Source organism: Actinoplanes sp. L3-i22 (genome assembly GCF_019704555.1).
Taxonomy (GTDB): Bacteria; Actinomycetota; Actinomycetes; order Mycobacteriales; family Micromonosporaceae; genus Actinoplanes.
The window spans coordinates 165001-395686 of record NZ_AP024745.1; the positions used below are offsets into that span (position 1 = coordinate 165001).

At 70.5% G+C, this 230686-nt stretch carries 207 protein-coding genes, 2 tRNA genes, 2 rRNA genes, 2 pseudogenes and 3 riboswitches (2 of these 216 running past the window's edge); of the genes and pseudogenes, 138 read left to right on the plus strand and 75 right to left on the minus strand.

Annotated elements, in window-relative coordinates; all coding sequences use genetic code 11:
* Together L3i22_RS00760 and rrf are read left to right on the plus strand one after the other, a co-directional pair.
* Positions 1–1827: ribosomal RNA gene (locus L3i22_RS00760) — 23S ribosomal RNA — on the plus strand; it begins 1254 nt to the left of the window's first position.
* Positions 1828–1944: 117 nt separating this feature from the next.
* A 5S ribosomal RNA gene (rrf, locus tag L3i22_RS00765) occupies positions 1945–2061 on the plus strand.
* Positions 2062–2435: 374 nt separating this feature from the next.
* On the opposite strand, the gene L3i22_RS00770 is transcribed toward rrf, so the two are convergent.
* Positions 2436–2507: transfer RNA gene (locus tag L3i22_RS00770), tRNA-Lys, on the minus strand.
* Positions 2508–2584: 77 nt separating this feature from the next.
* On the minus strand, positions 2585–3121 hold the full coding sequence (locus L3i22_RS00775; RefSeq protein ID WP_221325086.1) for an RNA polymerase sigma factor: 537 nt from the start codon (positions 3119–3121) through the stop codon (positions 2585–2587).
* Between the two features lie 42 nt (positions 3122–3163).
* On the opposite strand from L3i22_RS00775, the gene L3i22_RS00780 reads away from it, so the two are divergent.
* Positions 3164–4504 (plus strand): serine/threonine-protein kinase, encoded by a 1341-nt coding sequence (locus L3i22_RS00780; RefSeq protein ID WP_221325087.1) that lies wholly within the window; start codon positions 3164–3166, stop codon positions 4502–4504.
* Here the strand turns inward: L3i22_RS00780 and L3i22_RS00785 are convergent.
* Positions 4495–5136 carry a hypothetical protein gene (locus L3i22_RS00785; RefSeq protein WP_221325088.1) on the minus strand — a complete coding sequence of 214 codons (642 nt, stop codon included), beginning with the start codon at positions 5134–5136 and terminating at the stop codon, positions 4495–4497. The genes L3i22_RS00780 and L3i22_RS00785 overlap by 10 nt on opposite strands.
* A gap of 169 nt (positions 5137–5305) precedes the next feature.
* On the opposite strand from L3i22_RS00785, the gene L3i22_RS00790 reads away from it, so the two are divergent.
* Positions 5306–6523 (plus strand): phytase, encoded by a 1218-nt coding sequence (locus L3i22_RS00790; RefSeq protein ID WP_221325089.1) that lies wholly within the window; start codon positions 5306–5308, stop codon positions 6521–6523.
* A 94-nt stretch (positions 6524–6617) separates the two neighbouring features.
* Here the strand turns inward: L3i22_RS00790 and L3i22_RS00795 are convergent, their stop codons facing one another.
* The gene (locus L3i22_RS00795; RefSeq protein WP_221325090.1) at positions 6618–7418 is read right to left on the minus strand and encodes a L,D-transpeptidase family protein; all 801 of its coding nucleotides are present in this window, start codon (positions 7416–7418) and stop codon (positions 6618–6620) included.
* Positions 7419–7584: 166 nt separating this feature from the next.
* On the opposite strand from L3i22_RS00795, the gene L3i22_RS00800 reads away from it, so the two are divergent.
* Positions 7585–8211, plus strand: a complete 627-nt coding sequence (locus tag L3i22_RS00800) for a CGNR zinc finger domain-containing protein (protein ID WP_221325091.1) — start codon at positions 7585–7587, stop codon at positions 8209–8211.
* Between the two features lie 81 nt (positions 8212–8292).
* Positions 8293–9087, plus strand: a complete 795-nt coding sequence (locus L3i22_RS00805; protein WP_221325092.1) for a zf-HC2 domain-containing protein — start codon at positions 8293–8295, stop codon at positions 9085–9087.
* A gap of 94 nt (positions 9088–9181) precedes the next feature.
* Here L3i22_RS00805 and L3i22_RS00810 read toward each other — a convergent pair whose 3' ends face one another.
* The 3 genes from L3i22_RS00810 to L3i22_RS00820 all read right to left on the minus strand — a co-directional run bounded on the left by L3i22_RS00810 (position 9182) and on the right by L3i22_RS00820 (position 10407).
* A complete protein-coding gene (locus tag L3i22_RS00810; RefSeq protein WP_221325093.1) occupies positions 9182–9412 on the minus strand; it encodes a hypothetical protein in 231 nt (76 codons plus the stop codon).
* 63 nt (positions 9413–9475) lie between these two features.
* Positions 9476–9943, minus strand: a complete 468-nt coding sequence (gene mscL / locus L3i22_RS00815; RefSeq protein ID WP_221329728.1) for a large conductance mechanosensitive channel protein MscL — start codon at positions 9941–9943, stop codon at positions 9476–9478.
* A gap of 110 nt (positions 9944–10053) precedes the next feature.
* Positions 10054–10407 (minus strand): anti-sigma factor antagonist, encoded by a 354-nt coding sequence (locus tag L3i22_RS00820; protein WP_221325094.1) that lies wholly within the window; start codon positions 10405–10407, stop codon positions 10054–10056.
* 173 nt (positions 10408–10580) lie between these two features.
* On the opposite strand from L3i22_RS00820, the gene L3i22_RS00825 reads away from it, so the two are divergent.
* The 10 genes from L3i22_RS00825 (at position 10581) to L3i22_RS00870 (ending at position 21005) form a co-directional block, all read left to right on the plus strand.
* On the plus strand, positions 10581–11438 hold the full coding sequence (locus tag L3i22_RS00825) for an STAS domain-containing protein (protein ID WP_221329729.1): 858 nt from the start codon (positions 10581–10583) through the stop codon (positions 11436–11438).
* 1 nt (position 11439) lies between these two features.
* On the plus strand, positions 11440–11859 hold the full coding sequence (locus tag L3i22_RS00830) for an STAS domain-containing protein (RefSeq protein WP_221325095.1): 420 nt from the start codon (positions 11440–11442) through the stop codon (positions 11857–11859).
* The gene (locus L3i22_RS00835) at positions 11856–12260 is read left to right on the plus strand and encodes an ATP-binding protein (protein ID WP_221325096.1); all 405 of its coding nucleotides are present in this window, start codon (positions 11856–11858) and stop codon (positions 12258–12260) included. Before L3i22_RS00830 ends, L3i22_RS00835 begins: the two co-directional genes overlap by 4 nt.
* Entirely contained in the window at positions 12248–13288 is a 1041-nt protein-coding gene (locus L3i22_RS00840) for a SpoIIE family protein phosphatase (protein WP_370644338.1), read from the plus strand. Before L3i22_RS00835 ends, L3i22_RS00840 begins: the two co-directional genes overlap by 13 nt.
* A 17-nt stretch (positions 13289–13305) precedes the next feature.
* Positions 13306–14634: a sensor histidine kinase gene (locus L3i22_RS00845; RefSeq protein WP_221325098.1), complete on the plus strand. Its 1329-nt coding sequence runs from the start codon at positions 13306–13308 to the stop codon at positions 14632–14634.
* Positions 14631–16202: a SpoIIE family protein phosphatase gene (locus tag L3i22_RS00850; protein WP_221325099.1), complete on the plus strand. Its 1572-nt coding sequence runs from the start codon at positions 14631–14633 to the stop codon at positions 16200–16202. Before L3i22_RS00845 ends, L3i22_RS00850 begins: the two co-directional genes overlap by 4 nt.
* 739 nt (positions 16203–16941) lie before the next feature.
* Complete coding sequence (locus L3i22_RS00855) at positions 16942–17478, plus strand: PadR family transcriptional regulator (RefSeq protein ID WP_221325100.1); 537 nt, start codon at positions 16942–16944, stop codon at positions 17476–17478.
* Positions 17475–18161 carry an ABC transporter ATP-binding protein gene (locus L3i22_RS00860; protein WP_221325101.1) on the plus strand — a complete coding sequence of 229 codons (687 nt, stop codon included), beginning with the start codon at positions 17475–17477 and terminating at the stop codon, positions 18159–18161. Before L3i22_RS00855 ends, L3i22_RS00860 begins: the two co-directional genes overlap by 4 nt.
* Entirely contained in the window at positions 18158–19717 is a 1560-nt protein-coding gene (locus tag L3i22_RS00865) for an FtsX-like permease family protein (RefSeq protein WP_221325102.1), read from the plus strand. The genes L3i22_RS00860 and L3i22_RS00865 overlap by 4 nt, the downstream gene beginning before the upstream one ends.
* A 127-nt stretch (positions 19718–19844) precedes the next feature.
* Complete coding sequence (locus L3i22_RS00870; RefSeq protein ID WP_221325103.1) at positions 19845–21005, plus strand: WD40 repeat domain-containing protein; 1161 nt, start codon at positions 19845–19847, stop codon at positions 21003–21005.
* A gap of 61 nt (positions 21006–21066) precedes the next feature.
* On the opposite strand, the gene L3i22_RS00875 is transcribed toward L3i22_RS00870, so the two are convergent.
* Positions 21067–21924 carry a CPBP family intramembrane glutamic endopeptidase gene (locus L3i22_RS00875; protein WP_221325104.1) on the minus strand — a complete coding sequence of 286 codons (858 nt, stop codon included), beginning with the start codon at positions 21922–21924 and terminating at the stop codon, positions 21067–21069.
* 141 nt (positions 21925–22065) lie between these two features.
* Positions 22066–24144, minus strand: a complete 2079-nt coding sequence (locus L3i22_RS00880; RefSeq protein WP_221325105.1) for a S9 family peptidase — start codon at positions 24142–24144, stop codon at positions 22066–22068.
* A gap of 145 nt (positions 24145–24289) precedes the next feature.
* Here L3i22_RS00880 and L3i22_RS00885 point away from each other — a divergent pair, with 145 nt between their 5' ends.
* On the plus strand, positions 24290–25417 hold the full coding sequence (locus L3i22_RS00885) for an FAD-binding oxidoreductase (RefSeq protein ID WP_221325106.1): 1128 nt from the start codon (positions 24290–24292) through the stop codon (positions 25415–25417).
* Here the strand turns inward: L3i22_RS00885 and L3i22_RS00890 are convergent.
* On the minus strand, positions 25414–25845 hold the full coding sequence (locus tag L3i22_RS00890) for a MarR family winged helix-turn-helix transcriptional regulator (RefSeq protein WP_221325107.1): 432 nt from the start codon (positions 25843–25845) through the stop codon (positions 25414–25416). The two genes, L3i22_RS00885 and L3i22_RS00890, sit on opposite strands and share 4 nt — an antisense overlap.
* Before the next feature lie 70 nt (positions 25846–25915).
* Here L3i22_RS00890 and L3i22_RS00895 point away from each other — a divergent pair, with 70 nt between their 5' ends.
* Together L3i22_RS00895 and L3i22_RS00900 are read left to right on the plus strand one after the other, a co-directional pair.
* Entirely contained in the window at positions 25916–26488 is a 573-nt protein-coding gene (locus tag L3i22_RS00895; RefSeq protein WP_221325108.1) for a YbhB/YbcL family Raf kinase inhibitor-like protein, read from the plus strand.
* Positions 26489–26491: 3 nt separating this feature from the next.
* Positions 26492–26953: a hypothetical protein gene (locus tag L3i22_RS00900; RefSeq protein WP_221325109.1), complete on the plus strand. Its 462-nt coding sequence runs from the start codon at positions 26492–26494 to the stop codon at positions 26951–26953.
* Positions 26954–26962: 9 nt separating this feature from the next.
* On the opposite strand, the gene L3i22_RS00905 is transcribed toward L3i22_RS00900, so the two are convergent.
* The 3 genes from L3i22_RS00905 to L3i22_RS00915 are packed head-to-tail and all read right to left on the minus strand — an operon-like array spanning position 26963 to position 30236.
* A complete protein-coding gene (locus L3i22_RS00905) occupies positions 26963–27577 on the minus strand; it encodes a dihydrofolate reductase family protein (protein WP_221325110.1) in 615 nt (204 codons plus the stop codon).
* Positions 27578–27621: 44 nt separating this feature from the next.
* Complete coding sequence (locus L3i22_RS00910) at positions 27622–28185, minus strand: dihydrofolate reductase family protein (RefSeq protein ID WP_221325111.1); 564 nt, start codon at positions 28183–28185, stop codon at positions 27622–27624.
* 11 nt (positions 28186–28196) lie between these two features.
* Complete coding sequence (locus L3i22_RS00915) at positions 28197–30236, minus strand: SpoIIE family protein phosphatase (RefSeq protein WP_221325112.1); 2040 nt, start codon at positions 30234–30236, stop codon at positions 28197–28199.
* A gap of 113 nt (positions 30237–30349) precedes the next feature.
* Here L3i22_RS00915 and L3i22_RS00920 point away from each other — a divergent pair, with 113 nt between their 5' ends.
* The 5 genes from L3i22_RS00920 to L3i22_RS00940 all read left to right on the plus strand — a co-directional run bounded on the left by L3i22_RS00920 (position 30350) and on the right by L3i22_RS00940 (position 38242).
* Complete coding sequence (locus tag L3i22_RS00920; RefSeq protein ID WP_221325113.1) at positions 30350–34738, plus strand: HAMP domain-containing protein; 4389 nt, start codon at positions 30350–30352, stop codon at positions 34736–34738.
* Positions 34739–34786: 48 nt separating this feature from the next.
* Positions 34787–35335: a two-component system response regulator gene (locus L3i22_RS00925; RefSeq protein ID WP_221325114.1), complete on the plus strand. Its 549-nt coding sequence runs from the start codon at positions 34787–34789 to the stop codon at positions 35333–35335.
* Positions 35336–35431: 96 nt separating this feature from the next.
* Positions 35432–36928, plus strand: coding sequence for a pectate lyase (locus L3i22_RS00930; RefSeq protein ID WP_221325115.1), 1497 nt, complete (start codon positions 35432–35434; stop codon positions 36926–36928).
* A 61-nt stretch (positions 36929–36989) separates the two neighbouring features.
* On the plus strand, positions 36990–37493 hold the full coding sequence (locus tag L3i22_RS00935) for a SigE family RNA polymerase sigma factor (RefSeq protein ID WP_221325116.1): 504 nt from the start codon (positions 36990–36992) through the stop codon (positions 37491–37493).
* On the plus strand, positions 37490–38242 hold the full coding sequence (locus L3i22_RS00940) for a hypothetical protein (RefSeq protein ID WP_221325117.1): 753 nt from the start codon (positions 37490–37492) through the stop codon (positions 38240–38242). Before L3i22_RS00935 ends, L3i22_RS00940 begins: the two co-directional genes overlap by 4 nt.
* Before the next feature lie 94 nt (positions 38243–38336).
* On the opposite strand, the gene L3i22_RS00945 is transcribed toward L3i22_RS00940, so the two are convergent.
* On the minus strand, positions 38337–38663 hold the full coding sequence (locus tag L3i22_RS00945) for an STAS domain-containing protein (protein ID WP_221325118.1): 327 nt from the start codon (positions 38661–38663) through the stop codon (positions 38337–38339).
* Between the two features lie 123 nt (positions 38664–38786).
* On the opposite strand from L3i22_RS00945, the gene hemL reads away from it, so the two are divergent.
* The 6 genes from hemL to ccsB are packed head-to-tail and all read left to right on the plus strand — an operon-like array spanning position 38787 to position 44735.
* Positions 38787–40133 carry a glutamate-1-semialdehyde 2,1-aminomutase gene (hemL, locus tag L3i22_RS00950; protein WP_221325119.1) on the plus strand — a complete coding sequence of 449 codons (1347 nt, stop codon included), beginning with the start codon at positions 38787–38789 and terminating at the stop codon, positions 40131–40133.
* Between the two features lie 5 nt (positions 40134–40138).
* Positions 40139–40786 (plus strand): histidine phosphatase family protein, encoded by a 648-nt coding sequence (locus L3i22_RS00955; protein ID WP_370644516.1) that lies wholly within the window; start codon positions 40139–40141, stop codon positions 40784–40786.
* Positions 40783–41343 carry a TlpA disulfide reductase family protein gene (locus L3i22_RS00960; protein ID WP_221329730.1) on the plus strand — a complete coding sequence of 187 codons (561 nt, stop codon included), beginning with the start codon at positions 40783–40785 and terminating at the stop codon, positions 41341–41343. The genes L3i22_RS00955 and L3i22_RS00960 overlap by 4 nt, the downstream gene beginning before the upstream one ends.
* Positions 41343–42134, plus strand: coding sequence for a cytochrome c biogenesis CcdA family protein (locus L3i22_RS00965; RefSeq protein WP_221325121.1), 792 nt, complete (start codon positions 41343–41345; stop codon positions 42132–42134). The genes L3i22_RS00960 and L3i22_RS00965 overlap by 1 nt, the downstream gene beginning before the upstream one ends.
* A 19-nt stretch (positions 42135–42153) precedes the next feature.
* A complete protein-coding gene (locus L3i22_RS00970) occupies positions 42154–43779 on the plus strand; it encodes a cytochrome c biogenesis protein ResB (protein WP_221325122.1) in 1626 nt (541 codons plus the stop codon).
* A complete protein-coding gene (ccsB, locus tag L3i22_RS00975) occupies positions 43779–44735 on the plus strand; it encodes a c-type cytochrome biogenesis protein CcsB (protein WP_221325123.1) in 957 nt (318 codons plus the stop codon). The genes L3i22_RS00970 and ccsB overlap by 1 nt, the downstream gene beginning before the upstream one ends.
* 176 nt (positions 44736–44911) lie before the next feature.
* On the opposite strand, the gene L3i22_RS00980 is transcribed toward ccsB, so the two are convergent.
* Entirely contained in the window at positions 44912–45778 is an 867-nt protein-coding gene (locus L3i22_RS00980; protein WP_255657854.1) for a hypothetical protein, read from the minus strand.
* 79 nt (positions 45779–45857) lie between these two features.
* Here L3i22_RS00980 and L3i22_RS00985 point away from each other — a divergent pair, with 79 nt between their 5' ends.
* From L3i22_RS00985 to L3i22_RS01005, 5 genes are read left to right on the plus strand one after another with little or no spacing between them, the layout of a single operon-like run.
* Positions 45858–47318: a menaquinone biosynthesis decarboxylase gene (locus L3i22_RS00985; protein WP_221325124.1), complete on the plus strand. Its 1461-nt coding sequence runs from the start codon at positions 45858–45860 to the stop codon at positions 47316–47318.
* Positions 47315–48202 carry a menaquinone biosynthesis prenyltransferase MqnP gene (gene mqnP, locus L3i22_RS00990; RefSeq protein ID WP_370644339.1) on the plus strand — a complete coding sequence of 296 codons (888 nt, stop codon included), beginning with the start codon at positions 47315–47317 and terminating at the stop codon, positions 48200–48202. Before L3i22_RS00985 ends, mqnP begins: the two co-directional genes overlap by 4 nt.
* A gap of 31 nt (positions 48203–48233) precedes the next feature.
* On the plus strand, positions 48234–48743 hold the full coding sequence (locus tag L3i22_RS00995; protein ID WP_221325125.1) for a SigE family RNA polymerase sigma factor: 510 nt from the start codon (positions 48234–48236) through the stop codon (positions 48741–48743).
* Complete coding sequence (locus L3i22_RS01000; RefSeq protein WP_221325126.1) at positions 48727–49773, plus strand: hypothetical protein; 1047 nt, start codon at positions 48727–48729, stop codon at positions 49771–49773. The genes L3i22_RS00995 and L3i22_RS01000 overlap by 17 nt, the downstream gene beginning before the upstream one ends.
* A 13-nt stretch (positions 49774–49786) precedes the next feature.
* Positions 49787–50404: a UbiX family flavin prenyltransferase gene (locus L3i22_RS01005; protein ID WP_221325127.1), complete on the plus strand. Its 618-nt coding sequence runs from the start codon at positions 49787–49789 to the stop codon at positions 50402–50404.
* On the opposite strand, the gene L3i22_RS01010 is transcribed toward L3i22_RS01005, so the two are convergent.
* The gene (locus tag L3i22_RS01010) at positions 50401–50676 is read right to left on the minus strand and encodes a BldC family transcriptional regulator (RefSeq protein WP_014687390.1); all 276 of its coding nucleotides are present in this window, start codon (positions 50674–50676) and stop codon (positions 50401–50403) included. The two genes, L3i22_RS01005 and L3i22_RS01010, sit on opposite strands and share 4 nt — an antisense overlap.
* Positions 50677–50889: 213 nt before the next feature.
* Between L3i22_RS01010 and L3i22_RS01015 the strand changes: the two genes are divergently transcribed.
* Positions 50890–51339, plus strand: a complete 450-nt coding sequence (locus L3i22_RS01015) for an Lrp/AsnC family transcriptional regulator (RefSeq protein ID WP_014687391.1) — start codon at positions 50890–50892, stop codon at positions 51337–51339.
* A 238-nt stretch (positions 51340–51577) separates the two neighbouring features.
* Positions 51578–52897, plus strand: a complete 1320-nt coding sequence (locus tag L3i22_RS01020) for a hypothetical protein (RefSeq protein ID WP_221325128.1) — start codon at positions 51578–51580, stop codon at positions 52895–52897.
* On the opposite strand, the gene L3i22_RS01025 is transcribed toward L3i22_RS01020, so the two are convergent.
* From L3i22_RS01025 to L3i22_RS01040, 4 genes are all read right to left on the minus strand, one after another.
* Complete coding sequence (locus L3i22_RS01025) at positions 52872–53525, minus strand: putative glycolipid-binding domain-containing protein (protein WP_221325129.1); 654 nt, start codon at positions 53523–53525, stop codon at positions 52872–52874. The two genes, L3i22_RS01020 and L3i22_RS01025, sit on opposite strands and share 26 nt — an antisense overlap.
* Positions 53526–53723: 198 nt before the next feature.
* On the minus strand, positions 53724–55505 hold the full coding sequence (locus L3i22_RS01030; RefSeq protein ID WP_370644517.1) for a DEAD/DEAH box helicase: 1782 nt from the start codon (positions 55503–55505) through the stop codon (positions 53724–53726).
* Positions 55506–56000: 495 nt separating this feature from the next.
* Entirely contained in the window at positions 56001–56618 is a 618-nt protein-coding gene (locus L3i22_RS01035) for a hypothetical protein (RefSeq protein ID WP_221325130.1), read from the minus strand.
* 1512 nt (positions 56619–58130) lie between these two features.
* Positions 58131–59747 carry an NlpC/P60 family protein gene (locus L3i22_RS01040; protein ID WP_255657858.1) on the minus strand — a complete coding sequence of 539 codons (1617 nt, stop codon included), beginning with the start codon at positions 59745–59747 and terminating at the stop codon, positions 58131–58133.
* A gap of 295 nt (positions 59748–60042) precedes the next feature.
* Here L3i22_RS01040 and mqnE point away from each other — a divergent pair, with 295 nt between their 5' ends.
* The 6 genes from mqnE (at position 60043) to L3i22_RS01070 (ending at position 65031) form a co-directional block, all read left to right on the plus strand.
* Positions 60043–61212 (plus strand): aminofutalosine synthase MqnE, encoded by a 1170-nt coding sequence (mqnE, locus tag L3i22_RS01045; RefSeq protein WP_221325132.1) that lies wholly within the window; start codon positions 60043–60045, stop codon positions 61210–61212.
* A gap of 9 nt (positions 61213–61221) precedes the next feature.
* The gene (locus tag L3i22_RS01050) at positions 61222–61647 is read left to right on the plus strand and encodes a hypothetical protein (RefSeq protein ID WP_221325133.1); all 426 of its coding nucleotides are present in this window, start codon (positions 61222–61224) and stop codon (positions 61645–61647) included.
* A 12-nt stretch (positions 61648–61659) separates the two neighbouring features.
* Positions 61660–62064, plus strand: a complete 405-nt coding sequence (locus tag L3i22_RS01055; RefSeq protein WP_221325134.1) for a DUF4229 domain-containing protein — start codon at positions 61660–61662, stop codon at positions 62062–62064.
* A riboswitch (cobalamin riboswitch) is annotated at positions 62054–62172 on the plus strand. Its footprint overlaps the gene before it by 11 nt.
* 95 nt (positions 62173–62267) lie before the next feature.
* Complete coding sequence (locus tag L3i22_RS01060) at positions 62268–63188, plus strand: ABC transporter substrate-binding protein (RefSeq protein ID WP_221325135.1); 921 nt, start codon at positions 62268–62270, stop codon at positions 63186–63188.
* Positions 63185–64222, plus strand: coding sequence for an iron ABC transporter permease (locus L3i22_RS01065; RefSeq protein WP_221325136.1), 1038 nt, complete (start codon positions 63185–63187; stop codon positions 64220–64222). Before L3i22_RS01060 ends, L3i22_RS01065 begins: the two co-directional genes overlap by 4 nt.
* A complete protein-coding gene (locus L3i22_RS01070) occupies positions 64219–65031 on the plus strand; it encodes an ABC transporter ATP-binding protein (RefSeq protein WP_221325137.1) in 813 nt (270 codons plus the stop codon). Before L3i22_RS01065 ends, L3i22_RS01070 begins: the two co-directional genes overlap by 4 nt.
* Positions 65032–65070: 39 nt before the next feature.
* On the opposite strand, the gene L3i22_RS01075 is transcribed toward L3i22_RS01070, so the two are convergent.
* Complete coding sequence (locus L3i22_RS01075) at positions 65071–65832, minus strand: VOC family protein (RefSeq protein WP_221325138.1); 762 nt, start codon at positions 65830–65832, stop codon at positions 65071–65073.
* Between the two features lie 303 nt (positions 65833–66135).
* On the opposite strand from L3i22_RS01075, the gene L3i22_RS53265 reads away from it, so the two are divergent.
* Together L3i22_RS53265 and L3i22_RS01085 are read left to right on the plus strand one after the other, a co-directional pair.
* Positions 66136–66561: a GNAT family N-acetyltransferase gene (locus L3i22_RS53265; protein WP_255657863.1), complete on the plus strand. Its 426-nt coding sequence runs from the start codon at positions 66136–66138 to the stop codon at positions 66559–66561.
* A 185-nt stretch (positions 66562–66746) separates the two neighbouring features.
* Positions 66747–68423 (plus strand): DUF2336 domain-containing protein, encoded by a 1677-nt coding sequence (locus L3i22_RS01085; RefSeq protein WP_221325140.1) that lies wholly within the window; start codon positions 66747–66749, stop codon positions 68421–68423.
* On the opposite strand, the gene L3i22_RS01090 is transcribed toward L3i22_RS01085, so the two are convergent.
* Both L3i22_RS01090 and L3i22_RS01095 read right to left on the minus strand, forming a co-directional pair.
* Complete coding sequence (locus L3i22_RS01090; protein ID WP_221325141.1) at positions 68389–69258, minus strand: LLM class flavin-dependent oxidoreductase; 870 nt, start codon at positions 69256–69258, stop codon at positions 68389–68391. The genes L3i22_RS01085 and L3i22_RS01090 overlap by 35 nt on opposite strands.
* Positions 69258–71276 (minus strand): AAA family ATPase, encoded by a 2019-nt coding sequence (locus L3i22_RS01095; RefSeq protein ID WP_221325142.1) that lies wholly within the window; start codon positions 71274–71276, stop codon positions 69258–69260. The genes L3i22_RS01090 and L3i22_RS01095 overlap by 1 nt, the downstream gene beginning before the upstream one ends.
* A 580-nt stretch (positions 71277–71856) precedes the next feature.
* Here L3i22_RS01095 and L3i22_RS01100 point away from each other — a divergent pair.
* Genes L3i22_RS01100 through L3i22_RS01110 form a run of 3 tightly spaced genes read left to right on the plus strand, consistent with a single transcriptional unit; the run spans position 71857 to position 74771 of the window.
* Positions 71857–72438 carry a helix-turn-helix transcriptional regulator gene (locus L3i22_RS01100; protein WP_221325143.1) on the plus strand — a complete coding sequence of 194 codons (582 nt, stop codon included), beginning with the start codon at positions 71857–71859 and terminating at the stop codon, positions 72436–72438.
* Between the two features lie 45 nt (positions 72439–72483).
* Positions 72484–73923, plus strand: a complete 1440-nt coding sequence (locus L3i22_RS01105; RefSeq protein ID WP_221325144.1) for an MFS transporter — start codon at positions 72484–72486, stop codon at positions 73921–73923.
* Positions 73920–74771, plus strand: a complete 852-nt coding sequence (locus L3i22_RS01110) for a menaquinone biosynthetic enzyme MqnA/MqnD family protein (RefSeq protein WP_221325145.1) — start codon at positions 73920–73922, stop codon at positions 74769–74771. Before L3i22_RS01105 ends, L3i22_RS01110 begins: the two co-directional genes overlap by 4 nt.
* A gap of 558 nt (positions 74772–75329) precedes the next feature.
* Here L3i22_RS01110 and L3i22_RS01115 read toward each other — a convergent pair.
* The 4 genes from L3i22_RS01115 to L3i22_RS01130 form a co-directional block, all read right to left on the minus strand.
* A complete protein-coding gene (locus tag L3i22_RS01115) occupies positions 75330–76277 on the minus strand; it encodes an aldo/keto reductase (protein ID WP_221329734.1) in 948 nt (315 codons plus the stop codon).
* A 488-nt stretch (positions 76278–76765) separates the two neighbouring features.
* Positions 76766–77596: an SWIM zinc finger family protein gene (locus tag L3i22_RS01120; protein WP_221325146.1), complete on the minus strand. Its 831-nt coding sequence runs from the start codon at positions 77594–77596 to the stop codon at positions 76766–76768.
* 1 nt (position 77597) lies between these two features.
* On the minus strand, positions 77598–80744 hold the full coding sequence (locus tag L3i22_RS01125; protein ID WP_221325147.1) for a DEAD/DEAH box helicase: 3147 nt from the start codon (positions 80742–80744) through the stop codon (positions 77598–77600).
* 29 nt (positions 80745–80773) lie between these two features.
* Positions 80774–81166, minus strand: coding sequence for a VOC family protein (locus tag L3i22_RS01130; RefSeq protein WP_221325148.1), 393 nt, complete (start codon positions 81164–81166; stop codon positions 80774–80776).
* A gap of 69 nt (positions 81167–81235) precedes the next feature.
* On the opposite strand from L3i22_RS01130, the gene L3i22_RS01135 reads away from it, so the two are divergent.
* From L3i22_RS01135 to L3i22_RS01235, 21 genes and pseudogenes are all read left to right on the plus strand, one after another.
* A complete protein-coding gene (locus L3i22_RS01135; RefSeq protein WP_221325149.1) occupies positions 81236–81997 on the plus strand; it encodes a TetR/AcrR family transcriptional regulator in 762 nt (253 codons plus the stop codon).
* Between the two features lie 46 nt (positions 81998–82043).
* Positions 82044–83285, plus strand: a complete 1242-nt coding sequence (gene mqnC, locus L3i22_RS01140; RefSeq protein ID WP_221325150.1) for a cyclic dehypoxanthinyl futalosine synthase — start codon at positions 82044–82046, stop codon at positions 83283–83285.
* 442 nt (positions 83286–83727) lie between these two features.
* A complete protein-coding gene (locus L3i22_RS01145) occupies positions 83728–84432 on the plus strand; it encodes a demethylmenaquinone methyltransferase (RefSeq protein WP_370644340.1) in 705 nt (234 codons plus the stop codon).
* A 154-nt stretch (positions 84433–84586) separates the two neighbouring features.
* Positions 84587–84847, plus strand: coding sequence for a hypothetical protein (locus L3i22_RS01150; protein WP_221325152.1), 261 nt, complete (start codon positions 84587–84589; stop codon positions 84845–84847).
* Between the two features lie 116 nt (positions 84848–84963).
* Positions 84964–86256 carry a geranylgeranyl reductase family protein gene (locus L3i22_RS01155; RefSeq protein ID WP_221325153.1) on the plus strand — a complete coding sequence of 431 codons (1293 nt, stop codon included), beginning with the start codon at positions 84964–84966 and terminating at the stop codon, positions 86254–86256.
* A gap of 82 nt (positions 86257–86338) precedes the next feature.
* Positions 86339–86704, plus strand: coding sequence for an NADH-quinone oxidoreductase subunit A (locus L3i22_RS01160; RefSeq protein ID WP_014687421.1), 366 nt, complete (start codon positions 86339–86341; stop codon positions 86702–86704).
* Between the two features lie 5 nt (positions 86705–86709).
* A complete protein-coding gene (locus L3i22_RS01165) occupies positions 86710–87381 on the plus strand; it encodes an NADH-quinone oxidoreductase subunit B family protein (protein ID WP_221325154.1) in 672 nt (223 codons plus the stop codon).
* Positions 87378–88097, plus strand: coding sequence for an NADH-quinone oxidoreductase subunit C (locus L3i22_RS01170; RefSeq protein WP_221325155.1), 720 nt, complete (start codon positions 87378–87380; stop codon positions 88095–88097). Before L3i22_RS01165 ends, L3i22_RS01170 begins: the two co-directional genes overlap by 4 nt.
* Positions 88094–89419, plus strand: coding sequence for an NADH-quinone oxidoreductase subunit D (locus tag L3i22_RS01175; RefSeq protein WP_221325156.1), 1326 nt, complete (start codon positions 88094–88096; stop codon positions 89417–89419). Before L3i22_RS01170 ends, L3i22_RS01175 begins: the two co-directional genes overlap by 4 nt.
* Positions 89419–90126 (plus strand): annotated as a pseudogene (gene nuoE / locus L3i22_RS01180) (NADH-quinone oxidoreductase subunit NuoE); the annotation flags it as partial. The gene L3i22_RS01175 and the pseudogene nuoE, both read left to right, overlap by 1 nt.
* A gap of 35 nt (positions 90127–90161) precedes the next feature.
* Complete coding sequence (gene nuoF, locus L3i22_RS01185) at positions 90162–91478, plus strand: NADH-quinone oxidoreductase subunit NuoF (protein WP_221325158.1); 1317 nt, start codon at positions 90162–90164, stop codon at positions 91476–91478.
* Positions 91478–93976: an NADH-quinone oxidoreductase subunit G gene (locus tag L3i22_RS01190; RefSeq protein ID WP_221325159.1), complete on the plus strand. Its 2499-nt coding sequence runs from the start codon at positions 91478–91480 to the stop codon at positions 93974–93976. Before nuoF ends, L3i22_RS01190 begins: the two co-directional genes overlap by 1 nt.
* Complete coding sequence (gene nuoH, locus L3i22_RS01195) at positions 93973–95340, plus strand: NADH-quinone oxidoreductase subunit NuoH (protein WP_221325160.1); 1368 nt, start codon at positions 93973–93975, stop codon at positions 95338–95340. The genes L3i22_RS01190 and nuoH overlap by 4 nt, the downstream gene beginning before the upstream one ends.
* 1 nt (position 95341) lies before the next feature.
* On the plus strand, positions 95342–95902 hold the full coding sequence (gene nuoI / locus L3i22_RS01200) for an NADH-quinone oxidoreductase subunit NuoI (RefSeq protein WP_221325161.1): 561 nt from the start codon (positions 95342–95344) through the stop codon (positions 95900–95902).
* The gene (locus L3i22_RS01205; RefSeq protein WP_221325162.1) at positions 95899–96642 is read left to right on the plus strand and encodes an NADH-quinone oxidoreductase subunit J; all 744 of its coding nucleotides are present in this window, start codon (positions 95899–95901) and stop codon (positions 96640–96642) included. The genes nuoI and L3i22_RS01205 overlap by 4 nt, the downstream gene beginning before the upstream one ends.
* Positions 96639–96938 (plus strand): NADH-quinone oxidoreductase subunit NuoK, encoded by a 300-nt coding sequence (gene nuoK, locus L3i22_RS01210; RefSeq protein WP_089295959.1) that lies wholly within the window; start codon positions 96639–96641, stop codon positions 96936–96938. The genes L3i22_RS01205 and nuoK overlap by 4 nt, the downstream gene beginning before the upstream one ends.
* Before the next feature lie 11 nt (positions 96939–96949).
* Entirely contained in the window at positions 96950–98857 is a 1908-nt protein-coding gene (gene nuoL, locus L3i22_RS01215; protein ID WP_221325163.1) for an NADH-quinone oxidoreductase subunit L, read from the plus strand.
* Entirely contained in the window at positions 98854–100392 is a 1539-nt protein-coding gene (locus L3i22_RS01220) for an NADH-quinone oxidoreductase subunit M (RefSeq protein ID WP_221325164.1), read from the plus strand. Before nuoL ends, L3i22_RS01220 begins: the two co-directional genes overlap by 4 nt.
* A 2-nt stretch (positions 100393–100394) precedes the next feature.
* Complete coding sequence (nuoN, locus tag L3i22_RS01225; protein ID WP_221325165.1) at positions 100395–101927, plus strand: NADH-quinone oxidoreductase subunit NuoN; 1533 nt, start codon at positions 100395–100397, stop codon at positions 101925–101927.
* Positions 101928–102011: 84 nt separating this feature from the next.
* On the plus strand, positions 102012–102923 hold the full coding sequence (locus L3i22_RS01230; protein ID WP_221325166.1) for a pyridoxamine 5'-phosphate oxidase family protein: 912 nt from the start codon (positions 102012–102014) through the stop codon (positions 102921–102923).
* 115 nt (positions 102924–103038) lie between these two features.
* Positions 103039–103998, plus strand: coding sequence for a polyprenyl synthetase family protein (locus L3i22_RS01235; protein ID WP_221329735.1), 960 nt, complete (start codon positions 103039–103041; stop codon positions 103996–103998).
* A gap of 157 nt (positions 103999–104155) precedes the next feature.
* Here the strand turns inward: L3i22_RS01235 and L3i22_RS01240 are convergent, their stop codons facing one another.
* Positions 104156–105337, minus strand: coding sequence for an MFS transporter (locus L3i22_RS01240; RefSeq protein WP_221325167.1), 1182 nt, complete (start codon positions 105335–105337; stop codon positions 104156–104158).
* Between the two features lie 153 nt (positions 105338–105490).
* Here L3i22_RS01240 and L3i22_RS01245 point away from each other — a divergent pair, with 153 nt between their 5' ends.
* Positions 105491–106285, plus strand: a complete 795-nt coding sequence (locus L3i22_RS01245) for an IclR family transcriptional regulator (protein ID WP_221325168.1) — start codon at positions 105491–105493, stop codon at positions 106283–106285.
* Positions 106286–106477: 192 nt separating this feature from the next.
* On the plus strand, positions 106478–107221 hold the full coding sequence (locus L3i22_RS01250) for an anti-sigma factor (protein WP_221325169.1): 744 nt from the start codon (positions 106478–106480) through the stop codon (positions 107219–107221).
* 539 nt (positions 107222–107760) lie between these two features.
* Here L3i22_RS01250 and rarD read toward each other — a convergent pair.
* The 3 genes from rarD to L3i22_RS01265 form a co-directional block, all read right to left on the minus strand.
* Positions 107761–108681, minus strand: coding sequence for an EamA family transporter RarD (rarD, locus tag L3i22_RS01255; RefSeq protein WP_221325170.1), 921 nt, complete (start codon positions 108679–108681; stop codon positions 107761–107763).
* A gap of 228 nt (positions 108682–108909) precedes the next feature.
* Positions 108910–109293, minus strand: a complete 384-nt coding sequence (locus L3i22_RS01260) for a phage holin family protein (protein ID WP_221325171.1) — start codon at positions 109291–109293, stop codon at positions 108910–108912.
* Between the two features lie 271 nt (positions 109294–109564).
* Positions 109565–111892, minus strand: a complete 2328-nt coding sequence (locus L3i22_RS01265; protein WP_221325172.1) for a hypothetical protein — start codon at positions 111890–111892, stop codon at positions 109565–109567.
* Positions 111893–112175: 283 nt separating this feature from the next.
* Between L3i22_RS01265 and L3i22_RS01270 the strand changes: the two genes are divergently transcribed.
* From L3i22_RS01270 to L3i22_RS01290, 4 genes are all read left to right on the plus strand, one after another.
* Entirely contained in the window at positions 112176–112493 is a 318-nt protein-coding gene (locus L3i22_RS01270) for a WXG100 family type VII secretion target (RefSeq protein ID WP_221325173.1), read from the plus strand.
* A 20-nt stretch (positions 112494–112513) separates the two neighbouring features.
* Complete coding sequence (locus tag L3i22_RS01275; protein ID WP_221325174.1) at positions 112514–112807, plus strand: WXG100 family type VII secretion target; 294 nt, start codon at positions 112514–112516, stop codon at positions 112805–112807.
* 247 nt (positions 112808–113054) lie between these two features.
* A complete protein-coding gene (locus tag L3i22_RS53270) occupies positions 113055–117053 on the plus strand; it encodes an SseB family protein (protein ID WP_255657865.1) in 3999 nt (1332 codons plus the stop codon).
* Positions 117050–117415, plus strand: a complete 366-nt coding sequence (locus L3i22_RS01290; RefSeq protein ID WP_221325175.1) for a hypothetical protein — start codon at positions 117050–117052, stop codon at positions 117413–117415. Before L3i22_RS53270 ends, L3i22_RS01290 begins: the two co-directional genes overlap by 4 nt.
* Before the next feature lie 20 nt (positions 117416–117435).
* Here L3i22_RS01290 and L3i22_RS01295 read toward each other — a convergent pair whose 3' ends face one another.
* From L3i22_RS01295 to acs, 4 genes are all read right to left on the minus strand, one after another.
* Positions 117436–118350 (minus strand): alpha/beta fold hydrolase, encoded by a 915-nt coding sequence (locus L3i22_RS01295; protein WP_221325176.1) that lies wholly within the window; start codon positions 118348–118350, stop codon positions 117436–117438.
* A 60-nt stretch (positions 118351–118410) separates the two neighbouring features.
* Positions 118411–118890: a hypothetical protein gene (locus tag L3i22_RS01300; RefSeq protein ID WP_255657866.1), complete on the minus strand. Its 480-nt coding sequence runs from the start codon at positions 118888–118890 to the stop codon at positions 118411–118413.
* 126 nt (positions 118891–119016) lie between these two features.
* Positions 119017–121410: an immune inhibitor A domain-containing protein gene (locus tag L3i22_RS01305; RefSeq protein ID WP_221329738.1), complete on the minus strand. Its 2394-nt coding sequence runs from the start codon at positions 121408–121410 to the stop codon at positions 119017–119019.
* Between the two features lie 244 nt (positions 121411–121654).
* Positions 121655–123640 (minus strand): acetate--CoA ligase, encoded by a 1986-nt coding sequence (acs, locus tag L3i22_RS01310; RefSeq protein ID WP_221325177.1) that lies wholly within the window; start codon positions 123638–123640, stop codon positions 121655–121657.
* Positions 123641–123821: 181 nt separating this feature from the next.
* On the opposite strand from acs, the gene L3i22_RS01315 reads away from it, so the two are divergent.
* Positions 123822–124553, plus strand: a complete 732-nt coding sequence (locus L3i22_RS01315; protein ID WP_255657867.1) for an oxidoreductase — start codon at positions 123822–123824, stop codon at positions 124551–124553.
* A 33-nt stretch (positions 124554–124586) separates the two neighbouring features.
* Positions 124587–125066 (plus strand): PH domain-containing protein, encoded by a 480-nt coding sequence (locus L3i22_RS01320; RefSeq protein ID WP_221325179.1) that lies wholly within the window; start codon positions 124587–124589, stop codon positions 125064–125066.
* Positions 125067–125862: 796 nt separating this feature from the next.
* On the opposite strand, the gene L3i22_RS01325 is transcribed toward L3i22_RS01320, so the two are convergent.
* Both L3i22_RS01325 and L3i22_RS01330 read right to left on the minus strand, forming a co-directional pair.
* Positions 125863–126666: an HAD family phosphatase gene (locus L3i22_RS01325; protein WP_221325180.1), complete on the minus strand. Its 804-nt coding sequence runs from the start codon at positions 126664–126666 to the stop codon at positions 125863–125865.
* Between the two features lie 304 nt (positions 126667–126970).
* A complete protein-coding gene (locus L3i22_RS01330; protein ID WP_221325181.1) occupies positions 126971–127348 on the minus strand; it encodes an STAS domain-containing protein in 378 nt (125 codons plus the stop codon).
* A 212-nt stretch (positions 127349–127560) separates the two neighbouring features.
* Here L3i22_RS01330 and ssd point away from each other — a divergent pair, with 212 nt between their 5' ends.
* From ssd to L3i22_RS01365, 7 genes are all read left to right on the plus strand, one after another.
* A complete protein-coding gene (gene ssd, locus L3i22_RS01335) occupies positions 127561–128631 on the plus strand; it encodes a septum site-determining protein Ssd (protein ID WP_221325182.1) in 1071 nt (356 codons plus the stop codon).
* Positions 128628–129782, plus strand: coding sequence for a TadA family conjugal transfer-associated ATPase (locus L3i22_RS01340; RefSeq protein WP_221325183.1), 1155 nt, complete (start codon positions 128628–128630; stop codon positions 129780–129782). The genes ssd and L3i22_RS01340 overlap by 4 nt, the downstream gene beginning before the upstream one ends.
* Positions 129779–130513 (plus strand): hypothetical protein, encoded by a 735-nt coding sequence (locus tag L3i22_RS01345; protein ID WP_221325184.1) that lies wholly within the window; start codon positions 129779–129781, stop codon positions 130511–130513. The genes L3i22_RS01340 and L3i22_RS01345 overlap by 4 nt, the downstream gene beginning before the upstream one ends.
* Positions 130514–130718: 205 nt before the next feature.
* The gene (locus L3i22_RS01350) at positions 130719–131453 is read left to right on the plus strand and encodes a type II secretion system F family protein (protein WP_221325185.1); all 735 of its coding nucleotides are present in this window, start codon (positions 130719–130721) and stop codon (positions 131451–131453) included.
* Between the two features lie 382 nt (positions 131454–131835).
* The gene (locus tag L3i22_RS01355; RefSeq protein WP_255658634.1) at positions 131836–131985 is read left to right on the plus strand and encodes a DUF4244 domain-containing protein; all 150 of its coding nucleotides are present in this window, start codon (positions 131836–131838) and stop codon (positions 131983–131985) included.
* A 64-nt stretch (positions 131986–132049) separates the two neighbouring features.
* Positions 132050–132400 carry a TadE family type IV pilus minor pilin gene (locus L3i22_RS01360; protein WP_221325187.1) on the plus strand — a complete coding sequence of 117 codons (351 nt, stop codon included), beginning with the start codon at positions 132050–132052 and terminating at the stop codon, positions 132398–132400.
* Positions 132401–132450: 50 nt separating this feature from the next.
* Entirely contained in the window at positions 132451–132804 is a 354-nt protein-coding gene (locus tag L3i22_RS01365; RefSeq protein WP_221325188.1) for an Rv3654c family TadE-like protein, read from the plus strand.
* Between the two features lie 309 nt (positions 132805–133113).
* Here L3i22_RS01365 and L3i22_RS01370 read toward each other — a convergent pair whose 3' ends face one another.
* Entirely contained in the window at positions 133114–135510 is a 2397-nt protein-coding gene (locus L3i22_RS01370; RefSeq protein WP_370644342.1) for a DEAD/DEAH box helicase, read from the minus strand.
* A 348-nt stretch (positions 135511–135858) separates the two neighbouring features.
* On the opposite strand from L3i22_RS01370, the gene L3i22_RS01375 reads away from it, so the two are divergent.
* The 6 genes from L3i22_RS01375 to topA all read left to right on the plus strand — a co-directional run bounded on the left by L3i22_RS01375 (position 135859) and on the right by topA (position 144186).
* Complete coding sequence (locus L3i22_RS01375) at positions 135859–136215, plus strand: STAS domain-containing protein (RefSeq protein ID WP_221325190.1); 357 nt, start codon at positions 135859–135861, stop codon at positions 136213–136215.
* Positions 136212–136652 carry an ATP-binding protein gene (locus L3i22_RS01380; protein WP_221325191.1) on the plus strand — a complete coding sequence of 147 codons (441 nt, stop codon included), beginning with the start codon at positions 136212–136214 and terminating at the stop codon, positions 136650–136652. The genes L3i22_RS01375 and L3i22_RS01380 overlap by 4 nt, the downstream gene beginning before the upstream one ends.
* A 736-nt stretch (positions 136653–137388) precedes the next feature.
* Positions 137389–139791, plus strand: coding sequence for a sodium-translocating pyrophosphatase (locus tag L3i22_RS01385; protein ID WP_221325192.1), 2403 nt, complete (start codon positions 137389–137391; stop codon positions 139789–139791).
* Positions 139792–139896: 105 nt separating this feature from the next.
* A complete protein-coding gene (locus L3i22_RS01390) occupies positions 139897–140427 on the plus strand; it encodes a hypothetical protein (protein WP_221325193.1) in 531 nt (176 codons plus the stop codon).
* 4 nt (positions 140428–140431) lie between these two features.
* Entirely contained in the window at positions 140432–141160 is a 729-nt protein-coding gene (locus L3i22_RS01395) for a hypothetical protein (protein WP_221325194.1), read from the plus strand.
* A gap of 200 nt (positions 141161–141360) precedes the next feature.
* Positions 141361–144186: a type I DNA topoisomerase gene (gene topA / locus L3i22_RS01400; RefSeq protein WP_221325195.1), complete on the plus strand. Its 2826-nt coding sequence runs from the start codon at positions 141361–141363 to the stop codon at positions 144184–144186.
* On the opposite strand, the gene L3i22_RS01405 is transcribed toward topA, so the two are convergent.
* Positions 144187–145485: a D-arabinono-1,4-lactone oxidase gene (locus L3i22_RS01405; RefSeq protein ID WP_221325196.1), complete on the minus strand. Its 1299-nt coding sequence runs from the start codon at positions 145483–145485 to the stop codon at positions 144187–144189.
* 115 nt (positions 145486–145600) lie between these two features.
* Between L3i22_RS01405 and L3i22_RS01410 the strand changes: the two genes are divergently transcribed.
* A complete protein-coding gene (locus L3i22_RS01410) occupies positions 145601–146230 on the plus strand; it encodes a TetR family transcriptional regulator (protein WP_221325197.1) in 630 nt (209 codons plus the stop codon).
* Between the two features lie 16 nt (positions 146231–146246).
* Here L3i22_RS01410 and L3i22_RS01415 read toward each other — a convergent pair whose 3' ends face one another.
* Positions 146247–147452, minus strand: a complete 1206-nt coding sequence (locus L3i22_RS01415; protein WP_221325198.1) for an amino acid deaminase/aldolase — start codon at positions 147450–147452, stop codon at positions 146247–146249.
* A 234-nt stretch (positions 147453–147686) separates the two neighbouring features.
* Here L3i22_RS01415 and tmk point away from each other — a divergent pair, with 234 nt between their 5' ends.
* Complete coding sequence (tmk, locus tag L3i22_RS01420; RefSeq protein WP_255657869.1) at positions 147687–149798, plus strand: dTMP kinase; 2112 nt, start codon at positions 147687–147689, stop codon at positions 149796–149798.
* On the opposite strand, the gene L3i22_RS01425 is transcribed toward tmk, so the two are convergent.
* On the minus strand, positions 149788–151041 hold the full coding sequence (locus tag L3i22_RS01425) for an SGNH/GDSL hydrolase family protein (RefSeq protein WP_221325199.1): 1254 nt from the start codon (positions 151039–151041) through the stop codon (positions 149788–149790). The genes tmk and L3i22_RS01425 overlap by 11 nt on opposite strands.
* A gap of 196 nt (positions 151042–151237) precedes the next feature.
* Here L3i22_RS01425 and L3i22_RS01430 point away from each other — a divergent pair, with 196 nt between their 5' ends.
* Positions 151238–152293 carry an endo-1,4-beta-xylanase gene (locus tag L3i22_RS01430; protein ID WP_221325200.1) on the plus strand — a complete coding sequence of 352 codons (1056 nt, stop codon included), beginning with the start codon at positions 151238–151240 and terminating at the stop codon, positions 152291–152293.
* A 341-nt stretch (positions 152294–152634) separates the two neighbouring features.
* On the opposite strand, the gene L3i22_RS01435 is transcribed toward L3i22_RS01430, so the two are convergent.
* Positions 152635–153831 (minus strand): DNA polymerase III subunit delta', encoded by a 1197-nt coding sequence (locus L3i22_RS01435; RefSeq protein WP_255658635.1) that lies wholly within the window; start codon positions 153829–153831, stop codon positions 152635–152637.
* A gap of 479 nt (positions 153832–154310) precedes the next feature.
* Here L3i22_RS01435 and L3i22_RS01440 point away from each other — a divergent pair, with 479 nt between their 5' ends.
* The 4 genes from L3i22_RS01440 to L3i22_RS01455 all read left to right on the plus strand — a co-directional run bounded on the left by L3i22_RS01440 (position 154311) and on the right by L3i22_RS01455 (position 156312).
* Positions 154311–154637 (plus strand): YbaB/EbfC family DNA-binding protein, encoded by a 327-nt coding sequence (locus L3i22_RS01440; RefSeq protein ID WP_221325201.1) that lies wholly within the window; start codon positions 154311–154313, stop codon positions 154635–154637.
* A gap of 1 nt (position 154638) precedes the next feature.
* Entirely contained in the window at positions 154639–154935 is a 297-nt protein-coding gene (locus tag L3i22_RS01445; RefSeq protein WP_221325202.1) for a hypothetical protein, read from the plus strand.
* The gene (locus L3i22_RS01450) at positions 154935–155543 is read left to right on the plus strand and encodes a hypothetical protein (RefSeq protein WP_221325203.1); all 609 of its coding nucleotides are present in this window, start codon (positions 154935–154937) and stop codon (positions 155541–155543) included. Before L3i22_RS01445 ends, L3i22_RS01450 begins: the two co-directional genes overlap by 1 nt.
* A gap of 250 nt (positions 155544–155793) precedes the next feature.
* Positions 155794–156312 carry a pyridoxamine 5'-phosphate oxidase family protein gene (locus tag L3i22_RS01455; protein WP_221325204.1) on the plus strand — a complete coding sequence of 173 codons (519 nt, stop codon included), beginning with the start codon at positions 155794–155796 and terminating at the stop codon, positions 156310–156312.
* 256 nt (positions 156313–156568) lie between these two features.
* On the opposite strand, the gene L3i22_RS01460 is transcribed toward L3i22_RS01455, so the two are convergent.
* A complete protein-coding gene (locus L3i22_RS01460) occupies positions 156569–158692 on the minus strand; it encodes a hypothetical protein (RefSeq protein WP_221325205.1) in 2124 nt (707 codons plus the stop codon).
* A 156-nt stretch (positions 158693–158848) separates the two neighbouring features.
* Here L3i22_RS01460 and L3i22_RS01465 point away from each other — a divergent pair, with 156 nt between their 5' ends.
* A complete protein-coding gene (locus L3i22_RS01465) occupies positions 158849–159703 on the plus strand; it encodes a regulatory iron-sulfur-containing complex subunit RicT (RefSeq protein ID WP_221325206.1) in 855 nt (284 codons plus the stop codon).
* Between the two features lie 126 nt (positions 159704–159829).
* On the plus strand, positions 159830–160288 hold the full coding sequence (locus tag L3i22_RS01470; protein ID WP_221325207.1) for a hypothetical protein: 459 nt from the start codon (positions 159830–159832) through the stop codon (positions 160286–160288).
* A gap of 9 nt (positions 160289–160297) precedes the next feature.
* On the opposite strand, the gene L3i22_RS01475 is transcribed toward L3i22_RS01470, so the two are convergent.
* A complete protein-coding gene (locus L3i22_RS01475; RefSeq protein WP_370644343.1) occupies positions 160298–162091 on the minus strand; it encodes a metallophosphoesterase in 1794 nt (597 codons plus the stop codon).
* A gap of 69 nt (positions 162092–162160) precedes the next feature.
* Here L3i22_RS01475 and L3i22_RS01480 point away from each other — a divergent pair.
* Positions 162161–162234: transfer RNA gene (locus L3i22_RS01480), tRNA-Thr, on the plus strand.
* A gap of 17 nt (positions 162235–162251) precedes the next feature.
* On the opposite strand, the gene L3i22_RS01485 is transcribed toward L3i22_RS01480, so the two are convergent.
* Positions 162252–162563, minus strand: a complete 312-nt coding sequence (locus tag L3i22_RS01485; protein WP_221325209.1) for a LysR family transcriptional regulator — start codon at positions 162561–162563, stop codon at positions 162252–162254.
* 1 nt (position 162564) lies between these two features.
* Positions 162565–163044: a CGNR zinc finger domain-containing protein gene (locus L3i22_RS01490; RefSeq protein WP_221325210.1), complete on the minus strand. Its 480-nt coding sequence runs from the start codon at positions 163042–163044 to the stop codon at positions 162565–162567.
* A gap of 109 nt (positions 163045–163153) precedes the next feature.
* Here L3i22_RS01490 and L3i22_RS01495 point away from each other — a divergent pair, with 109 nt between their 5' ends.
* The gene (locus L3i22_RS01495) at positions 163154–163828 is read left to right on the plus strand and encodes a type 1 glutamine amidotransferase domain-containing protein (protein WP_221325211.1); all 675 of its coding nucleotides are present in this window, start codon (positions 163154–163156) and stop codon (positions 163826–163828) included.
* Here the strand turns inward: L3i22_RS01495 and L3i22_RS01500 are convergent.
* A complete protein-coding gene (locus tag L3i22_RS01500; protein WP_255657871.1) occupies positions 163758–164975 on the minus strand; it encodes an MFS transporter in 1218 nt (405 codons plus the stop codon). The genes L3i22_RS01495 and L3i22_RS01500 overlap by 71 nt on opposite strands.
* Positions 164976–165014: 39 nt before the next feature.
* On the opposite strand from L3i22_RS01500, the gene L3i22_RS01505 reads away from it, so the two are divergent.
* Positions 165015–166175 carry a geranylgeranyl reductase family protein gene (locus tag L3i22_RS01505; protein ID WP_255657872.1) on the plus strand — a complete coding sequence of 387 codons (1161 nt, stop codon included), beginning with the start codon at positions 165015–165017 and terminating at the stop codon, positions 166173–166175.
* A gap of 10 nt (positions 166176–166185) precedes the next feature.
* Here L3i22_RS01505 and L3i22_RS01510 read toward each other — a convergent pair whose 3' ends face one another.
* The 5 genes from L3i22_RS01510 to L3i22_RS01530 all read right to left on the minus strand — a co-directional run bounded on the left by L3i22_RS01510 (position 166186) and on the right by L3i22_RS01530 (position 168979).
* The gene (locus L3i22_RS01510) at positions 166186–166704 is read right to left on the minus strand and encodes a DUF6226 family protein (protein ID WP_255657873.1); all 519 of its coding nucleotides are present in this window, start codon (positions 166702–166704) and stop codon (positions 166186–166188) included.
* Positions 166705–166760: 56 nt separating this feature from the next.
* Positions 166761–166961, minus strand: coding sequence for a DUF397 domain-containing protein (locus L3i22_RS01515; RefSeq protein WP_221325214.1), 201 nt, complete (start codon positions 166959–166961; stop codon positions 166761–166763).
* A gap of 200 nt (positions 166962–167161) precedes the next feature.
* Positions 167162–167356, minus strand: a complete 195-nt coding sequence (locus L3i22_RS01520) for a DUF397 domain-containing protein (protein ID WP_221325215.1) — start codon at positions 167354–167356, stop codon at positions 167162–167164.
* 61 nt (positions 167357–167417) lie between these two features.
* Positions 167418–168329: a helix-turn-helix transcriptional regulator gene (locus tag L3i22_RS01525; protein WP_221325216.1), complete on the minus strand. Its 912-nt coding sequence runs from the start codon at positions 168327–168329 to the stop codon at positions 167418–167420.
* 203 nt (positions 168330–168532) lie between these two features.
* Positions 168533–168979 (minus strand): DUF6232 family protein, encoded by a 447-nt coding sequence (locus L3i22_RS01530; RefSeq protein ID WP_221325217.1) that lies wholly within the window; start codon positions 168977–168979, stop codon positions 168533–168535.
* A 411-nt stretch (positions 168980–169390) separates the two neighbouring features.
* Here L3i22_RS01530 and L3i22_RS01535 point away from each other — a divergent pair, with 411 nt between their 5' ends.
* The gene (locus L3i22_RS01535) at positions 169391–169855 is read left to right on the plus strand and encodes a DUF2231 domain-containing protein (protein ID WP_221325218.1); all 465 of its coding nucleotides are present in this window, start codon (positions 169391–169393) and stop codon (positions 169853–169855) included.
* 25 nt (positions 169856–169880) lie between these two features.
* Here the strand turns inward: L3i22_RS01535 and L3i22_RS01540 are convergent, their stop codons facing one another.
* The gene (locus L3i22_RS01540) at positions 169881–170765 is read right to left on the minus strand and encodes a helix-turn-helix transcriptional regulator (RefSeq protein WP_221325219.1); all 885 of its coding nucleotides are present in this window, start codon (positions 170763–170765) and stop codon (positions 169881–169883) included.
* A 214-nt stretch (positions 170766–170979) separates the two neighbouring features.
* Positions 170980–171948, minus strand: a complete 969-nt coding sequence (locus tag L3i22_RS01545) for a LysR family transcriptional regulator (protein ID WP_221325220.1) — start codon at positions 171946–171948, stop codon at positions 170980–170982.
* Between the two features lie 105 nt (positions 171949–172053).
* Here L3i22_RS01545 and L3i22_RS01550 point away from each other — a divergent pair, with 105 nt between their 5' ends.
* Positions 172054–172935: an NAD(P)H-binding protein gene (locus L3i22_RS01550; RefSeq protein WP_221325221.1), complete on the plus strand. Its 882-nt coding sequence runs from the start codon at positions 172054–172056 to the stop codon at positions 172933–172935.
* 70 nt (positions 172936–173005) lie between these two features.
* Here the strand turns inward: L3i22_RS01550 and L3i22_RS01555 are convergent, their stop codons facing one another.
* The 4 genes from L3i22_RS01555 to L3i22_RS01570 all read right to left on the minus strand — a co-directional run bounded on the left by L3i22_RS01555 (position 173006) and on the right by L3i22_RS01570 (position 177259).
* Positions 173006–174352: an Ig-like domain-containing protein gene (locus L3i22_RS01555; RefSeq protein ID WP_221325222.1), complete on the minus strand. Its 1347-nt coding sequence runs from the start codon at positions 174350–174352 to the stop codon at positions 173006–173008.
* Between the two features lie 146 nt (positions 174353–174498).
* Positions 174499–175800 carry an MFS transporter gene (locus L3i22_RS01560; RefSeq protein ID WP_221325223.1) on the minus strand — a complete coding sequence of 434 codons (1302 nt, stop codon included), beginning with the start codon at positions 175798–175800 and terminating at the stop codon, positions 174499–174501.
* A 24-nt stretch (positions 175801–175824) separates the two neighbouring features.
* Positions 175825–176313, minus strand: coding sequence for an NUDIX domain-containing protein (locus tag L3i22_RS01565; RefSeq protein ID WP_221325224.1), 489 nt, complete (start codon positions 176311–176313; stop codon positions 175825–175827).
* A 52-nt stretch (positions 176314–176365) separates the two neighbouring features.
* On the minus strand, positions 176366–177259 hold the full coding sequence (locus L3i22_RS01570; RefSeq protein ID WP_221325225.1) for a Ku protein: 894 nt from the start codon (positions 177257–177259) through the stop codon (positions 176366–176368).
* Positions 177260–177376: 117 nt separating this feature from the next.
* On the opposite strand from L3i22_RS01570, the gene ligD (L3i22_RS01575) reads away from it, so the two are divergent.
* The 6 genes from ligD (L3i22_RS01575) (at position 177377) to L3i22_RS01600 (ending at position 181870) form a co-directional block, all read left to right on the plus strand.
* Positions 177377–178291: a non-homologous end-joining DNA ligase gene (gene ligD / locus L3i22_RS01575; protein ID WP_221329742.1), complete on the plus strand. Its 915-nt coding sequence runs from the start codon at positions 177377–177379 to the stop codon at positions 178289–178291.
* Positions 178284–179192, plus strand: a complete 909-nt coding sequence (ligD, locus tag L3i22_RS01580; protein WP_221325226.1) for a non-homologous end-joining DNA ligase — start codon at positions 178284–178286, stop codon at positions 179190–179192. The genes ligD (L3i22_RS01575) and ligD (L3i22_RS01580) overlap by 8 nt, the downstream gene beginning before the upstream one ends.
* 85 nt (positions 179193–179277) lie before the next feature.
* Positions 179278–180426 (plus strand): Ig-like domain-containing protein, encoded by a 1149-nt coding sequence (locus L3i22_RS01585; protein ID WP_221325227.1) that lies wholly within the window; start codon positions 179278–179280, stop codon positions 180424–180426.
* A 31-nt stretch (positions 180427–180457) separates the two neighbouring features.
* On the plus strand, positions 180458–180946 hold the full coding sequence (locus tag L3i22_RS01590) for a VanZ family protein (protein WP_221325228.1): 489 nt from the start codon (positions 180458–180460) through the stop codon (positions 180944–180946).
* Between the two features lie 37 nt (positions 180947–180983).
* Positions 180984–181328: a PadR family transcriptional regulator gene (locus L3i22_RS01595; protein WP_221325229.1), complete on the plus strand. Its 345-nt coding sequence runs from the start codon at positions 180984–180986 to the stop codon at positions 181326–181328.
* Positions 181325–181870: a DUF1700 domain-containing protein gene (locus L3i22_RS01600; protein ID WP_221325230.1), complete on the plus strand. Its 546-nt coding sequence runs from the start codon at positions 181325–181327 to the stop codon at positions 181868–181870. The genes L3i22_RS01595 and L3i22_RS01600 overlap by 4 nt, the downstream gene beginning before the upstream one ends.
* On the opposite strand, the gene L3i22_RS01605 is transcribed toward L3i22_RS01600, so the two are convergent.
* Positions 181867–183528, minus strand: coding sequence for a DNA repair helicase XPB (locus tag L3i22_RS01605; RefSeq protein WP_221325231.1), 1662 nt, complete (start codon positions 183526–183528; stop codon positions 181867–181869). The genes L3i22_RS01600 and L3i22_RS01605 overlap by 4 nt on opposite strands.
* Before the next feature lie 163 nt (positions 183529–183691).
* Entirely contained in the window at positions 183692–186088 is a 2397-nt protein-coding gene (locus L3i22_RS01610; RefSeq protein WP_221325232.1) for a helicase-associated domain-containing protein, read from the minus strand.
* 80 nt (positions 186089–186168) lie between these two features.
* On the opposite strand from L3i22_RS01610, the gene L3i22_RS01615 reads away from it, so the two are divergent.
* Genes L3i22_RS01615 through L3i22_RS01625 form a run of 3 tightly spaced genes read left to right on the plus strand, consistent with a single transcriptional unit; the run spans position 186169 to position 187404 of the window.
* A complete protein-coding gene (locus tag L3i22_RS01615; protein WP_255657874.1) occupies positions 186169–186336 on the plus strand; it encodes a hypothetical protein in 168 nt (55 codons plus the stop codon).
* Entirely contained in the window at positions 186333–186959 is a 627-nt protein-coding gene (locus tag L3i22_RS01620) for an HAD family hydrolase (protein WP_221325233.1), read from the plus strand. Before L3i22_RS01615 ends, L3i22_RS01620 begins: the two co-directional genes overlap by 4 nt.
* Before the next feature lie 46 nt (positions 186960–187005).
* Positions 187006–187404, plus strand: coding sequence for a cold-shock protein (locus L3i22_RS01625; protein WP_221329743.1), 399 nt, complete (start codon positions 187006–187008; stop codon positions 187402–187404).
* Here L3i22_RS01625 and L3i22_RS01630 read toward each other — a convergent pair.
* On the minus strand, positions 187401–188228 hold the full coding sequence (locus L3i22_RS01630) for a 1,4-dihydroxy-6-naphthoate synthase (RefSeq protein WP_221325234.1): 828 nt from the start codon (positions 188226–188228) through the stop codon (positions 187401–187403). The two genes, L3i22_RS01625 and L3i22_RS01630, sit on opposite strands and share 4 nt — an antisense overlap.
* Before the next feature lie 172 nt (positions 188229–188400).
* Here L3i22_RS01630 and L3i22_RS01635 point away from each other — a divergent pair, with 172 nt between their 5' ends.
* Genes L3i22_RS01635 through L3i22_RS01645 form a run of 3 tightly spaced genes read left to right on the plus strand, consistent with a single transcriptional unit; the run spans position 188401 to position 192949 of the window.
* Positions 188401–190428, plus strand: coding sequence for a hypothetical protein (locus L3i22_RS01635; RefSeq protein ID WP_221325235.1), 2028 nt, complete (start codon positions 188401–188403; stop codon positions 190426–190428).
* The gene (locus L3i22_RS01640; protein WP_221325236.1) at positions 190425–191600 is read left to right on the plus strand and encodes an MFS transporter; all 1176 of its coding nucleotides are present in this window, start codon (positions 190425–190427) and stop codon (positions 191598–191600) included. Before L3i22_RS01635 ends, L3i22_RS01640 begins: the two co-directional genes overlap by 4 nt.
* 11 nt (positions 191601–191611) lie before the next feature.
* Complete coding sequence (locus L3i22_RS01645) at positions 191612–192949, plus strand: GH1 family beta-glucosidase (protein ID WP_221325237.1); 1338 nt, start codon at positions 191612–191614, stop codon at positions 192947–192949.
* A 152-nt stretch (positions 192950–193101) separates the two neighbouring features.
* Here the strand turns inward: L3i22_RS01645 and L3i22_RS01650 are convergent, their stop codons facing one another.
* The 4 genes and pseudogenes from L3i22_RS01650 to L3i22_RS01665 all read right to left on the minus strand — a co-directional run.
* Positions 193102–193698: a TetR/AcrR family transcriptional regulator gene (locus L3i22_RS01650; protein WP_221325238.1), complete on the minus strand. Its 597-nt coding sequence runs from the start codon at positions 193696–193698 to the stop codon at positions 193102–193104.
* Positions 193699–194270: 572 nt separating this feature from the next.
* On the minus strand, positions 194271–195470 hold the full coding sequence (locus L3i22_RS01655) for an MFS transporter (protein ID WP_221325239.1): 1200 nt from the start codon (positions 195468–195470) through the stop codon (positions 194271–194273).
* Between the two features lie 553 nt (positions 195471–196023).
* Positions 196024–196656 (minus strand): futalosine hydrolase, encoded by a 633-nt coding sequence (locus L3i22_RS01660; RefSeq protein WP_221325240.1) that lies wholly within the window; start codon positions 196654–196656, stop codon positions 196024–196026.
* Between the two features lie 599 nt (positions 196657–197255).
* Positions 197256–198794, minus strand: a pseudogene (locus tag L3i22_RS01665) (MFS transporter); the annotation flags it as partial.
* Between the two features lie 54 nt (positions 198795–198848).
* On the opposite strand from L3i22_RS01665, the gene L3i22_RS01670 reads away from it, so the two are divergent.
* Positions 198849–199718 (plus strand): DUF3027 domain-containing protein, encoded by an 870-nt coding sequence (locus tag L3i22_RS01670; RefSeq protein ID WP_370644344.1) that lies wholly within the window; start codon positions 198849–198851, stop codon positions 199716–199718.
* On the opposite strand, the gene L3i22_RS01675 is transcribed toward L3i22_RS01670, so the two are convergent.
* Entirely contained in the window at positions 199715–200017 is a 303-nt protein-coding gene (locus tag L3i22_RS01675) for a DUF2530 domain-containing protein (protein ID WP_370644345.1), read from the minus strand. The genes L3i22_RS01670 and L3i22_RS01675 overlap by 4 nt on opposite strands.
* Before the next feature lie 133 nt (positions 200018–200150).
* Between L3i22_RS01675 and L3i22_RS01680 the strand changes: the two genes are divergently transcribed.
* The 4 genes from L3i22_RS01680 to L3i22_RS01695 all read left to right on the plus strand — a co-directional run bounded on the left by L3i22_RS01680 (position 200151) and on the right by L3i22_RS01695 (position 204432).
* Complete coding sequence (locus L3i22_RS01680; protein WP_221325243.1) at positions 200151–201575, plus strand: NCS2 family permease; 1425 nt, start codon at positions 200151–200153, stop codon at positions 201573–201575.
* Positions 201576–201673: 98 nt separating this feature from the next.
* The gene (locus tag L3i22_RS01685; protein WP_221325244.1) at positions 201674–202120 is read left to right on the plus strand and encodes a MarR family winged helix-turn-helix transcriptional regulator; all 447 of its coding nucleotides are present in this window, start codon (positions 201674–201676) and stop codon (positions 202118–202120) included.
* A 72-nt stretch (positions 202121–202192) separates the two neighbouring features.
* On the plus strand, positions 202193–203686 hold the full coding sequence (locus L3i22_RS01690) for an MFS transporter (RefSeq protein ID WP_255657875.1): 1494 nt from the start codon (positions 202193–202195) through the stop codon (positions 203684–203686).
* 212 nt (positions 203687–203898) lie between these two features.
* Positions 203899–204432: a hypothetical protein gene (locus L3i22_RS01695; protein ID WP_255658636.1), complete on the plus strand. Its 534-nt coding sequence runs from the start codon at positions 203899–203901 to the stop codon at positions 204430–204432.
* 152 nt (positions 204433–204584) lie between these two features.
* On the opposite strand, the gene thpR is transcribed toward L3i22_RS01695, so the two are convergent.
* From thpR to L3i22_RS01715, 4 genes are all read right to left on the minus strand, one after another.
* Positions 204585–205061: an RNA 2',3'-cyclic phosphodiesterase gene (gene thpR / locus L3i22_RS01700; protein ID WP_221325246.1), complete on the minus strand. Its 477-nt coding sequence runs from the start codon at positions 205059–205061 to the stop codon at positions 204585–204587.
* 11 nt (positions 205062–205072) lie between these two features.
* Positions 205073–206131 (minus strand): septation protein SepH, encoded by a 1059-nt coding sequence (gene sepH / locus L3i22_RS01705; RefSeq protein ID WP_221325247.1) that lies wholly within the window; start codon positions 206129–206131, stop codon positions 205073–205075.
* Positions 206132–206355: 224 nt separating this feature from the next.
* On the minus strand, positions 206356–207474 hold the full coding sequence (gene serC, locus L3i22_RS01710; RefSeq protein ID WP_221325248.1) for a phosphoserine transaminase: 1119 nt from the start codon (positions 207472–207474) through the stop codon (positions 206356–206358).
* Between the two features lie 2 nt (positions 207475–207476).
* Positions 207477–208583 (minus strand): citrate synthase 2, encoded by a 1107-nt coding sequence (locus tag L3i22_RS01715; protein WP_221325249.1) that lies wholly within the window; start codon positions 208581–208583, stop codon positions 207477–207479.
* Positions 208584–208750: 167 nt separating this feature from the next.
* On the opposite strand from L3i22_RS01715, the gene pdxH reads away from it, so the two are divergent.
* From pdxH to L3i22_RS01750, 7 genes are read left to right on the plus strand one after another with little or no spacing between them, the layout of a single operon-like run.
* Entirely contained in the window at positions 208751–209413 is a 663-nt protein-coding gene (pdxH, locus tag L3i22_RS01720; protein WP_255657876.1) for a pyridoxamine 5'-phosphate oxidase, read from the plus strand.
* Between the two features lie 56 nt (positions 209414–209469).
* Entirely contained in the window at positions 209470–210726 is a 1257-nt protein-coding gene (locus tag L3i22_RS01725; RefSeq protein ID WP_221329746.1) for an MFS transporter, read from the plus strand.
* A gap of 10 nt (positions 210727–210736) precedes the next feature.
* Positions 210737–211654, plus strand: a complete 918-nt coding sequence (locus L3i22_RS01730) for an aldose 1-epimerase family protein (RefSeq protein WP_221325250.1) — start codon at positions 210737–210739, stop codon at positions 211652–211654.
* Entirely contained in the window at positions 211654–212271 is a 618-nt protein-coding gene (locus L3i22_RS01735) for a nitroreductase family protein (protein ID WP_221325251.1), read from the plus strand. Before L3i22_RS01730 ends, L3i22_RS01735 begins: the two co-directional genes overlap by 1 nt.
* Positions 212272–212330: 59 nt before the next feature.
* Entirely contained in the window at positions 212331–212627 is a 297-nt protein-coding gene (locus L3i22_RS01740) for a type II toxin-antitoxin system VapB family antitoxin (protein WP_221325252.1), read from the plus strand.
* A 23-nt stretch (positions 212628–212650) separates the two neighbouring features.
* Positions 212651–213826 (plus strand): acyl-CoA dehydrogenase family protein, encoded by a 1176-nt coding sequence (locus L3i22_RS01745; protein WP_221325253.1) that lies wholly within the window; start codon positions 212651–212653, stop codon positions 213824–213826.
* Between the two features lie 59 nt (positions 213827–213885).
* A complete protein-coding gene (locus tag L3i22_RS01750; RefSeq protein WP_221325254.1) occupies positions 213886–214629 on the plus strand; it encodes a DUF4230 domain-containing protein in 744 nt (247 codons plus the stop codon).
* Between the two features lie 832 nt (positions 214630–215461).
* Here L3i22_RS01750 and L3i22_RS01755 read toward each other — a convergent pair.
* Positions 215462–215650 carry a PspC domain-containing protein gene (locus L3i22_RS01755; protein WP_370644518.1) on the minus strand — a complete coding sequence of 63 codons (189 nt, stop codon included), beginning with the start codon at positions 215648–215650 and terminating at the stop codon, positions 215462–215464.
* 623 nt (positions 215651–216273) lie between these two features.
* Between L3i22_RS01755 and L3i22_RS01760 the strand changes: the two genes are divergently transcribed.
* From L3i22_RS01760 to L3i22_RS01775, 4 genes are all read left to right on the plus strand, one after another.
* Entirely contained in the window at positions 216274–217569 is a 1296-nt protein-coding gene (locus L3i22_RS01760; protein ID WP_221325256.1) for an ABC transporter ATP-binding protein, read from the plus strand.
* Positions 217570–217716: 147 nt separating this feature from the next.
* Entirely contained in the window at positions 217717–218169 is a 453-nt protein-coding gene (locus tag L3i22_RS01765) for an ATP-binding protein (RefSeq protein ID WP_255657878.1), read from the plus strand.
* 98 nt (positions 218170–218267) lie between these two features.
* Entirely contained in the window at positions 218268–219008 is a 741-nt protein-coding gene (locus L3i22_RS01770; RefSeq protein WP_221325258.1) for a beta-phosphoglucomutase family hydrolase, read from the plus strand.
* A 14-nt stretch (positions 219009–219022) separates the two neighbouring features.
* Positions 219023–221392, plus strand: coding sequence for a glycoside hydrolase family 65 protein (locus L3i22_RS01775; RefSeq protein WP_221325259.1), 2370 nt, complete (start codon positions 219023–219025; stop codon positions 221390–221392).
* 69 nt (positions 221393–221461) lie between these two features.
* On the opposite strand, the gene L3i22_RS01780 is transcribed toward L3i22_RS01775, so the two are convergent.
* Positions 221462–222496 (minus strand): hypothetical protein, encoded by a 1035-nt coding sequence (locus L3i22_RS01780; RefSeq protein WP_221325260.1) that lies wholly within the window; start codon positions 222494–222496, stop codon positions 221462–221464.
* A 3-nt stretch (positions 222497–222499) separates the two neighbouring features.
* Positions 222500–222633, minus strand: a riboswitch (cyclic di-AMP (ydaO/yuaA leader).
* Positions 222634–222841: 208 nt separating this feature from the next.
* A riboswitch (cyclic di-AMP (ydaO/yuaA leader) is annotated at positions 222842–222978 on the plus strand.
* A 5-nt stretch (positions 222979–222983) separates the two neighbouring features.
* Between L3i22_RS01780 and L3i22_RS01785 the strand changes: the two genes are divergently transcribed.
* Positions 222984–224021, plus strand: a complete 1038-nt coding sequence (locus L3i22_RS01785) for a hypothetical protein (RefSeq protein ID WP_221325261.1) — start codon at positions 222984–222986, stop codon at positions 224019–224021.
* A gap of 59 nt (positions 224022–224080) precedes the next feature.
* Here L3i22_RS01785 and L3i22_RS01790 read toward each other — a convergent pair whose 3' ends face one another.
* Entirely contained in the window at positions 224081–224854 is a 774-nt protein-coding gene (locus tag L3i22_RS01790; protein WP_221325262.1) for an ABC transporter ATP-binding protein, read from the minus strand.
* Complete coding sequence (locus tag L3i22_RS01795) at positions 224847–225743, minus strand: ABC transporter permease (protein WP_221325263.1); 897 nt, start codon at positions 225741–225743, stop codon at positions 224847–224849. Before L3i22_RS01795 ends, L3i22_RS01790 begins: the two co-directional genes overlap by 8 nt.
* A 187-nt stretch (positions 225744–225930) precedes the next feature.
* On the opposite strand from L3i22_RS01795, the gene L3i22_RS01800 reads away from it, so the two are divergent.
* From L3i22_RS01800 to L3i22_RS01820, 5 genes are read left to right on the plus strand one after another with little or no spacing between them, the layout of a single operon-like run.
* Positions 225931–226536 carry a TetR/AcrR family transcriptional regulator gene (locus tag L3i22_RS01800; RefSeq protein ID WP_255657879.1) on the plus strand — a complete coding sequence of 202 codons (606 nt, stop codon included), beginning with the start codon at positions 225931–225933 and terminating at the stop codon, positions 226534–226536.
* Between the two features lie 54 nt (positions 226537–226590).
* Positions 226591–226953 carry an Atu4866 domain-containing protein gene (locus tag L3i22_RS01805; protein WP_221325264.1) on the plus strand — a complete coding sequence of 121 codons (363 nt, stop codon included), beginning with the start codon at positions 226591–226593 and terminating at the stop codon, positions 226951–226953.
* 25 nt (positions 226954–226978) lie between these two features.
* Positions 226979–227581 (plus strand): nicotinamide riboside transporter PnuC, encoded by a 603-nt coding sequence (gene pnuC, locus L3i22_RS01810; protein ID WP_221325265.1) that lies wholly within the window; start codon positions 226979–226981, stop codon positions 227579–227581.
* The gene (locus L3i22_RS01815) at positions 227578–228654 is read left to right on the plus strand and encodes an AAA family ATPase (protein ID WP_221325266.1); all 1077 of its coding nucleotides are present in this window, start codon (positions 227578–227580) and stop codon (positions 228652–228654) included. Before pnuC ends, L3i22_RS01815 begins: the two co-directional genes overlap by 4 nt.
* A gap of 18 nt (positions 228655–228672) precedes the next feature.
* Positions 228673–229218 (plus strand): hypothetical protein, encoded by a 546-nt coding sequence (locus tag L3i22_RS01820; protein ID WP_221325267.1) that lies wholly within the window; start codon positions 228673–228675, stop codon positions 229216–229218.
* Here L3i22_RS01820 and L3i22_RS01825 read toward each other — a convergent pair.
* A protein-coding gene (locus tag L3i22_RS01825; RefSeq protein WP_221325268.1) for an MFS transporter crosses the window boundary here: on the minus strand, positions 229206–230686 show its 3' portion. The gene runs 154 nt beyond the window's last position; 1481 of the gene's 1635 nt are visible here — the last part of the coding sequence; its start codon lies off the right edge, out of view — the gene reads right to left on this strand; the stop codon is at positions 229206–229208. The two genes, L3i22_RS01820 and L3i22_RS01825, sit on opposite strands and share 13 nt — an antisense overlap.

Consider the following 230686-nt stretch of genomic DNA (forward strand, 5'->3'; position numbering starts at 1 on the left):
ATTCACACGCAAGTGTGGATGGGTAGGGGAGCGTCGTGCAGCGGGTGAAGCGCCGGAGTGATCCAGGCGTGGACGCTGTACGAGTGAGAATGCAGGCATGAGTAGCGAATGAAGGGTGAGAACCCCTTCCGCCGGATGACCAAGGGTTCCAGGGCCAGGCTAATCCGCCCTGGGTGAGTCGGGGCCTAAGGCGAGGCCGAGAGGCGTAGTCGATGGATAACGGGTTGATATTCCCGTACCCGCAAAGAAACGCCCAAGACGAACCTTTCCATGCTAACTACGCAAAGCGCCGGCGGTCTTCGGACCAAGGGTGTGGAGTCTAGGACCCTGGTTGGTAGTAGTTTAGCGATGGGGTGACGCAGGAAGGTAGATGATCCCGGCCGGTGGTTGTGCCGGGGTAAGCGTGTAGGCCGTACCGTAGGCAAATCCGCGGTGCATTAAGGCTGAGACGTGATGCCGAGCCGTTCTGGTGAAGTCATTGATCCTATGCTGCCGAGAAAAGCCTCTAGCGATGTTTCGAGCGGCCCGTACCCTAAACCGACACAGGTGGTCAGGTAGAGAATACCGAGGCGACGGGTGAACTGTGGTTAAGGAACTCGGCAAATTGCCCCCGTAACTTAGGGAGAAGGGGGGCCGGACGCGTGAAGCCCCTTGCGGGTGGAGCGTGGTATGGCCGCAGAGAGCAGGGGGAAGCGACTGTTTACTAAAAACACAGGTCCATGCCAAGTCGTAAGACGATGTATATGGACTGACGCCTGCCCGGTGCTGGAACGTTAAGGGGACCTGTTAGCTCTTAGGGGCGAGGCGGAGAACTTAAGCGCCAGTAAACGGCGGTGGTAACTATAACCATCCTAAGGTAGCGAAATTCCTTGTCGGGTAAGTTCCGACCTGCACGAATGGCGTAACGACTTCCCCACTGTCTCAACCACAGGCCCGGCGAAATTGCAGTACGAGTAAAGATGCTCGTTACGCGCGGCAGGACGGAAAGACCCCGGGACCTTTACTATAGCTTGACATTGGTATCTGAATTCGATTGTGTAGGATAGGTGGGAGACTGTGAAGCTCGGACGCCAGTTCGGGTGGAGTCATTGTTGAAATACCACTCTGTTGGGTTTGGGTATCTAACTTGCGGCCCTGATCGGGTCGAGGGACAGTGTCTGGTGGGTAGTTTAACTGGGGCGGTTGCCTCCTAAAGGGTAACGGAGGCGCCCAAAGGTTCCCTCAGCCTGGTTGGCAATCAGGTGTTGAGTGTAAGTGCACAAGGGAGCTTGACTGTGAGACTGACGGGTCGAGCAGGGACGAAAGTCGGGACTAGTGATCCGGCACTTGCGTGTGGAAGCGGTGTCGCTCAACGGATAAAAGGTACCCCGGGGATAACAGGCTGATCTTCCCCAAGAGTCCATATCGACGGGATGGTTTGGCACCTCGATGTCGGCTCGTCGCATCCTGGGGCTGTAGCAGGTCCCAAGGGTTGGGCTGTTCGCCCATTAAAGCGGTACGCGAGCTGGGTTTAGAACGTCGTGAGACAGTTCGGTCCCTATCCGCCGTGCGCGTTGGATACTTGAGAAGGGCTGTCCCTAGTACGAGAGGACCGGGACGGACGAACCTCTGGTGTGCCAGTTGTTCCGCCAGGAGCATGGCTGGTTGGCTACGTTCGGAAGGGATAACCGCTGAAAGCATCTAAGCGGGAAGCCTGCTTCGAGATGAGGTATCCCACCACCTTGAGTGGGTAAGGCTCCCAGCTAGACTACTGGGTTGATAGGCCGGAGATGTAAGCACGGTAACGTGTTGAGTTGACCGGTACTAATAGGCCGAGGGCTTAACCACCCTAAACATTTTACTTGCGTCCACTGTGTGATTCACAGCAAACGAACAACCACCCCAACACCGTCGGAGAACGATTCGACGTGAGGGTTGCTGGTTTGTTCTACCGCTGACCGTTGTTACGGTGGTCATAGCGGAGGGGAAACGCCCGGTCACATTCCGAACCCGGTAGCTAAGCCCTCCAGCGCCGATGGTACTGCACTCGGGAGGGTGTGGGAGAGTAGGACGCCGCCGGACTTAACGTTGAGAAGGGCCCACCCCGCACGGGGTGGGCCCTTCTTCGTATGTGCGTAAAACGGAACGCCCCGTCCCGGGGAGATCTCGGGGCGGGGCGTTTTGCGTTTGTGGGGCTTTATGCCGTACGTCAATCGCGGGTTTGAATTGCTTTTGAAGGTCTTGGCGAGTCGTGATCGCCGCGTTTCGGCGCCGGAGACGACGTTCGCGGCCAGGAGCAGCGGGCCGGAACATAAGGAGGCCTGCGCGGGAACGACGGAGGGGCGCGCCGGCGGCCGGCGGCGGAGGACGCCGGACCGGAAACGGAACAGGGGACGCCGGGGGCTGGAAACGGAACAGGTCAGCGCCGGAAAACCGACGCTGACCTGTGTCAACGGTGGGCCGCCAGGGACTCGAACCCTGAACCTAAGGATTAAAAGTCCTCAGCTCTGCCATTGAGCTAGCGGCCCGCCGGATGCCAGCGTACCGACCCGGATCCGTTCCGCAATCATGCACCCGCCGTCCGGCGGTCGCCTCTCAATAACGGTTACCGGCCGGCGATCAGATACTCCCGCACGTCGGCCCTCGCCAGATGGATCCGGGACTTCACGGTGCCCTCGGGAATGCCCAGGTGTTCGGCGATCTCCCGGTAGTCCAGCTGGCAGATGTCGCGCAGCACCATCGGGGCGACGAGCTCGGCGCGGCGGCCCTCCAGACGCTCCAGGGCGTCCAGCAGGTCGAGCCGGGAGCCGGCGATCACGCTGGTGGTGCGGGCGTCCGGAACGTCGATCGGCGGCTCGTCGTGGGCCTGCTCGGCGGCCCGGCGCTTGAGCGAGCGGTACGTCTGCCGCGAGCTGTTCGCGATGATCACGTGCAGCCAGGTGCTGAACTTGGAGCGGCCCTCGAAGGAGCCGATGTTGCGGGCCACCTGGAGCAGCACGTCCTGACACGCCTCTTCGGCGTCCTGGTAGCAGGGCAGGAACCGGGCGCACCGGCGCAACACCGATGGCTGGATCTCGCCGAGCAGCGTCTCGAGAGCGGCCCGGTCACCGGCCGCGGCCCGGACCGCGAGTTCTTCTTGCACTGTGGATCATTCCCCCGTCGTAGTGATGCCCATAATACGAACGTGCCAGTTCCCAGCAGCATCGGTCGATATCGAGTCACCCAACGCCTCGGCTCGGGAGCGTTCGCCACGGTGTGGCTCGCCGAGGACGCCAGTCTCGAGTCCCAGGTCGCGATCAAGGTGCTGGCCGAGAACTGGGCGCACCACCCGGACGTCCGGGCCCGCTTCGAGCAGGAGGCTCAGGTGTTGCGCCGGGTGGACTCGGAGCACCTGGTCCGGGTGCACGACTACGGCGAGCTGCCGGACGGTCGGCCGTACCAGGTGATGACGTACGCGGCCGGCGGCACCCTGGAGGATCGGCTGGCGGCCGGCCCGATGTCGGTGCGGGCCGCGCTCCGCACCGCGACCGCGATCGCCGCGGCGGTGGCGGTGCTGCACGAGTCCGGGGTGCTGCACCGCGATCTGAAGCCGTCCAACGTGCTGTTCACGACGGTCCGCGGCCAGGAGCGCATCCTGGTCGCGGATCTGGGGCTGGCCAAGGCGATCGCGCACGCCTCCGGCTTCACCGTGGTGGCCGGCACCCCCGGTTACATGGCTCCGGAGCAGAGCCTGCCGGGCGGGGGTCTGGACGTGCGTGCCGACGTGCACGCGATCGGCGCGATGACCTATCAGATGCTGACCGGGCAGACCCCGTTCGAGGCCAAGCGGGTCGCCCCGTCGAGGTTGCGCCCGGGCATTCCCCGGCAGATCGACCAGGCGGTGCTCCGGGCGCTGGACACCGACCGGAAGCGGCGCTGGCCTTCGGCCGAGGCGTTCGCCTCGGCCCTGGATCTGTCCGGGCGGCGGCGGCCGTTGCGGTGGGTGACCCGATTCGCCGGTACGGCGGTGGCCCTCGCCGCCCTGGCGGCCGCCGGCGGGGCCGCGGTCCAGGACGGTGGCCTCCCGCTCGGCTGGGCCCGGGTGAGCGACGCTACCGGCGCCGTCTCGATCGCCATCCCCCGTTCGTGGGCTCATCAGCTGCGCGATGGCGGCTGGAGCCCGTCGGCGATCGGACTGCCGGCCGGTACGCCGTCACCCGGGCTGCAGGTGGGCGCCGATCTGGCCAACCCGGCCGGTACGTCGCCGGCGGTGCTGGCCGGGGCCAGCCGGTGGATCGTGGAGCCGTTCGCCGCCACCCTGCCGACGCACGCCGGCTGTGTCCGGCAGCCCGACCGCCGGGTGTCGGTCGGTGGGCTGTCCGGGCTGGTGCGGCGCTGGACCGGCTGTGGCGGTACCGAGCTGTCCTTCGATGACGTGCTGCTCAGCGGTCCTGACGGCGGGGGTGTCTACCTGCAGATCCGGCAGGACCAGCGGGGCGACCGCACCGACGGCGTGCTCAGCACCCTGCGGCTGGGTCACTCGTAGCAGCCGTGGTCTTCCATCTGCAGCATGTAGTAGGTGACCTTGCCGTTCTGGATCGTGATGTTGTAGACCGCGCCGCTGTGGCCGGGGACCTTCGCCGAGCCACGTCCCTCCAGCCCCGGGTCGGAGATGCTGCTCCAGTCCGGGTACGCCTTGAGGACCGCCTTCAACGTGCTGCCGATCTTGATCCCCTCCGGGGTGGCCAGCCCGGGGTAAGCGGTGAACGCCACCAGCCCCTTGTCGCCGTTGAAGTACACGTGGGCGTCGGCGCCCTTCGCGGACTTCGGCGTCCACTCCGAGTTGCAGCCGGTCGGCGTCTTGGTCGACGAGCCGCCGGTGAGCAGGCCACTCTTCATCGCGTCGCGGAACGTCAGCCCGAGTTTGAGCGGGCCCAGCCCGGACGGGCCGAGGACGAGCTGCGTGGTGGGCGCCTTGACGGTGGCGGCGGGGGACGTCGGCTTCGAGGCGGGGGCGGAGCTCGCCGCGGGCGCGGTGGTGGGCGCACTGGCGGGCGTCGAGGTGGCCGGGACGATCCCGCCCACCGGCGCCGCGTCACCGGCCACGTGCTGCACCTTGTCGCCGCAGCCGGTCATCAGGGTCAGGCCGGCGGTGATGGTCGCCAGAACCGTGATCATGCGTCGCATCGCTGTTCCTCTTTCAAGCTCACTGTGTCGCTGTCATTAGGTGCGATGCGGCGTTCGCGGCGCTAGTTCTGGGATTCTTGTAACGGCTGGGTAACGGATCGGTGACCTGTTCAGTCTCCAGCCATCCGATGGACAGGTGGATCAGGAATCCTTCCGTTCCATGCAACGCACTTCCGGAATCGCCGCGCTCGTGGCACTGACCACCCTGGCCGCCGGCGTGCCGGCATTCGCCTCCGAGCGGCCGACACGCGAGATAACCGCGAAGTTCGAGACCCCGGCCCTGTACGACGACGAGGCCGGTGGGGATGCCGACGCCGACGATCCGGCGATCTGGGTCAACCAGGCGAACCGGGCCCGCAGCCTGGTGATCGGCACCGCCAAGAACGGTGGCCTGCGGGTGTACGACCTGACCGGGCGCGAGGTGCAGACGATCGCGACGCCGGACGGCGGACGCTTCAACAACGTCGACCTCATCTCCGGCTTCAAGCTCGGCGGCCAGCGCGTCGACCTGGCCGTCGTCACCGACCGCGGCCTGGACAAGCTGCGCATCTACCGGATCACCGCGGCCGGGCTGACCGACGTGACCTCGGCCGACGTGCCGTTCCTCTTCTCGAAGAACGAGGCCGAGGTCGAGGAGCAGGCCACCGGCTACGGCCTGGCCACCTATGACCGGTACGCGGTGGTCAGCCGCCGGCACAGCACCCGGCTGGGCATCTTCCGGCTGGAGGAGAAGCACGGCAAGGTCACCTACCGCACCTCGGACACGCTGGACCTGCCGAGCTCGTTCCGCCTGCCGAACGGCGGCACCTGGTCACCGTGCGCGGAGCCGGGTGAGGGTCCGCAGGTCGAGGGCATGGTGGTGGACGCCGAGGCGGGCGTGCTCTACGCCGCGCAGGAGGACGTCGCGCTCTGGCGGATCAACCTGGCCGGCGGCACGTTCAGCAGCATCCCGCGGATCGTCGAGCGGACCAAGGAGTTCGGCGTGCCGGCCACCTGGAACGCCGAGACCGAGGAGTGCGACCAGGCCGGGGCCGACCCGGGCGTCGGCGGCCGGATCGCCGCGGACGTCGAGGGCGCCACGATCTACTCGACCGGCAAGCGGGACGGCTACGTGATCGTCTCCAGCCAGGGCGACAGCCGGTTCTATGTCTTCGACCGCCGTACCAACAAGCCGGTCACGCTGTTCACCGTCACCGACGGCCCGGTGATCGACGGCGTCCAGCACTCCGACGGCGCCGCGGCCACCTCGGTCGCGCTCCCCGGTTACCCGAAGGGCCTGCTGGTCGTCCACGACGGCGAGAACGTCCCCGACGAGGGCCGGACCAGCACGAACTTCAAATTTATCGACTGGCGCAGCCTCCACCTGGAAAAGATCTGAAACCCGCTTTTCCCGTACGCGACAAGGCTCCTCGAACGCAGAACGCCCCGACCCGGGTTCTCTCCCCGGGCGGGGCGTTCCGCATTCCGTGCGGTCAGTAGACCCAGACCTTGGTCTTCAGCGGGAGCGCGTCGTTCTTCCACAGCCAGTTCATCGCGGCGATCGACACCCGGGCGCAGCCGTGTGAGGCCGGGTAGGGCGGAACGCTGTTCGCCCCGTGCACCGCGATGCCGCCGTTGAAGTACTTCGGCCGCCAGAGCAGGCCGAGCGGCGCGTCCCGCCAGCCGTCGATCTGCCGGCCGACGGTGAACCGGCCGGGCGGGGTGTCGGCCAGGTAGGTCTCGCCCTCCTGCTGATAGTGCTCGTTCGACCCGGTCGAGGTGTTGAAGACCTGCGCGATCCGGCCGTCGTCGACGAGCATCAGCAACTGCTTCGTCAGGCTGATCTCGACGACCCGGCCGCTCGTCGACTTCGCCTTCGGCCGGACGCCGGCGTCCAGAGCCGCGTACGTCTTCGGGCCGATCGTGCCGTCGCGGCCGATGCCGGCGGCTTTCTGCAACGCGAAGACCGCCTGCTGGGTGGTGCCGCCGAACTTGCCGTCGGCCGTCCCGTTCCAATAGCCCAGCTCGGTCAGCCGCTGCTGGACGGCGAGCACGTCGGGGCCCTTGGCGCCGACCTTGAGCTTGCGCGGCGGCGTCGAGGGCGAGGGGCCGGGGGCCGAGGGCGGCGCGGACGGCCGGCCCGACGCGGTGGGCGACTCGGGCGCGCCCGGCTGCGACGACGGCACGGCGGTGGGGGTGCCCTGCGCGCTCGGCGAGCCGGAGTCGGAGTCGCACCCGGTGGCCAGGGTCAGGGCGGTCACCGCGGCGACCGCGACTGCCAGAACTCTCCGCACTGCAGGCCTCCCGCACTGTTGACCGGACCGCGCTGTGACAGGACGGGCCAGTGTAGAGACCCATTCACCACCTTCACCGATGATGCCCGATCGTCCACCCGTCCGAGTGGGTGATCTTCGAGCCTGTGGACAGTGGCCGTGAAAAAGAGTCAAGTACTCTTCGGCTATGTCGTGGAAGGCGAGCGCTCGTCACGGCGTGCGGGAGGCGCCCGGCGGCTTCGCTCTGGTTCAGGAGTTGCTGAACACCCGCGCGGCGATGTCCTACGGTCCCGACCTGCTCGGGCTTGTCGAGGATGCCCAGTGGTGGGTGACCGACGCGCTGGGCATGTGGTCCCGGGTCTCCGGCCTCCCGGCCCCGACGCTGCTGCTCTCGGCCACCGATCTGCGGTCGTTGCGCCGGCTGCGCTCCGCCTTCGAGCAGGTTGTCCTCGCCGGGTCGAACCAGGAGCCGCCCGGCTCGATGCCGCCGGCCGACGTGCAGGTCAGTCTCGCGCCGGACGCGGCCGGCTGGGTCCGGGTGGTGCCGGCCGGCCGGGGCACCCGGTGGCTGGCCTCCGCGCTGTGGGCCGAGGCGCTGCTTGCCCAGCAGGCCGGGGCCTGGCCGCGGCTCAAGCTCTGTCACAACGCGATCTGCCGGGCGGCGTTCTTCGACACCTCGCGGAACAACAGCGGTGTCTGGCACGACGTGAGCACCTGTGGGAACACCGCCAACCTGCGGGCTTTCCGGGAACGGCGGCGGTTGCTCGGCCACAGTCACGAGATCGAGGTCGGGCGCGGCCCCGAGATGCACTGAGCCGACCGGAACCGGCCGGGCCGCCGGGAACCAGCCGGGGCGGCCGGGAACCATGAGGCGATCTCGCGCGACTATGGGTGCATGGCGTGTGAACGGTGGCGCGAGATCCTGTCGGCGCAGCTGGACGGTGAGGACGACCCGGCCCTGCGGCCGCTGGTCGACGAGCACCTGGCCGGCTGCGCGGGGTGCCGGGATTGGCTGGACGCGGCCGCGGCGGTCAACCGGCTGACGCGTACCGGGCGGGTGCCGGAGGTGCCGGACCTCAGCGCGGCGATCCTGGCCGCGCTTCCGGAGCGTCCGGCGCGGCCGGTCCGGGCGTCCTGGCGGCGCCGGGTGCCGGTCGAGGCCCTGCTCTGGGTGGCGCTCGCGCTGGTCGGCGCGGTGCAGATCATCCTGGGGCTGGCGCAGATCGGCGGCGGCTCCGGAGCGCATGTGCACGTCGGGTCGTCCGCGGCGGCGGGGCACATCTGGAACGAGTCGGCCGCGTGGAATGTCGCGGTCGGCGCCGGATACCTGTTCATCGCGCTGCGGCGGACCCGGCCGGTCGGGCTGGTGCCGATGCTCACCGCGTTCGTCGGGATGCTGCTGCTGCTCTCGTTCAACGATCTCACCGGTGGCCGGGTGGACGTGGCCCGGCTGGTCGGGCACGGCTTCGTGATCGTCGGGTATCTGCTGGTGGTGGCGCTGTCCCGGGGGGTCGGCGGGTCGGTGCGGCCGCCGGGGGCGCGGGTCGGGGCCGGGTGGCGCTTCGACGGGGCGGCCGAGGAGGACGAGCCGGTCGTCAAGCGGCGGCCGGGGCTGCGGCTGGTCCCGCCGGGTGGGCCGCTCACCGCCCACCACGACGCCGACAGTGGCAAGGAGCATCGGGCCGCCTGATCAACCGGGGCCGAGCTTCAGCGGGCCGGCGGGGCTTCACGCGGCGGGCGGGGCTTCACTCGGCGGGCAGGGCTTCAGCGCGGCGGGTGGAGCTTCAGCGCGGCGGGCGGACGGAGAGCTCGCGCCATTCGTCCGGCCCGTTGAGCAGGGCGCGGATCAGGTTGAGCGCGGAGTCCTCGCTGTCGAACTCGAAGAAGTGCGAAGTGCCGTCGGAGCCGCCGGCGCGCTGCTCGACATACCACTGGTCACCGCTGGTGCGGAGGTAGACGTCCTTCCGTGCGAGACGTCCCCACTTGCCGTTCCACCAGTGCTTACGCTGCTCCATCCCGGCACTGTATCGAACATGTGTTCGAACGGTGCCGGGAGGGCCGATCTTTTTCAGGGTGTGTCAGCGAGGCGGTTCCTGGCGGCGCTGCAGGACGTCGTCCACCGCGCTCCCGTACACGTGCCCCGGGGCGGTGGCACCCGCGCCGGCGCTCTGGGCGACCAGCGCGTCCCGGATCTCGGTGAGCAGCTTGACCTCTTCGCTGGGCGACTTCGGCGGGGGCTCCTCGCCGCGGCGACGACGCTCGGCCAGCTTGTTCAGCGGGTAGACGACCAGGAAGTAGAGGACCGCGGCGGTCAGCAGGAAGGTGATGACCGAGTTGATGAAGGTGGCGTAGTCGAACTCCACCTTGCGGATGTAGAACTTCCCGGCGGAGAGACCGGTGCCACCGCTCATCACCTGGATCAGCGGCTTGAGGAAGCCGTTGGTGAGGCTGGTGACCACCGTGGTGAACGCGGCACCGATGACGACACCGACCGCCAGGTCGACGACGTTGCCGCGCATGATGAAGTCTTTGAAGCCTTGGAACATTTTGCCCACGAGCAACTCCTGGAGGCCGGGAACGAATCCGGCATCGGGTTCCCGTTGCCGGTCGGCGACAAACTACGCGCCGACCGGTGTCCGCGTCGAAACGCCGGGCCTCAGTCGAGCGCCGGTTCCTCGGCGCTGACCGCCTCGTCCACCGTGGGGTAGGTGTGCAGCACCTCGACCAGGCCGCTCACCTCGAGGATGCGGAGCACACCGCGCTGCGGTGCGGCCAGCCGGACCGTGCCGCCGGCGTCGTCGGTGCTGTTCTTCGCACGGACGAAAACGGACAGGCCGGTCGAGTCGCAGAACGAGACCTCGGCCAGGTTGAAGACCAGACGGGTCCGGCCCTTCTCCAGCAGGTCGCTGATCTGGTCCTGCAGTTGCGGGGCGGTGGCCATGTCGAGCTCGCCCGCCACCGACACGACGACCATGTCGCCGCGCTGTTCGGTCTGCACCGTCAAGGACATTCCGGGACCTCCTGTTATTTGCTGAACGGTACTCCACGTACCCAGGGGATGCGCGCGCTGGGATGAAGGTCTTGACCCTGCCCGTTACTTGGTCTACAGCAATTAACGGACATCCTGATGGTAAAGTCCGGCCGTTGTGCAGGGATCGTGCGGTGGTGGGGGAGGCGGCAGCGGTGGCGCTGGGTCCGGATGAGGCAGGCCGCTTAGCGGACCTGCTCAAGGAGCACGCCGACGGGCTTTCCGCCCGGTGGGCCGAGCTGATCGGCGCCGGGTTGCAGGGGAGGATGAGCCGGCCCGAGTTGGAGCGGCAGACCCGTGACCTGCAGAAGGGCTTCCAGCAGGCGTTCGCCGGCGGTGCCCGGGACCTGGTCGACGAGGAGGCCGGCGAGCTCCGCGCGCAGCTCAGCGAGCTGTCGAACAATCGGGCTCGGCAGGGCTTCTCCGCGAACGAGACCGCGATCAGCGTCTTCTCCTTCAAGGACGCGGTCCTCGAGGTGATCGGTGACACCAGCGACTCGCGGATCCTGCGGGACTTCGTGGCCTTCTCCGGCTTCGTCGACCGGGCCGCGCTGTTCACCTTCGACGCGTACGTCCGGGTCCGTGAGGCCCTGATCGCCGACCAGGCCGAGCAGCTGCTGGAGCTCTCCACGCCGGTGGTCAAGCTGTGGGAGGGTGTGGTGGCCGTTCCGCTGGTCGGCACCCTCGACTCGGCCCGCGCCCAGGTGGTGATGGAGCGCCTGCTGCAGACGCTGGTGGACACCGGCTCGCCGTACGCGATCATCGACATCACCGGTGTCCCGGCGGTCGACACCCAGGTCGCCCAGCACATCCTGAAGACCGTGGTGGCGGCCCGGCTGATGGGCGCCGACTGCATCATCTCCGGGATCCGGCCGCAGATCGCGCAGACCATCGTCGCGCTCGGCATCGAGTTCGGCGACATCGCGACCAAGGCCTCGCTGGCCGACGCGCTGCGCTACGTCCTCGGCCAGAAGAACTACCGGGGCAGCCAGGCCAAGCGGACGGAGCACTGACGTGGAACGTGTCCCGGTCCTGAAGATCGGCGACATCCTCCTGGTCTCCATCCAGATCGACATGGAGGACCAGGTCGCCCTGCAGCTGCAGGAGGACCTGGCCGACAAGATCGTGGGCACCGGCTGCCACGGTGTGATCATCGACATCAGCGCGCTCGACATCGTCGACTCGTTCGTCGGCCGGACCCTGGCCACCATCGCGTCGGTCTCCCGGGTGCTGGACGCCGAGACCGTGGTGGTCGGCATGCGGCCGGCGGTGGCGATCACCCTGGTCGAGCTGGGACTCTCGCTGCCGGGGATCCGGACCGCGCTCAACGTCGATCTCGGCATCGAGCTGCTGGCCCGCCACCGCGCCGAGACCGATTTCGAGTTCGCCGACGACGAGGATGAGGCCGACCCGGCAGCGGTACTCGCGCCGTGAACGGGGAGAGCCGGCAGGTCCCGGTCGTCACCGACCAGGACGTGGTGCGGGTCCGGCAGTTGGTACGCACCGTCGCGGTGGACGCCAAGCTCTCCCTGGTCGACCAGACCAAGCTGGTCACCGCGGCCAGTGAGCTGGCTCGGAACACCCTGGTCTACGGCGGCGGTGGCACCGTCGACGTGACCCGGGTGCGCAACGAGATCCGGAACGGGATCCGCATCGTTTTCGCCGACCAGGGACCGGGTATCGCGGACCTCGACCTGGCGCTCACCGACGGCTACACCACCGGCGGGGGCCTGGGTCTGGGCTTGAGTGGTGCCCGCCGGCTGGTCGACGAGTTCGCTATCGACACCGCGCCCGGTCAGGGCACGACGATCACGATCACCAAATGGTGCCGATGAGCGGAGGAACGGTGGCGTCCCTACCCGAAGGACTCCTCGATGAAGGGGTCTGGTTCCGGGTGGAAGCCGCCGGGACGGCCGCGGCTGTCCGCCGTACCGCCGAGCGTCTCGCCGCTGACCTCGCGATGCCGGAGAAGCGGATCGCGGACCTCGCGATCGTCGCCGCGGAAGCGGCGGGCAACCTGGTCAAACATGCTCAGCAGGGCACCATGCTGGTCCGCACGATCCGTACCGCGGAGCAGGCCGGCGTCGAGATGATCGCCATCGACAGCGGGCCGGGGATCGCCGACGTGGCGCACGCGCTGGGCGACGGGCACTCCACCGCCGGCACCCTGGGTATCGGCCTCGGCGCGATCCTGCGCCAGGCCAGCCGCTGGGACATCTACTCGCTGCCCGGCAAGGGCACCGTTCTGTCCATGCAGGTGTGGCCGGGGCCCGCGCCCGCGCCGGACTGGGCGGCCGGCCTGACCCGGCCGATCACCGGCGAGACGGTGAGCGGCGACGCGGTCGCCAGCCGCGAGGTGGACGGCCGGCACCAGATGCTGGTCAGCGACGGTCTGGGGCACGGCGGGCTGGCCGCGGCCGCGTCGCACGAGGCGGTCCGGGTGTTCCGGCAGACTCCGGCGGCGCCGCCGGCCGCGGTGGTCGAGGCGCTGCACCGGACGCTCGGGCACACCCGGGGGGCCGCGCTCGCCGTCGCCGAGCTCGACCCGGTGGCCGGTGTGGTCCGCTACGCCGGGCTGGGCAACATCTCCGGGACGGTGTTCGGCCCGGACGGCACCCGGCGCGGCATGATCTCGATGCCGGGCATCGCCGGGCACCAGCGCCGCCAGATCCGGGAGTACGACTACCCCATGCTTCCCGGCTCGATCGTGGTGATGCACAGCGACGGCCTGGTCGACCGGTGGAACCCGGCGGAGTACCCGGGGCTGCTGACCCGCTCGATCGAGTTGATCGCCGGCACCGTGCTGCGCGACGCCGGAACCCGCCGGGACGACGCCGGCGTTCTCGTGGCCCGGTTGCCGTGACCGGTACCGAGCTGCTGATGCGCACGCGCCTGCGGGTTGAGCAGGACATTTTCGCGGTGCGGCAGCTCGGCCGCGAGGTGGCCCGGGCGGTCGGTCTGGAGACGCAGGACCAGACCCGGGTGGCGACCGCGCTGAGTGAGGTCTGCCGGGTGCTGCTGGCGACCGGTCCGGAAACCGACGTCACGTTCGCGGTCGACCCGTACGGGGTACCAAGCCTTCAGGTGACAATGGCGCATTCGGCGAAGGGCGGGACATCCCGTCTGGCCGAGCAGTTGCAGCTGGTCGGCCGTCTGGTCGACACGATGGAGGTCGACGATGAGGGTGTGGGTACGACGGTCCGGATGGCACGGCGCCTACCGCTCGGCGCCCCGGTCCTGACACCGACCCGAATGGACGAGATACGCGCCGGCCTGGCCGAACACGTGCCGGGCAGCCCCCTGGACGAGCTCGCGGTGCAGAACCAGCAGCTCATCGTCGCACTGGACGAGGTGCGCGCGCAGCGTGACGACCTGGCTCGGCTGAACGCCGAGCTGGAGGAGACGAACCGCGGCGTGATGGCCCTCTACCACCAGCTCTCCGACGAGCTGGAGGAGACCAATCGCGGCGTGGTCGCGCTCTACGCCGAGCTGGACGAGAAGTCCGTGCAGCTGCGGGCGGCCAGCGAGGCGAAGAGCCGGTTCCTGGCCAACGTCAGCCACGAGCTGCGCGCCCCGGTCACCGCGATCATCGGGCTCGGGCGGCTGATCACCGACTCCTCGTCGGACGACCTCACCGAGGAGCAGAGCCGCCAGGTGGAGCTGATCCGCGGCTCGGCGACCGACCTGCTGACCCTGGTCAACGGCCTGCTCGACCTGGCCAAGGCGGAGGCCGGCCGGCTTGAGCCGAACTGGTCCGACGTCGACCTCAAGGCGATGTTCGGGCAGCTCCGGGGCACGCTCCGGCCGCTGGCGACCCGACCCGAGGTGGAGTTCGTGGTGGACGAGCCAGCGGTGCTGAGCATGCGCTCGGACGAGGTGCTGCTCGCCCAGGTGCTGCGTAACCTGCTGACCAACGCGCTGAAGTTCACCGAGGCCGGCTCGGTCCGGCTGAGCGTGCGCCGGGCCGGCGCCGAGCTCGAGTTCGTGGTCGCGGACACCGGCACCGGCATCCCACCTGAACTGCACGAACGTGTCTTCGAGGAGTTCTATCAGGTGCCCGGGAGCAAGCCGATCAGCGGCCGGGGCACCGGCCTGGGCCTGCCCTACGCGCGCCGGCTGGCCGGAATCCTGGGCGGCGGCCTGCGGGTGGACTCGGTCCCCGGCGAGGGCAGCACGTTCACCCTTCAGCTGCCGGTCGACCCGTCATGACCGAATTTGCCCGTCCGGAGCGGCCCACGAGCCCCGGGAAGGCCACTGTCCTGGTCGTCGACGACAGCGCCACCAAGCGGTACCTGCTGGTGAGCTGGCTGACCCGGGCCGGGTTCAGCGTCGTCGAGGCGGAGACCGGCGGCGAGGCGCTGCGCAAGCTGGCCGAGGACGACATCGAGGCCGACCTCGTCGTGCTGGACGTGAAGTTGCCGGACATGAGCGGTTTCGAGGTCTGCGAGAGAATCAAGACCGATTCGCGGTACGGCGTTCTCCCCGTCATCCACGTGTCCGCCCACGCCGTGGATGTGAACGACCGGACCCAGGGCCTGAACCGGGGCGCGGACGCGTACCTGGTCGAGCCGATCGAGCCGGACGAGCTGATCGCGACCGCGCAGGCGGTGCTCCGCTACTACCGGGCGCGCCAGCGGGCCGAGCTGCTCGCCGCGCGGATGGTCCGGCTGGCCGAGACCACGCTGGCGATCAACTCGGCGTCGACGCTGCCCGAGCTGCTGGAAGCGGCCGCGCTCGGGGCCGCGGACATCTTCGGCGGGCCGGTCGTGGTGGTCGCCGAGACGTCCGAGGGGGAGAGTCTGGCCGCGGCGGGGCCGCCCCCGGTCGTACGCAAATGGGCTGTTCCTCGTCACCGCGTAGCGGTGGGGTCTTTGGTGCGAACGGACGAAACGGCTGATTGGGACGTCGTCGAGTGGCCGGCGGGGGAAACCGTCGCGGTCGCCGCCGCCCGGTTGCGGGTCGACCGGCCGCCGGTCTACGTCGCGGTCTCCGGCAGCTCGCAGACGCCCGGCTTCCCGGTGCTGCGGCAGCTGTCCCAGGCGGTCGCGGCCGCGGTCGAGGCACAGCGGTCGTTCGACGAGGAGCACCGGATCGCGGTCACCCTGCAGCGCAGCCTGCTGCAGTCGCGGCTGCCCGAGGTGCCGGGCATCGAGCTGGCCGTGCGGTACGAGCCGGCCGGCGCGCAGACCGAGGTCGGCGGCGACTTCTACGAGCTGACCGTGCTGGACGGCAAGCTGCTGGTGGCGATCGGGGACGTGGCCGGGCACTCGCTGCACGCGGCCACGGTGATGGCCGAGCTGCGGCACGCGGTCCGGGCGTACGCGGTCGAGGGGCATTCGCCGGGCGCCGTGCTCGAACTGGCCAACCGGTTCATGCGGACCGTCCTGCCCACCGACTCCGCGACGTTGTGCCTGTTCACGCTGGACCCGGCGACCGGCCGGATCCGGATGGCGTCGGCCGGCCACCTGCCGCCGCTGCTGCACGTCGACGGCGAGGTGCACTACCTGAAGCCGCGTGGCGCGCTGCTCGGCCTGGACGCGCCGGCCCGCGCCGAGCAGGAGCTCGAACTGCCGCGCGGGGGCACGCTGGTGCTCTACACCGACGGGCTGATCGAGCGCCGCGACGCGGACATCGACGACGGGCTGCGGGCACTGGCCGCGTGCGCCGCCGAGGTCGAGCCGGACCTGGACGCCTTCTGCAGCCGGCTGCTCACGCAGCTCGGCGGCTCCGGCGACCAGGCCGACGACATCGCGGTGGTCGCGCTCCGCCGCATCTAGGTCCGGCGTTCCTACGCCGAGCAGCGCCGGCATGCCGTCGTCGCTGTAGCTGTGCAGTTTCGCCTGGCCGTGCCAGAGCAGCACGGTCGCCGTGCCGGCGACAGCGGTGCCGCCCTCCGCGGCGGTGGTGCTGAGCGTGATCCGGTAGAGGCCGGACGGGGCCGGCTTGCCGTCCGGCTGGTAGCCGTTCCAGCCGACCACGGCCGACCGGTCCACCGGGCCGCCGGTCACCGTCGCGACGACCGGGCCGACGCCGACCGGGGCGAAGGTCGCGCTCCACGACGCGATCGGGTGGCTCAGCTGGAAGGTCTGGTGCCAGCGGATCGTGTCGTCGGGGTACGTCCCGTCCGTGTTGGTGCTGGAGCTGACGACCGTGGCCGGGCTGCGGACGACACCGGCGTCGACCAGGTGCACGTTGTTCGCGGCGTCGGCATAGGCGACGTCGCCGCTGTACCTGTCGACGGCCCAGGTGATGTTGCGGTCGTCGGCCAGGGTGCCGTGAGCCAGGGTGCCGAGCGTGACCGCCGGCCCGGCAACGCCCCCGGTCAGGTCGTATCGCAGCAGGTCACCGCTGCCGGCGTCGTGCCGGACCAGGTAGCCGTCGCCGACCAGATACTGGGCGGCCGGCACCGGGATGTCGACGTTGCCGGTGAGACGGTGTCGCCGCCCAGGGCAATGAAGGCGCGGCGGGCAAGACCGGGCTTGACGGTGGCTATTCACTCGGTGAATAGTAGCCGCCATGTCCACCGCACACGTCCTGCTCGGGTTGCTGGCCGGCGGCCCCCGGCACGGGTATGACCTGAAACGGGCGCACGACGACCGCCTGCCGCAGGCGAAGCCGCTGGCGTACGGGCAGGTCTACGCCACGCTCGGGCGGCTGGAGCGGGACGGCATGGTCACTCAGTCCGGCCAGGATCAGGACGCCGGGCCGGAGCGGACGTCGTATCAGTTGACCGACCTCGGCCGGGAGCGGCTGGCCGGGTGGCTGACCGAGGTGGAGCCGCCCGCGCCGTACGTCGCGTCCACGCTCTTCAGCAAGGTCGTGGTCGCGCTGCTCGTCGCCGGGATCGAACAGACCACCGACTATCTGACCGCGCAGCGGGCCGCGCACGTGACCCGGATGCGTGAGCTGACCGCGATCAAGACCAGGCCCGGGGCGTCCGTCGGCGACATCGTCGCGGCGGATTACGCGATCGGGCACCTCGACGCCGACCTGCGCTGGTTGCAGACGACCATGTCGCGGGTCGCCGAGCTGCAGAAGGAAGTGACCGCATGAGCACGGCAGTTCTTACTGGCACAGGCATTACGAAGAGCTATGGGAACACGCCGGCCCTGCGCGGGGTGGACTTCACCGTCGCCGAGGGTGAGATCGTGGCGATCACCGGCCCCAGCGGCTGCGGCAAGTCCACGCTGCTGCACTGCCTGGCCGGCATCCTGCGCGCCGACGCCGGCACGATCGTCTACCGCGAGCAGGACCTCAACCTCTGGTCCGAGGCGTCCCGGTCCCGGCTGCGGCGCACCGAGTTCGGCGTGCTCTTCCAGTTCGGGCAGCTGGTGCCGGAGCTGACCGCGGCCGAGAACGTCGCGCTTCCCCTGCTTCTCGCCGGTTCGGGGCGGCGAGACGCGCGGGACGCGGCGGTCGGCTGGCTCGACCGGTTCGGCGTCGCCGACCTGGCGGACAGCCGGCCCGGCGCGATGTCCGGCGGCCAGCAGCAGCGCTGCGCGGCGGCCCGGGCCCTGGTCACCGGCCCGCGAGTGATCTTCGCGGACGAGCCGACCGGCGCGCTGGACCAGCTCAACGGCGAGCAGGTGATGGCCGCGATGGTCCAGGCGGTGCGCGAGCAGGGCAGCTCGGTGGTGCTGGTGACGCACGAGGCGCCGATCGCGGCGTACGCGGACCGGGAGATCGTCCTGCGGGACGGCGCTGTCGACCCGAGCGGGATCGGGATCTTCGGATGAGGCCGGGCACGCTGATCCGGCTCAGTCTGGCCGGCAACCGGACCGATCGGCTGCGGACCGTGCTGACCGCCGGCAGCGGGATGCTCGCGGCGCTGGCGCTGCTCTCGGCGGCGACCGTCGCGGCGATCCACGGCGGGTACTGGATGCGGGACCCGGCCGGCGGGCTGGAAGCCGGTGAGATCCTGGCGCCCGGCTCCGGGCAGTACGCGAGTCCGCTGCTCGTCGAGGCCGGGCTGCGGCCCGGGGTGATCTTCGCGCTGGCCGTGCTGGCGCTGCCGGTGCTCGCGCTCGCCGGGCAGTGCATCCGGCTCGGGGCGCCGGCCCGGGACCGGCGGCTGGCGGCGCTCCGGCTGGCCGGGGCCACGCCGGGTCAGACCGTGGTGATCGCCGGGGCGGAGACCGCGGCGGCCAGCCTGCTCGGATCGGTGATCGGGTTCGGTCTGTACCTGGTGCTGCGCGTGGCGCTCGAACGACGGAACGCGGGCGGGAAACTTCTGCTGCCTACCGACGTACTGCCGAATCCGTTGATCTTGATCTTGGCTCTTTTGCTGGTCCCGGCCCTGTCCGGGCTGATCGGGCTGCTGCTGATGCGCCGGGTGGTGGTCACGCCGCTCGGCGTCGTGCGACGGCTCCGCGAACGCGGGCCGCGACCCTGGCCCGGTGTGCTGATCGTGATCGGACTCGTGCTCTTCGCGCCGAAGACGCTGGACCTGGTGCCGCGCCACTGGCGGCCACTGGAGTGGACGTCGCTCGCGCTGATGGGCTTCGGCGTGCTGTTCGTGATGGTCGGAGTGGTCGCCGGCACCGGTTGGATCTCCTACACCACAGGGCAACTGCTGCGACGGTACGGACGTGGCGCGGTGACCCTGCTGGCCGGCGCCCGGCTGATGGCCGACCCGTGGAACGGCAGCCGCACGCTCGGGGCGATGCTCGCGGCAGTGGTGTTCGGGGCCGGCGCGCTCGGGTTCCGGGCCGATCTCGGCGGCGAGTTCGACGCCCAGGCGCGGTTCAACGCGCTCGTCGACCCGCTGGGCAGCAGTTACGGGCCGCCGGAGGACCCGGAGTTCTACTACGGGGCGGTCCGGCTGGTGATGGCGGCGGTGACGATCGCCCTGCTCATCGCGGCGGCCGGGGTGCTGGTCACCTTTGTCGAAGGGATTGTCGCGCGGCGCCGCACCTACGCCGCGATGACGGCCGGCGGCGTGCCCCGCCGTCAGCTCGGGGCGATGCTGTTCTGGGTGACCTTCGCACCGCTCGTGCCGGCCGTGCTGCTGGCGCTGCTGTCCGGCGGCGCGCTGATGCGGACCGTGCGGACCTCGGTGCGGGTGGGCGGGGGCGATCCCTACCAGGTGTGCGTCGATCCGAACGCGCCGGACTACGCGGCCTGCGCCAAGCGGACGATCGTGGATCCGCTGGTGACATGGCAGATCCCGGTGCCGGTCGGGTCGCTGGCGCTGCTCGGCGGGGGTGCGCTGCTGGCGATGCTGCTGGTGGTCGGGGTCGGGATGATGGTGCTGCGGTCAAGCACCGACCTGGAAGAGCTCCGCGCCGGCTGACCCGGTCACAGCGCCGGGATCGACGCGGGTGAGATCCTCCACGCCGCGACGACAACGGATGACCCGGGTGGATGAAACGCGGCGAATAGGTCGGAAAACGGGTTGATGCCGTAGTTACCGTGCGTAAATGACTACAGACTCTCTGGTAGGTGGCCGTCGGCGACGCGTCGGCCGGGCCGTTGCCGTGGCCGTGATCGGGCTGCTCGGACTCGCCGCCACCACCGCAGCGGGCACCGGCACCCGACCCACCCCAGAGCTCGTCGCGCAGCAGAAGGTCGTGCCCGGCGCGGCCGGGATCATCGCCGTCCGCCCGGACGGGAAGGTGTTCGCGACCGTCAGCCACGGCTCGGTCCGCCAGTGGAGCGTCACCACCGCCCGGCCGGCCGGCCCGGTGCTGGCCAGCCGCATCGGCCCGATCCGTTCCGTCGAGTACAGCCCGGACGGCACCCTGCTGGCGGTGGCCGACGGCCGTGAGGTGTCGCTGTGGGACGCCGCCGCCGGGACGCGGTCCGGATCGCCGCTGGCCGGCCACGTCGGCCCGGTGCGCTCGGTGACCTTCAGCCCGAACGGAAAGCTGGTGGCCAGCGCCGGCGCCGACGGCACCGTCCGGCTGTGGAGTGCGGCCACCGGGGACCCGGTGCGTGTGTTGACCGGGCACGTCGGGTCGGTCGGCAAGGTCGTGTTCAGCCCGGACGGCGAGACCCTCGCGACCGCCGGCGCCGACGACACCGTGCGGTTGTGGCGGACCGCCACCGGCCGGCCGATCGGGGAGCCGCTGGCCGCCCGCTCCGGCCCGGTCTACGCGGTGAGCTTCACCCCGCGCGGCGATCTCCTCGGCACCTCGGACAGCGGCAACGTGGTGCGGCTCTGGGACGCGGCCACCGCCGCCCCCTCCGGCCAGCCGATCACCGGCAACGTCGGCCCGGTCTTCGCGCTCACCTTCAGCCCGGACGGCACGCTGCTGGCCACCTCGTCCGGCGGCGACAACACGGTCCGGCTGTGGAACACCGCGACCGGCCGCCCGGCGACCGCGCCGCTCACCGGCCACACCGGGCCGGTCCGCGCGATGCGGTTCAGCCCGAACGGAAAACTGCTGGCCACCGGCAGTGACGACGAGACGGTACGACTGTGGGACACCGCCACCGGAAGCCCGGTGGGCCGGCCGCTGACCGGGCACACCAAGCCGGTCTGGGCGCTGCGTTTCGCCCTGGGCGGCACCCGGTTGATCACGGCCGGCGGGGACAGCCGGGTCCGGCTGTGGCGGGTCAACGGCCGGACCGACGACTGACCCGACATGCGTAGAAGCCGCCCCGCATCAACCGATGCGGGGCGGCTTCGTGGTTCCGGGCTCAGCGCCAGTTGCCCTGCTTGCGGGCCTTGCGGACCAGGAGGTAGGCGGCGATCCCGCCGACCAGGACGGCCCAGATGCTGGCCTCCGGGCCGAAGGCGCCGCCGCTGAAGATGTCCAGGCCGTGCGGGGTCCCGGTGAACAGGCCGCCGACGGTCGTGTCGGATCCGGAGACCGTCGCGCCGAAGATGCCCGACTCGGCGAAGTTCCAGCCCAGGTGGATGCCGATCGGCAGCCACAGGCTGCGGGTGGCGGCGTAGGCGGCGCCGGCCAGCAGGCCGCCCTCGATCGCGATGGCCACCGCGCCCCAGATGGTGGCGGCCGGGTTGAGCAGGTGCAGGCCGCCGAAGACGACCCCGGAGGTGATCAGGGCGACCAGGCTGCCCCAGCGCTCCTCGACGATGCGGAACAGCACGCCGCGGAACAGCAGTTCCTCGATGGTGGCGACGCCGAGCATCATGCCGAACGTCCCGACCATGTGCCAGAACGAGCCGCCGCCGTGCAGCCGGTAGGCGTTGGTCATGAACATCAGGGCCAGCGTGGCGCAGAACAGCCCGACGCCGATCAGGGTGCCGCGGATCAGTTGGGGGCGCAGCGTGGTCCGGCTGATCTCGGGGGTGCGGCGTTCTTCCAACCAGGAAACCAATTTGGCGTACGCGAAGAGGGCCGCCCCCATCGTGGCCACGCCCGCCAGGATGCCGGTCACCGGGTTCCGCGCGGCCGTCGTCAGCAGCGGGGTGAAGATCGCCTCGAAGGCCACGAAGACGACGAGCAGGAATGCCAGCCGGGCGCCGAGCGGACGCAGCCAGCGCGGCGGTCCGGACCGGGTGGGTACTGCCGCAGCGGTCTCGTTGCTCATCGTGTCCTCCTCTGTGAGCTGCGGGAACGTCCCGCGCCGACAGAAAGAACACTAGGGAGATCGACAGTTTTGATAGTCACCCTCGGGTGGGCAATCCGGGTCCCCCGCGCGGGGGACCCGGACGACTGCCGAGGTCGCGGATCAGGCCGCGCCCGCCGTGTCCAGGATCCAGGCCAGGACGAAGGCCTCTTCCTTCCACGAGTCGTAACGGCCGCTCGGGCCGGCGTGCCCGGCGCCCATCTCGGTCTTCAGGAGGAACTGACCCTCCGGGACCACGGCGCGCAGCCGGGCGATCCACTTGGCCGGCTCGTGGTAGAGCACGCGGGTGTCGTTGAGGCTGGTCACCGCGAGAATCTTCGAGTACGGCAGCTTCGCGACGTTCTCGTACGGGCTGTACGACTTCATGTACGCGTAGACCTCCGCCGACTCCAGCGGGTTGCCCCACTCCTCCCACTCGGTGACGGTGAGCGGCAGGGACGGGTCGAGGATCGAGGTCAGCGGGTCGACGAACGGGACCTCGGCGACGATGCCGGCGAACGACTCCGGCGCCAGGTTCGCGACCGCGCCCATCAGCAGGCCACCGGCCGAACCGCCGCGGGCGACCAGGCGGTCGGCGCTGGTCCAGCGGTTGCGGATGAGGGCCTCGGCGGCCGCGACGAAGTCGGTGAAGGTGTTCTTCTTGGCCAGCATCTTGCCGTCCTCGTACCACCGCCGGCCCATCTCGCCGCCGCCGCGGATGTGCGCGATCGCGAAGACCACACCCCGGTCGAGGAGCGAGAGACGGGCGATCGAGAAGTACGGGTCGATGCTGTGCTCGTACGACCCGTAGCCGTAGAGCACCGCCGGCGCCGAACCGTCCCGCACGACGCCCTTGCGCACCACGATCGACACCGGGATGCGGGTGCCGTCCGCGGCCGGCGCCCACTCGCGGAACTGCTCGTAGTCCGCCGGGTCGTAACCGCCCAGCACCGGCTTGCGCTTGCGCAGCGTCATCGTGCGGGTGACCAGGTCGACGTCGTAGACCGAGTCCGGGACGACCAGGGACGTGTAGGTGATCCGGACCGCGGCGGTGTCGTACTCCGGGTTGCCGCTGAGGCCGACGCTGTAGAGCGGCTCGGGGAACTCCATGTCGTACGCGTCGGTGCTGCCGTCGCACATCACCCGCAGGCCGGTCAGGCCGTCGGTGCGCAGCGAGATCACGATGTGCCGGGCGAACGCGTCGACCGACTCGAGCCGGGTGCCGGGCTGGTGCGCGACCAGCTCGACCCAGTCGCCCGGGGCGTCGACCGAGGTGTAGGCGAGCGCGAAGTCCTCGGCGTCCCGGTTGTGCAGGATCAGGAACCGGTGACCGTGGTGCTCGATCTGGTACTCCACACCCTGGCGGCGCTCGGCGATCAGCACGGGATCGCTGGTCGGGGCGTCGGCGGGGATGACCCGTACCTCGGAAGTGATCTTGCTCTGGGCGTCGATCACGATGAACTTCTCGCTGCGGGTGAGGTCGACACCGACCCAGAAACGCTCGTCGGCCTCGTGGTAGACGACCGCGTCCTCACGGGCGGGCTCGCCGACCACGTGCCGGTGCACCCGGTCGGGGCGCCAGGCCTCGTCGACCGTGATGTAGAAGAGCACGCTGCCGTCGGCCGACCAGGCGCTGCCGTAGAACGTGTCCGGCACCTCGTCGATCAGCACCTCACCGGTGCGCAAGTCCTTGATCCGCAGGGTGAAGCGCTCGTCGCCCTCGAAGTCGGTCGAGTAGGCCAGCCAGTTCCCGTCCGGGCTGACGTCGAACGTGCCGAGCGCGAAGAAATCCTTCCCCTCGGCCAGCACGTTGCCGTCGAGCAGCACCTCCTCGCCGGGGCGCTCGTCGCCCATCGGCGGGTCGGCCTCGCCCGGGCGGACCGGGACCCGGCACTGGATGCCGTACTGCTGGCCCTCCTGGGTGCGGGTGTAATACCAGAACCCGCCCTTGCGGCTGGGGACCGACAGGTCGGTCTCCTGGGTGCGGCCCTTGATCTCCTGGAACAATTTTTCGCGTAGGTCGGCGAGGTGCGCGGTGGCCGTATCGGTCCACGCGTTCTCCGCCTCCAGGTAGGCGATCGTCGCCGGATCCTCTTTGTTCATGAGCCAGGCGTATTCATCGGTGACGGTGTCGCCGTGATGAGTGCGCTCGGAGGGGTCCTGGCGGGCCGCCGGTGGGCCGGCGGGCGATTCGGTCGTCACCGGAACCACGTTACCGGTGGACCGGTGCCGGATGAGTTTGTTACTCCGCTGGACCTCGCCCATTCGAACATGTGTACGATGTGCCAGAGTGGACGATCTTCCGAGTTCGCGATCTAGCGCTCCGGTCTGATGGGGAGGCTTCGGCGTGACGGATTCCCTTCTCGATGCGCTCGTGGACATCTGTGGTCCCGGCTTCGCGCGGCAGGCGCGGTCGGTGGACCAGGTGGTCGGGCAGCGCGCCGGCTTCGTGGCGGTGCCGGCCACCGGGCCGGCCGCCGCGGCTGCGCTGCGACTCGCGGCGGAGGGCGGGCTCAGCGTCCGGGCGCGCGGTTCCGGCAGCAAAATCAGCTGGGGTACGCCCCCGGCCGGGCTGGACATCATCGTCGACACCGGCCGCCTCAACGGCATGTGGCACCACCAGGGCGCCAGCGCGACGGTGGCGGCCGGCACGCCGGTCAACGCCGTCCAGGCCGCGCTGGCGCTGCAGGGTAAGCGGCTGGCGGTGGATCCGCCGTCACCCGGCGCCACGGTCGGCGGGATGCTCGCGGTCAACGAGGCCGGCCCGCTCGCCCACCGGTTCGGCAGCCCGGCGGCCCAGACCGAGCGCGTGACGTACGCGGCGGCGGCCGGCACCGAGCTGGAGACCGACGGTGAGGACGGCCGCCCCGGGATCGCCGAGATCGACGGCGTGATCACCTCAGCGGTGCTGCGGGTCCATCCGCTGCCGTCGGCGCGCCGCTGGGTGGGCCGCTCGGTGCGGACCCCGGCCGGGGTCGCCGAGCTGGTCGAGCAGGCGGTGGCGCAGAGCCTCGAGCCGAGCGCGATCGAGGTGGACCTGCCGGGCGCGGCCGAGGGCACGGTGGCCGTGCTGCTGGAGGGCGACGCCGACGCGGTGGACGCCCGCTCGGCGAAGCTGGCTCAGGTCTGGGGCCCGGAAACCGTCCAGGTCGAGCAGGGTCCGCCCTGGTGGGGGCGGTATCCATTTCGCTCCGGGGACATCGCGGTGCGCATTTCGGTTCAGCCGGAGGGGTTGCAGGCGGTCACCTACGCGCTGCGGGATCTGTGCGGCGCGCCGGTGCCGTTGCGCGGGTCGGCCGGGCTGGGCACGGTCCACGCGGTCCTGCCGGCCGGGCTCCCGGCCCGCCGGGTGACCGACATCGTCGACGGGGTGGAGCAGGTGCTGCTGGCCCGCGGCGGCCGGGTCGTGGTGGTGTCGGCGCCGCCCGCGCTGGCCGCCGAGATCGAGATGGCCGAGCCTCGGGACCTGTTCTAGTCGTCGGCCACGCGGCGCATCAACGCGGCCGCTTCCCGGAGCACCGCGCGCTCGTCGTCGCTGAACTCGGCCAGCCGCGCGTTCATCCAGGTGTGCTGGTGGGCGCGCGCGGCGATCGCGATCCGCTCGCCCTCCGGGGTGAGCTCGATCAGCATGCGGCGGCCATCGGCGGTGTCCCGGCGGCGCTGGATCAGGCCGTCCGTGGCGAGCCGGGTGATGGTCTGGCTCATCGAGCCGGCCGTGACCCGGTCCAGGTCGCTGAGCTCGGTCAGCGTGAGCGTGCCCTGCTTGTGCAGGCTGATCAGCACGGACAGCGCGGCCTCACCCAGCTCGCCCGCGGCCCGCTCGGACCGGAACCGCCGGTAGATCCGGGCGATCGCCGTCCGCAGCTCGGCACCCAGTTCGCTGACTTCCTGCTCCCCACCCACAGTTGCTGAGTATAACTAAATAGATCTACAGTATTACTAAGCAAATTGCCCGCCGATCGGAGATCGTCCCGTGAGCCTGCTCGTCACTCTCGTCACCCCGCTCGGCCGGATGCTGCGCAACAGGCGGCCGGACGAGGCGCTCAGCGTCCGGCACGCGCCCGAGCTGGCCGCGCCGCGCGCGATCGACCTGCGGTCGGCGGCGTTCGAGGCCGGTGGCACGATCCCCGACAAGCACTGCTCGCTGGACCTCGGGCCGAACGTCGCACCCGAGCTGACCTGGAGTGGCGTCCCGGCCGGCACCGCCCAGCTGCTGTTTGTGCTGGAGGACATCGACGTGCCGATGAAGCGGCCAGCGCTGCACACGATCGCCCTGCTCCCGGCCGGCCTGACCAGCCTGGCCGAGGGCGCGATGAAGCCGGGCAACCCGGAGGTCCGCTTCGTGCCGGGCGAACGCGGCCGGGTCGGCTACTTCGGGCCGCGGCCGCTGCCCGGTCACGGCGTGCATCGGTACGGTTTCCACCTGTACGCCCTGGACCAGGCCATTCCCGCCGCCCAGGAGCTGCCCGGGTGGCCGGCCGTCCTGGCCGCGGTGCGGGGCCACGTCCTCGCCGACGGCTTCCTGGAAGGGATCAAGGAGGGCTGACCGGTGGTCGACATCAACGAACTGCTGCCCCGGGAGCGCACCCCGCGGCACTATCGCGACCTGGCCGGTGATCCGCGGATCGATCAGGAGGGTCTGCGCACGCTGGCGGTCAGCGGGTTCGCGTTCGTCCGCGTCGCCGTGGCCGAGAACCCGCGGGCGGACGCCGCGACGCTGGCCACGATCCCGATCGACGACCTGGACGTCTACACCCGCAACGGGCTGCTCGTGATCCTGGCCCGGCACCGGAACGCGGACCGGGCGCTGCTGCTCGACCTGCTGCGCCGGGCGGTGCGCCTGCTCAACGAGCCGAACCAGCGGCCCTATGCGTTCGTGCTCGCGCTGGCCGGCCGGGCGGAGTTGAGCCGGACGGAGGTGCTGACCCTGATCCGGCAGCCCAACTCGGCTCGGCGGATGAACAGCGCCGTGGTCCGCTGCCTGGACAGCCGTGACCCGGCGGCGGACTGACCACGACCCTCAGAAGTGGGCGGGGAGCAGCGTCGCGGTCTCGGCGGCCAGGTGGCGGCCCAGCCGGGCGACGTCGCCGACGGCGTAGGTGAGGTAGGCGAACTGGCCCACCTCGCGGACGCCGGTCAGGATCAGCTCGTCGACGCCGAGCTTGTGGCGCAGCATCGGGGTGCCCCGGCCGAGCACGGCCGGCGCGATGCCCAGGATGATCTCGTCGAGCAGGCCCTGCGCGGCGAACTGGGCGACCAGGTCGCCGCCGCCGGCCAGCCAGACGTTCTTGCCCTGGGCCGCGACCAGCATCGCCTCGTGCACCCGGCGGACGTCACCGCTGATCATGAACACGTTGGCGTCCGGGACCGGCGGCAGGTCGCGGTGCGTGAAGACCCAGCAGGGCACGTCACCGTACATGTCGTGCCAGTTCTCCGGCTCTTCCAGGAGATTGTCGTTCTTGAGCACCCACTCGTAGGTGGTGGCGCCCATGGCGAACGCCCCGACGCCGGCGAAGAACTCGCCGAAGGGGTTCTCGGTGCCCTCGTCGACCTCGAAGAGCCAGTCCAGCGAGTTCGTGTCGTCGGCGATGTAGCCGTCGATGCTGGTGGCGGTGTAGTACTGCGTCTTCGCCATGCCAACACCATGCCACGGCATCGCCGACAAAAAGGGCAGATCGATCAGGAGGTCGGTGGGCCGACCTCGTACCTCAGGTTGGCGAACTGGCCGAGCCTGGTCACCGAGGTCAGGGTGAGGCGCTTCGAGTCCAGCCGGCGGGGCAGGACCGGGGCGCCGGCGCCCAGCGTGGCCGGGGCCACGCCGAGGATCAGCTCGTCGAGCAGGCCCGCGTCGGCGAACGCGCCGACCAGCTCGCCACCGCCGACCAGCCACACGTTCCGGCCGGCGGCGGCGGTGACCATGTCGCGGTGGACGGGGGCGACTTCACCCCGTACAAAAGTCAGGTTTGCTCCTGGAATGCGCGGCAGCTCACGGTGCGTGAAGATCCAGGCCGGGGTGTCGCCGTAAGGCGACAGCCATTTCTCCGGCTCCTCGACCGCGTTCTCGTGGGCCAGCACCCACTCGTAGGTGGTGGCGCCCATCGCGAACGCGCCGACCCCGGCGAAGAACTCGCCGAACGGGTTCGCGTCGCCGCCGTCATCGACCTGGAAGAGCCAGTCCAGCGAGTTGTCCTGGTCGGCGATGTAACCGTCGATCGTGGTCGCGGTGTAGTACTGGGTCTTCATCCCACCCCACCTCAGGCGTCGTTGCGCAGCACCAGGATCGCAATGTCGTCCCGCGGCTCCTCGACCGAGAAGTTGATCGTGGTCGAGCGCAGTCGCGCGGCCATCGCGTCGGCCGGATAGCCGGCCAGCGGCGCGGCGGCCTCCCGCAGCCGGGTCGAGCCGAACAGCTCCCGCCCGCGGCGCCGCTCGGTCACCCCGTCGGTGTAGAAGATCAGCGAGTCGCCCGAGCCGAGGGTGATCTCGACGTTCGGCGAGGTGATCGTCTCCAGCAGACCGAGCGCGGTGCCGCCCTCGCCGACGTACGTCGTCTTCCCGTCCCCCCGCACCAGCACCGCCCGATCGTGCCCGGCCAGGTGCAGGCAGACCCGGAGGCTCGCGTCCACCTGGCGGGTCACCGAGGCCATCGCGAGCGTGCAGTACCGCCCGCCACCGCGCTGGACCAGCGTGCGGTTGACCCGGTGCAGGATCTCGCCGAGCGACTTCCCGTCGTCGACCAGGATCCGGATCACGTCCCGGACCAGGCCGGTCACGGTGGCCGCCTGGACGCCCTTGCCGGAGACGTCACCGACCACGACCAGCCAGCGGTCCTCGCCGAACGGCATCACGTCGTAGAAGTCGCCGCCCACCTCGGAGCCGGTCGGCACGTACTCCGCGGCGAAGCCGATGCCCTCGACGTGCGGCAACGCCGGCGGCAGCAGCGAGGCCTGCAGCGTCCGCGCGACCGTGCGCCGCTCGTCGTGGATGCGTGCGTTGTCGATGGCCAGCGCCGCGCGGCGGGCCACGTCCTCCAGCACGGCCACCTCGTCGGCGTCGTGCCGGTGCTTGGCGTGCCGCCCGACGGCCAGCGTGCCGAGCCGGGCGCCGCGCGCCACCAGCGGCACCGCGAAGCCCTCCAGCGGCGCCCCGAACATCACCTGGGTGCCCAGCCGGGACGCCTCCTCCAGCCTGGCCAGTATCGACTCCGGGCCGGACTCGGCGAGCGTGGCGTGCAGGGTGGCCAGCGCGGACTCCTCCGCGTGGGTGGCCGCGGCCAGCTGCAGCCGGCCCCAGTTGTCGGTGGTGTGCACCGCGCACCACTGGCCCAGCCGGGGCACCACCAGCTGCGGGATCAGCGCCATCGTGAGGTTCACGTCGAGGGACTGGGCGAGCAACTCGCTGGCCTCGGAGAGGAACGTGATCCAGGTGGCCCGGCGGACGTCGGCGCGGCGCAGCCGGTCGTTCTCCAGGTGCAGCGAGAAGCGCTCGGCGACCATCACCGCGAGGGACTGGGCGTAACCGACCGGGGCGGCGTCCAGCTCCAGCTCACCCGAGTACGGCCGGTGCACGGACAGTGGGACCCGGATGGTGTCGGCGTTGTCGCGCGGGGCCCGGCCGTACCGCGCCAGCAGCTGCCGGCCCATGCCGTCGCCGCGGTCGACCCGCAGCACCCCGCCGGCCGCCCCGGTCAGCCGGGCCAGCCGGGAGAGCAGGTCGGCCGCCAGGTCGGTGATCCCCTCGTCGGTCTGCCGGTCGGAGCCGCTGCGCAGCAGCCCGGTCAGCGCGCCGAGGCTGGGCGTGTCGGCCGGCGCCGGGATCCGGGACGGGTCGTCGCCGCCCGGGTCGTGATGGTCCAGGTGGAACCAGACACCCTTGCCGTCACCCTCGTGGACGGTGCCCCACCGGCTGGCGAAGTGGTCGACCAGCAGCAGGCCGCGGCCGCGCTCGGCCACCTCACCGATGTCCGGGCTCTCGTTCTTCGGCCCGACGGCGAGCTGCTCGACCGGGCCCGGCGCGAAGTCGGTGACGGTCACGGTCAGCCCGGTGGTGTCCGCGGTGACCTCGATGTCCAGATCCGTGTTGGCATGCACGACCGCATTGGTGGACAGTTCGGTGGTCAGCAGCAGTGCCTCGTTGAGCAGGCCGTCCAGCCCGCTCTCCTCGAGCACCGAGCGAACCAGGGCGCGCGCCGCCGCGGGTGTGCGGCGATCATTGGGCAGCCGGGCCCGGCGCACGAGCGTGCCAGGCGTCGCTCCCGACGGGATGCTCGTCCTGGTTCCTACCTCGGCTGGCACAGCATGCATCCTCTCCCGTGGGTGGGTGTATGCACAAAGTCGTCTCTCGCATTGACCCGGTCGAGCGAGAGAGGATAGGAACCCCCGGCAGTTGCACAGCGAGTGAGGACAGCATGACTGCGGCCAAAGAAGCCAGCGTCGGCGGGCCCGACGAGACCGTTCTGCTCAGCGAGCTCACGGACGCGCTCCGACGGGTTCGCCGCGGCGATCTCAAGGTCCGGCTGCCTCGTCGCGGTGGCGCCGCCGGGGCCGTGGCCGAGGCCTTCAACGAGGTCATCTCGCTGCAGGAACGGCAGAACCTCGACCTGAAACGGATCAGCCGGATCGTCGGCCGCGAGGGCCGGCTCACCGAGCGCCTGGACGAGGAGGGCCTGGACGGCTCCTGGGCGGACAGTGTCCGCTCGATCAACTCGCTGATCGACGATCTGGGCCGGCCGACCACGGAGATCTCCCGGGTGGTCGGCGCGGTGGCCGAGGGTGACCTCTCCCAGCACATGGCGCTGGAGATGGACGGTCGCCCCCTGCGGGGTGAATTCTTGCGGATCGGCCGGACCGTGAACACGATGGTCGATCAGCTCTCCTCGTTCGCCGACGAGGTGACCCGGGTGGCCCGCGAGGTCGGCACCGAGGGCGAGCTGGGTGGTCAGGCCGATGTCCGGGGCGTCGCCGGCACCTGGAAGGACCTCACCGACTCGGTGAACACGATGGCCTCCAACCTGACCCACCAGGTGCGCTCGATCTCCCAGGTGGCGACCGCGATGGCCCGCGGCGACCTGTCGCAGAAGATCACCGTCTCGGCCCGCGGCGAGGTCGCCGAGCTGGCCGACACGATGAACGGGCTGACCGACACCCTGCGCCTCTTCGCCGAGCAGGTGACCCGGGTGGCCCGCGAGGTCGGCACCGAGGGCAAGCTGGGCGGCCAGGCCGAGGTGCCGAACGTGGCCGGCACCTGGAAGGACCTCACCGACTCGGTGAACTCGATGGCGTCCAACCTGACCAGCCAGGTGCGGAACATCGCGCAGGTCTCCACGGCGGTCGCCAAGGGCGACCTGTCGCAGAAGATCACGGTGGCCGCGCAGGGCGAGATCCTCGAGCTCAAGGACACCGTCAACACGATGGTCGACCAGCTCTCGTCGTTCGCCGACGAGGTGACGCGGGTGGCGCGCGAGGTCGGCACGGAAGGCCGCTTGGGCGGCCAAGCCCAGGTCAGAGGCGTTTCCGGTACGTGGCGGGACCTCACCGAAAACGTGAACCAACTCGCCGCGAACCTCACCGCGCAGGTCCGGAACATCTCCCAGGTCTCCACCGCGGTCGCCAAGGGCGACCTGTCGCAGAAGATCACGGTCGACGCCCGCGGCGAGATCCTGGAGCTGAAGAACACCGTCAACACGATGGTCGACCAGCTCTCGTCGTTCGCCGACGAGGTCACGCGGGTGGCGCGCGAGGTCGGCTCGGAGGGCAAACTCGGCGGACAAGCCCAGGTCAAAGGCGTTTCCGGAACGTGGCGTGACCTCACCGACAACGTCAACTACATGGCCTCGAACCTGACCAGTCAGGTGCGGAACATCGCGTCGGTCACCACGGCCGTCGCCAAGGGTGACCTGGGCCAGAAGATCACGGTCGACGCCCGCGGCGAGATCCTCGAGCTGAAGTCCACTGTCAACACGATGGTCGACCAGCTGTCGTCGTTCGCCGACGAGGTGACCCGGGTGGCCCGCGAGGTCGGCACCGAGGGCAAGCTCGGCGGCCAGGCGCAGGTCCGGGGCGTGGCCGGCACGTGGCGCGACCTGACCGACAACGTCAACTCGATGGCGTCCAACCTGACGAGTCAGGTGCGGAACATCGCGCAGGTCTCCACCGCGGTCGCCCGGGGCGACCTGTCGCAGAAGATCACGGTCGACGCGCAGGGCGAGATCCTCGAGCTCAAGTCCACTGTCAACACGATGGTCGACCAGCTGTCGTCGTTCGCCGACGAGGTCACCCGGGTGGCCCGCGAGGTCGGCTCGGAGGGCAAGCTCGGCGGCCAGGCGCAGGTGCGCGGGGTGGCCGGCACGTGGCGCGACCTGACCGACAACGTCAACTACATGGCCTCGAACCTGACCGCCCAGGTGCGGAACATCGCGTCGGTCACCACGGCCGTCGCGAAGGGTGACCTGGGTCAGAAGATCACGGTCGACGCCCGCGGCGAGATCCTGGAGCTGAAGAACACCGTCAACACGATGGTCGACCAGCTGTCGTCGTTCGCCGACGAGGTGACCCGAGTCGCGCGCGAGGTCGGCTCGGAGGGCAAACTCGGCGGACAAGCCCAGGTCAAGGGCGTTTCCGGTACGTGGCGAGACCTCACCGACAACGTGAACCAGCTCGCCTCGACGCTGACCATCCAGCTGCGCGCGATCGCCGAGGTCTCCACCGCCGTGACCCGCGGTGACCTGACGCAGAGCGTGGCCGTCGAGGCCCAGGGCGAGGTCGCCGAGCTGAAGGACAACATCAACCAGATGATCGTGACCCTCCGCGACACCACCAAGACGAACGCGGAGCAGGGCTGGCTCGACTCGAACCTGGCCCGGATCGGTGGCCTGCTGCAGGGCCAGCGGGACGTCGGCGAGGTCTGCCGGATGATCATGACCGAGGTGACCCCGCTGGTGGACGCGCAGCTCGGCGCGTTCTTCCTGGTCGACAACGAGGAAGCGGTGATGCGCCTGCGGCTCGCCGCGGCGTACGGCTACGTCGCCCGCGACCACGAGGTGACGTTCGGCCCGGGTGAGGGCCTGGTCGGGCAGGCCGCGGTGTCGCGCCGCACGATCCGGGTCCGGGCCACCCACGACGGCATCCTGACCATGCGCTCGGGGTTGCTCGCGATGCCGCCGAACGACCTGGTGGTGCTGCCGGTCCTGTTCGAGGGCGAGATGCTCGGCGTGATCGAGTTCGCGTCGGTGGCCGCCTTCAACGGCTTGCACCTGACGTTCCTGGAGCGGCTGGTCGCGACGATCGGGGTCGCGCTCAACACGATCCAGGCGAACCGGCGTACCGAGGAGCTGCTGACCCAGTCGCAGCGCCTGGCCCGGGAGATGCAGGACCAGTCGGCCGAGCTGCAGCGCACCAACGCCGAGCTGGAGGACAAGGCCAAGCTGCTGAGCGAGCAGAAGGCCAACATCGAGCTGAAGAACCGGGAGATCGAGCTGGCCCGGCTCGGCCTGGAGGAGAAGGCGCAGCAGCTGTCCCGGGCGAACACGTACAAGTCCGAGTTCCTCGCCAACATGAGCCACGAGCTGCGGACCCCGCTGAACTCGCTGCTGCTGCTGGCCCGGCTGCTGGCCGACAACACGGATCGGAACCTGACCGAGAAGCAGATCGAGTTCGCCCGGACCATCCACAGTGCCGGCTCCGACCTGTTGTCGCTGATCGACGACATCCTGGACCTGTCGAAGATCGAGGCCGGCCGGATGGACGTCGAGCCGGACGTGGTCGACTTCGACGGCATCCGCAGCTACGTCGAGCAGGCGTTCTCCCCGCAGGCCGAGGACAAGGGCCTGCAGTTCGAGGTCGAGCTGGCACCGGACCTGCCCGACTCGATCGTCACCGACCCGCAGCGGCTCCAGCAGATCCTGCGCAACCTGCTCTCCAACGCGGTCAAGTTCACCGACTACGGCTCGGTGACGCTGAGCATCTTCGCCGCCTCGCGGGACACCGACCTGGACGTACCGTCGCTGGTCTCGTCCCAGCAGATGGTCGGGTTCGCGGTGCGGGACACCGGCATCGGCATCTCGGACGAGAAGCTGGCGATCATCTTCGAGCCGTTCCAGCAGGCCGACGGCACGACCACCCGGAAGTACGGCGGCACCGGCCTGGGCCTGTCGATCAGCCGCGAGTTCGCCTCGCTGCTCGGCGGCACCATCACGGTCCGTTCGGTGGCCGGCGAGGGGTCGACGTTCACGCTCTACATGCCGGAGGCGCTGAGCCCCGACGCGATCCCGATGCCGGCGCTGCCCGCGGCGCCGGCCAAGGCGATCTCGGTACGGCCGATCGCCTCGCTGGACATGCCGTTGATCGACCGGACGCCGCGCCAGGAGGAGCCGGTCGCGGTGAACCCGGCCGGCCGCCAGCTGGACGGCGCCACGGTGCTGATCGTCGACGACGACGTCCGCAACGTGTTCGCCCTGACCAGCGCCCTGGAGATGCACGGGCTGAACGTTCTGTACTCGGACAACGGGGTGGACGGCGTCCGCATCCTGAACGAGCACCCGGAGGTCGACATCGTGCTGATGGACGCGATGATGCCCGACCAGGACGGCTACGAGACCACGCGGGGAATCCGTCGCAATCAGCGTTTCCGGGACCTACCGGTAGTGTTCCTGACGGCGAAGGCGATGCCGGGTGACCGGGAGTCGGCCCTCGCCGCCGGCGCGAGCGACTACATCACCAAGCCGGTCGATCTGGACGAGCTGATCGAGATGATGGCGCGCTGGGTGAACGCGGAGACCACGGAACCGGAACGCGGCTGAGATCGTCTATCGGACGGGAGCCCGGCGGAAGGAACGAGGTGAGCACGCGTGGGTGAGCGCGCCAAGGCACTGCTGGTCGACGACCGGCGGGACAACCTGCTGGCCCTGGAGGCGATCCTGCAGGGCCTGCCGGTGACCCCGGTCGCCGTCGAAAGCGGGGAGGCCGCGCTCAAACAGCTGCTCACCGACGACTTCGCGGTGATCCTGCTGGACGCGCACATGCCCAACATGGACGGTTTCGAGACGGCCAGCCACATCAAGCGCCGGGAACGGACCAGGCACGTGCCGATCCTGTTCCTGACCGCCGCCGATCGGGACGCCCAGCTCGCCCTGCGGGGTTACGCGGTGGGCGCGGTGGACTACCTGACGAAGCCGTTCGACCCGTGGGTGCTGCGCGCCAAGGTCTCCATATTCGTCGAGCTCTGGACGAAGAATCAGCAGCTCAAGGCGCAGAACGAGGCGACCCGCGAGCGGGACTCGCAGTGGACCCGGCTGGTCGAGACGGTCGACGAGGCGGCCCGGGTGCTGCGGGCCGGCGGGCCGGAGGCGGCCACCGAGGCGCTGGCCCTGTTGGAGAAGGCCCGCTGGGGTAGCTGACCGCTCCTGCATGTGACCTGGGTCACAAGAGGCAACGAAGTTGATCGCCCGCGCCACAAGCGGTCGAAGCCTCTTCCCCCAGGAGCTAGGAGCAACATGCGGCACGCACACCCCGACGACGCCACGGCCTCGAGCCGGCGCCGTCGCCGGATGGTCTTGGGTCTCGGCGCGGCCGGCGCCACCGGTGCGGTCACCGCGCTCGTGGCGGTCCTCGTGCCCAACGCCTCGGCCAGCACGATGTTCAGCGACGACTTCGAGAACGGCGCGAACGGCTGGTCCAAGTCCGGCGGCACCTGGGCGGTGGTGACCGACGGATCGAAGGTGTACTCCCAGTCCAAGGCGGACAGTGAGCTCGCCCGGGTTTTCGCCGGCGAGACCTCCTGGAGCGACTACTCGGTGCAGGCCAAGGTCAAGGGCGTCAGCCTGGGCAGCGCCGGACTGGCCGGCATCGCGGCCCGGGCCAGCAGCTCCTCGACGATGTACCGGCTGGCCGTGCTCGGCACCGGCAAGGCCGAGCTGCAGGCGGTCAAGGGCAGCGTGGTGTCGGTGCTCGGCTCGGCCTCGATCAGCAGCGCGACCACCTGGCACACGCTGCGGATCGACGCGTCGGGAACCACGATCAAAGGCTTCCTCGACGGTACGGCGATCGGCAGCGCGACCGGCACGCTGGCCGCGAAGGGCCGGATCGGCCTGGTCACCGCGAAGGGCTCGGCCGAGTTCGACGACGTGACGGTGAACCCGGTGGGCACCGCGACGGCCACGGCGACCGCGACCGCCACGGCAACCGCGACCGCCACGGCAACCGCGACCGCCACGGCGACCGCGACCGCCACCAAGACGGCCACGGCGACCGCCACCGCGACCGCCACGAAGACCGCCACGGCGACCCCGACCACGACGACGAGCGCGACGGCCGCCTGGCCGACCGCGACCGGGTCGAAGGCGGTCACCGCCACCATCGCGGTCAAGACCAGCCTGGACGGCGGCAACGTCCGCTACTTCGGCAGCGGCGACCTCGGCACCGACTCGCAGGACGAGGACCAGGGCCCGCTGTTCGAGCTGGCCGACGGCGCCACCCTGTCGAACGTGATCCTCGGTGACCCGGCCGCCGACGGCGTGCACTGCCTCGGCTCCTGCACGCTGACCAACGTCTGGTGGGAGAACGTCGGCGAGGACGCCGCGACGTTCAAGGGCGGCACCTCGGCCGTCTACACCGTGAACGGCGGCGGGGCCAAGGGCGCCGACGACAAGGTCTTCCAGCACAACGGCGGCGGCACGCTGACCATCAAGAACTTCCAGGTCAGCGACTACGGCAAGCTGTACCGCTCGTGCGGCAACTGCAAGACCCAGTACAAGCGCTCGGTCGTGGTGCAGAACGTGGTCGCCACCGGCAAGGCCAAGGCGCTGGTCGGCATCAACACCAACTTCGGCGACACCGCGACGTTGTCCGGCATCACCGTGGTCGGCGACAGCAGCCTGGACATCTGCGCCAAGTTCAAGGGCAACGACACCGGCGCCGAGCCGACCGAGATCGGGTCCGGCGCGGACGGCGTGAACTGCAAGTTCTCGGATTCCGACATCACCTTCAAGTGATGTCCGGTGGCCGCCGGATGCCAGTCCGGCGGCCACACCCCCGATCCCCTGAAGGGTCCCGATGCGCGACGCCGCCTATCACGTGTACTTCGAGAGTCACTACGACTCGTTGTCGCGGCTGGCGTACCTGATGATCGGGGACGCCTCGGCCGCCGACGACCTCGCGGCGGATGCGATGACCGAGGTGTGGCGGCATTGGGAGCGCGTGCAGTCGGCGGACGACCCCGCCGCGTACGGGCATGGGATCTTGATGAATCTGGCCCGGAACTGGATCCGCAGACGCAGCCGGGAGCGCCTGTTCTCGCTGGAGGTCCTGAAACGGGCGCCGGAGTCGGACGTCCCGGCGGTCCTGGACGTCCGGCGGGCGCTGGCGAAACTGCCACACCGGCGGCGGGCCTGCGTGGTCCTGCGGTACGCGTTCGACATGTCCGAGCGTGAGGTCGCCACCACCCTCGGGATCTCCGAGGGCGCGGTGAAGAGCGCGACCTCGCGCGGAGCGAAGCAATTGGCCGAGATGCTCGGTGGAAGTCTGGCCCGGATCAACGGATGGGAGGCGGCGGCGTGATGCTCACCGACGACGAGCTGCGCGCGTTGCTGCGCACCGAGGCGGGGGCCCACCAGCCCGACCGCCTCGCGATCCTGAGCCGGGTTACCCAGACCGCGATGCGGAACGAGGCGGCGCGACGGCGCGCGCCCCGGGTCCGGATCGCCGGAGCGGCGGCGGCTGTTGCCGCCGTCATCGGGGGCGGCGGTTTCGCCCAGTGGGCATTGGCCGGGGGAACGGGATCCAACCGGCCGACTCCGCCGCCCCCACCCGTCGTCACGGCCTCGGTAGCGCCGGCGGTCACCGCGAGTGCCGCGCCCAGGCCGAGCACGACGACGAAGAGTCACCGGCCCAGCCCGCCCGCCTCGCCGTCGGCGTCCGTCGCGGCCCAGTCGCCGCTGTGGGCCGACGGCTCGGTCGACGTGGGCGGCAAGACGCAGGCCAGCAGCGTGGTGACGATCAAGGCGAGCGAGCCGCTGACCGCGCTCCAGGTGACCATCCGGGTCGCGAAGACGCCCGAGCTGGTCGGCCGGGGCGGCAGTCAGCAGGTACCCGGCGCGAGCGTGAACAGCAGCGTCACCGACGAGAACGGCGCGCTGGTCTACCGCTTCACGCTGTCGTCCGGGGACACGCTGGAGCCGGGGACGTACACGTTCTTCGCGCGGTACACGTACGCCGAGGGCGGCCGGGACGCCGGAGCCGACACCTACGCCGTGGCCGCGACCAGCGGATCCGGCGCCGCGCTGACGGTCAGCGGCACCTTCGACTGAGGCGTTGTCCACAGGCGACGCGATGTCCGATCGGGCACCCAGGTTGCTGTGGCAGCATCGCGGTATGCCCCAAGCGGAGACGCACGGACCTCGGTCAGGGCGTGGTGATCATGAGGGCTGACCGCAGGCCGGTGATGTCCAGCACCCGCATCAGGAAGTCACCCACGTTGGCCAGCGCCAGCACGGTCTGGTTGTGCTGCGCCTTGCGGCTGAGCACGACCAGGGTGCCCAGGCCCTGCGAGTCACAGAACGTGACACCGGCCATGTCGAGAACGATGCGCCCGGGCGGCTCAGCAGCCAACACATCATTGACGAGGGTGGACAGCTCGGTGACGGTGAGCACGTCGATCTCCCCGGCGAGCAACATGGTCACCTCGTCCGGGGCGGTCTGAACCGTGATGGACAGCTCGGCTCGCTCCACGCGGCCAGCCTATCCTCTTGAGGGCGAATCGGCCCGTCCGGCGCGGTCGAACCGGGCCGATCCGGACATCATCCGGTGATGTGAACAACCCTCTCAACATAGGCGCCCGTGCCCGCTGACAGAATGGGAACCGCTGTGACCACGACATATCCCACCGCGGATCTTCCGTACCCGGAGGACGCCCCGGTTTCCCAGGCCCTGTTCGACCGCGCCCAGGCAATCGTCCCGGGCGGGGTCAATTCACCTGTGCGTGCGTTCCGCGCGGTCGGCGGCACGCCCCGCTTCATGGCCCAGGGCAGCGGCGCCTGGATGACCGACGTCGACGGGCGGCGCTATGTCGACCTGGTCTGCTCCTGGGGCCCGCTGATCCACGGCCACGCCCACCCGGAGATCGTCGCCGCGGTGCAGGCCGCGGCCGCGCTCGGCACCAGCTTCGGCACCCCCACCGCGGGCGAGGTCGACCTGGCCGAGGAGATCGTCCGGCGGACCGGGATCGACGAGGTGCGCCTGGTCAACTCCGGCACCGAGGCGACCATGACGGCGATCCGGCTGGCCCGGGGCTACACCGGCCGGTCGAAGATCGTGAAGTTCGCCGGCTGCTACCACGGGCACGTGGACGCGCTGCTCGCCGCGGCCGGCTCCGGCGTGGCGACGCTGGGCCTGCCCGATTCGCCGGGCGTGACCGGCGCGGCGGCCTCCGAGACGATCGTGGTGCCGTACAACGACGTCGCCGCCGTCGAGGCGGTCTTCGCCGCCGAAGGGGACCAGATCGCCGCCGTCATCACCGAGGCGGCCCCGGGCAACATGGGCGTGGTCGCCCCGCGTGACGACTTCAACGGCAAGCTCGCCGAGATCGCCCACCGGCACGGCGCGCTGCTGATCGTGGACGAGGTGATGACCGGCTTCCGGGTCTCCGCCGGCGGCTGGGCCGGGCTGCACCCGGTCGACGCCGACCTGTTCACCTACGGCAAGGTGATGGGCGGCGGGCTGCCCGCGGCGGCGTTCGGCGGCCGGCGGGACATCATGTCCCGGCTTGCCCCGGCCGGCCCGGTCTACCAGGCCGGCACCCTCTCCGGGAACCCGCTGGCCTGCGCGGCCGGCCTGGCCTCGCTGCGGCTGGCCGACGCCGATGTCTACAAGCGCCTGGACGAGCTGGCCACCACGATCGGGTCGCTGGCCACGAGCGCGCTGAGCGCGGCCGGCGTGCCGCACCACGTGTCGTACGCGGGCAATATGTTCTCGATCTTCTTCACCGAGAACGAGGTCACCGACTACGACTCGGCGAAGACGCAGGACGCCGCGGCGTTCAAGCCGTTCTTCCACAGCATGCTGGCGCGCGGGGTCTACCTGCCGCCGAGCGCCTTCGAGTCGTGGTTCGTGTCCACCGCGATCGACGACACGGCATTGGAGCAGATCGCGTCCGCGTTGCCGCACGCCGCGCGGGCCGCAGCCGCAGGGAGCCAGAGTTGACTGAGTTGACCAAGACCACCGTGCACGTGTTCCGGCACGGGGAGGTCTTCAACCCCACCAAGATTCTGTACGGGCGGCTGCCCGACTTCCACCTCTCCGAGCTGGGCCACCAGATGGCGAAAGCCGCTGCTCAGGCCCTGTCCGGCCGGGACGTGACGCACGTCGTCGCGAGCCCGCTGGAGCGCGCGCAGGAGACCGCCGCCCCGATCTCCGGCGAGTTCAAGCTGGAGACCGCGACCGACGTGCGGCTGATCGAGAGCGCGAACTTCTTCGAGGGCAAGAAGGTCTCGGTCGGCGACGGCGCGTTCAGCAACCCGCGGAACTGGTGGGTGCTGCGCGACCCGATCACCCCGTCCTGGGGTGAGGCGTACATCGCGATCGCCCAGCGGATGTTCGAGGCGCTGCAGGCGGCCCGGGTGGCGGCCGAGGGCCACGAGGCGGTCTGCGTCTCGCACCAGCTGCCGATCTGGACACTGCGCCGCTATGTCGAGGGCAAGCGCCTCTGGCACGATCCGCGCAAGCGGCAGTGCGGACTGGCCAGCCTGACCTCGTTCCGCTTCGAGGGGTCCAAGGTGGTCGGCATCGACTACACCGAGCCGGCCGCGCACCTGGTCGCGCTCTCCGCCACCGCCAAGACCGCCAAGGGAGCCTGACCGTGCGCCGTCTCCTCGCCGCCGCCCTGGCCGCCACCGCGTCGGCCGGCCTGCTGGCCGGCTGCGGCGGGGAGAACTGGGCGAAGAACTGTGCCACCACGGACGGCGTGGTGGAGTGCGACGCGGCGGACCGGCCGCAGGTCGGCGCGGTCACCGGCGACCTGCTGGACGGCGGGACCTACGACGTGGCGAACGACCGCGGCAAGGTGGTGGTGGTCAACTTCTGGGGTTCCTGGTGCGCTCCGTGCCGCGCCGAGGCCGCCGACCTGGAGAAGACCTACCAGGCCACCAAGCCGAAGAACGTGACCTTCCTCGGGATCAACTCGCGCGACGACCGGGACTCGGCGAAGGCGTTCGAGAAGGGCCGGGTCACCTACCCGAGCATCTACGACTACGACGGCGACGTGGCGCTGAAGTTCGACGTGACCCAGACCAGCACGCCGGCCACCCTGATCCTGGACCGGCAGGGCCGGATCGCGGTCGCGCTGCGCCGCTCGACCACGGTCGCCGAGCTGCAACCCCTGGTGGAGCGGGTGGCGGCGGAGGCGAACGGCTGATGGGCTCCGCCTTCCAGAGCACCGCCACCAGCGGGCCGCTGTTCCTGGCGATCGGCGCGGCACTGATCGCCGGGCTGGTCAGCATCCTGTCGCCGTGCGTGCTGCCGCTGGTCCCGGGCTACATCTCGTACGTCGCCGGCCTGGCCGGCTCGGACCTCGAGGCCGTGGTCGGCACCCAGCCGGACGCCAAGCCGCCGACGATCGCGCTGAAGAGCCGGGTGCTGGCCGGCAGCCTGCTCTTCGTGCTCGGCTTCTCGGTGGTCTTCTCGCTGACGATCACCCTGGTGGCGAACGTCGCGTTCACCCTGCAGACCAACCGGGACACGCTGAACCTGGTCCTCGGCCTGCTGATCATCGGCCTCGGCGTGGTCTACCTGGGCTGGATCCCGGGTTTGCAGGGCGAGGCCCGGATCTCCAAGCTCCCGAACGCCGGCCTGCTCGGCGCCCCGGTGTTCGGCGCGATCTTCGCCGTCTCCTGGCTTCCCTGCACCGGCCCGACGCTGGCCGCGGTGACTAGCCTGGCCGCCACCACCGGCAGCACCGACCGCGCGGTGATCCTGGCGCTCGCCTTCAGCCTCGGGCTGGGCGTGCCGTTCATCCTCTTCGGACTCTTCTTCCGGAAGCTGATCGGGGTCTTCAAGGCGATCCGGCGGAACAGCCGCTGGGTCACCCGGGTCGGCGGGGTGCTGCTGATCGCGGTCGGGATCACCCTGGTCAGCGGCCAGTGGCTGTACTTCCTGACCTGGCTGCAGACCACGTTCACGTTCTTCGGCGACAGGACGCTGCTGTGACGAGCGACAGGAGGCTGTTGTGACGATCCTCGAGGAGCGCCCGGCCACCGCCGACACCCCGCCGCCGCGCCGGGTGAACCCGGTCTGGGCGCTGCTGCGCAATTCGTGGCGGCAGCTGACCAGCATGCGTACCGCGCTGGTCCTGCTCTTCCTGCTGGCCGTCGGGGCGATCCCCGGGTCGTACTTCCCGCAGACCTCGGTCAACCGCGAGCGGGTGTCGCAGTACTACACCGCGCATCCCCAGCTGGCCCCGTGGGTGGACCGGCTGGGTGGCTTCGACGTCTTCGCGTCGCCCTGGTTCGCCTCGATCTACCTGCTGCTGTTCGTCTCGCTGGTCGGCTGCGTGCTGCCCCGGCTGCGGGACCACGCGCGCGCCCTGCGGACCGTGCCGCCGGAGGCCCCGAAGCGGCTGGACCGCCTGCCGCAGCACGCCCCGGCGCAGGACCGGCCGGGGAGCCCGGCCGAGACGGCCGCGGCCCTGGCCCGGACCCTGCGCGGCAAGCTGTTCCGGACCCGGGTGCGGGAGCTCCCGGCGGGTGGCTTCACGGTCTCCGCCGAGAAGGGCTACCTCAAGGAGACCGGCAACCTGCTCTTCCACTTCGCCCTGCTGTCGGTGCTGATCGGGGTCGGGTTCGGGCACTGGTACGGCTGGCACGGCAACCGGGTCCTGGTCGCCGGCGAGGACCAGGGCTTCTGCAACTCGATCACGCAGTACGACGACTCCGCGCTCGGCCCCCGGGTGACCGCCGCCGACCTGCCGAAGTTCTGCATGCGGATGACCGAGTTCGACGCCACCTACCAGAGCACCGGCCAGCCTAAGTCGTTCCTGGCGAACGTCGAGGTCAAGGAGGGTTCGGGGGCGTACCGGAAGGCGAACTTCACGGTCAACGACCCGCTCCGGCTGCACCACGCCAACGTGCACCTGATCGGTCAGGGCTACGCGCTGGTGCTGCGCTACACCGACCGGTACGGCGCCTCGCAGCAGAAGGTCGTCCCGTTCCTGCCCACCGACGCCATGCAGACCAGCGAGGGCGTCGCCCAGTTCCCGGACGTCAACATCGACCCGACGACGAACCGGCGCGACGACCAGCTGCAGGTCGGCTTCGAGGGCGTCTACCTGCCCACCGGGGGCACCGACGGCACCGCCGTCTCGAAGTTCCCGGCCGAGAACAACCCGGTGCTGTACCTGACCGCGTACCGCGGGAACCTGGGTCTGGACGTCGGCAAGCCCGGCTCGGTGTACGCCCTGGACCGCACCCAGATCACCAACGGCGAGCTGAAGAAGGTCAGCGGCGACCGGCCGCAGGCGCTGAAGCCCGGCCAGTCGTGGACCCTGGACGACGGGACCAAGCTGGAGTTCGTCGGCACCCGCAAGTACGCGACGCTGGCCATCCGGTACGACCCCACCCAGTCGTTGTTGCTGGTCGGCGCGGTGCTCGGGCTGCTCGGCCTGATGCTCTCGCTGTTCGGTCACCGGCGCCGGGTGTGGTTCCGGGTGTCTCCAGCAAGTGATCAGCAGACCGGCGGTAGCGTGATCGAAGCCGGTGGTCTGCCTCGAACCGACTATCCGGGGTTCGCGGCCGAATTCGCCGCGCTGACCGGGCCCGCCACGGATGACGGGCACGCCGAGGAAGGAACGCCCTGATGGCGGAGTTGTCCAACCAGCTCATGGCGCTGACCGTGCTGGCCTATCTGGCCGCCATGGTCTGCTACGCGGGTGAGTACGCCTTCGGCAAACGCAGCCATGTCGGCAAAGCGGCCGCCCGGCAGTTGGTCGGGGCCGGCGCGCCGGTGCCCGACGACGTGCCGGTTGTCGTGGAGCCGGAGCGGGCGGGTCGCGGCGAGTGGTCCGGCCGGATCGCGGTGGTCCTCAACGTCATCGCGCTGGCCCTGCACCTGGCCACGCTGAGCACCCGGGGCGTCGCGGCGGACCGCATGCCCTGGGGCAACATGTATGAGTACATCCTGTCCGCGACGTTCGTCGGGTCGGCGGTCTGGGTGGGCGTGCTGCTGCGCCGCCCGGCCCTGCGCCACCTCGGCCTGTTCGCGTCGCTGGCGCTGGTGATGCTGCTCGGCGCCGCCGGGATGGTCGCCTACACCCCGGTCGGCCCGCTGGTGCCGGCCCTGCACTCGTACTGGTTCATCTTCCACGTCTCGACGATCATCATCTCCTCCGGCATCTTCCTGATCGGCGCGGTGCCGGCCGCGATGTTCCTCGTCAAGAACGGTTACGACCAGGGGAAACGCCGCTTCCCGTACACCCTCGGCAAGCGCGTCCCGACCTCGGCGCCGGCCCTGGAGCGCCTGACGTTCCGGTTGCACGCGTTCGCGTTCCCGCTGTTCACGTTCGGCGCGCTGATCGCCGGCCCACTGTGGGCCGAGGCGTCCTGGGGCCGGTACTGGGGCTGGGACCCGAAGGAGGTCTGGGCGTTCATCTCCTGGATCGTCTACGCGGCCTACCTGCACGCCCGCGCCACCCCGAGCGTCAAGCGCACGGTCGCGACGTGGATCGCCCTGCTCGGCTTCGTCACGATGCTGATGAACCTCTTCGGCGTCAACCTCTTCTTCGAAGGCCTGCACAGCTATGCCAATGCGGGTTGAGAGCCTGAAGATCAAATTCAGGATTTCCTACGCTGCGGCCAATAACTGATCGTCGCTCCCGCGGGGACCCTTCCGGTCCTCGCAGGGCGCGGGGCGCCCAGAACGCGAGGCCCTACAGGGCGACGTCCGCGGGTGGTTTCGGTCCCAAAACCCCGAACACCCGCGAAGCGGAGCAATCAGACGCAATCGCCGGCGTTCCACGTGTCATAACGGGTGACCCAGTTGAGGCAGAAGCCGCCGCTCTGCTGCTGCTGGCCCGGGGCGACCCCGGTCAGCGTGCTCACGTCCTCCCGCCAGAACCGGGCCGGCCCGCCGGCCGCCGGGCGCAGCTGCACGTTGTCGACCTTCACCGGCGGCAGGTCGATCCGGCCGGGCTTGCTGTCGTCGACGTGCACCTCGACGTACTGCTCGACGAACGCACTGCCGCCGATCGGCAACTTCTGCGCGGTCAGCATGTTCCACTTGTTGTTCCACCAGAGCCAGGCCTGCCACACGCCCCCCGAGTCGGTGTGCAGATCCAGCCAGACCGTGTCCCCCGCCTTGATCGGGTACTGGTCGTAGAACTGCCAGCTCTTGGTGTTCGTGTTGTACGTGTAGATCCGCGGCTGCCCCGGCGACCGCCACCCGGTCTCCGCCCAGCCGGCCTCCAGCCAGGCGATGTTCCCCTTGCCCAGGTCACGTTTCACCATGAACCGGCCGGCCACGAAGTCGTAGGTCCCGGCGCGCAGTTTCCCGTCCACCACACCGATCCGCCCGGACACCCCGCTCCACTCGGCACTCGTCCCGGCGCCCAGGTGGTGGTATCCGCTCGGGGTGAATCCGGGCGGCTTCATCGCCCGTACCGTCGACTCGGTGACCGCGACCCGGCAGGCACCCGGCGCCGATGCCGAGGCCGGCCCCGAGGGTGGCCGGCTGGAGGCCGGGCCCGGGGCGCCGCAGACCGGAAGCCGGTCGCGCAGCGCGGAGACCGCGGGGGCGGCGATGGCCAGCGCGGCCAGCAGGCCGCCCAGAGCACACCAGCGCAGCACCCCGCGGAGAGTCACGAACGCTCAACGCGAATCGCAGATCACGAGTGACGGCCCCGGCACGCTGTCGGCCCGGCGCGGTGCCAGACTGGTGCGCATGGCGTCCCGTGGGTTTCCCTATGCCGATCTGCAAGGTTTCCTGGCTGCCCTGGAGCAGGCCGGTGAGCTGCGCCGGGTCACCGTCCCGGTGGACCCGACGCTGGAGATCAGCGAGGTGGTGACCCGCACCGTCCGGGCCGGTGGCCCGGCGCTGCTGTTCGAGAAGCCGACCCGCGGCGACATGCCGGTGGCGATCAACCTGTTCGGCACCGAGAAGCGGATGGCGATGGCGCTCGGCGTCGAGTCGCTGGACGAGATCGGCGACCGGATCGGCGCGCTGGCCAAGCCGGAGCTGCCGGTCGGCTGGTCCGGCATCCGCGAGGGCATCGCCAAGGTGTTGCAGCTCAAGTCGGTCCCGCCGAAGAAGGTGAAGTCCGCCCCCTGCCAGGAGGTCGTGCTCAAGGGCGACCAGGTCGACCTGAACCTGCTGCCCGGCCTGCAGGTCTGGCCCGGCGACGGCGGCATCTTCCACAACTTCGGGCTGACCCACACCAAGCACCCGGAGACCGGCAAGCGGAACCTGGGGCTGTACCGCCTGCAGCAGCACTCGAAGAACACGCTCGGCATGCACTGGCAGATCCACAAGGACTCGACCGCGCACCACGCGGTCGCCGAGCGGCTCGGCCAGCGCCTGCCGGTGGCGATCGCGATCGGCGCCGACCCGGTGGTCTGTTACGCGGCCAGCGCCCCGCTGCCCGGCGACATCGACGAGTACCTGTTCGCCGGCTTCCTGCGTGGTGAGCGGGTCGAGATGGTCGACTGCCTGACCGTCCCGCTACAGGTCCCGGCGAACGCGCAGGTGATCCTGGAGGGCTACCTGGAGCCGGGGGAGCGGCAGCCGGAGGGCCCGTTCGGCGACCACACCGGTTACTACACCCCGGTCGAGCCGTTCCCGGTGCTGCACATCGAGACCATGACCATGCGCAAGGACCCGGTCTACCACTCGATCGTCACGTCCCAGCCGCCGCAGGAGGATCACGGCCTGGGCAAGGCCACCGAGCGGATCTTCCTGCCGCTCGCCAAGATCCTGATCCCGGACATCGTGGACTACGACATGCCGGCCGCCGGCGTCTTCCACAACTGCCTGATCGTGTCGATCCGCAAGCGCTACCCGAAGCACGCGCAGAAGGTGATGAACGCGATCTGGGGCGCGCACCTGATGTCGCTGACCAAGCTGATCGTGGTGGTCGACGAGGACTGCGACGTGCACGACTACAACGAGGTGGCGTTCCGCGCGTTCGGCAACGTGGACTACGCGCGCGACCTGCTGCTCACCGAGGGCCCGGTGGATCACCTGGACCACTCGTCGTACCAGCAGTTCTGGGGTGGCAAGGCGGGCGTCGACGCGACCCGCAAGCTGCCCGCGGAGGGCTATACGCGGGGCTGGCCAGAAGAGATGATCATGTCACCGGAGGTCGTCTCCCTGGTCGACAAGCGGTGGAAGGAATACGGGCTGTGACAGCTGTCGAGGAGAAGCCCGGGAAGGTCAAGTCCTTCCTGCGGCTCGTCATGATCGAGCACTCGGTCTTCGCGCTGCCGTTCGCGTACCTGTCCGCGCTGGTCGCGATCGACCGGGACGGCTCCGGCCGGCACTGGCTCGACCTGCTGCTGGTCACGGTCGCGATGGTGTCCGGGCGGACGTTCGCGATGGCCGCGAACCGGATCCTGGACCGGAAGATCGACGCGCTCAACCCGCGGACGCGGAACCGGGAGCTGGTCACCGGCGCGGTGAGTGTCCGTACCGCCTGGACCGGCGCGATCGTCTCGCTGGTGATCCTGGTCGTCGCGGCCGGCCTGCTCAACCCGCTGTGCCTGGTGCTGTCCCCGCTCGCGGTGATCCCGCTGGTGATCTATCCGTACGCGAAGCGGTTCACCAACTTCCCGCACTACGTGCTCGCGCTGGCCCAGGCGGTCGCCCCGGTCGGCGCCTGGCTGGCGATCACCGGCACGTTCAGCGGCTCCGGCCCGGCCTGGGTGCTCGGCGTCGCGGTCGGCCTGTGGATCGGTGGCTTCGACATCATCTACGCCTGCCAGGACGTCGAGGTGGACCGGAAGATCGGCGTGCACTCCACGCCGGCCCGGTTCGGGGTGCCGGTCGCCCTGCACATCTCCACGGTCACGCACGTGGTGACGTTCGCGCTGTTCGTCACGTTCGGCCAGCTGGTCGGTTTGAGCTGGCTGTGGTGGATCGGTCTCGCGGTGACCGCGGCCGGCCTGATCTACCAGCACGTGGTGGTGACCGCGAACGATCTCTCCAAGGTCAACCGCGCGTTCTTCACCGCGAACGGCTTCATCGCCATCGCCCTGTCGGCCTTCGCGGTTCTCGACCTGGTCCTGCTGTAACCGGATCGACGGTCGCCTCCGTCTTATCCCCGTGAGCGATCGAGAGGCCGAGTTCCGCGAGTTCGTAGCGGGACGAATGGAGTCGTTGCGCGGTCTGGCGTACCTGACGTGCGGTGACTGGCAGGCGGCCGAGGACGCGGTGATGTCCGCCCTGTCAAAGCTGTACGTCAGATGGGGCCGGGTCGACAACCACGATGCGTACGCCCGGACCGCGGTGGTCCGGGCCGCCATCGACGAGACCCGCCGTCCGTGGTGGCGCCGGGAGCGGGCGCACAGCCACGCGATGCCGGACCGGCCACTGCCGGACGGCACCCACGTCGTGGACGAGCGCCTCCGGATGCGGGAGGCGCTGAGTCACCTGCCCGCCAAGCAGCGGGCGGTGATCGTGCTGCGCTTCCTGGAGGGGCTGAGCGTCCAGCAGACCGCGGCCGCCCTCAAATGCCCCGAGGGGACCGTGAAGGTCTACACCGCGCGAGGTCTCGACGCGCTCCGGCAGATGTTCGGCACCGAGCTGGAGGCCCGCTATGAAGCAACTGTCTGACCTGCTCTGGGAGGCGAAGTCGGACGCTCCGCCGCCCCGCTTCGACGTCGAGGACGTGGTGGCCGCCGGGCGGCGCCGGCGGCAGCGCCGGCACGCGGCGTGGGGCGTGGCGGCCGCGGCCGTGCTGGCCACGGCCGGGGTGGCCCTGGTGGTGCCCCGGCCGAACGCCGTCGGCCCGACGCCGGCCCAGTCGGTCGCGCCCTCGGTCGCACCGTCGGTCGCACCGACCGTGTCCGAATTCTCGTCCACCTACTCGTTCCACGGGTACCGGGCGGGACCGTATGTGGTCGCCGATCCGGACCTGGTGACGCTCGGTCTCAGTCGCGCCGCCGTACGGAAGCCCGGTTCCTCGCAGCTCCTGGGATACGTGGCGGCCTACCTGCCCGGGGTCACCCCGATCGACCGTGGGGGGAAGACGGGGAAGCGGACGACGGCCGAGCCGATCGCCGGCCGCCCGGCGTACTTCCTGAACAACGACGCCGACGATACCCAGGAGCAATTCCTGTGGAAGTACGCCGACGACGCCTGGGCCGTGCTGACCCCGAGGTGGTTTCCGATGGCCGAAGCCGACATGGCGGCGATCGCCGCCGCGTTCGTGCCCGGTGACGGGCCGGCCGCGCGCGTCGCGACGAAGGTCGGATACCTTCCGTCCGACTATCGGCTGATCACGATCAGAACGTCGGACGGCCTCTCGTACGCGGAACTGGTGCCGGCCGCCAAGGCCGAGAAGATGATGACCAATCCCGGCCGTGTGTTACCTCCGGGACCGATCGGGAACCGGATCTCGATCGGCTTCGGGAAACCGAACGACGGCCAGCCCAACCCGAAGGCGCTGAGCTGCCACGACACCACCTGTACCCAGACGTTCAAGGGTGTCTACCGGCTCACCGTGACCGGTGTGGGCGTCGAGTTGTCCGAGATCAGGAAGATCGCCCAGCAGATCACCGTGGCCGACTTCGCGGATCCGGCGGCCTGGCCCACGGTGGATGAGGCGTTCCCCACCTCAGCCCTGGTCACCCGGCTCAGGTAGCACACTGGAAGGCATGCGCGAACCCTGGATCGTCGGCGTCTCCGGAGCCTCCGGCACCCCCTACGCGAGGGCGGTGATCGGTGGGCTGCTGGACGCCGGCGAGTCCGTCGACCTGGTCGTCTCCCGGGCGGCCCGGCTGACCCTGCTGGACGAGACCGGCGCGACGATCCGGGACGCGCACTGGAAGGACGACGTCGCCGCCTGGCTGGGCCGGGACCTCGGTGATCTGGCCTACTGGCCGGCCGGCGACCTGGCGGCCGGGCCGAGCAGCGGGTCCTATCCCGCACGCGGGATGGCGGTGGTGCCGGCCAGCACGGCGGCCTGCGCCGGGATAGCCATCGGCCTCTCCAAGGACCTGCTGCAGCGAGCTGCCGAGGTCAATCTGAAGGAGCGCCGTCGTACGGTGGTCGTGCCGCGCGAGACCCCGGTGACCCGAAGTCATCTGCAGCATCTGATCGCGCTCATCGATGCCGGTGCGGTGGTGCTGCCGGCCAGTCCCGGTTTCTACGGGTCCGGGGCAGACGCCACCGCACAGCAGCTCGTTGATTTCATTGCGGGCAAAGTGCTGGACTCGCTGGGTGTTGCACACACCCTGATGCTGCGATGGAGCGGACGAATCGGTGAGCGCTAGCGCAGACCGTTCGGCGGGCCGTAACCCGCACCCGGGTTCGCCGGGCCACTGTTCCGCGGCTTGTTGGCCGCATCGTCCTCGCGCATCTCCTCGATCACGCCGTCGCCCTCAAGAAGGGCCTTGACTTCGGATTCGCGGAATCGGCGGTGTCCACCCGGAGTACGGATGCTGCCGATGCGGCCAGCTGCGGCCCAGCGCGTGACCGTTTTCGGATCGACGCGAAACAATGCGGCCACCTCGCCCGGTGTCAGCAGACGGTCTCCAGTGTCCACAACCCCCTCCTCGGTTCTGTTTTCTGGAGCGGCCGGTGGTCACACTGAGTGTCGGCATGCTCGATCGGGACGTAAAGCCATTAGAGCACCGCCCCTACGGCAAGTCCGTGAAATGCGGAAAAAGCCCCGATTGCGACAACGATCATTATCCTGCCCCCCATTCGCCGCTACCGGGCGTGAGTGCCGCGGAGCCACCCGATTAGGGTTTCACGCATGGACTCCATCGACCTCCGGCTGATCGACCTGCTACGGGAGAACGCGCGCTCGTCGTACGCCGAGCTGGCCCGCAAGGTCGGGCTCTCCGCCCCCGCGGTGCACGAGCGCGTGGGGAAGCTCGAGGCCGCCGGCACCATCCGCGGTTACCGTGCCGACGTCGACCACGAGGCGGTCGGGCTGGGCGTCACCGCGCTGATCGGCATCGTGGAGGACTCCGGCGCCGACACCGACGACGTGCTCGCCGCGGTGCGTGCCATGCCCGAGGTGGAGAGCTGCTACTTCATGGCCGGGGTGGAGTCCTATCAGCTGATCGTCCGGGTCGGCACGATCGCGGAGCTCGAGCAGCTGATCGTCCGGATCAACCGGACCCCCGGCGTCGCCTCCACCCGCACCGCGATCGCCCTCTCCACCAAGTGGGAAAATCGTCCCCAGCCAGGCGTCGGATAAATTCAAATGCCTGATTTGGTACGAGTTGAGCACCGCGCCCGCCAAGCTCGGTCCTGTCCGGAGTTTCCGTACCGGCCAAACGGTTCGGCCACGAAACGGCGTTGCCGGTCGAGTGCGGACGCGTGGCCCTCGACGGGCGGCTGATCCCGTACCCAAATCGGTTTTAGAGTGGGCAAAGCGGACGGTGAGTCACGCCGAGATCTAGGCCACATCGATGCGTCGTGATTAGATCCCGCGCGTGGAAGATCTTTCGCATCCGGAGCCCCCGGCGCTCCCGGAGCCGCCGAAGCGATCCCGGACACCCGGTTTTCTGGTCGCCCTGATCGCGATCCTCGCGGTGGTCGCGGCCGGCGTGGTGGTCTTCTGGCCGACCGGCGACGAGGCCGCGAAAGCGACCGCCACCCCCGCCCCGCCCCGTCCCGCGACGCCGTTCGAGCTGGCCGAGCAGCGCCTGCGGACGCAGGGCGAAGCCCTCGCGAAGGGCGACGAGAAGGCCTGGCTGGCCCCGGTCGACCCGACGAAGAAGACGCTGCTCGCGCGGTATCGCACGATCTTCCGCAACCTGCGCGCGCTGGAGATCAGCCACGCCGAGTTCCACGGCGACAAGCTGCCCGACACCACCGCCACCCAGATCGTGATGCAGGCCGCCCTCGGCTACTGCTTCTCCGGCGTGGTCTGCCCGGAATGGCACGGAAACTACGGCGAGGGGTCGGCCAAGGCGACCTACCGGTTGACGTTCCAGCTGATCAAAGGCGTGTGGACGATCACCGCGCTGGACGACAAGACCGGGGTGAAGGACAACTACCTGCAGCCGGCGCCGTGGGACAACCGGGCGCTGACCTTCGTCAAGGGGAAGCGCGTCATCGTGGCCGGGCCGAGCAGCCAGGCCAAACGCCTCAAGCAGGTGCTCACGCTCGCCGAGAAGGCCGCCAAGGTGGTCGACCGGTACGCCGGGTACGTCGGCAACCCGCAGCAGCGCTACCGCATCTACGTGGCCGACGAGAAGGGCTGGAAGAGCTGGTACGGCGGCGTCGACCAGTCCTGGATCATCGGCTACGAGATGCCGCTCAACGCGACCGGCGGCGACATCATCCTGCGCGCCCGGGCGAGCGACAACCAGCGGCAGCTCGCGGTCACCGTCCAGCACGAGCTGACGCACGTGGTCACGCTGGCCGGCGGGGACGGCGCGGCCGAGAACGATCAGTGGCTGATCGAGGGCATCGCGGAATATGTCGGCGCGCTGCCGCGCAAACCGCAGGAGACCGGTAACCGCGACGTGCTGGCCGAGTCATTCCGCCGGCGCGGGGTGCCCAAGACGATCGCGGTGCCGTCGCTGGCCGACGACGCGGACGACCTGACGGTCAACACGCTCTACGCGATGGGGCACTACGCGACGGCGTGCATGGCCGCGAAGTACGGCGAGCGCAAGCTGCTGACCTTCACCAACCTGGTGCTGCGCGAGGGGCAGAAGCCGGACCAGGCGTCCCGGACCGCCTACGGCAAACCGTTCGCCACCGTCGACAAGGCCTGCCTCAGCTGGATTCGGCAGCGAGTCTGACGCCCGGCTCGGCCCGCCGCGCCAGCCCCGGGTAGTCGACCACGAAGCCCTCGTCGTCGACCGTCAGATCGGCCGCGAACGTCTCGCTCGCGTACCGCACCCGGTTGCCGCCCAGCGGCGTGTAGATCTGGTCCGCCTGCACCACCTCCAGGCTCGGGACCAGCACCCACGCCACGCTCAGGCGGTGCGACAGGCCGGTCTCGCCGGTGCGCAGGCCCAGCCGGCGGATCGGCAGCGTGTTGGTCAGCGGCGACCCGCCCAGATCCACGTCGAACGCCCCGAAGAGGCGGTCCGGGTCCTCGATCCCGGGCAGGCCGGCTCCGGCGTGCCCGGCGGCCGTCAGCGCCGCGTCGAGGTTGCCCTGCTCGGAGGTGGTCACCCGCCAGCGCCCGGCGGCCAGCTCCAGCCGCAGCCCGCGTGCCCAGCCGGCACCCTCGGTCCGCACGTCCAGCGACACCGACGCCCAGCCCGGATCGGTCTGCACCTCGTAGCGGCACGAGTAGGCCACCGGAGCCGCGGCCAGCGCGACACCCTGGGCATACAGCCCGTTCCGTGCGTCCAGCCGCACATGCTCACTGCCGGGGACATCCCGGCGTTCCCAGAACAACCCCGCAGACAGCATGCCCATACCGGCAAGTTACCCGGGATTTCGCGCCGAGGCGCCCACGCGGCGCAGCTTTCGGCCCCGGTCGGCGGCCGCGGTCGATTTTCCCGCTGTACGGCCTGTGGACAGCCCTGTGGATAACAGCAGGCCCCGGCTCGCTCGTCCGCGAACCGGGGCCTGCTGTCATTCAGTTGCTCAGTTGCTCAGTTGCTGGCGCTCAGCTCAGTGGCTGCGTGCCGGCCGGGCCGAGTTGAAACGCGGCGGGCCCTCGCGACGCTCGGTGCGGACGCCCTCCCGGCGCTGGCCGGACGGCCGGTCACCGAAGGCCGGCCGGTCGCCGAAAGCCGGGCGGTCGGTACGCGGCCGGTCGGCGAAGTTGCCCCGCGAACGGTCGCCGCCGAAGCCGGCGCCCCGCTCGCCGGAGGCGGCACCACGGTCACCGAAGTTGCCGGTCGCCCCGCCGGTGCGCTCCGGCCGGTCGCCGAAGTTGCCGCGCGGCCGGTCGCCGCCGAAGCTGGTGCCCCGGTCACCGAAGTTGCCACGCGGACGGTCGGCACCGAAGCCGGCACCCCGCTCGCCGGCCGGCCGGTCGGCCGCCGGCCGGTCGCCCCGGTAGCCACCGCGCTCGTTGCCGCGGTCGCCGTAGGAACGCTGCGGACGGTCGCCGTAGCGCGGCCGGTCACCCCGGTCACTACCGAAGCGGCCACGCCCGCCACCGGACCGCTCACGGCGCGGCTCCGGCTCTTCCACCACCGGGACGCCACTCGGCTCCTGAGCGCCGGTGATCTCGGCCAGCTTCTCGTCGCCGAGCCGCACGCGCAGCTCGGCCGGCGCGACGCCCGCCTTGGCCATCATCTGCTGGGTGGTGCGACGCTGCTTCGGGAGCACCAGCGTCACGACCGCACCGGACTCGCCGGCCCGCGCGGTACGCCCGGCGCGGTGCAGGTAGTCCTTCGGGTCCTTCGGCGGGTCCACGTGCATGACCAGGGAGACCCCGTCGACGTGGATGCCCCGGGCGGCCACGTCCGTGGCGACCAGGACGTTCGTCCGGCCTTCCTTGAACTCGGCCAGGGTCCGGGTGCGCACCCGCTGGGTCTTGCCGCCGTGCAGCGCGCCGGCGCGCACGCCGACCGCCGCGAGCTGCTCGGCCAGCCGGTCCACGCCCATCTGGGTGCGGGCGAAGACGATGGTCTTGCCCGACCGGTTCGCGATCCACGAGGTGATCGGGAACTTGTCGGCCGGCGGGATCAGCAGCAGGTGGTGATCCATCGTGGACACGCTGGCCTCGGCCGGCGCGGTGGAGTGCGTCACCGGGTCGTGCATGAACCGCTTGACCAGGGTGTCGACGTCACCGTCCAGAGTGGCCGAGAAGAGCAGCCGCTGGGCGTGCTCCGGCGTCTTCGACAGCAGGTCGGTGACCTCGGGCAGGAAGCCCATGTCGGCCATCTGGTCGGCCTCGTCGAGGACGGTGACCTCGATGTCGTCGAGCTTGCAGGCGCCCCGCTCGATCAGGTCGGCGAGCCGGCCCGGCGTCGCCACGATGACCTCGACGCCACGGCGCAGAGCATCCATCTGACGGTCGTAGGGAACCCCGCCGACGGCGGTCTTCAGGAAGACGCCGACCGAGCGGCCGACCGGCATCAACGCGTCGGCGACCTGCATGGCCAGCTCACGGGTCGGAACCAGGATCAGAGCCTTGGGGTAGTGCGGGCGAGCCTTGCCACCCTGGGCGACCCGGGCCAGCACCGGCAGGCCGAAGGCGAGCGTCTTGCCCGAGCCGGTCTGGCCACGGCCCAGGACGTCCCGGCCGGCCAGCGCGTCCGGCACGGTCGCGGCCTGGATCTCGAACGGGGTGGTGATGCCCTCACGGTCGAGGACTCGCACGATCTCGGCGGGCACGCCCAGGTCGGCGAAGGTGATCTTCGGGGTCTCCGCGACGACGTCGGTCGTCTCCTCGGCCTGCTCGGCCTCGGGGGTGGCGCTGCTGTCCACCTCAGGAGTGATGGTGCTCGCCTCGGCGGTGACGGTGGTGTCCACCTCGGGGGTGATGGTGCCCTCCGCCTCGGGGGCGGTGGTGGTGCCGGCGGTGGTGGTGCTGTCTGTCTCGGCGGTGTTGCTGCTGTCGAAAACGGACGGGAACGTGCTGGGGTCAGCGAAAGTGGTCAAGAGAACCTCTCTACGGGGGCGCATGCTCGCGAATAGCCCGCCGCGGTTGTCGAGAACCGCCCGCTGAAATGCCCGCAAGAACGCCCGTGGCGCGCACCGGGTGGGCGCACCGCATGAATAACTGCCATAAGTGTACGTGTGAACGCTTGCGCCACCGACCGCATTCCCGTCGGGTAGTGGGCAGGCTCACCTCAGAGCACAACCTCGCCAGCTTAGGTCAGGTATCCCCGGGCGGCAATTCCCGGGTACCGGCGTTTCTTAACGGTTGCTCAGCTCGTTACGCCACCCGGCGGGCCACGGTCGCCTGGCCAGGCCGCCGGATCAGCCGCCTCGTCAGCCGCCCAGCAGACCGCTGAAGCTGCTGCCCACGGTGAGGACGACGATCAGGCTCACGGTGACCAGCAGGCCGAGCACGACCAGCATCGCCACGACCACCTTGAGGTTCCCCCGGCGCTGGTCGACCGGCGCGTCGTGCCAGCCCTGGGCCAGGATGTGCCCGGTCAGCGAGCCGGAGTTCTCCGACGGGTCGCTCACCGGCATGGTCATGTCGATGGCCGGGTAGCCGCCGGTGCTGCTGTAGACCTGACCGCCCTGGTTGCGCTGCGCGGACGACGGACCCGGCTGGGTCGGCACGTAGTTCACCGCCATGGTGGCGTCGATGTTCGTCGCGGCCGCCAGATTCACCGGGAGAGTCATGTCACTCGTGCCCGGCGCGCCCAGATTCACCGCCATGGTCCGGTCGCTGTCGCCGTTGTGCACGGCCGACATCGGCATGGTCAGGTCGGGGTTCGAGGCCGACATCGACATCGGCATCGTCAGGTCCGGGTTGGCGGCGGCGGCCGTGGACAGCGGCATGGTCATGTCCGGGTTTCCGGCGGCCGCGAGGCGGACCGGCTGGGTCAGGTCGGGGTTCGCCGGAGCCGGCGGGAAGCCGGGGGTGCCGTAGGACATGGGCGGAAGGACTCCCGTCGGGCTGCCGCTCTCGGGCGGCATCGTGTACGAGGGCAGACCGTTCCCGATCACCGGGGGCGGTGGGAACACCGGACCGGGGCCGGGCGGCGGCGCGGGCACCGGACTCGGCCCGGGAGGGCCGGGCACCGGGGACGGTCCGGGCGGACCGGGCACCGGGGATGGCCCGGGGCCGGGCGGCACCGGGCTCGGAGCCGGGATCGGCGGCACCGGGGAAGGGCCGGGACCAGGGGGAACGGGGCTCGGCGGGTAAGGATTCGGCACCGGGGGAGTGGGCGCCGGGCCCGGCTGGGGCGCCGGCGTGGGGAACGGCCCCGGCTGCGGGGCGGGCGGTGGCTTGATCGGCTCCGGGCCGGCCGGCTTCGGGTCGCCCGGGCGGGTCGGCCTGGGCGGGGCCGGGATCGGGTGCGGGCGGGTCGGCTCGTCCGGCGACGGCTCGACGGGCTGCGGCTTCTCCGGCCGCGGCTCGGTCGGCTTCGGCTCGGCCGGCTTCGGGTCGCTCGGCTTCGGGTCCTTGGGCTCGGCCGGTTTCGGATCCGTGGGCTCGGTTGGCTTCGGATCTTTTGGCTCGGCCGGCTTCGGGTCGGCGGGCTGCGGCTTCTCCGGCTTCGGGTCGGCGGGGTCGGCCGCTTTCGGGGTCGAGCCGCCGGTCTCCGGCTTGGGCGCGGCAGATGCGGCGGGCTTGGGCGCGGTGGGGGCCGCGGGCTGTGGCGCGGTGGGGGCCGTGGCCTGGGGTGTGGCGGGGGCCGTGGCCTGGGGCGTGGCGGGGGCCGTGGCCTGGGGCGTGGCGGGGGCCGTGGCCTGGGGCGTGGCGGGTGTCGCGCGGGCGCGGATGGTCGGGTGCTCCGAGGTGGGCGTGCCGTAGACCGTCGACTGCCGGCCACCGTGCGGTGACGCGCCCGGGACGCTGACCCGGGCCGCGCTCGCGCCCGGCATCGCCGAGATCGGCCGCACGGAAGATTCCGCCTGGGCCGGAGCCGCAGAAACAGGTGCTGCGGAAACGGGTGCCGCGGAAACGGGTGCCGCGGACACCGGCGCCGAAGAGATCGGCGCCGAAGAGACCGGCGCCGAAGAGACCGGCGCGGCGGAGACCGGTGCCGAGGCGGAGACCGGTGCCGCGGAGACCGGGGCGGAGCCGGAGACGGGCGCAGCCGAGACCGGGGCGGACGCGGGGGCCTTGGCTGCGGCGGGGGCGGCCCACAGGGCTCCCGGTGCCGGCGGCGGAGGCGGCGCGAAACCGTCGGTGTCGTCCGCGGGCGGCCGGACGAGCGGCGGCGTGGAGCTATCGCCGTCCCTGGTCGCCTGCTGCTCGTCCATGGGTCCTCCCGACCGCCGCTGCCGACGGTTTTGGACGTCGGTCGCTGACCTTAACCGTGCCACATCCGTCGGTGTGAACACACCCGGCATAGACCCGACCAGCCCTCCGACGGAAGGGTCGAGGGGCTGGTGAGCAGTTCGGATGGTTTACGTATGCCTTAGTACCGGATTTCCGGACTAGTTGTCACTCGCACTGGAGGAGGACGAGGCGGCGGACGACGACTCCGAGGTTGACTTCGTCGTCTCGACCGGGTCGGACGTGGCCGCCGAGGTCGTCGAGGAAGTGTTCTCCGGCTCCTTGGACGTCTCCACCGGGGCCGGCGTCGTCGTGGTGGGATCCGGGTCCGGAGTCTTGCTCGGCTCGGTCGACGGGCTGCTGGTGGTCGGGTCCGGAGTCGGGCTGCTCGAGGACGGGTTGCCGCTCGGCTTGGTGGTGGTCTTGCTCGGCGTCGGGGTCGCGGACGGCTTCGTGGTCTTGCTGGGCGTCGGGGCCACCGTCCGCGTCGGGTTGGTGGTCGGCTCGGTCTGCGAGTCCGGGGTGCCGGGGTTGACGTCGGTGGTGCCGCCCGGGACCGCGCCGAACACCCGGGTGGCGCCGAACAGGGTGCTCCACCGGACCGGGACGAGCCGCACGTTCAGACCGGTGCGCGGGGCCTCGACCATCATGCCGTCGCCCGCGTACATCGCGACGTGGTGGATCCCGCTCCAGCTGTTGGTGTAGCTCCAGAAGAGCAGGTCACCGGGGAGCAATGAGTACCGGTCGACCGCCTTGCCGCGGGTCTGCCAGTACTGATCGCGGGAGACGCGGACCAGCGGGAAGCCGACCGAGTGGTACGCCGCGTACATCAGGCCGGAGCAGTCGTACTCGTCCGGACCCTCCTCGGACCACACGTACGGGTCGCCGCGCTGGGCCAAGGCGTACTGCAGCGCCTGGACGGCGCGGGGGTCGGCGCCCTGGCCGTTCTGCCCGGCCAGGTACTGCGAGCCGAGCGCCTGGTCGTTCGCGTTCGCGATGGCCTCGGCGGCGGCCAGCTCGGCCTTGTGCGCGTCCTCGTACTTCTTCTGCGCGCTCGACTTCGCCTGCAGCTTGGTGTTGAGCGCGTTGTACTGCTTGAGCATCTCGTCGTACTTGGCGTCGGCGAGGCTCTGCTCGTCGATCGCGACCTGCGCGGAGATCTGCGCGGCCTCCAGCCGACCGGCCGAGGAGTCGTCGGTCGGCTTCTCGCCGCGCTGCAGGCGGGCCAGCTGGTCGAGGCCGAGCAGCCCGGAGTCGAGCGCGCCCGGCGGGACCGCGGCGGCGTCCTGCAGGCCCTGGCTGGCGGCGGCGACCGCGTCGGTCTGTGCGCCGGTCAGGTTGGTCTGCGCGTCGGTCACCTTCTGCAGGGCGGTGGTGACCTGGGTCTGCGCGAGGTCCCGGTCGGCCTTCAGCTTGAGCAGCTGGTCACCGAGCTGGTCGACCTCGACGCGGCCCTTCTCGATCTTCTGCAGGACGGGGTTGGTCGCCGAGCCGGGGATGGTGCTGACGGTGGTCGTGCTGATCGGGGTGTTCGGCAGCACGAGCGAGCCGACCTGGGTGGGGCGGGAACCGGAGTCCGGCACCCCGACGGCGAGCGGCTGACCGCCGACCGGCTGAGCGCCGAGCGGCTGACCGCCGACCGGCTGAGCGCCGAGCGGCTGACCGGCGACCGGCTGACCGCCGACCGGGGCGGCCAGCGCCGGGATCGGCTGGAACAGCGCGGCCAGTGCCGCGGCGACCGCCGCCGACAACGTGAGAGGCAGAAGTCGCGCATGCACGGATCGTGGTGCACCCGGTCCGTAACGCATTGCCTTCGACATGAGCTCCCCGTCCGCGACGATCTTCCAGCCGTCGCTAGTCGTTCCTAAAGGTTCATACCGCAGGCGGCGCACCGCTGTCGATCGAACGAAGGTGAAAGTCCCCTGAGAATTTCTCGACTTCCCGGTGCCGAAGTCCGTAATGCCTGGTCAAGGCCGCCTCGTCCGGGTGGGTTGGGACACCCCCGGGCCCGGTGCCGTGCTCGGTGTCATAGCCGGCACGTAGTCTCGACGCGAGAACCGGAAAGGGGCGCACATGGATGCCGGACTGAAGCGGGACCTCGAGGCGAAGGTCTACGCGGGCGAGCGACTGAGCCGCGAGGACGGCATCGCGCTCTACGCGAGTGACGACCTCGCCTGGCTCGGCCGGCTGGCCCATCACAAGCGCACCGAGATGAACGGTGACCGGGTGATGTTCAACGTCAACCGGCACCTGAACCTGACGAACGTCTGCTCCGCCAGTTGTGCGTACTGCTCCTTCCAGCGCAAGCCGGGCGAGAAGGACGCGTACACGATGCGCATCGACGAGGCGGTCGCCAAGGCCAAGGAGATGGAGGATGAGCAGCTCACCGAGCTGCACATCGTCAACGGCCTGCACCCGTCGCTGCCCTGGCGGTATTACCCCAAGGTGCTGCGCGAGCTGAAGGCCGCGCTGCCGAACGTGAAGCTCAAGTGCTTCACCGCCACCGAGGTGCAGTGGTTCGAGAAGATCAGCGGCCTCTCGGCGAGCGACATCCTCGACGAGCTGATGGACGCCGGGCTGGAGTCGCTGACCGGTGGCGGCGCCGAGATCTTCGACTGGGAGGTCCGGCAGCACATCGTCGACCACAACTGCCACTGGGAGGACTGGTCGCGCATCCACCGGCTGGCCCACGAGAAGGGCATGAAGACGCCGGCGACGATGCTCTACGGCCACATCGAGGAGCCCCGGCACCGGGTCGACCACGTGATGCGCCTGCGTGAGCTGCAGGACGAGACCGGTGGCTTCGCGGTCTTCATCCCGCTGCGCTATCAGCACGACTTCGTCGACTCGCAGGACGGCAAGGTCCGCAACCGGATCCAGGAGCGCACCACGATGGCGGCCCCGGCCGAGTCGCTGAAGACGTTCGCGGTCTCCCGGCTGATGTTCGACAACGTGCCCCATCTGAAGAACTTCTGGGTCATGCACGGCCTGTCGGTGGCGCAGCTGTCGCTCAACTTCGGCGCCGACGACCTGGACGGCTCGGTGGTGGAATACAAGATCACGCACGACGCCGACTCGTACGGCACGCCCAGCACCATGCACCGCGACGACCTGCTCAACGTCATCTGGGACGCCGGCTTCCAGCCGGTCGAGCGCAACACGCGCTACGAGGTCGTCCGGGAGTATGAGCGGCCGGTCAGCCTGGCCGAGCGGCGCAGCGAGCCGCAGAAGGTCTGGGCCTAGGCTGTTCTGATGACCCAGCAGCGGAGCACGGGCGGCCTTCGGCGCAACTCCGGTCCGGTGGCGACCGCGGGTGATCTGATCGGCGCCGCGTTCGCCGGTCTGGTCGTCGGCATCGCGGTGGTGCTGGTGCTGGAGGCCATCCTCGCGCTGTCCGGGGTGTCCGCGTTCGGCCAGACCAACGGCTGGCTGATCGTGATCCTGCCGGTCTGGCTCTTCGTCGAGCAGTTCCGCGCCGAGGGCTACGGGGCGGACCGGGTGATGGCCGCGGCCCTGGGCATCGGTTTCGGGGCGGCCGCGGGCATGACGATCGCCGGTCTGGCCGCGCCGTACACTCCTCCCCTGGTGAGCGGTGGCGCCGGTGCGGTGACCGCCACGGTCGTGTATTGCCTGGTCTGGTTCTACGGCCTCCGCTGGCTCCGTCAGCGGAACGGCTGAGGGAGAGAGCTCATGAGTCCCGCCATCAAGTACACGCTGGGCCGTCTCGGCCTGTTCGTCATCGTGTTCCTGGCGCTCGTCCCCACGCCGCTGAACATCCTGGTCAAGGCGATGATCGCGTTCGTCGCCTCGGCCGGCTTCGCGTTCTTCCTGCTCCGCGGGTGGCGCAACCAGATGGCCGAGCACCTCGGCGACGTGGCGTCGCGCCGCGCCGCGGAGAAGGCCCGGCTGCGCTCCGCCCTGGCCGGTGACGACGAGGCCGCCGAGGCCGGCGACCGGGTCGCGGCCGCCGACGCCAAGAGCCGGGCGAAGTCGGACACCGACGACGCCGCGGCCACCGGTGACCTGAAGTCCGCCGACAGCGGCGAGACCGATGACAAGAGCGACGTCAATGACAAGAGCGAAGCCGGTAAGTAAGCGGTGAGATAGCGTTCGGGAGACCGCGCCACAGCGAAGCCGGTGCGAAACCGGCGCTGTCCCGCAACTGTGATCCCTCTGCCAGAGGTCTAGCCAGGTCGCCTGGGCGTCGGTCGCGAACAGCGCTCCCGGGGAGGAGCGCCTCGCGGACGGCGGCTCCGAGGCCCTGTCGGCGAGCACCACACCCGACCGAAGGACCTCGATTGAAACGCGCGCTTCTGGCTGCCACGACGGCGGCCGCCCTCCTGCTCACCGGCTGCGGCACCGCGGACGAGACCACCACCCCGCAGGCGTCCGCGTCGTCGGCGTCCGGCTTCCCGGTCACGGTCGGCACGCTCACCCTGGATGCCCGGCCGGAGAAGATCGTCTCGCTGAGCCCGACCGCGACCGAGATGCTCTTCGCGATCGGCGCCGGCCCGCAGGTCACCGCGGTCGACGACCAGTCGACGTTTCCGGCCGACGCGCCCAAGACCGATCTCTCCGGCTTCAAGCCGAACGCCGAGGCGATCGCCGCCAAGGATCCGGACCTGGTGGTGCTCTCCGGCGACGCCGACCAGATCGTCGCTCAACTGGACAAACTCAAGATCCCGACGCTGGTGTCCCCGGCGGCGGCGACGCTCGACGACACGTACCGGGAAATCTCTGATCTTGGCAGTTTGACCGGGCACGGCGCCGAGGCGACCAAGGTCAACGACCAGATGAAGGCCTCGATCGAGCAGATCGTCAAGGCGGTTCCGGCGCGGACCACGCCGCTCAGCTACTACTACGAGCTCGGGCCGGAGCTGTACTCGGCGACCTCGAAGACGTTCATCGGCAGCGTGTTCCACCTGTTCGGGATGGTCAACGTGGCGGACGCCGCGGACGCCGACGGCAGCAAGGGCGGGTACCCGCAGCTCTCCGCGGAGACGCTGGTGAAGGCGAACCCGGACACCGTCTTCCTGGCCGACACCAAGTGCTGCCAGCAGTCGGCGGACACGGTCAAGGCGCGCAAGGGCTGGTCCGCGATCACCGCGGTGCAGAAGTCGCAGGTCTATCCGCTGGACGACGACATCGCGTCGCGGTGGGGACCCCGGACCGTCGATCTGGTGAAGTCCGTGGCCGACGCGGTGAGCAAGGTTTCATGAGGCCGGCCGGGCTGCGCCCGGCCTGGCTGGCGGCCGGCGTGCTGGCCGTGCTGGTCGCGGTCGTTGCCGGTCTCGCCTTCGGCTCGGTCGCGCTGCCGCCCGGCGGCGTCGCGATCGAGCTGCTGAATCTCCTGCCCGGGGTGCATCTGCACAGCGGCCTCACCGAGCGGGAGGTCGCCATCCTCACCGAGCTGCGGCTGCCCCGGGTCGTGCTCGGCCTGCTGGTCGGCGCGATGCTGGCGCTCGCCGGCGCCGCCTACCAGGGGGCGTTCCGCAATCCGCTTGCCGATCCGCACCTGCTCGGGGTCGCCGCCGGGGCCGGGCTCGGGGTGACCGCGGTGATCGTGCTCCGGCCGTCCGGGGACACCGGCCTGCCGATCGGCGTGCCCGCGGCCGCGTTTGCCGGTGCGCTGATCGCGGTCGCGCTCACCTGGGTGCTCGGCGCCGCCGGTGGCCGGGATCGATCACCGGGTGCGCTGATCCTGGCCGGGGTCGCGGTCTCCGCGTTCCTCGCCGCGATCCAGACCTACCTGCTGCAACGGCACGTCGAGTCGCTGCGCGAGGTGTACTCCTGGCTGCTCGGCCGGCTCGGGACCGCGGGCTGGCACGACGTGCTGGTGGTGCTGCCGTACACCGTGCTGACCGCCGCGATCATGCTGACCCAGCGCCGTGAGCTGGACGTCCTCACGGTCGGCGACGAGGAGGCGGCCAGTCTCGGCCTGCATCCGCAGCGCAGCCGCTACCTGCTGATCGTGGCCGCCTCGCTGGGCACCGCCGCGGCGGTCTCGGTGTCCGGCCTGATCGGGTTCGTGGGCATCATCGTTCCGCACACGCTGCGGTTGCTGGCCGGGCCGAGCTACCGCTCGCTGCTGCCGTTGTCGCTGCTCTTCGGGGCGGCGTTCCTCGCGCTCACCGATCTGCTGGCCCGGGTCGCGGGCGGTGCCGCGGAGATCCCGATCGGCGTGGTCACCGCGTTCCTCGGGGCACCGTTCTTCATCGTGGTGCTGCGCACCACGCGATCGGCCGCGACATGAGCGAAATCGGCCGCGACACGAGCGCGGTCGGCCGCGACCTGAGCGCGATCAAGGTCAACGACTTGACGGTACGTCTCGACAACGCCCTGATCGTCGACCGGGTGAGCCTGGACGTGGCCGAGGGTGAATGGGTCACCGTGATCGGGCCGAACGGGGCCGGGAAGTCCACCGCGCTACGTGCCGTGGCCGGCCTGCTCCCGTTCAGCGGCTCGGTCCACCTGCACGGCCGCGCGGTCGACGAACTGCACCGCCGGGAGCGGGCCAAGGCGCTCGCCGTGGTCGTGCAGAGCCCGGTCGTTCCACCCGCGATGACCGTTTTCGACTACGTGTTGCTCGGGCGGACGCCGTACATCCCGGCGCTCGGCCGGGAATCGGCGGCGGACCTGGCCGCGGTCGAGGCGGAGCTGACCGCGCTCGATCTGGTGGCGTTCGCGGGGCGGCGGCTGGACACCCTCTCCGGCGGGGAACGGCAGCGCGTCTTCCTGGCCCGGGCGCTGGCCCAGGGCGGTCGGATCCTGCTGCTCGACGAGCCGACCAGCGCCCTGGACATCGGTCATCAGCAGGAGGTGCTCGAGCTGGTCGATCGTCTTCGGGGGGAGCGGGGGCTGACCGTGCTCGCGACCATGCACGACCTGTCGACCGCCGGGGAGTACGCCGATCGGATGGTGCTGCTGGCCGGTGGGCGGGTGGTGGCCGCCGGTACGCCGGTGGAGGTGCTGACCGAGGCGAACCTGGCCGAGCATTACCGGGTCAAGGTGCGGATCATTCCCGGGGATCGTGGACCGTTGGTGGTCGCTGTCCGTTCTTGACCCGCTTGGAGCCGTACCTCCGAATCGAGTTCTTGATCTTCAGCGGTGGCCGGCGAGGACGGCGAACGTCGCACCCTGCGGGTCGGCCAGGACCGCGTAGCGGCCGATCGAGATCGTCGTCGGCTGGCTGAGGACGCGGCCGCCGAGCGCGAACGCGTGCTGCGCGGCCATGTCGCAGTCGCCGACGCCGAAATAGACCAGCCAGTACGGCGGCATGTCGTCCGGCCAGCCGTCGCCGATCATCGGCTGCAGGCCGGCGACCGGCTGGTGCTGGTTGTCGCAGAGGTTGTACGGCAAGCCGCCGACCTGTGTCTCCCGGAACGTCCAGCCGAAGACCGAGCCGTAGAAGTGGCGCGCGCCGTCGACGTCCCGGGTGTTCAACTCGTTCCAGGTCAGCGCGCCGGGCAGGTCGAAGACCTCGGCGCCGCGCATCATGCCGGCCTCCCAGACGCTGAACGGCGCGCCGGACGGGTCGAGGAACGCCGCCATCCGCCCCTGATCCATCACGTCGAACGGTGGGACCAGCACTTTTCCGGCGGCGGCCTCGACCCGGGCGGCGGTCACGTCGGCGTCGTCGGTGGCGATGTAGGTGCTCCAGGCGGTCGGCTGGCCCTCCCCGAAGAGGGGGCCGGCGCCGGCCACCGGCAGGCCGTTGAGCAGGAACGTCGTGTATCCGCCGAAGTCGTCGCCGGAGACCTCGGCGGTCCAGCTGAACAGATTCGTGTAGAACCGGATCGAGTCGTCGAGATCGGACGTGGCCAGATCCACCCAGTTGGGCACGCCGGGAGACGGAACGGTCATAGGCGCATGGTCGCATCCGGACACCGGTCGTCGGGCCGAAGTGTCAGGCTTCTAGCCGAACCGGGGGTGCTGGGCTGCCGAAACGTCCTGATTCCGGGCAAAAATCAAGATCAAGAGCGCTGGTGTGTACGGAAAAATCAGCTCAAGTGCGCATGTGCGAAATCGGTCACCTTTGCCGGATGGCTGGTAGGTCTCCTGTGGACCTCAACGAATCCGGCGTCCGCGAGTTTCCGAGTACGGCCGGAGTCGGGCGTGGTGGGAAACCGGTCGAGGCGGGATGGCGGCGGCTCTAGGGTGACGGCCGTGGGAGAGCTGATCTTGCGGGTGGCGGAGTCGTCGGAACTGGCGGCGGTGCTGGAGTTCTGGCAGGCGGCGGCGGAGAACGACAGCCGTCCGGCGGACACCCCGGCGGCGATCGAGGCGCTGTTCGCCAGGGATCCGGAGGCGTTGATCCTGGCGGTCGGCGACGACGGGATCGTCGGGACGATCATCGCCGGATGGGACGGATGGCGCTGTCACCTGTACCGGCTGGCGGTCTCGCCGGACCACCGCCGGCAGGGCATCGGCGGCCGGCTGATCGCCGCCGCCGAGGAACGGTTCCGCGGGCTGGGCGGCACTCGCGCGGACGCCATGGTGCTCGACGCGAACGAGCGGGCGCACGGCATCTGGTCCGCCCACGGCTACCACCGCCAGGACGACTGGTCCCGCTGGGTCAAGCCGCTGCCCTGACCCACGTCGATGGCCGCGCTGGGCAGGGCCGCCGGCCTGATCCGCGTCGATGGCCGTGCTGGATAGGGCCGCCAACCCCAAAAGCCCTTTTTGGGTACGGCCTCAGCCCCGGTCCACGGAGTGAGATGGAGCCGCAACCGAAGGAGGGTTTCGGTCGGGCGTTCGAGCGGCGAAGATGCTCGATCGTGGATGACCTCCTGGTGGCGCTGGCCGGTAATCCGGCCCTGCCGCCCGCACTTGTCGACCGGCTGATCGGGCGGGCCGACGATGAGCTCGCGCTTGCGCTCGCCTACCGTGCCGATCTGACTTCCGCCCAGGTCCGGGCGTTGGCCGCGCGCGATACCGGCGCCGCCGTCGTGCTGGCCCGCGACGGCCGCCTCACCGCGGACGATCTCGCCACACCGGCCGGGGACGCGCCGATCGCGCCGGCCGGAGGCGCGCCGACCACACCGGCCGGGGGCGGGCCGATCGTGGCGGCCGAGAGCGGGTCGACTGTGGCCGGCGGGGCGGCGATCGGGGCCGGCGGGGCGCAGGGCGTGGTCGACCCGACGTACGTCCAATTGGCTTTGCTTGATGAAGGTCGTGGCCGCCCGGAATGGGCGCGCCGGCTGGCGGCCGCGCCGATCCCGGAGGTGCGGCAGAAAGTTGCCGCCTGCCCGGGACTCCCGGCGGATGTCGTCGAACTGCTCGCCGCCGACCCGGATCCCGAGGTGGTCGCCGAGCTGGCGCTGCACACGACCGACCGGGAGCTGCTCGAACGTCTGGCCCGGCACCGGCACGCCGACGTCCGAGTGATGATCGCCGCGAACCCGGCCGCGCCACCGGAGCTGCTGGCCGCGCTGCTGCGCAACGATCCGCCGCCGACGGTCTGCCGGGTCTGTGAGCAGGAGCCGGTCCCGTTCGTGCACGAGCCGGACTGCGATCGCCCGGACTGCTCCCTGCTGCCCGGCGACGCGTGTGACGGCAGCCACGAATCCGCTATCCACAGCCTGCGGTGTCAGGCTGTGGATAACTCTGCGACGCCGATGTCTTCCCTGGTCAGGCTGGCTGAGGAACCGTCCATGATTCTGCGGTGGACACTCGCGGCGCGGCCCGATCTGCCCGCCGAGGTGGCCGCGCGGCTGGCCGACGACCCGATCCCGGGGGTACGGCAGTACCTGGCGGCGAACCCGGGACTGCCGGTCGAGCTGATCCGGCGGATGGCCGACGACGCGGTGAACGAGGTGCGCTGGCAGCTCGCCCACAATCCGAGCCTGCCGCTGGACCTGCTCGACCCGCTGACCGCGCGGACCAGGATCGGGCCGACCCCGCTGCCGCGGATCGAGGCGGCGACGGCGGAGGAGATCCGGCGGCTCGCGGTCAGTGCCAACCCGACGGTACGGATGCTGCTCGCCGCCCGCCGTGACCTGCCGCCCGACGTGCGCGACGCGCTGGCCGGCGACCCGGACGCGAAGGTCGTCGCGGCGGTGGCCGGGCATCCCGGGCTCGCCTCGGAGCTACTGGCCAGGATGGTGGCGGCGCACGGCGTACGGGTGAAGAACAACGTCGCGGCGAACCCGGACGCGCCCGGCGACCTCCTCCTCGAGCTGGCCCGCACCGAACCGCGCGTGCCGAAGGCCCTGCGGGAGATCGCCCGGCACCCGAACGCCGGCGCCGAGGCACTGGAGATCTGCCTCGCCGCCGTCGGCGAACGGGCCCGCCCGATCGCGGCCGCTCACCCGGCGCTGGCCCCGGAACGGGTCGCCGAGCTGCTCGCCGACCCGGACCCGCAGGTGGCCGAGTCGGCGGCCGGCAACCCGTCCCTGCCGGTCGCCGAGATGACCCGTCTCATCCTCGGCCGAGGGCCTGAAGAGCGGCCTTGACCTGGGGAATCGGGTCCGGCCCGAGCGGTCGCAGCACGACCGTCTTCGCGCCGGCGTCGACCAGCGACTCCACCTTGGACGGAACCTCGCCGAGTGGCCCGATCAGCGAGAACACCTCGGACGGCGGCACGCCCAGCCAGCTCGCCTGACCCTCGACCATCGGGCCGGTGACCTTCGCGGCGTCCGCCGGATCGTCGTTGACGTGCAGGTACGTGAACACGATCAGCTCGTGCGAGTCGATCGCCCCGCCGCGCCGGATGTGCGTGAGCGCGTCCAGCAGCTGCGCCGGCCCGTTGCCCTCGGCGATGATCGTGCCGTCCGCGACCCGGCCGGACAGCTCCAGCGAGCGGGGCTTCACCACGCCGGTGACGATCGGCGGGACGACGGCGGGCGGGTGCACCAGCCGTACGCCGTCGATGTGCACCTCCCGGCCGTCGAGCGTGACCGTCTCGCCGCGCAGCAGCCCCTGCACCGCGAGGATCGTCTCCTCCAGCATGGCCAGCGGCGACTTCGGCTTGACGCCGAGCTGCTCCATCCACCCGCCGACGCCGTGCCCGAGACCGGCGACGAGCCGGCCCGGGTGGACCCGGGCGAGCATGGCCAGCTCCATGGCGAGCAGCGCCGGACTGCGCAGCGGAACCGGCGCTATCCCGATGCCGACCCGGATGCGCGAGGTGGCGGCGAGGGCCAGCGCGGCCGTACTGATCGAGCCGGCCCAGCCGAGGTCCTCGACGACCCACAGGTCGTCGGCCCCGGCCTCCTCCGCGGCGGCGGCGAAGGCGGGCAGGTCCTCGGGGGGCAGGTCACGGTCGAACATCACTCCGATGCGGGGCATCAGGCGATGTTAAGCGGTTCAGGCATCGGTTTTGCGTGCAAGACCGACAAGCGGGTGACGGCGCGGGTGAGCACCACATAGAGGCGGTTCAGGCCGCGGGGCTCGGCGGCCACGATGTCGGCGGGCTCGTGGACGATGACATGGTCGTACTCCAAGCCCTTGACCAGCGTCGCCGGGACCACCATGACGCGCGCCTCGGCCTCGAGGTCGTCGGGCGTCGCGTGCTCGACGCCGGCGGCCGTGAGATGACCGCGGAGCCGATCCACCGCCGCGTCCGCCGCGATGATCGCGATCGAGCCCTCGTGCGCGAGACCCGCGGTGACCTCGGCGAGCGTCCGGGCGTCCAGATCGTCCGGATCGGCGACCGGGATGACGGCGAGATCACCGTCGCGGCGCAGCGACACCGCCTCCGGCACGTTGACGCCGAGGGCCGGCAGCAGCCGGTTCGCCAGCGCCACCACGGCTTCCGGAACGCGGAAACCGACGGTCAGCGGCACCACCGCGGCCTCCGGTTTGCCCAGGTGGACCAGGATCTCGTGCCAGTCGGTGGCGGCCCACGGGGCGGTGCCCTGGGCGAGGTCGCCGAGCAGCGTGATCGAGCCGTGCTCGCTGCGCCGGGCGATCGCCCGGGCCGCCATGGCGGACAGATCCTGGGCCTCGTCGATGACCACGTGACCGAAACTGTTCTCCCGGTCGAGCAGCCCGGCGGCCTCGTCGAGCAGCAGCAGATCACCCGCCGTCCACTTGGCCGACTTCGCCGTCTTGGGCGGCTTGACCCAGCGGATCGCCGCCCGCTCCGCCTCGGTGAGCAGTTCAGTCGACGGATCGGTCAGCAGCTCAGCGACCAGGGACTCGGCGGTCACCGCCGGCCAGCAGGCATCCAGGAACCCGGTGACCGGGGCGATCTTGCTCATCTTGCGGAGCCACGTCTCGCCGGGCGAGTTGCCGGTCCGGTACTCCGACTGACGCTGCAGCAGGCCCACCACCCGGGCCCGGACGCGCTCGCGGCCGACCGAATATGGCAGGTCCTCGCGGCGCGCCTCGTCGACGATCCGGCGCAGCGGCTCGATGTCGATCCGCCAGCGGTAGGAACCGTCCGACACCATGATCGGCTCGGTCGGCTTGGCGATCCGGCCCCACAGGGCGTTCCGCAGCACCTCGGCCATCCGCACGTCGTTCTTGAGCAGCGCCGCCGCGGGCTGGTCGACCGCCCTGACCGGCGTCCGCGCGATCAACTCGTCGAGTGTGGACTGCTTCACCTCGACCTCGCCGAGCGTCGGCAGCACCGCCGAGATGTACGACAGGAACGCCGTGTTCGGCCCCACGATCAGCACCCCGGACCGCCGCAGCCGCTCCCGGTGCAGGTAGAGCAGGAACGCCGCCCGGTGCAGCCCGACCGCGGTCTTCCCGGTGCCGGGCGCGCCCTGCACACAGATCGAATCGCCCAGATCGGCCCGGACCAGCTCGTCCTGCTCCGGCTGGATGGTGGCGACGATGTCCCGCATCGGCCCGACGCGCGGCCGCTCGATCTCCGCGGTCAGGATCCGGCTGCTGGTGCCGAGCTCCTCGCCGCGGTCCAGGTGTTCGTCCTCGAAGCTGGTCAGCTCGCCCTTGACGAAGCCGAACCGGCGCCGGGTCGCGACGCCCTGCGGGTCGCGGACGCTGGCGCGGTAGAACGAGCGGGACAGCGGCGCGCGCCAGTCCAGCACCATCGGCTCGCCGGCGTCGTCGGTGACGTGCCGGCGGCCCACGTGGTAGGCGATCTCCTCGATGTCGAGGCGCCCGAAGAACAGCGGGGTGGTCGGGTCGTCGGCGAGCTCCTTGACCCGGCGGGCCATGTGCCGGCCCAGTTGTTCCGCGGTGTAGGCGTCGCCGGCGACCATGCTGCCGGTGGAGAACAGGGCCTCGGCACGGCCGCGCATCCGCTTCAGCGCGGCCCGCGACTCGGCGAGGTGGTGTCGTTCGGTGGCGAGCTCGGCGTCCAAGCCGTGCTCTTTTTGCAGGTCAGATGCGGGCACGGGGCATCCTCGGCAGGCTGATCATCGACTGCGCTCGCGTTTCCGGGCGGCGGGTCGGCCGTCGTCCGGCGCGGGGACGTCCGCTGCGGTGCATGTTCACCACGGCCGTCGAGCGGTCCTCCACGCTACGCCGGCGCCAGCTTTTGTCCACCGAATTAAATCCCGAAATTCAAGGTCAAATTCTTCATTGCCTCGGCTGCGGCCAATAACTGATCGTCGCTCCCGCGGGGACCCTTCCGGGCTTCGCAGGGCGCGGGGCGCCCAAAAGCGCGAAGCCCTCCAGGGCGATGTCCGAGGGTGGTTGCGGTCAAAAGGACCCACGCCCGGCTGCGGCCCACTCCCGGCCCGGCCGCGCGTCACGGATCGAGGGGCTCACGCGATGCCGCGGCCGCACCCGGCCAAGCCGCGCGTTGCGCCTGGTCGGCTGGTCGGCACGGTTCTCCCGGCGTACCGGAGAAGCCTTGAAGGCCGGCCGGAAACCGTGAGCGCGGCTGGTGCCGGCATTGTCGCGAAGCTTGCGGGCCGGGGTCGGGTGGCTCGTGGGTGTGTGGGTGGGGTGCGGACTGGTGAGAATGGGGGCATGGCGGAGCAGGGGAATGAGCGGGCCAACGTGCGGGTGACCGATGCGCGGGCGTTGCGGGCGCTGGCACATCCGGCCCGGATCGAGATCGTGGAGCATCTCACCGTCTCCGGGTCGACGGTGACCGCGACCGAGATGGCCGGCCTGGTCGGGTTGTCGCCCAGCGCGACCAGCTACCACCTGCGAGAACTGGCCAAGTACGGGCTCGTCGAGCAGGCCCCGAACGAGGGCGACGGCCGGGAGCGGCGCTGGCGCAGCACCGGCGGCAGCCTGTGGATCGACAGCGACAGCGATCTGCCCGAGACGGTGGCCGCCGAGCGCGCGCTGATCGATCTCTACATGAACCGGGACCAGCAGAGGGTCCGGGAGTGGCTGGACCGGCAGCACAGTGACGCGACCGAGTGGCGGGACTCCAGCGCGATGATGGGCCAGCAGCTGCTGGTCACCGCGGCCGAGCTGGCCCGGTTGAACGAGCAGGTGCGGGCGCTGATGGAGCCGTACCGGGTGCGCGAGCGGCAGGACGACCCGCCGGCCGGAGCGCGCCAGGTGGTCGTCCAGTACACGGCGTTCCCGAAGGCATAGATCAACTGCTTGCTTTCCGCAGTTGTGAAGGACTACTTTCGAAGTATGTCCTTCACATCTGCTGAATCGCGCTGGGCGGACGTCTACCTGATGGCCGCCGGGCGGGCGATCTCCGTCTGCGGCGAGTTCCTCGCGGCGACCACGCTCGCCCTGGTCCTGCAGCAGGCCGGGCACGGCGGGCTGGCCGTCTCCGGGCTGATGCTGGCGGCCGCGCTGCCGCTGGCGTTGCTCACCCCGCTCACCGGGCGGCTCGTCGACCGGGCCGACAGCCGGACGCTGCTGGTGGCGGTGGGGCTGGGGCAGGCGCTGGTGTGCGGGGCTCTCGCGTACGTCGGAAATCCGGTTTTGATCATTGCCCTGGTTGCCGTGCTGGCCTGTGGGCTGGCCGTCACCCAGCCCACCATGCAGGCGCTGCTCCCGCAGATGGTGCGCCGCGACGACCTGGCCAAGGCGAGCGGCATCAACCTCACCGCCGGGCAGGTGGGCATGCTGATCGCCCCGGCGCTCGCCGGTTTCCTGGTCGGGCAGACCGGGCCGCGGGTCCCGCTGCTGATCGACGCGGTCAGCTATCTCGCGCTGGTCGTGATGGCGCTGCTGGTCCGCACCCGGCGGCATGGGCGGGCCGGCCTGACGACCCGGGGCGCGGTGGCCTTCCGGCTGCGCGCCGACCACTCGCTGACGGTGATGGTGGTGGCGGTCGCCGCGGTGGTCGCCGGGGTCAGTGCGATCAATGTGTTCGACGTGTTCTTCATCCGCGAGACGCTCGGCTCCACGGCCACCGTCTACGGCCTGGTCGCGGCGTCCTGGACGGTCGGGTCGGTGCTGGTCACGCCGTTCTTCGGGCGGATCCCGCCGCAGCGGCTGACGGTCCGGGTGGTGCTCGTGGTGCTGGCCGGCGCGTGCGCGGCGATCGTGGCCGGCTCGATGGTCGGGTCGGCGGGCTGGCTGGTCCCGTTCTGGATCGTCGGCGGGGCGTTCAACGGGGCGCTGAACGTGTGCATCGGCGTGATCGTCGCCGGGCGGGTGCCGGCCGAGGCGCACGGGCGGGCGTTCGCCTCGGTTACGGCGGCGGTTCAGGGGGCGGGGCTGCTCGGGTTCGTGGCGGCCGGGCCGTTGATCGAGCAGTTCGATCCGCGGGTGCTGGTGGCGGGGACCGGGGTGGCCGGGTTGGTGGCGGCGTTGGCCTGCTGGCCGTTGGTGCGCCGCTCGTCCCCTGGTTCAACGGTCACTCCGCCTGTTCCGTCGGCTGGTCCGACTGGATCGTCGGCTGGTCCGGCTGGTCCGGCTGTATCGTCGGCTGGTCCGGCTGGATCGTCGGACGCTCCGGTGCCCACGCCCGTTCCTGAGCCCGGCCCTGCGCGTGATCAACTTCCTGAGCCCGGCTCCGGGCGGTCGCCCTTTCCCCAGGCCGGCCTGGGACGTGAGCAACGAGACGCCGCTTCGAGAAGCGAACTTACCGAGGTCAGGGATACCGTCAGATCATGAACGACAGCGTCAGTCGGCCCCGGGTCGGGCATATCCAGTTTCTCAACTGCCTCCCGATCTACTGGGGGCTGATGCGCTCGGGTGCACTGCTCGACGTCGATCTGCACAAGGACACACCCGACCGGCTCAGCGCCGCGCTCGTCGCCGGTGACCTGGACATCGGCCCGATCACGCTGGTGGAATACCTGAAGCACGCCGACCAGTTGCTCCTGCTCCCGGACCTGGCGGTCGGCAGCGACGGGCCGGTGCTCTCGGTCAACCTGGTCTCCACCCGGCCGCTGGGCGAGCTCGACAAACGGCCGGTGGCGCTGGGCTCCACCTCGCGGACCGGCGTCCTGCTCGCGCAGATGCTGCTCTCCGAGAAATACGGTGTCGAGCCGGTCTATTTCCGCTGCCCGCCCGACCTGTCCCTGATGTTGCGCGAGGCCGATGCGGCGGCACTGATCGGCGACCCGGCGCTCCGCGCGCTGTACGAGGCGCCCGCCCTCGGCCTGCAGGTCATCGACCTGGCCGACGCGTGGCGCGAGTGGACCGGCCTGCCGATGGTCTTCGCCGTCTGGGCGGTGCGGAAGGATTTTGCCGCCGCCCACCCCGGCCAGGTCAAGGACGTGCACGAGGCGTTCCAGCGGTCCAAGGAGCTCTGCCTGGGCGAGCTCGACGAGGTCGCCGAGGCGGCAGCCCGCTGGGAGCCGTTCGATGCGGCCACCCTGGCCAACTATTTCCGCGCCCTGGACTTCTCCCTCGGCGAACGTCAGCAGGCCGGCGTCCGCGAATTCGCCCGCCGGGCCGCCAACCGCGGCGAGGTCCCCCCGCTCCCCAACGACGGCCTGCTCTTCGCCGACGTCTGAAAACCCCTCGGGGGTACGCCCAAGGACCCCCCGCCAGCAGCCCTCCCGGATCAGACGTCATGCCCGCCCGCGCGCACCGGCTTGTCCCTGGCTGCATCGCCTGACCGCCGCCCAGTCCCACTCGCGGCCAGCGGGTCCTTGACTTGCGCGTCATGGCCCTCGCCCAGCCCCGCTCGCGGCCTGCGGGTCCTTGGCTGGGCGTCATGGCCCCGCCCCGCCTCGCTCGCGGCAGCCCTCGGCCAGCCCCGCTCGCGGCAGCCCCCGCCCCGCCTCGCTCGCGGCAGCCCTCGGCCAGCCCCGCTCGCGGCAGCCCTCGGCCAGCCCCGCTCGCGGCAGCCCTCGGCCATGTCCGTGGCTGCTGATTGCCTGGCTGGCGCTGGTCTCGGACTGCGTCCCTTCGTTGCCCGGCTTGCGCCGCTTCTCTTGCTTGCCCGGATTGCGCCGCTTCTCTTGCTCGCGCGGGTCCGGCTGGCGCTGCTTGTTGCTTTCAGCCCGAATGCGGGCGGTCAGCACCAGCCGGAACCCCTCGGCGAGCAGTCGTCGCCCGGTCGAAATCGGTCAGGCGGCGAGGATCGTGTCGAGGGCTGCCACGTCGGCCGGAGTCAGGTCCCAGGCCGCGGCCGCGGCGTTGGCGCGGATCTGCTCCGGCGTGGTCGCGCCGGCGATCACACTGGTCACCGCGGGACGGGCGGCCAGACCGGCGATCGCCACCTCGATCAGGCTGTGCCCGCGCTCGGCGCCGAACGCGGTGAGCGCCTCGATGGTGTCCCAGTCGGCGTGCTCGAGCCAGGGCGCGTACCGATCCTGGGACAGCCGAGTCCCGGACGCCGGCTGCTCACCGCGCCGGTACTTTCCGGACAGCAGCCCCGAGTCGAGCGGGAAGAACGGCAGCAGCCCCAGCCCGAAGTGCTCGCACGCCGGGACCACCTCGATCTCCACGTCCCGGTGCAGCAGGCTGTACCGGTTCTGCGCGCTGATGAACGGGGTCAGGCTCGCGGCCCGGGCGGTCCAGTCGGCGTCCGCGATCTGCCAGCCGGAGAAGTTCGAGTTGCCCAGGTACCGCACCTTGCCGGACCGGACCAGATCGTCCAGCGCGGTCAGCGTCTCCTCGATCGGGGTCGCCGGGTCCGGCTCGTGCAGCTGGTAGAGGTCGATGTAGTCGGTCTCCAGCCGCCGCAGCGACGCCTCGACCGCCCGCACGATGTACCGCCGGGAGCCGCGAGCGCCGAAGTCCCGCCCGTTCAGCCCCTCCATGTTCATCCCGAACTTGGTGGCCAGCACGACCTCGTCACGCCGCCCCTTGAGCGCCGCGCCGAGCAGTTCCTCCGAGCTACCGTGCGGGGTGCCGTAGATGTCCGCCGTGTCGAACAGCGTGATCCCGGAATCGATCGCCGCATCGACAACCGCCCGGGTCCCGTCCAGGTCCAGCTTCCGGCCGAAGTTGTTGCAGCCGACCCCGACAACGGACACGACAAGGCCCGATTCGCCGAGGCGGCGGTAGCTCATCTCACTCATGAAGCCAAACCTAGTCCGCCCCACGGAAGCACTCGGGGAAGACCCATATATCGCCTCATGTCTATTGACATGGGTCGTCACGCCTCGCATGCTGATGAGCACTCTCCGAGAGGCAAAACCGCCTCAACCCGGGTAGTCTCCAAGCCGCCGCGTCCATCGTGGACTCGCCCACGATCGGTCCACGATGGGCGCGGCCCATCCCAACCCCGCACCCGCGCCCGCGCCCGCGCCGCTCGCCCCGCGCTCGCCGCCTCAGCCGCGCCACGCCACGGCTGCCCCACGCCACGCCCGCGCAGCGCTTTGCCTGCGATGGCCCCTGCGTTCGGGCGTTGGGATTTCCGGCGTCAGCTAGCCGGGCCGGGTCGCGCTCGGTGCGGAGACGGGCTTGCATCGGCGTTGGTGCTCTCTGCGCGGAAACGGCGACGTAGCAGCGGTTGGGCGACTCCTTCCAGGGCGCATTGCTTCTCGGGGGGAGGTGGTTACTCCTCGGCTGGGGTGGCCAGGTCTCGGTAGACCGGACGCAACAGGTCGATCAGCGGAATGTGCCGGACCTTCACCGGCGGCGGATCCAAGGCGCGGAGCAGCAACTCAGGCGGGGTGCTGTTGCGAGCGGGCCGTTCGCGGAGGCGGCCCAGGCTGACCGCCGGCGAGTAATAGTCGGTGAGGCGGTCGGTCAAGGGAACGTCGGGAACCGCGAGCGGATCGACCGCCTCGCCCGGGTCGGCGGTCCCCCGGAGCGCGTCGAGCAGGGGCTCACGGGCACGTCCGCGCCAGGCCAGGACCAGGAACGGGTCGTCGTCGAAGGCCTCGGCCAGCACATACAGCGCGGCCGAGCCGTGCTTGCACGGGGTGCCCCAGTCGGGGCAGGAGCAGTCGATGTTCAGCTCCGACGGGAAGAGCGGCAGCCCCAGATCGGTGAACAGGTCGACGATCTCGCGGGGCATCTCGCCGGCCAGCAGCGCGGCGCGATAGAGCGCCTGCGCGCCGAGCGCCTCGGTGACCTCCGTCCACTGTGTGTCATCGAACGCGGCGATACGGATCGTCACCTGATACGGCGTCGGGCGGGAACCCTGCACCCGGGCGACCACCTGCCCCGGGCCCAGGGCGAAGTCGATGACCTGGCCCTTGCGCGCATACGCCCGACCGCGCGCGAGCCGCCCCGCGTCGCAGACGTCCTCCAACACGTCGACGAACCGCCGCGACCACCACTGCTCGCCGATTTTGCCGCGTTTCGACCGCACCGCGAGCCCGCCGTCAACCTCGATCGCCCGGGTGGCCTCGTAGAACTGGCCCGACTTGTCGAACGGCATCTCAGCCCACCGCCGCCGGATCGAGCGCGAACAGCTCGCGCAGCTGATCGGTGTTCAGATCGGTGATCCACTCCTCGCCGGTGCCGACGACCGCGGAGGCCAGTGCTTTCTTCCGCTCGATCATCGCGTCGATCTTCTCCTCCAGCGTGCCGGTGCAGATGAACTTGCGGACCTGAACGTTGCGTGACTGCCCGATCCGGAACGCACGGTCGGTGGCCTGATCCTCGACCGCCGGGTTCCACCAGCGGTCGAAGTGCACGACGTGGTTCGCCGCGGTCAGGTTGAGACCGGTGCCGGCCGCTTTCAGCGAGAGCAGGAAGATCATCGGCTCGTCCGCGGTCTGGAACTGCTCGACCAGCTCGTCACGCCGGGACTTGCTGAGCCCGCCGTGCAGCCAGAGCACCGGGCGGTCGAGGTGCGCCGCCAGGTAGGGCTGCAGGAGTGAGCCCCACTCCGCGTACTGCGTGAAGACCAGGGCCTTGTCGCCGTCCTCGACGATCTCGTCGGCCAGCTCCTCCAGCCGGGCCAGCTTGCCGGACCGGTCAGGCAGGCGGGAACCGTCCTTGAGCAGGTGCGCCGGGTGGTTGCAGACCTGCTTGAGCTTCATCATCGTGGCCAGCACGTTGCCCCGCCGCTGGATGCCCTCGGAGCTCTCGATCTCGGCCATCATGTCCTCGACCACGGCCTGGTAGAGGGTGGCCTGCTCGGGGGTGAGCGTGCACCACACCTTCATCTCGTTCTTCTCCGGAAGGTCCGAGATGATGGTCTTGTCGGTCTTGAGGCGCCGCAGCACGAACGGCCCGGTCGCCCGTTTCAGCGCGGCCGTGGCGTCCTCGTCCTGCCGGACCTCGATCGGCTCCTGGAACCGGCGGCGGAACCGTTTCGCCGGCCCGAGCAGGCCCGGATTGCAGAAGTCCATGATCGACCAAAGCTCGGCCAGATGGTTCTCCACCGGGGTGCCGGTCAGCGCCAGCCGGGTGCGCGCCGGAATGGCCCGGACCGCCTGGGACTGGCGGGTGCCGCTGTTCTTGATGGCCTGCGCCTCGTCGCACGCGACCCGGCTCCAGCCGATCTCCCGCAGCGTCTCCAGATCACGCAGCGCTGTCCCGTACGTGGTCAGCACCAGGTCGGCGGCGCCCACCGCGGCGAGGAACTCGTCACCGCGCTGCCGGGTGGCGCCGTGGTGCACGTAGAGCCGCAGGCTCGGGGCGAACCGGGCGGCCTCCTTGCTCCAGTTGGTGATCAGGGACATCGGGCAGATCAGCAGGGTCGGCGCGACCTCGCCCGGCTCGCGCCCGATCCGCTCGGTGAGCAGCAGCGAGATGGTCTGCGCGGTCTTGCCCAGGCCCATGTCGTCGGCCAGGATGCCGCCGAGCCCGAGCCGGCTGAGGAAGTGCAGCCAGGAGAGGCCACGCTCCTGGTACGGCCGGAGCACGCCCTGGAACCCGACCGGCGTGGGCATCGGGTCGAGCCGCTCCGCGGCCTGGCCGGAGAGCAGGTCACCGAGGGTCCCGTCGGCGTCGACCTCGACGAGTGGCAGATCCTCCTCGCCGCCCTCGACCACCTGTTGCAGCACCTCGGCCGCGGTGAGCTCGCCCTCGCGTCGGCGCCCGACCGCCTTGAGCGCGGCCTTGAGCTGCCGATCGTCCAGCTCCACCCACTGCCCGCGGACCCGGACCAGCGGCACCTTGAGTCGGGCCAGCTCGGCCAGTTCCTCCGGGCTCACCACCCCGTCGCCGATCACCAGGTCGAGCCGGAAGGCGACGATCTCGGTCAGCCCGAACCCGGACTCGGCGACCGCCCGCGAGGCGCCCGCCGTGGACCGGGATCGGGTGGTGAGCTTGAGACCGACGCCCTTGCGCCCGGCCCACGACGGCAACTGCACCCCGAACCCGGCGGCCTGCAGCAACGGCGCGGCCTGGCGCAGGAAGTCGTAGGCCTCGGCGGTGCTCAGCGTCATCGCGGCCGGCTGCTGCTCGCGGAGCGCCTCGTGCAGCGCCGGGAACAGCCGGACGGCCCGGCCCAGCCCGGCGAGCAGCGCCTCGTCCGGCCGGCGGGGCAGGCCGGGGAACCGCTCACCCGCCCAGACCGCGTCGGCCGGGAGATAGAGCCCGGAATCCTCGGCGGACTGCAGGGCGAACTCCAGGTCCCACTCGTCCTCGCCCGGCTCCGGCTCGATCAGGCGGAAGCTGACCCGGATCGGCTCGTTCGCCGCCTCGGCCGCGCGCATCCAGTCGTCCAGCGCCTTGCGCAGGTCACGCAGCTCACCGGCGGGCGCGCCGGGCAGCGTGGGATCGGTCGCGGTCAGCGCGTTGGCCCAGCGGTCGGCGAGCGGCGCCTTCGCCCCGGCGCGGTGCCCGCCGAGGATCTTCTCCGGCAGGATCGACCGGGCCGCCCCGTCGAGCAGCGTCTCCAGCGCATCCCGCAGAGTCCGCCCGAGCTCGTGCCCTTCCGCACCGGAGCCGGTGGAGCCCGCGGCCCGCCCGCCGACGCCGGTCGAGGCAGCGGAACGCCCGCCGGTGCGGGACGGGCCGGCAGCGCGGCCCGCGGCCAGGGGAACGCTCAGCGACCGGACCACCGGGGGCATGCCGGCGGCGAAGTCACGGTAGGTCGCCAGGTCGGGGCCGGTGAGCACGGAACGCCAGCGCGCGGCCGGCGCCCCCTCCTCGATCACCAGCTGTGGCAGCATGCGGCCGCGTTGAGCCAGGTCACAGGCCCAGCCCGCGAGCAGGCCGAGGTAGCGCAACGACGCGCCGGGCACCCACGGCTCGGCGGGGTCGGGCTCGGCGAGTGTGGCCAGCAGCGCCAGCGCGGACCCGCCGGGGACCGCGAGCGCCGGCACGGTCCAGGAGGCGAGCCGCAGCCCGCGTGGCGAGGCCGTCTCGGTGCCGGTCTCGGGTGAGAGCACCGGGCCCCGCGAAGTCCCCGGAAGCTGGACCGTGGAGACACCGGCGACCGCCGTCTCCGGAAGGTCGAGCAGGTCGGTGAGTGACTCGATGCCCGCGGCGAACGGGTGTGGCCGAAGTTTGGCCCGGGACGCCGGGACCTGGGAAGCCGAGGACTCCTGAGCGGCGGGCTCCTCGGCCCAGAGCAGTAACCGACCGGGCCGCCCGGACCCGGGCGCCCAGCCGCCATGAACGACCAGCACTTTTCAACCCCCTGAGCAGTCCGTCGAGATTATCGGCCGGACGGTGGATCGGCCCACTCCGCCAGCTCGTAAACGACCCCATTGGGGTCGGTGATCAGCAGCAGCCGCTCACCCCAGGGCTCCTCCCGGATCGGCAGCGTCGGCTCGACGCCCTCGCCGCGCAATCGCTCCTGCTCGGCGTCGAGATCGTCGACCACGAAGGCGACGATCGTGCCCGCGACCAGCACCTCTCTCAGCTCCGGGGGCAGCACCTCGAGGCCGCGGCGGTGCAGGGCGATGTCGACACCGCCGTCGGCCCGGCTCAGCGCGGCGAAGCCGTCGGCCGCCAGGTGCTCGACATAGCCGAGGTGGTCCACGAGAAACTTGCTGGAGACCTCGACATCCTCGACGGTGAGTCCGACGACGGACGACCTGATGTGCATGACGCCTCCCGGGGCTGACTTATCTGTACGCCGTACAGAATACGACGTACAAGAAAGGAATGCCAAGCCATGGCCGAAGCCCGCCGGATCCTGGATCTCCTCTGGTTTCCGGAGGCGGCCGAGCGCAAGCGAGGCCGTCGTCCGGGGCTGTCCGTCGCCCGGGTCGTCGAGACCGGCATCGCGGTCGCCGACGCGGAGGGGCTGGACGCGGTCTCCATGCGCCGGGTCGCGACCGAGCTGGGCGTGGTGCCGATGACGCTGTACACCTACGTGCCGGACAAGGCGACCCTGCTGGAGCTGATGCTGGACCGGGTCTACCTGGCGATGCCGCGCGCGGAGCTGCCGGATCGGCCCTGGCGCGAGCGGCTGGCCGCGATCGCCGAGGAGAACCGGGCGCTGGTGGCCGGCCATCCGTGGGTGGCCGGGCTGCCGGCCAACCGGCCGCCGCTGGGCCCGGGGCTGATGGCGAAGTACGAGCACGAGCTGCGGGCCTTCGACGGCTGCGGGCTGGACGACCTGGCGATCGACTCGGCGCTGACCTTTCTGATCGGCTATGTGCAGTCCGCCGCGCGGACCGCCGCCGACGTCCGCGCCGCGGCCGAGCGCAGCCACGAGACCGACTGGGAGTGGTGGGCGGAGCGGGGCCCGATCTTCGAAGTGGTCTTCGACCAGCACACCTACCCGACGGCGACGCGGGTCGGCGCGGCGGCCGGGGCCGCGCACGGCGCCGCCTACGACCCCGATCATGCGTACGCCTTCGGCCTGCAACGTGTCCTGGACGGTCTGGGCGTGCTGATCGAGAGCGAGGGCCGTCCGGAGGAGCGGCGGTGACGCGGGCCGCTGACGATCGCCGGGGAGTGGACGTACGCTTCGTCTCGTGACCGCGAATCCGGAGATCGACAGCATCCTGCAGCGTGGCGCCGACGGTGGGCGGATCACGCCCGAGGAGGCTCTGCTGCTCTACACGGAGGCCCCGTTCCACGCGCTGGGCGAGGCGGCCGACGCGGTCCGGCGCCGGCGCTATCCGGACGGCGTCGTCACCTACCTGATCGACCGCAACATCAACTACACCAACGTGTGTGTCACGGCCTGCAAGTTCTGTGCGTTCTTCCGGGCGCCGAAGCACAACGAGGGCTGGGTCCACCCGACCGCGGAGATCCTGCGTCGCTGCGGCGAGGCGGTCGAGCTCGGCGCGACCCAGGTGATGCTCCAGGGCGGCCACCACCCGGAGTTCGGTGTGGAGTACTACGAGGAGCTGTTCTCCTCGGTCAAGCAGGCCTATCCGCAGATCGCGATCCACTCGATCGGCCCGAGCGAGATCCTGCACATGGCCAAGGTCTCCGGCGTCTCGATCGAGGACGCGGTGCTCCGGATCAAGGCGGCCGGGCTGGACTCGATCGCCGGCGCCGGCGCCGAGATGCTGCCCGATCGGCCGCGCAAGGCGATCGCCCCGCTGAAGGAGAGCGGCGAGCGCTGGCTCGAGGTGATGGCCGTGGCGCACCGCAACGGCCTGTCGTCGACCGCGACCATGATGATGGGCACCGGCGAGACCGCCGTCGAGCGCATCGAGCACATCCGGATGATCCGCGACGTGCAGGACCTGGCGGTGGCGAACGGTTACCGCGACCTCGCCGTCGAGGAGTCGCACGAGGTCGGTGGCTTCCGCGCGTTCATCCCGTGGACCTACCAGCCGGAGAACAACCATCTGAAGGGCCGCACCCAGGCCACCACGATGGAGTATCTGCGGTTCATCGCGGTGTCCCGGCTGTTCTTCGACAACATCGCGCACCTGCAGGCGTCCTGGCTGACCACCGGTAAGGACATCGGCCAGCTCTCGCTGCACATGGGCGTCGACGACCTGGGCTCGATCATGCTGGAGGAGAACGTGATCTCCTCGGCCGGCGCCCGGCACCGCTCCAACCTGCAGGAGCTCATCTCGATGATCCGCACCGCGGATCGGACCCCGGCCTGGCGCGACACGTGGTACCGGCATCTCGCGGTGCACCACACCGCCGCCGACGACCCGACCGACAACCGCGTGGTCTCGCACTTCTCGTCGATCGCGATCCCCGGCGGTGGCGTGGGGCGCACCCAGCTCCCGCTGGTCGAGGTCAACTGATCCGGAGCGGTCCGCGACCGGATCGTTATCGAATTCGACGTCCCGGCCGCCGTCTTCGCGCTTGATGCGAGGCGGCCCGGCCGGCGGAGGATCTTGCTGAGGTGGCGGGTGGGAAGCCGCCACCGAGCCCTTCGGCGCGTCCGAGCTGACCGTTCGGCCAGGGTGGGGGTCGTCGGACCGGTGAGGGCCTGATTGCTCCTTCGTAACGAGCCCGCCTGTTGGCTGTACCGACGCGTTGCTGCTGGTTACGTTGCCTGCGTAAGGCATTGAAAAACCTCATGCGTCGCCGGGCGGTCAAAGTCGGTGACGAGCAGTCGGACCCGACCGATGGCGGTCGTATATATAACGCACAAGGCACGGGCGGGATGGGTGACCATCCCGCCCGTTCTGTTTGCCGGGGTCCTCGACCCGGATCGGCGGCGGCCCGGCCGGGAGTGGCAGAGTGGACCGGGTGACACGCGCAGACCTGGACAAGCAGCCGCACGAGGTCGCCGAGATGTTCGACGGCGTGGCCGAACGGTATGACCTCACCAATACCGTGCTCTCCTTCGGGCAGGACGTCGGCTGGCGCCGGGCGACCCGGGCGGCCCTCGGTCTGCGGCCGGGCGAGCGGGTGCTGGACGTCGGTGCCGGCACCGGGGTCTCCACCGACGAGCTGGGTCGCTCCGGCGCGTTCGCGGTCGGTGCCGACCTCTCGATCGGGATGCTGCGGGCCGGCCGGCGGGTGCGTCCGGATGCTCCGCTGCTGGCCGGCGACGCGCTGCGGCTGCCGTTCGCGGACGCGACCTTCGACGCGGTGACGATCTCCTTCGCTCTGCGTAACGTGGTGGACACCGCGGCTGCGCTGCGTGAGTTCGCCCGGGTCACCCGGCCGGGCGGGCGGCTGGTGGTGTGCGAGTTCAGCACGCCGACAAATCAGGCGTTCCGGACCGTCTACATGCAGTACCTGATGCGGTCGCTGCCGACCGTGGCGCGTGGCGTGTCGAGCAACCCGGAGGCCTACGTCTACCTGGCCGAGTCGATCCGGGCGTGGCCGGATCAGGCGGCCCTGGCGGCGCGGATCGCGGATGCGGGCCCGTGGGACCGGGTGGGCTGGCGCAACCTGACCGGCGGCGTGGTGGCGCTGCACCGGGCGACGCGGCGCTGACAAGCTGACAAGCCCGACGGCGCGGCGCTGACAGGCGGACCGCGACCGGAGGGAAACCCGGCGGCGAGCGACGGATCTAGATCAACTCCCGCGTGTCGGTGACAAACCGGGCGTTTTGTGTACGCCGAGCGAATCGGCTGTTTAGCTCGAAGTCATGACAAATATCGGGCAACTCGAGGACACCGACATCGACATCGCGATCGACGACGGCGAAGCCGGTGAGCGCCGCGCGACCGAGCTGGCCACGCGTATCCGAATGGTCGCCGCGCAAGATCCCCTGCTGGCGCAGGACCTGGTAGAGGAACTGATCGTCGCCCTGGACCGCGCGATGGACGGCACGATCCGAGATCATCTCGAAGGTCCGGCCCGTGGGATCGCCGACCGCGTTTTGGGGGAGTCTGACCCGATTCGTTAGCCACGCCGAAACAATCAGGTCGACCTGAGTGCAAAGATCGTCGATAGTCGGCCTAGACTCCGACCGAGGCATGCTTGTGAACTAATTCACGAGCACTGCGGATCGGAGGCTGCACCGTGAACGACCACTTGCCATCCACCGTCGCTGACGAGGCAGACGTGATCGTGGTCGGCGCTGGTCCCGGTGGCAGCGCGGCCGCCTACCACCTCGCCCGGCACGGCCTCCGCGTCCTGCTGCTGGAGAAAACCGAGTTCCCGCGCGAGAAGGTCTGTGGCGACGGCCTGACCCCGCGCGCCGTCCGCCAGCTGGTCCGGATGGGCATCGACACCTCCGAGAAAGCCGGCTGGCTGCAGAACAAGGGCCTGCGGGTGATCGGCGGCGGGGTCCGGCTGGAGCTGGACTGGCCCGAGCTCGCCAGCTTCCCGAACTACGGCCTGGTCCGCACCCGTCTGGACTTCGACGACATGCTGGCCAACCGCGCGGTCGAGGCCGGCGCGCTGCTCCGGACGAGTGTGAACGTCACCGGCCCGGTCCTGAACGGGGACGGGCACGTGATCGGGGTCGAGGCCCGGGTCGGCGAGGGCAAGGAACCCGTCACCTATCGTGCCCCGCTGGTGATCGCGGCGGATGGCGTTTCCGGCAAGTTCCCGCTGGCCCTGGGCCTGGCCAAGCGGGATGACCGCCCGCTCGGCGTGGCCGTCCGGCGCTACTACCGCTCCGCGGTCAAGGCCGACGACAACTACCTGGAGTCCTGGCTGGAGCTGCGCAGCGCGCAGGACCCGAGCCGGCTGCTTCCGGGGTACGGCTGGATCTTCGGGCTCGGTGACGGCCGGGTCAACGTGGGCCTCGGCATCCTGAACTCGTCCAGCGCGTTCGGCAAGACCAACTACCGGAACATGCTCACCGACTGGCTCGGCTCCACCCCGGAGGACTGGGGGATGCGGGGCGAGGAGAACGCCGAGGGCCCGACGCTGGGCGCGGCGCTCCCGATGGGCTTCAACCGGGTGCCGCATTACACCCGCGGGGTAATGCTGGTCGGCGATTCGGGTGGCATGGTCAATCCGATGAACGGCGAGGGCATCGCGTACGCGATGGAGTCCGGCGAGCTGGCCGCCGAGGTGGCGGTCCAGGCGCTGGCCCGTCCGGCCGGCCCGGAGCGGGAGCGGGCCCTGCGCGCCTACCCGACCGAGCTGAGCGTGCGCTTCGGTGGTTACTACCGCCTCGGTGGTGTGTTCGTGAAGCTGATCGGCAACCCGCAGGTGATGCGGCTGGCCACCAAGCACGGCATGCCGCACCCGACGTTGATGAAGTTCGTCCTGAAGCTCCTGGCCAACCTCACCGACCCGCGCGGTGGGGATGCCATGGACCGCATCATCAACGGTTTGACGAAGGTGGCGCCCGCCGTCTGACGACGGAACCGGGCACCCCGATCAAAAGGATACAAAAGCGAAAAACTAGTGTGAAGCGGCTAACAGTCGTACGGGAGTGAAGATGACGATCAACCCATACGTCCCGATCGTCGGGTTGCTGATCCTCGGCGCGCTCTTCGCGTTGTTCTCGGTGTCCGTAGCACCGATCGTCGGGCCGAAGCGCTACAACCGGGCAAAGATGGACGCCTACGAATGCGGCATCGAGCCGGCCCCCCAACCGGTCGGCGGCGGCCGATTCCCGGTGAAGTTCTATCTGACCGCGATGCTCTTCATCGTCTTCGACATCGAGACCATCTTCCTCTACCCGTGGGCCGTCTCGTTCGAGGCGCTGGGCCTGTTCGGATTCGTGGAAATGGTCCTGTTCATCGTCACCGTGTTCATCGCCTACACGTACGTGTGGCGACGCGGCGGCCTCAACTGGGACTGATAACCATGGGAATCGAAGAGAAGCTGCCCAGCGGCATCCTTCTGACCTCGGTCGAGAAGCTGTCGAACTGGGCCCGTAAGTCGTCGTTCTGGGGTGCGACCTTCGGCCTCGCCTGCTGTGCCATCGAGATGATGGCGGCCGGCGGCCCGCACTACGACCTGGGTCGCTGGGGCATGGAGGTGTTCCGCGCCTCGCCCCGCCAGGCGGACCTGATGATCGTCGCGGGCCGGGTCAGTCAGAAGATGGCCCCGGTGGTCCGGACGATCTACGACCAGATGCCCGAGCCCCGATCGGTGATCTCGATGGGCGTCTGCGCCTCGTCCGGTGGCATGTTCAACAACTACGCCATCGTGCAAGGTGTGGATCACATCGTCCCGGTCGACATCTACCTACCCGGGTGTCCGCCCAGGCCGGAGATGCTGATCGACGCGATCCTCAAGATGCGCGAGAAGGTCATGGCCCAGCCGCTCGGCCCGAACGGGCGCAAGATGCTGGAGCAGCGTCGCGCCGAGGGCAAGCTGCCGCTCGTCGCGCCCGGTGCCATGCCGTCGTCGTACCGCGTGGACAAGACCCGCCGCGCGGAATGGACGCAAGCCGTCAAGGAAGGCCGCGAAGAGCAATTGCGGATCGAGAACTGGATGAAGCTCCAGCCCCATTTGCGGGAGGGTGGCAAATGAGCATTCAACCCGGAACCGAGGGTGACGCCCCGGTTACCGCATCGACGAATGCGGAACTGGGTGCACCCGCGCAGACACCGCCCAGCCCGGATAAGGGCATGTTCGGCGTCAAAGGCACCGGAGATGTCTCCGGCTTCGGCCGCCTGGCCCGCCCCCGACCTGCTGTTTTTGACAGCCCACGGCCGTACGGCGGGTATTTCGACGACGTCTATGACGCGCTTGAGGAAGCATATCCGGCCCTCTCCGATGCCATCGAGAAAGTGGTGGTGGATAGGGCGGAACTCACACTTCACATCAGGGCCGAGAAAGTCACGGATGTCTGTCAGGTAATGCGGGACGACGAGTCCCTTCGATTCGAGCTGTGCTCGTCCGTCGACGCGGTCGACTACCTGGGCAGCGACGAGCGGCGATTCCACATCGCTTATCAATTGACTTCGATGACGTACCGCCGGAGGGTCCGTCTCGAGGTGGCCGTCGCGGACGGTGTGCCGGTTCCGAGCGTCACCGGCATCTACCCGACCGCCGACTGGCAGGAGCGGGAGATCTACGACATGTTCGGCGTCGTCTTCCCCGGCCACCCCAACCTCACCCGGATCCTGATGCCGGACGACTGGGAGGGCCACCCCCAGCGCAAGGACTACCCGCTCGGCGGGGTGCCCGTGGAATACAAGGGCGCCGAGATCCCGCCGCCCGACCAGCGGAGGGTCTACCAGTGACCACGTCTGAATACGCGAGCGAGCGCGAGACCACCGAGGGCCGTGTCTTCACGGTCACCGGCGGCGACTGGGACAGCGTCACGTCCAGCATCGACCCGCTCAGCAACGAGAAGATCGTCGTCAACATGGGTCCCCAGCACCCGTCCACGCACGGCGTGCTCCGGCTGGTGCTGGAGCTCGAGGGCGAGACGGTGACCGAGGCCCGCCCGGTGGTCGGCTACCTGCACACCGGCATCGAGAAGAACCTGGAGTACCGCACCTGGACCCAGGGCGTCACGTTCGTCACGCGGATGGACTACCTGTCCAACATGTCGAACGAGACGGCGTACTGCCTGGCGGTGGAGAAGCTGCTCGGCATCACCGATCAGATCACCGAGCGGACCACGACCATCCGGGTCATGTTCATGGAGCTGCAGCGGATCGCCTCGCACCTGGTCTGGCTGGCCACCACCGGCATGGAGCTCGGCGCGATCTCGATGATGCTGTACGGCTTCCGCGAGCGGGAGTACATCCTCGACATCTTCGAGGAGACCTCCGGCCTGCGGATGAACAACGGCTACATCCGCCCCGGCGGCCTCGCCCAGGACCTGCCGGAAACGGCGGTCAAGAAGATCCGTGACTTCCTGGTGTACCTGCCGAAGAAGCTCAAGGAGTACGAGGCGATGCTCTCCGGCCAGGTGATCTGGCAGAAGCGCACGCAGGGTGTCGCCGTCCTGGACGTGACCGGCTGCCTGTCGCTGGGCATCACCGGCCCGGTGCTGCGCTCCGCCGGCCTGCCCTGGGACCTGCGCAAGACCATGCCCTACTGCGGTTACGAGACGTACGAGTTCGACGTGCCGACCGCGACCACAGCCGACGTGTGGGGCCGCTATCTCGTCCGGCTGGCGGAGATCAAGGAATCTCTCAAGATCGTCGAGCAGGCGCTCGACCGGCTCCGGCCCGGCCCGATCTGGGTCGCGGACAAGAAGATCGCGTGGCCCGCCCAGCTCGCGCTGGGTGTCGACGGTCTCGGCAACTCGTTGGAACACGTCGCCAAGATCATGGGTCAGTCGATGGAATCGCTGATCCACCACTTCAAGCTCGTGACCGAAGGCTTCCGGGTTCCGCCTGGTCAAGTCTACGTGGCGGTCGAGCACCCGCGTGGCGAACTCGGCGTTCACGCGGTCTCCGACGGTGGTACCCACCCCTATCGGGTGCACTACCGCGAGCCGAGCTTCGTCAACCTTCAGGCCATCCCGGCGATGGCCGAGGGCGCATTGCTCGCCGACGTGATCGCCGGCGGCGCCTCACTGGATCCGGTGATGGGTGGGTGTGATCGCTGATGTCCGAAACCGCTATCGAGTTCTCTCCGGCCGCGGCTCCGCTTGCGGAGAAGCTGCTGGAGTCCGCGCGGGAGGTGCTGGCCCGCTATCCGGTGGGCCGGGAACGCTCGGCGCTGCTCCCGCTGCTGCACCTGGTGCAGACCGAGGAGGGCTTCGTCAGCCCGGCCGGGGTGTCGTTCTGCGCCGAGATCCTGGGCATCAACAAGGCCCAGGTCGGCGCGGTCGCCACCTTCTACACCATGTACAAGCGCCGGCCGACCGGTGAGTACCTGGTCAGCGTCTGCACCAACACCCTCTGCAACGTGCTGGGCGGGCAGGAGGTCTACGACCGGCTGACCGAGCACCTCGGCGTCGGCCACGACGAGACCACCGCCGACGGCCGGATCACGCTGGAGCACGCGGAGTGCCTGGCCGCGTGCGACTACGCGCCGGTGGTGACGGTCAACTACGACTTCACCGTCGACCAGGCGACCCCGGAGACCGCGATCGAGATGGTCGACCAGCTGCGCAACGGCGAGCGGCCCACGCCGAGCCGCGGCGCCCGCGTCTGCAGCCTGCGTGAGCAGCAGTTCCAGCTCGCCGGCTTCGCCGACCCCCGGGACGGCGCGGTCGGCGACGGGGTGGCCGGCGCGCCCACGCTGCGCGGCGTCCGCCTCGCGCAGGAGCACGGGATCGCGGTGGCCGGGTTCGACCCGGAGACCCCGATCACCAAGACCAAGCCGGCGCGTGCGGAGGACAAGAAATGACTCAACCCCGGCCGGAGGTGCTCCAGAAGCTCACTCCGGTGCTCACCAAGCGCTGGCTCTCCCCGGACGCCTGGCAGATCGGCGTCTACGAGCGGCTGGACGGCTATCAGGCGCTCCGCAAGGCGCTCGACGTGCACCCCGACGACATGATCCAGCTGATCAAGGACTCCGGGCTCCGCGGTCGTGGCGGCGCCGGGTTCCCGACCGGCCTGAAGTGGGGCTTCATCCCGCAGGGCGACGGCAAGCCGCACTACCTCGTGATCAACGCGGACGAGGGCGAGCCGGGCACCTGCAAGGACCTGCCGCTGATGACCTACGACCCGCACTCGCTGATCGAGGGCGCGATCATCGCGTCGTACGCGATCCGCGCGAACCGGGCGTTCATCTACATCCGCGGCGAGGCCGTGCACGCCGCCCGCCGGCTGCGCAACGCGGTGCAGGAGGCGTACGCCGCCGGCTACCTCGGCGAGAACATCCTCGGCTCCGGGTTCGACCTGGAACTGGTGGTGCACAGCGGCGCCGGCGCGTACATCTGCGGCGAGGAGACCGCGCTGCTCGACTCGCTGGAGGGGTTCCGCGGCCAGCCCCGGCTGCGCCCGCCCTTCCCGGCCATCGCCGGCCTGTACGCGAGCCCGACGGTGGTCAACAACGTCGGGACGATCGCCAGCGTGCCGTACATCGTGCTGGGCGGCGCCGGCTGGTGGAAGAGCATGGGCACCGAGAAGTCGGCCGGCCCGATGATCTACTCGCTCTCCGGCCGGGTGGTCAATCCCGGTCAGTACGAGTGCGGCCTCGGCATCACCCTCCGCGAGCTGATCGAGCTGGCGGGCGGCATGCAGCCGGGTCACAACCTCAAGTTCTGGACGCCCGGTGGCTCGTCGACGCCGTTGCTGACCGCCGAGCACATCGACACCGCGATGGACTTCGAGGGTGTGGCGGCGGCCGGCTCGATCCTCGGCACCACGGCGATGCAGATCTTCTCCGACCAGGACTGCCCGGTCTACAACACGTGGCGGTGGCTGGAGTTCTACCACCACGAGTCGTGCGGCAAGTGCACCCCGTGCCGGGAGGGCAACTACTGGATGGTGCGCACGTACCGGCGGATCCTCGCCGGGCACGGCACCGTCGCCGACCTGGACACCCTGCAGGACACCGCGGACAACATCTTCGGCCGGTCCTTCTGCGGTCTCGGCGACGGCGCGGCGACGCCGGTCATCTCGACGCTGAAGTGGTTCCGGGACGACTACCTCGGCTACATCGAGGGCCGCACGGCGCCGCGGCTCTCCGAGAAGTCCCTCGTAGGAGCGCACTGATGACCGACGTAGCGAAGAGGACCGACCTCGTCACGCTCACCATCGACGGCGTCGAGGTCCAGGCCGAGAAGGGCGAGCTGGTCATCCGGGTCGCCGAGCGGATGGGGATCGCGATCCCGCGGTTCTGCGACCACCCGCTGCTGGCTCCGGCCGGCGCCTGCCGGCAGTGCCTGGTCGAGGTGGAGGGGCAGCGCAAGCCGATCGCCTCGTGCACCCAGACGGTGGCCGAGGGCATGGTCGTGAAGACCCAGCTCAGCTCGCCGGTCGCGGCCAAGGCCCAGGCCGGCGTGATGGAGCTGCTGCTGATCAACCACCCGCTGGACTGCCCGACCTGCGACAAGGGCGGCGAGTGCCCGCTGCAGAACCAGGCGATGAGCTCCGGCCGCGCGGACTCCCGGTTCCACGAGCCCAAGCGGGAGTACGAGAAGCCGATCCACATCTCCAGCCAGGTGCTGCTGGACCGGGAGCGCTGCGTACTCTGCCAGCGCTGCACCCGGTTCTCCGAGGAGATCGCCGGCGACAAGTTCATCGACCTGATGGACCGCTCCTCCGGCGAGCAGATCAACGTGTACCGCGACGACTTCTTCGGTGGCACGGGCACCGGCGACGGCCAGGTCGGCGAGGGCGAGGGGGACGTCGCGTTCAACTCGTACTTCTCCGGCAACACCATCCAGATCTGCCCGGTCGGCGCGCTCACCGGCGAGCAGTACCGGTTCCGTGCCCGCCCGTTCGACCTGGTCTCCTCGCCGACGGCCTGCGAGCACTGCGCCGCCGGCTGCTCCCAGCGGGCCGACCACCGGCGCGGGAAGGTGCTGCGCCGGCTCGCCGGTGACGACCCGGCGGTCAACGAGGAGTGGAACTGTGACAAGGGCCGGTGGGGCTTCCGCTACTCCACCGCCACCGATCGGATCACCACACCGCTGATCCGCGACTCGCGTACCGGGCAGCTGCGCGAGGCGTCCTGGAGCGAGGCGCTGGTCACCGCGGCGGAGGGTCTTCGGGCCGCCCGCGAGCGCGGTGTCGGGGTCCTTCCGGGCGGCCGGTTGACGGTGGAGGACGCGTACGCGTACGCGAAATTTGCCCGTCTGGTTTTGAACACCAACGACATCGACTTCCGGGCGCGGCCGGTGCGAGCCTCCGGCTCGCCGGCCGAGGTCACCGAGGAGGCGGATTTCCTCGCCGCCGCGGTGGCCGGGGTTTCCGAGGTGACGTACGCCGATGTCGAGAGCGCCCCGTCCACCCTGATCGTGGGGCTGGAGCCGGAGGAGGAGTGCCCGATCCTCTTCCTGCGCCTGCGGAAAGCGCACAACAACAAGAAGCTGCAGGTCACCGCGGTCGCACCGGTCATGACCCGGGGCTTCGAGAAGCTCGGCGCCACGCTCGTCGCGGCCGTCCCGGGCGACGAGGCCCGGCTGCTGAACACCGACCCGACGGTCGCCGCGGCGCTGACCGCGCCGGGCAGCCTGCTGCTGGTCGGCGAGCGTCTGGCTACCGTGCCGGGCGGACTCTCCGCGGCCGCGGCGCTGGCCGCCCGGACCGGGGCCCGCCTCGCCTGGGTGCCGCGCCGGGCCGGGGACCGGGGTGCGCTCGAGGCCGGTTGCCTGCCGAACCTGCTGCCGGGCGGTCGCCCGGTCAGCGACCCGTCGGCGCGCGCCGAGCTCTCCATCTCCTGGGCCGTCGACTCCGGCGTGCTGCCCAGCCGGCCCGGCCGGGACGTCGACGCGATCATCGCGGCGGCGGCCGGCGGGACCCTGGGCGGTCTGCTGGTCGGTGCGGTCGACCCGGGCGACCTGACCGACCCGGTGCTCGCCGAGCAGGCGCTGGACGCGGTGCCCTTCCTGGTCAGCCTGGAGCTGCGGGCGAGCGCGGTGACCGAGCGGGCCGACGTGGTGCTGCCGATCGCGCCGGCGGTCGAGAAGTCCGGCACCTACCTGGACTGGGAGGGCCGGCTGCGGTCCTTCGAGACGGTCCTGCGGGGGAGCACGGCGCTGACCGACGGCCGGGTGCTGGAGGCGATCGCCGCGCTGCTGGAGGTCACCCTGAACACCGGTGACGTGCAGGCGGTCCGCCGCGAGCTGGCCGTCCTGCCGGCCGTCACGGAGCGCTCCGGGCCGCCGACGGTCGCCGCCGAGCCGATCGCCGAACCGGGCGAGCGGGCCGCGGTGCTGGCCACCTGGCACCAGCTGATCGACCTGGGGTCGCTGCTGGACGGGGACGCCGTGCTGGCCGGGACCGCCCGCCCGCCGGTCGTCCGGCTCGGCAAGGACCTGGCCGAGCAGTTGCGGGTCGCCGACGGTGACCTGCTCACGGTTCGTACCGACCGCGGCTCGGTGACCCTGCCGGCCGCGATCGCCGACCTGCCCCGGCAGGTCGTCTGGCTGCCGACCAACTCGCCGGGCTCGACGGTGCGCCGCAGCCTCGGCGTCACCGCCGGCTCGGTGGTCCGGCTGTCGGCCGGGCTGCCCGGCCCGCTTCTCGCCGAGGGAGTTGACCAATGAACGTCCTGCTCGCGGCGCACGCGGAGGACCCGACCCTGCAGACGTTCGAGAACGACGTCTGGTGGATCGTGCTGATCAAGCTGGTCGGCTTGTTCGTCATGCTCCTGATCCTGACGCTGTTCACGATCAACTACGAGCGCAAGGTCGTCGCCCGGATGGCGGTCCGCCCGGGCCCCAACCAGGTCGGCTTCCGCGGCTACCTGACCTCGCTGAGCGACGGCCTCAAGCTGCCGTTCAAGGAGGAGATCATCCCGCGGACCGCCGACAAGGTGGTCTACTTCATCGCCCCGGTGATCTCGGCGACGACGGCGTTCACGGCGTTCGCGGTGATCCCGTTCGGCGGCGTGGTGACCATGTTCGGTCACCGGACCGCACTTCAGCTCACCGACGTGCCGGTCTCGGTGCTGGTGCTGCTGGCCTGCTCCTCGATGAGCGTCTACGGCGTGGTGCTGGCCGGTTGGGCGTCCGGGTCGACGTACCCGCTGCTCGGGGCTTTGCGATCAAGTGCACAGATGATTTCGTACGAGGTCGCGATGGGCCTCTCGATCGTCGCGGTCTTCATGACCGCGGGCTCGATGAGTACCTCGGAGATCGTCACCGCGCAGCGGGCCGGCGACCCGGTCAGCCTCGGCCCGATCGACATCACCCTGCCCGGCTGGTTCTTCTTCCAGCTGGCGCCGAGCTTCCTGATCTACGTGATCTCGGCGGTCGGTGAGACCAACCGGGCCCCGTTCGACCTGCCCGAGGCGGAGTCCGAGCTGGTCGGCGGCTTCCACACGGAGTACTCGTCGTTCAAGTTCGCGCTGTTCTTCCTCGCCGAGTACATCAACATGATCACCGTCTCGGCGTTCTGCACGACGCTGTTCCTGGGCGGCTGGCGGGCCCCGGCGCCGATCACCACGGTCTGGGAAGGCGCCAACTCCGGCTACTGGCCGCTGCTCTGGTTCTTCGCCAAGGTGTTCATCCTGCTCTTCGGCTTCATCTGGCTGCGGGCCACGCTGCCCCGGATGCGCTACGACCAGTTCATGCGGTTCGGCTGGAAGGCCCTGATCCCGATCAACCTGGTCTGGATCCTCACGCTGTCCTTCCTCAAGATCATTCATGGTGGTCAGCTCAACGGTCCGGCCAAGTGGGTCTCGCTGGCCGTGTTCTTCGGGATCGTGGTGGTGGTCGCCTGGCGATGGCCGTCGAAGGCGGTGCCGCAGGAACGCTCCATCGAGGAACAACTGGCCCGCCGCCCACCGGGCAGCTTCCCGGTCCCACCGATGGACCTGCAGGTCCCCCCGAGTCCGCGCGCCCGTCGTGCGGTCGCCGAGCGTGCCCCGGCCGCCGTGGGCGGCGACCCCGAGTCGAAGGAGGTGTGACGTGAACACGTTTACCGGCTCCTTCAAGGGCTTCGGCGTGACCTTCGCGCACATGTTCCGCAAGGTGATCACCACCGACTACCCGTTCTCCCCGCCCACGCCGGCGCCGCGCTACCACGGGCGGCACATTCTCAACCGGCACCCGGACGGGCTGGAGAAGTGCATCGGCTGCGAGCTGTGCGCCTGGGCCTGCCCGGCCGACGCGATCTACGTCGAGGGTGGCGACAACACCGATGAGCAGCGGTTCTCGCCGGGCGAGCGGTACGCGAAGATCTACCAGATCAACTACACCCGGTGCATCTTCTGTGGACTCTGCATCGAGGCGTGCCCGACCCGCTCGCTGACCATGAGCAACGAGTACGAGCTGGCCCGGGACAACCGCCAGGACCTGATCTTCACGAAGGAACAGCTCCTGGCCCCGCTGCTGGCCGGGATGGAGCAGCCGCCGCACCCGATGCGCCTGGGCGAGACCGACAAGGACTACTACGTCGGCGCGCTGACCAACCCGGGCACGTCGGCGGGTGCGGAGAAGTCGCCGCTTGTGCAGGAGGCCACGGAATGACCCACGTGTCCACCGGGGAACAGATCGCCTTCTGGATCCTCGGCCCGCTCGCGGTGCTCGGGGCGCTCGGCATGGTGCTGGCCCGCAACGCGGTGCACTCCGCGCTGTGCCTGGTCGTCACGATGCTGAACCTCGGGATCATGTACGTGATCAACGAGGCGCCGTTCCTCGGCTTCGTGCAGATCATCGTCTACACCGGCGCGATCATGATGCTGTTCCTGTTCGTGCTGATGCTGGTCGGCCGGGACGCGTCGGACTCGCTGATCGAGACGCTGCGCGGGCAGCGGGTCGCGGCGATCCTGCTCGGCCTGGGCTTCGCCGCCCTGGTCGGCACGGGCGTGGCCCGCGGGCTCGAGGGCACCCCGACGGCGGGTCTGGCCGAGGCCAACGCGCACGGGAACGTGCAGGGCCTGGCCGCGCTGCTGTTCACCAAGTACGTGTTCGCCTTCGAGGTCACCTCGGCCCTGCTGATCACGGCGGCGGTCGGGGCGATGATCCTGGCCCACGTCGAGCGGGCCCCCGGCGACAAGGCCGACCAGGTGACCCGGATGAAGGAGCGGTTCCGCCCGGGCAACTACCCCGGTCCGAAGCCCGGCCCCGGCGTCTACGCGAACACCATGTCGGTGGCCGCGCCGGCCCGGCTGCCGGACGGCAACGGGACCGAGAACAGCATCTCGCCGATCCTGCCGGTCCGGGAGCTGACGGCTTCCGAGGTTGCCCTGAAGGGAACCGAGAAGTGACCCCCGACTACTACCTCATCTTGGCGTCGATCCTGTTCACCATCGGGGCGGCCGGCGTGCTGGTCCGGCGCAACGCGATCGTCCTGTTCATGTGCATCGAGCTGATGCTGAACGCGGCGAACCTGGCGCTGGTCACCTTCAGCCGGATCAACGGCGGCCTGGACGGGCAGATCATCTCGTTCTTCGTGATGGTCGTCGCCGCGGCCGAGGTCGTGGTCGGCCTCGCCATCATCATGTCGATCTTCCGTACGCGACGCTCCGCGAGTGTCGACGACGCGAACCTCCTGAAGTACTGAAGGGGCCTGTTGTGGAACACACCTACGCCCCCGCTACGGGAGTGCTGAGCGGCATCTGGCTGCTCGTCGCCATCCCGCTGGCCAGCGCGGCGATCCTGCTGCTGCTCGGCAAACGGGCCGACAAATGGGGTCACTGGCTCGGCGTCCTCGCGGTCGCCGCGTCGTTCGTCCTGGGCCTGGTCTTCTTCATCAAGCTCGGCGGACTCGCCGCCGAGCAGCGATCGGCGCAGCTCAGTCTCTTCGACTTCATCGACGTCGGAAGCCTGAAGGTCGACTTCGGCCTGCTCTTCGACCCGCTGTCGGGCGTCTTCGTCCTGCTGATCACCGGCGTCGGATCCCTGATCCACCTGTACGCGGTCGGCTACATGGAGCACGACCCGGGCCGGCGCCGGTTCTTCGGCTACTTCAACCTGTTCGTCGCGGCGATGCTCCTGCTGGTCCTCGGCAACAACTACGTGATGCTCTACTTCGGCTGGGAGGGCGTCGGCGTCGCGTCGTACCTCCTGATCTCGTTCTGGTACACCCGGCCGTCGGCCGCCACCGCCGGCAAGAAGGCGTTCCTGATGAACCGGGTCGGCGACGCCGGCCTGGCGGTCGGCGTCTTCCTGATGTTCACCACGGTCGGCAGCACGCAGTACGACAAGGTGTTCAGCGGGGTCACCTCGATGAGCGCCACCACGGTGCTGGTCATGGGCCTGCTCCTGTTGCTCGGCGCGGCCGGCAAGTCCGGTCAGTTCCCGCTGCAGGCCTGGCTGCCGGACGCGATGGAGGGCCCGACCCCGGTGTCCGCGCTCATCCACGCGGCCACCATGGTCACCGCCGGCGTCTACCTGATCGCCCGGTCCAACCCGATCTTCTCGGCGAACGAGACGCTGCAGCTGGTGGTGGTCAGCGTCGGTGCGCTGACGCTGCTGATCGGCTGCATCATCGGCACCGCGAAGGACGACATCAAGCGGGTCCTGGCCTGGTCCACGGTCAGCCAGATCGGCTACATGTTCCTCGGCGTCGGGCTCGGCGGGGCGGCGTACGCGCTGGCCATCATCCACCTGCTGGCGCACGGCTTCTTCAAGGCCAACATGTTCCTCGGGGCCGGCTCGGTCATGCACGGGATGCACGACCAGGTCGACATCCGGCGGTTCGGCGGTCTCAGCAAGTACATGCGGGTCACCTGGCTGACCTTCGCGATGGGCTGGCTGGCGATCATCGGCATCCCGCCGCTCTCCGGCTTCTTCACCAAAGAGCCGATCATCGCGGCGGCGTTCGACCGGGAAGGCTGGACCGGCTGGCTCTTCGGCGGCGCGGCCATGCTCGGCGCCGGCCTGACCGCCTTCTACATGACCCGGCTCTTCGTGCTGACGTTCCACGGGCCCGAGCGGTACACCGAGGAGAACAAGCACCCGCACGAGTCGCCGGCGATCATGACGATCCCGCTGATCCTGCTCGCGATCGGCTCGGTGGTGGCCGGCTGGCTGATGTCCACGACCGTGGTGGACTGGCTCAACCCGGTCTTCGGCGAGCAGCCGGAGCACCACGAGAGCATCTGGATCACCGTGGCCAGCCTCGCGCTGACCCTCGGTGGCGCCGGGCTGGCCTGGGCGCTGTTCCGCAACGGGACGGCACTCGCGCCGGAGTCGGCCGGATTCGTGGTCACCGCGGCACGGCGCAACCTCTACACCGACGCGTTCAACGAGGCGGTGTTCGAGCGACCCGGCATCTACCTCACCCGGGCCCTGGTCTACCTGGACAACAAGGGCGTCGACGGCCTGGTCAACGGACTCGCGGCCGCTGTCGGCGGCGGTTCCGGGCGACTGCGGCGGCTGCAGACCGGGTTCGTCCGCTCGTACGCACTCTCCATGCTCACCGGCGCGATGCTCGTGGTCGGCGCCTTCCTCGCGATCCAGTTGGGGTGGCTGGCGTGAAAGATTTCCCGTTCCTCTCTATTCTCACGCTGCTTCCCCTGGTGGGGGCTGGTGTGGTGGCGGCCATTCCGCGGGCCAAGGCCGAGCTGGCCAAGCTGGTCGCGCTGATCTGGTCGCTGGTCGTGCTGGTGCTCAGCGTCTTCATGTGGGTCGCCTTCACGGTGAACAGCTCCGACCGCTTCCAGTTCCACGAGAAGTACTCCTGGATTCCGGCCTGGGGCGCCAACTTCACCTTCGCCGCCGACGGCATCGCGCTGGTCATGTTGATGCTGGTCGCGGTGCTGTTCCCGGTGGTGATCCTGGCGTCCTGGCACGACGTCGACCAGAGCCGGCGGTCCGCACCGACCTACTTCGCCCTGCTGCTGGTGTTCGAGTTCACCATGATCGGGGTGTTCGCCGCGGCGGACGTGTTCCTGTTCTACGTGTTCTTCGAGATCATGCTGATCCCGATGTACTTCATCATCGGCTCGTTCGGCTCCGGCCAGAAGCAGTACGCCGCGGTGAAGTTCTTCCTCTACAGCCTGGTCGGCGGCCTCTTCATGCTGGCCGCGGTGATCGGGCTGTGGGTGGTCGGCGGGCACACGTTCGACTTCGAGGCGCTGGTCAAGGCCGGCCAGTCGATCAACCCGGACACCGCGCGCTGGCTGTTCCTCGGCTTCTTCGTGGCGTTCGCGATCAAGGCCCCGTTCTTCCCGTTCCACACCTGGCTGCCGGACTCCGGTGGGGCCGCCCCGGCGGGTGCGGCCGCGTTGCTGGTCGGCGTGATGGACAAGGTCGGCACGTTCGGCATCCTGCGCTACTGCCTCCCGCTGTTCCCGGAGGCGTCCCGCTGGTTCGCCCCGGCCGCCCTGGTCCTGTCGGTGATCGGCATCATCTACGCGGCCCTGCTCGCGGTCGGGCAGAACGACCTGAAGCGCCTGGTGTCGTACACGTCGATCGCGCACTTCGGCTTCATCGGCATCGGCATCTTCGCCTTCACCACGCAGGGCGGCACCGGCTCGGTGCTCTACATGGTCAACCACGGGCTGGCCACCGGCCTGCTGTTCATCGTGGTCGGCATGTTCGTGGCCCGGCGGGGATCGTCGCTGGTCAGCGACTTCGGCGGAGCCGGCAAGCTGGTTCCGGTGCTGGCCGGGGTGCTGTTCTTCGCCGGTCTCGCGTCGCTGGCGCTGCCCGGCACAGCCCCGTTCGTCAGTGAGTTCCTGGTGCTGATCGGCACGTTCAGCACCCACAAGGCGTACGCGGTGATCGCCACCACCGGCATCGTGCTGGCCGCGGCGTACGTCCTCTGGATGATCCAGAGAACCACGCAGGGCACCCTCAACCCGGTTCTGGACGAGGTCCCGGCGATGCGGAAAGACCTCAGCCTGCGGGAGAAGTTCGTCGTCGCCCCGCTGATCGTGCTGCTGCTGGTGCTCGGCTTCTACCCGAAGCCGGTCACCGACGTGATCAACCCAGCGGTGCAGAAGACCCTCGAGGATGTCGGAACGCAGGACCCGACCCCGGCGGTCGCGGACGGAAAGGCGGCCCGGTAGCCATGGGAGAGCTCAAACTGCCCCCGATCGACTACAGCGCGCTGGCGCCCATGTTGATCCTCTTCGGGGTGGCCTGTGTCGGGGTCCTCATCGAGGTGCTCGTCCCGCGGAAGTCGCGCAACGTCGTCCAGTTGGTGTTCACCCTGCTGGGCGTGGTGGCGGCGCTGATCGTGCTGATCATCAACCGGAACACCCGGATCGTCACGATCGGCGGCGCGGTCGCCTTCGACGGTCCGACGGTGTTCCTGCAGGGCGCGATCCTGCTGCTCGGCGCGGTGTCGCTGCTGCTGATCGGCGAGCGCTCGGTGGAGGCGGGCGGCGCGTTCGTCGCCCAGGCGGCCGTCGTGGTCGGCTCGGACAAGGACAGCCGCCAGTCGGCCGGTCAGCCGGGCCTCACCGAGGTGTACCCGCTGGCCGCCTTCGCGCTCGGCGGCATGCTGCTCTTCGTCGCCGCGAACGACCTGCTCACCATGTTCGTGGCGCTGGAGGTCTTCTCGCTGCCGCTGTACCTGCTGTGCGCGCTGGCCCGTCGCCGGCGCCTGCTCAGCCAGGAGGCCGCGCTCAAGTACTTCCTGCTCGGGTCGTACGCCTCGGCGTTCTTCCTGTTCGGCGTCGCGCTGCTGTACGGCTTCGCCGGCGGCGTCCAGCTCGGCGTCATCCACGACGCGGTCGCCGACCCGCAGCGCAGCCAGGTGCTGCTCTACGGCGGCCTGGGCCTGGTCGCGATCGGTCTGCTCTTCAAGAGCGCGCTCGCCCCGTTCCACGTCTGGACACCGGACGTCTACCAGGGCGCGCCCACACCGATCACCGCGTTCATGGCGGCCTGCACCAAGGTCGCCGCGTTCGGGGCCCTGCTCCGCGTGCTCTACGTGGCGTTCGAGGGCGTGCGCTGGGACTTCCAGCCGGTGCTCGGCACGGTCGCGGTGCTCACCATGCTTCTCGGCTCGATCCTGGCGGTCACCCAGACCGACATGAAGCGGCTGCTGGCCTACTCGTCGATCGCCAACGCCGGCTACCTGATGGTCGGCGTGCTGGCGCTCAACCCGGACGGCCTGAGCAGCACGATGTTCTACCTGGTCGCGTACGGCTTCTCGGTGCTCGCCGCGTTCGCCATCGTGAGCCTGGTCCGGGACTCGGACGGCGAGGCCACCCACCTGTCCCGCTGGGCCGGAATCGGCCGCAAGAGCCCGCTGCTCGCCGGCGTGTTCACGCTGATCCTGCTGGCCTTCGCCGGCATCCCGCTGACCAGTGGCTTCACCGCCAAGTTCGCGGTCTTCGGGGCGGCCATCGACGGCGGACAGACCTGGCTGGTCATCTTCGGCGTGGTCAGCAGCATGCTGATCGCCTTCCCGTACCTGCGGGTCGTCGTGCTGATGTGGCAGTCGGAGCCGAGCGAGTCGACCCCGGCGGTCTCCATCCCGGGCTTCCTGACCTCGGCGGCCCTGGGCCTCGGGGTGCTCGTGACGGTCGCGCTGGGCCTGTTCCCGGCGCCGCTGATCGATCTGACGCGAGAGGCGTCCCAGTTCGTCCGCTGAACCTGGAACGCCAGTGGCCCCGGCAGCTTGCCGGGGCCACTGGCGTTTATCGGTCGTCAACGAGATCCACTTAAGATGCCGCGCGTGACTTCTCTGCCCGCTGTGATCGACGCCTACCGCACCTGCGAGCTGGCGACCCTGACCAAGGACGGCTCGCCGGTCGCCTGGCCCACGTCGGGCCTGCGTCTGGACGACGGGACGTTCCTGCTGACCACGTCGCTGGGGTACCCGCAGAAGGCGTACAACATCCGCCGGGACAGCCGGGTGGCGCTGCTCTTCTCCGAGCCGGCCGCGAGCGGGCTGGCGGCGCCCGAGCAGATCCTGGTGCGCGGCGTCGCGACCTGCCCGGAGGAGGTGCACACCGAGCCCTCCGGCGATCTGGGCCGGCTCTGGGCGCTGCTGATGGAGCGCCAGCCGTCGAGCCAGAAGTATCTGAACTGGCCGACCAACACGATGACCGATTTTTATTACATGCGACTCAAGATCACCGTGCAGCCGACCAAGGTGGTGACCCGCCCGTTGCCGACCGTGTCGAATGCGGTCACCGCGACCGGTCTGCTCGGCGCCGAGGTGCTGGCGCAGTACCCGACCGTGGTCCTGATCGCGATCGACGAGGCGGGCGCACCGACCCTGGTCCGGACCACGGTCGCGGCCGAGGCGGACGGCTACCGGGTCGAGGTGCCGGAGGGCACCGGGATCGCCGAGGGCCCGGCCGGCCTGCTCGTCCACCGGCACGACGAGAAGCTGGCCGGCCTGCACAACGCGAACATCCGCGGCATCCTGACCGCGGACGAGAAGGGCTGGCTGCTGCTCCCGTCGAAGCTGGTCGAGCCGGGCCAGCGGAGCCGGGCGAGCGTCCTGGATCCGATCCGGATCGGTCGTGAGTGCCAGGCCACCACTCGCCGCTATCTGGACCGCCGGAACCTGGCCCGACCGTCCATCCCGTGGGACGCCTACCGGGCCATCCGTGCGAGCCTGCCGAAAAGCAATTCTTGATCTTGTGACTCATACCCCTGGGACTGAAACCGGTGGGCCGGTATGGCATCGTGGGAGCGTGGTGAGCACCGGTGATCTGACGTTGTCGTCGCTGGGCCTCGACGTCGATCCCGTGATGGACGCGTCGGTGTCGGCGATGCTGGCCGCCGTCGAGGAAGCGCTGCGGGTCCACGTCGCCAGCGCCGACCCGCTGGTGACCGAGGCCGCCCGTCATCTCGCCGACGCCGGCGGCAAGCGGCTGCGGCCGATCCTGGTGGCGCTGGCCGCGCAGTTCGGCGACCCGGCCCGCCCCGAGCTGATCGACGCGGCCAACGTGGTCGAGCTGACCCACCTGGCCACGCTCTACCACGACGACGTCATGGACGAGGCGCCGGTTCGCCGCGGCACCCCGAGCGCCAACGCGCGCTGGGGCAACTCGGTGGCCATCCTGGTCGGTGACTACCTGTTCGCCCAGGCCGCGGAGCTGGCCGCCAAGCTCGGCACCGAGGCGGTGCACCTGCAGGCGCAGACCTTCTCCCGCCTGGTCCACGGCCAGATCGCGGAAACCGTCGGCCCGCGCGACCGCGATCCGATCGAGCACTACCTGCAGGTCATCGCGGACAAGACCGGCTCGCTGATCGCCACCGCGGCCCGCTTCGGCGGCCTGTTCTCCGGCGCCCGGCCCGAGGTCGTCGAGGCGCTCGCGGGCTACGGCGAGATCATCGGCCTGGTCTTCCAGCTCTCCGACGACCTGCTGGACATCGCCTCCGAGTCGGTCCAGTCCGGCAAGACGCCCGGCACCGACCTGCGCGAGGGCGTGCCCACGCTGCCGGTTCTCTACGCCCTGGCCGGCGACGACGCGGATCCGGCCGCGGCCCGCCTGCGCGAGCTGCTCTCGGCCGGCCCGATCACCGACGACGCGCTGCACGCCGAGGCGCTGACGCTGCTGCGTGAGTCGGCGGCGATGAAGCAGGCCCGCGAGACCGTGCGCGGCTATGCGGAGGAGGCGCGGGCGCGCCTGGCCCCGCTGCCGGACGGCGAGGCGAAGCGCGCGATGGAAAGCCTCTGCGACTACATCGCCGACCGGACCAACTAACTTCAAGATTTTCTTTGCCTCGGTCCGCCGGGGTACAGATCGTCGCTCCCGCGGGGACCCTTCCGGGCCTCGCAAGGGCGCGGGGCGCCCAGAACACGAGGCCCGCAAGGGCGACGTCCGTGGCTGGTTGCGGTTTACCCCACAAAAACCCGGTCCCCTATGCGGTGTGCCGGCCGAGCAGTCGGCTACCCAGAAGCATCAGGACCGCGGCCAATACCATGGCGATCGAGGCGACGGTCCACATCGTGGGATAGCCGGCCGCGTCGGCGACCGCTCCGAGGCCGAGCGGGCCGACGCAGCCGCCGGTGTAGACGCCGGTCTGGGTGATCGACGTGGCCGCGGCCGGGGCCTGGGGATGCAGGCGCACCACGGCGAAGTTCAGCAGACCGGGCCAGGCCCAGCCGAAGCCGAACCCCAGCACGACGCCGGCCACCAGGGCGCTCTCACCGCGTACCGCGAGCAGGGCCAACCCCAGCGCGCCGCAGGCGAGCAGCGCGGCGATCGTGCCCACCTGCCGACCCGGCCGTCGATCCGCCTGCCAGCCGCCGGTGATCCGGGCCAGGCCGCAGATCGCGCCGCCGAGGGTGAGGGTGAGTCCGGCGGACGCCGGATCGATGCCGTGCGAGACGGCCGACGACACCAGGAACGTGCCGAGGGCGTTGGCGGCGGCCGCGGCGAGCATGGCGGCGAGTCCGATAACGACCAGTGCGCCGGTCGCCGGCCCGTGCTCCCTCGGTGGCTTGCGGACCACCGGTTCGGCCGGCACCACCAGGATCGCCGCGCAGGCCAGTGCGCCGGCCGCGACGAAGGCCCAGCGCCAGCCGACGGTCAGCGCGACCACCGGGACCGCCGCGCCGGCCAGCAGGGTGCTGACCGGGATGGCGGCCTGCTTCACGCCGAACGTGAAGCCCTGCCGGTGCAACGGCACCTGCCGGGACAGGCTGGTGTTGCTGGCCAGCTGGCCCATCGCGTTGCCGACCGCGCTGACCGACAGGATCGCGATCAGGCTCCACAGTGACCTCGCGACGGCCGCGACCATGATCAGCGAGGCCGCCGAGAGGCCGATGCCGGTGCGCGAGATCCGGGTGGCGCCGAATCGCTCGACCAGCGCTCCGGCCGGGACGGAGGCGAGCGCGCTCACGCCGAAGTAGGCGGAGACCACCAGCCCGAGCCCGGCCGGACTGAAGCCGAGTTCCTCGCGTACCTGAACGGCGAGCCCGCCGACCAGGAAGACCGGTATCGAAACAGAAATGGTCGTGGTAAGGGCCCCGATCGTGGCCCGCGTGGCGTTTTGCCTGGTGGACGCGGGTACTCGCGGGCGATTCGAGGCAGTTGGCATCGGACGCAGACTAAGCCAATTCGGACACGTTCGGACACGCCCCGTTCTATTGATCACACCCGCTGTGCAAATCGATCGTGATCCACATGCTTTTGGCATTCCGTCGCCGTGAGTTTCTTCATATGGTGTAAGTCCCTGGCCTCGGAGGTAGCTGTGCGTGACCCCCTAGCGGAGCCGTCAGATCTCATCCGGAGCGTGTCGCGGGCCCTGCGTGTGCTGGAGTCGGTCGGCCGGGCACCGCGCGGGCTCACGGTGAAACAGATCGCCCGGCGCTGCGAGCTGACCGTCGCGACGACCTATCACCTCGTGCGCACGCTCGCCTATGAGGGCTACGTGATTCGCCGAGAGGACGGGACGTACATCGTCGGCCTGGAGATCGCGGATCGATATCGCGAGCTCGTGTCGGCGTTCCGGGGTCCACCAGCGGTCGGCGACGCGCTGCGCCGCGCCGCCCTGGACACCGGGTACAGCCACTACCTGGGCCGCTTCGTCGGCGGCCGGATAGCGGTGACCGCCTCCGCCGAGGGCGCCCGCTCGCCGTTCCTCGACGACGTCGCCCCCGGTTTCGACGAGGGCGGGCACGCGACCGCGCTGGGCAAGGCGCTGCTCGCCACGCTCACCCCCGATCAGCGGTCGCGCTACCTGCGCGACTACGGGATGCGGGCGTTCACCCCGACGACGCTGACCACGGGCGAGGCGCTCGAGGCCGATCTCGCCGCGGGCGAGCGACGGGGCATGCAGATCGAAATGGGACAGTTCCGGCAGGGGCTGGCCTCCGCCGCGGTGGTCGTGGTCGCCGATCGGGACATGGAGCGCCGGCTCGTGCTCGCCTGTTCGATGCCGGCCGCCGAGATGCTGACGTCGGCCCGGGTGGTCCGAGCGAAGCTGACCGCCGCCGCCCGGAATGTCGCCGAAGCGCTCTCCGGCGGCGAGTCCGCCACCGCCTGACGCCATTCTGTGCTCGTTCACAGATCATTCGGCGCAGACGATTGTTTCCGGAGCGTTTTCGCAGCCCGGGCACTTTTTGAGTGACCGAATCGCTACAGCTTGAGGTGCGGCTTTAAGAGATATTTGAACCTCCACGGCGGTTGTCGCGTACCAAAGTGCGGACGACGGGAAGCCGGCTGGAGGCGGGGAAACATGCGGTGTGAGGACGGGCACGACGACGCCGCGTACGTCCTCGGCGCGCTGTCGCCGGCGGAGCGCGCGGCCTACGAACAGCACCTGGCGACGTGCTCGTTCTGCCGGGAGGCGGTGGCCGATCTGTCCCGGGTGCCGGACATGCTGGACCGGCTCGACGCGGACGAGTTCGCCAAGCTGCTGGACCCCTCGCTGAGCCCGGTGTTGCCGGAGCGTTCCTACCGGAACGGCCCGCGATCGGCGGGGCTGTCCTCGCACGGCTCCCCACACGGCACCTCGTCGCATGGCGGTTCGTCGCACGGTTCGCCACCGCGGGTGAAGACCTTCCCGGTCCGGCTGATGAGCACGCTCGCCGCGGCCCTGCTGATCGTGGTGCTCGGCGGCGGAGTCACGCTGTGGCTGATGAACCGGCCCGCGGCCGGCAGCGGCGCGGTCGGGCCGGCCGTGGCGATGGCCGCGGTCCAGCCGAACTCACCGATCACGGCGACCATCCGGGTGACCGGAACCGCCGGCGGGAGCCGGGTGGAGATGATCTGCACGTACGCGGCCTCGGAGAAGCCGTATACGTTCCGGCTGATCGCCTACGGTCCCGATGATCAGAGCGAGCAGCTCGGGTCCTGGACGCCGCAGCCCGGGGCGGAGTTCTCGATGCAGGGGGCCACGCATTTTCCGGCGGAGAGCCTGGATCGGCTGGATCTGGTGCGCTTCGACGGGACGATCATGCTGACCTACCGTCCTCGTTGACGGGCGCTCCCGGCGCGATTTCGGCGCCCTGATTCGCTTCCTCGCTCGCGCTGCGCTCCTCGCACGCCGTTCCTGCGCGCCCCGCGCTGCTCCTGCGCGCCCCGCGCTGCTCCTGCGCGCCCCGCGCTGCTCCTGCGCGCACCGCGCCCCACGCACCGTTCCTGCGCGCACCGCGCCCCACGCGCTGCTCCTGCGCGCACCGCGCCCCACGCGCCGTTCCTGCGCGCACCGCGCCCCACGCGCCGTTCCTGCGCGCACCGCGCCCCACGCGCCGTTCCTGCGCGCACCGCGCCCCACGCGCCGTTCCTGCGCACCGCGCTACCCGCCCGGCGCCCCGCGCGCCGTTCCCTGCGCGCGTCGCACCGCGTCGTTCTCCGCGCCGCTCACTTTCCCGCGCCGCTCACTTTCCCGCGCCGCTCACTTTCCCGCGCCGCTCACTTTCCCGCGCCGCTTACTTCCCGCGCGCTGCCGCTTCCCTGGGCGCGTTGTTGTTTCTCTGGGCGGGCTGAACGCCGTACCAAATAAGGGTTTTGGGGGTTTTAGGCAGGGGCGGCGGTGGCCTCGGCGGCGGCGCGGGAGCGGGCGGTGGCGCGGGCGCTGCGGAGGCCGTCCGCGGTGAAGATGATCAGGGCGATCCAGACCAGGCCGAAACCGGCGAGCCGGGCCGCCGGCATCGGCTCGTGGTAGATCAGGACGCCGCAGGCCAGCTGCAGGATCGGCGCCACGTACTGCAGGATGCCGAGGCCGACCAGCGGCACCCGGTTCGCGGCACCGGCGAAGAGCAGCAACGGTACGGCGGTGGCCACACCCGCGAACAGCATCAGGATCGTGTGCGTCGCCGAGACGTGCCCGAACTTCGCGCCACCGTCCAGGTTGAGCCAGGTCAGATAGGCCAGCGCGGGCAACGCCAGCACCGCCGACTCGATGAACAGGCCCTCGGCCGGCGGCAGCGACATCCGCTTCTTGATCAGGCTGTAGGAACCGAACGAGACGGCGAGCGTGAGCGCGATATACGGCAAGTGTCCGTAATCGATCGTCAGGATCGCGACCGCCAGCCCGCCGACGCCGACCGCGATCCACTGCCAGAGGCGCAGTCGCTCATGCAACACGGTCACGCCGAGCAGGACCACGAACAGCGGGGTGATGAAGTAACCGAGCGCCGTCTCGACGACGCGGGACGAGTTCACGCCGTAGATGTAGGTCGCCCAGTTCACCCCGATCAGCACCGCGGCCAGGGAGATTCCGCCGAGCAGGCGCGGCGTGCGCAGGATCCGCTTGAGGAAAGTCCAGTTCCGCATGCCGGTGAGCAGCAGCGCCACGAACACCACCGACCAGATCACGCGGTGGGACAGGATCTCCAGTGGCGGCGAGGGCTGGAGGAGCTTGAAATAGATCGGAAAGAAACCCCAGAGGGCGTACGCAGTGAAGCCGTACAGGTATCCGCGCCGCTCGTCGCTCATGCCCTCACCGTAAGGGCAACTCCGTAACCCGGTCCTTGCATATGTTCCAGGTCACCGGGCCAATCAGATGCCGCTGGCCTGGCCTCTTCCGCCTCGTCGGGGGCCCGTCACCGGCAGCCTCGTCGGGCCGTCACCGGCAGTCATGAAACGCCGTGGGTGCACGCGAGAGCGGGGCGCCCGGTCGGCGCCCCGCTCTCGTTACGTCGTGCGTTGGCTGCGCTGTGCGGTTCAGTCGTCGCCGCCGTCGGGGACGAGCATGTTGAGCACCCAGCTCACGATGCCGACCAGCAGCGCGCCGAGGACCGCGGACGGCCAGAAGCTCTCGACGTGGAAGCCCAGGTCGATCCGCCCGGCGATCCAGCTGGTCAGCATGAACAGCAGGCCGTTCACGATCACCGCGATCAGGCCGAGCGTGAAGACGTAGAGACCGCAGCCGATCGTCTTGATGATCGGCCGGAGAACCGCGTTCACCAGACCGAAGATCGCCGCGACCGCGAGAAGCGTGCCGGCCTTGGCGGCCGCGCTGCCCGCGGTGAGATCGATCCCGTCGATGACCAGGGTCGCGATCCACAGCGAGACCGCCGTGATCACGAGCCGGATGATGATGCCCATGGCAGGGGATCGTGCCACGGCCGCGCCACTGGCGGGTACGACACTCCGCGATCTTCATCCGCGCACTCCCGGATATTCCGACATATCGAGATCTATCACTCATTTATTGATCGTGCCGGCCACGCCGTGTCGGCCACGCCGTGTCGGCCACGCCGTGTCGGCCACGCCGTGTCGGCCACGCCGTGTCGGCCACGCCGTGTCGGCCACGCCGTGTCGTGCCGTGCCGGCTGTGTCGGCCGTGTCGGTGAGGCAGCGCCGATGGGGAGCTTTGCTATGTCGGTGTGGGGGAGCCGATCAGGATCTTCTCGATGTCGGTAGGGGAGAGCGTCGCCCAACGAACCGCCTGGTGACTGATGATGCTGACCATCCCGGGCCGCATCCGGGTGAGCAGCCGGGCGACGTCACCCAGGCTGAGCGCGGTCCCGATCAGCTCGGCATCGTCCGCCGGCATCGTCTGCAGCAGCACCAGATCCGCCCCGATCGCGGCCGCCACGTCGCCGCTTCCGAATCGCTCCCGCAAGGTCACGGTCGCCTCCCAGGGCCCGGCGGAGCCGGCGCCTCCGTCCTGTCTGATCGCAGCCCCCGAGTCCTGCTCGCTCGCCGGGTCGGTCATCTCCGCGTCCTGCTCACCTGCCGGGTCGAGCATCCCCGCGTGCCGCTCATCCATCGGGTTGGTCGACATCGTGTCGATGCTGCTCGGCGAGCCGGTCGCGGGGCTTTGTTGCTGCACCGGGTACACCCCGGCCGCGGCGGCCGGCGGCGAATCGATGTCGAGAATGGTCAGCAGCGGCCGCAGCGGGGTACCGGCCGGCGGCTCGACCGGGTGATCGGGCGGCGCCAGGGCGATCGACCCGTCCGGAGCGGCCGCACCCCGGGCGAACGGCGCCCACGCCCGTGGACGTCGCGTGCGCACCAGCACCCGGGCACCGACGGCCAGCGACCGGAACGTCAGCAGCTGCGCACAGCGGAGATCACCGACCAGCAACATCCGGGTCGGCTCGGGCCGGAACAACCGGATGGGCAACGGCTGCCCGTGCCGGTCGCGTCCGATCACCACGCCGGCCCGGGCGGTCGGCAGCACCAGCCGCCCGAAGCGCCCGCCCACGGCCATCGGCGCGCCCCGCGAAGGCGACCGCCCCTGCCCGGTCTGCGTCCGCCCGGTCTGCGCCTGAGCCGATTGCTGCCCTGACTGCTGGGCCGACTGGTGGGCCGAGTGCGCTTGCTCTGATTGCGCCTGAGCCGACCGCGTCTTGGCCGACCGCGCTCGCCCCGGCAATGCCTGCTGGGCCTGCGCCGCCTGCCGGGCCTGCGCCGGCAACGCCTGCTGCCACAGCGACTGCGTCTGCGCGGCTGGCGGGCGTTGTTCCAGCGACCGGGTCTGTCTGGTCGACGCCTGTCGGCCCGGCGGCCGGGGAGGGCCAGGAGCGGGCTCCGGGCGAGGTGATCCCTGATGACCGGACGGCCAGCCCGGCGGAATGTGCGGCGGGCTGCCCGTCGCACCGAGCGGCAGAGTCGCGGTGAGCCCTCTCAGGTGCTCACCGTCCCGCCGACGGAGCCGGACGCGCTCGGCCGCCGCCAGCCGCTCGACGGACGTCGCCGCCTCCTCCAGGGCGCGCAGGTCCGGAGCGGCCAGCCGCACGGACAGGCCGATCAGCGGTGGCTCGGCGGACGGCGGCTCCGGGAGATCGGCGGTCAGACTCACCGTGGTCGCTGCTGCCGGAAGGTAAAGCAGCCTGGTCAGGATCTCGGCGGGCGGCTCGGCGCCGACCTCCGGCCGCGTCTGGAAGGTGATCTGAGCCGTGTCGCCGGCCCGCAACGCCGTCCACTCCTCACGGACTCCGGCGGCCGGATCGGCGTACGTCAGCTCGGTTATCAAACGAATCGCCGCAGCCTTGCCCACCGGCCGCGCCGTCAGGCGCTTGGCCAGTTTGCGTGCCAGGCCGGTCAGCGTCCGCCGCAGCTCGGCGTCGGACCAGCCCTCGTCGCGTTGCACCCGGATCGCCAGGACCGCGCGGCAGTGCCCGAGAGCCCGGCCCGCGGTGAGCGCCCGATAGGAGATCGCGATCGGCCCGGCCCCGGCGGCGGGCGCGGGCGCGCCGCTGAGCAGGAGCTGGACCCGGCAGGACGGCCGCTCCCGGCCGTCGGCGGTCAGCAGCTCCCACGGCGCGGCGAGCTCGGGCGAGCCGTCGGCCAGCAGGTCGGCCGGATCGCCCAGCTCGAGCAGCATGGTGAGGCCGAAGTCGTCGGCGAGCACCGCGACCGGCCCGCCCGGAAGGTCGGCCGACGTCACCCGGGTGCCCGGGGCGGCCAGCTCCAGGACCGTGGTGGCGGTCCGCCGGCGGGCGCCGAACCGCAGGCCCGCGGCGAGCCACTCGAAGGCCCAGCGCTCGCGCACGCGCAGCCAGATCAGGGCGAGCAGGAGCACGGCGCAGATCACCGCGAGGAGCAGCGCCGGCCTGCCGAGAACCGCGCCGACCAGGAGAAGAACGGCTGCCGCCTGGGTGGCGACCACCTGGTGGAGACGGACGCCGCGGGCCTTCGCCGCGCGGGCGGCCGGCGCCGAGGTGGCTCGCCGCGGCGTGGCCAGATCCGTCGCCATGCGCACCCCCAAGATCGTGATGGGCGTCGATCTCCCTGCGCGGCACATGGTAGGGCGAAATCCGAATCGGCCGTGTCCGTTGTCCACAGGTCCGAGTTATCCACAGGCCTGGATTCGGGGGTTTCGCCGCCGCCCGCTCATCGCCTAGCGTCGAGGCCCAAGACGTGACCAGGCGATCACACTGAGACTCGATCCCAGGTCGCGACCCGCAATACGATGACCCGCATCGATGTGTGGGTGATCGTCATGTCCGTCCACAGCAGAGAACGGGGTGATCTCGGAAATGGCCTACACCCAGGCGCAATCCACGGTGATGGCGAGCACCGCGGCCAAATTCGATCAGGTCAACGGCGCGCTGCAGCAGATGCTGAGCTTGCTGATGACCGAGCTGTCCGGGCTGAACAGCTCGTGGAAAGGGCTCGGCGCGACCGCGTTCGAGCAGGTCAAGACGCAATATGCGGCGGATCTCCAGCGCCTCAACAACGCGCTCGCCGAGACCGCCGAGTCGATCCGGGCCGCCGGCGTCGGCTACCAGTCCACCGATTCCGAGGCCGCGAGTCGTGTCGCCCGCACCGGCGGCACGTTCACGCTGCCGCTCTGACTTTCTCCAGGAGGATCCTCGTGAACGACGGAGTTCTGCTCGTCAACTTCAGCGCCCTGCGACAGGCCGGCACCGACATCGACAAGGCGCTCGCCACCCTGCGGACCCAGCTCGACCAGCTCGAACGCGATGCCGCACCGCTCGTGGAGAGCTGGGCCGGCGAGGCCCGTGAGGCGTACGCGCAGCGGCAGACCACCTGGCGGGCCGCCTCGGCCGACCTGGAGGGCATCCTTCGCCAGATCAAACTCGCGGTGGACGAGTCGGCCGCTGACTACGTGGCGACCGAACGGGCCGCGACACAACGGTTCCAGTGACGACGGGGCCTACCCGTTCGGGCGTTCCTATTGGTCCGTTCCGGGCGGGTTGAGGTCGCCCGTTCGCGTACTGGCCCGGGCGGTTGACACGGCTACCATCGGTTGTTGGATCATTGCGCCGGGCGATTGGAGCGCGCGTACCGGCTCGGCGCGACCGTGTACCGGGCATGCCGGGATACAACTCGGTCAACAGCGCACTGCCGCCCATTGTCATTGCGGTCTGGCCTTGTAGGTTATACGCGTCGAGATGGCTCAGTCGTACGCGTGGGGAGAGGTGGACGTGTCCGAGTGGGAGCCGGTTACGGACCCTGAGGTCGCGATGCGCGACGCGTTGCGCACCGACGACCAGGAGTCCTATTTCCGCATCCTCGCCGGTGTCGACCTCCTGCTGCCGGTTTCGGCCGATGCGCTGGCCGGTCTGGCACCGCTGGGCTGGGGCACCTGGAGCACCGGTGGGCGCACGCATGTGCTCGCGTTCACCTCCCAGGAGGCATTGCGCTCCTGTCTTTCCGACTACACCGGCTCGTCGCGCCGGGTTCCGTATGCGGAGCTCGCCAACACCTGGCCGAACCTGGAGTGGTGGCTGGCGGTCAACCCCGGCCTGCCGATCGAGGGGTACCTGCCGGCCTGGTTCGTCGCCCAGTTGGCGCGCGGCGACCTGCGACTTCCGACCCGTGGTCCGGGTCGTGAGGTGCACGGCACCTCCAAGATCCAGGAGATCGGTGCGGCGGCGCTCGCCGCCAAGCGGGCCGGTGACGGCCCCGGCGGCCCGACCTATGACGCTTCGGCCCCGGCGGCCGCGGCTGCCTACCCCGCGGGTGCGCCCGGTGGCCCGGGTGCGCTCGGGTCCGGTCCGGGTGGTCCCGGTGGCGGGCCGCGCGTGCCGCAGCCGGGCGTCCCTCAACCGGGTGGTGTTCAGCCCGGCTCGAGCCCGGCCGGTCTCCCGCGGCGTGGCATGCAGCAGCCCGGTCCGGCCCAGCCGGTTCCGGCCGCCGCGCAGTTCGGCGCGGGGGGCGCTTCCGGCGCCTCTCAGTTCGGTCCGGCCGCCGCATCCGGTTCATCCCAGTTCGGTCCGGGCGGATCGCCGTTCGGTCCGGGCAGTTCCCCCTCCTCGCCGAGCGGCGGCCCGTCCTCGCCCGGTGGTGGCCTGTCCTCGCCCGGTGGTGGCCTGTCCTCGCCGGGTGCTCAGCCGGGCGGCCTCGCCGGGAGCAATCCTGGTGGCCTTCCGGTCCGACCGGCCGGCCTGCCGACCCGCCAGACCACGCCGTCCGGGCTGCCGGTGCGGACCCCGGCCGCGGCCGACCCGGCCGGTCAACCGGGCGCGAACGCGCCGGGTGCCGCCGGTATGCCGGCTCCGGGCGCTCCCGCACCCGGTCGTCCGGGGGCGGAGCAGGTTCCGGCGGCCTATCAGGCGCCGACCATCCCGCGCGACTTCCCGGGCACGCCCGGCGCCCCGGCCGCTTCGCCGTCGTCCTCGGGGCTGCCCACGCGCAGCGCGGGGTCCAGCGGCATGGCGACCCCCGGCTGGAACTCGGACGCGGTGCCCTTCGGGCCGGAGAACGACCCTCGCGGGCCGCTCCAGGACCTGAGCGCGCCGCTCCCGGTGCGTACCCCGATGGCGAACACGCCGCCGATCCCCGAGCACGTCAAGCCGTATGACCCGGCCGAGGCCCAGGTCGACCCGAGCTGGGCGGCGATCGGCAGCGGCCGTGGTCCGAACATCGGCGCACCGGGCGGTGGTCCCGCGGCACTCAGCGCTCCGACGAATTCTCCGGCGAACCCGGGGGCTCCTGCCGGTTTCGGGGCTCCCAGCGGCCCGGGGTCTCAAGCGAGCGCCGGCCTGGGGTCTCCGGGGAACGCCGGCCTGGGGTCTCCGGCGAGTGCCGGCCTGGGCGCCCCGGCGAGTGCCAACCCGGCGATCAACCCGCCGCCCGTTCGTGGCGGCACCGACCTGCCGCGACGTCAGCCCGGCCAGGCCGCCGGCCCGAGCCAGACGACGTCGTTCTCCGGGTTCACCAACTCCCGGACCATGCCGGGTTCCACCCCGGCGCCGAGCTTCCCGCAGGGCCCCGCGTCGCCGCAGGCCGCGGCCGCGCAGAGCACTCCGGCCTCGGGCATTCCGGCCTCGGGCGCTCCGGCCTCGGGCGCTCCGGCTCCGGGTGCAGCGGCTCCGGCCGCGCCGGCTTCGTCCGGTGGCCCGGCCAACGGGCTGCCCCGCCGTCAGGTGACCCCGCCCTCGGAGCGGCCGTCCTCGATGGCGGCCGCGGCGCAGGCGCTCACCGGTGGGCACACCCCGGCTCCGGATCCGAGCCTTGCCCAGCGCGACCCGTCGGCCGACCGGTTCGGCCCGTCCGGGCCGCCTCCGGCGCTGCCGCGCTCCGACTTCGGCCCGGCCGGGGCTGACCGGTCGGCTCCGCCCGCATCGGGTGGCCGTCCCGGCCTGCTCCCGCCGGTCATTCCGGGCGCTCCCGGCGCTGATCGGGGCCCGGGATACGGCGCGCTCGGCGGCCCGACACCCGGCGCTCCGGCGTCCGGCGCGCCCGCCTCGCCGGGCTATGGCCAGGGCTCCGTCGCGCCCGGCTCGCCGGGTTACGGCCCGGGCTCCGGCGCGCCCGCTTACGGCGGCCCGGCCTCGGCATCCGGTTTCGGCCCCGGTTCGGGTCCCGCCGCGTCCGGTTTCGGCCCGGCGGGCAACCCCGGGACGGGCGCCTCGTCCGGCTATCCCGGTTCGCCGAGCAGTTTCGGCCACTCGCCGGAGGGCCGTCCGGTCTCGGCACCGACCGGCCTGGGTCGCCCGGTCTCCGGAGCCGCTGCTCCCGGCAGCCCGATCTCGGGCGCGGGCGCTCCGGGCATCCCCACTTCCGGGGCAGCCGCCCCGGGCAGCGGCGCTCCCGGCAGCCCGGCTTCGCCCTATGCCGCTTCTGGCAGCCCCGCCTCGGCCTACGCGGCTCCGGGCAGCCCGGCCTCGGGGTATGCCGCTCCCGGCAGCCCGGCGTCCGGCTACGGCTCGCCCGCGGGTACGACCGACGCCTACGGTCCGGGCGGCGCGCCGTCCGCGTACGCTCCGGCCTCCTCCTACAGCGCCCCCGCCGTGCCCGCGCCCGGTCCCGCCTTCGGCATGCCGCCGCAGGGCAGCCCGGCCTCGGCGTATGCGAACCAGGCGCATGTGACGCAGATCATCCAGCTGCCGTCGGCCGGCTCGACCACGCCGACGTCCGGTTCGTCCGGGCTGGGGGTCGCCGGCTCCTCGACCGGCGGTGGCCAGGATCAGGGCGGTCACGAGAACTTCCTGCCGGCCAACGAGGCCGAGCGCGAGTTGCAGGACGCCGCCGACGCCGGGAACACCGACGTCTTCCTCTCCACGCTGCTCCTGGCGAACGTGCTGGTCCCCGTGGCCCACCACTCGCGGCCGGGCAGCGCGCCGGGCGAGTCCGGCTTCGCCTTCCAGCCGGAAGAGGTCGAGGGTGAGAAGTTCCTGATCGTCTTCACCAGCAAGGACCGGCTCTCCGAGCACTACGGCGAGCCGACCCGCACGGTGGGCGTCCGGTTCTACGAGCTGATCCGCAACTGGCCCGACCCGCACTGGTCGTTCGCGGTCAACCCGGGCACCCCGGTCGGCGCGAAGTACCCGGGGACCCAGATCATCGCCCTGGCGAACTGGGCCACCGAGGCCGGTCTCGGCGCGGACCCGATCGAGGGCCCGACCGCCGAGGAAGCGGCCGCGGTCGTCCCGGCTCCGGAGCCGGTCAACGACGAGGCGCAGCACGCCACGGTGATGCAGAAGACGATCGCCGCCGACCAGGTCGACTACTACCTGGACCGGGGCTACGACCGGGTGGCCGGGTTCGTGCACCGGGCGTCCGAGGTCGAGCACCTGCGGACGCCGTCGGAGCTGTTCGGCGCGCTCGGGCTCAGCTACGACAGCGCGCCGTTCCAGCAGGACGCCAAGGAGGCGTTCGTGCTGCGCTGGCCGGCGTTCCGGCCCAGTCTCTATCGGATCCCGTACGGCGGGCAGAACGAGCAGGCGCTGCGCGCGATGGACGGCTGGGTGATCGAGCGTCCGCCGTTCCGCGGCAACGGCTTCGCCCCGGGCGAGGGTCGCGACGTCATCGCCGAGTTCAAGGTGGACAGTGTGCGGCTGCCGCACGGTGCGCAGCTGTGGCGCGTCGACGCGGACGCCAACGAGCGCATGGTGGCGATCTTCGACGCGGACGGGCCGCTCTGGCGCCGGGTGGGTGAGCAGTGATGCGCGACGGTTACGTGGTGACCTGGCAGGGCCAGGAGTACGACGCGGTGCCGGACGGCGACAAGGTGCGGATCTACGGGTCCGCGCCGGCCGAGGGCTTCACCGAGGTGAAGGCCGGCCGCTACGTGCGGGTCCTGGAGCCGGACGAGTTCGACGAGGTCGCGTACGTCCGGACGATGTGCACCTGGCGGGGCGAGCCGTTCATCGTGCTCGCCGAGGCGGACACCTGGCTGCGGCTGGAGTACACCGGTGGCCGTGCCCCGGTGGCCCGCCAGCTCGGCTTGGAGGAGTTCGACTACGGCGTGTACCAGGGCTGGGCCCCGGCAAGCGAGATCCGCGACCTGTACGAGCACCGCGTCTGACCCAAAGCACGACAGCGGGGTCAGGCGGGCGTCTTCAACCAGCGGATGATCTCGCCGGTGACGAAGTCCGGCGCCTCCTGGTGGATGAAGTGCCCGGCGCCGGGCAACAGCCGCCACTCGTACGGCGCGGTCACATACCGCCCCGACCCCTGCGCCGTGCGAGGCAGGATCGCGGTGTCCAGCGACCCGTGCAGTTGCAGTGTCGGCATGCCGAGCGGCTGCTGCATCAGCTTCACGAACCGGTACCCCTGGAGCCGCAGCGCGCTGCGCGCCACCCACCGGTACGCCTCCAGGGCGCAGAACGACGCCTGCGGGATCTGCATCGCCTGCCGGCACCGGTACGAGTAGTCGGCGAACTCCGGGGTGGCCGCCCACGCCGGGCTGCTCCAATGCGCCATGAGCTCGCCGACGAGCGCCGCGTCGTCCCGGGTCAGCACATGTTCGTACCGTGGGGCCTGGAATTTGAGAATGGTCGCGGAAGCCGCGAATTGCCCGCGAGGGTCGGCGAAGAGCGCGGCCCGCAACCGCAGCGGGTGGGCCGCGCCGAGCACCACCAGGCGATTGACCATTTTGGGATGGAACGCTGCGGCGGCCCAGCCGATCATGCCGCCGGCCCCGGCACCGACGATCGTCGCGGAACGCTCACCGAGGGCACGGATCAGGCCGGTCACGTCGGCGGCCATGGTGTACCCGTCGTACCCTCGCGGGGGTTTGTCGCTCAGGCCGTAACCGCGCAGGTCGATGGCGGCGGCGCGGAAGCCCGCGTCGGCGACCTGGGTCATCACGTCGTGCCAGGCCCACCAGAATTCCGGGAAGCCGTGCAGGAACAGAACGAGTGGCCCGGTGCCCATCTCCACGACGTGGAACCGGCTGCCGTTGGCGCCGACGAAGCGGTGCGACCACGGCCCTTCCTCCATCAGCACCGACTCGTCCATGTGGAAAGCCTATGCTCCGCTGTCACGGCCGAGACGCGGCACTCGGGAACCGGCGCAGGATCATCCGATCGGAGCGGCTTCGGTCATTGCCATCAGGCTGCCCGGCCCGCAGTAGATCTTCAGCAGCGTGGTCTCCAGCTTGACCTTGACCCGGTCGCGTTCCTTCAGCGTGATGCCGTCGGGGTTGTAGAGCGCGTAGCGGGTGCCCTCGTCGGAGATGAGGCCGTAGCAGGGGCCGGTGCCGCCGCGGGTGACCATGCCGACCACCCAGCCGGTCTCCGGGAGGTTGTCGGTCGGCTCCTTGGGCGGTTTGTCGGTCAGCGTGATCGTCGGCAGGGGAGCCAAAGATGGAGCCAAAGAGGGAGTCGACGAGGGCGCCGACGAGGGCGCCGACGAGGGTGCCGACGACGGCGGCAACGAGGCGACCGGCGAACTGGACGGCGCCGAGGCCGACGACGTGTCCGGGGAGGCTCCACAACCGGCGGCCAGAGCCCCGGCCGCCACGGCCAGGCCGATCCGGAACGTGTGCTGACTGCGCATCAGATCATCCTTCCTGCACAAAGCATCACCGGTAGGACGAATCGCGGGGCGTTCCGGTTCCCCGCGCACCCCCCGAAAAGGGCAGCGCCCGGGGAGTAGGGTCCCCGGGCGCTGCTGGTGGGTGGATCAGTAGGTCGCCACCGTCATCGAGGTGCCGAGCTGGCCCAGCACCGCGATCTTGACGCCGACGGCCGGGAGCTTGACGCCCTGGTTCGGCAGCTCGTCGTAGTAGTACTTGTCCTTGTCGTTGAAGACCGGGTTGCCCCAGAGCGGCTTGACCACGGAGGTCGCGCCGTTCAGGTGCAGGGTCATGCCGTCCGTCGGGAGCAGCCCGAACGGAGCGTCGTAGACCTGGACCCGGGACCGCCACGGAACGCCGGTCGGGTTGTTGAACGGCTTCGGGTGCGCGTCGATGACCAGGTTGAGGCCCGACCCCGGGTGCACGTTCGTGTTGTTGTCCGCCTGCGAGGTGTCCCAGTACGAGATCAGCAGACCGGTCTGGTAGTTGTAGTGCTCCACCCAGTCCGGCTTGTCGGCCGCCCACCCGAAGTTGTACGGGCCGGTCTCCAGGTACTTGTCGTACGAGGTGTAGCTCCGGTAGCCCGCGATGTAGTAGTTCGGGAAGTCGCTCGTGCTGGTCGAGCCGACCACGGTGAAACCGGCCGCGGTCCAGGTCGGGGTCGCCTCGGCACCGTCCGTGGAGACGGTCGCGCCGTCCGCGGTGACCGTCAGGTCGTCGCCGAAGAAGCCGCCCTCGGAGACGCCACCGTCGGTCACGTAGTGCAGGCGGAACTGGATGCTCTTGCCCGCGTACGCGTCCAGCGGCACCTCGATCGGCTTCCAGGCGTTGGCCGAGGAGCCGGTGATCGCCGGTGCGCCGCTGCCGTCCTTCTGGAAGGGGTCGCCGCCGACCGTACCGTCGAGCTTGGTCCAGTTGGCGCCGCCGTCGGTGGAGGCCTCGGCGTACAGGTAGTCGTAGTCCTCCTCGATCGCGTACCGGCCGGCGAGCGAGACGCTCGCGGTGGTCTTCCCGGTCAGGTCGATCGGCTTGGACAGCGACACGTTCAGGTCGTCCGCGTTGCCGGAGAAGTACTGCTTGGTCCCGGCGTACGGCGCACCCAGATCGGTGGTGACCTTCTTGTCCGGAAGGTTGACGACCAGGGCCTGCTTCTTGTCGGTGTTGTACTCCTGCGGGCCGAGCTTGACGATCTTCTTCTGGCCCGCCTTCACCGGCTCGTAGTTGAGCCAGCCGAGCTGCAGCTTGTTCCACGCGCCCAGGTCACCCGGGTGCGTGCCGATCGCCTGGTCGTTCTTGGCGCCGAGCCGGCTCTGCGCCATCAGCGTCCAGTACTCGTTGCTGTTGTCGCCGCCGCCACTGGTGTCGTAGTCGTCCGGGAGGCCCAGGTCGTGGGTGTACTCGTGGACGAAGACGCTCAGGCCGCCGTTCTCCGGCTGGATCGTGTAGTCGCCGACCCAGAGGCCGGTGTCACCGACCTGGGCGCCGCCGAGCAGGTTGCCGGCCGGGCCGGTGACTCCCTGGTCGGAGGAGTACGCGTACCAGCGGTGGCTCCAGACGGCGTCCTCACCCTGCTGCGGGTCACCGTCGGCCTGGTCGCCGCCGGCGTGGACGATCTGGAAGTGGTCCAGGTACCCGTCGGGCTCGTTGAAGTTGCCGTCGCCGTCGAAGTCGTAGCGGTCGTACTGGTCGTACGTCGCCAGGTCCGCCTTGACCTCGGCCGGCGTCTTGCCCGCCGCGATCTGGTCGGCGTACCACTGGGTCACCGCGTCCTTGACCAGCGCCCACACGTTCGTGCAGTTGCTGGCGGCGCACACGGCCGGGTCGTCGCCGTTGGCGTCGGTCGGGTTGTCGTTGGACCGGCCGTACCGGGCCTCGTTGTACTTGACCTTGACCCAGTCACTGACCTCGCCGTCGACGCTGTACCGGCCGGACGACTGGGTCTCGAAGTAGGTCTTGACCGACTCGGTGTTCTTACCGGTGCCGAAGTACAGGTTCCGGTAGTAGTCGGCGGAGTAGTTCTGCTGCCAGACCGTCGAGTTGTCGGTCTTGCGGTCGGGCTGGGGGATGGCGTTGTGCAGCGGGCCCTCGAACGTCGAGGGGCCGGCGTACGCCGTCGTCGTGTCCTTGTCCGGATACGACGGGTGACGCTCGTTGCCGAACTCCGTGAGGATCACGAAGATCTTGTCGGTCTTCTGCCGGGCCAGCTCGACGTACTGGTTCTTGCCGGGATGACCGAAGCCGCCGTTGCCATAGGTCTTGCCCAGATTGACGACCTGGCTACCGTTCCGGGTCTCCACCTTGGACTTGCCGCTGACGATCTGGGAGACGGCTTCTTCGCGCAGCGCGCGACGCTTCTCCTCAAGCGGATTTGGCAGATCATCGACCGGGACGCTGTCCCCGGTCTGTGCCACCGGAGCCGGATCCGCCGGCGGAGCCGCGAAGGCCATCGTCGGAGCCATCGCTCCGACGGTGGTCACCATCGCGGCGCCGAGCAGTCCCACGACCACCTTGCGCACTACGTTTACCTCCGCTTTTGCGGCCGGGCGCGGTGTGCCGCACCCGGCGTCAAACGGCCCCGGGGTTCGGGGACTAGAGGTGAACGTATGCAAACAGACTGATGTTCGGGGATCGCACAGGAGATTGATGACCAACGGTTATCTGATATGACCTTGGCATACTATGACAGTAGGCATAAAGGACAAAAAGGCTGGTGGCAAAAATGCCACCAGCCTTTATAGATGCTTGTCAGTCTTCGGACTTCGCCGACTGCAGACCGGAACTGATCAGGTCCATGACGGCCGAGTCCTGCAGCGTCGTGACGTCGCCCAGCGACCGGTTCTCCGCCACGTCACGCAGCAGCCGCCGCATGATCTTGCCGGACCGGGTCTTCGGCAGCTCGGCGACGAGCATGATCTGCCGCGGCTTGGCGATCGGGCCGAGCGTCTTGGCCACGTGGTTGCGCAGCTCCTGGATCAGCGCCTGGCCGGCCTCGCCGTCGGTCACCACGTTCCCGCGCGGGATGGTGAACGCGACGATCGCCTGCCCGGTCGTCGGGTCGGTCGCGCCGACCACCGCGGCCTCGGCCACCGCCGGGTGCGACACCAGCGCCGACTCCACCTCGGTGGTGGAGATGTTGTGCCCGGAGATCAGCATGACGTCGTCGACCCGGCCGAGCAGCCAGAGCGCGCCGTCCTCGTCCTTCTTCGCGCCGTCCCCGGCGAAGTAGATCCACTTGTCGCCGTTGCCGGCGCCCGCGCCGAAGCGGGACCAGTACGTGTCGAGGAAGCGCTGGTCGTCGCCCCAGATGGTGCGCAGCATCGACGGCCACGGCTCGGTCAGCACCAGGAAGCCACCGCCGCCGTTCGGCACCGACTCGGCCTGGTCGTCGACCACGTCCGCGCTGATGCCGGGCAGGGCGGTCATCGCCGAGCCGGGCTTGGCCGCGGTCACACCGGGCAGCGGCGAGATCATCACGGCGCCGGTCTCGGTCTGCCACCAGGTGTCGACGATCGGGGTGCGCTCGCGGCCGACGTGCTCCCGGTACCACATCCAGGCCTCGGGGTTGATCGGCTCACCGACGCTGCCCAGCACCCGCAGCGAGGACAGGTCGTACTTCGCGGGGATGTCGTCGCCCCACTTCATCATGGTGCGGATCAGCGTCGGCGCGGTGTAGAGGATCGACACCTTGTACTTGTCGACGATCTGCCAGAACCGGCCACGGTCCGGAGTGTCCGGAGTGCCCTCGTACATCACCTGGGTCGCGCCGTTGGAGAGCGGGCCGTAGACGATGTAGGAGTGCCCGGTCACCCAGCCGATGTCGGCCGTGCACCAGTAGACGTCGGTCTCCGGCTTCAGGTCGAAGACCGCGTTGTGCGTGTACGACGCCTGGGTCAGGTACCCGCCGGTGGTGTGCAGGATGCCCTTCGGGTTACCGGTCGTGCCCGAGGTGTAGAGGATGAACAGCGGGTGCTCCGCGTCGAACGGCTGCGCCTTGTGCTCCGGGCTGGCCTGCTCGACGGTCTCGTGCCACCACTTGTCCTTCGCGGTCCAGGCGACGTCCTGCCCGGTGCGGCGGACCACCAGCACGTGCTCGATGCTCGCGCAGCGGGCCACCGCCTCGTCCACGGTCGGCTTCAGCGCGGACGGCTTGCCCCGCCGGTAACCGCCGTCGGCGGTGATCACGACCTTCGCGTCGGCGTCGTTGATCCGGGTGGACAGCGCCTCCACCGAGAAGCCGCCGAACACCACGCTGTGCGTGGCGCCGATCCGGGCGCAGGCCAGCATCGCGACCGCGGCCTCCGGGATCATCGGCAGGTAGATCGCGACCCGGTCGCCGGCGACGACGCCGAGCTCGGTCAGCGTGTTCGCCGCCTGGGAGACCAGGGTGAGCAGCTCGGCGTAGGTCACCGTGCGGGTGTCGCCGGGCTCGCCCTCCCAGTGGATGGCGACCTTCTCCCCGTTGCCGGCCTCGACGTGCCGGTCGACGCAGTTGTAGGCCACGTTCAGCTCGCCGCCGACGAACCACTTCGCGAACGGCGGGTGGGACCAGTCCAGCACCTGGTCCCACGGCTTGGCCCAGGTGAGCCGCTCGGCCTGGCGGGCCCAGTAGCCCAGCCGGTCGCCGGCGGCCTCGTCATACGCTTCGGCCTTGACGTTCGCGGCGGCCGCAAGCTCGGCGGGCGGCGGGAATCGCCGCGTCTCCGAGGACAGGTTCTCCAGTGTCTCGCTCATGAGGGCGGCTCCTCTGCCGTGACCGGGATCTCTTTGTTGCACACTAGTTCCGTCGGCGCCGCCCAGCGAAAGGGGTGCGCGCCGAATGACGCATAGGTGCTCGGTACTGCGCGAATCTTGCCAGTTCCACTCGTGTTTGTGCACCCCGTGTTTCCGCCGCTTTACCGGTTACCTTGTTCGGGTGGATCCACTAGCTCCCCTGCTCGACCTCGCTGACGTCGCTCCGGCCCTGGCCGCGGCCCGGGACAGCGTCGACACCGCCATGCGGCACCGCGCCCTGCGCCGGCACGGCGGCCAGGTCGCCGCCGAGGCCAGCCTGCGCGCCGCCGTCGCCAGCGCCGCCCTCGAGGGCAACGTTCACGAGCTCGACGACGTTCGCGCGGGCACGATCACCGACCCGGTCCTGCAGGGTGCCCTGCGGGTCGCCGAGGGGCTCGGCGGCCTGGTCGACCTCTGGCCTCGCGCCCCCCGCCAGGTCCTGGCCAAGCTGCACGTGCTGGCCGCCCGTGGCGTCGTGCACACCGATCACCTCGGCCGGCTCACCGGCGGCGCCGAGCGGATCGACGCGCTCGCCGCCCTGGTCGCCGGCAACGAGGAGACCCCGCCGCTGCTGCTCGCCGCGATCGTGCACGCCGAGCTGATCACGCTGCGGCCGTTCGAGGGGCCGGCCGGCGTGGTCGCCCGGGCCGCCGCCCGCCTCACCCTGATCGGCCGCGGGTTCGACCCGCGCGGGCTGGTCATGGTCGAGGTCGGCCACCTGTCCCGGGAGCCGGAATACGTCGGCTCGGCCGGCGCCTACGCCACCGGCACCCCCGACGGCCTGCGGTCCTGGCTGCGGCACTACGCGGCGGCGGTCACCGCCGGCGCCGAGGAGATCGCCACAATTGGTGACGCGGTGTTGGCAACCGTCTGACCCGAGATCATCCGGCCGTCGCATAATTTTTGGGTGGCTGACAACTGGGTGCGCCTGTATGAGCCCGGATCCGGACGCTGGCTGGTCATCGCCTGGGAAGCGTGCGCGCTCGCCCTGCTGAGTTGGGCGACGGTCCGGCAGTTCGACCTGATGGGGCACGGTGTGCGCGTCGTCGCGTGCCTGCTCGCCGCGGTCTGGGTGGTCGGCGCGTGGCGGATCCTGCAGCTCGGCGTCTACGTCAGCCCGGACGGCGTGCTCATCCGCGGCCTGCTGCGCTCCCGGGCGATGCGCTGGCGGGAGATCACCGGTGTGCGGTTGCACCGCGCCACACACCGGCTCGGCCCGTTCGAGATCCCGGCCGGCAACACCGTGCTGCTGGACCGGCAGAACGGCGAGACGGTCAACACCGAGTTGTGGGAGCAGGGCGTCGACTTCCACTCCCGACCCAAGGTCTTCCGCGCGGTCTACCAGGAGATTCGCAACCGCCACCGCCGGGCCGCCACGGGAAATTGAGAGCGCGGGAAAATTAAGAGCCGGCGTCCCTCGCGGGGGCGCCGGCTTCGCGCGTCCGGACCGGGTTATCAAGCGTGCACCTGGGTCGCTGTCGACAGTCCTGGAGCCTGGTGGCGATGATCCCCGTGAAGGCGGAAGCACCACCTGCGGCTGAGGTCCCGTCGCAACGTGCCTGCCGTGGCTGATCGCGCGTGGGTTCCCGGTGGCCGTGCACGGGGCTCGAACTTCCGGTCAACCCGGATCCTCGTTGCCTCCGCGTCTCCTTTTCTACGCCGCTCCCGGCATGATCGCCAGCTTTCAGCGGGGCAAACCTGGCGTACCGCAATTACTCAGACCAATGCCATCTGCCCTGGTCATTGCGTTCCGGCCGTTGCATCGCGCCGTAGCACCAGGGCAAATGCAAGATCTTTATTGCCTCGGCTGCGGCCAATAACTGATCGTCGCTCCCGCGGGGACCCTTCCGGGCTTCGCAGGGCGCTGGCGCGCCCAGAACGCAAAGCCCTCCAGGGCGACGTCCGAGGGTGGTTGCGGTTTCAAAGGACCCGAAACCCCGGTGACCGGCCCACCCCCACTCCGGTGATCAACTCGCCGTGATGGTCGTCGAGGCTTACCCCAAGATCCGACCCCGCGGGAGTTGTCCACACCGATGGTCTGTCCACAGGCCACCCGCACGATCTTGGCGAATCGAGCCACAATTACGGCAGAGGCGGTGGCCCCCCTTGGGAAGGGCGGGTCCTGCTCTTGGGGCGTTTTATGGCGTACCCGAGCAGGGGTTGATCTTCGGTGGGGTTGATCTTCAGGCGATGGCGGCGCGGGCTCGGCGGTGGCGGCCGTAGAGGGCGAAGCCGATGGCGACGCCGACGCCGACGCCCAGGGCGGCGGCGGTGATCGGGACGGCCGGGCGGTCGCGGAGGCGTTTGCCGAGGGCGATCGGGTGGCGGAACTCCAGGACGGGCCAGCGGCGGTCGACGGCGACGCGGCGCAGGGCGCGGTCCGGGTTGACGACGCTGGGGTGGCCGACCGCCTCGAGCATGGGCAGGTCGCTGCTGGAGTCCGAGTAGGCGAAGCACTGGCTCAGGTCGTAGCCGCGGGTGGCGGCCAGCTCGCGGATGCCGACGACCTTGGCCGGGCCGGCCGCGTAGAACTCGACCTGGCCGCTGTACCGCCCGTCGACGATCGCCATCCGGGTGGCGATCACGTCGCGGATGCCCAGCAGCGCGCCGATCGGCCGGACCATCTCGTCGCCGGAGGCGGAGACCAGCACCACATCGCGGCCGGCCGCCTGGTGCTCGGCGATCAGCGCGGCGGCCTCGGCGTAGACATAGGGATTGATCAGCTCGTTGAGCGTCTCGGCGACGATCTGCTGCACCTGCTCGACCCGCCAGCCCTTGCAGAGGGCGGCCAGGTAGTCGCGGGTGCGGGCCATGGCCTGCTCGTCGGTGCCGCCGCCGAGCCGGAACATCAGCTGGGCATAGGCGGATTTCACCACGTCACGCCGACTGATCAGGCCATCGCGATAGAACGGCCGCCCGAAGGCCAGTGCGCTGGACTTCGCGATGACGGTCTTGTCTAGGTCGAAAAACGCGGCGCTGGGGCCCACGGGCCGAAAGTGTAGCCGCAAGGGGCACGGGCGCGAGTACCCGATTGCCGTGACGCGCTGTGAAAACGGTCAGACGGGCAGAGACCTTGCACCGAGTTACATTCGGTACTCGACTGCTGCCTCAGTCTGAGGCAGACTTGTGTTTGCGAGCGGGAAGAGTGTTGTTACCGTCGCGTCCCGTAGACCTTGATGATATGGCGCTCGGTGGCCGCGCCCCCCGCGGCTTCCCGAGTTGATTCGGCTCGACCCCCCCGGAGCCGAATCCCAGGACGACCCCCGTCTCCCCCGGCGGGGGTCGTTCCCTTCAGGTCCCGGTTGCCGCTCCGTTGGCGTCCTTCAGGAGCGCCTCGTCGCCGCTCTCCAGCATCTCGGTGAGCCCGAAGAACTCGCTCAGCCCGGTCACCGTGAGGACACGGCGGAACGTCGGGCTGGGGTTGATCACCAGATAGCGAACGTTGCTCTCCGTGGCCGCGCGATAACCCTCGATGAGTGCGCCGAGCCCGGTCGAGTCGATGAAGGTCGCGTCGCGGAGATCCACGTGGACGGTCGGCGGCGACCAGTCGGCGATGGCATCGCGAATGGCCTCGGCCACCTCGTCGGAGTTGGAGAAGTCGATCTCCCCGACCACCGTGACCGTGACCGCGCCGTCATCCGCCAGCGTGGTCCGGATCGAGTTATCCATGCCAGCCCCATCGGTCCGTGTCGGCACAACATACCCAACTAGGGCCGCTCCATACGTCGGTGGCCGGTTCCGGCATAACAGATCCGGCGGCCCCTCGGCGGTTGTCCACAGCGTCGAAGTTATCCACAGCTCGCGAGCCCGCCGATTGCCGGGGCATGCGCCGGGCCGGGAGGTTGGGCGGGCCCAATCGTGCGCATCCATGGGAGACCGCGATGCCCCTGCCGTCCCGCCCCCTTCTGGTCACCTCCGACGCCGACCTGCTCGACGACCTGCTGCGGCTGGCCGCGGTGGCCGGCAGCGAGGTCGACGTGGCGCCCGATCCGGCCGCCGCCCGGCCCCGGTTCCCGACCGCCTCGGTCGCGCTGATCGGCGCGGACCAGGCCGCCGCCTGCGTCCGGGCCCGCCTGCCGCGCCGGCCCCGGGTGATCGTCGTGGCCCGCGGCGCGCCACCCGACGAGGTCTGGTCCACCGCCGAGCCGCTCGGCGCCGACAACATCGCGGTGCTTCCGCAGGCCGAGGCCTGGCTGATCGAGCAGTTCGCCACCCGGCCCCGCCCGCCGGTCATCTCCCGCACCCTCGCGGTGATCGGCGGTCGCGGCGGGGCCGGGGCGAGCATCCTGGCCGCCGGTCTCGCCGCGATGTCCGTCGACGCGGGCCACCGGACCCTGCTGATCGACGCCGACCCGCTCGGCGGCGGCCTCGACCTGGTCCTCGGGCTGGAGCAGGCGGGCGGCCTGCGCTGGCCCGGGCTGGCCGGCGCCGGTGGGCGGGTCGACCCGCCCACCCTGCTCAGCGCCCTGCCCAGCCGCGGCGACCTGGTGCTGCTCTCCTTCGACCGCAAGGAGCTCGGCGGCGTGCCGGTCGAGGCGATGGCGGCCACCCTGGACGCCGCCCAGCGCGGCCGTGACGTGATCGTCGCCGACCTGCCCCGCCAGGTCGACGACGCCGCGGTGCTCGCCCTGCAGGCCGCCACCCGGACGCTGCTGGTGGTCCCGGCCGAGCTGCGGGCCACCGCGGCCGCGGCGCGCACACTCGCCCAGATCCGGCCGCACTGCGACGAGATCGGGGTGGTCGTCCGCGGCCCGGCGCCCGGAAAGCTGCAGCCACGGCAGATCGCTCAGGCGCTCGGGCTGCCGCTGGCCGGCGCGTTGCGTCCGGAGCCGGCGATGTGTCAGGCCCTCGAGCGCGGCACGCCGCCGACCGAGGGCGGCCGAGGGCACCTCGCCGACCTGTGTAAACGGCTGATCGACGAGCTGATGAGCGCCCCGGCGGTGCCGGCATGAGCGTGGCGGATCGGGTGCGACGGCAGTTCGCGTACGACGGGGTCGAGGCGACCCCGGCCGCCGTGGTGAGCGCGGTGCGCAGTGAGGTGCTCGGCGACCGGGCCGTGCTGCGCCTCGCCGACCGGGTGCGCGACGAGCTGATCGGGGCGGGGCCGCTGGCGCCGCTGCTCGCCGACCAGTCGGTGACCGACGTGCTGGTCAACGGGGTCCAGGTGTGGGTGGATCGCGGGGCCGGGCTACAACGGGCGGCGGTCCGGCTCGGCGAGGCGGAGGACGTCCGCCGGCTGGCGCAGCGGCTCGTCGCGGCGTGCGGACGGCGGCTCGACGACGGGCAGCCGTATGCGGACGCCCGCCTGCCGGACGGGACCCGGCTGCACGCGGTGCTGCCGCCGGTGGCGACCCAGGGGCCGTACCTGTCGCTCCGGACCTTCCGGCAGCGGCCGTTCAGCCTCGGGGACCTGGTCACGCACGGGACGGTGCCGGGGCCGGTGGCGCCGGTGCTGGAGGCGATCGTGGCGGCGCGGTTGGCGTACCTGGTCACCGGCGGCACCGGCAGTGGCAAGACCACGCTGCTGGCGACCCTGCTCGGACTGGTGCCACCGACCGAGCGGATCGTGCTGGTCGAGGACGCCGCCGAGCTGCGCCCGGTGCATCCGCACGTGGTCGCGCTGCAGGCACGGACCGCGAACGTGGAGGGCGCCGGCGTGGTCGGACTGACCGATCTGGTCCGGCAGGCGCTCCGGATGCGGCCCGACCGGCTCGTCGTCGGCGAGTGCCGGGGCGCGGAGATCGTCGACCTGCTCGGCGCGCTCAACACCGGGCACGACGGCGGCGCCGGGACCCTGCACGCCAACGCGCCCGGCGACGTGCCGGCCCGGCTGGAGGCGCTCGGGATGCTCGGCGGGCTGCCCCGGGCGGCGCTGCACGCGCAGGTGCTGGCGGCGCTGCAGGTGGTGCTCCAGGTCCGGCGGACCGCGAGCGGGCGGGTGCTGGAGTCGATCAGCCTGCTCGTGCCGTCGGGGGAGTCCCGGCTGACGAGCGTGCTGCCGGCCTGGGACCGGCTCACCGGCGCCGGGCCAGGAGCCCGGGTGTTGGGCCGGATGCTGCGCGAGCGCGGCGTCGGCGTGCCGCCGGCACTGGGGCCGGCGTGATCGGGGTGCTGGCCGCGGGCCTGCTGCTGGGCTGTGTGGCGGTGCTCGCGTGGCCGCGCCCCGGAGTGATGACGCGCCTCGCCGGCGAGCGCCCGGCGTTCCGGCTCGGCGGGCTGCCGCGGCTGCGGATGCCGGTGACGGCGCTCGGGCGCCGGGGCGTGTTCGGGGTTGCCGGGCTGGCCGCCCTGGTGGGACTGCTGCTGGGCGGGCCGGTGGCGGCGCTCGTCGGGGCCGTCTACGGCGGGCTCGGGATGGCCGAGGTGGTCCGGCGGGCCGGTCGCAAGCAGGTCGCGGCCCGGCGCTCGGCCGCGCTCGACGGGCTGTCCGCGCTGGTCGGGGACCTGCGGGCGGGCCTGCCGCCGCTGCTGGTCGCCTCGGGCGGGGCGTTGGACGGGGACCGGCGGCTCGCTCAGCTGTCCGGTGCGGTGTGGCGGCTCGCCGAGCACACCGGGGCGCCGGCGGCGGATCTGCTCGAACGGATCGAGGCGGACGCCCGCGCCGCGGATCGGTCGGCGGCCACGGCGGCCGCCCAGGCAGCCGGGGCTCAGGCGACGGCGTTGCTGCTGGCGGCGTTGCCGCTGGGCGGGATCGGCCTGGGTTACTCGATCGGGGCGGATCCACTTCAGGTGCTCTTTCGTACGCGGGTGGGGGCGGCCTGTGCGGTCGGGGCACTGCTGTTGCAGTTCGGTGGGCTGCAGTGGGCGCGGCATCTCGTGGACGGGGCGCGCTGATGGGGTCGTCGTGTGGAGCGGCCGCCGTGCTGCGGCCCGGTGGGCCGGTGCGGGTGCCGTTGCGGGAGTGCTGTGTGGCGGCGCTGGTCGGGGCGCGATCAGCGTCGAGCTCCTGTCCAGTGGCTGATCTGGAGGTGCCGGACGTGGTTCCGCCGACTCCCGTCGGTGCCGCCGCCTCCGGGGCGCGGGATGCGGAGGTCGAGTCATGGCCGTGACCGTGGTTCTCCTGCTGGCGGCCGGGCTGGCGCTGGTGGCGCCCGTGTTGCGCCGGCGGTTGCCCGGGCGACGACTGAAACGGATCGGTGTGCCGTCCGAGAACACCGGCACCACCGCGGATCGGCGTCGTGACCGGCGGAAACAGATCCTGATCGCGGTGGTGGCCGGCATCGGGGTGGCCGGGTTGATCGGAGGCTGGTGGGGTCTGCCGGTCGGGGTGGCGGCCGGGATCGGGGTGGAGCGGTTCCTGCGTACCCGGGAACCGGCCGAGGTCCGGGAGGAGCGCAAGGCGACGCTGGCCGACCTGCCGCTCGGCGCGGACCTGCTGGCCGCGGCACTGCGGGCCGGGGCACCGGTGGACCGGGCGGCGGCCGCGGTGGCCGACGCGCTCGGTGGTCCGCTCGGGGCGCGCATGCAGCGGACCGCGCGGTCACTGCGGCTCGGGGCCGGGCCGGCCGAGGCCTGGGCGCACCTGGCCGACGTGGCCGGCGCCGAACGGCTGGCCGCGGCGGCGGTTCGATCCAGTGCCAGCGGGGGCGCGCTCGCGGGGGCGCTCGAACGGCTCGCCGGTGACCTGCGGGCGGACCGTGCGGTGGCGGTCGAGGCGGCTGCGCAGCGGGCCGGGGTGCTGATCGTGTTGCCGCTCGGGCTCTGCTTCCTGCCCGCCTTTCTACTTGCCGGCCTGATGCCGGTGCTGGTCGCCGTTCTCGGCGACGTCCTGTGAGACCCCAGCGCGGCGTTCGCGTCGTGTTGTGAGACCCCAGCGCGGCGTCCGCGTCGTGTTGTGAGGCCCGAGCGCGGCGTTCGCGTCGTGTTGTGAGGCCTGAGCGCGGCGTTCGCGTCGCGCTGTGGGGCCGGGAGCGCGGCGTCGATGTCGTGCTCCTGAGCCTCGGGATGCGGCTCAAACGCTGTGTTCCGAAGCCCCGGGATGCGGCTCAGTGCCGTGTTCCAGGGACCGGATTGCGAGTTTTTCGCGGCCGGGAACCGGGCTGGGGCATCGGGGTCGATGTCGCGGGCCGGGAGTTGGGTGGGCGCGACGCCGGGTCGCGCCCTGGAACGAGGAGGGTCACGTGGAACCAGTCGTCGTAGCGTTTCGGCGCCTACGCATCGCAGCGGCCGACGCCGGGATGAGCACCGCGGAGTACGCGGTGGGCACTTTCGCCGCCGTCGCGTTCGCGGGCCTCCTGCTCAAGGTAGTGACCAGCCCGGGCGTGCAGACCGCGCTGTCCGCGCTGATCACCAAAGCGCTGAAGTGACGAGTGTTGAAGAAATGGATGCTGAAGTGACGAGTCGAGAGCCCGCCGTGACCGGGACTCCGCGGTGAGACGGCGCCGGCGGCCCGGCCGGGACCGGGGTGCGTTCACCGCCGAACTCGCGGCCGGGCTGCCGGCGCTCATGGTGCTGCTCTTCGCCGGGATCGCGGCGGTCTCGGCGGTGGTGGCCAAGGCACAGTGCCTGGACGCTGCCCGGGAAGCGGCGCTGGCCGAGGCCCGCGGCGAGACCACGGCGGTGGCGTCCCGGGTGGCGCCGGAGGGCGCCGACATCCGGATCAGCGGCGACCGGGAGAGCGTCACGGCGGTCGTGTCCGTGCGGGTCAGCGTGCTCGGCGGACACCTGCCGGGCATCTCGGTCTCGGCGTCCGCAGTGGCGGCCCGCGAGCCCACCAACTGAGCGGTCGCCGCCGGCGGTCGCGTGAACACTTCGGAGGAGAGGAGGCTGCGATGAGGGCGGGGCACGACCGGGGAGCGGCATCGATTTTCGTGCTGGCGGTCGGGTTGTTTCTGGTCGCGGGCGGGGTTGCCGGTGCCATGGTGGCGTCCGCCCGGGTGGCTCGGCACGCCGCCCGGAACGCTGCCGACCTGGCCGCGCTGGCGGCGGCGGGCCGCGCGATCGAGGGAGCCGGGCCGGCGTGTGCGGCGGCTCGGAGGTACGCCGAGGCCAACGGTGCACAACTGACGTCCTGCGAGGTCAGCGGCCTGGAGGTGATCGTCCGGACGAGGGTGCCGGTCCGCTCGTCGGCGCTGGCCGCCACAGCCGCCGCCCGCGCCGGCCCGGTCACCCCCATCGGCCCCTGACACCTTCGCGCCGGGCGCGGGCGCGGGCTCGGGCTCGGGTGATGGGAGTGCGGGGCAGGAAGGGGCTCGGGGCGACCGCGGAAACATTCTGGCCCGGCTCACGCAGCGAGCCATCGACCCGGGCGAGGTCTGGAGGTGCGGGCACGGGGCCGTGGGGCCGCGGGCCGCAGGGCACGGGGCTGCGGTGCGTGGGTCGCAGGGCGCGGGGCTGCGGTGCGTGGGTCGCAGGGCGCGGGGCTGTGGGGCTGCGGACCGCAGGGCGTGGCGCCGCGGGCTGCGAGGGCGTGCGGCGGCGGGGTGTGGCGGGCTCTACTCGGGGATGGCGGCGAGGACTGTGTCCAGGACCTTGACGGCGCCGGGCTTGTCGAGGGGGTTGTTGCCGTTTCCGCACTTGGGGGACTGGACGCAGGACGGGCAGCCGGTCTCGCAAGCGCACGACGCGATCGCCTCGCGAGTGGCGCGGAGCCATGCCGCGGCGGTGCCGTAGGCGCGTTCGGCGAAGCCGGCGCCGCCCGGGTGACCGTCGTAGACGAAGACCGTGGGGGTCTCGGTGTCCGGGTGGTTCGCGGTGGACAGACCGCCGATGTCCCACCGGTCGCACGTCGCGATCAACGGCAGCAGGCCGATGCCGGCGTGCTCGGCGGCGTGCAGCGCACCCGGTACGTCGGCCGCCTCGACGCCGGCCGTGGACAGGGCCTGCGGCGAGACGGTGAACCAGACCGCGACCGTGCGCAGCTCGCGGACCGGGAGGTCCAGCGGCCGGGTGTCGATCACCTCGCCGCTGCCGAGCCGGCGCCGCTGGTACGACACGACCTGGCTGGTCACGTCCACGTCGCCGAGGAACAGCCCGACCGGACCGGCGTCGACGTAGGACCGCACCCGCACCACCGACACGTCCGTCACGTCCCGGGCGTGGGTGGTCCAGTCCGGCTCCTCCTGGTGCACCAGGGCGATCGCGTCGTCCAGGTCCAGCCCGTCGACCAGGTACGTCACGCCCTGGTGCAGGTAGACCGCGCCCTCGTGCAGCATGACGTGCGACGAACCCTGGTCGACCGTGCCCAGCAGCCGGCCGGTGGCCGCCTCCACCACCTGGACCGGTGCGCCGCCGGTGCCGCGCAGGTCCACGTCCGGGCGGCCCCGCTCGGTCCAGTACCAGCCGGACGGACGTTTCCGCAGCGCACCCTGCTCGACCAGGGCCTGGACCGTGGCGCGGGCCTGGTCGCCGCCGAACAGCTCGAGATCAGTTTCGGTCAGCGGGGCTTCGGAGGCGGCGCAGCAGAGTTGCGGGCCGAGGACGTACGGGTTCGCCGGGTCCAGCACGGTCGCCTCCACCGGCCGCCCGAACAGCGCCTCCGGGTGGTGCACCAGGTAGGTGTCCAGCGGATCGTCCCGCGCGACCAGCACCGCGAGCGCCTCCCCGCCGGCCCGTCCGGCGCGACCGGCCTGCTGCCACAGCGACGCCCGGGTGCCCGGCCAGCCGCAGATCAGCACCGCGTCCAGCCCGGCCAGGTCGACGCCGAGCTCCAGCGCGTTCGTCGAGGCCAGCCCGAGCAGCTCACCGGAGAGCAGCGCACGTTCGATCGCGCGACGGTCCTCGCGCAGGTAGCCGCCCCGGTACGCGGCGACCCGCGAGCCGAGTCCGGGCACCGCCTCGTCCAGGGAGCGGCGGGCGATGCTGGCCACCACCTCGGCGCCGCGCCGGGAGCGGATGAAGGCGAGCGTGCGGGTACCGGCGACGACGGCGTCGGTGAGCAGGTCAGCGGTCTCCCGCAGCGCGGACCGCCGAATCGGCGGCATGTTCTCGACATCGAGGCCGGCGGAGGAAGGAGAAGCGGAAAAGGCAGAAGAATTGGGCGTACGGGCGGATGGAACGAACGTCGGCGGCTCAGTCACCTCGGGTGGGAGCAACGGCGGCTCCCACAGCGCGAACGTCATCGCACCCCGCGGCGAAGCATCCTCGGTCACCGCCGTGACCGGCGCCCCGATCAGCCGCGACGCACTCCCGGCCGGATCCCCGGAGGTCGCCGACGCCAGCACGAACGTCGGCGTGCTGCCGTATCGGGCGGCCACCCGCCGCAACCGCCGCAGCACATGCGACACGTGCGAGCCGAACACCCCGCGATACGCGTGGCACTCGTCGACCACCACGTAGGACAGCCGCCGGAAGAAGATCGACCAGCGGCTGTGCGCCGGCAGCAGGGCGTGATGCAGCATGTCCGGGTTGGTCAGCACGAACCGCGAGTACTGCCGGATCCACTCGCGCTCCTCGCGCTGGGTGTCGCCGTCGAGCGTGGCCGGGCGCACCCCGTCCAGGCCGAGCCGGGTCAGGCTGCGCAACTGGTCGGCGGCGAGCGCCTTGGTCGGCGCGAGGTAGAGCACGGTCGCCTTCGGATCGGCGGCCAGCCGGGTGAGCGCGGGCAACTGGTACGCCAGCGACTTGCCGGAGGCCGTCCCGGTGGCCAGCACCACGTGGGTGCCCTGCCAGGCGAGGGTCGCGGCGGTCGCCTGGTGCTCCCACGGCGCGGTGATGCCCTGCTCGACGAGGGCGTCGCGGGCGGCCGGGTCCGCCCACCCGGGCCAGTCCGCGACCCGGCCCTTCCGGGCGGTGACCTGCTCGATGTGCGTGATCGGGGACTGCGCGGCGGCGCTGCTCCGGGCTCGCAGGCGGTGCAGCAGCTCAGCGGGCCCGAAAGCGGTGGCAGTCACGCCAAGCACTCTGACACCACGAGCCCACCCAGCCCAAACGAGGAACGCCACGAGCCCACCCGGCCCAAACGAGGAACGCCGCGAGCCCACCGAGCCCAAACGAGGAACGCCGCGAGCCACCGAGCCCGAACGAGCAACATGACGAGCCTGAACGAGCAACCCGACGAGCGCACCGAGCCAAACGACGGCACCGCGAGGAACACTCGGCGGGGCTGCGAAACCCAACCGCGATTCCGAAACTGGACAACGGGATGATGGAAGGCCCAAACGGGTAGGACGGTGGGTGCCACGCGTCGCCCGCCACCGGTCGGTGGTTAGATTCGCGGGGGAGATCAGGGAGGAGGACCGATGGAGCTGTCGCTGGCGACCCGGACCGTCGCTGAGCACACGGTGCTCGAAGTCGGTGGCGAGGTCGACGTTTACACCGCTCCCCGGCTGCGTGAGCGCCTGATCGAGCTGGTCGACGCCGGTGCGCGGGACGTGGTGGTCGATCTGGAGCGGGTCGAGTTCCTCGACTCGACCGGGCTCGGCGTGCTCGTCGGCGCGCTGAAACGGCTGCGGACCGCGCAGGGGACCTTCGGCTTGGTCTGTGCCAAGGAGCCCCTTCTCAAGATTTTCCGGATCACCGCGCTGGATCAGGTTTTCCCGATCTTCCCGACCGTCGAGGCTGCCACGAAACGCGACGGCAGCGGTCCAGCTTCGTGATGGCCACGGTTCGGCTGTCCTTCTCGCCGGCGCCGGTGCACGTTCGCACCGCCCGCCTGGTCGGTGTGGCGGTCGCCCGGCGGGCCGGGGTCGACGAGGCGCTGCTGGACGAGGTGCGCCTGGCGATCGGCGAGGCCTGCACCCGGGCGGTCGCCCTGCACCGGCAGTACGGTCTGACCGATCTTGTCACGGTTGAGATGTCGGATTCCGGTTCGTACACCGTCCGGGTCATCGACCATGCCCCGATCGAGGCCAGCATCGGCCTGACCAAGCTGCCACCGGACGAGTTGTCCTCCGAGTCGCTCACCGAGGACGATCTGACGACCGGTGTCGGTTTCGCCCTGCTCGCCGGCTTCGTCGACGACCTCCAGGTGCGCCCGGTCGAAGACGGCCCAGGCACCGAGGTCTGCATGGTCTGGCCCGTCACCCGCCGCTAAACCCCCATAAAAGCGGAAAAATCCCCCTGGGTACGGCGGTAGCCCACGCCCCGCACCCACCCAGCCGCGAACCAGCGGCCGCCCCCGCGACCTGGGCCCACGCACACCCCCTGGCCCTGCCCTGCCCGGTGTTCACCCCCGTTTCAGGGTTTTTCGGGCGCCGAAGGCGGCCTTTAATGCCCGCCGGGACCGCGAAGCGCGGCTGGGCCGGAAGTCGCCGCCGGCTTGCGCGGGTCCTTTTAAACCGCAACCCCCCACGGACATCGCCCTGGAGGGTTTTGCGTTCTGGGCGCCCCGCGCCCTGCAAAGCCCGCAAGGGTCCCCGCGGGAGCGACGATCTGTACCCCGGCGGACCGAGGCAAAAAAGATCTTCAGGGTGAAAGCCCGCCCCCAGCGGCGCGCGAGCAAAGATGATCTCCCACTTCGCCCCTATCCTCAATTCCGGCATTTCGCCAAATTTCCGAATGGTTGTGCGAGGCCGTGGCCCACCAGGCAAAAGATCAACCGCTCCGGATGCCCCAGCCGGGCGCCTGGCTAACACAGCGGTGAACATCATCGCGACACGGCCGGGTCGCCGTGTGACGATCGCCACGCGGGACCTATACAGTACGCGAGTTGTCAGCTACTCGCTGGACCCGCGGCCGCGGGTCCGGTCGTTGTTCCCCGGCTCCCCGGGGAACGCGCTCGGTGGTCTCGTCCGCCGCCGGGTGCGGTCGGTGTGTGTAGGAGGACATTGATGTCCGGGACCTCACTAAACCTCGCCGCCGAAGGCGGCGGAGTGTCCCTCAGCGGATCCAACGTCGTATTCGTCATCGTCGCTCTGGTGTTCGCCCTGATCGCGCTGGGCTTCGCCGCGATGTTCGTCCAGTCGGTGCTGCGCGCCGGCCGGGGCACCAAGAGCATGCAGGAGATCGCCGGCGCCGTGCAGGAAGGCGCGTCGGCCTATCTCTTCCGGCAGTTCAAGACGCTCGCCGTGTTCGTGGTGATCGCGGTCGTGCTGCTGTTCCTGTTGCCGGTGCACGACACCGACAACGAGACCTGGGTGAAGATCGGAAGATCGCTCTTCTTCATCGTCGGAGCGGTGTTCAGCTCGTTCATCGGCGGCGCCGGTATGGCTCTGGCGACGCGCGCCAACCTCCGGGTGGCCGCGGCGGCGGGTGAGCCCGGCGGTCGCGAGACCGCGATGGGCATCGCCTTCCGCACCGGCGGTGTGGTCGGCTTCCTCACCGTGGGTCTGGGACTGTTCGGCGGCGCCCTGGTGGTGCTGATCTTCACCACCGACGCACCGACCGTGCTGGAGGGCTTCGGCTTCGGCGCCGCGCTGCTCGCGATGTTCATGCGGGTCGGCGGCGGCATCTTCACCAAGGCCGCGGATGTCGGCGCCGACCTGGTCGGCAAGGTCGAGCAGGGCATTCCGGAGGACGACCCGCGCAACCCGGCGACGATCGCCGACAACGTGGGCGACAACGTCGGCGACTGTGCCGGCATGGCCGCCGACCTGTTCGAGTCGTACGCGGTGACCCTGGTCGCCGCCCTGATCCTGGGCCAGGTCGCGTTCGGCCAGGACGGCCTGATCTTCCCGCTGATCGTCTCCACGATCGGTGTGGTGATCGCGATCCTGGGCGTCTTCATCACCCGGCTGCGCCCGTCCGACCGCAACGGCCTGACCGCGATCAACCGGGCGTTCTACATCTCCGCCGTGGTGTCGGCGGTCGCGGTGGCCGTGGTCACCTTCCTCTACCTGCCGGACACCTTCGCCGGGTTCGGCGACGCGGGGATCGACAAGGGCGTGATCGCCAGCGGGCAGAACCCGCAGTTCGTGGCGATCGGCGCGGTGGTCATCGGGATCGTGCTGGCCGCCGCCATCCAGGCGCTGACCGGCTACTTCACCGAGACCAACAAGCGTCCGGTGCAGGACATCGGCAAGTCGTCGGCGACCGGCGCGGCGACCGTGGTGCTGGCCGGCATCAGCGTCGGCCTGGAGTCCGCGGTCTACTCGGCGCTGCTGATCGGCGCCGGCGTGTACGGCGCGTTCCTGCTCGGCGGCACGTCGCTGACCCTGTCGCTGTTCGCGGTGGCGCTGGCCGGCACCGGCCTGCTCACCACGGTCGGCGTCATCGTCGCGATGGACACGTTCGGCCCGATCTCGGACAACGCGCAGGGCATCGCGGAGATGTCCGGTGACGTCGACGAGAAGGGCGCGCAGATCCTGACCGAGCTCGACGCGGTGGGCAACACCACCAAGGCGATCACCAAGGGCATCGCGATCGCGACGGCCGTGCTGGCCGCCACGGCGCTGTTCGGGTCGTACACGAACAGCCTGGTCAGCTCGCTGACCGACGCCAAGGTCGCGGATGTGCAGGGCGAGATCTACCAGCTGCTGAACATCGCGAACCCGCGCAGCCTGGTCGGCCTGCTGATCGGCGCGGCGGTGGTGTTCCTCTTCTCCGGTCTGGCGATCAACGCGGTGTCCCGCTCGGCGGGCGCGGTGGTCATGGAGGTGCGCCGGCAGTTCCGGGAGCACCCCGGGATCATGGACCGCACCGAGCGGCCGGAGTACGGCCGGGTCGTCGACATCTGCACCCGGGACGCGCAGCGCGAGCTGCTCACACCCGGTCTGCTGGCGATCCTGGCGCCGATCGCGGTCGGTTTCGGACTGGGCGCGGGCGCGCTGGCGGCGTACCTGGCCGGCGCGATCGGCACCGGCACGCTGATGGCGGTCTTCCTGGCCAACTCCGGTGGGGCCTGGGACAACGCCAAGAAGCTGGTCGAGGACGGCGCCTACGGTGGCAAGGGCTCCGAGGCGCACGCGGCCACGGTCATCGGCGACACCGTCGGTGACCCGTTCAAGGACACCGCCGGCCCGGCCATCAACCCGCTGCTCAAGGTGATGAACCTGGTCTCGCTGCTGATCGCCCCGGCCGTCGTGACCTGGAGCATCGGCGCCGACGCGAACACCCCGTTGCGGGTGACCATCGCGCTGGTGGCGTTCGCGATCGTGGCCGCCGCGGTGGTCTGGAGCAAGAGCAAGGCGATCTCGATGGGCGACGATCCGACGGAGGCGGCCGCGGCCGGCGCCTCGGACACCGCCCGTGCCGCGCAGGAGGAACAGGCGCGGATCAAGGACAACGTGGGCTGAGTCCCGCTCTGTCCACGACGGGCGCCCGGCGACGAGCCGGGCGCCCGTTCGTTTGCCACCTATCGAGGCGTGTGGAGTGTCCGGCGGAAGCCGTACGCTGCTCCCATGCGCGCGGTCCGAACGATCTCCCTCGCTCTTGTCCTCGTGCTCGCCGTTCCGCTGGCCGCCTGTTCCTCCGGGCACAATGCCGAGGCCTGGGCCGCGTCGGTGTGCACCGCGCTGGCCCCCTGGCGCAGTGAGATCAGCACCCTGACCACCCGCACCCAGCAGCAGATGACCACGCGGACCACGCCCGGTCAGGCGAAGGAGAATCTGGCCCGGCTCTTCGACGGCGCCCGCACCTCGAGCGAGACGGCCCGGGCCGGTGTCGAGCGGGCCGGCGTGCCCGATGTCGACGACGGCAAGCGGATCGCCGCCGCGTTCGTCGGCTCGCTGGCCGGCATGCGGGACGCCTACGGGACCGCGCACGACGGCATCGAGTCGCTGGCCACCGCGCCGTCCAGCGCGTTCTACACCGAGGTCGGCAAGGTCGTCGACCGGCTCAACACGGAGTATGAGAAGAGTGGCCTGGACACCTCCCGGCTCGACTCGGTCGAGCTGAAGGACGCCTTCGAGTCCCTGCCCGAATGCCAGTGATGCGATGAGCGAGACCGGGTGGCCGCTGATCCCGCGGGAGACCCTGCCTCCGCCGATACCGGTGGAGCGCCGGTCCCACCCGCGCGACACGCCCAGACGCCCGGACGGGCGGCAGCTGTCGATGTTCGGCGCGGAGACCACCGAGCCGTCGCCGGCCGATCTCGCCGGGCTGCTCGCCGGGCCCGGCCGGCTGGGCCGGATCGGCGGCACGGCCCGGGTGTCGGTGATCGTCGACGACGCCTGGCGGGTGCACGTGCTGGTCGCCGAGTTCGTCGCCCGGGGCCTCTCCGCTACCTGGGCCCCGGTGATCGAGGAACCCCGGCAACAGAGTGAGCCGCCCGACACTCCGGAAGAGATTCTCGACACTCCCGAGGAACCGCCCCCGCCCCGCTTCGAAGTGCGGACCGCGTACTCCCGTCGGTTGAACGCCCTCGCGACGGCGTGGCCGGCGGTCGCCGCCGAGCTCTTCCTCTCCGGCCCCCGCCTGCGCCTGTGGGTCGCCGCCGCCGGCCGGCCCCGTCCGGGCGGCTTCCGCCTGGGGCTGGACCCGGCGAAAGACCCGGTCGAGGTGGACGCCGCGCTGGTCCGGGTGGGTCTGGCCGGCCGGGTGTCGGATGACGGACGGTGGTATCTGATCGCCGGCCGCCGGCGGCTGACCAGGCTCGCCGAGCTGGTCGGGGAACTGCCCGAGGCGGCCCCGCCCGAGATGTGGCCCGGTGGCGCAGGTGCGTGATCTTCCCGGATTGTGTCCGACATAACAGTGTCCTCCCGGTGTACGGTGTCGCGGTCGGACGCAAGCGGTGGCCGGACCGTTACCATCCGACTGCGGGGCTTACCGGGAATGAGTGCTCGTCCGGCGCGTTACGTTGAACATCTGTGCCTCGCCGGGTGCGACGACGGGGAGCGCCGAGGACCGAACCAAATGGGAGTGCCGTGCCGAGTGACGCCAGGTTGACCCGTCTGGTCATCGTCGAGTCTCCGTCGAAGGCCAAGACGATCGCCGGTTACCTGGGCCCCGACTATCTCGTCGAGGCCTCCGTCGGCCATATCCGTGACCTGCCGCGTAACGCGGACGAGGTGCCGGAGGAGTTCAAGGGCCAGGCCTGGGCCCGGCTCGGGGTCGACGTCGACAACGGTTTCCACGCCCTCTACGTGATCTCCGAGGGCCGAAAGCAGCAGGTGGCGAAGCTACGCCGGCTGGCCAAGGAGGTCGACGAGATCTTCCTCGCCACCGATGAGGACCGCGAGGGCGAGGCCATCGCCTGGCACCTGGTCGAGACGATCAAGCCCAAGGTGCCGGTCAAGCGGATGGTCTTCCACGAGATCACCAAGCCGGCCATCCAGGCCGCGGTGGCCAACCCGCGCGACATCGACCGTTCCCTGGTCGACGCGCAGGAGGCCCGCCGCATCCTGGACCGGCTGTACGGCTACGAGGTCAGCCCGGTCCTGTGGAAGAAGGTCATGCGTGGCCTCTCCGCCGGCCGCGTGCAGTCCGTCGCCACCCGGATCGTGGTCGAGCGTGAGCGCCAGCGGATGGCCTTCCGCTCCGCGGAGTACTGGGACATCCTGGCCCAGCTCTCGATCGTGGGCCCGGCCGAGGGCGCCCGGTCCTTCCAGGCGACGCTGATCGCGCTGGACGGCGACCGGATCGCCACCGGCAAGGACTTCGAGCCCACCACCGGGCAGCTGAAGACCGGCTCGGGCGCGGTCCAGCTGGACGGCGCCGGCGCCCGCGGGCTGGCCGCCCGTCTGGAGGGCCGCCCGTTCACGGTCACCCGGGTCGAGGAGAAGCCGTACCGGCGTAAGCCGTACGCGCCGTTCATCACCTCGACGCTGCAGCAGGAGGCGGCCCGCAAGCTGCGCCTCTCCTCGAAGCAGACGATGAGCGTGGCGCAGAGCCTGTACGAAAAGGGCTACATCACCTACATGCGTACCGACTCGGTGAACCTCTCCGAGACCGCCATCGCGGCCGCCCGCCGGCAGATCGGCGAGCTCTACGGGGCGAACAATGTGCCGCCGCAGCCGCGCCGCTACACCACCAAGGCGAAGAACGCGCAGGAGGCGCACGAGGCGATCCGCCCGTCCGGGGACAACTTCCGGACCCCCGGCGAGGTCGCCAAGGAGCTGAACTCGGAGGAGTTCCGCCTCTACGAGCTGATCTGGCGCCGGACCATCGCGTCCCAGATGACCGACGCGGTCGGCAACTCGGTGAGCGTCCGGATCCGGGCGATCACCACCTCGAACGAGGAGGCCGACTTCTCGGCGTCCGGCAAGACGATCACCGACCCCGGCTTCCTCCGGGCGTACGTGGAGTCCTCCGACGACGAGAACGCCGAGGCCGAGGACGCCGAGCGCCGCCTGCCGAACCTGGTGAAGGACCAGCCGCTGACCGCCGACGAGCTGAACGCGCTGGGCCACCACACCATCCCGCCGGCCCGGTACACGGAGGCCTCGCTGGTCAAGGCGCTGGAGGAGCTCGGCATCGGCCGCCCCTCCACGTACTCGTCGATCATGCAGACCATCCAGGACCGCGGGTACGTGGAGAAGCGCGGCCAGGCGATGATCCCGTCGTTCCTGGCGTTCGCGGTGATCGGTCTGCTCGAAGGGCACTACCCACAGCTGGTGGACTACAACTTCACCGCCGCGATGGAGGGCCAGCTCGACGACATCGCCGCCGGTGACGGCACCCAGCTGGACTTCCTCACCTCGTTCTACTTCGGCAGCCAGGCGCCCGGTGCGGACAAGGAGATCGCCCGGGCCGGCGGCCTGAAGAAGATGGTCACCGAGAACCTCAGCGCGATCGACGCGCGGGAGGTCAACTCGATCCCGCTCTTCACCGACGAGGAGAACCGTCAGGTCCTCGTCCGGGTCGGCAAGTTCGGGCCGTACCTGCAGCGCAAGGCGGCCGTGATCGCCGAGGGCGAGGAGGAGCCGGCCGAGGACCGCGCCTCGATCCCGGAGGGCGTGGCCCCCGACGAGCTCACCCCGGAGAAGGTGGCCGAGCTCTTCCTCGCCGGCAACGGCGACAAGGCGCTCGGCGACGACCCGGCGACCGGCGAGGCGGTGGTGGTCAAGTCCGGCCGCTACGGGGCGTACGTGCAGAGCGGCGAGCGCAGCTCGTCCCTGTTCGCCTCGCAGTCGCCGCAGACGCTGACGCTCGAGCAGGCGCTGCAGCTGCTCACGCTGCCCCGGACGGTCGGCAAGGACGCCGAGGGCAACGAGATCGTCGCGCGCAATGGGCGGTACGGGCCGTACATCTCCCGGCTGAAGGACTCGCGCTCGCTGGATAGCGAGGACCGGCTCTTCACGGTCACGCTGGACGAGGCGCTGGCCCTGCTGGCCGAGCCGAAGACCCGGGGTCAGCGGGGTGCGGCCAAGCCGCCGCTGCGGGACCTGGAGGGCGTCGACCCGGTGTCGGAGAAGCCGCTGGTGGTCAAGGACGGCCGCTTCGGGCCGTACGTGACCGACGGCGAGACGAACGTGACGCTGCGGCGCGGTCAGACCCCCGAGGAGCTGACCCTCGCGCAGGCGATCGAGATGATCGCCGAGAAGCGGGCGAAGGGTCCGGCGCCGAAGAAGACCACGGCGCGCAAGACCACGGCGAAGAAGGCCGAGCCGGCCAAGAAGGCGGCCGCGACCAAGAAGGCCACCCCGGCGAAGAAGGCGGCGCCGGCCAAGAAGGCCGCCGCGGCGAAGAAGGCGGCGCCGGCCAAGAAGACGACCGCCGCGGCCAAGAAAGCCGCGGCGTCCGCCGAGTAACTACTTGCCGAGCACCCGGTCCAGGTATTCGTTGGTGAAGACCCGGGCCGGGTCGAGGCGGTCCCGCACGGCCCGGAAGTCGTCGAAGCGGGGGTACGCCGGCCGCAGGTCAGCCGCGGTCCGATAGTGCAGCTTGCCCCAGTGCGGCCGCCCGCCCAGCGGCTCGCAGAGCGCCTCGAGCGCCTTGAAGTAGGGCTCGTACGGCACGCCGAGGTACTGGTGCACGGCGATGTAGGCGGATTCCCGGCCGTACCCGTGCGACAGCCACAGGTCGTCCGGCCCGGTGAACCGCACCTCGACCGGGAAGAGCACCTTGAACGGCAGCGAGTCGATCAGCCGGGGGAGCGCGTCGATCACGTCGGGCAGGGCGGCGCGCGGGATCTCGTACTCCATCTCGGTGAAGCGGACCCGGCGGGAGCTGCAGAAGACGTGGTCGGAGCGGCCGGTGTAGGTGCGGGCGCTCAGTGCGCGGGCCGCGATCGAGCTGAGCCCGGGCACCGCCCGCGGGAACTTTCGTCCGATTTTGCAGACACCTTCAAAAACGGTGTTGGACAGAAACTCGTCATCGAGCCAACTGCGGAACTTCGGCAGCGGCCGGTCGTGCTCCTCGACCCGCTTGTTGAGCTTCAGGCTGGCCCGATCGGTGTACGGATACCAGTAGAACTCCACGTGGTCGTTGGCCGGGATCCAGTCCGCGAGCCCGGCCAGCACGTCGGCCAGGGACATCGGCCGCTCGTCGGCGAGCAGCACGAACTCCGGCACGCACCGCAGGGTGACCTGGACAATCACGCCGAGCGCGCCCAGCCCGACGACCACGGCGTGGAACTCGGGGGACTCCCGGTCGTACCGCTCGATCTTGCCGTCGGCGGTGACCATGGTGACCGCCTCCACGCACGAGGCGAGGGTGGCGTGCTGGATCCCGGTCCCGTGGGTGGCCGTGGCGATCGCGCCGGCCACCGTCTGCGTGTCGATGTCGCCCAGGTTGGGCATGGCCAGGCCGTGCTGGGCCAGCACCGCGTTCAGCTCGGCCAGCCGCATCCCGGCCTGGACGGTGACCAGCGGACCGTCCACGGCGACCAGTTGATCGAGCCGGTGCAGCAACATCCGCTGGTCATCGGCGACCGCGATGGCGGTGAACGAGTGCCCGCTGCCGACCGTCTTGATCCGGCGGCCGGCCTCGGCGGAGGCGCTGACCATGGCCGCGACCTCGTCGATGCTTGCGGGGGCGAGGACCTCGGCGACGGACTGCTGGTTCTGTCCCCAGTTGGTCCACCGGCGGGAGTTAACGGGTGTAGTCATTCCGGCTTTTGTCCTCCGTCCGAGGGGACACCACCACCTGGCGTCCCGTCGATGTGCCTCGCTCGTTGATCCGAGTAACGTTCGATTTATCACTGCTGAGAGGGAGTGGCGACGCGTGTCGACACCAACCGTCAGCACCGGACCGCTGAGGCGGGTTCCGGTGCAGGGCAGAAGCGTTGCCCGGGTACAACGCATGCTCGATGCCTGCGCCGAGCTGGTGGACGAGGTGGGCTATGAGGGCCTGACCACGACACTGCTCGCCGAGCGGGCCGAGGTCGCCATCGGCTCGGTCTACCAGTTCTTCCCGGACAAACGGGCCATCGTCCAGGCCCTGGCGCTGCGCAACATGGACGCCTACCTGCAGAGCCTCTCCGACCGCTTCGCGGCGGAGACGTTCCAGCACTGGTGGGACGCGGTGGATGCGGCCATAGACGGTTACATTCACATGCACCGCAGCGTGCCGGGCTTCCGGACGCTGCACTTCGGCGACGTGGTCGACCTGCACCTGCTCGACTCGGACCGGGACAACAACGCGGTCATCGCCGAGCGCCTGGCCGAGCTGCTGACCGACCAGTTCAAGCTGGTCGACCGGAACCGGGTGCGGTTCGCGCTGCAGATCTCGGTGGAGGCCGCCGACGCGCTGATCAAGCTGGCGTTCCGGCGCGACCCGGCCGGTGACGAGGCGGTGCTGACCGAGGTCAAGGCCCTGATCCGGGAGTATCTGCACCGGCACGTGCACGCCTGAGCCGGCTCGCCGGGGCTCAGCCCAGGAACGCATGGCCCTCTCCCCGGTACGTCGGGGCCGGCGTCGCGGTGCTGCCGTCGATCAACTGCAACTCGTTGACGTGCTCGCACAGCTCGCCGGCCTTGGCGTGGCGGAACCAGACCCGGTCACCCGGGCGCAGCTGCTCGGCGGCGTCGCCGAGCAGCGGGGTCTGCACCTCGCCGGGGCCCTCGTCGCCCTTGAACGACAGCCCCTCGGGCAGGAACGGCAGGGGCAGCCGGGACGCCTCGGCCGGGCCGGAGGCGATCCAGCCGCCGCCGAGCACGGTCGCGATCCGCGGGGCCGGGCGGCGGACCACGGAGAGCGCGAAGAACGCGGCCGGGGTGGGCTGCCAGTTCCGGTACGAGTCGAACAGCGTCGGGCCGTAGAGCCCGGAGCCGGCGGTGACCTCGGTGACCGCCGGGTCCGCGCTGGTCGCGGCGACACTGCCGGTGCCGCCGCCGTTCACGTACGCCAGGTCGGCGTGTTCGCGGACCGCCCGGACCGCGGCGGCCCGGCGGTTGAGCAGCTCCGGGAAGGCCCGGCTCTGCATCAGCCGGATGGCCCGGCCGCGCAGCGCACGGCCCGGCGGGTCGTCGCCGACCCCGGCGATGTGCGCCTCGTAGGACATCAGCCCGACCAGCCGGAACCCCGGCCGACCGGCGATCTTGCGGGCGAGCGTGCCGGCCTGCACGGCCGAGTGCACGGGGGAGCGGCGGACCCCGACGTGCAGCGAGCCGGCCGGTTTCCAGGAGGCGTCCAGATCCATGCACAGCCGGACCGTGGCCCGCTCCTCCGGCGGCGACACCTGGTCGACCAGGTCGAGCTGGGCGGTGTGGTCCACCATGATCGAGATCGCGGCGGCCAGCTTCTCGTCGCCGGCCAGTTCCCGCAGCGCGGCGCGGTTCGCGGTCGGGTACGCCACCAGCACGTCGTCGGTCACGCCGGAGCGGACCAGCCAGATCGCCTCCGGAAGTGTGTAGGCCATCACACCGTGCCACCCGGGGCGGGCCAGGACCCGTTCCAGCAGGGCTCGGCACCGCACCGATTTGGTCGCCACCCGGATCGGCTTGCCCGCCGCGCGCGTGGTCAACCGGTCCGCGTTGTCGTCGAACGCGGCCAGGTCGATCACCGCGGTCGGCGTCTCCAGGTGATCGGTGGCCTTCTCCAGTCGCTGGCGCAGAGCATTGCGGTCGGTGAGCACACCGGCACGCTATCCCGATCCGAAGCAACGCGAAAGACATTCATCTCTCTTGCACTCGATGGTGCGAACCCCCGATGACCTGGGCGGGCCGGATACAGTGCTCCGAGCAGTGACCACGGGGAGGTAGGGGCCATCAACACGGAAAGCCGCCAGGAGACTGCGCCGGTCGACCTTTCGGGTGCCGCCGCACTCCGCTCCGTCCTCCGGATCAGACCGTTCCGCCGCCTGTGGCTGGTGCTCGGCGCCGCCTCGTTCGGTGACTGGATCGGCCTGCTGGCCACCAGCATCTTCACCGCGGCGCAGTTCAAGCAGCCGGCCGCGCAGGGGGTGGCGTTCGGCGCCACGATCGCCGTGCGCCTGTTGCCGGCGTTGTTCCTCGGCCCGATCGCCGGCGTCTTCGCCGACCGGTTCGACCGCCGCTGGACGATGATCATCACCGACCTGTTGCGGTTCGTGATCTACGGCTCGATCCCGCTCGTGCCGGTGTTCGGCGGGTCACCCGGCCTCACCGCGATCTGGGCCACCATCGCCACGCTGCTCGGCGAGACGATCACGCTGATCTGGATCCCGGCCAAGGAAGCCGCGGTTCCGAACCTGATCCCGAAGTCCCGGATCGAGGTCTCCAACCAGCTCACCCTGGTCACGACGTACGGCATCACGCCGATCCTGGCCGCCCTGAGCCTCTCCGCGCTGACCGCCGGCCTGCAGCAGTCCGGCGCCTCGCTGCCGGACTGGGCGCAGCCGGTGCAGATCGCGCTCTACCTGAACGCGCTGTCCCGGCTGGCCACCGCGCTCGTGGTGTTCTTCGGCATCCGCGAGATCGGCGGTCGCAGCGCCGAGCGCGCGCACGCCGCCGAGCAGACGATGACCCGGCAGTTCCTCGACGGCTGGAAGTACATCGGCAAGACCCCGCTGGTCCGCGGCCTGGTGCTGGGCATCTTCGGCGCGTTCGCGGCCGGTGGCGTGGTGATCGGCGCGGCGAAGACGTACGCGGTCTCGCTGGGCGCCGGTGAGGCCGCCTTCTCGCTGCTCTTCGGCGTGATCTTCCTGGGCCTGGCGTGCGGCATCGGGCTCGGCCCGATGATCGTCCGGGACCTGTCCCGTCGCCGCTGGTTCGGCATGAGCATCGTGCTGTCCAGCGGCTCGGTGATGTTCCTCGGCGTGGCCTTCCACCTGTCCATGGCGCTGTTCGGCGCGCTGCTGGTCGGCGCCGGCGCCGGCATGGCCTTCCTGGCCGGCACCACGCTGCTCTACGGCGAGGTCGCCGACGAGGTCCGCGGCCGGGTCTTCGCCGTGGTGCAGATCGGCGTCCGGATGGTGCTGCTGGCCGCGATCACCCTGGCCGGCGTGCTGGTCGGCCTGGGCAGTTCGCGCCGGGTCCAGCTCGGCTCGGTGCACTTCGACGTCTCGTCCACCCGGGTGCTGCTGCTGGTCGGCGGCGCGCTCGGGATCTGGGTCGGCATCGGCGCGTTCCGGCAGATGGACGACAAGAAGGGCGTGCCGGTCCTGGCCGACCTGATCGGCTCGGTCCGCGGGCGCCCGCTCGCCCCGGCCGAGGAGTTCGTCCGCAGCGGGCTGTTCGTGGTCTTCGAGGGCGGCGAGGGCGCCGGCAAGTCGACCCAGCTGAACCTGCTGGCCGAGGCGCTGCGCGCGGAGGACCGGGACGTGGTGGTCACCCGGGAGCCGGGCGCCACCGACCTCGGCGGCCGGATCCGCAAGCTGGTGCTGGACCACTCGTCGGACGGGCCGTCGCCGCGCGCCGAGGCGCTGCTCTACGCGGCCGACCGGGCGCATCACGTGGCCACGCTGGTCCGGCCGGCGCTGGCCCGCGGCGCGGTGGTGATCAGCGATCGGTACGTGGATTCCTCGCTGGCCTACCAGGGCGCCGGGCGGACCCTGCCGGTGCAGGAGATCTCCTGGCTCTCGTCGTGGGCGACCGGTGGCCTCAAGCCGGACCTGGTGGTCCTGCTCGACGTGGACCCCGGCGTCGGGCTGGACCGGGTCGGCGCCCGGGGCGTGGGTGCCGATCGGCTGGAGAGCGAGTCGCTGGCGTTCCACGAGCGGGTGAGGTACGCGTTCCTGGACCTCGCCGCGGCTGATCCGAAGCGGTACCTGGTGCTGGACGCGGCCCGGCCGGCCGCGGAGCTCGCGGGCGCGGTGACCGCTCGGCTCGCCGACGTCCTACCCGAACCTCCCGAACCGGGCGCGGCTCCGTCCGTACCGTCGGAATCGTCGCCCGGCCCGAGTGCCGCGACCTCGCCGGAAAAGCCCGCCCCGACCCCGGCCGAAGCTCCGGTCGAGGAGCTGGCCGAGGCCTTCGGCCTCGACGAAACGCCTAAATCTTAAAAAGCCGCAGCGGTACGGCGGTGGCCATCGCCAGCATCCCCGCGTCGTTGGGGTGCAGGTGGTCGCCACTGTCGTACGCCGGGTTCAGCCGCAGCGGGTCCGCCGGATCGCGCACCGCCGCGTCGAAATCGATCACCCCGTCATACTCTCCGGAGGTCCGGATCCACCGGTTCAGCACGGACCGTTTCCGCTCGTTCTCCGCGCTGTAGAACCCCAGCGTGTCGTCCTTGAACGGCAGCACCGTCGCACCGTAGGCGCGCAGCCCGGCCAGGTGCGCCCGCGCGATCAACTGGCGATGCCCCCAGATCAGATCGTCCGCGCCGACCACCTCGTCCGGCGGCGCCGACGTCCCAGGATGACCGAGATCGTTCACCCCGAGCAGGACCACCAGGAACTCCGCGCCGGGCTGGGCCACCACTTCCCGGTCGAAGCGCCGCAGCGCGCTCTGCCCGAAATACGCCGCATACCCGACGGCCGGACTGCCGGCCGGCGGATTCGGATCGTGCAACAGCCGGTTACCGGAGACGCCGACGTTGGCCACCCCGAGGCTGCCCTTCAGCCGCGCCGAGAGCAGATCGGGCCAGCGGTGATTGGCGTTCGCCGCGGTGTTCGCCCCGTTGGTGATCGAGTCACCGAGCGTGACGATCGACCCGCCGGAGGCGTGCACGCTCACCCCGGACAGGAACAGGTACTGCTGGATCACGCTGGTCGCCGTGACCGTTCGTGCCCCGGTCACGTTCCCGGCGGCGATCACGTTGTCCTGGAACGCGAACGCGGCAAGCGTCGTGACCGGCGTGGCCTGCGGTAGGTAGACACTGATCACCAGGTCCTGCCCGGCGGCGACGCGCAGGCCGACCGGATCGCTGACGATCGGCGCCCCGGCCGGCACGGTGACCGAGCCCCGGCCGCCGAACGTGACCCGGTGATCGGTTCCGGACACCGCGTCGGTGCTGGCACCGCTTCCCGACCGGCGTGCCACGTGCACCTCGCCGATCCGCAGCGGGGTCTCGCCGAACTCGTTCGTCAGCCGGATCCGCAGCTGATCGCCGCCGATGCTCAGGTGGACCACGTGCCGGACGGTCTGATCGGTCAGCACCAGGGGCGGGGCGGGCGGAATGGTGGTCGGAACCGCGGCCCACGAGGCGACCCAGCGTTTCTCATGCGCCTGCGCCGGGCTTTCGTAGAGCATGCCGGCGGCCGCGGCGCCGGCGGAGACGGCGAGGAGCTGACGTCTGGTGGACATGGCACCCTCCGAAAGTTTCGGAAATCCGCAGGACAGATCTCCGTAACGTAGAGCCGTCCATCTATGTCGTCAAGGGCGGAACATCCGCTGCTGCGCCATGCGAACGCTCGGATGGTCATCAATGGACACCGTTGACGGAGTCGACCAAGGTGCATAACGTTTCGGCTTGTCCCCGTAACTTTCGGAGGCACCACAGATGAGAATTGGTCGCATCGCCGCGTTCCTCGCGGTCAGCCTTGCCGTGGCCGGCTCCGCACCGGCCAGCGCCCACCCGTCCCCCGCCCACGACGACGGCTCGCTGCGGGCCGCCGCGCACGGCTCCGGCGTGCGGATCGGCACCGCGGTCGACATGGCCGCGCTCGCCGCAGACGCCCCCTACCAGGCCGCGGTGGCCCGCGAGTTCGACACGGTCACCCCGGAGAACGTGATGAAGTGGGAGGTCGTCGAGCCACAGCCCGGCGTCTACGACTGGACCGCCGCCGACCGGCTCGTCGACTTCGCGCGGAAGAACGGGCAGCTCGTCCGCGGCCACACCCTGGTCTGGCACAGCCAGAACCCGGCCTGGCTGACCGAGGCCGCGTACACCCCCGCACAATTGCGGGTCCTGCTGCGCAAACACATCTTCGACGAGGTCGGCCATTTCAAAGGCCGGGTCTGGGCGTGGGACGTCGCGAATGAGATCTTCAACGACGACGGCACGCTCCGCGACACGATCTGGCTGCGCGCGCTCGGCCCGGACTACATCGCCGACGCATTCCGCTGGGCGCACCAGGCCGACCCCAAGGCGCTGCTGTTCCTCAACGATTACAACAACGAGGGCGTGAACGCGAAGAGCGATGCCTACTATGCGCTGACGAAACGGTTGCGCGCGGCCGGCGTCCCGGTGCAGGGTTACGGCATGCAGGGCCACCTCGGCGTGCAATACGGCTTCCCCGGCGACGTCCTGGAAAATGTCCGCCGATTCGACCAGCTCGGCGTCTCGACCGCGTTCACCGAAGTCGACGTGCGGATGGTGTTGCCGCCGGACACCGCAAAGGTGCAGGCCCAGGCCGAGGGATTCGGATTGCTCCTGCGAGCCTGCCTGATCGTGAAGCATTGTGTGTCGTACACGGTGTGGGGATTCACCGACAAGTATTCGTGGGTGCCGGGCTTCTTCGACGGCCAGGGATCGGCGACCCCGCTCGACGAGAATCTGCAGCCGAAACCGGCTTATGACACGCTTCGGGAGACCTTCCTGCTGGTCCGGCGCTGATTCCGGACCCGACCGAGAACCAGGCTGCGCCGGCACCGTCCGCCGGCGCAGCCTCTCCGTCTCCGTCGCGGCCCGCTTCCGGATTTCCCGCGCTTCTGCCTTCTCGCGCCCCCCGGCTTTCTTGGGCTTCCGGCTTTCCTGCCTTCGGCGATTTCAGAGAGTCAAATTCTTCATTGCCTCGGTCCGCTGGGGTACAGATCGTCGCTCCCGCGGGGACCCTTCCGGGCCTCGCAGGGCGCGGGGCGCCCAAAACGCGAGGCCCTACAGGGCGACGTCCGAGGGCGGGCACGGTTCAAAAGAACCCACGCAACCCGCCGCCCGGGTCAAGGCCCAGCCGCGCCTCAGCCTTTCCAGAGGTTGAGCATCATGGCCTCGACGGCGATCTCCGGCTTGACGTTCTGATTGATCGACTCGCGGCAGGCCAGCACCGCCTCCAGCCGGCGCAGCGCACTTTCCGGCGTCCACTTCCGCGCCGCCGCCTCGGACTGCGGCGACACGTCCCCGTGCACCACCGCCACCGGCGCCCGCAACGCCGTGATCAGCACGTCCCGGTAGAACCCGGCCAGGTCGACCAGCGACCGATCGAGCGCGTCCCGCTGCGCCCGGGTGGCCCGCGACTTCTGCCGCTTCTCCAGATCCTTGATCTGCCCGGCCGCCCCGCGCATCGCCCCGGCCGCCCCGCGCCCGGTGCCACCCGCGCCCAGCGCCTGCTCCAGCGCCGAACGCTCGGCGGCGTCCGAATCCACCACGCCGGCCGCCGCCTCCGCCTTGGCCGAGGCCACCAGCGCCGCCGCCACCTCGAACGCGGCGCCCACTCCGGTCAGCCGCTTCGGCACCGCGAGCACCGCGTCCCGCCGGGACCGCGCCTCCGGATCGGCGGCCAGCAGCCGGGCCCGGACGATGTCGCCCTGAGCCGCCGCGGCCGCCCAGGTGGCGGTCTCCGAGGCGAGCCCGTCCCGCTCCATCAGCGCCGCCGCGACCGCGTCCGCCGGCGCCTGCCGCAGCGGCACGAGCCGGCACCGGGAGCGGATCGTCACCGAGATGTCGTCCGGGTGGGTCGACGGCGTGCAGAGCAGGAAGACCGTCCGCGGCGGCGGCTCCTCGATCGCCTTGAGCAGCGCATTCCCCGCGGCCTCGGTGAGCCGGTCGGCGTCCTCGATCACCACGACCTGCCAGCGCCCGCCGGACGGCGCGGTCGCCGCGCGCAGCACCAGCGCCCGCATCTCGCCGACGCCGATCGAGAGGCCTTCCGGGGCGACGAACCGTACGTCGGCATGGGTCTTCCCGAGCACCGTGCGGCAGCCGTGGCACTCACCGCAGCCGGCCCCGTCCCGCTCACACTCCAGCGCCGCCGCGAACGCCCGGGCCGCCAGCGACCGCCCGGACCCGGGTGGCCCGGTGAAGATCCAGGCATGGGTCATCGCCCCGCTGCCGACCTGCTCCCCGGCGACGACACGCGAAGCCGCCCGCGCGGCCCGCCGCAGCGTCTCGACCGTCTCGTCCTGCCCGACCAGGTCGGAGAACACCCCATCCCGAATCACCCACCGATGGTATTGCCCACCCCTGACAACCTCCGGACCGGTTGTCCCCTCCCGCCGCCACCACCCCGCATCCGTCGCCGCAACTCGTCCTCCGCCGCCCCCGCATCCGCCGCCGCGGCGCTTCCTCCACCGCCCCGCGTTTGCCGCCGGCTTTCCTCCGCCGCCCCCCATTCGCGGCGTGCCGCCGTCTTCTGCCGCGGCCCGGTCCGTCGCGCCGTGCCGCCGCGCTATCGCGGCCAGTCCCTCTCGCCGCCTGCTTTCTGCGTGTGCTTTTGGCGCCCGGCCGACGCCCACCCCTCGCATCGCCTTCGCCCGCCTCTCCAGCGCTGACGCAGGGTGATGATCAACGGGGATCTTGGTGACGCTGTGTTCAGCCGGGAAAGTTATCCACAGAGGACACCAAGGAGGTCGGGATGCCGGTAGATTCGGATTCCGGAACGCGACGGCGACATGACGCGCGGTGAGGAGCCTGGTGCATGGCCCGGGAGATCGACGAGGCGTGGATCGATGATGCGATCGATCGATATAAACGTGTCGAGGGCCTGCGCGCCGAGTTCGACAAGGCTGTGGCGGCGCATCAGGTAACGGTGCACTCGCCCGACCAGTCGATCGAGGTCGTGGTGTCCGCCGCCGGCGACATTCTCGACGTCCGGGTCCACGGTGCCCTGGCCCGGCGGGACGCCGTCGAGTTCGCCCGCGAGCTGAAGGCCGTCGTCACCAGCGCCACCGAGGCGGCCCGCTGGGCGCGGGAAAAGCTGCACGCCGAGGTTTTCGGTTCGTTCCGCTCCCTGGAGGCCTACTGACATGGACCGGCTCGCTGACCAGATCGATCAGGCGGCCGCCACGCTGACCACGATGGACCGGCGGGTGCCGCGGCTGCGCCCGGCCGCCGACGCGTTCGGCGCCGACGACACCGGCCGTCCCGGCCGGCTCGGGCGCCGGCTGCACGAGAGCTTGGTCGCGGCGCTCCAGGCCCGCGCCGACGAGGCGGCCGATCTGTCCCAGCGCCTGTCCGATCTGGCCCATTCAGTCCGCACCAACGCGCGGGACTACGCCGCGACCGACGAGACCGTCCAGCGCCGCTTCCTGAAGGGCCTCTGATGGACCGCCTCGATCATCTCCTCACCGCCGCCGAGCCGCTGCTGAGCCGGGTCGACCAGGTGCTCTCCGCGGTCGGCGCGCCCGAGGGCCACGAGGTCTGGCCCGAGCTGCGCCGGGTCCGGTTGCTCCCGGGCGACGCCGCCCGCGCGGTCGCCGCCCTGCACCCGGCCGCCGTCGCCGACGCGGCCCCCGAGCTCCGCGCCCAGGCCCAGGCCTGCACGGACACGGCGGACACCCTCCCGCTGGCGACCGGTTGGACCGGCGACGCCGCCAACGCCTACGAATCCGCCCGCCGCCGCGCCGCCGAGCAGCTGACCGCCGCCCCGGACAGCCTGTCCCGCCGGATGACCGCCACCGCCGACCTGGCCGACGCCTTGACCGACTGGATGACCCGCACCCGGGGCGACCTCGCCGGCGCGCTGGCCGGCGTCCTGATCTCAGCCGAGGCCCTCACCCTGACCGCCGGAGCCGGCTTCCCCCAGCCGGGCGAGACCCACGCCGCCGCCGACGTCGCAGCCCTCCTGCTCCGCACCGTCGGCGACAGCTACGACCAGGCCGAAGACCTACTGGCCGACGCCCTCTCCTTGAAGTCCCCCCAGCCAGCCTGATCCAGCCGGCTCGGTCCGGCTCGGCTCGGTCCGGCTCGGCTCGGTCCGGCTCGGCTCGGTCCGGCTCGGCTCGGTCCGGCTTGGCTTGGCTCGGTCCGGTCCGGTCTGATCCAGCCGGGCTGGCCGAGCAGCCTGATCAACCGGCGTGACCCCGCAGCCCGGCCCGGCCGATTCCCGGCAGTTCGGTCCCGCGCGGGTTGCCTGGCCGGACGGCGGGCTCTGCGGGTGTTGTGACCGATATTGTTCTTCGATGCCGTTGAATAATCCCTGGCTGGCGGGACCTACGCCGACTCGCCGGTTGCCGCTCGATCGGCTCGAGGAGCGGATCCGGAATCTGCTTTCCGGGCACAACATGTGCGTGCTGGCCACCGCCGGGACGGACGGGCCGCTGGCCACACCGGTGCGGTACTACTCGCTGGATCTCGCGGTGATGTTCACCGCCTCGCCACGGTCGCCCAAGATGCGCAACATCGCCGCTGACCCGCGGGGCTCGATCGGGATCTTCGCGCCGCTGGTCGGCCTGGCCAGCAGCCGTGGCGCCCAGCTATTCGGCCGTGCGCGGGTGCTCGGCCCGGACGACCCGGAGCAGGTCCCGTACTGGTCGGCGTTCCGCTGGGAGAACGAGCACGCCGAACGCGGCCGTCCGCTCACCGAGCCACCGGCCGAGACGCTGGTCGTCCTCGAACCCGACCGCATCGTCTACACCGAGCACTGGCTGCGCCGCGACGGTTTCGCGCCACGGCAAACCTGGCGCCGCGACAAACCGTGACCTCAATCGTCCGATGTGGTCACTAAAGGTAGCCGGCGGCTGGTGGTCGCCTACCGAACCGGCCCGATCCGGCCGATAGGCGACCACCAGCCGCCGGCACCCAGCCGCCGGCACCCAGCCGCCGGCACCCAGCCGCCGGCACCCAGCCGCCAGCACCCAGCCGCCGGCACCCAGCGCGGGCACCCAGCGCGGGCACCCAGCGCGGGCACCCAGCGCGAGGCCCAGTGCGGGGCCCGGCGCTGGCCCAGCGCGCGGGTCAGTGCGTGCGACGGCGACGCAGGGCGCCGAGCAGGAAGGCGCACACCCCGCCGACCAGCAGGCTCGCGCCGGTGACGAAGACCGGAGCCATCCGCGGGCCGGTGAGCGGCAGCGTCCCGTCCTGGACGCCGGACTCGATCGCGTGCCGGCCCTGCTCCGGGGCGACCGCGGCCGCCTCCAGCACACCGATGCCGAGGTCGGCGACCACTGCGGACGGTTCGTACCCGGCCTTGCCCCGGTCCGCGGACCCGGCGGCCGGGCGCAGCACCGACACCTTGATCGCGGTGGCGCGGGCGGCCACCGCGTGACCCTTCGACGCCTGCCGGACGTCACCGAGCGACACCCGCACGATCACCTTCCCGCCGGCCAGGGCACTCTCGGCCACCGGCGCCCCGATGCCGAAACCCTTCGACGGCACGGACGCCTCGTCCCCAGATCCACCCAACGACAGGGCCGTCCCACTGCCGGAACCGCCCGGCGACGCGGACGTCCCACTGCCGGAACCGCCCGGCGACGCGGGCGTCCCGTTGCCGGATCCGCCGAGCGATGCAGGCAGCCCGTTGCCGGAACCGCCCGGCGATGAGGGTGCGGAACTGCCCGGCGATGCGGGCGTCCCACCGTCGGCGCCGTCCGACGGTGCGGGCAGGCCGGGGATCGACGGAAGCGGTGACCCCTGGGACGGCAGGACCGGAACGGTCGCGGACTCGGTGACCTGCCCAGCGTCACTCACCGTGACGTCAACTTGCTCACTCGCGGTGTTCAACGTCGTACGCGGAAGGTTTTTGCCGGAAACCTCGACCACCGCGGGCCGATAGCGAACCTCGGCGCCCTTGGCGGCGGACATGCCGACCCGCAGGGTCGGCGCGCGCAACACCCGGATCCGCACCTCGCCGCCGGCCAGCTCGATCCGCCCCGCGGTCACCGTCGCCGAGGCGATCGCGACCGCGCCGCTTCCGCGCCCACTCATGGCGGTGCTGCTCAGGCTCGAGATCTTGTCCGGTACGCGGATCAGGCCGCCGTTCAACGTGACGCGCTCGAGCCGGGTGGCGGAGTCGGAGACCTGGCCGGCCGCGCCCGCGCACCCCATCGCCGGATCCCAGCGAGCGTGTGCGGACATCGCCCCGGCGCCGACCTGGATCGGGCCGAACCGCCTGGCCCCGCTGTGCTGCTCGGTCGGCTTGGGATGCGACGGCGGCGCCTGCTGCAGTACCTGCTCGGCGGCGGGCGCCCCGGCGACCCGGCCGTCCAGCACCAGCCCGGCCGCCGCCGACTTCACCGGCGCGTCCGCGATCATGACGCTTCGCGCGTCGCCGACCCCGACGCCGCTGATCACCTGGCTCGGGTCGCCGGTCGGACCGCCGACGACCTCGGCGTCGGCCGCGCCGGGCTTGCCGAGTTCGGTGCGGTCATCCCCACCTGCGCGCAAAGCTGCGGTCCGGATGCCCGTACCCGGGAAATTTGCGGAATGGAAGGCCGCAGCCTGGAATGTCGCAGCCCCGGAGCCCGCCGCGGTCTCGCCGGACCGATCGGCCGCCGGAACCAGGCCGCCCAGAAGGTGACCGATTCCGCCCAGCAGCCCCTTCGACTCCGCCGCGGACTCCGGCGTCCCACCCTTGCCGGAGCTGTCCGGCGCGCTGTTCGCGGTGGTCTTGCCGGAATCGGATGTCTTGCCAGTTCCGGTTGCGATTTGATCGGCCTTGTCGGAATCGTCGGTGTCCGCGACCTTCCCCGAATCCGACCCGCTCCCCGGGTCCGTGTCGGCTTTGTCCTTCGCCGGGCCGGAGTCCCCAGTCGGCTTCGGCGTCGACGGGATGCCGTCGAGCTGCTTCAACACGTCCCCGGCGGGCTCGGGCGCCGAGACCGACGGCCGCTCCCCGCTGTCCCGCTTGGTGACGCCCGCCCCGTGCTCCCGCTTCTCCCCGCCCCGGAGGTCGAGCCGCTCGATCCGCAGGAACTCCGCCTCGGCCTGCGCCGCCCACCGTTCGGCCCGTTCGCAGGGGGCCGGCGCGGCGTGCGCGAGGATCGAAGTGCGCGATGCGGCGAGGGCCGGCAGCGGCACGGTGATCGTGCTCGCGAACCCGAGCGCAGCGACACTGGCGGCCAGCGACCTGGCGGGTGTCATGGCAAGTCCTTTCGGCACGAGGCGCCGGGGCGGCGCTTCCGGGACTGGCCAACGAAGGTCGATTAGGGCGGTTGCGCGGCATCTATGCGACAACCCTCGCGGGTAGTTCAAAACCGGCATTTGGTACGGCTTGTCGAACGTCGTAGGGTTGATCGCATGGGCATGCTGTGCGCGGTCAGCTTCAACCGGTACGGCCGTCTCTACTACCTCGATCCGGGTGAGTTCACCCCGTCCGTCGGCGACCGCGTTCTGGTCCCGACCGACGACGGCCCCGAGGTGGCGGAGTGCGTCTGGGCGCCGCAATGGGTCAGCGAGGACACCGACGGTTTCCCCAAGATCGTGGGGCTGGCCGTCGACGACGACATGCGCCGCGACGAGACGCTCCGCAAACGCAAGGCCGAGGCGAAGGTCGCCGCCAAAAAGCTGATCAAGGCGCACGAGCTGCCGATGAAGGTCGTCGCCGTCGACCACGTGCTGGACCCGTCCGGCGGCAACGGCGACCGCACCACGATCTATTTCACCGCCCCGCACCGGGTCGACTTCCGTTCCCTGGTCCGCGACCTGGGCGCCACCCTGCACTGCCGGGTCGAGCTCCGCCAGCTGTCCGCCCGGGACTCGGCCCGCGTCCAGGGCGGCATCGGCTCGTGCGGCCGCGACCTGTGCTGCGCGACCTTCCTGACCGATTTCGAGCCGGTCACCATCCGGATGGCGAAGGATCAGGACCTACCCCTGAACCCGCTGCGGATCTCCGGCGCCTGCGGCCGCCTGATGTGCTGCCTCAAGTACGAACACCCGCTGTACCAGAACTTCCAGGCATCCGCCCCGGCCATCGGCAGTCGCGTCACGACCCCCGAGGGCGACGGCCGGGTCGTCGCGCACAGCGTCCCGAAGGACTCGGTCGTCGTCCGCCTGGACACCGACGGCTCCCGCTGCTCCTGCTCCCGCGCCTCGGTCTGCGCCCCACGCCAGGCCCACGACGCCGAGTACAACAGCCCAGAGACGCCGGCCTGAGAAGCCAACCGTTCCGCACCGGAACGGGCGGGGCGCGGTATCGGATCTGCCGACGATGATGCGTCGATCGGGGAATTGAGATGTCAGGCGCCGTCATCAGCTCGCCTTCGAGGCCGCGGAGCGACGATGGCGCTTGGTGAGCGGAACCGCCGGGTCGTGATCGTCGGGTGGGGACTGACCGGTCTCGGGCTGCTGATCACGGTGGTGTGGTTCGGCCTGGTCGGTGTCGCCTACGCCGGTTCCTATCGCGCGGAGCAGGCACTGCGAGCCGGCCCGGCCTTCCTCAACGGCGGTGTTCGTGATCATGCCCGGACCTGCGCGATGACCTCGGCGGACGGGCCGGAACGGCAGGTCCGGGTGCCGGCCATGCCGAAACGCGGCGTGCACCTCTCCGGTGTCCGGGTCGACGTGCCCTCGGCCGGCTCACGAATCACCTGCGACGGCGCCGTCCACGTCACGCAGGGATTTCCCGCCCGGCTGCTGGTGATCGCCGAGCAGTGGGCCGTGCTCTTCTGCGGGCTGGCGGTCGGGGCGGTCGGGTTGCACCGCCTCGGACTGTTCCGGAATGTCTCCCGTTATCCGTAGGTGGCCGGATCACCAGGTCTGGGGTGGGCGGTCGACGAGGGTGATCGGTGGTTCGATGCGGTGGGCGGCCAGTGGCTTCTCCGGGCGGAGCCAGGGCGCGTGGGCCTCGCCGTCCGGGTCGGCGGACCACTGGTGGCAGATGCGGTCGACGCCGAGCGGATGGATCGTCAGGGTGCCGTCCGCGGCGATGTGCATCCGCAGGAAGCTTTTCGCGTCCTCGATGCCCTGCCCGGCGTACAGCTCGTTGTGGTTGACGTCGAAAGCGGCCGCGACCAGCAGATAAAGCGCAACCACCTGGGTGGCCAGCGCGGCGATCACCGGGCCGTAGAGGACCGCCGCGACGACGAACGACCCCGGCCACTGCCAGTCGTGGAACGGCAGGTGCAGCCAGACCCAGGCGCCGGCGGCGGCGAGGGCGATGTGGGCGATGCCGTGCGACAGGCCGATGATCCAGTGCCGGGCGTGTTTCGCCGACGCCGCGCCCGGCGGTTTCGCGAACAGGACCGTGCCGATCAGGATCAGCGCGACCATCAGCAGCAGCGGGATGCTGAACAGGCGTTTGATGTTGTCGGCCTGCCGGACCGCGCTGGACATCGGCAGCATGGTCAGGGTGTGGATGATGCCGAGCATGGTGGCGAACCCGGCGTTGCGCCGCGGCACCCGGTGGAAGACGCCCCAGCCCAGCTTGCGGGAGGCCGCCGCGTCCGGAAAGCGGGCCGCCAGCTGGTATTTCCGGCTGAGGCTGCGGCTGCGGGTCAGCGTCTCCTTCGGCGGCACGGTCAGTGTGTCCGGCAGGTTCTGCGTGCCGAGCAGGTAGGCCCCGCCCCCGCCGCAGGTGATCAGCTCCCGGTCCTCGCCGGTGTAGCGGGCGTAGTGGTGCAGGTCGCCGGAGACCAGCACCCGGACCTGCGCCTGGGTGGGGGCCAGGATGGTCCGGATGAAGTAGTCGACGGCGTCGTACACCTCGGGGTCGTCCTTCGCCTTGACCCAGGTCGGCGATGGGGTCATCAGGATGATCCGGTCGTCCGGCCCGACCTCGCGGGCGGCCTTCTCGAAGTAGAGCAGCTGCGGGTCGTCGATGTACGCCCCGAACTGCTCGTCGACCGCGAACAGCCACCAGTTCTGCGGCAGCTTGACGGCGAAGTACGACCGGCGCTGCTCGGTGCGCCAGCCGCCGATGTGACCGTCCTTGCGGCGCGCGAACAGGCGCAGGAACGCGGTCAGCCCGTCATACCAGTCATGGTTTCCCGGCAGTGCGAAGAGCGTGGGCCGCGGCTCCCCGGCCGGCGCCTCGGGCAGCGCCGCGCGGTACGGCCCCTTCATCCGGCTCTCGTAGCCGTCGCCACTGGCCAGCGGATAGACCTGATCGCCACCCATCAGCAGCAGCCGCCCGCGGGGCAGGGCCGCGCCGTCGACCGTCAGCGACGGCTGGGCCAGCAGCCAGGCGATCGAATACGTCGCGTCGAAGCCGTCGCCCAGGTCGGCGACGTAGTCCAGCCAGAGCTCGCCGTCGGCGGTCCGCGAATGGTCGAAGTAGTCGTCGTCCAGCGCGTTCTGCAGCTCGCGCTTGTCCATGTACGCCCCGAAGAGGATCGCCAGCAGCGCGCGCAGCCCGGTGCTCAGCAGCAGGAGCGGCGCGAGCCAGCCGATCGGCTGCTTCCGGGTGAAGCCGAGCTCCTGCGGATCGAGGCTGGTGGGCCGGGTCGGCATGGTGTGTTCCGCCCCTGAGTAGCCGACCGGGGCAATGACAGGCTTCGTTTGATCGTCCGTCACAAAAGGCACACTAGTGCCGAGGTGTGACATCGGCACTCCCGCCGAGTCCGTCCCCCGCCGTCCAGGGGGTCCGGGGGTGTCGTACACTTAGTCACCGTTGCCGCCTTAGCTCAGTCGGCTAGAGCGACGCACTCGTAATGCGTAGGTCGACGGTTCGATTCCGTCAGGCGGCTCCGTGTGAAGCCCCAGGTCAAACGGCCTGGGGCTTCAGCTTTTCCAGGGCCGGGAAGCCAGCCGGGCATCGCCCGTCGCAGGCGGCGGCGCTGCGGATCGATGCGGCCGTCTCGAGGGCGGCCCGTGCCACGTCCAACGCATTCACCCCGGCCTTGGTCAACGCCACATGATGCCGGCTGCGCTCGAACAACGGCTGACCCAACTCCCGCTCCAGCGCCTGAACCGTCCGGGACACCGCCGACTGCGCGATCCGCAACCGGAAAGCGGCCCGGGAGAAGCTGCGCTCCTCGGCCACCGCAACGAACGCGTGCAGGTGACGTAACTCCACGTCAGGAAGCCTTTCGCCGGTTCCGGTAGGCGCGCATGGACGCCTGGGACGAGCAGGCCGGGCTGCAGTAGAGCCCGGCCGTGTTGCGGGTCTTGTCGAAGAATCCGCGATGGCAGCCGTCGTTCTTGCAGACCTTCAGCCGGGGCCAGGCCCCCCGGTACCCGAGCTCGGCGGCCGCCCCGAGCACCCGTGCGAACAGGCCGAACGCGCCGTCGTGGACCGGCTCCAGGGTGCTGCCGGCCGCGCCGATCACCGGGACGAGCGGGTAGCGCACGGCGACCCGGTGCAGGTACGCCTCGGCGGCCGGGACCGCGCCCGGGTCGAGCGAGCAGCCGGAATGCTCCCGCAGCAGGGTGACCAGGCTGTCCCGCAGTTCCGCGGCGGCGGCGAGATCGGAGCCGGCGAGCGACGGCGGCGGGTCGTTGACGAACGACAGCACCAGGTCACTGGCCGCGCAGGTCGACGGTGAGCATTCCTCCATGCAGCGAGCATAGCCAACACGCTAATAACCAGGATGCCCAGAAAGCATAACGAGGTTGGGAGCTAAGCCAATACGGTCATCACATCACCCCAACCGCAAGGAGCAACTGATGACCCAGAAAGTCCTGCTCGTCCTCTCCGGCGCCCGCTTCTGGACCCAGAAGGACGGCGTCCAGCGCCCCACCGGCTTCTGGGCCGAGGAGTTCACCACGCCGTACCGGGCGCTCACCGGGGCCGGCGTCGAAGTCACGATCGCGACACCCGGCGGACGGGTCCCGGTCGCGGACGTGGTCAGCCTCGATGACGAGCAGAAGGCGTACCTCAAGGAAATTGATCTGGAAAATCCGGCTCGGCTCGACGCGGTCGACCCGGGGGACTTCGACGCCGTGCTGATCCCCGGTGGGCACGGGCCGATGCAGGATCTCGCGGTCGACCCGGACATCGCCCGGATCCTGGAGGCGATGGTGCCGGACGAGTCGAAGACGGTCGTCGCGCTCTGCCACGGGGTCGCCGCGTTCCTGCCGGCCGGTGCCCCGGACGGTGGCTGGCTGTTCCGTGGCCGCCGGATCAACTCGTTCACCGACGTCGAGGAGGAGCAGGTCGGGCTGGCCGCGAACGCTCCCTGGCTGCTGGAGTCGCGGCTGCGCGCGGCCGGTGCGGCGTACGAGAGCGGCCCGGTCTTCGGTTCCTACGTCGTCGTCGACGGCAACCTGATCACCGGCCAGAATCCGCAGTCGGCGGGAGCGGCCGCGGAGGCGCTGCTGAAAGCACTGGCAGCGGCTTGAGCGCGGACGACAGCAGGACCGAGAGGATCAGGAGGACGCCGACCGCGAGCAGCCCGCGCGCCACGGTGACGTGGTCGCCGAGGAAGCCGATCAGCGGCGGTCCGCCGAGGAACGCCACGTAACCGACCGAAGCCACCACGCTGACCCGGGGCGCTGCCTTGGCGGGGTCGTCGGCGGCCGCGCTCATCCCGACCGGGAAGCCGAGCGAGGCGCCGACGCCCCAGAGCAGTGCCCCGGCGAAGGCCGCGGCCGGGTGCGAGCCGAACGAGAAGAGCAGTAGGCCGCCCAGGCTGATCACGGCGAGTGCCCGGACCACCGGGACGCGGCCGTGCCGGTCCAGCAGGCCGGGGCCGTACCAGCGGCCGACCGTCATCGCGGCCAGGAACACGGCGAACGCGAGCGTGCCGACCGACGCCGAGGTGCCGTAGTCATCGATCATGGAGACGCTGATCCAGTCGATGCCGGCGCCCTCGGTGAACGCGAAGGCCAGCACGAACACCCCGATCAGCAGGGTCCGGGGCTCCCGCCAGAAGGCCAGGGTCTCGCGAAAGCCGGACTCTTCGGAAAATTCAGAATCCGGACCAAATTTTTGTACGGCGATGGCCACCACCACCGCCGACGCCACAATCATGATCACCATGTGCACGGTGACCGAGATCCCCACCGCCACCGCACCGGCCCCGATCAGCGCCCCGGCCACCGTGCCCACGCTGTACCCGGCGTGGAACCGCGGCATGATCGCCCGTCCGAGCCGCTGCTCCACGACCGCGCCCTGCACGTTCATCGCCACGTCCCACGCGCCGGTCGCGAAGCCGTAGACGTAGAGGCCGACCACCACCGGCGCCACCCCGAACCGGTAGCCGACGCCGACCGCGCTCAGCGCCACCCCGAGCAGCAGGGCCATCACGGTCACCGTCCGCCGGGAGCCGAACCGCCCGACGATGTGCCCGGCCAGCGGCAGTGACGTGATCGAGCCGACCGCGGTGGCCAGCAGCACCAGCCCGAGCCGGGACGGGCTGAGCCCGAGCGAGTCGCGGATCTGCGGGATCCGGGCCGCGAAGCTGGCCATCGCGACGCCCAGGAAGATGAAGGCGAGATAGACCGCGCGGGTGGCCGCGGGCAGATCGCGGTCGCTGGTGGTGATCACCGACAGGACGGTACCGGGCGGCTGTCTAGACTTCAGGCCGTGCTGGTGGAACCGGATTGGGACGTCGCGGTGATCGGGGCGGGCCCGGCCGGGCTGGCGGCCGCGGTCGCCGCCGCGTCGGCGGGCGCGCGGGTCGTGGTGCTGGAGCGGGCCGAGCACCCGCGGTACAAGACGTGCGGCGGTGGCCTGCTCGGCAGCTCGCTGCGGCTGAGCGAGGAGCACCTGCCGGCGGTCCCGGTGCGGGACACGATCTCCAGTCTGACCTTCACCCTGGACGGGCGCCGGGAGTTCACCCGCAGCTCGGAGCGGCCGCTGCTGGCGCTGGTCCGGCGGGACGACTTCGACCTCGCCTGGTGCGCGGCGGCGGCGAAGGCCGGCGCGGTCATCCGGCCGAATACCCAGGTCCGCGCGCTGGCGCAGGACGAGCACGGGGTCACCGTGACGCTGAACGACGGCGCGACGGTGACCGCGCGGGTGGCGATCGGCGCGGACGGTTCGGCCGGCATCACCAGCCGCCACGTCGGCGTCGTCTTCGAGCAGCAGGACCTCGGGCTGGAGGTCGAACTCGCGGCCACCGCGGCGGATCAGGAGCGCTGGCGCGGACGGGTGCTGCTGGACTGGGGCCCGCACCCCGGGTCCTACGGGTGGTTGTTCCCGAAAGAGGACCAGTTGACCGTCGGCGTGATCATGGCCAAGGGCCGGGGCGCCGACACCAAGCGCTACCTGCACGATCTCGTCGAGCGCCTGGGCCTGTCCGGCCGCACCGTGCTGCACGACTCCGGCCACCTGACCCGCTGCCGCGCCGCGGGCTCACCGCTGCGTAGGGGCCGGGTGCTGGTCGCCGGCGACGCCGCGGGCCTGCTCGAGCCGTGGACCAGGGAGGGCATCAGCTATGCGCTCCGGTCCGGCCTGTGGGCGGGCCAGGTCGCCGCGGAAGATCAAGACCTTTCGGCGTACGACGTGCAGGTCGCCGCCGAGCTCGAACCCGAGATGATCGCCGGCCGCCGGCTGCTCGGCGTCTTCGCGGGCCATCCGTCGATCGTGCACACCGCGATGTCCAGCCCGCTCGGCTGGCGGGCGTTCAGCGGTTTCTGCCGCGGCGACTTCTCGATGGCCGGCGCCCTGGGCCGCCCGACCGTGAAGGCCGCGCTGCGCCTGCTCGGCAGCCGGTCGGTGCGGGTCCAACCGGCTGCCGGCTAGCGGGTAGGGATCAGGAACGCACCTGCCACGGCCCCCATTGCACCGGTGCGGCGAAACCGTCGCGCCGGGCCTCGCGGGCGCCGGCCGCGGAGAGGGGTCCTTCCCGATCGGCCTGGACCCCCACACCGATCAGTCGGGCCTCGAACCACGATCCGCTCAGGCCGCGCCGCACTCGTTCCCACAGACCGCCCTCGACCAGGGCGCACGTGTGGCAGCGCAGTTGCGCGGAGAGCTGTTCGGGGTCCTCGGCACAGGTGTCGCACCCGCACTGCGGCAGGTTCTCCAGCCACCACCGGCCGAAACGCAGGTGCAGGCCGGTGGCGGTGAACCGGACTTCCAGCGGCGCGGCCGCCGGGGTACGGGGGATGAGCCGGACGGTCCGCGCGAGTGCCTCGTCGTGCCCGAGCGGTTCCTTGCTCTCCCGGCGCTCCACCTGGTAGCGCTCGGTGAGCTCGTCCAGCAGGGTGTCGGCCGCCTCGTGCAGGGTGGCGAAGCGGTCCGGATCGGTGGCGTGCTGACGGCCGTCCACCAGAGCAGTATGCCGCGCTCGGCCCGCGGCACCCGGACGCTCCGGTGGGATCGGATTCACGCGTGGCCGAATTCGTCGGACTTGACTCCGGCCAGGAAGTTCTCCCAGGCCTCCCGGTCGAAGGCCAGGGGTGCGCCGTCGGGATTCTTCGAGTCCCGGATCAGGTAGCGATCCTCGACCTGGGCGACCTCGACGCACGCGCCGGTGGAGCAGCGTTTGCTCCGACGCCAGTGGTTTGCCTCGTTCGCTTTGATCATGTCTGTACACCTCCGTGGTAGTTCGAATACCACGGTAAGTGATTGGAACAGATACGGAAGGTCACCGGCATGAATGAAAAAGAAGGGACGCCACATATCTCACGAATTGTGAGTTATGCGGCGTAGATTGTGACTGGAATATGTACTTTGCGTATTTTTGAGCGACCCGCTCCAGGCTGGAGCGGGTCGCCCGCAAGTCTTCAGAAGCGGAACTCGCCCGCGGTCACGCCCTCGACGAACGCTTCCCATTCCGCCTTCGTGAAGGACAGGGCGGCGGCCTCGGGATTCTTCGAGTCACGGATCATGTAGGTTTCGTCGATCTTCGCGACCTCGACGCAGGTCGACGTGCCGCAGCGGCTGCTCTTCCGCCATGCGGGCGCGTTCATGTTCTCCATTTGGGGACTCTCCACGGTCTTGTTGCCGCACCCTTTCTTCTCGGGGTCCGACGGGAAACGGTTATCTGTGCACCCGGGGGAAACGGTGCTGTTCACCGTTTTCCAGGATGGCTATCTCGTGTCGGATGAAGGCGATCGTGTCTTCTTCGTCCGCGGCTTCGTGCCAGACCTTGTCGAACCGCGCGCGATGTTTCGCGGTGGCTTCTCGGTCCTCGATCATCTCGTCGCCGAGACCGGTCTCGCGGTACAGCACTTCCCCCTCGCCGAAGGCGAGCAGGTCGAAACTGGCGTTGTTGGTGACCGCCGCGTCGAGGCGGAACGGGACCATCCGCATACGAATGGTGCCGTTGGCGGCGAGCCCGGCCAGATCGCCGAGCTGCTCGGCGAAGACCTCCGGACCGCCGATGGTGCGTAGCAGGACCGACTCGTCCACCATCACCTGGATCTCCGCCTGCCCGGACGCGGCCCGCGGCAGCAGCGCCTCCCGGCGCAGCCTGCGAGCCTCTATGCGCCGGCTGATCTGCTCGGCGCTCAGCTCGTCGACGAACCGGGACATCAGGGCGGAGGCGTAACCGGGCGTCTGCAAATGGCCCGGCACGTAATAGATCGAATACGAGCGGAGCTCGCTGGACTCGTTCTCGTACTCCACGAGTTTGCGGGTCGCGTCGGTGAGGTTCTCCCGGAACGCGGGAGTCTGGTACCACGCCTGACGTCGTTGGATCCGCGCGATCCGGGTGTCCGCGACCAGGGAGTTGACCTGATCCCGGTCCCGCACGCCCAGGAGGCTCAGCAGTGGCCGCAAGTCATTCGGGGAGATCGACACGTCGCCGTTCTCGATCCGGATGACCTTGCTGAGTGACCACTCCATCTCCTCGGCGACATGGAGTTGGGTGAAATCGGCCCGCTCCCGCCATTCGCGGAGCACGAGCCGCACGCGTCGGCGCGCGACAGTGGGTGAGTCACCCTCAGCCATGGGACCTTCATCGTTGAAGTAGTCGAACCGAGTCTGCGGTGGAGCCCTGATCACTAGTCACTTTGCTACCTCGCTGACTGCCAGTTGGCACTCAGCGAGGTCGCGGACATCCTAGTACTGTCCTATCAGAACGAGACGTAGCGGGTGGAGTTTTGGTTCGATTCCCCCGTGTCACCCGTTCGGAAAAATGCTGTCCTACCTGGTCAGGCCGCAGCGAGTCCGTAACCCCAGGGAGTACGGCGACCGTCTTCCATGGCTCGGCGCAGCGCCCGGCCGACCTGGTTGAAAACCCGGACATCGGTGGACGAGTAGAGCACGACGGCGGCGCCCTGGTACTGCGCGTGGAGTTCCCAGCGGCGTGGCTCGCGCCAGAAATAGGCGAGGATCGGGCCGGTGATCGCGAGAAGACCGACTACGTAGAGTGTCGGATGCGCCAGCAGGGTCCACGCGCCGGCGAGGGCCAGCAGCACGCCGGCGGCGATGTGCGGAGCGTATGGGCGGGTCCGCGCGGGGGACTGCACCAGCCCGACGTGGCGGAGCTCCGCGATGGCGAAGATCAATGTCTCCGGGGTGGTGCGCCACGTGAACAGAGCGTCGGTGACCTCGGCGTCCGATCCGATGTAGTAGGTGCGTGTGCCGCGTGTGCTCATGGCGCACTCCTTCTCGCGTTACCTTGCGAGGGGGAGACGGCCGGGGCCACCATTGGCGCGTAGAACCAACCCCGCCTCGCTCGTGCAGCACTGGAACTTCTCGCGATGGGAACGTCGGACAGGTACGAGGTGCTGGAGAGAGCGGACAACGGCACCCGTTTGCCGCCGGGTGCCGTTGTGGTGTCTCTCCCTCCAACTCCGCCCTTGGTGCTCTACGCTCAGTGAAGCACGCCACGTATCCCTCCGCCACAGGGCAGACTGCCATGTTGCAGATTACGGGGAACCAGGCGACGGACGGAGCGTGTGGCGCCCGGCACGGGCGATGGCGTTTCATCGCCGGAAGGACCGGGCAAGCCAACCGAGGAAGCCGCGACAAACCTGTATTTACGCAGGTAGGAAGGGCGAATCCGGATGGAGAGCCGTTTGAGTGTGGCGGGGCAGACCGTACAACCGGTGCTGGTCATGTTCCCGCTGGGCCTGTTCGCAATGGCCGTTTTGTTCGATCTTGCCGATTTGCTCGGCGGGCCTACGATCCTTGGCGCGCTGGCCTACTGGAACATCGCCGCCGGACTGGTCGTCGGCGTGCTGGTCGCGGTGGCCGGTGCGGTCGACGTGCTGTTCCTGCGCCGCCCCCAGGCCCGTCGGCTGGGCGCGCTGCGCACCCTGATCAATATCGGCGTGCTGGTCGCCTTCGCGGTGATCATGATGATCCGCGTGCGGGCCCCGGAGCGGGTGGCCGGCGTGGGCCTGTTCCTGATCGAGGTGCTCGCACTCGGCCTGGCCGGCTTCGGCGCCTGGTTCGCCGGGCAGCTCGCCAACGGCCACACCCCGGCCTTCGCCCGGGCTGCCGCGAGCGCCGGAGTCCGCGAGTACTGACGCCCGCGGTTGTCGGCAGCGGCCGTCAGAAGTGGCCGTTGGGGTTCTGGATCTGGCGGTCGATGAAGGCGAGCGTCCGCTCCTCGTCGGCGACCTCGCTCCAGACCTTGTCGTACCGGGCGCCGTGCTTCGCGGTCGCGTCCCGATCCTCGATCATCTCGTCGCCGAGGCCGGTCTCCCGGTAGAGCACCTCGCCCTCGCCGAGGACGAGCAGGTCGAAGCTGGCGTTGTTGGTGACCGAGGCGTCCATCGCGAACGGCACCATCCGCATCGTGATGGTGCCGGTGGTGATCAGGCGGCGCAGCTCCCGTAGCTGGTCGACGTAGACCGTGGTGCCGCCGATGGTGCGCCGCAGGACCGACTCGTCCAGCATCACCAGGATCCGCACGTGACCGGCCTCGGCCCGTTCGAGCAGTGACTCGCGGCGCAGCCGGCGGGCCTCGATGCGCCGGTCGATCTGGTCGGCGGTGAGCTCGTCCTCGAACCGGGTCATCAGGGCCTTCGCGTACTCCGACGTCTGCAGCGGGCCGGGCACGTAGTACACCGAGTACGACCGGATCTGGGACGCCTCGTGCTCGTACTCGATCAGCTTGCGGGTGGCGTCGGTCAGGTTCTCCCGGAACTCGGGGTTCTGGAACCAGAGCTTGCGCTGCCGGGTACGGGCGATCCGGGTGTCCGCGATCAGCGCGTTGACCTGCTCCTTGTCCCGGATACCGAGCATGCCGAGCAGCGGCCGCAGGTCGTTCTGCGAGATGGAGACGTCGCCGTTCTCGATCCGGATGACCTTGCTGAGCGACCACTCCATCTCCTCGGCGACCTGCGCCTGGGTCAGGTCGGCCCGCTCGCGCGCCTCGCGCAGCGCGAGCCGGACGCGCCGGCGTGCGACGGTCGGTGAATCGCCCTCAGGCATGGAACCTTCATCGGTTGAGATCGTCGGGTTTCCCGGGCAGGCGGGCGCCCACAAGGGTCTACCCCTAATTACTGTCCTATCAGAACAGCTAACGCAAGCGCACGGTAGTGACAACCGCACGCCGAGTGCGGTTGATCATCCCTGCCCGGACTACCGGCTCGCTCCAGAAATGGAACAGGCACCCGGTTGCCGCCGGGTGCCGAACTGCTCCCCGCTACGCATCCGCCCGCGTAGCGCCGTAATCCAAGTCAAGCACGCTAATTGGCTGTCCGCCAGCAGACAGAGTGCCATGCTGCAGGTTGCCTGGCGGCTGATCTCCCCCGGACGGGTGAGCCGAGGCGGCCACCGCGCTACAGACCCGGACGAAAGCCGCGACCGCGGGGGAGCGGCTGTCCTGCGGCCAGGCCACCATCAGGGTGCTCGGCGCGAGGTCGCGCACCGGGCGGTAGGCGATCGTCGGCCGCTGGTGCCGGTGGGTCACCGACACCGGGACGAACAGCACCATGGTGCCGATCTCGATCAGGTTGAAGATCTGCGACAGGTCGAGCTGGCGGCCCGGCGGCGCGCCGACGGTGTCCTCCCGGTCGGCCGGCGCGCCGTTCGGCAGCGCGCGGCCGGCGAAATCGGCCAGGCCCAGCTCGGTGTGCGCGGCGAGCGGATCGTTCGCCGCGAGCGCGGCCACCCGGGGCTCGGTGAGCAGCGGCTCGGTGTCCAGGCCGCGCTCGTCGAACGGGCGGGGCATCAGCGCCACGTCGGCCCGGCCGGCGCGCATCGCCGTCACCTGCTCGCCCCGGCCGCCGAGCAGCACCTCGACCGGGAGCGCGGCCGGATCCCGCCGGAACTCCTCGAGGATCCGGGGCAGCAGGCCGGCGTCGAAGTCCGCCTTGAGTGCCACCCGCAGCATCGGTTGCGGCCGCCCGGCGTTGCGGGCCCGGCTCGCGGCGGCCTCGACCGCGTCCAGCGCGATCCGGGCGTCGTGCAGCAGGGTCTCGCCGGCCGGGGTCAGCGTGACCTGGCGGGTGGTGCGCTCCAGCAGGGCGACGCCGAGCTGGCGCTCCAGCTCCTTGATCGCGCGGGAGAGCGGGGGCTGGGCCATGCCGAGACGCTCGGCGGCGCGACCGAAGTGCAGCTCCTCGGCGACGGCGACGAAGTACCGGAACTGGCGCACCTCCACGTCACTCATACCGCCACGGTATCAATGCTGCCCGGATCGGTCCTTCACGGTCGGGCGGGCTGCGGGTTGACTAATGAGCAAGTAGCCCGTACGGGAAATTTGGGGTAAATCGTAATGATCGTTGTCACCGCGCCCACCAGCAACATCGGCTCGCAGCTCCTCGACCGCCTGATCGCCGCCGACGCCGAGGTCCGGGTGATCGCCCGCGATCCCGGGCGGATGCGCCCGGAGGTGCGCGACCGCGTCGACGTCGTGACCGGCTCGCACGGCGACGCGGACGTCGTGAACGCCGCGTTCGCCGGCGCCGAGTCGGTCTTCTGGCTGGCCCCGCCGAACGACCGGGCGGACAACCTGCGCAGCGTCTACCTGGACTTCCTGGAGCCGGCGCTGGCCGCGTTCGGCAAGCAGGGGGTGTCCCGGGTGGTCGGCGTCTCCGCGCTCGGCCGTGGCACGCCGATGGCGGCCCACGCCGGGCACGTCACGCTGTCGCTGGAGATGGACGACCGGATCGCGGCGAGCGGCGTCGCCTATCGGGCGCTGACCATGCCGTCCTTCATGGACAATCTGCTCAACCAGGCCGGACCGCTGCGGAACGGGATGTTCTTCTCGGCGATCCCCGGTGATCTGAAAGTGCCGACGTGCGCGACCGCGGACATCGCCGCGGTGGCCGCGCGGGTCCTGCTCGAGCCGGACTGGACCGGCTTCGCCGAGGTGCCGGTGCTCGGGCCGGCGGACCTGTCGAACGAGGACCAGGCTCGCATCCTGTCCGAGGTGCTCGGGCGGCCGATCCGGTTCCAGCACGTGCCGGTCGACGCGTTCCGGGACAACCTGATCGCCAACGCCGGGATGTCCGAGGCGGTCGCGACCGGGATGGCCGAGATGATGGCGGCCAAGGCGGCCGGCCTGGACAACGCCGAGCCGCGCACGCCGGCCGGCACCACGCCGACCACGTTCCGTCACTGGTGCGAGACGGTGCTGGTCCCGGCTCTGGCCTGACCGAAAAGCGCCGGGCCCGTGGTGGGCCCGGCGCCATTCACAACCTTTCAAACCCTGCTTCGGTACGACGTCAGCGGTGCCAGACCCGGGTGGGCACGGCGACCACGTTGCCGGCTCGGTCGTACGCCCGAATGGCGATCTTGATCGTCTTGCCGTATTTCGCGGTGTTGATCGAGAACGCGTAGCCGGCCTTGGTGTCGGTGGCGACCACCTTGCCGTTGACCAGCAGTTGCACCTTGGCGATGCCGTTCTTGTCGGCCGCCTTGGCGCCGATCTTGACGGTGCCCTTGACCTTGGCGCCGTTCTTCGGGCCGGACGAGACCGTCAGCGTGGGCTTGGTGTTGTCCACGATGACGTTCTGGTAGACGATGGTCTGGTTGCTGAAGCCGTCCTCGACGAACCACTTGAGGATCTGCCGGCCGTCCTTGCCGAGTTTGAACTTGCCGGTGAACGGCGCTTCCTGATCGAGACCGGTCAGGCCGTGGATCGGGATGACGTTCCACACCCCGACCTCGTCGGCGAGCACGACCGAGGCGTTCACGCTGGTGCCGCGGACCAGGGTGCCGTTGGCCGGAGTGTTCGAGACCAGGGTCGGCGCGTCGGCGTCGACCCGCAGCTGGAACGGCGTGACGGAGCCGTGGCCGTTCCGGTCCCACGCCTTGATCACGACGTCGAGGGTGTCGCTGGACTCGCCGAAGTCGTAGTTGAGCGTCTCCGCGGAGGAGGCCAGGACCCCGTCCACCCACCACTCGACCCGGTCCACGCCGGACGGGTCGGAGAACCGCGCGTCGAGCGTGTGCCGCCCGTGCCAGGTGATCCGGTCGACGTCGACCGACGGGCCGGCGTTGTCGACGGTGAAGTGACCGTAGGTCGTGGTGATGTTGCCACCCCGGTCGATCACCTGGAGCGTGACCACCGAGGTCACCGGGGACCCGGCGGTGTCCCAGGTCAGCTGCCACGGGGCGGCGGTCGCCCGGCTGATCTCGGTGCCGGCCCGGGAGAGGACCACGGCCGCGACGTCGTCGGACTGCGGCGTGGCGGTGATCGTGGTGGTGTCGTGCACGAGCCCGCCGACCGGCGTGAACGTGGCGGTCGGCGCGACGAAGTCGGTGTGCACCTTGGTGGTCAGGTCGGTGTGCACGTTCGGCGCGGTGTAGAACTCCACCGTGACCTCGGCGTCGGTGTCGTCGGCGACGCCGGTGAAGTTGGCCATGACGCCCGTGTCACGCGCCCGGTCGGCGGTGGTGAAGTACGGGTAGGCGCCGTTGACCAGCGTCCGGACGGCGAGGATGTCGTCGCCGAACGTGGGCTTGAAGTAGACGGAGCGGCCCAGCGGCTGCCCCTCGGTGAGGCCGGTCGAGTTGGCGACCGCCTCGGTGGTGTCGGCCAGCGCCGGCATGCCACCCATGAGAATCATCGAACTGGAAAGTGCCGCGATCGCGGCAGCACGAAGCGTCTTCAACGCCGCATCCCCCATGCTGGTGCCAATGTGGACACGATACGACGGGTGATCAAGAGCGTCGATCAGCTTTTCAGCCGCAGGATTGCCAGGCCGGCGGCTTTTCAGGCGGAGGCGGCCCGGGCGTCGGCGGTCGCGGCCCACTCGGCGTCGGCCGCCTCCTTGAGCGCCACGCCGTGCTCGCCGTCGTAGCGGACGAACTTGGGCAGCGCCGCCGCCAGTGCCAGGCTGCCGGCCACGCACAGGGCGCCGCCGACCCAGATCGCCCCGCCGACGCCGAGCGACGTACGGGCCATCAGGCCGGAGCGGAGCTGACCCAGCAGCGGGCCGGTGGTGTACGACAGCATCTCGATCCCGCCCAGCCGCCCGCGCAGGTGATCGGGGATGGTCTGGTTCCAGATGATCATGCGGAACAGGCCGGAGACCATGTCCGCGGCGCCCGCGAAGGCCAGGCAGAACAGGGTCAGCCAGAGCATGTGGGAGAGGCCGACGCCGATGATGCCGACGCCCCAGAACGCGGCCGCGATGATCACCATCAGGCCGTGCCGGTGCACCCGCTGGGTCCAGCCGGAGCCGACCGTGGCCAGCAGCGAGCCAACCGCCGGGGCGGCGTAGAGCAGGCCGAGCACCTGCGGACCGCCGAGCCGCTCGGCCAGGAACGGGTAGAGCGCGGACGGCATGCCGAAGAACATCGCGTTGATGTCGACCAGGTAGGTGCCGAGCAGTTCGGGCCGGGACTTCGCGTACTTCAGCCCGGTGACCACGCTGTTCAGCGACGGACGGTCGGCGGCCGGGGGCGGCGGGACCGCCTTGACCATGGTCAGGAAGACCAGCGAGACCGCGAAGGTGAGCAGGTCGAACAGGTAGACCCAGTGCAGGTCGAGCGAGGCGATCAGCAGGCCGGCCAGGGACGGGCCGATCAGCTGGGAGAACTGCATGCTCAGCGAGGACAGGGCCATCGCGGCCGGCAGCTCCTCCGAGCGCACCAGCCGGGGCAGCATCGCGCTCATCGCCGGCCGTTGCAGGCCGGCGACCGCCGCGGTGAGGAACGCGCAGACGTAGAGCAACCACAGGTGCGGCTCGTCGGAGAGCGAGTTGAGCAGCAGCAGCCCGCAGATCAGCGCGAGCGCCGCCTCGCTGCCCCGGACCAGCAGCCGCCGGTCCACGTAGTCGGCGAGCGCGCCACCGACGAACGCCATGATCAGGATCGGGGCCAGCTCGCAGACCCCGATCAGGCCGACCATCAGCGGATCGTCGGTCAGCTTCGCCACCTGGTACGGAATGGTGACGTAACTGATGAACGACCCGAAACTGGTCACCGCGCCGCTGAGGAAGACGAGCCGGAAATCCCGGGAGGTGCGTAACGGGGTGAGATCCACGCTCAGTCGGCGTTTGCGGTCAGACATGATCAGCCATCCTGCCGAACCCGGTTACTTCATCACCAGGCGGCCGGTTGTGTTGAAGATCTCCAGGTCGGCCAGCGCCTCGTCGATCACGAACGACTTGCCGCCGGGCAGCTCGTCCAGCGGGAACCAGCCGGCGTCCACGCTCTCGTCGGTGACCCGGAGCAGCTCACCCTCCCAGGTGTGCACCACGAACGTCATCAGCACCTGCTGGTACGTGTGCCCGTAGTCGTTGGTGTACGTGTACGCCGTGTAGAACGCGTACGGCGTCAGCGAGGTCGCCCGCAGCCCGGTCTCCTCCCAGAGCTCCCGGATCGCGCAGTCCGCCATGCTCTCGCCGAGCTCCATCGCCCCGGCCGGGATCGCCCAGCGGTGATTGTCCGAGCGCTGGATGAGCAGGATCCGGCCCTGCTCGTCGAGCACCAGGGTGCGCGCGCCGACGAAGAAGATCGTGTCGGTGTCGCCGACACTCGCGCGCACCTTGCCCAGGTACGACTCAGCCCATGTCAATGCCACTGAACCACCCCGCGGGGGAAGACCCGAGAAAAACCCATGGGGGGAAGACTACTTACGCGGACTTCTTCGCGGCCTTCGTCGCACGTGGCGTGGCTTTTTTCGCTGGAGTGGCCTTCTTCACGGCCTTCTTGACCGGCTTTTCCGGCTTCGCCTCGGCCTCCGCCTCGCCGCGCGCCTTCTTGGCCCGCTCGACCGACGCCTTCAGCGCCGCCATCAGGTCGATCGCCGCCGGCGCGGCCTCCTCGGCCTCCTCCGGCTGGACCACCTCGCGGCCCTCGACCTTGGCGTCGATGACCTCCTGGAGCGCCGACCGGTAGTTGTCGGTGAACTCGTCCGGCTGGAAGTCGGCGGCCATCGAGTCGATCAGCGAGCTCGCCATGGCGAGCTCGGCCGGCCGGGTCTCGATGTCCTCGTCGAGGAAGCCGAACTCCGGGGTACGCACCTCGTCCGGCCAGAGCATGGTGTTGAGGACCAGCACGTCGTCCCGGACCCGCAGGGTGGCCAGCTGCTCCCGCTGCCGGATGGCGATCTTGACGATGGCCACCCGGTCGGCGTCCCGCAGGGCGTCGCGGAGCAGCACGTACGGCTTCGTCGCCTGCCCGTCCGGCTCCAGGTAATACGCCTTGGCGAACAGGATCGGGTCGATCTGCTCGGCCGGCACGAATTCCAGCACGTCAATGGCGCGGGACGTGCTCAACGGAAGATCGGCGAAATCCTCATCCGTCAAGATCACCATTTCGCCGCCACCGATGTCGTATCCCTTGGCGATGTCGTCGAAACTGACCACCTCGCCGTCGACCGAGCAGGTGCGCTGGTATTTGATCCGGCCCCCGTCGGTGCGATGGACCTGGTGAAAGCGGATGTCCTTCTCCTCGGTCGCGGAGAACAGCCGCACGGCGATCGACACCAGGCCGAACGAGACCGCACCTTTCCAGATCGCTCGCATGATCAGCTCCCAAGACGGTCGTCACGGCACTCGATCAGGATGGCATCACTGGGACGCCTGCGTAAGGTGAATGCTTTTGCCTATGGTGATCGGGTGACAGATACTCCGCTGTCCCCGATGCTCGCGACCGCGGGCGAGCTGCCCGTGGGCGCGGACTGGAGCTACGAGTTCAAGTGGGACGGGGTTCGCGTTCTCGCACTGTTCAGCGGGGGCGCGCCGCAGTTGTTCGCGCGCTCCGGCGCGGTGGTGACCGCGGCCTACCCGGAGATCGCCGACCTGCACCTGCCCGAGGGCACCCTGCTCGACGGCGAGATGGTCTGCTTCGACGCGGACGGGCGCCCCTCGTTCACCGCCCTGGCGGAGCGGATGCACGTACGGGAAAAAAGCCGTGCCGCGCGCCTGGCCGCCGCCCTCCCCGCCACCTATCTGATCTTTGACCTGCTCTTTCTCGACGGCATCGACTACACCGGGCTGCCCTACCTGGCCCGCCGCGAGCGCCTGGAGGAGCTCGGGCTGGCCGGGCCGCGCTGGATGGTGCCGCCGTCGTTCGGCGACGGCGCGGCCACCGCGGCCGCCGCCCGGGAGAACCGGCTCGAGGGCGTGATGGCCAAGCGCTCCGACTCGGTCTACCTGGCCGGGCGCCGCTCCCCGGACTGGATCAAGGTCAAGTTCGACCGCACCGGCGACTACGTGATCGGCGGCTGGCGCCCCGGCGTGCGCAAGCTCGGCGGGCTGCTGATCGGCGTGCCCACCCCCGACGGCCTGGCCTTTCGCGGGCGGGTCGGCGGCGGGATCGGCGCGGTCGCGGAGAAGGACCTGCTCTCGCGGCTGGCGCCGCTCGCCGCTCAGGATTCGCCGTTCGCTTCCGGCGCGGTGCCACGCGCGGATGCGAAAGGCGCCCATTGGGTACGACCGGAGCTCGTCGCCGAGATCCGCTACGGCAACCAGACACCCGACCGCCGGCTCCGGTTCCCGCGTTTCCTGCGGCTCCGCGACGACAAGATGCCGGAAGAGTGCACCGACGATGCCTGACCGATTCGTGGTGCACCTGGAGGGCCGGGACCTGGAGCTGTCCAACCTGGACAAGCTGATGTTCCCGGCGGCCGGGTTCACCAAGGGCGAGGTGATCGACTACTACACCCGGATCGCCCCGGTCCTGCTGCCGCACCTGCGGGACCGCCCGGTGACCCGGATCCGCTACCCGAACGGCGTCGACGGCGTGCACTTCTTCGAGAAGAACAAGCCCGGCGGCACCCCGGGCTGGGTGCGCCTGGCGACGCTGCCGGTCCCCGGCTCCACGAAGAGCCGGGAGACCATCGACTTCGTCGTCGTCGACGAGCTGCCCACGCTCGTCTGGCTGGCCAACCTCGCGGCGATCGAGCTGCACACCCCGCAGTGGCGGATCGGGGCCGACCCGGACCTGCTCGTCGTCGACCTGGACCCGGGGGCGCCGGCCGGGCTGCGGGAGTGCGGCGCGGTGGCGGTGCTGATGCGTGATCGGCTCGCCGAGGACGGGATCACGGCGTACCCGAAGACCTCGGGAAAGAAGGGGATGCAGCTCTGCTGCCCGCTCGCCGGCACGCAGAACGCCGAGGTCGTGGCCGGTTACGCCAAGCGGATCGCCGAGGAGCTGGCCCGGCTGGTGCCCGGCTCGATCACCGCGAAGATGGCCAAGCAGCTGCGCCCCGGCAAGATCTTCATCGACTGGAGTCAGAACAACGCGGCGAAGACGACGGTGACGCCGTACTCGTTGCGGGCCGGCGCCGCGCCGACCGCCTCGACCCCGCTGACCTGGGCCGAGACCGAGGCGATGGCGACCGGCGAGATCGAGGCCCGCCAGTTCACCCCGGCCGAGGTCCTGACCCGCGTCGAAACCCACGGCGACCTGCTCGCCGACCTGCGCGAACCCGGCCCACCCGTGCCACATTTGTGACCTTGTATGCATCCACTTCGGATCGACGACGTCGAGCCGGGGCCCTATCGTGACCGAGACTGGTTCTCGGCATGGGGGATGCACCGTGAGAACGCTCCGCACCGCCGCGATCGCGGCACTGTCCGTTCTGTTGACGCTCGCCACCGGCACACCGGCCTTCGCCGACGAGCCGGCCGACACGACACCGCCCGAGATCTACTCCACCGGCCTGGTCGAGGGCCAGTTGCTGGGCCTGTTCGGCCACTTCACCCCGACCTTCGCCGACGACGTCACCTCCGTGACCACGGACGTCGGCGGAAAGACCCGGAGTCTGAACGCCGCCTGGGTGCGCGAGCATGGGATCGGCGCCTGGCTGTACTCATCGCGCAACGACACCGACGTCGACATCACCGTCCGGGTCTACGACAAGGCCTTCAACCACAGCGAGCTGACCACCCGGGTGCACATGGAGCTCATCGCACCCACCGCGGTCGTCACGCCGCTGAGCGGGGTCGTGCACGACACCACCACGATCAACGTCACGACCCAGGACACCGACGTCGCCGAGGTGACCCTGGAATGGAACAACCAGGTGTACAGCCGCGCCACGTCCGCGCCGTGGACGCTGACCTGGGACACCTCGACGTTTCCCCGGACGTTTCCGCATCTCGGCGGGCCGTTCGTGCGGGTGAGCGACAAACCCGGCAACTTCACCGTCTACTCGGGTGACTACACGGTCGACAACGTCGGTCCCGAGGTCACGGTCGGCCGGATCACCTCGGGCGGGCGGCACCGGTTCGGCGCCACGTTCACCGACGAATCCGGCGTGGATCACGTCGAGTGGTGGATCAACGGCGCCCTGGTCTCCACCGCGGCGACCGTCGAGTACGGCTTCGGGCGGTCCCGCCCGCTGGACGTCGTGATCAAGGCCTGGGACCGGAACGGCCACGGCTCCACCACGCCGGTCACGCTGCAGGTCGACGCGGACGCACCGACGCTGGCGATCAGCTCCGGACCGAGGAACGGGGCCAAGGTCAAGGGCATCGTCAAGATCGGCGCCAAGGCGGCCGACAAGAACGGCGTCGCCGAGGTGCAGCTGCTGATCAACGGCAAGGTGGTGGCCACCGACACCAGGGCCGGTTACGCCTTCTCGATCAACACCAAGAACTACCCCAAGAAATTCAAGGTCCAACTGCGGGCGTACGACCGGGTCGGCAACGAGGTCGTCACCAGCGCCCGCACCTGGCACCGCTGACCGCTGGCGCTCGTCTGGTTGGCTGGCGGGCGTGCTGGACTCGGGGGTCGTCTGGGCGGTGGTGAGTCAGCCGCGGCTGCTGGTGCTGCTCGGGCTGACCGTGCTGGTGGCCGGGCCGATCGGGGTGCGGATCAGTCCGGGGCGGAGACGGCTCGGGGTGCTGTTCGTGCTGACGCTCGGGGCGGTGCTGGCGGCGACCGTCACGACCGGGGAGTTTCGGCCGTCATGGGGTGGGATGCGTTCCTATCTGGACGGGTTCGCTCACCCTGCGTACGTAATCGGGGGTTTTGGTAGTAGCCGCGAGAAAATCGCGAACCTCGGCCTGTTCCTGCCTCTGGGTTTTCTGGCCGCCCGGCTCTGGCCGCGGCCGCTCGCCGTGCTCGCCGCCCTGGCCGCGCTGACCTTCGGCATCGAGCTCTGGCAGGCGCTGATCGGCCGCGGCGGGGATGCCGTCGACGTCCTGCACAACACCGTCGGCGCCCTGGTCGGAGTGGGTGTCGCGCGGCTCTGGAAGCGGTAGATGGAAGTACCTTGCGCCGCAAGGTACTCTGTCGTGCATGGCAGAAGGAGCGCAGTTGGCCTCCGGGCTCCGCCGCGGGACTCTGGAGTTCTGTGTGCTCGCGATGGTGGAGTTCGAGGATCGCTACGGCACCGAGCTCGTCCGGCGGCTCGCCGAGGAGCAGACGCTCGCGGCGACCGAGGGCACGATCTATCCGTTGCTGTCCCGGCTGCGCCGTGGCGGCATGTTGGACAGCAAGTGGGCCGAGTCGCCGAGCGGCCCGCCCCGGCGCTACTACAGCCTCACCCCGGCCGGGCGGTCCGCGCTCGCGCACTTCCGCGCCGAATGGGTGTCGTTCCGTCAGACCGTCGACCGTCTCGTGGGAACCGGTGAGATCGCATGAAGCCCAGCCAGCCCGACCTGGTCGGGGAGTACCTGCACGAGGTGGACCTGCGCCTGAGCGGCCTGCCGCTGCTGCAGCGCCGGGAGTTGCTGGCCGACCTGGCCGCGCACATCGCCACCGAGCGGACCGAGCGGAACGTGCGGAGCGAGGAGCAGCTGATCGAGATCCTCGAGCGGCTGGGCAGCCCGGAGGTGGTGGCCGCGGCGGCCTATGAGGAGGCCGGCGCGCCGCGGATGGCCGCGACGCCGCCATCGGCAGCGCCCTATGCGCCGCCGTTCGCCGCCATGCCGCCGCCGCCCGACTCGCCGTTCGGCGCGCAGCAGCCGTTCAGTTCGCCGCCGCCCCCGCCGCCCCCGCCGCCCGCGAAGCCGGCCCGCGGGCCCCGCATCGGCCTCGTGCTCGTCGTGGTGCTGGGGATCGTCGGCTTCCTGATCTTCATCTGCGGCTTCTTCGCGCTGAGCCGGAGCAGCAACGAGCCGCCGCAGCCGGCCGAGGCGCCGGCCGCCCCGACCGCCCCGGCCGCACCGTCGGCGACGCCCTAGTCCACCTGCGGGATGGGCGGGCCGAGCACGTCGTCCGCGTCCACGATCTTGTATGCGTACCCCTGCTCGGCCAGGAACCGCTGCCGGTGCGCGGCGTACTCGGTGTCGATGGTGTCCCGGGACACCACGGTGTAGAAGTGCGCCTGCCGCCCGTCGCCCTTGGGCCGCAGCACCCGGCCGAGCCGCTGCGCCTCCTCCTGCCGGGAGCCGAACGTGCCGGAGACCTGGATCGCCACCGCCGCCTCGGGCAGGTCGATGGAGAAGTTCCCGACCTTCGACAGCACCAGGGTCTTCAGCTCACCGGAGCGGAACGCGTCGAACAGCCGCTCCCGCTCCTTGTTCGTGGTGGAGCCCTCGACGATCGGGGCGTCCAGGTACTCGCCGAGGGTGTGCAACTGGTCCAGGAAGCCGCCGATGACCAGCACCTGCTCGTTCGGATGCTTCTCGACCAGCGCTTTCACGACCGGCAATTTGGTACGGGCGGTGGCCGCCATCCGGTACCGCTCCTCGGCCTCGGCGACCGCGTACGACATCCGCTCCGCCTCGGTCAGGGTGACCCGGACCTCGACGCACTCCGCCGGCGCGATCCAGCCCTGCGCCTCGATGTCCTTCCACGGCGCGTCGTAGCGCTTCGGGCCGATCAGCGAGAAGACGTCGCCCTCGCGGCCGTCCTCCCGGACCAGGGTCGCGGTCAGGCCGAGCCGCCGGCGGGCCTGCAGGTCCGCGGTGAACCGGAAGATCGGCGCCGGCAGCAGGTGCACCTCGTCGTAGATGACCAGGCCCCAGTCCCGTGCGCCGAACAGGTCCAGGTGGGTGAACGCGCCACCCCGGCGGGACGTCAGCACCTGGTACGTCGCGATGGTGACCGGGCGGATCTCCTTGCGCTCGCCGCTGTACTCCCCGATCTCCTCCTCGGTCAGCGACGTGCGCGCGATCAGCTCCCGCTTCCACTGCCGCCCGGCGACCGTGTTCGTCACCAGGATCAGCGTGGTCGCCTTGGCGGTCGCCATCGCGGCCGCGCCGACCAGGGTCTTGCCCGCGCCGCAGGGGAGCACCACCACGCCGGAGCCGCCGGCCCAGAAGCCGTCGACCGCCTCCTGCTGGTACGACCGCAGCGTCCAGCCGTCCTCGGCCAGGCTGATCTCGTGCGCCTCGCCGTCCACGTACCCGGCCAGGTCCTCGGCCGGCCAGCCGAGCTTGAGCAGGGCCTGCTTGAGCCGGCCGCGCTCGGAGCCGTGCACCGCGATGTTCTCGTCGTCGATCCGCGCGCCGAGCATGCCGGCCAGCTTCTTCGACTTCGACACCTCGAGCAGCACGATCTTGTCGAGCCCGCGCAGGACCAGCCCGTGCACCGGGTCGTTGACCAGCTGGAGCCGGCCGTACCGATCCATCGTCTCGGCGACGTCGACCAGCAGCGCGTGCGGCACCGGGTAGCGGGAGAACTTGAGCAGCGAGTCGACCACGCTCTCCGCGTCGTGCCCGGCGGCCCGCGAGTTCCACAGGCCGAGCGGGGTCAGCCGGTACGTGTGCACGTGCTCCGGCGACCGCTCCAGCTCGGCGAACGGCGCGATCGCCATCCGGCAGGCCTGCGCGTCCGGGTGATCGACTTCGAGTAGCAGGGTCTTGTCCGACTGCACGATCAGTGGTCCGTTGGTCACGCGTATGTCCTTCACTGAACGGGCGGATGGGCAGGTGTTTTGTCCGGTCCGAGGTCGAGAAGCCAACCATTCAGTGTGCCACGGTTTACTCGTCGGTGGCGGCCGCGGTGATCCGGTGCCGAGCTCACTCCTCGGTGACCGCCGCCGTGATTCGGTGCTGGGCTCACTCCTCGGTGACCGCCGCGGTGATCCGGTGCAGGGCGAAGGTGTGCAGGCTCTCGCCGCGCTCGTCCTCGGCCCGCAGGTAGCCGGCGCTCAGCGAGACCGGCCGGACCAGCCGGGACAGCGTGGCGCCGTGCGAGTCCACGTACCCCACCCAGACCTTGGCCCGGTCCCGGACCGCCTGCTGGAGCACCGCCATCGCCTGGCTGTGCTGCTGCACCGCGGTCAGCCCGGGCACCGCCTGGCCGTGCGCGGCCCGGACGGTCACCGGCGCCCGCCGCGCCGCCCGGGTCGCGACGTCACCGCGCCGCAGCTGCTCCACCACGCCGGCCAGGCGCGGCCCGAACAGCGCCGGCGGGCCGGTCGGCTCGACGATCCGCGGCGTACGGGTCGGCGCCCGTCGCGCCTTCGGCCTGGTCAGCACGGCCGCGCCGCCGGCGTCCTCGGCGACCGGGGCGAAGCCGGCCTCCCGCAGGGCGCCGAGCAGCCGGGTCACCGGGCGCGGGCTGACCAGCACGGTCGGCGCGATCCGGCGCAGGTCGAGACCGGTCAGCCGGCGCTCGGAGAGCACCTCGGCGATCAGCGCCTCGTCGTCGCTGCGCAGGTACGACCCGGCCGACCCACTGCGCAGCCCGCCGTGCTTGCGGGCCGCGTCGTCGATCAGGTACTCCAGCGTCTGCGGCACCGGGGTCCGGGACCGGCGGCGGAACACCGCGTGCAGGTCGCCGGCGGTGTAGCCGACGTCCAGCGCGCGCCGCACGCTGGCCGGGGTGACCCGGAAGACGCTGGCCCCGCCGACCGACTCGGGCTCGGCGAGCACGTCCAGCTCGGCGGCGAGCTCCGGCTCGGGCGGGCCGGGCACGACCACGGTCAGGTCGGCCTGGACCAGGATGTGGTCGACCGGGGCCGGCAGCAGCACGTCCAGGGCCCGGACGGCGTCCGCGGGCGTCTCGTCCGGGTGCAGGCCGAGCGGATCGTTCTCGGTCAGCTCCGGGTCGGCGACCATCAGCCGGCCGTACGACGTGAGCGCCCCCAACCCGGTGATCCCGAGCAGCGCGGCCCCCGCGTACCCGTCCCGGTGCCCGACCTCGCGCCCGCGCGCCCGCCGCGGCGCCTGCCAGGACAGCAGTGCGAGCAGGTCGTCGACGGCCGGAGCGGCGCCCGGCTCCAGGCCGGCGAACGCGTCCAGGGCCTCGCGCCGGGCCTGCGGGGCGCCGGCCCGCTCGGCGTCCGGGGCGAGCGCGTTGATCGGCCGGTCCCGCTCGTCCCGCCGGCCGACCAGGCCGGGCTGGCGGGTCATGGCGAGCCAGGCGCGGGCCAGCACGGTCCAGCGGTGGGCCATGCCGGCCGCGCGCCACAGGTCGTACGCCCCGGTGGGCAGGAAGATGTCCTGGACCGCACCGGGGGCGCGGTGCACCGACGTCTCGGACTCGCCGAGCAGGCCGGCCGCGTACGCCACCTCGACCAGCAGCGCCGCCCCGGCCTCGTCCACACCGGCCGCCCGGGCCAGCCGCTTCAGGTCGCGGACGCCCAGCCCGCCGGTCTTGAGCATCGGGGCCGGCTCGGCGGCGAGCGCCTCCAGCATCGACTCGACGGCCCGGACCGCCTCCATGGTCTGCCCGGCGCCGGCCGAGTCGACCGCTTTCGGGTCGCGTGCGGTCGCCGCCGGGATCGGCGGGGCCGGGCGCAGCGGGCCCAGCGGCCCGGTGTCCCGCCGCAGCAGCAGGCCCACCTCGCGGGGCAGCTCGACCAGCTCGCCGTCCGGGCGCGGGGCCCGGCCGGCCTCCGAGATCGGCACCAGCACGTGCTGCTCGACCAGCCAGCGGATCGGCTCGGCGGCCTCGCCGGCGTTCCGGCTGAGCGAGCCGACCGGCGGGCCCGCGGCGAGCCGGTCCAGCACCGCGCGGGCGCCGGGCGGCGCGGCCAGCACGGTACGCCGCAGTTTCGCCCGATCGGTGACCAGCGCGGCGGCGTGCGGGTCCAGGTAGTCGGCGGGGCGGCCGAGGCCGGCCGGGTACGGCGAGGTGACCTCGTCGACCGCACCCACCACCTGCAGCGCCTCGGGCGGGCCGTGCAGCAGGAAACGCACCCGGAGGCGGTCGATCGCGACCTGCACGTCATCGTCCGCGGCGGCCTCGCCGGCCAGCTCCAGGATGGCGTGCACCGAGGTGAGAGCGGTGTCGGCGGCCCGGGTGACCCGGGCCGCGTCGAGGATCGTGAGGGTGAACTCGTCCAGCCCGTCCAGACAGCGGGCGACCGATCCGCGCGACTGCGCGCGAACGGCCAGCGCCGAGATGTCGGCGGGCACCGGAACGACCAGGTCAGGGCGCAGCTGAAGGAGCGCGCCCAGCGCCTCGTCGGGCAGCGACCGGAGTTGATCCGCAAATGTGGTGGCCATCGTCTTCAACGCTAACGTTCATGGGACGATGGTGACGGGTCCGGGCGTGGCCGGACCTCTTTTCGCAAGGAGGACCGAACGTGGCGTCGAAGGCCAAGAACCAGGAGAGCCCGGCTCTGAAGGGGCACCTCCAGGTGTCCGAGCTGGTCTCTGACCGGGCCGCCGCCCCGTCGCCGTTCGGCGACGACCAGACGTTCCCGCTGCCGCTCGAGCGGCTGCGGCACCTGCCGGAGTCGCAGGCGCATTGATTCCGGCGGTCGGTTTCGACCTGGACATGACCTTGATCGACTCCCGGCCGGGGATCGCGGCGGCGTACCGCGCGCTCACCGCCCGGACCGGCGTCTTCGTCGACGCCGATCTGGCGGTCTCCCGGCTCGGCCCGCCGCTGCGGCACGAACTGCGCGAGTGGTTCCCGGCCGAGGACGTCGAGGAAGCGGTCACCACGTACCGGGGGCTCTATCCGGATCATGCGATCGAGCCGTCCGTCCCGACCGCGGGCGCCGTCGAGGCGCTCGCCGCGGTCCGTTCGGCCGGTCTGCGCGTCGTCGTGGTGACCTCGAAACTGGACCGGCTGGCGCGGTTGCATCTCGATCATCTGGGGCTGCCGTACGACCGGCTCGCCGGTGACCTGTTCGCCGAGGGCAAGGCATCCGCGCTGGTGGAGCACGGTGTGCGGTGGTACGTCGGGGACCACGTCGCGGACATGGTGGCGGCCCGGACAGCCGGGGTCCCGGGGATCGGCGTGACCACCGGCCCGTGCCCGGCGGACGACCTCCGCGCGGCCGGCGCCACGTACGTCCTGTCCGACTTGACCGCCTTCCCGGCTCTGCTGGATGAGATTGCAGTTGGGTCCGGGCCCTCGGCTGGATAGGCTCCCCGTGAGCAGTTGTGTCCATTGAGTGAAGTTGAGGTCAGCGGTGCCCACGGGTCGAGTGAAGTGGTACGACGCGACGAAGGGATTCGGATTCGTCACCAGTGATGAGGGCGGCGACGTGTTCCTGCCCAAGGGTGCGCTGCCGGCGGGGGTCACCGACCTGAAAACCGGTCAGAAGATCGAGTTCGGTGTGGTGGACAGTCGCAAGGGCGCCCAGGCGCTCGGGGTGAAGCTGTTGGACGCCCCGCCGTCGCTGGCTCTGCGGGACGCCGAGGCGCGCCGCCGTCCGGCGGAGGAGACCGCCAGCATGATCGAAGACATGATCAAGGTGCTGGAGAACACCGTGCAGCCCACGTTGCAGCGCGGCCGTTACCCGGACAAGAAGACCGCACTGAAGATCGCACAGCTGCTGCATGCGATCGCCGGCGAGTTCGAGATTTAGGCTCGTCCGGCCTGGATCAAGGACGGCACCGCAGGCGTGAGACCCGCCGCCGCCGCGCGCCCGAGCAGGGCGTCGGCGGCGGCGAGTCCGTCTTCGCCCAGGTTCAGGGTGAACTCGTTGACGTAGAGCTCGATGTGCTGCTTCACCACGGCCGGCTCCATCTCCTGCGCGTTGGCGAGGATGAAGTCCTGGCTGGCGGCCGGGTCGAGCCAGCCCTGGCGCAGCGAGTCGCGGATCCACTCGGCCGCCTGCGCCGGGTCGACGGTTCCCTTCCGGGCCAGGATCGCGCCGAGCGGGATCGGCAGGCCGGTGTCCGACTCCCACCACTCGCCGAGGTCGGCGAGGGCGGTCAGCCCGTACCGCTGGTAGGTGAACCGGGCCTCGTGGATGACCAGGCCGGCGTCGAACTTCCCGGCGGCGACCCCGGGCATGATCTGGTGGAACGGGACCACCTCGATCTTCGCCGGCGGGTTCTCGGCCGACCAGAGACGCATCAGAAGGTACGCCGTGGTCCGGTCCCCGGGCACCGCCACCGTCGCGCCGGCCAGGTTCGCGCGCTGCTCCCGGGCCAGCACCAGCGGCCCGCAGCCCCGCCCGAGCGCCCCGCCGCAGGGCAGCAGATCGTACTTGTCGAGCAGCCACGGCAGCGCCGCGTAACTCACCTTGACCAGGTCGAACTCGCCCGTCTCGGCGGCCGTGTTGGTCACGTCGACATCCGCGAACGTCAGGTCGACGGCGGGCGCGCCGGGCACCAGCCCGTGGATCAGGGCGTGGAAGACGAACGTGTCGTTCGGGCAGGGAGAGACCGCGAGGGAGAGCGTCACCTGACAAACGCTAGCCCCGCCGAGGCCCGGACGCTCGCGGCGGAAGTTGTCCAGTGCGCCACACCCCGCTTCGTCGTACGGAAAAATATTCACATTCACCTCTGGCTTAACACCGGTGTGACTTTCTACACTCCGCTTTGTCGGATCATTTGATCTACCAAGGGGGTGTCCCGTGCGCCGAAAGCTGCTCGCGGGCGTCCTGGTGCTGGGCCTCATCGGGCTGTCCGCGCCCGCCCGAGCCGCCGAGACCTGGACGCCCGCCTACGATCTGGAGGGCTCGTGCGTCACCCTCCAGGCATTCAACGGAACGACCTCGCTGGGCTACGTCTTCAAGGACTCGGTCGGCTACGGCTTCAGCGGCACCGCGTCGAAGGCCGAGCCGTTCCGCTTCGAGGCCACTCAACTCGGTCGCTACCTGCTCCGTGATCACACCGGTGCTCCGCCGTACCAAAGTGTGGTGAATTGGGTTTGGGCCGGCGATTCCTATGGCGATCGCGCCGACTGGACGGTCAGCAGCGGCTCCTCCGGGCAGTACAAGCTGGTCTCGACGGCGACCGGGCAGCAGATGGGGTCGTACCTCGGGGGTCTGGGCGCGGGAAGCGCGACCATGAAGCTCACCCCGGCCACCGGATGCGCCGCGATCCCGGACATCGCCACCGGCGTGACCGGCACCCCGTCGGCCGGCGTCGACGCCAACGGCAAGCTGGTCGGCTGGATCGACGCGCACGCGCACGTCACCGCGGCCGAGGCGTTCGGCGGCTCGCTGCACTGCGGCGACCCCTATGCCGCCGGCGGCGCCCCGGTCGCGCTGGCCGGCTGCGCCTCGCACGCGACCCTGGGCTGGGGTGCGCTGCTCGAGGCGATCATCGCCGGCACCGACCCGATCAACTCGTCCGAGCAGGGCTGGCCGACGTTCACCGACTGGCCGCAGACCGACACGATGCTGCACGAGGCGTCGTACTTCCGCAGCCTGGAACGCGCCTGGCAGTCCGGCCAGCGGGTGCTCAACGTGCTGCTGGTGGCGAACCGGGTGATCTGCGACCTGACCCTGCAGCACACCTCCTGCGACGAGATGGACCAGATCCGCGCGCAGTCCACCTACCTGCGGAAGATGCAGGATTACATCGACGCTCGCAGCGGCGGTCCGGGCCGCGGGTGGTTCCGCTTGGCGACCACCCCGGCCGAGGTACGGGCGATCGCCGCCCAGGGCAAGCTCGCCGTCACCATCGGCGTGGAGAACTCGGAGATCTTCGGCTGCCGCGAGATCAAGGACGTCGCGCAGTGCACCACCGCCGACATCGACAAGGGCCTCGACGAGCTGCAGGCGATGGGCGTCAGCGGCTTCTACCCGGTGCACAAGTTCGACAACGCGTTCGGCGGCACCCGGTTCGACGAGGGTGTCACCGGCGCCGCGATCAACGTCGGCCAGCTGCTCTCCAGCGGCCACTGGTGGCAGGCGACCAGCTGCACCGGCCCGTCCGACAACGAGCAGCCGCTGGTCAGCGATGACCTCACCAAGCTGCTGTCGCTGGGCGTCGGGCTGCCGGCCGGCACCATCCTGCCGGTCTATCCGAGCGGCAAGATCTGCAACGTCCGCGGGCTGACCGCGCTCGGCACGTACCTGGTCCAGAAGATGATGGCCCGCGGCATGATCATCCACATCGACCACATGGGCGTGAAGACCGCGTCGGCGGTGCTCGACCTGGCCGAGCAGGCGCACTACGCCGGGGTCACCTCGGTGCACAGCTGGGCCGACCGGACCCTGGTGAACCGGGTGCTCGGGGTCGGCGGGTTCGTCGCCACCTACGCGTTCGCCGCCACCGACGACGGCTCCGGCACGCCGGCGTTCCTCGACGAGTGGCGGGCCAACAAGGCCCTCGGCAACGGCTCGAAGATCACCGGGTACGGCGTCGGCACCGACGTCAACGGCCTGGGCACCCAGGCGGAGCCCCGTCTGACCGCCGGGTCCAGCCCGCTCATCTACCCCTTCAAAGCCCTCAACGGTACGACCGTGAGCCGCCAGATCTGGGGCACGCGCACCTTCGACCTCAACACCGACGGCGTCGCCCAGTACGGCCTCTACGCCGACTGGATCACCGACCTGACCAACCAGGCCGGCTCGGACAAGGCACTGCTCACCCAGCAACTGATGAGCGGGGCCGAGGCGTACGTCGAGATGTGGGAGAAAGCTCGCTCATGACGCTCACCGAGGCGCCGGTCCGCCCCCGCTGGATGGTCGCGTACGCGCTGGCCATGATCGGGGTGGCCGCGGGCTGGTTCGGGCCGATCCAGATCCTGCTGCCCGAGCAGGCCGCGCGGCTGGCCGGCGCCGACGGCAAGGAGTCGCTGCTCGCCCTGGTCACCGCGATCGGGGCGGCAGCCTCCCTGGTGGCGAACCCCTTGTGGGGTGCGCTGTCGGACCGTCTCGGCTCCCGGCGGCCGATCTTCATCGCCGGAACCGTGGTCGGCGTCGCCGGCCTGCTGGTCCTGTCCGTCGCGGAGGCCCGCGGCCCGATGATCACCGGCTGGGTGCTCGTCCAGATCGGACTGAACGGGCCGCTCGCCGCGCTCGCCGCGATGATCGGCGACCGGGTGCCGGAGCGGCAGCGGGGAACGGTCGGGGCACTGTTCGGCGTGGCGCAGATCGTCGGGGTGGTGCTCGGCACCGCCCTGGCGGTCGCGGTCGGCCAGGGCGCGCCGGGATACATCGCGGTGGCCGTGGCGGTGCCCGCGCTCGGTGCGGCGCTGTTGCTGATGCACCGGGAACCGGCGCTCCGGTCCGAAAGATCCGGCATCTCATTGCATTGGCCAGGCGGTCAGTTCGCTTGGGCGTGGCTGATCCGGTTCCTGCTCAACCTGGTCAACGCGCTGGTCCTGGTCTACCTCTTCTACTACCTGTCGGATGCGGTCGGCGTCACCGACGCGGCCACCTGGGTGCTGGTCCTGACCGTGGTGAACGTGCTGTTCGCCGGCATCTTCGGCTTCGCCGGCGGGGTGCTGTCGGACCGCTGGCAGCGCCGGAAGGTCTTCATCACGGTGGCCGCGCTGGTCCTGGCCGCCGGGACCGCGCTGCTCGCCCTGGTTCCCGTGGTGGCCGCGGCGATCGTGGCGTCGGTGCTGGTCGGGGCGGGGTGGGGGGCGTACGTCGCGGTCGACATGGCGGTCATCACGCACGTACTGCCGGACGCCGAGACCCGGGCCACCATGCTCGGCGTCGCCAACATCGCCGGCACCCTGCCGCAGCTGCTCGCCCCGGTGATCGCCGCGCCGATCGTCACCCGGCTCGGCGGTTACCCCACGCTCTACCTGCTCACCGCCGTGATCGCGGTGCTGGCCCTGGCCTGCCTGCCCCGGCTCAAGTCACTGTCCTGAAAGGATCACCCATGCGATTCCCACCCGGCTTCCGATTCGGCATGGCGACCTCCGCCTACCAGATCGAGGGCGCCTGGGACGCCGACGGCAAGGGCCCGAGCATCTGGGACACCTTCACCGCCCGGCCCGGGACGGTCCGGCACGGCGAGGACGCCAAGGTCGCCATCGACCACTACCACCGGTACGCCGAGGACGTCACGCACATCGCCGAGTCCGGCGTGCGCGACTACCGGTTCTCGATCTCCTGGCCGCGGGCGCTGGCCTCGCTGGACTTCTACGACCGGCTGGTCGACGAGCTGCTCGCGGCGGGCGTTCGCCCGGTGCCGACGCTCTACCACTGGGACCTGCCACAGGACCTGGAGGACCAGGGCGGCTGGCTGAACCGGGACACCGCGCACCGGCTCGCCGACTACACCAGCGCGGTGGTGCTGCGGCTCGGCGACCGGGTCCGGGACTGGATCACCATGAACGAGATGAACGTGCAAACCCTCTACGGGTACGCGTTGACGGATCACGCCCCGGCCCGGGGCCTCGGCCTGGAAGCACTGCCGGTCGCGCACCATCAGCTGCTCGCGCACGGGCTCGCGGTGCAGGTGCTGCGCACCCACGACGCGGGCTCGATCGGCATCGCCAACCAGCACTTCCCGGTCTACCCGGCCAGCGACGACCCGGCCGACGCGTTCGCCGCCGAGATGTTCCGGGGTTTGACCAACTGGACGTTCTCCGACCCGATCCTGCTCGGCGACTACCCGGACGAGATGATCCGGGCCGGCGTCGGCACCTCGGGTGCGCAGCTGGACCGGGACCTGGAGCTGATCGGGGCGCGGCTCGACTTCTACGGGGTCAACTTCTATGAGCCGACGGCGATCGAGGCGCCCCGGGAGGGCAAGGACTACACCGGGGTGCTGGAGGTCGACATTCCGGACGGGCTGCCGTTCTCGCCGGTCCCGGTGAAGAGCGACGAACGCACCGACTTCGGCTGGGCGATCGTGCCGTCGGCGCTCACCGAGATCTTGGTGACGCTGCGGGACCGGTACCCGGCGCTGCCCCCGGTCATCGTCACCGAGAACGGCGCCTCGTTCCACGACGCGTCGCCCGGTGCGGACGGGAAGGTGCACGACCCGCGACGGATCGCGTACCTGGACGCACACCTGCGGGCGGTGTCGGCGGCGATCGAAGCTGGGGTCCGGGTGGACGGCTTTTACGTGTGGTCGGCCTTTGACAACTTTGAGTGGGCGGCCGGTTATGACGAGCGCTTCGGCCTGGTGCACGTGGACCGCGAGACCCTCGCCCGCACTCGCAAGGACTCCTGGTACTGGTACCGCGACCTGATCGCCGCCCAGCGCTGATGCCTACCGATCGCCGCCCCGGCGTTGATGCCTACTGGTCGGCGCTCAGTGTTGATGCCTACATGTTGACTTGATTGACTGGATCAATGTTGATGGTTGATTGCATCGCGACGTGTTGATGTCCATGTTGACTGTCAACATGTCAAGTTCAGCTATTCGCGGAGCTGGTTGACGAAGCCGTCGGCGAGGCGGGTCAGGCGTTCGGCCCGGCCCTCCTCGGCCCAGCCGTCCACCAGGCTGAGCAGCGTGCTGCCCTCGACCAGGATGATGAAGTCGTCGATCACCGCTTCGTCGGCCACCCCGGGTCGGAGTTCGTGCAGCCGACGGGCCTCGCGCAGGCAGTTCATCAGATGCACGCGGATGGCCCGGTGCGACTCCCGCCGCGACTCGGCCAGCAGCGGATGGGACAGCGCCGCCCCGGCAAAGGCCACGTTGACGTGCGCGTCCGCGGCCCGCTCCTCGTCGATCGGCAGCACCGCGTCCAGCGCGGCCCGGAGCGCCGCCAGCCCGAACAGGTCCCCGCCGATCCGGAAAGCCCGCTCCACGATCCGGTCGTAGACCGCCTTCTGCGCCGCGACGAGGATGTCGTCCTTGCCGCCGAGAAAATGCGCCAGCACGCTCAGCGAACAGCCGGCCTCGTCGGCAATCGCCCTGGTGGTCGTGCCCTCAACACCGCGGGCCCGAACCACGCGCCAGGCGGCCGCAAGAAGTTCCGCCCGGCGAACGCCATGATCGACCAGCCTCGGCACCCACCAAGCTTAACCAGCCACCAGACCACCCCACTCCCACGCACACCCCGCCCCCGCCGACCACGCCGCGATCCCACCCACGCCCCGCTTCCTGCGGCCACGCCGCGATCCCGCGGCGACCACGGGCGGGACCCGCGGCGCGCGGCTGGGCCTCAACCCGGGAGGCGGCTCGCGTGGGTTTTTTGAAACCGCAACCACCCTCGGACGCCGCCCTGGAGGGTCTCGCGTTTTGGGCGCCCCGGCGCCCTTGCGAGGCCCGGAAGGGTCCCCGCGGGAGCGACGATCAGTTATTGGCCGCAGCCGAGGCAATGAAGATCTTTGAAGTTGATCTTCCAGGGGTGAACCGTGCGCTGCGGAGCTTGCGGTCGACGGCTGACGCCGGACGCTCATGCCCGCCGACCGACGGCTGACGCGCGACGCCCATGCCCGCCGCCTGCGGCTGACACTCGCCGCCCGTTGCTGACGGCCGTCGCTCGCAGCTCGCCGCTAGCCGCTCGATGGCTGATGGCTGACGCGCGACGGCAGACGGCAGACGGGACGGCAGAAGACGGGTGACGCCTGAAGGGTGGGGTTCAGGCGGTGGGGCGGGGGGCCGGCGCGGCGACCGTGAGGTGGTGGAGGCGGCGGGCCAGGGGGAGGGTGAGGATGACGCCGACGACCGGGATGAGGAAGGCGATCCGCAGGCCGATCGGGTCGGAGAGGGCGCCTAGGAGAACTGCTCCCAGGAGGGCGCCGCCGTAGTTGAACAGGTTCACCCGGGCGATCACCTCGTCGCTGCTCTCCGCGGCGGCTTCGCCGGCGGCGCTGAAGGCGAGGGGGACCAGGACGCCGACGCCGATGCCGGCGATGGCGAAGCCGGTGATCGCGGCGGGGATCGACGGGATCAGCACGACCAGGCCGCAGCCGACGCCACAGACCGCGAGCGAGCCGAGGGCCAGGACCACGCGGCCGGTGCGGGGCACCATGTGGTCCGCGACCATGCGGCTGACCAGCACGGCTGCCTGATAGGCGGCGTAGCCGAGCGGGGCGACGGCGAGCGAGACGCCGAGTACGGTCGCGGATCCCGCGGTGAGCGTGTCCTTCAGGTAGACCGAGCTCCACGTGCTGACCGCGGAGTCGACCAGGAACGCGGTGAAGATCAGCATGCCGCAGATCCAGACCACCCGCCGGACCGCGCGGCCGCCGGTCTCGTGGACCGCGCTGGAGCGTTCGGTGCGGCCCGGCTCGAAGGCCCGCCAGCCGGCCAGCCCGACCAGTACCGCGAACGCGGCTGCCGTGCCGACCGCGACCGAAGCACCGCTGCTGGCCAGGGAACCCGACATGAGCAGGGCGGCGACGATGGCGGCGGCGGTGTATGCGGCGAACAGTCGGCTCATCACGCTGCGGCCCAGCCGGGCCTGGATCAGCACGCCCTGCATGCTCAGCGAGGCGTCCACGGTGCCCAGGCCGATCCCGTAGAACAGCAGGATCGTCACGAAGGCGACATTCGGGGTGCCGACCGTGGTTCCGGCCAGCCCGGCGCCGACCAGGAACAGGCCGCCGGCCAGCGCGTACCGGCTGCCCCAGCGCGCGGCGACCTGATCCGCGACGACTGAGCCGCCGGCCGCCGCCACGCACACCAGCAGCAGGATCGCCGAGACGAACGCGTCGCTCAGGCCCTGTCGCTCCTTGAACGCGGGCAGCGCGGTGACGACCGCGGCATACCCGAGCCCCTGGGCGGCGTAGCCGGCACCGATCAGGCGTGCCCGGGCCCCGGCGCTCATGTCGTTCATGGTGCCTCGCTCAGCTTCCCGGCGAACGTCTTCTGGCACGGCCAGCGACCTTCTGCGCCTTTTGGGCTCCCGGATCACCGGCGCGCGGCCGATGCTCCAGGGACTCCTGGGGCGCTAGCGACGAAAGTCACATGCTCGTTCAGCGCAGCATGCCGGGCTCGATCATCAACAGCAACAGATTCCTGTAAAAGAATTCACCTTCCTGATGGGCGTGCGTTTGCCTGGTCACCTTTGCTTCACCGCAAAGGCAGACAATTCGGGGGTACGGCGTGAGCTCCGCGCCCCAGGCTGTGACCTGCGTGCGAGTCACCCGGGTCGGTTGCCGCGTGCCGAGCGCCTGCGCCGCCGGCCAATCGCCGCGTCGTCAGATCGTGCGCCGCCACCCGTGCGGCTGGCCGCCGAGGCGGATGGGTGCGTCGGCGGGGTGGGACTCCGGGGCTGGCCAGGGGCGGGCGGCGGTCTCGCGGGCGGGCAGCAGGCGCCTCGCGGTCGGGAGCCAGGCGCCGGCCGGGCGGGTGTCGACCGGGCGGGTCGGGCGCCTCGCAGGGTGGGGTCAGGGGAGGGACTGCAGGGCGGGGGCGGCGGCTCGCAGGGCGGCGAACGCGTCGGCCATCCGCCAGGCCGAGCGGTCCCGGGGGCCGATCAGGTTGGAGATGGTGCGCAGCTCGGCGAACGGCACGTCGGCTCCGGTGGCGGCGATCGCCACGCCGTAGCCCTCCATCGCCTCGGCCACCGCCTGCGGGAAGCGGGTCGCCAGGCGGTTCGTCGTCGCGGCCGTGCCGGTCACCGTGCTCAGCGTGAGCACGTCGCCGGGAATCGCGTGCGGGAGCGCCACCTGGAGGTGTTTGAGCAGCGTGGCGTCGGTTTCCAGGACGCTGCTGCCGAAGCCGAGCTCCTCGATCGGGAGGAAGCCGTCCGGGGATTCGGCGCCCAGGTCGGCGGCGATCGTCCGGGTGGCCAGGACGGTGCCGCCCACGTCGGCGCGGCCGGGGAAGCCGCCGGCGATGCCGACGCTGATCACGGCTCGGTAGTCGCGTCGGGCGAGCAGGCGTGCGGTTCCCGCGGCGGCGGCGGTCGGGCCGACCCCGACCGCCTCGACGACGACCAGGCCCGGGTCGAGTATCGGGCGTAGGGCGTCGGCCTCGGCGGTCACCGCGGTCACGACCAGCACGGGGTTTCGGGTCACGCGTCGCTGCCCTTCTCGGAGCCGGCGTTCCGTGCCGAGTCGGCGGAGGACGGGCGGTAGACGTGATACCCCGGCGGCGCCGGAGCCCGGTCGGCGTTCTCCTCGTCAGGCGCGGCACCCGCGCCGAACTGCCTGGTCGGCTCGCCGGCGGAAGCGCCGAACTGCCTGGTCGGCTCGCCCGCGGAGGCGCTGAACTGCCTGGTCGGCTCGCCGTCGGAGGTGGCTTCGGTGCTGAACTGCCTGGTCGGCTTCTCGGGGGCGGCGCTGGACGAGGCGGGCTTCTTCGCGGGCTTGCGCTTGCGGCGGCCCCACCAGCCGCGGCCGGTCGGCTCGTCGATCAGGGTCGGCTCGGTGGTGCGGTCACGGGTGCCCCGCGGCCGGGAGTCGGCGGGACGGCGCTGCGCGGGTGCGCTGTGGCCGGACTGATCAGGAACGGTCGGAGCGTCCGGCCAGGGGTCGGCAGCCTCGTAGAACAGGTCCTCATCGTCGTCGAGGCGCGCGGAGTCGGCCCGGCGCGCGGAGTCGGCCGGGTGTGCGGAGTCGGCCGGGTGTGCGGAGCCTGCCGAGCGCGCGGAGTCGGCCGAGCGCGCGGAGTCGGCCGGGTATGCGGAGTCGGCCGCGCGGGCGGCCTCCGGCCGGGGCGAATCCGGTCGCGTGGCGGCGGGGCGGGACGGGTCGGCACGTGCCGGGTCGGGTGCGGCGGTGCGCGCGGGATCCGCGACTTCCGCGTCGGGGCTGGCTGACGACGTACCGAAGGAGGGGTTTTCGCTGTTCGAATTGTCCGGTCGGCCGGCCAGGCGCTCATTGCGCAGGCGGGCCGCCGACCACCCGGCCCGGGCCGCGGCCGCCACCGCGAGCAGCGCGGCGAGTGCGACCCCCAGCCGCCCGGTGAGCGGGATCAGCCCGATGCCGCCGCCGGCGACCCAGGCCAGCATCAGGACCGTCTCCGAGTGGGCGAAGGCGGTCGCCCGGAGACGCTCCGGGACGCGTTCCTGGATGCTCGCGTCGACGGCGAGTTTCGCGATGCCGCTGAAGATGGCGGTGACCAGGGCGAGCAGGGCGATCGTGGCCAGGTTGTAGAAGATCGTCGCGAGGATCGCCACGCCGGCGGTGATCACCAGGCCGCTGGACTGTAGCGCGAGCGGGCGGCGGATGCGCAGGCCGGTGCCGGCGGCGGTGGAGAGGAACGTGCCGACCACGAGCGCGCCGCCGACCACGCCGACCGCGGCGTTCTTGCCGAGATCCCAGGCGAGGATCGTGGTGTCCACGTCGCCGGCCATGATCGCGAAGGTCATGAAGAGCAGCAGGAAGCCGTAGAGCAGGCGCAGCGACGAGCTGCCGATCAGGGTGGCCACCACCAGCCGGCCGGAGAGCGGGCGGTCCGAGCCGCGGTCCAGGCCCAGCACGGTGCGCCAGGCGCGCGGCATCGACTCGGGCGGGTCGGAGTCGGCGCGCGGCGGCAGGCGCAGCGCGACGACCACGCCGGCGAAGAAGATGATGATCGCCACATAGAGCGGCCACTGTGGCCCGAAGCGGAAGGCGAGCAGGCCGATCGGCGCGACCACGGCGCCGGCGAACGTGCCGTAGACGCTGGCCCGCGCGCCCACCTGGGACAGGCCGACCCCGTCCGGGAGCAGGCGTGGCACGGCCGCCGAGCGGGCCACCCCGTAGGCCCGGGACAGCGCCAGCATGCCGAACGCCGCCGGGTAGAGACCCCAGGTGTGCAGGTTGACGGACATCACGTAGGCGAGAAACGCCCGGCCCAGCATGGTCACCGCCAGGGCGTAGCGCCGGCCGTGCCGGAAGTGGTCGAGCAGCGGGCCGACCACCGGCGCCAGCAGGGCGAACGGGATCATCGTGATCAGCAGGTACAGCCCGACCTTGCTGCGCGCCTCGCCGAGCGGAACGCTGAAGATGGTGCCGGCCAGCCCGATCGCGATCAGCGCGTCACCGGCGCAGGAGACCGCGTGCAGGTCGAAGAGCCGGATCATGCCGATCTCGTTGGCGGCGCCACGCGCCCGGACGGTGCCGACCCGGCGGGTCGCCCAGGCGCCGCCGCGCACGGATCCACGCACCACCAGGCGTACGGCTTTGACGCCGGAGCCGACGGTGCGTCCGAGGGTAGGAAGCAGCGGCATGGCAACCATCCTGACTGATCCAGGCGACCTTCGTACGCTGCTGTCCACAGGTATGTGGGGAGTCGTTGTGACCAATGGGGCCCGGTAGGCAACAATGGGCGGGTGACCTCCAGGACCACCACCCGCGCCGCCCGACTCGACCAGGTCTGTGCCGATGCCGTCGGGGTGGCCCGTGGCGCGATCACCGATGTGGACCCGGCAGACATCGGTGAGCATTTGGAGGCGGTCGCCGAGGGCGACCGTGTCGTGACTCACTTCTTCGATTCCCACCTCGACGGCTACCGGGGCTGGCGCTGGGCGGTGACCGTGACCCGGGTGCCGCGCAGCCGGCACGTCACGATCTGCGAGACCGTGCTGCTGCCCGGGCCGGACGCGCTGCTCGCCCCCGGCTGGGTGCCGTGGAACGAGCGGGTCCAGCCCGGCGACCTGGGTGTCGGCGACCTGATGCCGACCGCGCCGGACGACGACCGCCTGACCCCCGGCTACGTGCTGAGCGACGACGCCGCGGTCGAGGCGGTCTCCTGGGAGCTCGGCCTGGGCCGCTCCCGGGTGATGTCCAAGGACGGCCGGATGGAGACCGCCCAGCGGTGGTACGACAGCGACGCCGGCCCGGAGGCGCCGATCTCGACCGCCGCCCCGCGCAACGCGCGCTGTGGGGCCTGCGGGTTCTACCTGCCGCTGGCCGGTTCGATGCGGCAGATGTTCGGGGTCTGCGGCAACCTCTACGCGCCGGACGACGGCCGCGCGGTCAGCGCCGATCACGGCTGCGGCGCACACTCGGAGGCGCTGCTGGCCACCGTCGAGCACCCGGTCGACGAGCTGCCCACGGTCTACGACGACAGCGAGGTGGAGGCGGTGGCGGTCAGCCGCGGCCACGGCTCGGTCGAGTCAGGCGAGCCGGCCGAGGATTACGGCCACAGCTAAGAGGCGCGGAACTCGGGGTGGGACAGCGCCCGGCGGCGCTTCCGGTTCCGATCGTGCACGATCATCGTGATCAGGCCGGGGATCCCCACCAGGAACCCGGCCACGCTGGTGTCCAGCCATGAGTCGGGTGCGTCGGCGAGCAGGCAGACGATCGTGGCCACGACGAAGGCGCCCAGACCGGCGAGGGCGAACGGGACCATCGGCGGGTCCAGCGGTTCGACGCGTGGTTTGGTGCCGGTCACGACGGACAGGCCGGACGGCGGATCGTCAGCCCGGGCCGCGGGGGACAGGTCACTCACTCCGTCAGGGTAAGGCCATTACGGAACGTCTCGGCGCAGGACGTGAGAGTTGTAACATCACTCTGCTTTTGCCGAGGTCAGCCGGGTCTGGGAACATGCGCGCGTCCTCAGTGTGCCACCCGAAAGGGCAAGCATGTCCACGCAGAACGGTTTCGACCGCTTCTTCCAGATCACCGAGCGCGGCTCAACGTTGAGCCGCGAGGTCCGTGGCGGGTTCGTCACGTTCTTCACGATGGCGTACATCGTCGTGCTCAACCCCCTGATCCTGGCCGGGGGTGCCGACCAGAAGGGCGCCCACCTGCCGCTGGCCGCGCTCGCCGCCGGCACCGCGCTGGTCGCCGGCGTGATGACCATCCTGATGGGCGTGGTCGCCCGCTTCCCGCTCGCGCTGGCCGCCGGGCTGGGCGTGAACGCGCTTGTCGCGTACGAGATCGCCCCGCAGATGACCTGGGCCGACGCGATGGGTCTGGTCGTCATCGAGGGCCTGCTGATCGGTGTGCTCGTGCTCACCGGGCTGCGGACGATGGTGTTCAAGGCCGTACCCACGCAGCTCAAGACCGCCATCGGGGTGGGCATCGGCCTGTTCCTGATGATCATCGGGCTGGTCGACTCGGGCTTCGTGCACCGCGTCCCGGACGCGTCGAACACCACCGTCCCGGTCGAGCTCGGCCTCGGCGGCAAGCTGCTCACCTGGCCGACCCTGGTCTTCTCGATCGGCCTGCTGTTCACGCTGGTGCTCTTCGTCCGCAAGATCAAGGGCGCGATCCTGATCGGCATCCTGGGCACCACGGTGCTGGCCATCGTGGTGGAGGCGATCACCGGCGTCGGCTCGGTCGTCACCAACCCGCACGGCTGGTCGCTGAACGTGCCGAAGATGCCGGAGAAGATCGTCGACACCCCGGACCTGTCGCTGCTCGGGCACTTCAACGTGCTCGGCTCGTGGCAGCACGCCGGCTGGCTGGTCGCGCTGATGTTCGTCTTCACGCTGCTGGTGGCGGACTTCTTCGACACCATGGGCACGATGGTCGCGGTCGGGCAGGAGGGCGAGATGCTCGACGCCGAGGGTATGCCGCCGCGTACCCGGGAAATTCTGCTTGTCGATTCTCTTGCCGCCGCGGCGGGTGGCGCGGCGAGCGTCTCCAGCAACACCTCGTTCGTGGAGAGCGCCTCCGGCGTCGGCGAGGGCGCCCGCACCGGCGTGGCGAACCTGGTCACCGGCGGGCTGTTCCTGCTGGCCATGTTCTTCGCGCCGCTGGTGCAGGTGGTGCCGTTCGAGGCGGCGTCGACGGCGCTGGTCGTGGTCGGCTTCCTGATGATGACGTCGGTCCGGCAGATCGACTGGACCGACTGGACGATCGCGGTGCCGGCGTTCCTGACGATCACGATCATGCCGTTCACGTACTCGATCTCGAACGGCATCGGGGCGGGGATCATCTCGTTCGTCGTCCTGAAGGCCACCACCGGCAAGGCGAAAGAGATCCACCCCATCCTGTACGGGGTCGCCGTCCTGTTCGTGCTCTATTTCGCCCGGGGTCCGCTGGAAGCCTGGGTGCTCTGATCCACCGGCCGTCACCGGGTGCGCTAGCGTGCCCGGTGACGGTTCTAACATGGTCGAATACATGTCGTTAGCCATGCTCATTAGCTAGGCTAAGTATCGTGACGGAGCGGGTGATGACGACGGAACGCACAGCGGAATCGCTCGCCAAGACGCTGCGGGACGCGATCATCCGGTTCAGCCGGCGGGTCCGGCAGGCCCGGCCGGTCGGCGACCTGACGTTCAGTCAGCTCTCCGCGCTGACCAGCCTTCAACTGCACGGCGCGCTCACTCCCCGTGAGCTCGCCGATGTGGAACGGGTGCAGCCCCCGACGATGACGAAGATCGTCGGCAAGCTGGAGGATCGCGGGCTGGTGGCACGGACGCCGCATCCCACCGACGGGCGCCAGGTGATCCTGGCCGCCACCGACGAGGGACGCGCGGTCTACGCGGTGCATGAGAACGCCCGCAACGAGTGGCTGGCCGTGCAGTTGGACCAGCTCAGCCCGGAAGAACGGGACACCCTGGCCCGCGCTGCGGAAATTCTGCAACGCGTCGCCCGCGCCTGACTCGCCCGGTCCGGACGTTCCGCTTCGTCACACGACGATGACGCGTACGACCGAGGCGAGGAGGCACACCGCATGCGGGCAGTGCTGGACACGACATTCCGATCCCTGCGAGTCCGGAACTATCGCCTCTTCTCCCTCGGGCAGCTGATCAAGCTGGTCGGCGTGTGGACGATGTTCACCGCGCAGGACTGGCTGGTCCTGGATCTCTCGAACAACTCACCCGGCGCGCTCGGCGCGGTCACCGCCCTGCAGTTCGTCCCGGTGATGCTGCTCACGCTCTACAGCGGGCGGCTGGCCGACCGCTACGACAAGCGCAAGCTCCTGATCATCGCGAACACGGTCTTCGCGGCCACCGCCATCGCGTTCGCGATCATCGTGGCGTCCGGCATCGTGCAGCTCTGGCACGTCTTCCTGTTCGCCCTGCTGTTCGGCATCGCGAACTCGGTGGAGACCCCGGTCCGCCAGGCGTTCGTCTCCGAGCTGGTCGAGTTGCCGCTGCTGCCGAACGCGCTGGCGCTTTCCGCGGCCACCTTCAACTCGGCGCGCATCGGTGGGCCGGCGCTGGCCGGCGTGCTGCTGGCCGCGTTCCCCATGCGCGTGGTGTTCCTGCTCGCGACGGTGCTGGCGATCGCGCCGATCTTCACCTACACCCGGATGAACACCACCGAGCTGCACGGCATCGAGCGCAAGGACCGCGGCAACGCCAAGGTCCTGGACGGTCTGAAGTACGTCGGGAAGCGTGCCGACCTGGTCCTCCCGATCGCCCTGATGGCCGTGGTCGGCATGATCGGCTTCAACTTCCCGGTCACCCTGGCCGCCCTCGCGAAGATCAACTTCCACGCCGGGGCCTCGTCGTTCGGGCTGCTCACCACGGCGCTGGCGGTGGGCGCGCTCGGCGGTGCGCTGGCCGGCAGCGCCCGGCGGGCCCGTCCCGGGGCGTACCGGGTGATCGGCGCCGCCATCGCCTTCGGCGTACTGGAGTTCGCGGTCGGGTTCGCGCCGAACTTCGTGGTCGCGATGCTGCTCCTGGTGCCGACCGGGTTCTTCTCGATCTACCTGGCGCAGGCCGCGAACCACCGGGTGCAGATGGGGGTGGACGCGGCGTTCCGGGGGCGGGTGATGGCGCTCTACGTGCTGGTCTTCCTCGGCACGACGCCGATCGGGGCGTCGCTGGCCGGCTGGTGGGGGGAGCAGTTCGGGGTGCCGTCCAGCATCTGGGCGGGCGGGCTGATCTCGTTCCTGGCCGGGGTGGTGGCGCTGGTCTGGCAGCTGCGGACCAGCGGGGAGCGGTTACGGATCCGGGTGTGGCCGCGGCCCGGCATGCGCTTGATCGACGCCCCGACGTCGGCCGGCAGCGCTCCGGTGCCGGCTGACGGCATTGCGCATGCGGCGGCCGGCGGTCTGGTGCCGGCTTTGGTGGACGCGCGCCCGCCGACGCACGCCGAGCCTGCCGTCCCCGGCGCGGTTGTTTCCGCGGTGGTGCCCGCCGGCTCCGCGGGCAAGCCGACCGACATCGCGATGCGGGTTCGCCTGCCCCGAAAGCCGGAACCGGTCGCCCGCGCTTGATTTTGAGCAAGACTTTGCAGATTTTGAGCAAGAGTCCGTATCACCCGATCAGGGCGACGCGGACTCTCGCATTTCAGGGCAAAATCCCGCCAAACGCACCGGAAGAGTGCCCGTAGTCGGTGAGGAACCTGGCATTTAGGTAGTTGGCAGATCAGGTCCGCCGAAAGGGTGTTCCGGCGCGAGCGAACGCTGTCTAACGTCAAAACGTGGCGATGGCGCAACTGGTCGTGATCTTGGCGGCGTGGACGACGCTGCTGGTCCTGCCGTGTGCCCGGGTCCTGCTCCGGCGCCCCGCTTCGCGCCGGCCGGCTTCCCCGGGCCACCTGCCCCGGCGACGTTCCTCGTTTCGCCGGGCGCCCGCTCCGGGTCGTCAGGCCCGCCGGGGCTCGGCTCAGGCGTCCTGGGCCCGGCGCCCCGGCCCGCCCGGCCGTGATCTCCGCCGGCTCGACCGTGAGCTGCCGGGTCTCGACCTGACCGCCCGGCTGGAGGCGCTCCCCACGGTCCCGATCGAGCAGTTGGCCTACGACCTCCGCCGCCTCGACCGGCAGCGCCGCAGCGGCCCGCTCCGCTCGTCGGAGGTGTGCCTGGCCGCGGTCATGCAGGCATATGACGCACGGTTACGGCTCGCCTGCCGCTGCCTCGGCGTCGCCGAACACCTGCAACCGCTGAAAGGCGCCGACCGCGAGATCGAACGTTTCCGCGTCGAGACCCAACTCGAGGCGGCCGGGCTCGCTCTCCGTGGCTAACCATCAAGATCAAATTCTTCATTGCCTCGGCTGCGGCCAATAACTGATCGTCGCTCCCGCGGGGACCCTTCCGGTCCTCGCAGGGCGCGGGGCGCCCAGAACGCGAGGCCCTACAGGGCGACGTCCGAGGGTGGTTGCGGACTTCCGAACCATCAACCGTGGAGGGCCCACTCCTGGCGGGTGTGGTAGTTCCCGAGCAGACTCTCCACCAGCGCGAAAGCGGTCACCGACCACTCCGGCCCCCGGTAGCCCGCCAGCGCGGGCAGCAGCGCGGGCTCGGCGCGGTAGGAGACGGTCAGGTGGGGCCGGAACGGGCGGGCGTCGATCGGGAAGCCCGCGTCGTCCAGAACCGTCCGGATCGACTCGCGCAGGGCGGTCAGCGCCGCCCGGTCACCGGACAGTCCGGCCCAGGTGACCTCACCGAAGCGGCCACCACCGGTCAGCCGGAGCGGGAACGGGGCGGCCGGTGGGACGGTCGCCAGGGCGTCGGCGACCTCCCGCGTACCGTCCGGGACGTCGCCCAGGAAAGCCAGCGTGACGTGCCATTTCCCGGGGCGGGCGAACCGTGCCCCGGCCGGCAGGTGACGCAGCAGATCCTCGCGGGCCGCTTCCGAGGGGAAGGCGGCCACGAAGAGTCGGCTCAGGAGGACTCCCGAGCGGCCGGACCGCCGCCGAAGAGCACGTCGTCCCAGCTGGGGAGGCGCTTGCGGGGCTTGCTGTTCTCCTCGCCCTCGCCGTTGCCCTGAGTGTTCTGCCCGACCGTGCGGCGCGGGCGCAGAACCGCCAGCGACGGCACCGCCGGGACCTCCTTGGGCAGGTCGGCGTCGTCGTCGAAGGCCGAGCCGGCACCACCGCCGAGCAGGGCCGCGGCACCGCCGGCGACCGGGCGCCGGGCGGCCGGGGAGACCGGCTCCAGGCTGCGGCCGGACTGGCCCTCGAGCGGACGGTCCAGCGAGGCGAGCAACGCGTCGCGGCCGGCCCGGATCGGGTCGCGGGTCGGCCGGGCGGGCGCGTCGGCCGCGGGCAGGCCGTGGCCGCCCCGGATCGGCTCGGGGCTGCGGACCGGGCCGGGCAGGCCGTGGCCGCCACGCTCGGGAACCGGCTCCTGGCCGAGGATCTGGGTGGGGCGCTCGGCGCACAGGTACTGCGCCATGTCGTCGTGCGGGGCGACCACCTGACGACCCTTGTCCAGGTCCCAGATGGCCTGGGCGGTGGCCTTGCCGGACGGCCAGGTCGCGACGATCCGCCAGGTGCCGTCGTCCTTGCGGAACGCGTCCCAGGAGATCTTCTCGGTGTCGATGCCGTGCTGCGCGAGGCGGCTGTCGACCACCTCGGCGAGCGGCTGGCCGGAATCGGACGTCTTCAGCCGGGTGCGGCGCGCGTGCTGCGCCAGCATGGCGCGCTCCTGCAGCACCGGACCGGCGTAGCGCAGCACCCGGTCGACCGGGACGCCGGCGATGCGGGCCACGTCCTCGGCGGACTCGCCCTGCCGGATCCGCGCCTGGATGTCACGAGGTGACAGTGAGGGCGTGGCGTCCGGTGAGATGACCGCGACGGCCGTCCCCGGCTGCCCAGGGGTCTCCGTGAGGACACCGGACACCCGGTCGTCGAGAGGGAGCGCCAATAGGCGGCCCACCTCGTCGGCGAGCACAAGAGCCTGTCCGTCCTCGGAGAGGGCGACGAAGCGTACCGGCCGCATGCGTTGCCTCCGTCCCGCGTGTTGGCCTGTGCTCCCGAGAGTCAGGCACCCGGGCGCGTTTCGGAACACGGTACGCGCCCTGGTCACTCAATGGGGGTAAGCCACGCCGTCGAACAATCTGACCAGCAAAGATGATCTTCAGTATCTGCTGCCGGTACCTATCCGTTCCTTCGTACGGACTATGCCCTGCTGATCGCAATGAGCCAAGTCACCCGGCCGATTTACTACAGCCGCTCGACCACGTAGTCGACGCAGGCGGTCAGGGCCGCGACGTCGGTCGGATCCACGGTCGGGTACAGCGCGATCCGCAGCTGGTTCCGGCCCAGCTTCCGGTACGGCTCGGTGTCCACGATGTCGTTGGCCCGCAGCACCTTGGCGATCGCGGTGGCGTCCACACCCTCGGCGAAGTCGATGGTGGCCACGGCCGACGAGCGCAGCGCCGGGTCGGTGACGAACGGCTCGGCGTACGACGACCGGTCGGCCCAGCCGTAGATCGCGGCGGCGCTCTCCGCGCTGCGCTTGACCGCCCAGGCGAGGCCGCCCTGCGCGTTCATCCAGTCCACCTGCTCGGCCGCGAGGAAGACGGTGGCCAGGGCCGGCGTGTTGTACGTCTGCTCCAGCCGGGACTGCTCGATCGCGGTCACCAGATCGAGGAACTGCGGGATGTACCGCTTCGTGGCCTTGACCTCGAAGGCCCGCTCGATCGCGGCCGGCGACATCAGGGCCAGCCAGATCCCGCCGTCCGAGCCGAGCGCCTTCTGCGGGGCCAGGTAGTACACGTCGGTCTCGGTGAGGTCGACGTCCAGGCTGCCGCCGCCCGAGGTGGCGTCGGTGAGCAGGAGCGCGCCCGGGTCGGCGCCGGCCACCCGCCGCACCGGCACCGCGACCCCGGTCGAGGTCTCGTTCTGCACGGTCGCGTAGACGTCGACGCCGGCCTCGGCGGTCAGGAACGCCGCCTGGCCGGCCGGGGCCCGGTGCACGGTCGGCTCGGCCAGGAACGGCGCGGCCGTGACGGCCTGCACGAACTTGGCGCCGAACTCGCCGAACTCGGCGAACTGGGCCTTGTCGCGGACCAGGCCGAACGTGGCGATCTCCCAGAACGCGCTGGTGCCCCCGTTGGCGAGGACCACCTCGTACCCGTCAGGCATGGAAAAGAACTCGGCGAGACCCTTCCGGAGCCGGGCGACCTGCTCCTTCACCGTCTGCTGGCGGTGCGAGGTGCCCATGAAGGTCCGGGAGACCGCGGAGAGCGCCTCGACCCCTTCCGGTCGCACCTTGCTCGGCCCGGAGCCGAATCGGCCGTCGACGGGTTTGATCGTGTCAGGGATCCGGATGTCAGACATGGTCACACATTATGCGTGAGCTGAGCCCAGCCCTCGACCTCCGAGGGCATCCGCTCGCCCGGGCCGAGGTAGCGCAGGCTCGGGCGCAGGATCCGGCCGAGCCGCTTCTGCTCCAGGATGTGCGCGCTCCACCCGGCCACCCGGGCGCAGGTGAACATCGAGGTGAACATGTGCGCGGGCACCTCGGCGAAGTCGAGCACCACCGCGGACCAGAACTCCACGTTCGTGAACAGCTGCCGGCCGGGCTTGCGCTCGCGCAGCTCGGCCAGCGCGGCCTTCTCCAGCGCGGCGGCCACCTCGTAGCGCGGGGCGCTCAGGTCCTTGGCGATCCGGCGCAGCACGCGGGCCCGCGGGTCCTCGGCGCGGTAGACCCGGTGACCGAAACCCATCAGGCGCTCGCCGCGGTCGAGGACGTCCTTCACGTAGCCCTCGGCGTCGCCGCTGCGCTCGACCGCCTCCAGCATGTGCAGCACCCGGGTCGGCGCGCCGCCGTGCAGCGGGCCGGAGAGCGCGCCGATCCCCGAGGAGATGCAGGCGGCCGCGTCCGCGCCGGTGGAGGCGACGATGCGGGTGGTGAAGGTGGAGGCGTTCAGGCCGTGCTCGGCGGCCGAGATGAAGTACGCGTCGACCGCCTTGACGTGCCGCGGGTCCGGCTCGCCACGCCAGCGGCGCATGAACCGCTCCACGATGGTCTCGGCCTTGTCGATGTCCTTCTGCGGGACGGCCGGCAGGCCCAGCCCGCGGGCCGCCTGGGCGACGAACGAGAGCGCGGTCACCGAGACCCGGGCCAGGTCCTTGCGGGCCTGCTCGTCGGTGATGTCGAGGAGCTGGTCGAGCCCCCAGTACGGCGCCAGCATGGCCACCGCGGACTGCACATCGACCCGGATGTCCCCGGAGTGCACCGGCACCGGGAACGGCTCGGCGGGTGGCAGCCCCGGCCCGAACTTGCCGTCGACCAGCAGGCCCCAGACGTTGCCGAAGGAGACCTGGCCGATCAGATCCTCGATGTCGACGCCGCGGTATCGCAGCGCGCCACCGTCCCGGTCGGGCTCGGCGATCTCGGTCTCGAACGCGATGACGCCCTCGAGTCCCGGCTTGAAGTCGGACACGGCACTCCCTGAGAGACGTGAGCTGCGGTGAGTGATTGCATCTTGCCCGCCGGGTAACCGCACGGTCGACCCGTGGGGGTTGTGCTCTCGATGACACCCATCCTGGTTCAACTGACATCAGGGGGTTGCGGACTTAACGTGCATGCAGCCGAAAGGAAGTACCTCCGATGCCATCCGATCCGCCGTCCCCCGCGGGGATGCGCCGTGACTACACCGAGCACGGACCGTTGCTGGAGACCTCGCTGGCGAAGGAGTGGACCGGGCAGTTCGCGCGGTGGTTCGCCGAGGCGACCACGTTCGGGCTGCCGGAGCCGAACGCGATGATCGTGGCGACCGCCGACGCCGACGGGCGGCCCTCGGCCCGGACGGTGCTGCTCAAGGGGTACGACTCGGGCGGTTTCGTATTTTTCACCAACTACGAGTCGCGTAAGGGGACGGAGGCGGCGCTCAACCCGTACGCAAGCCTGGTCTTTCCCTGGTTCCCGATGCAGCGTCAGGTGATCGTTGCCGGACAGGTGGAACGCGTGTCCCGCGCCGAGACCGAGGCGTATTTCGCGTCCCGGCCGCGCGGCTCGCAGCTCGGCGCGTGGGCGAGTCCGCAGTCGCGGGTGCTGCCCGATCGGGACGCGGTGGACGCCGGCCTGGCCGCGGCGGCGGCGCGATTCGGCGACGGACCGGTGCCGCCCCCGCCGCATTGGGGTGGTTTGCGGGTGATTCCGGAGAGCGTGGAGTTCTGGCAGGGGCGCAGCAACCGGATGCACGACCGCCTGCGTTTCCGCAGGCAGGATGGCACGAACGGGGACTGGATCGTGGAGAGGCTGGCCCCGTGAGCGTGGTCGACGACGAGAAAACAGACGGCAAGAAGAACGACGGCAAGAAATCCTGGATGATCGACACCAGCCCGCTGCGGATGACCACTTTCCGCCGGATGTGGATCGGCACCGGGGCGTCGTTCTTCGGTTTCCAGTTCACCGCGGTGGCCGTGCCGGTGCAGATGTTCGCGATCACGCACTCGACGTTCTGGGTCGGCCTGCTCGGCGTCGCCGGGCTGGTCCCGCTGCTCATCTTCGGGCTCTGGGGCGGCGCGGTGGCCGACGTCGTGGACCGCCGCCGACTGCTCCTGACCAGTTCCGCCCTGACCTGGGTGGTCACTCTCGGCCTGCTGGTGCAGGCAATTCTCGGGGTACGGAGTCCGCACCTGCTCCTGGTCCTGACCGCGGTCCAGGCGATCGGCTTCGCGATCAGCTCCCCGGCCCGGCAGTCGATCGTCCCGCGGATCGTGCCGACCGAGATGGTCCCGGCCGCGAACACGCTGAACTACACGACCACCACGGCCGGGGGTGTGCTCGGCCCGCTGGCCGCCGGTCTGATCATGGGCATCTGGTCGACCGGTTCCGGCGTCGCGGTTGCCTACCTGGTCGACGCGCTGCTGTTCACCCTCACGTTCTGGGCCACCTGGCGGCTCCCGCCGATTCCGCCGATCGAGCCGGACGAGACCGGCGAGAAGCCGACGGCCGGCCTGCGCGGCATCGTGGTCGGCCTGAAGTTCCTGGTCACCCAGCCGGTGCTGCTGCTCTCCTTCGCGGTCGACCTGATCGCGATGGTCTTCGCCATGCCCCGGGCGCTGTTCCCGGCGGTGGCCGAGGAGCGGTTCGGCGGCCCCACCGCGGTCGGCTGGCTGTTCAGCGCGATCGCGATCGGCTCGCTGCTGGGCGGTCTGACCTCCGGCTGGATCAGCCGGGTCCGTCGCCAGGGCATCGCGCTGATCGTCGCGGTGGTCGGCTGGGGCGTGGCGATCGCGCTGTCCGGTCTGGCCCATCAGCTCTGGCTGGCGGTCCTGCTGCTCGCCGTGGCGGGCGCGGCCGACCTGGTCAGCGCGGTCTACCGGCAGACGATCATGCAGACGTTCGCACCGGACCGGCTGCGCGGCCGGCTGCAGGGCGTCTTCACCGTGGTGGTGGCCGGTGGTCCTCGTCTGGGTGACCTGCGGGCCGGCGCGACCGCCCAGTTCACCGGCGTCGGGGTCTCCTGGGTCGGCGGCGGGCTGGTCGCCGCGGGGCTGACCGTGATGCTCGCGCTCGCGTTCCCGGCGCTGCTCCGCTACCGGCCCGTCCCGGAACCCGCGGCGAACGCCGAACGATAGTGTCGCGGGTATGACAGAGACAGCCGCGAAATCCGGGGTTCAGTGGTCGATCGAGGCGGACGGTCACCGGGCCGTGCTCGCCGAGGTCGGAGGCACGCTGCGCAGCTTCTCGTCCGGCGGCCACGAGCTGCTCGACGGGTTCGGCGTGGACGAGATCTCCCCGGGTTCCGCCGGCCAGATCCTCGCCCCGTGGCCGAATCGGATCCGGGACGGGCGCTACACGTTCCAGGAGCAGACGTACCAGCTGGCGCTCTCCGAGCCGGCCCGGCACAACGCCATCCACGGCCTGGTCAACTGGTCGCGCTGGCGGGCCACCGAGCACACCGCGTCCGCGGTGACGCTGGAGTTCGACCTGCCCCCGCAGGTGGGCTACCCGTGGGGGCTCACCCTGCGGACCCGCTGGTCGGTCTCCGCCGACGGGCTGCGCAGCGTGCAGGAGGTCGTGAACACCAGCGACGCGGACGCGCCGTGGGGTTACTCGGTGCATCCGTACCTGCGGCTGACCGGCGTCCCGGTGGACGACACCGTGCTCCAGGTGCCGGCGAAGACCCGGCTGCTGGCCGACTCCCGGCTGCTGCCGCTCGGCGCGGTCAAGGTGGCCGGCACCGAGTTCGACTACGCCGAGCCGCGCCGGATCGGCACCGCGGTCCTGGACACCACGTTCGGGGACATCGACTTCGGTGCGGACGGGATCACCGAGGTGGTCCTCGCCGACGCGAACTCGGACGCGAAGATCACCGTCTGGGCCGACGAGAAGTTCAAGTACTGGCAGGTCTTCACCGGCGACACGCTGCACGGCGAGCGGCACCGCCGGTCCGTCGCGGTCGAGCCGATGACCTGCCCGCCGGACGCGTTCCGGTCCGGCCGGGACCTGATCGTGCTGGCCCCGGGCGAGACCTGGACCACCGCGTGGGGGATCCGGGCCTGATGGAGTTCGACGAGGTGGTCCGCCGGCGCCGGATGATCCGGGAGTACGACCCTGAGCGCCCGGTGCCGCCGGACCTGATCGACAAGATCGTCCGGCACGGTCTGCGCGCGCCGTCGGCCGGCTTCTCCCAGGGCTGGAGCTTCCTGGTCCTCTCCGCACCCGAGGACCGCGAACGCTACTGGTCGGTGACGGCTACGCCGGAGTTCGAGGCCGGCGGCTGGCTGGACCGGATGCGGACCGCCCCGCTGCTCGTGGTCGCGCTCTCCAACAAGTCGGTCTACCTGGATCGTTACGCGGAGAAGGACAAGGGCTGGACCGATCGGGACGAGTCCCGCTGGCCGGTGCCGTACTGGGACGTCGACACCGGCTTCGCCGCGCTGCTGATGCACCTGACCGCGGTGAACGAGGGGCTCGGCTCGTGCTTCTTCGGCATCCCGCCGGTACGGATCCCGGACTTCCGGACGGCTTTCGGGGTACCGGAGGAGTTCAACCCGGTCGGCGTGCTGAGCGTCGGCTATCGGAGAGACGACAAGAGGTCCCCGTCACTCAAGCGCGGCCACCGCCCGGTGGACGATGTGGTGCATCATGGCCGGTGGGCGACGGCCGCGGAGGCCTGATCCGGTCCGCGGCTACGCTGGCATGGCAAAGACGTTCGCAGGGGAAAGGGGCAGCCGCCGTGATCTTCAGAGCGGTTCGGGACGGCGCCCCGTACCCTGATCACCACACCACGCTCAAGGCGTGGGCGGAGATCCCGCCGCGGCCGATCCGGCTCGCCGAGCTGATCACCACCAAGCGCGAGCTGGCGTTGGACAAGCTGCTCGCCGAGGATTCGACGTTCTACGGTGATCTTTTCCCGCACGTCGTGGAGTACCGGGGCGCGCTGTATCTCGAGGACGGTTTGCACCGTGCATTACGCGCTGCGCTGCAGCAGCGCAATCAGATTCACGCACGTGTATTGGTCGTAGAGGGCTGACGGTTCTTCCGTTAATTTGAAGCATGGTTGTTCGCCCGCTTGACCTGCTGGATCTTGACGACCTGCTGAGTGACGACGAGCGTGCCGCGCGTGCTCTGGCCCGCCGAGTGGCCGACGATCACATCCGCCCGGATGTGGCCGGCTGGTACGAGAACGGTGATCCACCAATTCGCGAGATCGCCGTCGAATTGGGCAAGGCCGGATTGTTCGGCATGCAGTTGACCGGGTACGGCCTGTCCGGCGTCTCCACCGTCGCCTACGGCCTGGCCTGCATGGAGCTGGAGGCCGCCGACTCCGGCATCCGCTCGCTGGTCTCGGTGCAGGGCTCGCTGGTGATGTACGCGATCTGGCGCTACGGCTCGGACGAGCAGAAGGACCACTGGCTGCCGCTGCTGGCCGCCGGGCAGTCGATCGGCTGCTTCGGGCTGGCCGAGCCGGACCACGGCTCCGACCCGACCGGGATGTCCACCCTGGCCCGCCGCGACGGCGACGACTGGGTGCTGGACGGGGTGAAGACCTGGATCCTGAACGCGCCGATCGCCGACGTGGCGATCGTCTGGGCCCGCGCCGAGAAGGGCATCGCCGGCTTCGTGGTGCCGGCCGGCCGGCCCGGGCTCACCGCCCACGAGTTCGGGCACAACCTGTCGCTGCGCGCGTCGAGCGTCGGCGAGCTGGTGCTGGACGGGGTGCGACTGCCGGAGAGCGCCCGGCTGCCGGCCGCGCGCAGCCTGATGGCGCCGCTTTCCTGCCTGACCGAGGCGCGGCTGGGCATCATCTTCGGGGTGCTCGGCGCGGCCCGGGACTGTCTGGACACGACGCTCGACTACGCGGCCGGGCGGGAGCAGTTCGGCCGGCCGATCAGCGGCTTCCAGCTGACCCAGGCCAAACTCGCCGACATGGCGCTGGAGCTGCAGAAAGGCTTCCTGCTCGCGCTGCATCTGGGCCGGCTACGGGACGCCGCCGGGAAGCCGCTGCGGCCGGAGCAGGTCAGCGTGGGGAAGCTGAACAACGTCCGGGAATGCCTGGAGATCGCCCGGCAGTGCCGGACCATCCTCGGTGGCAACGGGATCCGCGGGGAGCTACCGGTGATGCGGCACGCCAGCAATCTGGAGAGCGTGCTGACCTACGAGGGCACGTCGGAGATCCATCAACTGTCGATTGGTCAGAAATTGACGGGATTGAACGCTTTTTCGCGATAGGAGCGCGCGGTGGGGACTCCGGATGCGAATTGTCGTACCCCCTCCGTACCGTTTGAGGTATGACCCACCCCTCGGATGCCGAAGAGTCGACGTCGGAGTACCCGGCCGTGCCCGAGGTGGCCGAGCCGGATGCTCCGACCGCTCCGCCGGAGCACCGGCCGAGCTTCTTCGCACGGTTGCTGATCTTCGTCTTCGTCGTGTTCGCCCTGATCGTCGCGTCCTGCTTCGGGCTGCGCGCGATGAACGTGCTGCCCTCCTTCGACAACCCGTTCTCCGACAAGACCGTCGACCGCAGCCAGCCGGTGCTGCTGCAGTCGATGCGCGACCTGCACCGCTACGTCGCCGCCGACGGCACCTTCCAGGTGATCGTCGACCTGCAGCAGAACAAGGAGAACATTCCGGACTTCCTGGTGAACCGGCGGATTCTCTTCGTCGGCTCCGGCACGGTGGAGACCTATGTGGACTTCAGTGCCATTGCCGGCGACGCGCTGAAGGTCGACAACGAGAAGATGACCATCGAGCTGACCCTGCCGCCGCCGGAGCAGTCCCAGGCGGCGCTGGACATGTCGAAGAGCTACGTCGTCGAGGAGGACCGCGGCCTGCTGACCAGCATCGGTGACGCGTTCAAGAGCGACACGACCAAACAGCAGCGGGTGTACGAGATGGCCCAGCAGAAGATCACCGAAGCCGCCAAGTCCAGTGGGCTCGACCAGCGGGCTCAGCAGAACACGCAGGTGATGCTGCAGAGCCTGTTCCTGCGGCTGGGCTACACGTCGGTGAAGGTCAACTTCACCAACCCCTGAGACGGGGTGACGCCGCCGCCCTCGGGGGTTAAGGGCGGCGGCGCCGGGAACCGCGCCCCGGGGTGTGGCCGGGTCACGATTCACGCTTTTCCGTGCGGTGGGCGGCGATGCTGCCCACCGTTTTTTCTGATCTTTCGTGCGCTGCCGATTTCTGGTGCGGCCGGTCGCCGAAAGTTGGTCGGCGCCCGGCTTGGCGATGGGCCCGGCCGGGGCTTGCCAGCCCGGCTTCCGCCCCGGCCGGGAGACTTGGGCGGTTCGCAGGTGTCCGGTGTGGGGTGGGTCCTGCGGTTCGGTGTCGCTTATCGGTTATGTGCCCGATTGGCCGGCGGCCTACTCATCAAACTTCGATGTGGATCGCTGTAATTTCTTGCGAATAGCCGTTTAGGCTGCCGGTGCTGGTGGCGCTCCGGCGCGGTGACCCGCTTCTCGGCGATCCGGCCTGCCTGGGCTGCCCGCCGACCAGGTTGGTTGCCCGCCGGCCTGGTCGCCCGCCGGCCTGGTTGCCTGCTGGCCTGGTTGCCTGCTGGCCTGCTGGCCTGCTTGCCCGGCTGCCCGGATTGGTGGCGGGACTTCCTGGCTGCCCGGATTGGTGGCGGGACTGCCTGGCTGCCCGGATTGGTGGCGGGACTGCCTGGCTGTCCGGGCTGGGGGCCGTCGGCTCGGACCTGGAAACCATGCGGCCACCTGGCTGGAGGTCGCATGGCTGGGCCGCATGGCCTTGGGCGGTTGCTGGCTTGGGCCGCATGGCCTTGGGCGTTGCCGGCTTGGGGCCGGGCCCGCCGGCTTGGGCCTGGGGCCGCCGGCTTTGGGGCCGGCGGCCGGGCGGGGCCTGTTATTCGCTGGGCAGGAGGGCCCAGAGGATCAAGTAGGCGATGAACTGGGGCCCCGGCAGCAGGCAGGACAGGACGAAGATCAGGCGGACCACGCCGGTGGAGAGGCCGAAGCGGCGGGCCAGGCCGGCGCAGACGCCGCCGATCATGCGGTCGTTGCGGGGGCGGGTGAGGGGGCGGGTCACGGTAATCCACTCCTTCAGTGGTGGCCGGGGCGTTCTGCCCCTGGACCACTTCGACGTTAGGTACGGAGGCTTGATCGTCCCTCATTCCCGAGATGGAGAGCGGCGACCTAGTTCCCGTAGGGGGGACCCGTACCCGGATGCGGCTCGCGGTGAACATTCAGCTCGGCTTGCGGGGCCTCCTGGCTGCGGACTCGTGGAGGCGGCTTTACGGCGTACATCGCAATCGGGGTTTTGTTGTTGAACCGCCCCCGCATCGGACTTCGCGCCGCGGCCGGTGCGGAACTGATCGGAAGCGGGCTTTTCGGCGGGCGCGGGGCCGTCGGGAAGAGCGGCCGGCGTGGGGTGGCTCCGGGGCTGCGGGATGGGGTCGCGGGGTGGGCTCCGGGGCCTGCGGGATGGGGCCGCGGGGTGGGCTGCGGGGTGGGCTGCGGCGAGAGGTGGGCGGATTGTCGTTTGTTGCTGGGAACGTGCACAGAAACCCGCCCAAGTTCTGATCTCCGTAATCGATTGATCACTATCTGCGAATGGCACGTTCGCCCGATGGCAAAGCATCGACACCACTCGCAAAGTCATTACCCGATCGCCGACCGTCGTGGGATCGGGATCACAGTCGATGGGGGAGGTTGGCGGTGTCCACCGTCGCGCTCAAGGACGTCACCAAAATTTGGCCAGATGGCACACTCGCCGTTGACCATGTGTCGCTGGATGTCAAGGACGGCGAGTTCATGGTCCTGCTCGGCCCCTCGGGCTGTGGGAAGTCGACCGTGCTCCGCATGATCGCCGGGCTGGAGGACCCCTCCGGGGGCGACATTCTCCTGAACGGCGAGCCGGTGCTCGAGATGCCGCCGCGCGACCGCAGCATCGCCATGGTGTTTCAGGACTTTGCGCTCTATCCGCACATGACCGTGGCCGACAACATCGGTTTCCCGCTGAAACTCTCCGGCATCGAGCCGGGACCGCGGTCGGACCGGGTCGGCACGGTGGCCGGCGCGCTCGGCATCGGCGAGGTGCTCGGGCGGCGGCCCAGCCAGCTCTCCGGCGGGCAGCGCCAGCGGGTCGCGATGGGCCGGGCGATGGTCCGCCGCCCCGGCCTGTTCCTGATGGACGAGCCGCTCTCCAACCTGGACAGCGGGCTGCGCGCCGAGTTGCGCGCGGAGATCACCAGCATGACCCGTGAGCTCGGCGTCACGACCATGTACGTGACGCACGACCAGGCCGAGGCGCTGACCATGGCGGACCGGGTGGCGATCATGCGGCGCGGGGTGCTGCAGGACCTGGGCACGCCGACCGAGGTCTACCGGCGTCCGGCCACGCTCTACGTCGCGGCGTTCCTCGGCTCGCCGCGGATGAACCTGCTGGAGGCGCAGGTCTACGTGCACCTGGACCGGTACGTCGCGCTGAACTTCGGTGAGCAGAACCTGTATCTGGCCTGGTCCGACCCGCGGTCGCGGGCGGTGGCGCGATACCACGGCGAGCGGATCGTGGTCGGCGTGCGGGCCGAGGCGCTCACCCCGGTCACGCCGGACACCGCCGGGGCGGTCCTGCACGGGCGGATCCGGTACCTCGAGCACCACGGCCACGAGTCGCTGGCCTACCTGGACATCGGGGCGACCGCGATCGTGGTGGACGAGATCGGCGGGACGGTGCCCGAGCAGAACGGCTCCGGCGGCACGCTGAAGCGGCTCGGCGGGGCGCTGCAGCGTCTCACCAAGGGCGCGCCGGCCGCGGCGCCGGAGAGCAAGGGCGCGCCGGTGAGCCTGCTGAACGACCCGGGCCGGCACCACCGGAAGGCGGCCGAGCTGTCGGTGCGGCTGGCGCCGTACCCGGCGGTCAATCCCGGACATCCGCTGACCGTGTCGGTGGCGATGGACGCGGTGCACTTCTTCGACGAGCGTGGCGACCGGATCGATGTGGGCTGGCGCTGACCAAGGCGGCGCTGACCGACGGGCGCCGAGTGAGGGGGAACGGTGAATTCGGATCGCCACTTCCGGGCGGGATCGTGGATGCCTCCTGCCACCGGGCGGCCACAGCGCGTAGGCTGCACGACGGTGGAGGACAGGATCGGCCAAACCGTGCGTTCGGCTCCCAGCGGGGAGCCGAGGGCCGATGCCGCCCCGCCACGGTCCGCCTCCTCGGTCCTGCTGGACCGGACGTTCGGGGATGCCGACATCACCGTGCTGCGGCACGAGGTGACCCGCCTGCTGCCGGCGGTCGGCGTGGCCGGCGATCGCCTCTCCGGGTACGTGCTGGCGATCAACGAAGTGATCACCAACGTCGTGCTGCACGCCGGCGGGCACGGCCGGATCGTGCTGCGGGTCGAGTCCGGCTCGGTCTGGTGCGTGGTCACCGACGCGGGCCCGGGCATCCCGGACGGTCATCAGGACAGCCACCTCCTCCCCGGTACGGAGGAGATCGGCGGCCGTGGGTTGTGGCTGGCGCACCAACTGTGCGACGAGGTGACCACGGCGACCGGGCCGATCGGCACGTCGATAGGGCTCCGAATTGATCTTGGTGGGTTGAGCTGAAAGCTGAAACAGCAGCTTGAACGGCTTATGAAACACCCAGGAAATGTGAAGGAGCCCTTCGCCTCTCGTCGTGCGACGGGTGCGACTACATTGGGCGCGTGCTCGGACTTCCTTCCCAGGTGACCGCTTGCCTTTTCGATCTTGACGGGGTGCTGACTGACACCGCCCTTGTGCACAGTGCCGCGTGGAAACAAACGTTCGACACGTTCCTCCGGTCGTGGTCGGAGCGGCATGATCAACCGTTTGTGCCGTTCGATTCCGGGGTCGACTATCACCGATACGTCGACGGCCGGCAGCGGGCCGACGGCGTCCGTACGTTCCTCGCCTCCCGGGACATCACCCTGCCCGAGGGCACGCCCGACGACGGTCCCGACCAGGACACCGTCAACGGCGTCGGCAACCGTAAGAACCTGCTCGTGCTCCAGAAGATCAAGGAAGGCGCCGTCCAGGTCTACCCCGGCTCGGTGGAGTACCTGAAGGCCGCCAAGGCCGCCGGCCTGCGCCGCGCGGTCGTGTCGGCGAGCGCCAACTGCAAAGACGTGCTCGAGGCGGCCGGCATCGCCGACCTCCTGGAGGTCCGGGTGGACGGGGTGGTCGCGCGCGAGCTGGGCCTGCCCGGCAAGCCGAAGCCGGACACCTTCCTGCACGGCGCGAAGCTCCTCGGCCTTCCGCCGGAGAGCTGCGCGGTCTACGAGGACGCCCAGGCGGGCGTGGCCGCGGGCCGGGCCGGCGGGTTCGGCCTGGTGATCGGCGTGGACCGGGTGGGCCAGGCCGACGCGCTGCGGGAGAACGGCGCCGACGTCGTTGTCACTGATCTTTCCGAACTGATCAATCTCTAAGAAGAGGCACGACCGTGATCCGTGAACGGGCCTACCCCGTCGACCCCTGGCACATCCGGGAGACCCGGCTGGACCTGGACCTGCTGGCCCAGTCCGAGTCGGTGTTCGCTCTCTCGAACGGCCATATCGGGATACGCGGAAATCTGGACGAGGGCGAGCCGCACGGCCTGCCCGGGACCTATCTGAACTCGTTCTACGAGCTGCGGCCGCTGCCGCACGCCGAGGGTGGGTACGGATTCCCCGAGTCGGGCCAGACCATGGTCAACGTGACCAACGCGAAGCTGATGCGCCTGCTGGTCGACGACGAGCCGTTCGACGTCCGCTACGGCGAGCTCCGCTCGCACGAGCGGGTGCTCGACATGCGGGCCGGCACGCTGGAGCGGACCGTGGAGTGGGTCTCCCCGTCCGGGCAGGGCGTGCGGCTGCGCACGGTGCGCCTGGTCTCGTTCACCCAGCGGGCCGTGGTCGGCATGCTCTACGAGGTCGAGCCGCTGGACGGCGCGGCCCGGCTGATCCTGCAGTCCGAGCTGGTGGCGAACGAGCAGCTGCCGCCGAGCAGCAAGGACCCGCGGGTGGCGGCCGTGCTGGCCCAGCCGCTGCAGGCCGAGGAGATGCTGGAGCAGCGCTCCGGCGGCCTGCTGGTGCACCGCACCAAGGTCAGTGACCTGCGGATGGCCGCGGCCATGGAGCACCTGGTGGAGACGCCGGGCCGGCACGCGATCACCACCGAGGGGCACGGCGACTGGCTGCGTACCACGGTGGCCTGCCGCCTGGAGCCGGGGCAGAAGCTGCGCGTGGTCAAGCTGGCGGCCTACGGCTGGTCCAGCGTCCGCTCGCTGCCGGGCCTGCGGGACCAGGTCGGCGCGGCGCTGGCCAGCGCCCGCCTGGACGGCTGGGACGGCCTGGTCCAGCAGCAGCGGGAGTACCTGGACGCGTTCTGGGACCACTCCGACGTCCGCGTCGAGGGCGACCCGGAGGTGCAGCAGGCGGTCCGGTTCGGCCTGTTCCACACGCTGCAGGCCGGCGCCCGGGCGGAGAAGCGCCCGATCGGCTCCAAGGGCCTGACCGGGCCGGGGTACGACGGCCACACGTTCTGGGACGCCGAGACGTTCGTGCTCCCGGCGCTCACCTACACCCAGCCCTCGGCGGCGGCGGACGTGCTGCGCTGGCGGCACTCGACGCTCGACCTGGCCCGGGAGCGCGCCCAGACGCTGGGGCTGCAGGGCGCCGCGTTCCCGTGGCGGACCATCCGTGGCCAGGAGTGCTCCGGGTACTGGCCGGCCGGCACCGCGGGCTTCCACATCGCCGCGGACATCGCCGACGCGGTCCGGCGGTACGTGCAGGCCACCGGCGACCTCGACTTCGAGCGTGAGGTCGGCCTGGAGCTGCTGGTGGAGACGGCGCGGCTGTGGCGCTCGCTGGGTCATCACGACCGGCACGGGCGGTTCCACATCGACGGCGTCACCGGGCCGGACGAGTACACCGCGATCGTGAACGACAACATCTACACGAACCTGATGGCGCAGCAGAACTTCATGACCGCGGTGGACGCCTGCAAGCGGCACCCGGACCTGGCGCGCCGGTTCGGGGTCGACGACGAGGAGGCGGCCTCCTGGCGGGACGCGGCGGCGGCCGTGCACATCCCGTACGACAAGGAGCTCGGCGTCCATCAGCAGTGCGAGGGCTTCACCCGGCTCCAGGAGTGGGACTTCGAGAACACCCCGCCGGAGGGTTACCCGCTGCTGCTGAACTACCCGTACTTCGATCTGTACCGCAAGCAGGTGGTCAAGCAGGCCGACCTGGTGATGGCGATGTACATCCGCGGTGACGCGTTCACCCCGGAGGAGAAGGTCCGGAACTTCGCGTACTACGACGCGCGGACCGTCCGGGACTCGTCGCTCTCCGCCTGCATCCAGGCCGTGATGGCGGCCGAGACCGGGCACCTCGAGCTGGCCCACGACTATCTGGGCGAGGCCGCCCTGATGGACCTGCACGACCTGCACCAGAACGCGCGGGACGGCGTGCACGTGGCGTCGCTGGCCGGCTCGTGGATCGCGCTGGTCGCCGGCCTGGGCGGGATGCGGGACTTCAACGGCCAGCTGTCGTTCGCGCCGCGGCTGCCCAGCCGGATCAACAACCTGGACTTCTCGCTGCTCTGGCACGGCCTGCGCCTGCGGGTCAACGTCACCGCCGACGAGGTGACCTACTCCCTGCGCAACGGGGGCGGCTCGGCGCGGCTCACCCTGCTGCACCACGGCAAGGAGATCGAGGTCACCCAGGTGCGCCCGGTGTCCATGTCGATCCCGTCGGCCGGCCCGGTGGGCCCGGCGCCGACCCAGCCGGCCGGCCGCGCGCCGGTGCGGCGGGCCACGCCGCACCACTGATTCTCCGGTATCAACGAGAAAGCCCCCGGTCCGCGAAGGACCGGGGGCTTTTTCATGTTCGGTGCGGCGCTACAACAGGGACACGTGCACGTGGTCGGTGTGGTCACTCGGACCGTGGTACGCGTGCCAGTTGCCGGTCGCCGGGAACCAGATCTGTTTGTACCAGATCACGTAGTATATTCCGAGCCGGTCGGCGTTCCGGACCAGGAACGCGGTGAGGTCGTTCCCGTACCTCATCATGTCGTCGTTGTGCGCGACCGAGAAGCCACTCTTCTGCAGTGACCAGTCGCAGGCCCGGCCCTTGGGATGCTCGAACGGACCGCCGTTGCGATGGCAGCCGACGAATCTGTTGAAGCCGGCCTTCTTCACCTCCTGGTAGAGGTGCAGAGTCCGCTTGGTGATGCAGCCGTCGGTCGTCGGGTCGTCCTGGTTGCAGGACTCCGCGGAGAAGCCGCCGTCGGAGTTGCGCGGCGCCGGGGCCGCGACCTTGGAGACCGCGTCGACGAAGCCGTTCGTGATGGTCTTGTTGATGCCGGTGCCGCCGCCGAGCAGCTCGAGCTGGCCCTCGGCCGAGTCGTGCTGCTTCTGCTGGATGGTGAGCTGGGTGGTCTGGTTCTTCAGCTCGGCGTCCAGCTTGGTCTTGCTCTCGGTGATCGTGGTGAGAGCGGTGTTCAGCTCGTTCAGCTTCGCGTCGTGCAGCTTGTTGATCTCCTCCAGGGAGACCGCCTTCTCGATGAAGTCCGACGAGTTGTTCGCCTGGAGAAGGAAGCTCAGCGTGTTCAGCGTGCCGAACTCGTACTGCTGGCGGGCGATCGCGTTGACCTCCGGGATCAGCGCGTCACGGCGCTTCTCGGCGTCGGCGATCTGGGTGGCCAGCAGCTTCTGGTTCTTTTTCGAGGTGGCGACCGCGGCCTTGGCGTTCACGAACCGCCGGTTGGTCGCCTCGAGCTGATCGGAGAGGTCATCGCTCTCGTCCCCCTCCGCAGGGGTCGACGAGGTGCCGCTCGGAGCGGCGAGTGCCGGCGTGACCGGTGCCACGAATATCGTGGTGGCCACGAGCGGCGCCAGGGCAAGCAACAGCCACCGGCGGGGACGTGCGGTCATCAACAATCCTTCCTAGTCACCGCCGACCGAGTTAGCTGACGGGTTCGGGACGGAAGCTATCCCTACCGCGTAATGCGGATTCACCCCAACTACCTGGTTCCCCGGTTCGCCTTTCGACGATTGGGCGGCGGCCTGCCGGCAACTCGGGGGCGGTGCCGTCCTGGCAGGACCGGCGGCCAGTTTACCTGAGATATCACTCGGCATCAGGGTCAGGAAAACCACCAAAGCCGTTACCTTCCGACGACGTTCCGTAATGGCGTGACGACTCGTGACCGGGCCGTTGCAATAAGTGTGAGAACTGTCGATTCCTCGATCGAGTGGGTATGGTCGGTTCCGGTTCCCGCCCGGGAACCGCCGCCTAATCGCAACAACCAGCGAGCCGGGGATCCACATTTCTTCCGGGGTGAATCCGCGTCAGCGGTAGGGATTTCCTTCGTCCCGAACCCGTCAGCTAACCCGGCCGGCGGCCGACGGAAGGAAGCAGCCAGTGCAGCAAGTGACTGCGCGGCGACGATGGGTGGCCGTTCTCGCGCTGCTGGTCGCCGCAAGCGGGATCGCCGGTGTCGGCACACCGGCGGCCGCGGCACCCCGGCCCCTTGCCGCCCCCGGGGAGTCCGGTGACGACGGTGAGGGCGGTACCAAGTCCCTGCTCGACAAACTCGACGAGGCCTCCAAGGGTTACGTCACCGCCAAGACCAAGTTGCAGACGTCCAAGACGCAGCAGACCAAGCTCGCCGCCGCCCTCAAGCAGTTGGACGCGGCGATCGGTCCGCAGCAGGACTCGCTCAACAAGTACGCCGCGCAGGCGTACGCGATGGGCCGGCTCGGACCGCTGAGCGCGCTGCTCACCGCGGACTCCTCGGCCGGCTTCCTGGACCGCGCCCAGCTGCTGACCACCGTGGCCGAGCGGCAGAACCAGGCGATCTCCGACCTGCGGACCACCCGGGAGAATCAGGGCAAGGCCAAGACGGCGATCGACGCGACGATCATCGAGCAGCAGCGTCAGGTCAACGTGATGGCCAAGAAGAAGATCCAGGCCGAGCAGGCCCTGAAGGACGCGAACCAGGGCTCCGACTCGGGTGGCTCGGGTGACTCCTCCGGCAGCAGTTCCAACGCCGACCAGCCGTCCGGCAGCCTCTCCGGCGGGTGCACCGAGGACGACCCGACCACCACCGGCTGCATCACTCCGCGTCTGCTGTACGCGATGAAGCAGGCGCAGAAGGCCGGTTTCACCCGGTACGTCGCCTGCTTCCGGCACCAGAACAGCGGGGAGCACCCGAAGGGCCGGGCCTGTGACTTCGCCGCCGACAAGAGCGGTTTCGGCGGGGTGGCCACCGGTGCCAGCAAGACCTACGGCACGAACCTGGCGAACTACTTCATCCACAACTCGGACACGCTCGGCGTGCTCTACGTGATCTGGTTCAAACGGATCTGGCTGCCGAGCAGTGGGTGGAAGTCGTACAGCGGGGCCGGCGGGACACCGTCGACCGACCACACGAACCACGTACATCTGTCGGTGACCTAGCCGTTGACTCCACAAAAAGAGCCCCGGGCCACTGGCCCGGGGCTCTTTTTCGACGATGCCTACTTCTGCATGTACGCCTCGTACTGCTGGAGGATCTCCTCGGTCGGCCCGTCGCCGCGGATCAGGCCGGACTCCAGCCAGATGACCCGCTCGCAGGTGTCCCGGATCGACTGCTCGCTGTGGCTGACCAGGAACACCGTGCCGGCCTCCTCGCGCAGCTCGCGAACCCGCTCCTCGCTGCGGCGGCGGAACTTCGCGTCACCGGTACCGAGCGCCTCGTCGATCAGCAGCACGTCGTGCTTCTTGGCCGCGGCGATCGAGAAGCGCAGCCGGGCCTGCATGCCGGACGAGTACGTCCGCATCGGGAGCGAGGCGAAGTCGCCGCGCTCGTTGATGCCCGAGAACGCGATGATCTCGTCTTTCTTCTGCTTCACGTCGGCCGGCGACATGCCCATGGCCAGGCAGCCGAGCTCGACGTTGCGCTCGCCGGGCAGGTCGTTCATCAGCGCGGCGTTGACGCCGAGCAGCGACGGCTGGCCGGCCGCGTAGATCGCGCCCTTGGACACCGGCAGCAGGCCGGCGACCGCGCGCAGCAGGGTCGACTTGCCCGAGCCGTTGCTGCCGATCAGGCCGATCGCCTCGCCCTTGTAGGCCACGAAGCTGACGCCCTTGACCGCGTGCACCTCGCGCACATTGGCCGAGTTGGTCTTGGTGACCAGCCGCTTGAAAGCCGAGAGCGGGCTGGTCTGGTTCGCGCCGATCGCCCCGACGATCTTGTACGTGATGTGGGCGTCGTCGCAGATGACGGTCGGTTCGCGTTCGATGTCAGCCACGGCCGTAAACCTTTTCTCCGCGCCAGAAGTAGAGGAAGCCGCCGACGCTCACGATCGCGGTCCAGATGACGGCCTCGGTCCACAGCAGGCCGGGGGTGCCGGCCAGCTTGACGTCCTCCATCAGCGAGTGCCGGAACAGCTCGATGAAGACCAGCATCGGGTTCGCCTCGATCAGGTGAAGCTTCCAGCCGTGCAGGTGGTCGGTGAAGCGGGTCACCGGGTAGAGGACGGCCGAGCCGTACATCCAGAAACGCATGATGAACGGGATCAGCTGCTTGATGTCCCGCAGCTTCGAGCCGAGCCGCGCGAAGAACAGGGCCAGCCCGGTGTTGAAGAGGGCCAGCAGGAACATCGCCGGGAGGATCAGCAGCCACTCGACGTTGATCGGCTCGCCGGACATCAGGACGATGACGAGCAGCACGCACATGGCGGTGATGAAGTTGCGGATCTCCACGAGGGCGACCGACAGTGGCAGGCTGCCCCGCGGGAAGTGCAGCGCCCGGATGATGCCCAGGTTCGCCGTGATCGCGTTCGCGCCCTGGCCCACCACCTGCTGGGTGAATCCGAAGACGAAAACACCGATGCAGAGGTACGCGATGAAGTTGCCGGCGCCGGCACCGGTCCCGATGATGACGCCGAAGATGATGTAGTAGACCAGCGCGTTCATGATCGGCGTGACGACCTGCCACAACGTGCCCAGGTTCGTGCTGCCGAGCTGTGAGGTGGTCTTCGCCTTGGCGTGGGCCGTGATGAAGTGCCGGTAGCCCCAGAGCTGACCGGCGTACTCCAACGGGCTGGCAAGTCGCCCGGAAGAGGCAAGGCCGTGCCGCTGCGCCAACTCCTTGAGGGGAGTGGCAGGAGCGGTTTCGGCAACCGCTGTCTCTGGCATGGGGTGGTGCTCCGATCTCGTCTGCCGGTACGAGGCTGCGGACTCCCGTGTTTCGCCGTCTGGCACAACAAGAAGCATGACAGGCGTCCGCTGACGCCGATGGTACGGGTTCGTATCGACGTCGAGGCAAAGGTATCCGACGTGGCGGCGGAACGCAACCGTTACGTCGTAGCGCTATAGTTACCCCGTGGCGACAGTGAAGCGCGCACCGGCTGGAGCGGCGGTGCTCCGAAATGACATCACCGTGGCGATTCGTAACGCGGTCATGAGCGAACTCGCGGAGGTCGGTTACGGCCGGCTCTCGATCGAGGCCGTGGCCCGCCGTGCCGGGGTCGGCAAGACGGCGATCTACCGGCGGTGGAGCAACAAGCTGGAGATGGTACTCGAGATCATCACCGATGTCGCCGGACGGAAGGTGCCGGTGCCCGATACCGGCAGCTTCGCCAGCGATCTCGACCTGTTGATGATGATCGTCAGCCGAGCGCTGCAGCACCGGGTCGCATCGCAGATCATCCCGGACCTGATGGCCGAGGCCGCGCGGAACCCGCAGATCGCCGAGACGCTGCAACGGGTGCTGCGCATCCACCAGCAGTCGGTGGGGGAGAAGCTGGTCGGCCAGGCGATCGCGCGCGGTGAGCTGCCCGAGGGCACCGATCCGGAGGTCGCGGTCGACCTGATCCTGGGTCCGCTGTACTGGCGGCTCGCGGTGTCCAGGCAGTCGGTCAGCGACGACTACCTGGAGAAGCTGGCGGCCGCGGTGCTGGGCTCGCTGAAGAGCGGTGCGGCTACGTAGAAGCAACTCAGGGTTTCCTGGCGCCGGCCGACGTGCGCGCCGAACGAGAGGGTCATGCACTCCAGCCCTCCGCACGTCGACACCACCGTCCTGGACGCCACCGCGATGCTCGCGATCGCGATGGGCCGCGCCGCCGAGAACGGCCTCGGTGCGGCTCCGTCGCGCCCGTCCGTGGTGACCAGCGCCGCCGTGGTCGGCGCCTGGCGCAGCCCGGACGGGACGGTCAAGCTCCAGCTGCGGACCGACGGGACGTACGCCGGGGAGGTCGCCGGCCGGCGCAAGCGCCCGCACGGGACGTACCGGATCGACGGCGACGCGGTCCTGCTCCAGGACGATGCGTCCGGGCTGCGCACCCCGGTCGTCCTGCTGCACGAGGGCGAGCTGGAGATGGCCGGGCACCGGCTGCTCCCCGAATAGTCGCAAGATCGGCGATGCTGTCACCGTGATCGATTGGTTGAACAGCACCGCGCTGACCGTCTTCGGGGTCGGCACCACCTGGGCCGAGGTCCTCGGCTTCGTCACCGGTCTGCTCAACGTCTGGTTGCTGATCCGGCAGCACGTCCTGAACTGGCCGCTCGGCATTCTCAACGTCCTGCTGCTGATGGTGGTGTTCGGCACGGCCGGGCTCTACGCGGACATGGGCCTGCAGGTGGTCTACGTGATTCTCGGCCTGTACGGCTGGTGGGCCTGGCTTTACGGCGGCGCGGGCCGGAGCGAGCTGGTGGTCCGGACCACCACGCGCGCCGAGTGGCTGGGCCTGGCGGTGGCCGGGGTGCTGCTCACCGGCGGGCTGTGGCTCTTCCTGGACCGGATGACCGGCTCGACGGTGCCGCTCGCGGACGCGCTGACCACGGCGTTGTCGCTGCTGGCGACGTACGGCCAGACCCGCAAGCTGGTGGAGAGCTGGTGGCTGTGGATCGCGGGGGACCTGATCTACATCCCGCTCTACGGCTACAAGGATCTCTGGCTCACCGCGATCCTCTATGTGGCCTTCCTCACTCTGTGCGTGCTGGGTCTGCGCGCCTGGCGGAAGGCGATCGGGTGACGTACCGGCACGGTCTGATCGTCGGGAAGTTCTACCCGCCGCACGCCGGCCATCACGCCCTGATCGAGGCGGCCGCGCGGGTCTGCGAGCGGGTGACCGTGGTGGTCGCGCCGTCGTCCCGGGAGAGCATCCCGCTGCCCCGGCGGCTGGAGTGGCTGCGGGAGGCGCACCAGCCGCACGTCCGGTTCGTCGGGGTGCACGACGACCACCCGATCGACTACGCCGACCCGGCGGTCTGGGACCTGCACGTGGCCGTCTTCCGGGCCGCGGCCGGGCCGGAGCCGGTGGACGCGGTGTTCTCCTCCGAGGCGTACGGCGCCGAGCTGGCCCGCCGCTTCCACGCCGAGTCCGTGCTGGTCGACCTCGGGCGCGAGCGGGTCCCGGTCTCCGGCACCGCGATCCGCGCCGACCCGGTCGCGCACTGGGCGCACCTCGGCCCGGGCGCGCGGGCCTGGCTGGCCCGCCGGGTGGTCGTGGTCGGCGCCGAGTCGACCGGCACCACCACCATGGCCCGCGCGCTGGCCCGGCACTACCGGACCCGGGGTGGGGTGTGGGCGGCGACCGGCTGGGCGCCGGAGTTCGGCCGTGAGCTGACCGAGCGCAAGCTCGCCGAGCTGCGGCGCGGCCGCCCGGACGCGACCGTCTTCGACGTCACCTGGGACCGGGACGACTTCGTGACCGTCGCCGTCGAGCAGGCCGCGGCCGAGGACGCGCTGGCCCGGGCCGGCTCGCCGGTGGTGTTCGGCGACACCGACGCGTTCGCCACCACCATCTGGGAGGAGCGCTACCTGGGCAGCACCTCGGCGAAGGTCCGCGAGCTGGTCCGCGACCCCGACCTGTACCTGCTGACCGCCGACGCCGGGGTGCCGTTCGAGGACGACGGGCTGCGCGACGGCGAGCACCTGCGGCAGTGGATGACCGGGCGGTTCCGGGCCGAGCTGGCCGGGCGCGGGGTGCCGTGGATCGAGCTGACCGGCGGGTACCGGGAGCGGCTGCGGAGGGCGATCCGGGCGGTCGACGATCTGCTCGCCGCCGGGTGGCGATTCACGCCGCCGCTAAGTCATTCGGGGTGATCGGCCGAATCGTGAGGTATGCGACACGTCAGGTTGATCGCGGCGACGGTGTGCGTGCTGATGGCCGGTGGATGCGGCGGCACGACCAAGGTCGAGACGGTCGCGACCCCCACCCCGGGGAGCACCTGGCAACTGCTCATCTCGGGTAGCGCGGTGCCCACCCCGACACCGCCGCCGTTCAGTGCCCGGCCCGGGATCAGCGCCGCCACACTGTCCGGGTCGCCGAACCCCAGCTGCAGCAAGCTCTTCACGCAGAGCGAGGCGGTGCTGATCCCGGTGGACGTCACGCCGATCACCGGCGGTTTCACGGTGGAGTGGCCCCGGATGTACGACTCGAACTACCGGGTCACCGCGGTGCCGCAGCGGCTGGTCAGCGGTCCCCAGCCGGAGCCGCCCTGGAAGGACGTCCCGGCCGGGAAGGGCTGCACGGTCAGCACCACGATCACCGGACTGATCTCGGGCGCGGCCTACATCGTCTGGCTGGACGCGCCGAACACCGGTTACGAGCTGGACGGCACCCGCCACCTGTACAGCGGGCGCTCGGGGGTGGTCTACCCCAAGTGATCGTCTTCCGGCTTGCCCTGGCGGGGCAGCAGGAAGGTCAGACCAAAAGCGGAGAAGAGCAAGAGCAGAGCGACCCCCGCCGTACGGACGGTGGTGTCCTCGAACCCCGCGCGAACCTGCTCCGCCGCGTAGGCCCCGAGCTCCGGGGACGCCGCGACCGGCGACTGGCAGGACGGCGGCACCACGTCCGGGTTCTCCTCGGCGACCCGATCGGTCAGGCAGGCCCGCAGCCCGGCGACCACGGCCGGCGGGGTGCCGGCCGGCAGTGTCGCGGACGACGTGTCCACGTGGTGCCCGACCGCGCCCGGCAGCAGCGCGAAGAAGATCGTGCCCAGCACCGCGATCCCGAACGCCCCGCCGAGCTGCTGCACCGACGTGATCGCCCCGGACGCCGACCCGCTCTCCTCGTCGTCCACCCCGGCCAGCACGATGCCGAAGAACGGCGCCATCGCCAGGCCCATCCCGACGCCGAGCAGCAGCATCGCCGGGATCAGGCGCCAGGGCGTGATGGCCGCCCCGGCCAGGTGCACGGTGCCGGCGAGGACCACGGTCCCGGCGATCATCACCAGGGTGCCGAGCTGGAGCAGCTTGCGGCCGAGCTTCTCGGCCAGGCCGGCGCCGGCCACGATGAAGCCGGCCACCATGCCGAGCGCCTGCGGCAGCGTGCTCAGGCCGGCCTTGAGCGGTGCATAGCCCAGCCCGATCTGCAGGTAGAAGGTGAAGATCAGGCCGGTGCCGATCAGCGACGCGAAGAACATCAGGCCCAGGGCCAGGCCACCGGTGAACGCCCGCTTGCGGAACAGGCTCGGGGTGACCAGCGGGTCGAGGCCACGCTTGTCCCGCCACCCCTCGTACGCCGCGAACAGCCCGAACGCGAGCACGCCGAGCGCCAGCATGCCGAACGTCCAGGCCGGCCAGCCCAACTCCCGGCCCTGCACCAGCGGGTAGAGCAGCAGGAACGCGCCGCCGGCGGCGAACAGCACGCCGAGCCCGTCGAGCCGCGGCGCCCGTTCCAGGCGGGACTCGGGCAGGAACCGGAGCGCGCCGAACACCGCGAAGATGCCCAGCGGCAGGTTGATGAAGAAGATCACCCGCCAGCCGGCGCCGAAGTAGTCCGCGTCGACCAGCCAGCCGGCCAGGATCGGGCCGCCCACCGAGGAGAGGCCCATCACCGGCCCGAACGCGCCGAACGCCTTGGCCCGCTCGGCCGGCCCGAACATCTCGCGCAGCATGCCCAGGCCCTGCGGCAGCATCAGCGCGCCGAACAGGCCCTGCACCGCGCGGGCGGCGACCAGGAAACCGGCCGCCGGGGCGAGCGCGCAGGCCAGCGACGCGAGGGTGAAGCCGGCCGCGCCGATCAGGAACATCCGCCGCCGGCCGTAGATGTCGCCCAGGCGGCCGCCGGTGAGCAGGCCGATGGCCATGGCCAGCGTGTACGCCGCGCCGAGCCACTGGATCAAGCTGTACG

What these genes read in the sequence shown, in the direction of transcription:
- L3i22_RS01235 (WP_221329735.1), top strand. Translation starts at nt 103,039, where the DNA reads ATGGACGCGTCGGTGTCGGCGATGCTGGCCGCCGTCGAGGAAGCGCTG.
- L3i22_RS01375 (WP_221325190.1), top strand. Translation starts at nt 135,859, where the DNA reads ATGGAGCTGTCGCTGGCGACCCGGACCGTCGCTGAGCACACGGTGCTC.
- L3i22_RS00810 (WP_221325093.1), bottom strand. Translation starts at nt 9,412, where the DNA reads ATGGAGCAGCGTAAGCACTGGTGGAACGGCAAGTGGGGACGTCTCGCA.
- nuoH (WP_221325160.1), top strand. Translation starts at nt 93,973, where the DNA reads ATGAACGTCCTGCTCGCGGCGCACGCGGAGGACCCGACCCTGCAGACG.
- L3i22_RS01015 (WP_014687391.1), top strand. Translation starts at nt 50,890, where the DNA reads ATGGACTCCATCGACCTCCGGCTGATCGACCTGCTACGGGAGAACGCG.
- L3i22_RS01595 (WP_221325229.1), top strand. Translation starts at nt 180,984, where the DNA reads ATGGCAGAAGGAGCGCAGTTGGCCTCCGGGCTCCGCCGCGGGACTCTG.
- L3i22_RS01475 (WP_370644343.1), bottom strand. Translation starts at nt 162,091, where the DNA reads ATGTCACACCTCGGCACTAGTGTGCCTTTTGTGACGGACGATCAAACG.
- ligD (WP_221325226.1), top strand. Translation starts at nt 178,284, where the DNA reads ATGCCTGACCGATTCGTGGTGCACCTGGAGGGCCGGGACCTGGAGCTG.
- L3i22_RS01735 (WP_221325251.1), top strand. Translation starts at nt 211,654, where the DNA reads ATGGAGTTCGACGAGGTGGTCCGCCGGCGCCGGATGATCCGGGAGTAC.
- L3i22_RS01490 (WP_221325210.1), bottom strand. Translation starts at nt 163,044, where the DNA reads ATGGAGGAATGCTCACCGTCGACCTGCGCGGCCAGTGACCTGGTGCTG.
- L3i22_RS01520 (WP_221325215.1), bottom strand. Translation starts at nt 167,356, where the DNA reads ATGGAGAACATGAACGCGCCCGCATGGCGGAAGAGCAGCCGCTGCGGC.
- L3i22_RS00850 (WP_221325099.1), top strand. Translation starts at nt 14,631, where the DNA reads ATGACCGAATTTGCCCGTCCGGAGCGGCCCACGAGCCCCGGGAAGGCC.
- L3i22_RS01395 (WP_221325194.1), top strand. Translation starts at nt 140,432, where the DNA reads ATGAGCGAGACCGGGTGGCCGCTGATCCCGCGGGAGACCCTGCCTCCG.
- L3i22_RS01005 (WP_221325127.1), top strand. Translation starts at nt 49,787, where the DNA reads ATGCGCGAACCCTGGATCGTCGGCGTCTCCGGAGCCTCCGGCACCCCC.
- L3i22_RS01540 (WP_221325219.1), bottom strand. Translation starts at nt 170,765, where the DNA reads ATGCCTGAGGGCGATTCACCGACCGTCGCACGCCGGCGCGTCCGGCTC.
- ssd (WP_221325182.1), top strand. Translation starts at nt 127,561, where the DNA reads ATGCCCCTGCCGTCCCGCCCCCTTCTGGTCACCTCCGACGCCGACCTG.
- L3i22_RS00985 (WP_221325124.1), top strand. Translation starts at nt 45,858, where the DNA reads ATGGCGTCCCGTGGGTTTCCCTATGCCGATCTGCAAGGTTTCCTGGCT.
- L3i22_RS01445 (WP_221325202.1), top strand. Translation starts at nt 154,639, where the DNA reads ATGGACCGGCTCGCTGACCAGATCGATCAGGCGGCCGCCACGCTGACC.
- L3i22_RS01075 (WP_221325138.1), bottom strand. Translation starts at nt 65,832, where the DNA reads ATGACCGTTCCGTCTCCCGGCGTGCCCAACTGGGTGGATCTGGCCACG.
- L3i22_RS01330 (WP_221325181.1), bottom strand. Translation starts at nt 127,348, where the DNA reads ATGGATAACTCGATCCGGACCACGCTGGCGGATGACGGCGCGGTCACG.
- L3i22_RS01340 (WP_221325183.1), top strand. Translation starts at nt 128,628, where the DNA reads ATGAGCGTGGCGGATCGGGTGCGACGGCAGTTCGCGTACGACGGGGTC.
- L3i22_RS53270 (WP_255657865.1), top strand. Translation starts at nt 113,055, where the DNA reads ATGGCTCAGTCGTACGCGTGGGGAGAGGTGGACGTGTCCGAGTGGGAG.
- L3i22_RS01515 (WP_221325214.1), bottom strand. Translation starts at nt 166,961, where the DNA reads ATGATCAAAGCGAACGAGGCAAACCACTGGCGTCGGAGCAAACGCTGC.
- L3i22_RS01695 (WP_255658636.1), top strand. Translation starts at nt 203,899, where the DNA reads ATGGCGCAACTGGTCGTGATCTTGGCGGCGTGGACGACGCTGCTGGTC.
- L3i22_RS01750 (WP_221325254.1), top strand. Translation starts at nt 213,886, where the DNA reads ATGACCCACCCCTCGGATGCCGAAGAGTCGACGTCGGAGTACCCGGCC.
- L3i22_RS01055 (WP_221325134.1), top strand. Translation starts at nt 61,660, where the DNA reads ATGAGTCCCGCCATCAAGTACACGCTGGGCCGTCTCGGCCTGTTCGTC.
- L3i22_RS01535 (WP_221325218.1), top strand. Translation starts at nt 169,391, where the DNA reads ATGGAGAGCCGTTTGAGTGTGGCGGGGCAGACCGTACAACCGGTGCTG.
- L3i22_RS01035 (WP_221325130.1), bottom strand. Translation starts at nt 56,618, where the DNA reads ATGTCCTACGGCACCCCCGGCTTCCCGCCGGCTCCGGCGAACCCCGAC.
- L3i22_RS01025 (WP_221325129.1), bottom strand. Translation starts at nt 53,525, where the DNA reads ATGGGCATGCTGTCTGCGGGGTTGTTCTGGGAACGCCGGGATGTCCCC.
- L3i22_RS01430 (WP_221325200.1), top strand. Translation starts at nt 151,238, where the DNA reads ATGAGAATTGGTCGCATCGCCGCGTTCCTCGCGGTCAGCCTTGCCGTG.
- L3i22_RS01820 (WP_221325267.1), top strand. Translation starts at nt 228,673, where the DNA reads ATGCGACACGTCAGGTTGATCGCGGCGACGGTGTGCGTGCTGATGGCC.
- L3i22_RS00840 (WP_370644338.1), top strand. Translation starts at nt 12,248, where the DNA reads ATGGTGCCGATGAGCGGAGGAACGGTGGCGTCCCTACCCGAAGGACTC.
- L3i22_RS00800 (WP_221325091.1), top strand. Translation starts at nt 7,585, where the DNA reads ATGTCGTGGAAGGCGAGCGCTCGTCACGGCGTGCGGGAGGCGCCCGGC.
- L3i22_RS01390 (WP_221325193.1), top strand. Translation starts at nt 139,897, where the DNA reads ATGCGCGCGGTCCGAACGATCTCCCTCGCTCTTGTCCTCGTGCTCGCC.
- pdxH (WP_255657876.1), top strand. Translation starts at nt 208,751, where the DNA reads ATGCCATCCGATCCGCCGTCCCCCGCGGGGATGCGCCGTGACTACACC.
- L3i22_RS00805 (WP_221325092.1), top strand. Translation starts at nt 8,293, where the DNA reads ATGGCGTGTGAACGGTGGCGCGAGATCCTGTCGGCGCAGCTGGACGGT.
- L3i22_RS01070 (WP_221325137.1), top strand. Translation starts at nt 64,219, where the DNA reads ATGAGCGAAATCGGCCGCGACACGAGCGCGGTCGGCCGCGACCTGAGC.
- L3i22_RS00875 (WP_221325104.1), bottom strand. Translation starts at nt 21,924, where the DNA reads ATGAGCAACGAGACCGCTGCGGCAGTACCCACCCGGTCCGGACCGCCG.
- L3i22_RS01160 (WP_014687421.1), top strand. Translation starts at nt 86,339, where the DNA reads ATGACGATCAACCCATACGTCCCGATCGTCGGGTTGCTGATCCTCGGC.
- L3i22_RS01265 (WP_221325172.1), bottom strand. Translation starts at nt 111,892, where the DNA reads ATGGCGACGGATCTGGCCACGCCGCGGCGAGCCACCTCGGCGCCGGCC.
- L3i22_RS01105 (WP_221325144.1), top strand. Translation starts at nt 72,484, where the DNA reads ATGTCCTTCACATCTGCTGAATCGCGCTGGGCGGACGTCTACCTGATG.
- L3i22_RS01450 (WP_221325203.1), top strand. Translation starts at nt 154,935, where the DNA reads ATGGACCGCCTCGATCATCTCCTCACCGCCGCCGAGCCGCTGCTGAGC.
- L3i22_RS00905 (WP_221325110.1), bottom strand. Translation starts at nt 27,577, where the DNA reads ATGGCGAAGACGCAGTACTACACCGCCACCAGCATCGACGGCTACATC.
- L3i22_RS01050 (WP_221325133.1), top strand. Translation starts at nt 61,222, where the DNA reads ATGACCCAGCAGCGGAGCACGGGCGGCCTTCGGCGCAACTCCGGTCCG.
- L3i22_RS01090 (WP_221325141.1), bottom strand. Translation starts at nt 69,258, where the DNA reads ATGCCCCGCATCGGAGTGATGTTCGACCGTGACCTGCCCCCCGAGGAC.
- nuoF (WP_221325158.1), top strand. Translation starts at nt 90,162, where the DNA reads ATGACTCAACCCCGGCCGGAGGTGCTCCAGAAGCTCACTCCGGTGCTC.
- L3i22_RS00845 (WP_221325098.1), top strand. Translation starts at nt 13,306, where the DNA reads ATGCGCACGCGCCTGCGGGTTGAGCAGGACATTTTCGCGGTGCGGCAG.
- L3i22_RS01425 (WP_221325199.1), bottom strand. Translation starts at nt 151,041, where the DNA reads ATGTCCACCAGACGTCAGCTCCTCGCCGTCTCCGCCGGCGCCGCGGCC.
- L3i22_RS00855 (WP_221325100.1), top strand. Translation starts at nt 16,942, where the DNA reads ATGTCCACCGCACACGTCCTGCTCGGGTTGCTGGCCGGCGGCCCCCGG.
- sepH (WP_221325247.1), bottom strand. Translation starts at nt 206,131, where the DNA reads ATGCGGCCGGTACGCTTCGTCGCCCTCTCCGAGGACGGACAGGCTCTT.
- L3i22_RS01135 (WP_221325149.1), top strand. Translation starts at nt 81,236, where the DNA reads ATGGCCGAAGCCCGCCGGATCCTGGATCTCCTCTGGTTTCCGGAGGCG.
- L3i22_RS01270 (WP_221325173.1), top strand. Translation starts at nt 112,176, where the DNA reads ATGGCCTACACCCAGGCGCAATCCACGGTGATGGCGAGCACCGCGGCC.
- L3i22_RS01600 (WP_221325230.1), top strand. Translation starts at nt 181,325, where the DNA reads ATGAAGCCCAGCCAGCCCGACCTGGTCGGGGAGTACCTGCACGAGGTG.
- L3i22_RS01455 (WP_221325204.1), top strand. Translation starts at nt 155,794, where the DNA reads ATGCCGTTGAATAATCCCTGGCTGGCGGGACCTACGCCGACTCGCCGG.
- L3i22_RS01730 (WP_221325250.1), top strand. Translation starts at nt 210,737, where the DNA reads ATGACAGAGACAGCCGCGAAATCCGGGGTTCAGTGGTCGATCGAGGCG.
- L3i22_RS01250 (WP_221325169.1), top strand. Translation starts at nt 106,478, where the DNA reads ATGCGGTGTGAGGACGGGCACGACGACGCCGCGTACGTCCTCGGCGCG.
- L3i22_RS01065 (WP_221325136.1), top strand. Translation starts at nt 63,185, where the DNA reads ATGAGGCCGGCCGGGCTGCGCCCGGCCTGGCTGGCGGCCGGCGTGCTG.
- L3i22_RS01460 (WP_221325205.1), bottom strand. Translation starts at nt 158,692, where the DNA reads ATGACACCCGCCAGGTCGCTGGCCGCCAGTGTCGCTGCGCTCGGGTTC.
- mscL (WP_221329728.1), bottom strand. Translation starts at nt 9,943, where the DNA reads ATGTTCCAAGGCTTCAAAGACTTCATCATGCGCGGCAACGTCGTCGAC.
- hemL (WP_221325119.1), top strand. Translation starts at nt 38,787, where the DNA reads ATGGGAACCGCTGTGACCACGACATATCCCACCGCGGATCTTCCGTAC.
- L3i22_RS01150 (WP_221325152.1), top strand. Translation starts at nt 84,587, where the DNA reads ATGACAAATATCGGGCAACTCGAGGACACCGACATCGACATCGCGATC.
- mqnE (WP_221325132.1), top strand. Translation starts at nt 60,043, where the DNA reads ATGGATGCCGGACTGAAGCGGGACCTCGAGGCGAAGGTCTACGCGGGC.
- L3i22_RS01465 (WP_221325206.1), top strand. Translation starts at nt 158,849, where the DNA reads ATGGGCATGCTGTGCGCGGTCAGCTTCAACCGGTACGGCCGTCTCTAC.
- ligD (WP_221329742.1), top strand. Translation starts at nt 177,377, where the DNA reads ATGCTCGCGACCGCGGGCGAGCTGCCCGTGGGCGCGGACTGGAGCTAC.
- L3i22_RS01495 (WP_221325211.1), top strand. Translation starts at nt 163,154, where the DNA reads ATGACCCAGAAAGTCCTGCTCGTCCTCTCCGGCGCCCGCTTCTGGACC.
- L3i22_RS01120 (WP_221325146.1), bottom strand. Translation starts at nt 77,596, where the DNA reads ATGCCGTTCGACAAGTCGGGCCAGTTCTACGAGGCCACCCGGGCGATC.
- L3i22_RS01260 (WP_221325171.1), bottom strand. Translation starts at nt 109,293, where the DNA reads ATGGGCATCATCATCCGGCTCGTGATCACGGCGGTCTCGCTGTGGATC.
- L3i22_RS00930 (WP_221325115.1), top strand. Translation starts at nt 35,432, where the DNA reads ATGCGGCACGCACACCCCGACGACGCCACGGCCTCGAGCCGGCGCCGT.
- L3i22_RS01745 (WP_221325253.1), top strand. Translation starts at nt 212,651, where the DNA reads ATGGTTGTTCGCCCGCTTGACCTGCTGGATCTTGACGACCTGCTGAGT.
- acs (WP_221325177.1), bottom strand. Translation starts at nt 123,640, where the DNA reads ATGAGCGAGACACTGGAGAACCTGTCCTCGGAGACGCGGCGATTCCCG.
- L3i22_RS00965 (WP_221325121.1), top strand. Translation starts at nt 41,343, where the DNA reads ATGGGCTCCGCCTTCCAGAGCACCGCCACCAGCGGGCCGCTGTTCCTG.
- rarD (WP_221325170.1), bottom strand. Translation starts at nt 108,681, where the DNA reads ATGAGCGACGAGCGGCGCGGATACCTGTACGGCTTCACTGCGTACGCC.
- L3i22_RS01300 (WP_255657866.1), bottom strand. Translation starts at nt 118,890, where the DNA reads ATGCGCAGTCAGCACACGTTCCGGATCGGCCTGGCCGTGGCGGCCGGG.
- L3i22_RS01805 (WP_221325264.1), top strand. Translation starts at nt 226,591, where the DNA reads ATGCACTCCAGCCCTCCGCACGTCGACACCACCGTCCTGGACGCCACC.
- L3i22_RS00935 (WP_221325116.1), top strand. Translation starts at nt 36,990, where the DNA reads ATGCGCGACGCCGCCTATCACGTGTACTTCGAGAGTCACTACGACTCG.
- L3i22_RS01680 (WP_221325243.1), top strand. Translation starts at nt 200,151, where the DNA reads ATGTCCACGCAGAACGGTTTCGACCGCTTCTTCCAGATCACCGAGCGC.
- L3i22_RS01165 (WP_221325154.1), top strand. Translation starts at nt 86,710, where the DNA reads ATGGGAATCGAAGAGAAGCTGCCCAGCGGCATCCTTCTGACCTCGGTC.
- L3i22_RS01795 (WP_221325263.1), bottom strand. Translation starts at nt 225,743, where the DNA reads ATGCCAGAGACAGCGGTTGCCGAAACCGCTCCTGCCACTCCCCTCAAG.
- L3i22_RS01470 (WP_221325207.1), top strand. Translation starts at nt 159,830, where the DNA reads ATGGCGCTTGGTGAGCGGAACCGCCGGGTCGTGATCGTCGGGTGGGGA.
- L3i22_RS01530 (WP_221325217.1), bottom strand. Translation starts at nt 168,979, where the DNA reads ATGAGCACACGCGGCACACGCACCTACTACATCGGATCGGACGCCGAG.
- L3i22_RS00860 (WP_221325101.1), top strand. Translation starts at nt 17,475, where the DNA reads ATGAGCACGGCAGTTCTTACTGGCACAGGCATTACGAAGAGCTATGGG.
- L3i22_RS01555 (WP_221325222.1), bottom strand. Translation starts at nt 174,352, where the DNA reads ATGATTCTCATGGGTGGCATGCCGGCGCTGGCCGACACCACCGAGGCG.
- L3i22_RS01205 (WP_221325162.1), top strand. Translation starts at nt 95,899, where the DNA reads ATGACCCACGTGTCCACCGGGGAACAGATCGCCTTCTGGATCCTCGGC.
- L3i22_RS00920 (WP_221325113.1), top strand. Translation starts at nt 30,350, where the DNA reads ATGACTGCGGCCAAAGAAGCCAGCGTCGGCGGGCCCGACGAGACCGTT.
- L3i22_RS01405 (WP_221325196.1), bottom strand. Translation starts at nt 145,485, where the DNA reads ATGACTACACCCGTTAACTCCCGCCGGTGGACCAACTGGGGACAGAAC.
- L3i22_RS00870 (WP_221325103.1), top strand. Translation starts at nt 19,845, where the DNA reads ATGACTACAGACTCTCTGGTAGGTGGCCGTCGGCGACGCGTCGGCCGG.
- L3i22_RS01610 (WP_221325232.1), bottom strand. Translation starts at nt 186,088, where the DNA reads ATGGCCACCACATTTGCGGATCAACTCCGGTCGCTGCCCGACGAGGCG.
- L3i22_RS00790 (WP_221325089.1), top strand. Translation starts at nt 5,306, where the DNA reads ATGCAACGCACTTCCGGAATCGCCGCGCTCGTGGCACTGACCACCCTG.
- L3i22_RS01550 (WP_221325221.1), top strand. Translation starts at nt 172,054, where the DNA reads ATGATCGTTGTCACCGCGCCCACCAGCAACATCGGCTCGCAGCTCCTC.
- L3i22_RS01440 (WP_221325201.1), top strand. Translation starts at nt 154,311, where the DNA reads ATGGCCCGGGAGATCGACGAGGCGTGGATCGATGATGCGATCGATCGA.
- L3i22_RS01170 (WP_221325155.1), top strand. Translation starts at nt 87,378, where the DNA reads ATGAGCATTCAACCCGGAACCGAGGGTGACGCCCCGGTTACCGCATCG.
- L3i22_RS01560 (WP_221325223.1), bottom strand. Translation starts at nt 175,800, where the DNA reads ATGTCTGACCGCAAACGCCGACTGAGCGTGGATCTCACCCCGTTACGC.
- L3i22_RS01725 (WP_221329746.1), top strand. Translation starts at nt 209,470, where the DNA reads ATGATCGACACCAGCCCGCTGCGGATGACCACTTTCCGCCGGATGTGG.
- L3i22_RS01295 (WP_221325176.1), bottom strand. Translation starts at nt 118,350, where the DNA reads ATGGACGAGTCGGTGCTGATGGAGGAAGGGCCGTGGTCGCACCGCTTC.
- L3i22_RS01350 (WP_221325185.1), top strand. Translation starts at nt 130,719, where the DNA reads ATGGCCGTGACCGTGGTTCTCCTGCTGGCGGCCGGGCTGGCGCTGGTG.
- L3i22_RS01365 (WP_221325188.1), top strand. Translation starts at nt 132,451, where the DNA reads ATGAGGGCGGGGCACGACCGGGGAGCGGCATCGATTTTCGTGCTGGCG.
- L3i22_RS00785 (WP_221325088.1), bottom strand. Translation starts at nt 5,136, where the DNA reads ATGATCACGGTTCTGGCGACCATCACCGCCGGCCTGACCCTGATGACC.
- ccsB (WP_221325123.1), top strand. Translation starts at nt 43,779, where the DNA reads ATGGCGGAGTTGTCCAACCAGCTCATGGCGCTGACCGTGCTGGCCTAT.
- L3i22_RS01190 (WP_221325159.1), top strand. Translation starts at nt 91,478, where the DNA reads ATGACCGACGTAGCGAAGAGGACCGACCTCGTCACGCTCACCATCGAC.
- L3i22_RS01100 (WP_221325143.1), top strand. Translation starts at nt 71,857, where the DNA reads ATGGCGGAGCAGGGGAATGAGCGGGCCAACGTGCGGGTGACCGATGCG.
- L3i22_RS01110 (WP_221325145.1), top strand. Translation starts at nt 73,920, where the DNA reads ATGAACGACAGCGTCAGTCGGCCCCGGGTCGGGCATATCCAGTTTCTC.
- L3i22_RS00910 (WP_221325111.1), bottom strand. Translation starts at nt 28,185, where the DNA reads ATGAAGACCCAGTACTACACCGCGACCACGATCGACGGTTACATCGCC.
- L3i22_RS01655 (WP_221325239.1), bottom strand. Translation starts at nt 195,470, where the DNA reads ATGAACGACATGAGCGCCGGGGCCCGGGCACGCCTGATCGGTGCCGGC.
- L3i22_RS01645 (WP_221325237.1), top strand. Translation starts at nt 191,612, where the DNA reads ATGCGATTCCCACCCGGCTTCCGATTCGGCATGGCGACCTCCGCCTAC.
- L3i22_RS01545 (WP_221325220.1), bottom strand. Translation starts at nt 171,948, where the DNA reads ATGAGTGACGTGGAGGTGCGCCAGTTCCGGTACTTCGTCGCCGTCGCC.
- L3i22_RS01385 (WP_221325192.1), top strand. Translation starts at nt 137,389, where the DNA reads ATGTCCGGGACCTCACTAAACCTCGCCGCCGAAGGCGGCGGAGTGTCC.
- L3i22_RS01640 (WP_221325236.1), top strand. Translation starts at nt 190,425, where the DNA reads ATGACGCTCACCGAGGCGCCGGTCCGCCCCCGCTGGATGGTCGCGTAC.
- L3i22_RS01690 (WP_255657875.1), top strand. Translation starts at nt 202,193, where the DNA reads ATGCGGGCAGTGCTGGACACGACATTCCGATCCCTGCGAGTCCGGAAC.
- L3i22_RS00865 (WP_221325102.1), top strand. Translation starts at nt 18,158, where the DNA reads ATGAGGCCGGGCACGCTGATCCGGCTCAGTCTGGCCGGCAACCGGACC.
- L3i22_RS01570 (WP_221325225.1), bottom strand. Translation starts at nt 177,259, where the DNA reads ATGCGAGCGATCTGGAAAGGTGCGGTCTCGTTCGGCCTGGTGTCGATC.
- serC (WP_221325248.1), bottom strand. Translation starts at nt 207,474, where the DNA reads ATGTCTGACATCCGGATCCCTGACACGATCAAACCCGTCGACGGCCGA.
- nuoN (WP_221325165.1), top strand. Translation starts at nt 100,395, where the DNA reads ATGGGAGAGCTCAAACTGCCCCCGATCGACTACAGCGCGCTGGCGCCC.
- L3i22_RS01525 (WP_221325216.1), bottom strand. Translation starts at nt 168,329, where the DNA reads ATGGCTGAGGGTGACTCACCCACTGTCGCGCGCCGACGCGTGCGGCTC.
- L3i22_RS00820 (WP_221325094.1), bottom strand. Translation starts at nt 10,407, where the DNA reads ATGTCCTTGACGGTGCAGACCGAACAGCGCGGCGACATGGTCGTCGTG.
- L3i22_RS01780 (WP_221325260.1), bottom strand. Translation starts at nt 222,496, where the DNA reads ATGACCGCACGTCCCCGCCGGTGGCTGTTGCTTGCCCTGGCGCCGCTC.
- L3i22_RS01240 (WP_221325167.1), bottom strand. Translation starts at nt 105,337, where the DNA reads ATGCCAACTGCCTCGAATCGCCCGCGAGTACCCGCGTCCACCAGGCAA.
- L3i22_RS01130 (WP_221325148.1), bottom strand. Translation starts at nt 81,166, where the DNA reads ATGCACATCAGGTCGTCCGTCGTCGGACTCACCGTCGAGGATGTCGAG.
- L3i22_RS01115 (WP_221329734.1), bottom strand. Translation starts at nt 76,277, where the DNA reads ATGAGCTACCGCCGCCTCGGCGAATCGGGCCTTGTCGTGTCCGTTGTC.
- L3i22_RS01000 (WP_221325126.1), top strand. Translation starts at nt 48,727, where the DNA reads ATGAAGCAACTGTCTGACCTGCTCTGGGAGGCGAAGTCGGACGCTCCG.